The organism is Microbacterium sp. MYb45 (genome assembly GCF_002979655.1).
GTDB lineage: Bacteria > Actinomycetota > Actinomycetes > Actinomycetales > Microbacteriaceae > Microbacterium.
Map to the genome: position 1 here is coordinate 1,135,279 of NZ_PCPG01000001.1, position 192,241 is coordinate 1,327,519.

Here is a 192,241-nt window from a genome sequence, read left to right on the forward strand (position 1 = left end):
CACCCGGTCGCGACGAGCATCATCGTCCCGGCGATCGCGATCGCGGGGATGATTCGGCGTGTGGTGGTGCTCATCGGGACTCCTCGGTGATGCGGTGGTGGGTGTCGACGCCGAGTCCTTCGAGAAGGTCGGCGCGCAGGTCGGCGAGGCCACGGTCGGCGCGGTCGCGGGGACGGACGCCCGGCACGGAGATCGTGCGGGCGATGGATTGGTCGTCGTCGGCGCCCGTGCCCGAGCTGTCCAGCGTGCGCAGCAGCAGCACGCGGTCGGCGAGGTAGAGCGCCTCTTCGACGTCGTGGGTGACCAGCAGGATCGTGGTGGGCTCGGCCGCATGGATCTTCAGGAGCAGATCGTGCATGCGCAGACGCGTCAGGGCGTCGAGCGCGCCGAACGGCTCATCGAGCAGCAGCACCCCGGGGTTTCGGGCGAGCGCCCGGGCCAGGGAGGCGCGCTGGGCCATACCGCCGGAGACCTCGCGCGGGCGCTGGTCGGCCGCGTGCTCGAGCCCCACGAGGTGCAGCAGCTCGCGCACTCGCTCACGGCCGACACGGCGGGCGGTTCCTCGCGGCAGGCCGAGCTCGATGTTCTGGGCGATGGTGCGCCATGGGAGCAGTCGCGGCTCCTGGAAGGCGATGGCGGTCCGCTCGTCGACGTCGGCGACACCGATGTCGTCGAGGAGGATGCGTCCGCTCGTCGGAGCATCCAGTCCGCCGACGAGACGGAGGAGGGTGGACTTGCCGCACCCGGAGGGACCGACGACCGCGAGGATCTCCCCGGCCACGATGTGGAGGTCGATGCCGCGGAGCACGTCGCGCCTCCCGCGCGGCAGCGCGAAGGAACGGTCGATCCCGTCGAGACGGACAGCCTGCGCAGTTCCTGCCGACGGCGAAGCGTCAGCGGTGCGCGACGCGGGCAGCAGAGCAGTCATGACCCCATGCTGGCGGGGCGGACCGATTGTTACGAATGCCGACGTAATGTTCCGTCACGCAAAAGCAGCAGCACCCCGGAAAAGCGAAACGGGCCGCCACACCCGCCCGAAGGCGAGGTGGCGACCCGATTCAGAGTGCTGCTTAAGCGTTGCCGCCCGAGAGCTTCTCGCGCAGAGCCGCGAGAGCCTCGTCGTCGGCGAGGGTGCCGGCGCCGGCGACCTCGCTGGTGAAGGACTGGCCTCCGCCGAAGTCCTCTCCGGCTGCGGCCTCGGCCTCGGCCGCCTTGACGACCTGAGCCTTGTGCGCCTCCCAGCGAGCCTGGGCTGCAGCGTACTCCTGCTCCCATGCCTCGCGCTGGGCGTCGAAGCCTTCCTTCCACGCACCGGTCTCGGCGTCGAAGCCCTCCGGGTACTTGTACTCGCCGTTCTCGTCGTACTCGGCGAGCATGCCGTAGAGAGCCGGGTCGAACTCGGTGCCGTTGGGGTCGACCGACTCGTTGGCCTGCTTCAGCGACAGCGAGATGCGGCGACGCTCGAGGTCGATGTCGATGACCTTGACGAAGACCTCTTCGCCGACCGACACGACCTGCTCGGCCAGCTCGACGTGCTTGCTGGAGAGCTCGGAGATGTGGACGAGGCCCTCGATGCCGTCTGCGACGCGGACGAACGCACCGAACGGAACGAGCTTGGTGACCTTACCCGGCGTGACCTGACCGATCGCGTGGGTGCGGGCGAAGACCTGCCACGGGTCTTCCTGCGTCGCCTTCAGCGACAGGGAGACGCGCTCGCGGTCGAGGTCGACCTCGAGGATCTCGACGGTGACCTCCTGGCCCACCTCGACGACCTCGGAGGCGTGCTCGATGTGCTTCCAGGACAGCTCGGAGACGTGCACGAGGCCGTCCACGCCACCCAGGTCGACGAACGCGCCGAAGTTGACGATCGACGACACGACACCCTTGCGGACCTGACCCTTGTGCAGGTTGTTCAGGAACGTGGTGCGCGACTCCGACTGCGTCTGCTCGAGCAGCGCGCGACGGCTGAGGACGACGTTGTTGCGGTTCTTGTCGAGCTCGAGGATCTTGGCCTCGATCTCCTGGCCGAGGTACGGCGTGAGGTCGCGGACGCGACGCAGCTCGATGAGCGACGCCGGCAGGAAGCCACGGAGGCCGATGTCGACGATGAGTCCACCCTTGACGACCTCGATGACCGTACCGGTGACGACGCCGTCGTTCTCCTTGATCTTCTCGACGTCTCCCCAGGCACGCTCGTACTGTGCGCGCTTCTTGGAGAGGATCAGACGGCCTTCCTTGTCCTCCTTCTGGAGAACGAGGGCCTCGACCAGGTCGCCGACAGCGACGACCTCGTTGGGGTCGACGTCGTGCTTGATCGAGAGCTCGCGCGAGGGGATGACACCCTCGGTCTTGTAGCCGACATCGAGGAGGACCTCATCGCGGTCGATCTTGACGATCGTGCCTTCGATGATGTCGCCGTCGTTGAAGAACTTCAGGGTCTTCTCGACCGCGGCCAGGAAGTCCTCAGCAGATCCGATGTCGTTGATGGCGACCTGCTTGGTGGCCGGGGCGGTCGTTGCGGTAGTCATGTAGTGGGTTGTCCTTGTTGAATGGAGACTCGGGCTGAGACTCAACGGCCGCGCACGGCCGACTGCATGCTTCTCAGCGGTTGGATTTTGGTTTTCTCGCCACGAGGGCATGCGCATGCACGCCACGAGTGACGGTTAAGGCTATCAGAACTTCGGATCCCGGAGGAAGTCGGATTCCGGCGTCGCGAGCTGTGGATAACTCGAACGGGCAGGCGGCCCTCCGAGTTAGCGTGACCGGGTGATCTCCCCGACGCCTTCCTCCCGCTCGTTCGCGCGCGCCGCAGCCTTGACGAGCGCCCTCCTCCTGCTCGTCGGCTGCGCGCCCGATCCTTCACCCTCACCCACTCCGACGCCCGCCTTCGCCTCGGAAGAAGAGGCCTTCGCCGCCGCCGAGGCGACGTATCGGGAATTCACTGCTCGACTAAACGAGCTCGATACGGCAGACCCCTCCACGTTCGAGCCACTATTTGACTTGTCGAGCGGGGAGTTCGAAGCGGCTGACCGCGAGGCCTATTCAGCCATGCACGCGGATGGAATGACGATCCAGGGACAGACAATAGTCACGTCCTTCGTCGGAACGCTCGCAACCGAGCCGTTCGAAACGGTCACAGCCAACGTGTGCCTCGATGTGAGCGATGTGACGGTCACGGACTCAGAAGGCAATTCGCAAGTAGATCCAGGTCGCCCAGACGTTTATGCGCTCAACGTTACCTTCGTGCGCGACCATGCACGCCTAACCATCGACTCCGCAAGCAGAACCTCCGAAGTGCAATGTTGAGGTCAGTGGTTCTAATTGCCTTTGCAATCTCGGCCTCTCTGTTGACGACCGCAGCCGACTCTCAGGAGGAATCCCCTCTCGGGAGTGCGGCAATCTCTATGGGAAATTCCAGCTTGTCTGTCTCCGGTACCGATACCCGATCGCCCCACGACACCTCCCGGTCCCCCAACTCTCCGACCGACCCACGTACGAGTCCCGAGAAACCGAAGCCCTGCACAACCGACCCCGTCCGCCAGGCGTCCTGCAACTTCACCGCTGAGCGGGTGACGAACGACGAAGGCCACCCCCTCACCATCACCGACGTCGCACAGTTCGCTCCTGCACCCGTCACCACCGCCGGGGAGCCGGGCAATGTCGGCATCGCAGGCATGCCCACGAACTTCGTGGCCGCGGCATCCGTGCACACGCGCGCCGGCACGCTCTTCGACAGACCGATCAGCGTGCGCTTCACCCCGGTCCGATTCACCTTCGCGTTCGGCGACGGCACCTCGGCCACCTCGAATACGGGCGGCCAGTCCTGGGCGACGCTGGGTCAGGCGCAGTTCACCCCGACCCCGACAAGCCACTCGTATCGCGAGCGCGGAACGTACTCGGCGCACGTCACCGTCCACTACACCGCCGAGGTCGACATCGGCGGTGGGTGGTTCCCGATCGACGGCGAGCTGTCCATCGATGGCCCGGCGCGGCAGATCCGTGTCTACGAAGCAGAGACCGCACTGGTCGCTCGCACCTGCGTCGAGCAACCCGGTGCGCCCGGTTGCTGACCGCGGGCCGACCGCGCTCTACGCTGAGTCCATGACCCGCGCCGACCGCCTCATGCTGCTCGACACCGCCAGCCTCTACTTCCGCGCCTTCTACGGCGTTCCCGACAAAGTGACGGCGCCGGACGGATCGCCCATCAACGCGGCCCGCGGTCTGCTCGACATCATCGCCAAGCTCGTCACCCTGTATGAGCCGACGCATGTGATCGCGTGCTGGGACGACGACTGGCGCCCGCAGTGGCGCGTCGATCTCATCCCGAGCTACAAGACCCATCGCGTCGTCGAGATCGTGGCCAGTGGGCCGGACGTCGAGGAGATCCCCGACCCGCTCGAGGCGCAGATCCCTCTGATCCGCGAGACGCTCGCCGCCATCGGCATCCCCATCATCGGCGTCGCGGAACACGAGGCCGATGATGTGATCGGCACACTCGCGACCGACGCCACGATGCCGGTCGACATCGTCACGGGCGACCGCGACCTGTTCCAGCTCGTCGACGACGCCCGCGACGTGCGCGTCATCTACACCGCGCGCGGCATGAGCAACCTAGAGATCGTGACCGATGCGACCGTCGTCGCCAAGTACGGGGTCCTCCCGTCTCAGTACGCGGACTTCGCGACCATGCGCGGTGACGCCTCCGACGGGCTCCCTGGCGTCCCCGGCGTGGGAGAGAAGACAGCGGCGACCCTCCTCCAGACGCACAGTGACCTCACCGGCATCCGCGCCGCGGCGGAAGCCGGCGAGGGGATGAGCGCGGGAGTCCGCGCGAAGGTCCTGGCGGCTTCGGACTACCTCGAGGTCGCACCCACCGTGGTCGCCGTGGCGACCTCGCTGCCGATCAGCGCCCCCGGCATCCCGCTCCGCGTCCTCGACCCCGCCGAGGTCGACGCCGCCACCGCTCTCGCCGAGAAGTGGAACCTCGGCGGTTCCATGACGCGGGCGGTCGCAGCCGTGTCGAAGGCTGCCCTGCAGGCCGACTGATCGGCGTGCGGGCCCGACTCACTCGGCCCAGGCGAGCAAACGGGATAGGCCCCAGGTCGTCACGATCCGTGATGCGGGGATCCCCGCCCGTTCCGCGCGCTCGGCGCCGTGATCCAGCAACGACAGCTGCCCCGGTGCGTGCGCATCCGAATCGATGGAGAACAGGCACCCCGCGTCGAGCGCGATGGCGATCAGTTCGTCCGGAGGGTCCTGCCGCTCGGGCCGCGAGTTGATCTCCACCGCCACGCCGTTCTCCGCGCAGGCGGCGAAGACGGCTGCGGCGTCGAACGCCGACGGCGGACGCGTTCCCCGATCGCCCTGCACGAGCCGGCCCGTGCAATGCCCGAGTACATTCACCCGAGGATCCGAGACGGCGGCGATCATCCGCGCCGTCATCGGCCGTGCGTCCATGCGCAGCTTGGAGTGCACGGAGGCCACGACGATGTCGAGTTCCGCGAGCAGCCCATCCTCCTGGTCGAGTGTGCCGTCCTCCAGGATGTCCACCTCGATCCCCGCGAGCAAAGTGAATCCGTCGCCGGACTCGGCACGCACCAACGGCATCTGCTCACGAAGGCGCTCGGCAGACAACCCGCGTGCCACCCGGAGTCGTGGAGAGTGATCCGTGATCGCCTGATACTCGTGTCCCAGCGCCCGCGCGGCCGCGGCCATCACCGGGATGGGTGTCGTGCCGTCCGACCAGTCGGTGTGCGCGTGCAGGTCACCGCGCAGCTTGGCACGCAGCGCCGAGACGCGCTCCGGCTCGACGTCGCCGCGCAACTCGACGAGATAGTCGGGAATCCGACCCGCCTGCGCCTGACGGATGACCGCGAATGTGGACTCTCCGATGCCCTTTGCCGCACGAAGCCTCGTCGGATCGGCCTGCACGTCGTCGGGCAGATCCTGCAGAGTCGCCGCGGCCTGGCGGAACGCCTTCGCCCGATACCGCGACGCACGCTCGCGTTCGAGGAGGGAGGCGATCTCGAGCAGCGCGTCGACGGGATCCACGATCACTCCTGGGGTGCCGCCAGCTCGCGGCTGACGCCGATCCACTGATCGAGCTTGGCCAGGGCACGACCGTCGTCGACCGCCGCCGCGGCCTTGTCGTACCCCGCGCGCAACCGCTCCAGGATGGGCCGCTGCACCTGCGTGGCGTCCTGCGAGAGCTCGAAGGCGACGATTCCGGCAGCGGCGTTGAGGAGCACGATGTCGCGTACCGCGCCGGTCTCCCCCGCGAGCGTGCGCCGGAGCACCTCGGCGTTGTGCTGCGGTGAGCCGCCGATCAGGTCGGCGAGATCGGCGATCGGGATGTCGAGGTCGCGGGGGTCGAGGTCGTGCTCGTGGATGTCTCCCCGGGTGACCTCCCAGATACGACTGTGTCCGGTGGTCGTCAGCTCGTCGAGCCCGTCGTCGCCGCGGAAGACGAGTGCGGTCGCGCCGCGGGTGCGGAACACGCCCGTGATCAGCGGCACCCGTTCGATCTGCGCGACACCGACGGCATTGGCTTCGGCACGCGCCGGGTTGCACAGCGGGCCGAGCATGTTGAAGACCGTCGGCACCCCGAGCTCGGCACGCACGGTGCCTGCGTGCTTGAAGCCCGGGTGGAACGCCCCGGCCCACGCGAACGTGATGCCGGTGCGGTCGAGAATGGATGCCACGTCGGCGGGGTTCAGAGAAAGCTCCAGGCCGAGCGCTCCGAGCACGTCCGACGATCCGGAGGCGGAGCTGGCCGCACGGTTGCCGTGCTTCACGACGGGCACGCCGGTGGCACCGATGATGATCGCCGCGGTCGTGGACACGTTGACCGTACCGACGCGGTCCCCTCCGGTTCCGACGATGTCGAGCACGTCCGGGGAGACCGGCAGCGGCACGGCGGCCTCGAGGATCGCATCGCGGAACCCGACGATCTCGTCGATCGTCTCGCCCTTCGCACGGAGAGCGACGAGGAAACCGGCGAGCTGCGCCTCGCTCACGCCACCCTGCATGATCTGACGCATCGCCCACGTGGACTCCCAGACGCTGAGATCGCGGCGCTCCAACAGCGAGGTGAGCACGTCGGGCCAGGTCAACGAATCAGGCATGTGTGCGATCCTATCGGCGTGGAGAAAACATGCAGATGCTTCCGCACGCATGCGCACTCCGTGCCCACCCCCTGTTTCCCGCGGATTCACCGGGTATTCGCAGTGTTTTCTTAGGGTCCCCTAAGTCCAGGTCCGGCGATTCGAAGGTCGTGGGTGCAAGAATCACGCCCCAGGATCGGCCATAATGGAGGGGTGACGACCTCAGCGACGTATGCCCCGGCGGCGAGAACGATTAAGCGGCCCAACCCGGTAGCTGTCGGCACCATTGTGTGGCTCGGCAGTGAGGTGATGTTCTTCGCGGGACTCTTCGCGATCTACTTCACGCTCCGCAGCACCTCCCCGGAGCTGTGGGCAGACCGGACCGAGCTGCTGAACGTCCCGTTCGCCGCAGTGAACACTGCAATCCTCGTCCTCTCCTCGTTCACGTGCCAGATGGGCGTGTTCGCGGCAGAAGACCTGCAGCCCTACAAGATCGGCAAGGGGCAGAAGAACGGCGCCGGACGCCGTCGCCTCTTCGGTTGGGGAATGGTCGAGTGGTTCTTCCTCACCTTCGCCCTCGGCGCGATCTTCGTCTCCGGCCAGGTGTGGGAGTACGCACAGCTGGTCGCTGAAGGCATGCCGATCAACGCCGACTCGTACGCCTCCGCCTTCTACCTGACGACCGGCTTCCACGCCCTTCACGTCACGGGCGGCCTCGTCGCGTTCCTGCTCGTCATCGGACGCGCATACGCCGTCAAGAACTTCCGGCACAAGGAGGCGACCTCCTCGATCGTGGTGTCCTACTACTGGCACTTCGTCGACGTCGTCTGGATCGTGCTGTTCCTCGTTATCTACTTCCTGAAATAAGAGCGGAGCTGATCCCCGAGATGGCACGAGAGAAGAAGCGCCGTTCCAGCGGTCGTCGCAGCCCGTTGGCGGCGGCCGCGCTCATCGGAGCAGGCCTCATGATCACCGGCGCCGTGTACGCCGGTGCGACGGCTGCGTTCGCCGCATCCGACACGCCGACCGCGTCGACGCAGCTGACCGTCGAAGACGGCGAGAAGCTGTTCCAGGCGAACTGCGCCACCTGCCACGGTCTCGACCTGCAGGGAACCGCCAACGGCCCCAGCCTGTACGGCGTGGGCGAGCTGGCGACCGAGTTCCAGCTGTCGACCGGTCGCATGCCCCTGCAGATGCAGGGACCGCAGGCGCCGCAGAAGGCACCGCAGTTCACCGAGGACCAGATCCTCGCGATCTCCTCGTTCGTGCAGTCCGAGGCTCCCGGCCCGACGTTCCCCGCCGACCACATCCTGGACGGAGAAGGTGACGTCGCGAACGGCGCCGAGCTGTTCCGCGTCAACTGCGCGATGTGCCACAACGTGGCCGCAGCGGGTGGAGCGCTCACCGAGGGCAAGTACGCACCCGGTCTCCAGGAGACCAGCGCGCTGCACATGTACGCGGCGATGGTCACCGGCCCGCAGAACATGCCGGTCTTCGGCGACATGAACCTGTCCGACGAGGACAAGCGCGACATCATCTCGGCGCTGCTCTTCCAGCAGCAGTCCGTGCAGATCGGCGGATTCTCGCTCGGTTCGCTCGGACCGGTCTCCGAGGGCCTGTTCGTCTGGATCTTCGGAATCGGCGCGCTCGTCGCCATCACCGTGTGGATCACGGCGAAGTCCAACTGACGCTTATTCATCGAAGAGGAACGTACGAGGAGCACCATGGCACACGACGACGACTCGCAGGCTCTTGACAGGGCCTACCAGCCCTCTCCGGGGCTGGGTGTCGCAGTCAGCGATCCCGTGCAGAACCCCGGGCTTCCGCCGCACCGCGAGCGGATGACCGACAAGGACCCGCGCGCTGAGAAGGCCGCTGTCCGCACTGTCTACACGCTGTTCTACCTCTCGCTGGCCGGGAGCATCTGGGCGGTCGCCGCCTACATGCTGTTCCCGATCGAGAGCGGCGCGCTCATCGACATCCGGCAGAACAACCTCTTCATCGGTCTCGGCATCGCCCTCGCGCTGCTGGCCCTCGGCATCGGTGCGATCCACTGGTCCAAGGCGCTCATGTCCGACAAGGAGTTCATCGAGCACCGCCACCCCACTCGTGGCAAGGACGCGACCCGCGAGGCGGCCATCCAGGCCTTCTCCGACGCGAACGAGGAGTCCGGTTTCGGACGCCGCACGGTGATCCGCAACTCGCTGTTCGCCGCACTCGTCGCCTCGGTCATCCCGGGCGTCACGCTCTTCCGTGGTCTCGCTCCGCACTCGACGCCGGATGACCCCACCGCGGGCGACCCGGTCGTTCTCCTCAAGCACACGATGTGGGAGAAGGGTGCGCGCCTCGTCCGCGACCCCGACGGCACCCCGATCCGCGCCGCGGACGTGACCCTCGGGTCGGCGTTCCACGTGATCCCCGAAGAGCTCGCGACGCTCAGCCACCACGACGGCTACCTCGAGGAGAAGGCCAAGGCCATCGTGCTGATGATGCGTCTGCGCCCCGAGCAGCTGATCGAGGCCGAGGACCGCAAGGACTGGTCCTACGACGGCATCGTCGCCTATTCCAAGGTCTGCACGCACGTCGGATGCCCTGTGGCTCTGTACGAGCAGCAGACGCACCACCTGCTGTGCCCGTGCCACCAGTCGCAGTTCGACGTCACGGACCACGCCAAGGTCATCTTCGGCCCGGCGGCTCGTCCGCTGCCGCAGCTGCCCATCACCGTCGATGACGAGGGCTACCTGGTCGCACGCAGCGACTTCAAGGAACCCGTCGGCCCGAGCTTCTGGGAGCGCCATTGAGCACCGCAACGCTGTCCAAAGAGGACAAGGACACCAAAGCGCCCCTCGGCGGTCGCTTCGTCGGTGCCGCGTCGAACTACATCGACGAGCGCACCAGCCTCTCCGGCTTCGTCAAGGAGCTCGGACGCAAGATCTTCCCCGACCACTGGTCGTTCATGCTCGGCGAGATCGCGCTGTGGAGCTTCGTCGTCGTGTTCCTCTCCGGAACCTTCCTGACGTTCTTCTTCCAGGCATCCATGGTCGAGACCCACTACACCGGCGCCTACGCGCCGATGCGTGGTATCGAGATGTCGGCGGCGCTCGAGTCGTCGCTGCACATCTCGTTCGACCTGCGCGGCGGGCTCCTGGTCCGCCAGATCCACCACTGGGCGGCGCTCGTGTTCATCGCCGGCATCGGCGTGCACATGCTCCGCGTGTTCTTCACCGGCGCGTTCCGCAAGCCGCGTGAGCTCAACTGGGTCATCGGCTTCGTCCTGTTCATCCTCGCAATGGCAGAGGGCTTCACCGGCTACTCGCTTCCCGACGACCTGCTCTCGGGTAACGGCCTCCGCATCATCGACGGCATGATCAAGGGTCTCCCCTTGATCGGCACCTGGACCTCGTTCCTCCTCTTCGGCGGCGAGTTCCCCGGGACCGACATCGTCGGACGTCTGTACACGCTGCACATCCTGTTGCTGCCGATGCTCGTCATCGCGCTCATCGTCGTGCACCTGATGCTGATGATCATCAACAAGCACACGCAGTTCGCGGGCCCCGGCCGCACGAACGACAACGTCGTGGGCTACCCGATGATGCCGGTCTACATGTCGAAGATGGGCGGCTACCTGTTCATCGTGTTCGGCGTGATCGTCATGATCGCGACGTTCTTCCAGATCAACCCGATCTGGAACTACGGCCCGTACGACCCCTCCCCTGTCTCCGCCGGCACGCAGCCGGACTGGTACATCGGCTTCGCCGACGGCGCTCTGCGTCTGGCGCCGTCGAACTGGGATATCGTGTTCCTCGACCGCACGTGGTCCTTCGGAATCATCGCGCCCGTGCTTGTGCTCGGCCTGTTCATCGTGGTCGTCGCGATCTACCCGTTCATCGAGGCGTGGGTCACCGGCGACAAGCGCGAGCACCACATCGCACAGCGTCCCCGCAACGCGGCGACGCGTACGGCGATCGGCGTGGCCGGCGTCATCTTCTACGCCGTCCTCTGGGCTGCGGCCTCGTCCGACCTCATCGCGACGCACTTCATGCTCACGATGGAGGGCGTGATCCACACCCTGCAGGCGCTGCTCTTCCTGGGCCCGATCCTCGGATACTTCGTCACCAAGCGCATCTGCATCGCGCTGCAGAAGAAGGACCGCGAGATCGTGCTGCACGGCTTCGAGTCGGGGCGCATCGTGCGCCTCCCCGGCGGCGAGTTCATCGAGGTGCACCAGCCGGTCGACCAGTACGACCGCTGGAAGCTCATCGATGTCGACTCCTACGAGCCGCTCGTGGTGCGCCCGAACGCCAAGGGCCGCATCCCGTGGACGGAGAACCTCCGTTCCTCGATCTCGCGCTGGTTCTTCGAAGATCGTCTCGCCCCGCTCACGCAGGCCGAGGTCGAAGCAGCCGATGCACACCAGCACCACGTCACGGCTCAGAACGACGAGACCGAGGCCGCAGAGATCCAGGGCGCTCACGAGCGCGCCGGTTTCCCTGATGCCCCGCTCACGGTCGATGAGACGCACGTCGACGAGACGCCGAACACCCCCAGCACGGTCATCGCGACGGAGCCGGTGAAGAAGCCTCGCAAGAAGAAGGAGGATGGCGAGTAGTCGCCACTCCCCCACGATGAAGGCCTCGTCCGCACGGACGGGGCCTTCATCGTTAATCCGTGAATGAGAGGATCGAACCATGTCATCCGCCGTCCAGCTGATCCGCGCCACTGCCCTCGCCGACGCCCCCTACGCCTATGCCGCCACTGCACCGGCGGGTTCGCGTTTCATCTTCCTCGCGGGAGCCTGCCCTCTGAACGACGACGGGACGACCGCCGCACCGGGCGACTACGCGGCTCAGGCGGCCCGATGCGTGCAGACGCTCGAGGCAGCACTCGACGTCGCTGGCGCGAACCTCACCGATGTCATCAGCACACGAGTGCTGGTGGCCTCCTCCGCGCAGGCCGACCTCGTCACGGCGTGGGACGTGGTCCACGCTGCCTTCGGCGACCACGACGTCCCCAGCACCCTCCTGGGTGTCACGGTGCTCGGTTACGATGACCAGCTCGTCGAGATCGAGGCCATCGCCGCCGTCGCAGGAGAGTGACCATGGAGATCCGAGTACGTCCTGCGCATCCGGCGGATGACGCGGAGACCGAGCAGATCGAAGCCGCGGCGGATACTTTGCTCGTCGACCGTTTCGACGCGGTCGACTGGCCGCCCCCGACCACTGCTCGGGAGCGCGCTTCGATGCCGGGCTTCGTGCTCGTCGCTGAGCCCCACGAGGCCTCAGCCCCCTCTTCGGGCCCCGTGGGCTTCGTGCACGTCCTGGAGATCGACGGGCACGCTCATCTGGAGCAGCTCTCTGTGCTGCCCACGTACGGCCGGCGCGGGATCGGGCGTCGGCTCGTCCAGGCGGCGCTCTCTGAGACCCGAGACCGCGGACATCGTACGATCACCCTCCGCACCTACCGTGACGTCCCCTGGAACGCGCCGTTCTACGCCTCCTGCGGCTTCACGGAGACCGAGCCGGACTCCGCTCTGCTCCGCTCCCTCATCGACACGGAGACCGCCCTCGGGCTCTTCAGGTACGGCCCTCGCGTGCAGATGACTGCCACCCTCTGATGCGTACACGCTGACGGCATTCGCTCTCTGGGCGACGCCGACGGTGTGCACTGCCGTCCTGTCGACCCACTGACCGGCATCGCACGGGCCCGAACGAGGTCATGAAGATCCCGCCGCCCGCACACGAACCGGCCCACTGGCGCGTACACGAAGAAAGCCCCCGGACGAATCCGGGGGCCTTCTTCTATTCAGATGTCTCAGCGGGCGAAGTTGCCGCGGTAGTACTCGTAGACCCAGCCGACGATCGCGACGACGAAGATCGCGAGTCCGATCGGGAGCAGGAAGTGTCCGACAGCAAGGCCGACGACGAAGACACCGGCCGAAGCCGCGAGCACGATCGGCCACCAGGACCACGGGCTGAACTCGCCGAGCTCGGGGTCACCGTCGTCGATGTCCGCCGTCAGGATGTCTTCCGGCAGCTCACCGTTCTGCGCCTTGTGCGTGCGATCGAGATAGAACGCGACCATCGCCGCCATGAAGGCTGCGAAGAACAGGGCGACAGTGCCGACCCACTCGATCCGCATCGCGAAGTTGTCGGACGGAGTGACCAGGATGTGCCAGCCGGTGTAGACGACACCGACGAGGGCGAAGAACGCTGTCAGCACCCACCAGAGAATGACGTTGTCGCGCATGACTTAGTGGGCCTCTCGCTCGCCGGGCGCCGTGGTCGCGAACTCGGCAGCCTCCGGGTGATTCAGGTCGAACGCGGGACGCTCGCTGCGGATACGCGGGATCGACGTGAAGTTGTGCCGCGGCGGCGGGCACGACGTCGCCCACTCGAGCGAAGCACCGTAGCCCCACGGGTCGTTGACCGTGACCTTCGGAGCCTTGCGGGCCGTGATCCACACGTTCAGGAAGAACGGCAGCATCGAGGCGCCGAGGATGATCGCACCGATCGTGGAGACCTGGTTCTGCCAGGTCCAGCCGTCTGCTGCGGAGTAGTCCGCGTAGCGGCGCACCATGCCGTCGACACCCAGCCAGTGCTGGATGAGGAACGTCATGTGGAAGCCGATGAACAGCATCCAGAAGTGCACGTACCCGAGACGCTCGTTGAGCATGCGACCGGTCCACTTCGGCCACCAGAAGTAGAAGCCGGCGAACATGGCGAACACGACGGTGCCGAACACCACGTAGTGGAAGTGAGCGACGACGAAGTACGAGTCGGAGAGCGCGAAGTCCAGCGGCGGGGCCGCGAGGATGACACCGGTCAGACCGCCGAAGACAAACGAAACGAGGAATCCGAGTGCGAAGACCATCGGAGTCTCGAAGGTCACCGATCCTCGCCAGAGCGTGCCGATCCAGTTGAAGATCTTCACCCCCGTCGGCACGGCGATGAGCATCGTCATGAGGGCGAAGAAGGGCAGCAGCACGGATCCGGTCACGTACATGTGGTGCGCCCACACCGCCACGGAGAGAGCGGCGATCGCGATCGTCGCGTAGACCAGCGTCTTGTATCCGAAGATCGGCTTACGGCTGAAGACCGGGAAGATCTCCGACACGATGCCGAAGAACGGCAGAGCGATGATGTAGACCTCGGGGTGGCCGAAGAACCAGAACAGGTGCTGCCACAGCAGGACACCGCCGTTGGCGGGGTCGTAGATGTGAGCGCCGAGGATGCGGTCCGCTGCAGCGGCGAAGATCGCTGCCGCGAGCACGGGGAACGCCATCAGGATGAGCAGGCTCGTGATGAGCGTGTTCCAGGAGAAGATCGGCATGCGCCACATCGTCATGCCGGGAGCGCGCATCGTGATGATCGTGGTGATGAAGTTGACGGCACCGAGGATGGTTCCGAAACCGGAGATGCCCAGTCCGACCATCCAGAGGTTTCCACCCGCGCCCGGCGAGAACGACGCACCGGCCAGCGGTTGATAGGCGAACCATCCGAAGGAGGCCGCGCCCTGCGGGGTGAGGAAGCCGGCGACCGCGATGGTCGAGCCGAAGAGGAAGAGCCAGAAGGCGAACGCGTTCAGACGCGGGAAGGCCACGTCGGGGGCGCCGATCTGCAGCGGCAGGATCGCGTTGGCGAAGCCCGCGAAGAGCGGCGTCGCGAACATCAGCAGCATGATCGTGCCGTGCATCGTGAACAGCTGGTTGTACTGCTCCTTCGTCGGGACGATCTGCATGCCCGGCGCGAACAGCTCGGCGCGGATGACGAGGGCCATCACTCCACCGAGGAGGAAGAACAGCACGGACGCGATCAGGTACATGTACCCGATGGTCTTGTGGTCGGTGGAGGTGATCCACTTGACGACGATGTTGCCCTTCTGCTCCACGCGCGAGGAGCTCATGAGAGCGGCCTGGCGGGCGGGCAGAGTGGTCGGACGCGACTGGGGAGTCTCGTCGGTACGGGGAGCTTCTGTGGTCGACATGACTTACTCCCCTCCTTCCTCGGTGTCGGTCTTCGGGGTCGTCCCCGGGAAGTTCGAGAGACGGTCGTACGCGTCGGTGATGTCGCCCGTGTTGCCCTTCTCCTCGAGCGACTCGAGGTACGCGTCGTAGTCGTCCTGAGAGACGACCTTGACGTTAAAGAGCATCATCGAGTGATACTCACCGCAGAGCTCGGCACACTTGCCGGCGTACTCGCCCTCACGGGTGGGGATGAACGACCAGGAGTTGTCCTTCCCGATGAACATGTCCTTCTTGTAGAGGAAGTCGATGATCCAGAAAGAGTGGATGACGTCGCGCGACTGCAGGTCGATCGTGACCTTCTTGTCGACCGGCAGAACCAGGGTCGGCAGCTGCGACTGATCGATGTTGCCTTCGGCGTCGGGCTGGGCCTGGATGCCCATCGTCCACACGGCGTCGGAGTTGTCTTCCTCTTCACCGTCGTACTGGAAGTCCCACGCCCACTGCTTGGCGATCGCCGTGATCTCGACGTCGGGCTCGTCCCACTTGGCCTCGATCTCGGTCTGATCACGAGCGGTGAAGAAGAACATACCCAGCACGAGGATGAGCGGCACGATCGTGTAGAAGATCTCGATCGGCATGTTGTAGCGCATCTGCACCGGGAGGCCGGTCTGGCCCTTGCGGCGACGGTACGCGATCGCGGCCCAGGCCATCAGGCCCCAGGTGATGATGCCGACGGCGAGAAGCACGATCCAGGAGTTCACCCAGAGCGAGGAGACGCGCTCGGTCTGATTGGTGGCTGCGGGGCCACCCTCCACGAAGCCCGGAAGAAAGCCGTTCAGCTCGGTGGGAGAACATCCCGCCAGGGCCAAGGCTGCCACGACTCCCACAGGGAGTGCGGCCCAACGAAGGCTGCGTTTCGAGGGCACGATGCACCTTTCAGATCGCGAACAGAGCACACCCAAGTCTAGGGCAACCTCACACCTGATTCATGCCAACCACGCAGGTTCCGAAAGCGGAACGGCCACCGTCACCCATGGTGACGGCGGCCGTTCGGCAGACGGACGATCAGTGGAAGCTGTCGCCGCAGGCGCAGCTGCCCGCTGCGTTGGGGTTGTCGATCGTGAACCCCTGCTCGGAGATCGTGTCCTTGAAGTCGATCGCCGCACCGTCGAGGTACGGGACGCTCATGTTGTCGATGATCACCTCGACGCCGTCGAAGTCGACGGTCTCGTCGCCTTCGAGGTAGCGCTCGTCGAAGTACAGCTGGTAGATCAGGCCCGAGCATCCGCCGGGCTGCACGGCGACGCGAAGACGGAGATCGTCGCGGCCTTCCTGCTCGAGGAGGTTCTTCACCTTGACGGCGGCAGCGTCGGTCAGGGTGACGCCGTGTGCGCGGGTGGTCTCTGGGGAGAGTGTGGTGTCGCTCATGTCGCTCCTTGTGACGGGCCGCAGGTGCACGGCTTCTCGGACGATTCTACCGCCGCAGATCCTGTGAGGCTCAGAGTTCTGCAGCATTCATGCGGGTGAGCAGCAGCGCCTCGGTCGCGACCGCATGGCGGAAGCTGTCGAGGTGCAGCGACTCGTTGGGGCTGTGCGCCCGCGAATGCGGGTCCTCGACACCGGTGACGAGGATCTGCGCGGCCGGGAACTCCCGCACCAGGTCGGCGATGAACGGGATCGAACCGCCGACGCCCAGGTCCACCGGCGGAACCCCGTAGCCGTCGTGCATCGCGTCGCGCGTGAGCTGCACCGCCCAGCCGCTGGTGTCGACGAGGAAGCCATCCCCCAGGTCGACATCCGAGAAGGTGAGCTCCGCGCCGAACGGAGCGTGAGCCCGCAGGTGGCTCTCGAGGGCGTCATACGCGGCCTGCCCCGTCTGCCCGGGCGCGACACGAGCGCTGATCACGACCGTGACCTCGGGAAGCAGGGTGTTGGATGCCGCCGCCACGCTCGTCGCGTCGATGCCGATCACCGTCACCGCGGGCTTGTTCCAGATCCGGCTGAGGATCGTGCCGTCACCGATCGGAGTGGTGCCGGGCAGGAGCCCTGCCTCGTCACGGAGTGTCGCCTCGGTGTAATCGGGAGTGGGCGCATCGCGCACAGTCATCCCCGCCACCGCCACCGATCCGTCGGAGTTCCACAGCGTGGAGAGCAGCTTCACGGTCGACATCATCGCGTCGGGCACCGCTCCCCCGAACATCCCCGAGTGGGACGCGTGATCGAGGGTGCGCACGCGCAGCGTGAAGCGCGCGTTCCCGCGAAGCGAGACGGTGAGGCCCGGGGTGACCGAATCCCAGTTGCCGGAGTCGGCGACGACGATGGCGTCCGCGCGGAGCGCCTCCTTGTTGTCGGAGAGGAACTGAGCGAAGGAACGAGACCCGTACTCCTCCTCCCCCTCGATGAACATCGCGATACCGAGGTCGAGGTCGTCCCCCAGCACCTCGTGTACGGCTCGGATCGACGCGATGTGCGCCATGATCCCCGCCTTGTCGTCTGCGGCGCCGCGTCCGTACAGACGCCCGTCACGGACCGTCGGCTCGAACGGCGGGGTCTCCCAGAGGGCGTCATCACCGGGAGGCTGCACGTCGTGGTGCGCGTAGAGCAGGATCGTCGGCTTGCGGTTGCGGGCCGCGCGCGTGGCGAGGACTGCCGGCTGTCCCTGCTCATCGGTGCCCGGGATCGCGGCACGGAGCACACGCACCTCGTCGAAGACACCGGTGTCCGAGGCCAGCGCAGCCACGGCTTCCGCGCTGCGCTCCAGCTGGGTCTGATCGAACGCGGGCCAGGCCATTCCCGGGATGCGCACGAGGTGGCCGAGGTCCGACAACGCGGAGGGGATACCGGTCGCCACAGCCTCGAGGACGGCGGCATCGGGCTCACGGGGAGGAACAGGAGAGGTCATGCGAGTAATCTTAAGGTGATCCCCCGCAGCGAACCGAGGAACTCCGTGGCCACTACCCCTGTCTCCCCTTCGACGAACGACGACGCCCCCGAGACGCCCGCCGTCGGAAAGGGGCGCGCGACGCCGACCCGTGCGGAGCAGGAGGCTGCCCGCCGCCGCCCCCTGGTCGCCAACACCAAAGAGGCCAAAGCCGCCGCCAAGGCCGAGCTCAACGAGCGCCGAGCCAAGGCACAGGCCGGCATGGCCGCCGGCGAGGAGAAGTACCTCCCCGTCCGCGACAAGGGGCCTCAGCGCCGCTGGGTGCGCGACTACGTCGATGCGGGCTGGCACCCGGCCGAGTTCGTGATGGGCGTCATGGTGCTGGTCATCCTCGCCTCGCTGCTGCCCACGAACATGATGATCTCGTTCTACGCGTACCTGGTGATGATGGGGTACCTGGTGATCGCGATCGGCGGCATGGTCCTGCTGGCCATGCGGGTCAAGCGCAAGGCTGCGGCGAAGTTCGGCAAGGAGCGTCTCGAGCGCGGTCTCGGCTGGTACGCGGCGATGCGGGCCCTGCAGATGCGATTCATGCGCTTGCCGAAGCCGCAGGTCAAGCGCGGGCAGTACCCCGACTGATCAGTCCCCTGTTGATCTCGCGGCCCCAGAACGGACCGCGGTACAGGAACGCCGTGTAACCCTGCACGAGAGTGGCGCCGGCTTCCAGACGCTCCTGCACGTCTGCAGCGGTCTCGACACCGCCGACCGCGATCACGCAGAAGTCGGCGGGAACCGCGCCTCGCACGACGCGCAGCACCTCGAGCGAGCGCCGCTTCAACGGCGCCCCCGACAGACCACCGGCGCCGGCGGCCTCGACCTTCGCCGCATCCGAGAGCAGGCCGTCTCGGCTGATGGTCGTGTTGTTCGCGATGATGCCGGCGAGTCCTTCGGCCACTGCCAGCTGCGCGATCGCCGCGATCTCCTCGTCCGGAAGGTCCGGTGCGATCTTCACGAGCAGCGGCGTGGCACCGGAGGCCTGCTTGACCGCCCGCAAGAGCGGGGCGAGGGTCTCCACCGCCTGCAGCCCGCGCAGCCCCGGCGTGTTGGGCGACGACACGTTCACGGCGAGGTAGTCGGCGAGCGGGGCGAGACGAGTCGCGGAAGCCACGTAGTCGGCCGTCGCGTTCTCCACGTCCACCACCCGACTCTTGCCGATGTTGACGCCGACCACCGTGTCGGGCGCTCCACGGCGCAGACGGGCCAGACGGCGCGCTGCCGCGTCCGCGCCCGCGTTGTTGAAGCCCATCCGGTTGATGACGGCACGATCGGCGATGAGACGGAACAGACGCGGCTTGGGGTTGCCCTCCTGCGGGATCGCGGTGAGCGTGCCGACCTCCACGTGCCCGAAGCCGAGAGCTGCCAGGCCCCGCACCCCGACCGCGTTCTTATCGAACCCGGCCGCGATGCCGAACGGCGAGGGGAAGGTGAGACCGAGAGCCTCGACACGCAGCGATGGGTCCGGGCGCGTCATGGCACGCGTCGCCCAGGAGAGGGGGCGCACGCCGAGAACGCGGATCACCGCCATGCCGGCGTGGTGGGCGAACTCGGGGTCGAAGCGCGAGAGGACAGCGCGGAAGAGCAGCGGATACATCCCTGCCAGATTACCGCTCCGCGGACTCCTGCTTCGTGTGGTCGGCCCGCAGATCGGTGATCGCCGCCTCGAAGTCCTCGAGCGAGTCGAACGCCTGGTAGACGCTGGCGAAGCGGAGGAACGCGACCTCGTCGAGCTCACGCAACGGGCCCAGGATGGCGAGACCGATCTCGTTCGCGTCGAGCTGCGAGACACCGGTCTGGCGAACGGCCTCCTCCACACGCTGCGCGAGGATCGCGAGGTCGGCCTCGGTCACCGGCCGCCCCTGACAGGCCTTGCGCACGCCGGAGATGACCTTCTCGCGGCTGAACGGCTCCATGACGCCGGAGCGCTTGATGACGTTGAGGCTCGCCGTCTCGGTCGTGGTGAACCGGCCCCCGCATTCCGGGCACTGGCGGCGGCGTCTGATCGACAGCCCGTCGTCGCTGGTGCGCGAGTCGATGACACGGGAGTCGGGATGACGACAGAAGGGGCAGTGCATCTGACCGATCCTACGCCGTGAAACGCGCCTCGATCGCCTCGCCGTGTGCCGGGAGCACCTCGGTTTCGGCGAGGGCCACGACACCGGCGCGAACGACTGACAGCGCCGCGCGATCATACGAGATGACCTGCTGCGGGCGCAGGAACGTGTAGGACCCGAGACCGGGCGCATACCGCGCCTGACCACCGGTCGGAAGCACGTGGTTGCTTCCCGCCATGTAGTCACCGAGGCTGACGGGAGTCTGGTCGCCGACGAAGACGGCACCGGCGCTGGTGAACGCCGCCGCCGCATTTGCGGCGTCGGCGAGGTGCAGCTCGAGGTGCTCCGGAGCATAGGCGTTGCTGAAAGCCGTCGCCATGGCACGGTCGTCGACGAGGACGATCGCGGATTGCGGACCGCTCAGAGCCGCCCCGACACGCTCGCTGTGGCGTGTGACCGCCGCCATCCGCTCGACCTCGACGGCGACCTGATCCGCGAGCCCGGCAGCATCCGTCACCAGGACGGCGGAAGCCTGTTCGTCGTGCTCCGCCTGGCTGACCAGATCCGCAGCGATGAGTCTCGCATCGGCATCGGCATCGGCCACGACGAGGATCTCGGTCGCACCGGCCTCGGAATCCGTCCCGACGACGCCGGCGACGGCCCGCTTCGCAGACGCGACATAGTTGTTCCCCGGGCCGGAGACCACGTCGACGGGGTCGAGGCCGAGCGACGGAACGCCATGCGCGAAGGCGCCGATCGCGCCGGCTCCCCCCATGGCGTAGACCTCGGTGACGCCCAACAGGCCGGCGGCCGCAAGGATCGTCGGATGGATCCGACCGCCCTGATCGGCCTGCGGTGGAGACGCCAGAGCGATCTGCTCGACGCCCGCCACCTGCGCGGGAACCACGTTCATGATCACGCTCGACGGGTAGACCGCCTTGCCGCCGGGAATGTAGACGCCCACGCGGTGCACGGGCTGCCACCGCTGCAGAATGCGCGCCCCAGGGCCGATCTCGGTGGTCTGAGGCGCCGGCACCTGGGCCTCGGACCCACGGCGCACGCGCACGATCGCCTCTTCGAGCGCAGCGCGGACGGGGGGCTCGATGGATGCGAGGGCGTCGGCGATGTGCGCGGCGGGAACCCGCACCTCGTGGCCCGTCACCCGGTCGAACTGCTCCGCCTGCTCACGGAGAGCGGCCTCACCGCGAACGCGCACGTCCTCGACGATCCGGGCGGCGGTGTCGAGCGCCTCCGCCCGAGCCTGCGTGGCGCGCGGCACGGCCGCGAGCATGTCAGCGGGCGAGAGCTCGCGCCCCCGCAGATCGATCGTGCGCATTTCAGCCCTTCGAGATGTCGGAGATGTCGTGGAGGTAGCCGATCCGTCCGTCGTCATGTCGGACAACGTACGCACCTCCACGGTCCTCGATCACGAGGGCCCAGGCACTCGGCCCGATGCGGAACAGCGGTTCTCCTCGCTCGTCATGCACATCCCGTTCGGAGGCGGCGAGGATCCAGAACGGCTGCGCGGCGGGAGCCGCCTCGCGAGGATTCGTCGCGTCGAGATCAGCATCGGCGTCGGCGAAGCCCTCGACGATGCGGGGCTCCGCTTCGGCCAGGACATCGCCGGTCTCGTAGGTCGCTGCGGTCTCGAGCAGCGACTCGATGCTTCCGGTGTCCGAGACGATCTCGGGCTCCTGTCCGCGGGATCGACGGGAGTAGGCGGGCACATAGTCCTCGTCGGAGGTGTCCTGGTCGGTCCCGACGCCACCGCCGGAGGCATGCGCCGTGAGAGGCACCTGCTCCGCGAGGTCGAGTCGGGCGATCTCGTCAGTCGCCTGTCGCCCGGTCGTCTCGATGTCGAGGCCGGTCACCGGGGGCAGCCCTGACGCATCGACGGTGACCTCGGGCTCGGTGCTGCTGGGGGAAACGGTCGACTCGGCGACGGGAGCGGGCTCGGGGCGCGGGCGCGCGATGACCGGGCGCACCGGATTCGCATTGCGATGCGCGAGCGTGACGAGGCGGCCGTGGAAGTCCTCCTTGAGACCCGGAATGATCGGGGCGAAGACCGTGAGCACGACCAGCGCGAGAGACGTGATGACCATCCCCACGCCGTTCCACGGGAGCCCCCAGTAGCCGGTGGCGATCAGCCCGGAGATCGAGAGCCACAGATTCCCGACCCAGACGACGGCCGCGACGGAGAACGCCACGGAGGCGAACTGGTCGATGCCCAGCGAGCCCACTCGGCGGATGCCATCCGGCGAGAAGCGGCGCAGCACCAGCAGGAAGACGGCCACGGTGGGAAGCGCGATGGGGAGGATCCACTGGATACCGATCCCCCAGAGCGAGAGGCCGCCGGTCAGCGGGAAGAAGGACAGCACGAAGGCCACCACCCATACGCCCACGATCAGCAGTTCACGCAGCGTGAATCCGAGAATGCCGAATTCCGGAGTCACCTCGTCGTCGTAGAGCACGCCGTCGTCGTCGCTGAAGATCGAGTCCTCGGGGTCCGACTCGGGAAGGTCGGGTTCGGAGGTGTCCGTACTCATGGTGGTCCTTTCGTCACAGTGCTCGACGGGGGTGTTCGTCGTGCTGCCGACGGCTCACGATCCTACCCGCTCACCCCAGACAGGTGGGTCCGAGCAGTGACTTGAGGTCACCGAAGAGGTCTGCGGAGACCTTGACCGGCATCGGCACTTCGAAGACCTTCGCGGTCCCCCCTCGATGCACGCGGAGCAGCACTTCGGTATCGCCGTTGTGGCGGCGAAGCACCTCGGCGAGCTCGGTCATCACCCGCTCCGTCGCGCGCTGCTCGGCGAGGACGAGCGACAGCGGACCCGCCGCATCGAACGAGCCGATGTCGGGCGCGAACGCCGATTGGGCGTGCAGGTTGAGCCCGTCGTCACGTCGGGAGACTCGTCCGCGGACAGCGAGGATCGCATCCTGCTGCAGCGTGTGCTGGAACTCGGTGTAGGTCTTCCCCATGAACATCACGGTCACCTCGCCGTTGAAGTCCTCGACGGTGATCATGCCGTAGGGGTTTCCGCTGGCCTTGGCGACGCGGTGCTGCACGCTGGTCACGAGTCCGGCGACCGTCACCTGATCGCCGTCCTGAAGGTCCTCGGAGTTGTTGAGGTCGTGGATCGAGATCGACGCGTGCTTGGCCAGCGGGACCTCGAGGCCCGCGAGCGGGTGATCGGAGACGTAGAGGCCGAGCATCTCCCGCTCGAAGGCGAGCTTGTCCTTCTTGATCCACTCCGGGCGGGCAGGCACCTTGGCGGGAGCCGCCTCTTCCATGCCGTCGTAGAGGCTGTCGAAATCGAAACCGATCGCTCCCTGGGCCTCATTGCGCTTACGGTCGACGGCTGCCTCGACCGCGTCCTCGTGTACCTCCATGAGAGCCCGCCGCGAGTCCCCCATCGAGTCGAAGGCACCGGCTTTGATCAGCGATTCGACGGTGCGCTTGTTCGAGACGTGCAGAGGGACTTTGTCGAGGAAGTGATGGAACGAGGTGAACCGCTCGTCCTTTCGAGCCCGCACGATGCCGTCGACGACATTGCTGCCGACGTTGCGCACAGCGCCGAGACCGAAGCGGATGTCATCGTCGACGGCCGCGAAGTAGTTGATCGAGTCGGACACGTCGGGAGGGAGCACCTTGATGCCCATGCGACGGCACTCGTTGAGGTACAGCGCCATCTTGTCTTTCGAGTCACCGACGCTGGTCAGCAGTGCCGCCATGTACTCGGCGGGATAGTGCGCCTTGAGGTAGGCGGTCCAGTACGACACGAGGCCGTACGCGGCGGAGTGGGCTTTGTTGAACGCGTAGTCCGAGAACGGAAGCAGGATGTCCCAGAGGGCCTTGATCGCCGCCTCTCCGAATCCGCGCTGCTTCATGCCCCCCGCGAAGCCCTCGTACTGCTTGTCGAGCTCGGACTTCTTCTTCTTTCCCATCGCTCGGCGCAGGATGTCTGCTTGTCCGAGGCTGAATCCGGCCACCGCCTGAGCGATCGCCATCACCTGCTCCTGGTAGATGATGAGGCCGTAGGACTCCTCCAGGATCTCCGCCAGAGGCTCCTCGAGTTCAGGGTGGATCGGCGTGATCTCCTGTAGACCGTTCTTGCGCAGCGCGTAGTTCGTGTGGGAGTTCGCTCCCATGGGGCCAGGGCGGTAGAGGGCGATGAGGGCCGAGATGTCACCGAAGTTGTCGGGCTTCATGAGGCGCATCAGCGAGCGCAGCGGCGGACTGTCGAGCTGGAAGACACCCAGGGTGTCGCCGCGCGCGAGCAGTTCGTACACCCCGGGATCATCGAGGCCGAGGTGCTCGAGGTCGAGTTCCTCGCCACGGTTCGTGCGGATGTTGTCGAGCGCGTCGGAGATGATCGTGAGGTTACGGAGCCCCAGGAAGTCCATCTTGATCAGGCCGAGCGACTCGCACGACGGATAGTCGAACTGCGTGACGATCTGACCGTCCTGCTCCCGCTTCATGATCGGGATGATGTCGAGCAGCGGGTCGGACGACATGATCACGCCGGCGGCGTGCACGCCCCATTGACGCTTCAGACCTTCGAGACCGAGCGCGCGGTCGAAGACCGTCTTCGCCTCGGGGTCGGTCTCGATCAGCGCACGGAACTCGCTCGCCTCTTTGTACCGCGGGTGCGCCGAGTCGAACATACCGTCGAGGGGCATGTCCTTGCCCATGACGGGCGGCGGCATCGCCTTGGTCAGACGCTCCCCCATGCTGAACGGGAAGCCGAGCACGCGGCCCGCATCCTTCAGCGCCTGCTTGGACTTGATGGTGCCGTAGGTGACGATCTGGGCGACGCGCTCCGAGCCGTACTTCTCCGTGACGTAGTCGATGACCTCGCCACGACGGCGATCATCGAAGTCGACGTCGAAGTCGGGCATCGAGACGCGGTCGGGGTTCAGGAAGCGCTCGAAGATCAGGCCGTGCTCGAGGGGGTCGAGGTCGGTGATCTTCATCGCGTACGCGACCATGGAACCGGCACCGGAGCCACGTCCGGGACCGACGCGGATGCCGTTGTCCTTGGCCCAGTTGATGAAGTCGGCGACGACCAGGAAGTACCCGGGGAAGCCCATCTGCAGGATGATGCCGGTCTCGTACTCGGCCTGCTTGCGCACCTTGTCGGGGATGCCACCCGGGTACCGGTAGTGCAGGCCCGCCTCGACCTCTTTGATGAGCCAGCTGTCTTCGGTCTCGCCGTCCGGCACCGGGAACCGCGGCATGTAGTTCGCCGAGGTGTCGAACTCGACCTCGCAGCGCTCGGCGATCAACAGAGTGTTGTCGCAGGCCTCGGGGTGATCGCGGAACAGCTGCCGCATCTCCGCGGCGGTCTTGATGTAATAGCCGTCGCCGTCGAACTTGAAGCGGTTCGGGTCGTCCATGGTGGAGCCCGACTGCACGCACAGCAGAGCCTCGTGCGCATCGGCCTCGTGCTGATGCGTGTAGTGCGAGTCGTTGGTCGCGACCAGCGGGATGTTCAGGTCTTTCGCGAGGCGGAGCAGATCGGTCATCACCCGACGCTCGATGGAGAGACCGTGGTCCATGATCTCGGCGAAGTAGTTCTCCTTGCCGAAGATGTCCTGGAACTCTGCCGCCGCCGCCCGTGCCGCGTCGTACTGCCCCAGCCGGAGCCGCGTCTGCACTTCGCCAGACGGGCACCCCGTCGTCGCGATGATGCCCTTGCCATAGGTCTGGAGCAGCTCGCGGTCCATGCGGGGCTTGAAGTAGTAGCCCTCCATGCTCGACCGTGAACTGATCCGGAAGAGGTTGTGCATGCCCTGGGTGCTCTGGCTCCACATCGTCATGTGGGTGTAAGCGCCCGAGCCGGAGACGTCGTCGCTCTTCTGGTCGGGCGACCCCCACTGCACGCGCGTCTTGTCGCTGCGGTGTGTGCCCGGCGTCATGTACGCCTCGAGCCCGATGATGGGCTTGATGCCCGCGTTCCGCGCCGCGTTGTAGAACTCGAACGCCGCGAAGGTGTTGCCGTGATCGGTCACCGCGATGGCCGGCATGCCGTAATCGGCGGCAGCCTGGGTCATCGCATTGATCTTCGCCGCACCGTCCAACATGGAGTACTCGCTGTGCACATGAAGGTGGACGAAGGAGTCGGATGCCATGCCTTCGAGTCTACGGCGGAGCCCCGACACCGCAGGTCGGTGTCGGGGCTCAGCCTCGGCCGCTAGCCCTGGGGCGCGGAGTCCACGACGGAGGTGCGCACCGTGGTGACGGAGTCGACCGTGTCGCCTGCAGGTCCTCCGCTTCCGTAATTCTCCGAGATCGAGTCGACGAGGCCCTGCTCGGTATCGATCGCGATCTCCGTCGTCCGGTGGCCGGGAACGACGTACTGCAGCGTCGCCGTCGAACCCTCCTCCGCCACCACCTCGAATCCGGGGATCAGCGCGATCGCGAGGAAGAACGCCGAGCGCAGGTCGGCCGGCATCAGGTTGATCGCCGACGGGTCGCTGAGACTCGCCACGAGCCAGCGGTCCCCCTCCTCCCCCGTCATCCCCGACTGCGCGCGGAGCCAATCGAGCAGCGTCTGAGGATCCCTCGGCATATCGTCGTAATACGGCCGGTACTGGTCCGCCAGGTACGGCATCGGCGGTTCGTCGCCTCCCACGGCGAGATACTCGCCCGCCGGGAGCGTCTCGATCGTGCCGCGTCCACGAATCGCGGAGCCGGGCGAGGACGACCATTCCCGTGCTGCCTCCGCGCCACGGGGTCCGAAGGAGTCCACGACCTCGGAGGAGCCCCAGTCGTAGAACCAGTCACCTGCCCGGTCGGCCGGGACGTAGAGCACGCGCGTGTCGCGCTCCAGCACGGCGGCGTCGCCGCCGTCTCGCGAGGCGTTGAACGCGAACGTGTTCTCGTCATCATCATCGGCCCATTCGGCCTTCCAGAAATGGAGGTACTCACCGACGGTCTCGATCCGCAGGTACTGCCCGGGGACGAGTGTGGTGTCCTCCGCATCGAATGTCACCGCTGACGCACGCTCCAGCACCTCGGCTGCGGCCGCATCAGGTGCGTTCGGTGGCGCGATGACAGAACCGGCCACGACCGCGGTCACGGCTACTCCGGCCACGAGACCACCGAGACCGATCCCGGTCCACGTGCGTCGTCGCGACGGCCGCGCTCGCTCCGGACGCGCACTCCGCGCCATCTCTCGCGTCAGCGCCCGTCGCGCAGCGAGAACGGTGTCTTCATCCACACGGGACTCATCGATCCCGATCTCACGAACTTGTTCCATAAGCTGCATCGCTCTCCTCCTTCGCCATCCATGTCAGTCGGGCTGCTCCGTGCGAGCCCGGCGGCGCGAGCTTGCGACGAACGCGATTCAGTCGGGACCGCACGGTTCCGACCGGCACGCCCAGCGCAGCGGCGATCTGCTCATACGTGAGGTCGCCCCACGCATGCAGCAGCAGGGTGTCGCGATCCTTCGCCGCCAGGGCCGCGATCCGCGGGGCCAGCGCTCGCAGAGCGGCATCGGCATCGATCCGCGACTCGGAGGCGACCTGCGGAGTCTCCACGGCGACCTCCTCCGCTGATGCCGAAGCCTCGAATGCGCGCCACTGCCGCGCTTCCGCAGCCCGATGGCTCTTCACCACCCTGGTCGCGATGCCGAGCAGCCAGGGCCGCGCCGACTCCGTCCCGAGGCCGAACGACGAACGCCGCCGGAATGCGACGAGGAACGTCTCACTCAGAACATCGTCGACGGCGTGCGCCCCGACCCGTCGCCGGATGTACCCACCGACGGGTCGGACGTGCCGCTCGAAGATCTCGGAGAAGACCCCGGGTTCTTCGAGCGACCGCTGGATGATCTCGCTGTCCGTGCTCACACTGAGTATTGGGGCGATTCACGAAAACGGTTCACGCTTTCTTCGACGCCTTCCGTGAAGTGCCCAGATCGAGCCGCATCAGCACCCGCGGGAACCCGTCGAGGACGGAGCCCGTGTCGGCTGCCTTCACGAATCCTGCGCTCTCGAAGAGCGCGCGCGTGCCGACGTACGCCATCGTCAGGTTGACCTTCTCCCCGCCGTTGTCGACGGGATACCCCTCGATCGCCGGCGCGCCGCACTCCCTCGCGTAGGCCACGGCACCGTCGATCAGCGCGTGCGTGATCCCTTGCTTCCGATGCCCTGGCCTTACGCGGAAGCACCACAGTGACCACACATCGAGTTCGTCGACGTGCGGGATCAGCCGATTGCGTGCGAAGCTCGTGTCGCGCCGCGGATGCAGCGCCGCCCAGCCGACCGGCTCGTCATCGAGGTAGGCGATGACCCCAGGTGGCGGATCCTGATGGCACAGCTCGCGCACGCGATCAGCGCGCTGCGACCCGCGCAGCGCCACATTCTCCTTGCTGCCGATGCGATAGCTCAGGCAGAAGCACACGTTGGACGTCGGCTTCTTCGGGCCGACGAGCGTCGCGACATCGTCGAACTCCGTTGCTGGTCGAACCTCGATGCCCATGCGATCAGTGTGGCGCACGACGCAGACATCGCGTCGATGAAGCGCGGGCTATTCGCCGCGGAGCACGTCCAGCGCGTGCCGGAAGTCCTCGGGGTACGGCGACTCGAACTGCACCCACTCCCCCGTCGCCGGGTGCGCGAACGCCAGCTGATGCGCATGAAGCCACTGTCTCGTGAGTCCGAGGCGGGCCGACATGGTCGGGTCGGCTCCGTACAGTGGATCACCGACGCACGGATGCCGGTGGGCGGCCATGTGCACACGGATCTGGTGGGTGCGCCCCGTCTCGAGATGGATCTCGAGGAGCGAAGCACCGGGGAACGCCTCGAGCGTCTCGTAGTGGGTGACCGAGGGCTTGCCGTCGGGAACGACGGCGAACTTCCAGGAGTGGTTCGGGTGGCGCCCGATCGGCGCGTCGATCGTCCCGGCGAGCGGGTCGGGGTGCCCTTGCACCACGGCGTGATAGATCTTCTCGACCGTACGATCCTTGAACGCCTGCTTCAGCACCGTGTAGGCGTGTTCGGATTTCGCGACGACCATCAGACCGCTGGTGCCGACATCGAGCCGATGCACGACGCCCTGACGCTCGGGAGCGCCACTCGTGGCGACGCGGAATCCCGCGGCGGCAAGAGCGCCGACCACGGTCGGCCCCTCCCAACCGACCGACGGATGCGCCGCGACGCCGGTGGGCTTGTCGACCACGACGATGTCGTCGTCGTCGTACACGATGCCGAGCTCGGGCACCGCGATCGGAATGATCTTCGGTGCTTCCTTCGGCTGCCACTCGACATCGAGCCAGCCGCCGCCGCGGAGGCGGTCGGACTTGTCGAGTGTCACGCCGTCCAAGCGCACACCGCCTGCTGCGGCGACGTCGGCGGCGAAGGTACGCGAGAAGCCCATGAGCTTCGCCAGCGCCGCGTCGACGCGAGTGCCGTCCAGACCGTCGGGCACCGGCAGAGACCGCGACTCCACGGTCAGCGTCCTTCGGATGCGGGAGCCGCACCCTCCGAGGGCGCATCGTCGTCGATCGAGCGATCCGCGCCGACGGTGTCCGCCGCCGCGTCGTCCGCATCGGCCGACTCGGCATCCGTCTCGGTCGCGACCATAGCGGCCACAGCAGCCGCTTCGGCTTCTTCCTCGGTCTCGATGACGGCGTGGTCACGCTCGCGCGTCCCGTCGAAGCGGAGCCCGAACACGACGAGAAGGGCGACCGAGATCATTCCGGTCACGATGAAGACGTCTGCCACGTTGAAGATCGCGGGCATCATCCACGGCATCGAGATCATGTCGACGACGTGCCCCACGGGGAAACCGGGTTCGCGGAGCAGACGGTCCGTGAGGTTGCCCAGCACACCGCCGAGCAGGCAGCCGAGAACGACGGCCCACAGTCGGGACTTGATCCCGAACGCCTTCCAGATGATGATCGAGGCCACCACCGCGAGGGCGATCGTGAAGATCCACGTCACCTCGGACCCGAGCGAGAATGCCGCGCCGGGATTGCGGACGTAGTACAGCTGAAGGAACTCGCCGAGAACCGGAACCGGCTCATGCAGGGGCAGGTTCTCGATCGTGAGGTACTTCACAAACTGATCGGCGGCCAGCACGAGCGCTGCGAGAATCGCAACGATCGCACCGGCCGCCGACCGACGAAGGGGCGGGCGTCCTGACAAGGGGCGCCTTACAGACCGATCGCGGAGACGGGCGTGGAGTCCGTCGATGCCGACTTCTCGTCGAGCTCGCGGAGCTGGCCCTCGATGTAGCCGCGCAGCTGCGAGCGGTAGTCGCGCTCGAAGTTGCGGAGTTCGGTGATGCGGGCTTCGAGCGTGTTGCGCTCACGCTCCAGGCGTGCCGACTCTTCGCGCTGCTTCGCCTCGGCCTCGGTGCGGATGCGGGCCACCTCGGTCTCGGCCTCGGCGATGAGCGCATTGCGCTTCGCCTCACCCTCGGCCACGTGCTCGTCGTGCAGACGCTGCGCGAGCTCGATGATGCCGGCAGTCGCGGTGGCGGAGCCGGTCGGTGCGGGCTCGGCAGCAACCTCGGCGACGGGCGCGGGGGCCTCGGTCGCGACGGGTGCAGCGGCGGGCGCGGCGGCCTCGGGGGCAGCACCGGACTCGTACGCGGCCAGCTTGGCCTTCAGCTCGACGTTCTCCTCGAGAGCCTTGCGCCACTCGATGACGATCTCGTCGAGGAAGTCGTCCACCTCGTCCGGGTCGAAGCCGTCCTTGAATCGGACGTGCTGGAACTGCTTGGTGACGACGTCATCCGGGGTAAGTGCCATGAGTGGCTCCTCTTTCGATGAGTTCGAATGCCAGTATCGATGTATGGCGTGGTCGTGATGTGGCGCGAACCCGGGGCGCGCACCTGGGTGCCAGCATAGCCCCCGCGCCTCAGCCCCGCGATGTCGCGACACCCAGAGAACACGAACTCGGGGCGTGCCCGACACACGGAGCGGGCGGAGTTCAGCGGATGAAAAGCCGCACGATGTTCATCAGGATCAGCACCACCAACAGGGTGAGTGTGAACCCGAAGTCGAGTGACAGCGAGCCGATCCGCAGCGGTGGGATGAGCCTCCGGAAGAACCGGATGGGTGGATCGGTGACCGTGTAGACGGCCTCAGCGGCGACCAGACCGAAACCCTTCGGACGCCATTCCCGATTGAACATCGGGATGTAGTCCAGGATGAGGCGCGCGAAGAGCACGAAGATGTACAGCAGCAGCACCAGGTGGACGATGCTCGCTGCGACGGAGACCAGCTCCACGGGCTACGACTGGTCGAAGCCCGCAGACTCAGCGTCTGCGTGTGCGATGCCCCCGTGGCCCGAAACCGCGATGTTCTCCGGCGAGAGAAGGAACACCTTCGAAGTGACGCGCTCGATACGGCCGTACAGACCGAGGGAGAGCCCGCTCGCGAAGTCGATGAGGCGACGCGCGTCGGCATCGCTCATCTGGGAGAGGTTGATGATGACGGGGACGCCCTCACGGAAGCTCTCGGCGATCAGCTGTGCGTCGCGGTACTGCTTCGGGTGGACGGTGAGGATCTCGTTCACGGCTCCTGCAGACGGCTGGCGGACGGCGACAGGGCGGCGCAACGGCGTGACGGGGGCCGGTGCCGGCTCCTCGCGGTCACGGTCACGTTCGCGGTGAGCGCGGGCAGGAGCCTGCGCCTCTTCCTCATAGACCTCTTCCTCGTCGGCGAGGCCGAGATACACCATGGTCTTCTTCAGCGGGTTACCCATCGTGTCCTCCGGTTCGAACGTTTGGGGCTGGTCTTTTCACAGGTTAACCCCGGTCGGGCCGGGGTCCGGTGATTGCGGAGCCGATCCGCAGGTGTGTCGCGCCGGCGGCGATCGCCTCGGCGAAGTCGCCGGTCATCCCGGCCGAGATCCAAGTCGCGTCAGGGGCGGTGGCTCGGACGACGTCGGAGACGTCGCGCAGCCGAGCGAATGCGGCAGCAGGCTCCTCATCGAGAGGAGCGACAGCCATCACGCCGCGCAGACGCAGGGAGGGCAGGGCGAGCACATGCTCGACAAGACCGACCGCATCGGCGGGGGCCACGCCTCCTCTACCCGGATCATCCGTCAGGTTGACCTGCACGAGCACGTCGAGCACATCGTCGCCGTCGGCGGCTCTGTGCAGGGCATCGGCGAACCGGTCTCGGTCGACCGAGTGCACCACATCGGCGCTGCGACGGATGGCCGCCGCCTTGTTGGTCTGCCCCTGGCCGATGAAGTGCCAGGCCAGGTCGAGGGCGGCGAGCTCAGCCTGCTTGGCCGACAGCTCCTGCTGTCGGTTCTCGCCGACCGCGCGCACACCGATCGCATGCAGGTCGCGCACGAGCGATGCCGGGTGGAACTTCGTCACCACGATCCTGGTGAGCTCTTCTGGATCTCTGCCTGCGGCACGCGCGGCGGCGGCGATCCGTTCGTCGATCGCCGCCAGCCGCGCAGCCAGGCCCGATGGCTCCTGGCCGTCGACCGCCGAGGTCACTTCAGGAATTCGGGGATGTCGATGTCGTCGTCGGCGAAGGCCGGCTCGATGCTCGTGGCGGGCACCCGCTGGTGCACGGGCTCGGCCTGTGCGGGCTCGCTCTTCGTCTCGGACTCTTCCGGGAGGGACACCTCGGGAAGCGTCGCAGCCGACGGACGCGAGACCACCATCGGGTCGAGGCGCAGCGAGGGCTCTCCCCCGTCGAACCCGGCGGCGATCACGGTCACGCGCACCTCGTCACCGAGGGTGTCGTCGATGACCGTACCGAAGATGATGTTCGCCTCGGGGTGCGCGGCCTCCTTGACGAGGTCGGCGGCATCGTGGATCTCGAAGATGCCGAGGTTCGATCCTCCCTGGATCGAGAGCAGCACACCGTGCGCTCCCTCGATGGATGCTTCGAGGAGCGGCGACTCCACGGCGAGCTCTGCGGCCTTGATCGCACGGTCGGCGCCGCGAGCGGAGCCGATGCCCATGAGCGCCGAACCTGCGCCCTGCATGACCGACTTGACGTCGGCGAAGTCGAGGTTGATCAGACCCGGGGTCGTGATGAGGTCGGTGATGCCCTGGACACCGGCGAGCAGAACCTGGTCGGCGGTGGCGAAGGCCTCGATCATCGAGATGCCGCGATCGCTGATCTCGAGGAGACGGTCGTTCGGCACCACGATGAGGGTGTCGACCTCTTCCTTGAGCTTGGCGACACCGGCCTCCGCCTGGCTCTGACGGCGGCGACCTTCGAAGGAGAACGGCTTGGTGACGACACCGATGGTGAGGGCGCCGATGGACTTCGCGATGCGAGCGACGACCGGGGCGCCTCCGGTTCCGGTTCCGCCGCCTTCGCCGGCGGTCACGAAGACCATGTCGGCGCCGGTCAGGGCCTGCTCGATCTCCTCGGCGTGATCCTCCGCGGCGCGTCGACCCACTTCGGGGTCCGCGCCGGCACCGAGGCCGCGGGTGAGCTCACGGCCCACATCGAGCTTGACGTCGGCGTCGCTCATCAGCAGCGCCTGCGCGTCGGTGTTGACGGCGATGAACTCGACTCCGCGGAGACCGAGATCGATCATGCGATTGACGGCATTGACGCCGCCACCGCCGACGCCGACGACCTTGATCACGGCGAGGTAGTTCTGGTTCTGGCTCATGGCCGGCCTCCGATTATTCGAGCCTGGAAAAGGGTGAACCTTAAACCTCAACTAGAGGTGTAAAGTATTTCCCGGTATTGCGTTCTCTTTGATCGAAGGTAAGCGCCGCCTGCCTGCGCGCGCGCAATCGCCTGGGCGTGTCGCGCCATTCCCCCGGGAAAGCCGTCGGCTCGACCTCGAAAGGCGTCAGCCGACGACGGCTACCTCAGGAGAAGTGACGTCGATGGAGGCGGCGTCCGGGTTCTTGACCATGGCTGCCGAGAGGGCGAGCGCCTTGAGCGCAGACTCCTCCGCACTTCCCCAGACCACGGTCAGCCCGGAATCGAGGGTCAGGGTCACATCGTCCGCGGTCGTGGCACGCACGCCTGTGAGAGCGGCACGGACATCTGCCGGCAGCGCGCGCACGACGAGACCGGCGCTCTGGAAAGCACGCGACTCCACGCCGCCGTCGACCTCGATCACCGGCTGTCCCGCCGGTTGATCGGCCGTGGTCGAGAGGGCGACTCCTGCGGCATCGACGAGGGTGTACCCGGCGCCCGATCGGATGACGCCGACCGGCGTGCGTTCCACGATCCGCACCGTGAGGTCGTGCGGAGGACGCGCTTCGAGTGCGTAGGTCTCGATGAGCGGGAACGCCAGCAGCGCAGCCTTCACCTCGCTGGTGTCCACGAGCGCCAGTGGTGTGCCGAGCTGGTCGCCCAGGGCCGCCTCGATGACGGCGGGGTCGAGGCTCGCGGCCCCGACCACGGAGATCTTCTCCACGGCGAACAACGGGCTGTACGCGGCCGCGACACTGCCCCCGATCAGCAGGACCACGGCGCCGATACTGCTCAGCCAGACGATCCGCCGACGCCGGGAGCGCTGCGTGAAGCGCCGGATCTCGGAGCGGAGAGCCTTACGTCTGGCCCGTGCTGCACGCCACACGTCCCTGGTCGAGGTCGGCTCCGGCTCGTCCGCGCCAGCAGCGTAGAATCCGTCGTGGGCCGGAGGCTCCGGCACCGACCCATCCGGTTCGGACCGCACCCCGCTGCGGTCGCTCCGCCGTCCGTGACGTGCCCGTGCTTCTGACGCGTCGCCCTTCTCCACCGGGCTCTCCGGTGCGGACGGAAGCGGTGCGGGACGGCGCATCGTTACGCCTCGTCGGTCCGGCGCAGCGAATCCAGGACCTGCGGGATGATCTGGTAGACGTTGCCGCAGCCGAGCGTCACGACGAAGTCGCCGTCACGGGCCACCGCGGCGGTGTAGTCGGCCGCCTGCTGCCAGTCGGCGACGAAGTGCACATGCGACGGATCGCGGAACGCCGTGCTCACCAGCTCGCCCGTGACACCGGGGACGGGGTCTTCGCGAGCGCCGTACACGTCGAGCATCACCGTGTGATCGGCGAACTCCTCGAGGACGTCGGCGAACTCCTGATACATGTGCTGTGTGCGGGAGTAGGTGTGCGGCTGCTGGATCGCGATGATCCGTCCCGACCCCGCGATGCTGCGCATGGCCTCGAGCGCCGCCCGCACCTCCGTCGGATGGTGCGAGTAGTCGTCGTAGACCGTGACGCCTCGTTCGACGCCGTGCTGCTCCAGGCGGCGCACGGTCCCGGCGAAGCCCTCGACCGCGCGCACGGCGTCGACGAGCGGGTACCCGAGTGCTCGGAGCACCGCGACGACTCCGGCCGCGTTGATCGCGTTGTGCACGCCCGGGACCGCGAGCTGCATGCGCGCCTGCTCATCCCCTTGGCTGATGGTCGCGGCGACCGGTCCGGCCGCGACGATGTCGGTGACGCGCACGTCGGCGTTCTCCGCCTGGCCGAACGTGAGCACGTTCGGGTGGGACAGCCCTGCACCGACGCGGAGTGCACCGGCGTCGTCGCTCGAGATGACGACGGCTTCGGTGGCCGCGTCGGCGAACCGCATGAAAGCGTCGTGGAATGCCTCTTCCGAGCCGTAGTGGTCGAGGTGGTCGGGATCGACGTTGGTGATGAGCGCGACCGCGGTGTCGTAGAGCAGGAAAGTGCCGTCGGACTCGTCGGCCTCGACCACGAACAGGTCGCCCGTGCCCGTGGCACTCGAGGTGCCGAGTTGCTCGATGACGCCTCCGTTGACGAAGTGCGGGTCGGCGCCCAGCTCACGCAGCGCCGTGACGATCATCCCGGTCGAGGTGGTCTTCCCGTGGGCACCGGCGACCGAGACCAGCCGCCGCGAACCGATCAGCCAATGCAGCGCCTGCGACCGGTGGATCACGTGCAGGCCGCGAGCCTTCGCCGTCACGAACTCGGGGTTCTCGGGCCAGATCGCGCCCGTGTGCACGACGGTGTCGGCATCACCGAGGTGGGCGGCGTCGTGGCCGACGTGCACGGTCGCCCCGGCGGCTGCCAGGGCGCGCAGATTATCGCTGTCCGCACGGTCGCTGCCGGAGACGCGGATACCCGCGTCGAGGAACATCTTCGCGAGGCCGCTCATGCCGGAACCGCCGATGCCGATGAAGTGCGCAGCGGTGATCGTCTCGGGAATGGGGAGGGAGAGGTCGGGTCTGATCATGTCCGCTTCAGTCTACTTTTCTTCGGTGTCGTCGACCGTGTCAGACCGCGTCCAGTGCGCGGTCGATCAACCCGATCACGTTCTCGGTGCCGTTGCGGGTGCCCGCCGTCTCGGCCGCGGCGGACATCCGGTCGAGCCTGTCCCTGTCTCCCAGGACCGGCACGACGATCCGCCGTACGGCGTCGCCGTCGAACGTCGCGTCGTCGAGAAGCTCGGCCGCTCCTGCCGCCACCGCAGACGCCGCGTTCAGGCGCTGCTCGCCGTTGCCGACCGAGTACGGCACGTAGAGGGCGGGGATGCCCAGCGCACTGATCTCGCTGACCGTCGCCGAGCCGGACCGCGACACGATCAGGTCCGCCAGCGCGAAGGCCAGATCCATGCGGTCGACGTAGCGCCGCAGCGCGTACCCCTCGACGCCCGGATCGGCGAGATCGCTGCGCTCACCCGTCACATGCAGCAGCTGCCACCCGGCTGCGAGGACATCGCGCCAGGAGTCCGCGAGGGCCTCGTTGAGGCGCTGAGCACCGAGCGAGCCGCCGAACGCGAGCAGCACCGGGCGATCCGGGTCGAGACCGAAGTACTCCGCGGCCTCCGCGCGCGTCGCCGCACGATCGAGCGTGATGACCTCCTGGCGCAGCGGCATCCCGACCGTCTCGCTACCCCGGAGCGGCGTGCCCTCGAACGCCACGCCCACGGCCGCGGCACGGCGGGCCCCGAGCACGTTGGCGAGACCGGGCTTGGCGTTGGCCTCGTGCACCACGAACGGCACGCCCTCGCGCCGCGCAGCCACGTAGGCGGGTGCGGATGCGTAGCCCCCGAATCCGACGACGACATCGACGCCGTGTCGGCGGATGTGCGCGCGCACCTGAGCGATCGCCTTGCGGAACCGCATCGGGAAGGCCGCGGCCTGGCGGTTCGGACGACGCGGGAACGGGACCTTGTCGACGACGAGCAATTCGTAGCCTCGAGCGGGCACCAGCCGGGACTCGAGCCCCTCGGCCGTACCGAGCACGAGCACGGTGGCATCGGCGTCGCGTTCACGAAGTGCGTCGGCGACGGCGAGCAGGGGGTTCACATGGCCGGCGGTGCCACCGCCGGCGAGGAGGTACGAGGTCACCTGGTGACCCTACCCCGCTCGGCTGAGGGCTTCTCGACCACGGGAATGGTGCGCGCGAAGGCGAGCAGCACCCCGCACGCGATCAGCACGGCGAGCAGTGCCGTGCCTCCCTGAGACATGAACGGGAGCGGGACTCCCATCACCGGGAACACACCGATGACGACGCCGATGTTGAGCACGGCCTGACCGACGATCCACACCGTGATTCCGCCGGCCGCGACGCGGATGAAGGGATCCGGCGTCTTCCGGATCACGTGGAAGGCACCGACCGTGAAGAACGTGAACAGCGCCAGAACGACGATGCAGCCGATCAGCCCGAGCTCTTCCCCGACGATCGCGAAGATGAAGTCGTTGCCGGCGGCGGGCAGCCAGCCGTACTTCTCCTGGGAGTTGCCGAGTCCGAGCCCGAATATCCCGCCCGATGCCATCCCCCAGATGCCGTGGATGGACTGGTAGCAGTCGCTCTCGTACAGCGCCATGTTGTCGCAGGTCGCCGTGATGCGCCGCATCCGGTCCTGGCTCGACAGCGCGTAGGCGAGGACCGCGCCGATGCCGATCACCACCGGGATGATGAACAGGCGAAGCTTGACGCCCGAGAAGAAGAGACAGCCCAGCAGGATGAGCACCAGCACCATCGCGGTGCCGAGGTCCTTGCCGGCGAGCACGGTACCGATCGCCAGCGCCCCGACCGGGATCACGGGGATGAAGACGTGGTGCCAGGTGCCGAGCATGGCCTGCTTGCGCAGCAGCACCGCGGCGATCCACAGAGCCAGTGCGAGCTTCAGGAACTCGGAGGGCTGCAGCGTGAAGCCGCCGATGTCGATCCAGTTCCGGTTGCCGCCGTCTTCGATCCCCAGGGGGGTGAACACGAGTAGCTGCAGGGCGACGGCGCCGAACAGCGCGGGCCACGCCATCTTCTTCAGGAACGCGACGGGTAGACGGCTGATCAGGAACATCAGCGGGACTCCGAGGAGCGCGAACACGCCCTGGCGGAGGACGCCGCCCATCGGATCGGCTCCGCTCGCGACCGCGGTCGCGCTGGTCGCGGAGAGCACCATGACCAGGCCGAAGAGTGTCAGCAGCAGGGCGGTCGACGCGATGAGGAGGAACTCGGTCGACACCGGCGTGAACCGGCGTCCGAGCGACACCCTGGCGGCGAGTCCGCCGGACTCAGAGCGCGGAGGGCGGGACACCTGCGTCATCGGCGCTCCCCCGGTCTATCCAGTCACGCACCGCCTCGGCGAAACGGTGACCTCGATCCGCGTAGCTCGAGAACTGATCGAACGATGCCGCCGCCGGGGCCAGCAGGACTGTGCCCTCGCCTTCGACGATCCCCGACGCGATCTCCACGACACGGTTCATGACCTGTCCAGTCTCGCCAGCATCGACCTCGAACACCGGTACCGACGGCGCGTGTCGCTGGAATGCCGCGACCACGGAGTCCCTCTCGACCCCGATCACGACAGCGGCTCGCGCCGTGGCACCGACATCGGCGACCAGATCGGCGATGTCGACGCCCTTCAAGTCACCCCCGACGATCCACACCGCGCCGGGGTAGGCCCGCAGCGACGACGCGGCGGCGTGCGGATTGGTGGCCTTGGAGTCGTCAACCCAGGTGACGCCCGCATGCCGCGCGATGACCTGGATGCGGTGCGCGTCCAGCCGGAAATTCTGCAGCGCCGTGTGGATCGCCTCCGGTTCGACTCCCCGTGACCGCGCCAGAGCACTGGCGGCGAGGATGTTCTGGACGATGTGCGGAGCCGCGAGCCCGGCCTCGTCCAGGGCCGCGATGGTCGTCAGCTCGAGAGCGCTACGTGCGCGGTCGTCGAGGAAGGCGCGGTCGACGATGAGCCCCTCCACGATGCCGAGGTCGCTCGGTCCGGGGATGCCGAGATCGAAACCGATCGCGCGGGCTCCTTCGACGACCTCGGCCTCTTCGACCATGAGCCGGGTCGCCTCATCGGCCTTGTTGTAGACGCAGGCGACGCGGGTGTTGCGGTAGACCACGGCCTTCGCGTCGCGATATGCCTGGGCGCTGCCGTGCCACACCAGGTGGTCGTCGGCGAGGTTGAGGCACACGGCCGCGTAGGGGAAGAGCTCACCCTCGGGCCGCGACTGGCCGAGGTACCAGAGCTGGTGGCTGGAGAGCTCGACCACGAGCACGTCGAAGCCGGCGGGATCCCGCACCGCGTCGAGGACGGGTACGCCGATGTTGCCGCAGGGCGCCGCACGAAGGCCACCCTCGACCAGCAGCGAGGCCGTGAGTTGCGTCGTGGTCGTCTTGCCGTTGGTCCCGGTGATGAGCACCCAATCAGCCGGCGTTCCGTCGGAGCGGAGCACCTTGTCACGGACACGCCAGGCGAGTTCGACATCGCCCCAGATCGCGATTCCCGACGCCTGGGCCCAGCGGATCACGGAGTGCGACGGCGAGAAACCGGGCGAGGCGATCACCACTTCGGGGGCGAAGTCCACCAGTGCGGCCGGCACCTCGGCCAGGGGGCCGAGCTCGAGCGCGGCACCGATCACCGGGAGCAGACGCGCATACTCCTCTTCTGCGGACTCGCTGAGGACGAGCACCTCCGCACCGAGCTCTGCGAGAGTGTCGGCCACCGAGAAGCCCGTCATCGACAAGCCGAGCACGGCGACGCGGAGATCACGCCAATCGGCGTTCCAGCTCGTGAGTCCGCTCAGGCGATCAGTCGACACGGGTGAGCCACTCGACGTAGAAGAGGCCGACCGCCGAGACCGCAAGGAGTCCGGCGATGATCCACATGCGCACCACGATCGTGACCTCGGACCAGCCGCGCATCTCGAGGTGGTGATGGAAGGGACTCATCAGGAACAGCCGCTTGCCGCGCGTGATCTTGAAGTACGCCCGCTGCAGGATGACGGAGCCGGAGGACAGGACGAACACGCCGGCGATCACCAGCAGGAGAAGCTCGGTGCGGGTCAGGATCGCCATCGCGGTGATCACGCCGCCGATCGCCATCGAGCCGACGTCACCCATGAAGACCTTCGCCTTGGGTGCGTTCCACCAGAGGAACCCGATGAGGCTGGCGGCGACCGATGCCGCGATGATGGCCAGGTTGAACGGGTCGCGCACCTCGTAGCAACCGCCGAGGGCGTCGGGATCACCGCCGATGCAGGGCTGCTTGAACTGCCAGAACGCGATCACGCTGTAGGCGCCGACGACGATGACTCCGGCCCCGGCGGCGAGACCGTCGAGACCATCCGTCAGGTTCACACTGTTCGAGGTCGCGACGCCGATGATCGAGATCCACACGAGGTAGAGGATCCAGCCGAGGACGACGCCGAAGGCGAAGAGGTTGAGCCAGGTGATGTCGCGGAAGAGCGAGATCGCGGGGCTCGCCGGCATCTGCCCCCACCTGTTCGGGAAGTTCAGAGCGACGATGCCGAAGGGGATGATGACCAGCAACTGGCCGATCACCTTGCGCCAGCCGGACAGCCCGAGGCTGCGCTGGCTGCGCACCTTCATGTAGTCGTCGATGAAGCCCACGGCGCCGAAGCCGACCATCAGCCAGATCACCAGGATCGCCGAGAGTGCCGGCACCTCGCCGCTCACCAGCACGCCGGTGAAGTAGCCGACGATGGATCCGACGATGAAGATCACGCCACCCATGGTGGGGGTTCCGCGCTTCGCCTCGTGGCTCGGATTGTGCACCGACTCCGGGGTGCGGATGACCTGCCCCCAGCCCCACTTCCGGAAGAGTCGGAGGAAGACAGGAGTCAGGAACAGGGTGAAGGCGAGCGAGATCGCCGCCGACATGATGAGAGACCTCACGAGAACAATTCTCCCAGACGATCGCCGAGATGCCGGAGGCCCACGGAATTGGATGACTTCACGAGTACACGGTCACCGTCGCGGAGCTCGGTGCGCAGGTACTCGAAGGCTGCGTCCTGGTCGGCCAGGTGGATGGCCTCACTGTCCCAGGAGCCCTCGCCGACCGCAGCGAGGTAGAGCCGCCGCGCCTCAGGGCCGACGACGACGATGCGTTGGATGTTGAGCCGCACCGCGAGCAGACCGATACGGTCGTGCTCCTCCCCCGCACCTTCTCCGAGCTCGGTCATCGCGCCGAGAACGGCGACGGTGCGCTCCTCCGGCCCGGTGATCTGCGCGAGAGTCCGCAGCGCAGCGGCCATGGAATCGGGGCTCGCGTTGTAGGCGTCGTTGATGATCCGCACACGGTCGCTGCCCAGCGGCTGCATGCGCCACCGCTCGGCGATCTCGACCGTCTCCAGACGCGCGACCGCGTCTGCGGGCGTGACGCCGACGACGAGCGCTGCGGCGATGGCTGCCAGCGCGTTGGACACGTGATGCGCACCGAGGACCCGCAGGCGCAGCGTCAGGCGGTCACCGCCGACCTCGACGGTGCAGGTCGTGCCGGAGGCGGAAACGGAGATGTCGTGCGCGCGGACATCGGCACTCGGACCCTGCCCGAAGCCGACGACCTGCAGGCCACGCGCTTCGGCGAGCTCCTGCATGGCGGCGACCCTGCTGTCGTCGACGTTGAGAACGGCGGTCCCGGGCACGCGAGCCGCTTCGACGAGCTCGGCCTTCGCCTTCGCAGTGGCTTCGATCCCCCCGAATCCGCCGGCGTGCGCCATGCCGACCATGAGCACGACGGCCACGTCGGGCTCGACGAGACCGGCAAGGTGCGCGATGCTGCCCGGTGCCGCCGCCCCGAACTCGCTCACCAGGAACCGCGTGTTCTCGGTGACGCGGAGCATCGTGACGGGGGCGCCGACCTCGTTGTTGAACGACTTGACCGGCGCGACGGTTTCGCCCTCACCCTCGAGGATGCGTGCGAGGAAGTTCTTCGTGGTGGTCTTGCCGTTGGATCCGGTGATCCCGATGATGCGGAGGGAGCCGCCGGCACGCACGCGAGCCACGACCTCTCTGGCCAGCTCTCCCAGCGCCGCGACGGCGTCGGCGACGACGATCTGGCTGACGGGGACATCGACCGGGTGCTCCACGATCGCCAGCACGGCGCCGGCCGCGACAGCAGCTCCCACGAACTGGTGACCGTCGGTCTCCGCGCCGGGCTTCGCGACGAAGATCGAGCCGGGAACCATCGTCCGCGAGTCCGTGTCGACGAGGCCGTCGACGACGGTCTCGGCCGTGTCTTCTCCGGCCACGCGCAGATCACCGCTCACTGCGGCGGTGATCTCAGCGAGCGTCAGGGCGATCATTTCATCTCCATGCGCGGCTCTCGCCGACTATCCGAACTTGGGAAGGAGCTCGTCCATCGGGACAGAGGACGGCATCACGCGATACGTTTTCATCACCTGCGTCATCGCCTTCTGGAAGGCGGATGCGGTGGCCGCGGACGATACAACCTTAGTCGGCTCATCGAGGGTGACCACGACGACGTACTGGGGATCGTCCACCGGCGCGAAGCCCACCATGCTGGTGTAGTACACGCCGTTCTTGTAGCCGCCGTTGACGGGGTCTGCGACCTGAGCGGTACCGGTCTTGCTGGTCACACGGTAGCCGGGCACCTGGATCCGCTCGGCGTTACCGCCCTGAACGGCCACGTTCTCGAGCATCCGGGTGATCTCGGCCGCGGTCTGCTTCTCGATGATCTGCTCGTGCTTCGGCTTGTCGGGCGCGGCGACGGTGCCGTCCGATTTGGTGCAGGACTCGACCAGCGAGAGATCGATCTTCTCGCCGCCGTTGGCGATCGCCTGGTACGCGCCGGCGAGCTGCGCCGCTGTGACCGTGTAGTACTGGCCGAAGGTCGTCGTGTAGAGCGACTGGCTGTCCCATTCGCTGACCGGGTGCAGTGTTCCCCCGACCTCGGAGGGGAAGTCGATCGTCTTGTCGCCGACCCCGAACCGCTCCAGGTAGTCGTAGCGCACCTCGGGACTCACCTTGGTGCCGAACTTCGACAGCGCCACGTTCGAGGAGTCGATGAGTCCACCGGCGAGGGTGTAGTTGTACGCCGGGTGGTTGAACGCATCGTTGATCACGGCGCCGTTGGGGAATGTCTCCCGCGACGACGCGGTGACCGTGCTCAGGGGCGTCAGCCCTGCGCCTTCGATGACGGCGGCGGCGGTGATGGCTTTGAACGTCGATCCCGGCTCGAAGTCCCGGTGGAAGATCTGGCTGTATCGCGTCTCGGGTGTCGAGGAGTCGAGGTCGTTGGGGTCCAGGGACGGCCACTCCGCCGCCGCACGGATCTTCCCCGTCTTCGCCTCGACGACGGTGACGGTGCCGCCCTTCGCTCCTTGCTTGCGCGCCTCTTCGCCGACCATCTGCTGCAGGTACCACTGCAGATCGCTGTTGATGGTCAACTGCACCGAGCCGCCGTCCACGGCATCCACCGTGCGCTCGCTTCCCGGGATCACGACGCCGTTCGCGCCGCGGCGATAGGACTCCTCGCCGTCGATCGGCGCCAGGCACTCTTCGCCCAGCTGCTCGACACCGGCCTGCGCCGTTCCGGAGCCGTCGAGGAAGCCGAGGATGTTGCCGGCGACCGCGCCGTTCGGGTACACCCGGGTCTCCCGTCCCTCCATGTGGAGGTAGGCGAGCTTCAGGTCACGCAGCTCGATGTACTGCTCGGTGGTGAGGGACTTCTTCAGCGGTGCGTACTGACTCTGCGAATCCTTCGCGAGTGCATCGGCGACGAGCGCGCGGACCTCGTCGCCGGTCTGCCCGGTGATCGCCGCGATCTTCTCGGACGCTTCCGCCCAGGGAACCTTCGGGTCCTTCTCTTCGAACTGGTTGATGACGAGCGGGCTGAGTTGCGCGTCGTACACGAGCACGCTCGAGGCGAGGACCGTTCCACCGGCGTCGACGACCGATCCGCGCTGACCCGGGATCTTGTCGCCCGCGCCGATCTTGGTGAGCGACTGAGCGACGTGCTCGTCGGCGCTCACGACCTGGATGTCGACCAGACGCACCACGAAGGCCGCCAGCACGGACAGGATGACGGCGAGGGCGACGACGGTGCGTCGCCGCGGTCCGCGGGTGGCTCGTGTCGTCATGGGTCTCTCCGTCGATCGTGGGCGTTCAGCGTGTGGTGGGGCTCGGGAGTCCGTCGGTGATCGCCGGCGGCAGATCTTGGGTCGTCGCGTCCGAGGGGCCGTCATCTGTTGCCGTCTTCGTCTCCGTCGGCGCGGGCTTGACGATCAGTGAGTTGCTCACCGCACCCGCTCCGCCCGGGTTCACGGTCGACGTCCAGTCCGCTCCCGCCCCGGTGCCGAACACCGCGCCATCGCTCAGACGCAGGTAAGACGGCGATCCCGCCACCACCATCCCGAGTCCCGCAGCACTGTTGGCGAGCACCTGCGGTGAGCTCAGACCGGTGAGCTCCTCCTGGAGTGCGTGCGTCTGCAGACTCAGCTCACGCTGCTGGGATGAGAGACCGGCGAGCGTGAACGAGTCCTGCGTGATCGCGAGCGACAGCGCGACCTGGGCCGCGCCGATCGCCAGCGCACCGCCCAGGGCGACGAGCGCGTAGGCGAGCTTGGGCTTGCGGCGGACTGCAGGTCGGGTGACCGGCTGCAGTCTCCGTTGGGGCTCTCGCGCCGGGGCGACCGGCTGGACCGGTTTGCGGACGACGGCGTTCAGGCTCATGCGCTCTCCCGCAGCTTCTCGGCGGCGCGGAGCCGCACCGGTATCGCCCGCGGGTTGCGCGCGCGTTCTTCGTCGGAGGCGAGTTCTGCCCCCTTGGTGAGGATGCGGAACTTCGGAGCATGCTCGGGAAGCTCGACGGGGAGCCCTGCCGGAGCGGTCGAGGCTGCGGCGGCGGCGAACGCCTGCTTGACCAGACGGTCCTCGAGCGACTGGTACGACATCACGACGATGCGTCCGCCGACGCCGAGCGCATCCATCGCGGACGGGATGGCATCGGCGAGCACGTTGAGCTCGGTGTTCACCTCGATGCGCAGGGCCTGGAACACACGCTTGGCCGGGTGCCCGGCGCGCTGAGCGGCTGCCGGAGTCGCGGCGATCAGGATCTCGACCAGCTGGCCGGAGCGGGTGATCGGCTGCTTCTGCCGGGCATCGATGATGAAGCGCGCATAACGGCCGGCGAGCTTCTCCTCGCCGTACCGCTCGAAGATGCGACGCAGGTTGCCCTCGTTGTACGTCGCGATGACGTCGGCCGCCGTGACGCCCTTGGTCTGATCCATACGCATGTCGAGCGGAGCATCCTTCGAGTACGCGAATCCTCGCTCGGCCTCATCCAGCTGCAGCGAGGAGACGCCGAGGTCAAACAGGATGCCCGCGGCCCCCTGGGCGTGCAGGCCGATCTCGTCGTACACCGTGTGCACGAGCGTCACGCGGTCTTTGAAGCGCGCGAGCCGCTCCCCGGCGATACGCAGGGCGTCGGTGTCGCGGTCGAGTCCGACGAGGCGGATGTTCGGGAAACGCTCGAGCAACGCCTCCGAGTGGCCGCCCATGCCGAGCGTGGCATCGACGAGCACCGCTCCGTCCGTCTGGAGGGCGGGAGCGAGCAGCTCGACGCAGCGGTCGAGCAGTACGGGGGTGTGAATGTCTCGGAGGTTCATGATCTTTCTCGGGGTGACCTTCGGCTCTGATCCCCCTCCGCTTCTCGACCCGGCACCGGGGAAGTGTGTCGGGGCGGGAGCGGCGGGGCATCACAGCCGTGGTCAGAAGAGTCCCGGAATCACCTCCTGCTCGAGGTCCGAGTAGGTCTCCTCGCCGGCAGCGAGGTAGGTGTTCCAGCTCTCGGCATCCCAGATCTCGGCATGGGCGCCGACTCCGGTGACGATGAGCTCTTTCTGCAGACCTGCGTACTGACGCAGGTGCGCGGGGATGGTGATGCGGTTCTGGCTGTCGGGCATCTCCGCGCTTGCACCGGAGAGGAACAGTCGCATGAAGTCACGCGCCTGCTTGTTGGCGAGCGGGGCCTGACGGATCCGCTCGTGCATCGCCTCGAACTCGGCCGTGCTGAACACGTAGAGGCAGCGTTCCTGGCCTCGGGTGACGACGATGCCGCCGCCGAGGTCTTCGCGGAACTTCGCAGGAAGGATGACCCGTCCCTTGTCGTCCAGCTTGGGTGAGTGCGTACCCAGCAGCATCGGCCACCACCCCCTCTCCGTCCGGCCAACTCGAGGTGCGCCCCACTTTACTCCACTTTCCTCCACTTACCTACGACCAATCCGCAGATATCGCGCCATCGGCCCGAAGGGCACGCCGAAGAACCGCGGAATTCCGCGGTGGAGGAAGGTGGAGGCTCAGTGGAGGAGCCGAGCGGCGCGCGCGTTAACGACAGAAGCCCGGATGCTCAGCATCCGGGCTTCTGTCGTGAAAATCTGTGGGGGTCAGTGACCGTCCTGGCGCCGATCCCAGCGATCGTTCATACGGTCCATGAACGAGGCGGAATCCTGACGCTTCGGGGCGGAACGCTCTCGCGGCTCGGCGGGAGTCGCTCGACGCACGGGTGTGACGGCGACCATGACCCCGGCGAGCATCGCCGCGAATCCGATCACACCGACCACGATGCCCCACACGCCGCCGAGGATGACGCCGGCGACGAGGCCGCCGACTCCGGCGAGCAGGAGAAGAGCCCCGTAGACCAGATTTCGGTAGCTCAGTGCACGGTCGCCGGACGGCGCGGTGACCACGTCGGCATCGTTGTGAAGGAGATGGCGTTCCATCTCGTCGAGCAGACGCTGCTCCTGTTCGGAGAGTGGCATTTCGTCCCCCTCGGGTATCGTGCGTTCCATTCTACGCGCGCCCGGGCGTCCGGGGCTAGCAGTTCGGCGTCCCCTTGCTTTACGTATGCTGGGAGTCGTGCCGACTTCCTCCCCCGTTCCCGGTGCGGTCGCCGCACGCCTCGACCGATTCCTCACTCGGATGCGCGAGGAATCCTCGGAGTACGGCCCGGATGCCGCCTCCTTCTTCGATGCCGCTGCCGGCACGCTCGAAGGAGGGAAGCGGCTGCGCGCCCGGTTCTGCCACGCCGGGTGGCGGGCCGTCAGCCGATTCAGCGATCGCACCGCGACCGAGACGGATGCCCTCTGGGACATCTGCACCGCGTTGGAGATCTTTCAATCGGCCGCGCTCGTCCATGACGATCTGATCGACAACTCGGACACGCGCCGCGGCCGCCCGGCCGCCCACCGCGCCCTCGAGGAGTCGCACCGTTCGGCCGGCTGGTCCGGCGATGCTGAGGCCTTCGGCCGCGCTTCCGCGATCCTCCTCGGTGATCTCCTCGTCGCCTGGAGCGACGACCTGCTCGAGTCCGCCCTCGAGGGGCTCCCGCACGCCGGGGACGTGCGCTCCGAATACGCCAGGATGCGCCGAGACGTGACCACGGGGCAGTTTCTCGACATCGCCGAGGAGTCGGCCTGGAGCGTCAACGACGGTGGACTCCATGCCGAGCGAGCGCTGCGCGTGGCGTCGCTGAAGTCCGCCAGGTACAGCATCGAGCAGCCGCTGGTCCTGGGCGCGGCCCTCGCCGGCGCCGAGCCCGATCAGACGGCGGCGCTGCGTCGCTTCGGCCACCCGATCGGCATGGCCTTCCAACTCCGCGACGACGTGCTCGGGGTCTTCGGAGACGCGTCCGTCACGGGCAAGCCGGCCGGGGATGATCTTCGAGAGGGAAAGCGCACGGTACTCATCGCCCTCACCCGGCAGGCCCTCGACCCGTCGGCGCGGAATCTTCTCGACGAGATGCTCGGCGACCCGGAGCTGACCGCGCAGCAGGTGTCGTTCCTGCAGGCCACCATCACCGACTCCGGTGCACTGGACCGGGTGGAGGCGATGATCGCCGATTATGCGCGCGAAGCGGATCGCGCCCTATCGGGTGCTCGCCTCGACAACGCGGCAGTCGGCGAGCTGCGCGAGCTGGCGCGAGCCGCCACCGTCCGCTCCGCCTGACGCGGAACCCGTCTCAGGCGAGGGTGCGCGCGAGCCGCCGGACCGCGCTCTTGTGCCCGGCCAGCAGCGCGTCGATCGGCGAGCGACCGAGGGTCTCCTCTTCTGTGAGAAGCCAGTCGATGAGCTCATCGTCGGAGAAGCCGGCATCCTGCAGCACGATGATCGTCCCCCGCAGCGAGCTGAGCGGATGCCCGTCGACGATGAACACCGCCGGAACCGCGAAGGTGCCACTGCGACGCGACCCGACCAGATAGTGGTCGTCGATCAGGCGGCGGACACGACCGAGGGGCTCGTCGAGCACCTCGACGAGATCGGGCATGGTCAGCCACTCGACGTCAGCGGCGGCAGGGGTTCCAGCAACGTTCTCAGACACGTTGCCCACTATCTCATCTCTGCACGGGCATCGCATGTCGCCCCTCCAGTCACATCCTTCACTTGCGTCACTTCTGTTGACTTCCGTTTACATCCGTGTCAGCGTGAAGTGCTCGAAAAGGGGGCCCGCCTTGAGAACCAAGACCGCCACGCGTCGGACGCGAAGCCTGCAGTTCGGAGTGCCCGCCGCCGTGCTCGGCGCTCTCGCCGCTACTCTCACCGCCGCGCCGGCCGAAGCCGCCGCGACGACCACCGATCTCGCTCCTGTCGAGCGCCAGCGCAGCACGCCCGTGCGCGTGGTGCCCGCCCAGGCCGCACCGGCGAGCTATGTCGTGCGCCCGGGCGACACGGTCTCGTCCATCGCCTCGAGGTTCGGACTCCGCACCGTCGACGTGCTCACCTGGAATGGTCTCTCCTGGCGCTCGGTGATCTACCCCGGCCAGACTCTGACGCTGCGGACGGCAGCCACGGCGCCCGCCCCTGCTCCTGCTCCCGCTGCTGCGCCCTCCGCCTCGCACAAGGTGGTTGCGGGCGACACCGTGTACGCCATCGCGCAGAAGTACGGAACCACCGTCGATGCGGTCCTGGCCGCGAACGGACTCACGCGCGCATCGGTGATCTACCCCGGTCAGAGCCTGTCGGTGGCCGGATCGGCTGCGCCCGCCGCCGCACCGGCAGCAGCACCGGCGTCCGCGCCCACGCCCGCCGCCACGGCATCGCACACCGTCGTCGCCGGCGACACCGTGTTCGGGATCGCCCAGAAGTACGGCATCACCACGCAGACGGTGTTCGCCCTGAACGGACTGGGCCCGTCCTCGATCATCTACCCCGGGCAGAAGCTCGCGGTTCGTGCGGCACCTGTTGCCGCACCTCCCGCGGCGGCAGCAGCCACGACGGGCGGACAGCGGTCCGCGACCCTCGACAGCGAGCAGGCGGCGAACGCGTCGCTCATCATCCGCGTCGGTCGAGAGCTCGGCGTCCCCGATCGGGCGATCGCCCTCGCACTCGCGACCGGCATGGTGGAATCGGGACTCCGCAACCTCGACTGGGGCGACCGCGATTCGCTCGGCATCTTCCAGCAGCGTCCGAGCACCGGGTGGGGAACCCCCGCGCAGATCATGGACGCCGACCGGAGCACTCGCGTCTTCTACGGCGGCCGGAACGACCCCAACGGACATGTGACGCGCGGCCTGCTCGACGTCGCCGGATGGGAGAGCATGCCGTTCACATCGGCCGCTCAGGCCGTGCAGATCTCCGCCTATCCGGACAAGTACGGGCAGTGGGAGACGCAGGCCTACAGCTGGCTCGCCCTCCACGGCTGACCACTTCCATAAAATCCGCAGGGTCGAGAGGTGAGCCGCTCCCCTGTCTTTCAGGCAGTTCTCAATAGAATTCTGACGTGACGACCAATCAGCAGGCCGACCCCCTCATCGGGCGGCTTGTCGACGGTCGCTACCGCGTCCGCGCTCGGATCGCACGCGGAGGGATGGCGACGGTCTACGTCGCCACCGACCTCCGCCTCGAGCGGCGCATCGCGCTCAAGGTCATGCACGCCCACCTCAGCGACGATTCGGCATTCCAGAGCCGCTTCATCCAGGAGGCCCGCGCAGCCGCCAGGCTGGCGGATCCGCACGTCGTCAACGTCTTCGATCAGGGGCAGGACGGCGAACTCGCCTACCTCGTGATGGAGTATCTGCCCGGCATCACACTGCGCGAGCTGCTGCGTGAGCAGAAACGACTCACCATCCCGCAGACGATCACGATCATGGATGCGATCCTCGCCGGGCTCTCGGCCGCGCATCGCGCCGGAATCGTGCACCGCGACGTCAAGCCGGAGAACGTGCTCCTCGCGGAGGACGGGCGCATCAAGATCGGCGACTTCGGGCTGGCCAGAGCGACCACGGCGAACACGGCGACCGGGCAGCAGCTGCTCGGGACGATCGCCTACCTCGCCCCGGAGCTGGTGACCCGTGGGACCGCGGACGCCCGCAGCGACATCTATGCCCTCGGCATCATGCTGTACGAGATGCTCGTCGGCGAGCAGCCCTACAAGGGCGAGCAGCCCATGCAGATCGCGTTCCAGCACGCCACCGAGTCGGTGCCGCGTCCGAGCGTGCGCAACCCCGCCGTGCCGGAACAGCTCGACGAACTCGTGCTCTGGGCGACGGAGAAGTCTCCCGACGAGCGACCGGACGACGCCCAGCAGATGCTCGAGCGCCTGCGTGCCATCGAGCGCGAACTCGGTGTCACCCCGACCGCAGCGAGAGCGACCGCTCCGCAACACAGCCATGCCGACTCCGGAGACCTCACCAAGGTGATGCCGGGGACGATGGTCATCGCGGATCCGACTGCGCCGGTCCCTGCCGAGATCGACAACGCGACGCTCCTTCGACGCCGAGCGTCGAAGCGCCGGGCCCGCGGAGCGTTCCTCCTGACACTGGTGCTGCTGTTGGCGGTGCTCGCCGGCGGTGTGGGCTGGTGGTTCGGATCCGGCCCCGGCTCACTGATCGCCGTGCCGGGTGTCGCCGGCAAGACGTACGACGAGGCCGCGGCCCTCCTGGTCGACGCCGGGTTCGTCCCGACGCAGAAGGACGAGCCTTCCGTCGATGTCGAGGCCGGTGCGGTGATAGAGACCGACCCCGAAGAAGGTGCCCGCCTCGACAAGGGGACGACCGTCACGGTCGTGGTGTCGTCGGGTCCTGCATCCCACGACATCGCCCCGGTCGCCGGCGTGGCGTCGGACGACGTCCGCGCGGCGCTGCAGGCGGCCAACCTCGAACTCACGGACGACGAGGAATACTTCGGTGACCTCGACGACGGCAAGGTCATCAACGTCCGCATAACACCGCGCGACGGCGGAGACGCATTCGGCTGCGCCGAGGGCTGCACGGTACATGAGACCGACACGGCGACGATCCAGGTGTCGCGCGGCGCGGTCCCCGATGTCAGCGACCTCAGCGTCGCCCAGGCCACGGACGCGCTCACGGGCAAGGGGCTGAAGGTCAACCCGGACAGCCTCTACCAGACCAGCGACGGCATCGGGAAGGACCGGGTCATCGGGATCGCCGACCGGCCGACGGAAGGCGCCTGGCGCCCGGGCGAGACCGTGCAGCTCATCATCTCCGAGGGTCCCCCGCTGTTCGACGTGCCCGATGTGTCCGGAAAGACCCGTGACGAGGCGACGCGCGCGCTGAACGACGCCGGCTTCAAGTGGTCGTACACGAGCGGCACCGGACTCCCGGATTCGGTGTGGGATCTCTTCGCCAACGAGAACACCAAGGTCGAGTCGTACAGCCCGACCGACGCCCAGCGCAAGGGTACGACCATCACCCTCACGATGAGCTTCTCCGGCTGAGGCCGAACAGACGAAGAGGGGGCCGGAATGCGATTCCGGCCCCCTCTTCGTCTACAGCGTCAGCGCTTCTCGAGCTCCTCGGCCACGAGGAACGCCAGCTCCAGCGACTGCATGTGGTTCAGGCGCGGGTCGCACAGGCTCTCGTAGCGGGTCGCCAGCGCGGCCTCGTCGATCTGCTCGGACCCGCCGAGGCACTCGGTGACGTCGTCCCCGGTGAGCTCGACGTGGATCCCGCCCGGGAACGTGCCGACCGCACGGTGCGCCTCGAAGAAGCCGCGCACCTCGTCGACGACGTCGTCGAAGCGACGGGTCTTGTATCCGGTCGGCGTGGTGATGCCGTTGCCGTGCATCGGGTCGGTGACCCACAGCGGCTGCGCCCCGGAGTCACGGACGGCCTCGAGCAGCGGCGGCAGAGCGTCGCGGATCTTGCCCGCACCCATCCGCGTGATGAAGGTGAGCCGACCGGGCTCACGCTCGGGGTCGAGCTTGTCGATCAGGGCGAGCGCGGTCTCGGGCGTCGTCGTCGGTCCGAGCTTCACTCCGATCGGGTTGCGGATCTTGGAGAAGTAGTCGACGTGCGCGCCGTCGAGCTCTCGCGTGCGCTCGCCGATCCAGAGGAAGTGTGCGGAGGTGTTGTACGGGGTGTCGGTGCGCGAGTCGATGCGCGTCATCGGACGCTCGTAGTCCATCAGCAGGCCCTCGTGGCCGGTGAAGAACTCCACTCGCTTGAGCTCATCGAAGTCGGCACCCGCCGCCTCCATGAACTTGATCGCACGGTCGATCTCGGCCGCCATACGCTCGTAACGCTGGTTGGCCGGGTTCTGCGCGAAGCCCTTGTTCCACGAGTGCACCTCGCGGAGGTCGGCGAACCCACCCTGCGTGAACGCACGGATCAGGTTCAGCGTGGATGCCGCCGTGTGGTACCCCTGCAGGAGACGAGCAGGGTCCGCCGTGCGGGATCCCTCGGTGAAGTCGTAGCCGTTCACGATGTCGCCGCGGTACGCGGGCAGGGTGACCTCGCCACGCGTCTCGTTGTTGCTGGAGCGCGGCTTGGCGAACTGACCGGCCATGCGGCCCATCTTGACGATCGGCATCGACGCGCCGTAGGTCAGCACCACGGCCATCTGCAGCACCGTCTTGATGCGATTGCGGATCTGCTCGGCCGTCGCTCCCGCGAAGGTCTCGGCGCAGTCTCCGCCTTGCAGGAGGAACGCCTGCCCGGAGGCGGCGCGCGCGAGGCGCTCGCGGAGGTTGTCGACCTCACCCGCGAACACCAGCGGCGGGAGGCCTGCGATCTGACGGGAGACGTCGGCGACGCGGTCCGCGTCGGGCCACTGCGGCTGCTGCTTGATGGGAAGCGAGCGCCATGCATCAAGGGCTTCGATGTGGTGCGGGAGCATGCGTTCCAGCCTAGTGGTCGCGCGTACCGCCCAGACGCGCGCCGAGGGCTATGTGACGCGGGTCGGGAGGCGGTCTTTGACCGTCGACGCGTAGACGTCCTCGTAGGTCTGCTCGCCGAGGCGCTGCAGGGCCACCATGATCTCGTCGGTGACCGATCGGAGGATGTAGCGGTCGTTCTCCATGCCGGCGTACCGGGAGAAGTCGAGAGGCTCCCCGATCACGATGCCGACGCGCACGATGCGCGGCAGGCGCCGACCGATCGGCATCGCCGTGTCGGTGTCGACCATGATCACAGGGACGACGGGGACTTTCGCCTCCAATGCCATCCGGGCGATACCCGTGCGGCCGCGGTACAGCTTGCCGTCGGGGCTGCGCGTGCCCTCGGGGTAGATGCCGAGCAGGTCGCCACCGCCGAGCACCTGAAGCCCCGTGTTCAGGGAGGCCTCCGAGGCCTTGCCGCCGGACCGGTCGATCGGGATCTGACCGGTGGCCTTCATGAAGAACTTCGTCGCCCAGCCTTTGAGCCCGCGACCGGTGAAGTAGTCGCTCTTCGCGAGGAAGGACATCGACCGGTCGATGACCAGCGGCAGGAAGATGGAATCGGCGAAGGAGAGGTGGTTGCTCGCGAGGATCGCCGCACCGTTCGCGGGCACGTTGTTCCGCCCCACGATCCAGGGGCGGAAGACACCCTTGACCACGGGGCCGATAACGACGTACTTCATCAGCCAGTAGAACATCGAGGTGAAGTCTAGCGCCGCCGCGGCCCGTGCCTCGGAGTTCTCGCGTTCTCGACCTCAGGAGCGACTGAGTCTCACCTCGGACGCGACCCGATTCCATGCCCTACACTCGAAGGACACCCGTGCCCGACCGGTACCGAAGGAGCTGCCGTGGTCCAGTTTGAAGTCCCCGCGATCGTCCCCGCCGATCCCGACGCGAACGTCGCCGACCTGCTGGTGAAGCGCGTCGAAGCCACTCCGGATCGTGCGCTCTTCTCCGTGCCCGACGGCGACGGCTGGCGCGACATCTCCGCAGCCGACTTCCAGACGGCCGTCGTCGCTCTGGCGAAGGGCTTCGCCGCGGCCGGCATCCAGCCCGGCGAGAAGGTCGGCTTCCTCGCACGCACGACGTACGAGTGGACGCTCGTGGATTTCGCGCTCTTCTACGCCGGCGCGGTGATGGTGCCGATCTACGAGACCAGCTCGCCGTCGCAGATCCAGTGGATCCTCGAAGACTCCGGTGCGATCGCTCTGATCGTGGAGACCTCCGAGCACTTCGCACGCGTCGATGAGGTGCGCGGGGACCTGCCGCTGCTCCGCGAGGTCTGGCAGCTGCACCTCGGGGCCATCGACACCCTGACCGCTCAGGGCGCCTCGGTGACCGACGCGGAGATCGAACGACGCCGCACCCTCGCCGTCGGTTCCGACATCGCGACGCTCATCTACACCTCCGGCTCCACCGGACGTCCGAAGGGCTGTGTCCTCACGCACAGCAACTTCGTCGAGCTGTCCCGCAACTCCGCCAAAGCGCTCGACGCCGTCGTGCAGACCCCCGGCGCGTCCACGCTGCTCTTCATCACCACGGCACACGTCTTCGCGCGCTTCATCTCGATCCTCGACATCCACGCCGGGGTGCGCACCGGTCACCAGCCGGATACGCGCCAGCTCCTGCCGGCGCTCGGGTCGTTCAAGCCCACCTTCCTTCTCGCCGTGCCCCGCGTGTTCGAGAAGGTGTACAACTCCGCCGAGCAGAAGGCCGAGGCCGGGGGCAAGGGCAAGATCTTCCGCGCCGCGGCCGACGTCGCCATCGAGCACTCGAAGCTGCTGGAGGCGGGCAAGAAGATCCCGTTCGGGATGAAGCTCAAGTTCGCCCTCTTCAGCAAGCTCGTGTACAGCAAGCTCCGTGAGGCGATGGGCGGCAATGTCGTGTACGCCGTCTCGGGCTCCGCTCCCCTGGGCTCGCGGCTGGGTCACTTCTTCCACAGCCTCGGCGTGGTCATCCTCGAGGGATACGGTCTCACCGAGACGACGGCACCCGCGACGGTGAACCTGGCGGACAAGTCCAAGATCGGGACCGTCGGCCCTGCGCTCCCGGGTGTGGGCGTACGCCTCGCCGACGACGGCGAGATCGAAGTGCGCGGCATCAACGTGTTCAAGGAGTACTGGAACAACCCCGAAGCGACGGCGGAAGCCTTCAGCGAGGGCGGCTGGTTCCACACCGGTGACATCGGCAGCTTCGACTCCGAGGGCTTCCTCACGATCACCGGACGCAAGAAGGAGATCATCGTCACCGCCGGCGGCAAGAACGTCGCTCCCGCAGCACTCGAGGACCCGATCCGCGCCAACCCGATCATCGGACAGGTCGTCGTGGTGGGCGACCAGCGTCCGTTCATCTCGGCGCTCGTCACCCTCGACCCCGAGATGCTCCCGACGTGGCTCGCGAACAACGGCCTCGAGGCGAAGATGTCGCTCGAGGACGCGTCCAAGAACGCCGCTGTCCGCGCCGAGGTGCAGCGAGCGGTGGACATCGCGAACGCCCACGTCTCGCGTGCCGAGTCGATCCGGAAGTTCACGATCCTCGACTCGGAGTGGACGGAGGCTTCCGGTCACCTGACGCCGAAGCTCTCGATCAAGCGCAACGTCATCATGAACGACTTCGCCGACGAGATCGCCGCGATCTACGACGAGCCCGTCGCCACGACCAACGTGGCGATCGGCGGCTGACGCTTCGACGGACGATCTTCACGAAGAAGGGCCCCGCTCACGCGGGGCCCTTCTTCGTATGTTCAGAACCAGGCGCTCTCGCGGACCTCGCGCATGGCGATCTTGCGGGTCTCCGCGTCGAGACGCGTCAGGAAGAGCTTGCCGTCGAGGTGATCGGTCTCGTGCTGCAGCGCCTGGGCGAGCAGCCCCTCGCCCTCGAGCACCACGGTCTCACCGTCGAGGTCGATGCCCTCGACGCGCGCCCACGGGTAGCGCTGGGCATCGTGCCAGAGGCCGGGAACCGAGAGGCATCCCTCCCCCGTCGGCTGCGGCTCACCGCGCACCTCGGTGAGGACGGGGTTGAGCACGTACCCGATGTCGCCGTCGATGTTGTAGCTGAAGGCGCGGAGCGCGACACCGATCTGCGGGGCGGCGACGCCGGCACGTCCGGGGAGTTCGACGGTGTCGACAAGGTCGGCCACGAGCGCCCGCACACCGTCGTCGATCTCGTCGATCGGTGCGCAGACGCTGCGCAGAACCGGGTCGCCGAAGATGCGGATCTCACGAACCGCCATCAGGCAGCCTTCGCCCGCAGGCCCTCGACCAGCAGTGCCGCCAGCTCTCGGGCGGCGATCCGGGTCTCCGGGAGCAGGTTCGCGAACACGATCGTCCCTCCACCCGCGATCTGCGGGTCATAGGGGACACGGACGACGCTGCGGGCACGGGTGGCGAAGTGCGCCTGGAGTTCGTTCAGTCGCACCAACGGGGTTCCCGGCGTCGACTGGTTGAGAACCACGATCGCGTCGCGCGCCTGCTCCGCATAGCCGTTGGTCTCGAGCCAGGTGAGGGTCTCGGAGGCCAGCCGGGCCTCGTCGACGCTGAGTCCGGAGACGATGACGATCTGATCCGCGAGGTCGAGGGTCGCCGACATCACAGAGTGGACGATGCCGGTTCCGGTGTCTGTGAGGACCAGGGAGTAGTAGTGCGCGGCGACACCGGCGACGTCACGGTAGTCGCTGTCGCTGAAGGCCTCGGCGATGCGCGGGTCGGAGTCGGAGGCGAGCACGTCGAGTCGTGTCGCGTCCCTGGCGACGATGGCCGAGATGTCGTGGTATCCCTTGACGTCGTCATGGATGCGGACGAGGTCGCGCACGGACTTGCTGTGGTGCGGACGCACGATGCGCTCCGCGAGCGTGCCCCGATCGGGGTTGGCGTCGACAGCGATCACGCGATCCTCGCGTGCGTCGGCGAGAGCCATGCCGAGCAGCGCGGTGATCGTCGTCTTGCCGACTCCCCCCTTGCGCGAGAGCACCGGGACGAACCGCGCTCCGCCGGCGAGCGGAGCGGCGATCCGCGCCGACAGGGCCTTGCGCTCGCGCGCACGGCGCCCGTCTCCGATGTTGATGCGCCGCCCGGAGACGGCATAGAGGAAGTGGCTCCACGCGCCTTCCGGTTCGGGCTTCGCGAGCCGGTGCGGGTCGAGCAGCCGGTCGGCGGTCAGCAGGTCAGCCGACTCCCTCGAGGCATCGCCCAGGTCGTCCAGACGTTTGGACGTGAGCGTGACGTCGACGCGCGGAGCGGGTCGGACGGGCTGGGAGGCGACGGACTTGTTCTCATCGGGAGTGGACACGGACCTGTTCTCCTTCTCGACGGACGCTCGGGCAGGCACGGACGCGGCGGGCGCCGGTGCGGCATCGGCCTTCGCTCTGGCGAGGAAGCGTTCCGCAGTGGCCGCCTCTTCGGACTGCTCGTCGTCGTCCGGCGTATCGACGAGCGCGGTGGCGTCGGGCTCTTCGATGACCACGGCATCGATGATGTTCTCCGAACGCGGATGGACCAGCGGAGGCGAGGACACCGGGGCCTCGTCGATCGCGGCGGCGTGGACGACCGCCGACTCGACGACCTCGGCCTCGGGCTCGGGCTCGTCGACCGCGGGCTTCTCGACCGCGGTCTCGTCGACCCCTCTCGCCGGACGCCCGAGATCTTCGACCTTCTTCGGAGCCGGGACCGGGGTCGGGATCGGGGTCTTCGCCGCTGCCTTCTGCTTCTTCGGCTTCTTCGCGGGGGCCGCACGCTCGGTCGGAGCGGCGGTCGCCTCCACGGCGGGCTCCCCCGAGGCCAACGGCTTCGCCGCGGACGCGGTCGCCACCGCGGATTGCACGGCAGCGGGAGGGTCGATCACGAGGTCGCCGACCACCTCTCCCTCGACGACCCCGTCGTCGGTGAGGTCGTCATCCTCGTCCTTGGGCAGCGTCACGCTGACCTGCGCGGTCCCGCCGAGGATGCCGATGCCGGCCGTGTCGAGTGACGCGGCTTCATCGAGCACCCCCAGCGGGCTCTCGTCGGGGTCAGTGATGTTCTTCGGTGTCACGATCTCGCTCCCAGCCTGTGCGGGCCTCGGGTATGCGCACATGGTGCACAGGCCTCGCCCGCACAAGGTTAGTGCGCGGGGCGGATCACGACCAAAAGATCTCCGGCATCCACCTGCTGCGTCTCGGCGATCGCATGGCGCTCGATGACGCCATCGACCGGCGCGGTGATGGCCGCTTCCATCTTCATCGCCTCGATCGACGCGACCGGCTCCCCGGCCCGCACTGCGGCGCCGACTTCGGCCTTCAGAGTCACGACGCCCGAGAACGGAGCCGCGACCTGCCCGGGAACAGAGGTGTCCGCCTTCTCCACCTCGTGCGCGTCGACGACGATCGAGCGATCGCGCACGAACACGGGGCGGAGCTGTCCGTTGAGCGTCGTCATCACGGTCCGCATGCCCTTGTCGTCCGCTTCACCGATCGCTTCGATACCGACGTAGAGCTGCACTCCCCGATCGATCTCGATCATGTGCTCCTGCCCTGCGACCAAGCCGTAGAGGTAGTCGCTGGTGTCGAGCACGGAGAGATCGCCGAAGAGCTCACGGCGCTGCGCGAATTCCGCGGTCGGTCCGGGGAACAGCAGGGTGTTCAGTCGTGTCCGCCGCTCGGCGCTGGTTCCGGCGAGTGCTGCCTCGTCCTCCGAGGTGATCTCCGTGAGACCGAGCCGCACCGAGCGTCCGGCGAGAACCTTCGTCCGGAAGGGCTCCGGCCACCCGCCGGGCAGATCGCCCAGCTCGCCCGCCATGAAGCCGACGACCGAATCCGGCACGTCGTACTTCTCCGGGTTGGCCTCGAAGTCGGCGGGATCCGCCTTCACGGCTGCGAGGTGAAGGGCCAGGTCGCCGACCACCTTGGAGGAGGGAGTCACCTTCGGCACGCGTCCCAGGATCCGATCGGCGGCTGCGTACATGTCCTCGATGAGCTCGAAGTCGTCCGCGAGGCCCAGAGCCTTCGCCTGCTGACGCAGATTCGAGAGCTGACCGCCGGGGATCTCGTGGTGGTAGACGCGCCCCGTCGGCCCCGGAAGCCCGGACTCGAACGGAGCGTACGCCCGACGCACCGCTTCCCAGTAGGGCTCGAGGTCGGACACTCCGTCGAGCGAGATCCCGCTGTCCCGCTCGGTGTGCGCGAGAGCTGCGACGAGCGAAGACAGGGACGGCTGGCTCGTGGTGCCGGACAGAGGTGCCGACGCCGCATCCACGGCATCGACGCCGACGGCGCTAGCTGCGAGGAGCGTGGCCAGCTGACCGCCCGGCGTGTCGTGCGTGTGCAGATGCACCGGGAGGTCGAACCGCTCACGCAGCGCTGCGACGAGCTTCGCCGCGGCCGCCGGGCGCAGCAGGCCCGCCATGTCCTTGATCGCGATGATGTGCGCGCCCGCCTCGACGATCTGGTCGGCGAGGCGCAGGTAGTAGTCGAGCGTGTAGAGGTCTTCTGCGGGGTCGAGCAGATCGCCGGTGTAGCAGAGCGCCACCTCGGCGACAGCCGTGCCCGTCTTGCGGACGGCCTCGATCGCCGGTCGCATCTGCTCCACGTCGTTGAGCGCGTCGAAGATGCGGAAGATGTCGACACCACTGGCAGCCGCCTCCGCGACGAACGCCTCGGTGACCGCCGTCGGGTAGGGCGTGTAGCCGACCGTGTTGCGGCCGCGCAGCAGCATCTGGATCGCGACGTTCGGCAATGCGGCACGCAGCTTGTCGAGCCGCTCCCACGGGTCCTCTCCCAGGAACCGCAGGGCGACGTCGTAGGTCGCGCCGCCCCAGGCCTCGACGGACAGCAGGCCGGGAGTCAGCCGCGCCAGGTAGGGAGCGGCGGCGACGAGGTCCTTCGTGCGGACCCGGGTCGCCAGGAGGGACTGGTGCGCATCCCGGAAGGTGGTGTCGGTGATCGCCAGTGCGGTCTGCTCTCGGAGGCTGCGGGCGAAGCCCTCCGGCCCGAGTTCGAGGAGCCGCTGACGAGAGCCTGCCGGCGGTTCCGCGGTCAGATCGACCGTCGGCAGCTTCGACGAGGGATCGATCACACCCGGGTGGGCGCCGTGCGGCTTGTTGACGGTGACATCGACCAGCCAGTTCAAGTACTTCGTCCCACGGTCCTTCGACACCCGGCCACGCAGAAGCTCGGGCCGCTCGTCGATGAACGAGGTGCTCACATCGCCCGCGATGAATGCGTCGTCTTCCAGCAGCGCCTGCAGGAAGGGGATGTTGGTGGAGACCCCGCGGATGCGGAACTCCGCCAGGGCGCGACGCGCTCGGGCGACGGCGGCGGGGAAGTCGCGACCACGGCAGGTCAGCTTCGCCAGCATGGAGTCGAAGTGCGGGCTGATCTGCGCCCCCTGGTGGACGGTTCCGCCGTCGAGACGGATGCCGGCGCCACCGGGCGAGCGGTAGGTCGTGATCTTCCCGGTGTCGGGGCGGAAGCCCTGCGTCGGGTCCTCCGTCGTGATCCGGCACTGCAGCGCGGCGCCACGCAGATGCAGGTTCTCCTGCTGCAGGCCGAGGTCGGCGAGGGTCTGCCCGGACGCGATGCGCATCTGGCTCTGCACGAGGTCGACGTCGGTCACCTCCTCGGTGACCGTGTGCTCCACCTGGATGCGCGGGTTCATCTCGATGAAGACGACCTCGCCCGTGCGCTCCCCCGCCGTCTCGAGCAGGAACTCGACCGTGCCGGCGTTCTCGTAGCCGATGGACCGCGCGAACGCGACCGCGTACCCGTGCAGCGCGGTGCGGACGCTGTCGTCGAGGTTCGGAGCCGGAGCGATCTCCACGACCTTCTGGTGACGTCGCTGCACCGAGCAGTCGCGCTCGAACAGGTGCACGGTCTCGCCGGTCTTGTCCGCGAGGATCTGCACCTCGATGTGCCGCGGGCGCACGACCGCCTGCTCGAGGAACATCCGGGCGTCTCCGAATGCGCTGGCCGCCTCGCGCATGGCCTCGGCCAGCGCGGGGGCGAGATCACCGAACGTCTCGACACGGCGCATGCCGCGACCGCCGCCGCCGGCGACCGCCTTGGCGAAGAGCGGGAACCCGATGTCCTCCGCCTGGGCGACGAGAGCATCGACGTCGTCGGAGGCTTCCGTGGATCGGAGGACGGGCACGCCCGCCTCGATCGCATGACGCTTCGCCTCGACCTTGTTCCCCGCCATCTCCAGGACTTTGGAGGGCGGACCGATGAACACGATGCCGTTGGCTGCAGCCTTCTCGGCCAGCTCATGGTTCTCCGAGAGGAAGCCGTATCCGGGATAGATCGCATCCGCTCCCGATTCGAGAGCGACGCGGATGATCTCGTCGACGTTGAGGTATGCGCGCACCGGATGGCCGCGCTCCCCGATCTCGTAGGCCTCGTCGGCCTTGAGCCGATGCACCGAGCCGCGGTCCTCATGAGGGAACACCGCGACGGTGCGCGCCCCCACTTCGACTGCTGCACGGAATGCGCGGATCGCGATCTCGCCGCGGTTCGCCACAAGGATCTTCTGGAACATGCACACCTCTGAAAGCTCGATGCGCAGCGTTTTCGATGCGCATGGGGCGGGGCTGAGTGTTCCCTCAGCCTAGGGGAAGGTAACGTGGTGTCCGTGCACGTACTCAGCGTCAGCTCTCTCAAGGGGGGCGTCGGCAAGACGACCGTGACACTCGGGCTGGCCTCAGCGGCTTTCGCCCGAGGCGTCCGGACTCTCGTCGTCGACCTCGACCCGCAGTCCGACGTCTCCACCGGGATGGACATCCAGGTGGCCGGACGACTCAACATCGCCGACGTCCTGGCGAACCCGAAAGAGAAGGTGGTCCGTCAGGCGATCACCTCCAGCGGCTGGGCGAAGGTCCACCCCGGCACCATCGACGTGCTGATCGGGAGCCCTTCTGCGATCAACTTCGACGGCCCGCACCCGAGCGTGCGCGACGTCTGGAAGCTCGAGGAGGCGCTCGCCTCCGTCGAGGCGGACTACGACCTCGTGCTCGTCGACTGCGCGCCCTCGCTGAACGCCCTGACCCGCACCGCCTGGGCCGCGAGCGATCGCGTCATGGTCGTCACCGAGCCCGGTCTCTTCTCCGTCGCCGCAGCCGATCGCGCCCTCCGCGCCATCGAGGAGATCCGTCGCGGTCTCTCTCCCCGGCTGCAGCCTCTCGGCATCGTCGTGAACCGCGTGCGCCCGCAGTCCATCGAGCACCAGTTCCGCATCAAGGAACTGCGCGACATGTTCGGCCCCCTCGTGCTCTCCCCGCAGCTGCCGGAGCGCACTTCGCTGCAGCAGGCGCAGGGTGCCGCCAAGCCGCTGCACATCTGGCCCGGCGATTCCGCCCAGGAACTGGCGGCCGACTTCGATTCACTTCTCGACCGGATCATCCGCACCGGTCGGATCGCCGTGCCCGAGAGCGGTCCACAGAGCTGATCCTCCCCACGCGCACAGCGAAACGGCCATCCTCATCGAGGACGGCCGTTTTCTGTATGTCGGGGAGGCGCGGTGTCAGGCGGAGCGCTTGGTCCGACGGGCGGAGAGCTCGTCGACCGGATCCGGAGCGGTCGCATCGAATGCGACCAGCGTCGACTCCACCTCACGGAGGACCTTGCCGACGGCGATGCCGAAGACGCCCTGGCCGCGGCTCACGAGGTCGATGACCTCGTCGTTCGAGGTGCACAGGTAGACCGACGCACCGTCGCTCATGAGCGTCGTACCGGCGAGGTCGCGGATACCCGCACGTCGCAGCTCGTCGACGGCCGTTCGGATCTGCTGCAGCGAGATGCCCGTGTCGAGCAGGCTCTTCACGAGCTTCAGCACGAGGATGTCGCGGAAGCCGTAGAGACGCTGCGAGCCGGAACCGTTCGCCCCGCGAACGGTGGGTTCCACCAGCTCGGTACGCGCCCAGTAGTCCAGCTGACGGTAGGTGATGCCGGCGGCGCGAGCGGCGACCGCGCCACGGTAGCCGACCTCGTCATCCATGGCCGGAAGACCGTCGGTGAAGAGGAGTTCGGGTACGAACCGCGGGTCTCCTGCGAGCTCATCCGCATTCATCTGAAATCCTCCCTGGAACGGTTATCTTCCACGGTAGAGCAGTGCCTGGGCACCGGCAATCACATCCGCGGGACCGCGAAGGTGTGTCGCAACCAGTTCGTTACGAAAGCACTCGTGACAGTGCGTCCCTGACGAAGAGCGAGCGCACTTCGTCGATCTTCGTCGCCAGTTCGGGCGCGAGTTCGCTGGCCTTGGCGCGAGACGGTGCGTCCGTCCGACGCAGCAGCGCGGACATCGCCGATTCGATGAGCGCGACCTCGCGCTCCGCCCCCTGACGCAGGGAACGCAGGTGCCGCGGCTCGATGCCGTGGCGGTCGAGGGCGACGAGGCCGCGCAGCAGCGTGACCGTCGTCTCCTGGTAGCTCTCCTGCGCGATGATGACGCCGGTGCTGATCGCATCGTTGAGCAGCTGCGGGCCCGCACCGGCTGCGGCCAGCAGCTCGTCGCGACGGTATCTGCGCGGCGCCGGCATGATCGAGGGCGGCGGAGCGAGCGGTGTCGCCTCCCCACCCGCATCGACGTCGTCGAGCTGCTCGCGGATCACGCTCAACGGAAGATAGTGGTCGCGCTGCAGGGTGAGGCCGAGCCGCAGCCTCTCGATGTCCGACGCGGAGAACTTGCGGTAGCCGGACTCGGTTCGAGAAGGACTGACGATGCCCTGCACCTCGAGGAAGCGCAGTTTGCTGGAGGTGAGGTCGGGGAACTCCGGTGTGAGCCGAGCGAGGACCTGGCCGATGCTCAGCAAGCCCGCGGACGCGGAACGTTCGCGGGCGGGAGTAGCCGCCATCAGTCGTTCGCCGCCGCGCGATCGCGAGGGGAGGCGAAGAAGTTCAGGCGGAACTTGCCGACACGCAGTTCTGAGCCGTCCACGAGCGGGCTGCGGTCGACGCGCTCCCCGTTGACGTACGTTCCGTTGAGCGAGCGCTGATCGATGATCTCGAACGTCGACCCGGTGCGGGTGATCTCGGCATGACGACGGGACACGGTCACGTCGTCGAAGAAGATGTCGGCCTCCGGGTGACGGCCGACCGTGGTCACATCGGTGTCGAGGAGGTAGCGCGCACCGGCGAGGGCGCCGGAACGGACCAGCAGCAACGCCGATCCTGCGGGGAGGGCGCTGATCGCGCTCTGCTCCACATCGGTGAGTTCCACCCCGAACGGCACGAATGACAGGTCGGAATCGTGCCCGAACGTCTGCGTCACGTCATGTCTCTGCTCACCGGAACGGTGGATCGCGGCTTCTCCGGCCGGTCGGCTGTCGCTGTCAGTCACTGTGCCCTCCTTGGTTGTCCAGACTAACGGATGCCGAGGCCCTCGCGGGAGGCCGCTTTCGCACTCAGCCACCACATACCGGTGTTTCCTAGGGTGGAGCCGTGAAGACCAAAGCCCTGCGGCGCCCGGCGACCCCGATCGCCCTCGCCGCCACCCTGCTCGCTGCGTTCCTCGTTCTCCTCTCGCCGCTCTCGGCCTCCGCGCACGACGCGCTCGTGTCGTCGTCTCCGGCCGCGGACGAGTCCGTCGAGACCGTGCCTTCGGCGCTGACCCTCACCTTCAGCGCGAAGCTCATCGACGGCGACGGCGCGACCGAGGTCGTCGTCACCGGCCCCGACGGTTCCTCGATCACCGACGGCGCCGCGACGGTCGACGGCGCGATCGTCACCCAGCCGCTGCAGGGCTCGGGCCCGGCCGGCGAGTACCACGTCATCTGGAAGGTCGTCTCGAGCGACGGTCATCCCACCTCCGGCGAGTACTCCTTCACCGTGACCGTCGGCGACGACGCGGCTCCGACAGAGGAACCCACTGCCGCCCCCACGTCCGCGGCACCGACGGCCGAGCAGACTGCCGCCCCCGAGGCGACCACGACGCCGGCGGCGGATTCCGGTGACGCCGAAGGTGGGTCCCCGTGGATCTGGGTACTCGTGATCGTCGCGGTGCTGGTCGTCGCCGGCGTGGTCACGTGGATCGTCGTGAGCCGCCGTCGTGGCGGTTCCGCGACCGGTTCCGACGCCCCCGTAGAGCGATAGGCTTAAGGCATGCCACATTACGACGTCGTCATCCTTGGTGCAGGTCCTGGCGGATACGTCGCTGCGGTTCGCAGCGCGCAGCTCGGTCTGTCCACCGCCATCATCGAGGAGAAGTACTGGGGCGGTGTCTGCCTCAACGTCGGCTGCATCCCGTCCAAGGCGCTCCTGAAGAACGCGGAGCTCGCGCACACACTGAATCACAAGGCTGATTTCTTCGGAATCTCCGGCGAGTTCACGATCGACTACGGCAAGGCGTTCGACCGCAGCCGCGTGGTCGCCGATGGCCGCGTCAAGGGCATCCACTTCCTGATGAAGAAGAACAAGGTGACCGAGTACGACGGTCGCGGCACCTTCACGGGCCCCAAGGCCATCTCGGTCGCCAAGGCCGACGGCTCGACTGAAGAGGTCACCTTCGACAACGTGATCATCGCGACCGGCTCCAAGGTGCGCCTGCTGCCCGGTGTGACGCTCAGCGAGAACGTCGTCACGTACGAAGAGCAGATCATGAGCCGTGAGCTGCCCGAATCGATCGTCATCGTCGGCGCCGGCGCCATCGGCATGGAGTTCGCCTACGTGATGACGAACTACGGCGTGAAGGTCACGATCATCGAGTTCCTCGACCGCGCGCTCCCCAACGAGGACGCCGACGTGTCGAAGGAGATCGCGAAGCAGTACAAGAACTACGGCGTCGACATCCTCACCTCCACCAAGGTGGAGTCGGTCGTCGACAACGGCTCGTCCGTCACCGTCACCTACACCGCCAAGGACGGGCAGCAGTCGTCGATCGAGGCCGGCAAGGTCCTCATGTCGGTCGGATTCGCCCCGAACATCGAGGGCTTCGGCCTCGAGGCCACGGGTGTGAAGCTGACCGAGCGCGGCGCGATCGACATCGACGACCACATGCGCACCAACGTCGAGGGCATCTACGCCATCGGCGACGTGACCGCCAAGCTGCAGCTCGCCCACGTGGCCGAGGCACAGGGCGTCGTCGCGGCCGAGACCATCGGCGGCGCGGAGACGCAGACACTGGGCGACTACCGCATGATGCCGCGCGCGACGTTCTGCTCCCCGCAGGTGGCCTCGTTCGGCCTCACCGAGCAGCAGGCCAAGGACGAGGGGCGCGAGATCAAGGTCGCCACCTTCCCGTTCATGGCGAACGGCAAGGCGCACGGTCTGGGCGAGCCGGTCGGCTTCGTCAAGCTGATCGCCGACGCCGAGCACCTCGAGCTCATCGGCGCCCACATGATCGGCCCGGATGTCTCCGAGCTCCTGCCCGAGCTGACGCTGGCCCAGAAGTGGGACCTCACGGCCCTGGAGCTGGCCCGCAACGTGCACACGCACCCGACGCTGTCGGAGGCGCTGCAGGAGGGCTTCCACGGGCTCGCCGGCCACATGATCAACTTCTGATCCACCCCCTCGAAGGCCCGGTCCCGCGCACTGCGGACCGGGCCTTCGTGCGTCAGAGGCCGTACGTCAGAGACCGCGCATAGTGAGGAGTCCGGCCGTCCATCCTCGCGCCGGCGGCGAGCCGAGTGCGCGCATCAGGAGCTCCCTGCTGCGGACCACGGGCATCGGCGCCGGAGCACCCATCGACATGTAGAACGCCGAGCGCCGCTGTGCGCGCGACGCAGAGCGCAGGACGTGCCACTCGAACCTCGCCAGCTCCGGCATCCGATGCGGCAGCGACCGCGCGAGCTCGGATGCGAGGCGTCGGGCATCCACCCACCCCAGGTTCATCCCCTGCCCGCCGATGGGACTGATCTCGTGCGCGGCGTCTCCGAGGAGCACGACCCGACCCCTGGTCAGCCGTGTCGCCCGGTGCTGTGCGGCGACGAAGGAAGTCGGCTCCGCGTCGGGCGGGAGCGGGATGGCGATCCCGGTGCGCGCCTCGATCACGGCGCGAAAGGCCTCGGGGTCACGCAGATCCCCGTCGGACCCTTCACGTACGACCCAGCGCCGCACTCCACCGGGAAGCGGGAAGGACTCGACGAGACCGGCGGGTTCGCAGTGCAGGACGGCATGCTCACCCGGTGAGGCGTCTGCGACGTCGAGCATCGAGTACGACGCGCGTCCCGGACGACGGCCCCAGCCGAGATCGAGATCATCGCGCAGACGGCTGCGCACCCCGTCCGCCCCCACGACGATCGACGCCGTGAACGTCCGCGGTCCCGCCCCACTCTGCGTCAAGACCTGAACAGCATCGGCGGTCCCCCGCACACTCTGCACCGTGCATCCGGAGATCAGCGCATCCGGAGAGAGTGCCTGCAGCCGGGCTCGGAGCAGCGCACTCGTCCGCGGCTGCGGGAGGATCAGGACGGGGCGATCCGGCGCGAAGGTCAGCGTGGCCAGGGCCCTGCGGCGGCTGCGCACCTCTCCGCCTTCGAGCCGCAGCGCTTCCGACCGGACGTCCGTGCCGATTCCGACCGCATCGAGAGCGTCCAGCCCCGGCCGATGGATGCCGATCGCCCTGGTCCGATCGTCGGCATCCGTGCGCCGCTCGCAGACCACCACCCGCAATCCGTCCTGCAGCAGCAGGCAGGCCAGGAGCAGACCGACCGGCCCTGCTCCCACGATCAGCACGTCATGATCGGGCACTGCCCTCCTCCCACCGCAGCTCCAGTCGCGAGGGCAGTCCCCCGCGGACGGTCCACCCGGTCGGAGCGATCGCCGTCAGCTCGGCGACCGTGTACGAGCGTCGGATGCTGATGAGACCGTCTTCGCGGATGAACGAGTCGGCGAGGAGGGTGCGCGAGATCGGCCAGGTCGCCGCGGCGAACAGCACGTGAGCGGTCCGGCTCCGGGCGATGTCGTGGTGGGACACCAGCCCGTTCGGCGCGACGAGTCTCAGCGAGTCGCTGAGCACCGTCTGGAGCTCGCCCTCATCCAGATGGTGCAGCACGTGGTTGGACAGCACGACGTCGTAGGTGTCGCCCGCGTCGACCAGCTCGGTGGTCAGCGCCCGTCGATAGCGGATGCCGGCGCCGCGGTCGTGCGCCGAGGCCCACCGGATCGCCCGCTCATCGGCATCGAGTGCGGTGATCTCGGCGTCGAACCCGTCGTGACGCAGCCGCCCCGCGAGCAGGCGGCAGAGGTCTCCGCCGCCGGCGCCGACATCGAGGATGCGCAGCCGCCCCGCACGCTCCGCACGCGGGAGGATATCGCGGCGATAGAGGGTGCCAGGACGCGAGACCAGCGCGTTCACGAAGCCGAAGCGTCCGTAGGTCCGCGCCAACATTCGCGCATCGGCGTGCGGATCGTCCATCAGCTCACGGGTCTCGACGTCCCTGACCGCCAGTGCTGGACTCATGAGGCCGAGGGGGCGACGACGGTGAGCAGCGCGCTCTCGGCGGTCAGCCCCGGCCCGAAGGCCATCGCGGCGACACGCTCGCCCGCAGCCGCGCCCTCCTCCTCCAGGATGCGCTTGAGGACGAAGAGCACCGTGGCGCTGGACATGTTGCCGTTCTCGCGCAGCACTTCGCGGGCGGGGTGCAGCTGCGCATCGCTGAGATGCATCCGCTCCTGCACCCGGTCCAGGATGCTGCGGCCCCCGGGGTGGATCGCCCAGTGCTCGACCTTCTCCCCCACCCGCCCCGCCTCGAAAGCTTCGGCCATCTCCGCATCAGCGGAGTACAGCGGCCGGAGCGCGCCGATGATGGTCTCCCCGATGATCTGCGGGACGGCGGTGGAGAGGATCATCTCGAATCCGGTGTCGCCGATCGTCCAGGCCATGTCCTTCTCGCCCTCCGGGGCGATGGCCGTGTGGAACCGGTCCAACCGCAGGGCGGGTGATGTCGACGGAAGGTCGCGGGCCGTGACGATGCCGGCCGCCGCACCGTCGGCGAACAGCGAGGAGGCGACGATCGTGTCCGGGTTCTCCGAGGAGCGCAGATGCAGGGTGCACAGCTCGACGCTGACGACCAGGACGACCGCGTTCTCGTCGGCGATGCAGAACTGACTCGCCGCCCGCAGCGCCGGCATCGACGCGTAGCAGCCCATGAACCCGAGGTGGAAGCGCTGCACCGCATCGGACAGCCCGAGAGCGCGCACGATCTCGTATTCCGGTCCGGGAGCGTGGAACCCGGTGCAGGACACCGTGATGACGTGCGTCACATCCTCCGGGCCGATCTCGGGATCGGCGTCGAGGGCCCGCCGCGCGACGTCGACGAAGAGCCGGGCGGCCTCCCGGGTGTAGATGTCGTTGCGCGCCTTCGTGCCCGGAGCCAGCAGCTCGCCGGAACGCCGGTCGAAGAAGACGGGATCGGCCACGTCGGAGTCGAGCGACAACTCGTCGATCACGGTGTGGCGCCGGTCGATGCCCGAGACGTTGAACGACGTCGTGACGATCCGCTGCGCCAATCGTCCGAGGTCGGGCTGCTGGGCGAAGACGTCGCGCACCTGCTCCTGGACGAGGACGGTGTCGGGGACGATCGTCTGCAGCGATCGGAGCACAGGCGGTCGACTCATGCTGTCACTCAAGCACGCGGTGTCGTCCCGGGAAAGGGGTTGCGTTCGGCTCGGCCGTCTGACTAGAAGCCGAGGGCGCGGGCGAGCTTGGAACCGGATGCCGATTCCCGGCCTCCCGCGGCCAGGACGGCGCGCTCCACCGCAGCGAAGAAGGCGGTGCGCGCCTCGTCGTCTGCCGGGGCCGCGGGACCGAGTTCCATCTCCCACTCGCGCCATTCGCGCTGCACGTCGCTGCGGAGATCCGTCGCCTGCACCCGGTCGTCGACGAACTCGGCCACGACTCCCGCGGGACCGGTGAGCAGGTAGGCGGTGCGATCGTTCCGGATGCGGGCGAGCGGGGTGAGCGGTGCGGTCGTCCAGGCGGACACGGTGTCGGCGACGGCCGCGGGGAGCTCGTCATCCTCACCGAGCGGCCACCCGAGTTCGAGCCGACCGTCGCCCTGCCGCGGTCCCTTCACGTGCCAGCCCTCGTCCGGACCGCCGGTGCGACGACGCAGCGCCACTCCCGCGCGGGCGAGTTCACCGTCTGCCGTGTCGAAGTACTGGGCGTCGAGCGCCCGGGCCTCCCCGGCGGTGACGGCGTCGACCCCGGGGATCGCTTCCCAGACCGGCAGCGGGGTCTCGCCGTCGACGTCGTATTTGCGCTCGACCTCGACCGTGCGGGACGGTTCAGTCATCGTCGTTGAGAGTGAGATCCTCGAGAGACTCTTCGAACCAGTAGTCGACCTCGGTCGGCCCATCGTTCGGGCCGGTGTTGTGCGGTTCGCTACGGCGGTTGTACACCACCTGCGTCTCGCTGTAGGGGACGATCAGCTTGTCGTCCGCGTCGCCGAGGGGGATGATCTGCCCGTCCAGCGGGCCGCCGTGAAGCCGTGCAAGTGCCATGTGCTTCAGGGTAGCCCCGACATTGGACTATCCGTGCGAGGCCCGGCGGATTCAGCCGAGGACGATGCCGAGGAACGCGCCGATGATCATCCACGGTCCGAAGGCGATGCGGGTGGCCCCGTGTGCTCGGCGCAAGAGGATGAGCACGAGCGCGTAGAGCGCCCCGAGCACGAACGCCGAGGCGGCTCCGATCGCGAGCGACTGCCAGCCGTGCCAGCCGAGCACGAACCCGATGACCGCGGCGAGCTTCACATCGCCGCCACCCATCCCCGCACGGCTGATCCCCCGCAGCACGGCGTAGAAGCCACCCAGGATCACCATGCCGAGGAGGGCGCGCAGGAACGCGGTGCTCTGCCCCGTGACCAGGGCGTCGCCGGCACCGAGCACGATCAGGGCGGCGAGCGTCGGCAGCACGATGCGATTCGGGAGGCGGTGCGTGCGCGCATCGATCACGATCAGCCATCCACCGACGCCCGCCAGCATCACGTGCACGAGCGAGAGGAGTGCGAGCCGGGGGTCCATACGCGCAGGTTAGGAGATCTGCAGGCCCGGCACCGACGCCCTGTGGAGAACTCCGCCGATGTCCGATGTACGAACTATCGTCATCCACAGGACTTGGTATATTAGAATATATCTTCGAGAAAGGATGCAGGGTGATCGGTCTCGATGCGCTGGCCTCCCTCTCGCCGGCGAGCGACTCCCGCGCGGGAGAAGTGCTGCGACTGCGCCGCGAGATCAGCCGGATGCAACGGCGGCGCAGCGAGCATACGCTGCTCCCCCTCGACCCCGCCTTCTCCGCGCTCCTCCCCGAGGAGGGACTGCAGACCGGCACCTCCTACACCGTCTCCCCCTCGCCGAGCCTCGTGCTCGCACTGCTCAGCGCCGCATCGCAGAAGGGGCACTGGTGCGCCGTCGTCGGCATGCCGACACTCGGCGTCGAAGCGGCGGCCGCATTCGGCATCGATCTCGCCCGTCTGATCCTCGTCCCCGACCCGAGAGAGCGCTGGCTCGCGGCGACCTCCGCGCTGGCCGAGGTCGTACCCCTGATCGTCGTGCACCCCGCCACACGGGCGCGGGATGCCGATGTCTCCCGTCTGAGCGCACGCCTGCGCGATCGCGGATGCACGCTCCTGGTCACCGAGACGCCCGGCACCGGACGGTGGCCGCAGAGCGAGGGGACGATACGCCTGCAGGACCCGCACTGGCACGGCCTCGGCGCCGGCTGGGGCCTGCTCTCCGACTGCACGGTGACCGTGACCGCGCAGACCCGGCACACCTCTCGCCCGTCGAGCGTGCAGGTGCGGCTGCCGGGAGGACACGGCGCCGTCGAGACCGTCGGGGCCGAGCTCACCGCGCTGCCCGCGCTCCCGCCCGAGCTCGTCGGCCAGGACGATTCCGCACGGCCCGAACTCCTGCGATGGGCGGAAGCCGGATGAACAGCCCGCTCCGCGTGCTCGTGCTGTGGTTCCCCGACTGGCCCCTGCGGGCCGCGCTCGGCAGTCCGCCTCCGCACCCGCCCACCGCCCTGGTGCAGGCGAACACGATCGTCGCCTGCACCGCCTCCGCCCGCGAGCACGGCGTGCGCACCGGTCAGCGCCGCCGCGTCGCACAGGGCCATCTCTCCTCGCTGCGCGTGCTCCCCCACGACCCCGACCGCGACGAGCGTGCCTTCCTCCCCGTGCTGCACCTCATCGAGAAGCATGCGCCCGGGGTGACGCTGCTGCGACCGGGACTCGCGATCGTCCGCGCCCGGGGCATCTCCCGCTATCACGGCGGGGAGGCGGAGGCGGCCGAGGCGCTCACCACCGTCCTCGCGGAGGCCGGTCTCCCCGAGGTGCGCATCGGCGTCGCGGACGGCCCGTTCACCGCCGAGATCGCCGCGCGGGGCCCCACCCCCTGCACGGTCGTGCCACCCGGTGGATCCCGGGAGTTCCTGGCGCCCTTCCCCGTGCAGGTGCTGCGCGACGAGCAGATCGCCGGTCTCCTCGTCCGACTCGGGGTGCGCACCCTCGGCGAGTTCACCGCGCTCACCCCGCTCGACGTGCGCGACCGCTTCGGTGAACACGGCGCACGTCTGCACGCTCTCGCCGCCGGCGCCGACTCCCGCCCGCTGACGCCGCGTCCGCCCGACCCCGAGCTCGTTCGGGACATCGAGTTCGACTCGCCGCTGGCCGGAGCGGATCAGGTCGCCTTCGCGGTGCGGCAGACGGCGGATGCGGTCATGCTCGCACTCGGCGACGCCGCGGTCGTGTGCACGGAGGTGCGGATCGATCTCACCGATGACAACGGCGTGGTCTTCTCCCGGTCCTGGCTGCATCCGACGTGCTTCGACGCCTCCGACCTCGTCGACCGGGTGCGCTGGCAGCTGGAGGCACTGGCCGCGCAGTCGGCGAAGCAGCCGGTCGATGAGGCACGGGCGTTCGGCGGCATCATGGCGGTGCGCATCGTCCCCGCCGCCGTGGACGACGCCGCCCATCACCAGCCGGGGCTCTTCGGATCCGGCACCGATGAGCGCCTGCACCATGCGGTCTCCCGCGTGCAGACCATGCTGGGTCATCAGGGTGTCGTCACCGCCGCGGTCGCCGGCGGCCGCTGGCTCGCCGATCGGCAGGTGTTGACGCCCTGGGGCGAGCGTACGGTCCCCCCGCGCGACCCGGAATCGCCCTGGCCGGGGAGCCTGCCCGATCCGCTCCCGGCAGAGGTGTTCCGCCCGCCGCGTCCGATCGGAGTGCTGTCCGCGGACGAGACCACGATCACCGTCGACGAGCGCGGGGCGCTCTCGAGCGATCCCGCCCGCATCGACGGGGCGACCGTGCAGGCGTGGGCCGGCCCCTGGCCCATCCACGAGCGCCGCTGGGCGTCCGGCGGCGGCAAGCGCGGGCACCGACTGCAGATCGTCGACGACCGCGACCGCGCCTGGCTGGTCTTCCACACCGGCGAGCGCTGGTGGGCCGAGGGGAGGTATCGCTGATGGGCTGGCACAACCCGCCCCTCTCCTGGAAAGACCTGGAGCGCACCCTCAGCGGCGACGAGTCGCCCCCGGCCCCTCCCGGCGCCGAGCCCCGCGGCCAGCGGACGGACCCAGGACCGGTGAGCCGACGCCGCAAGCGCACTCCGCCCACCGCCAGCGCACGCCCCGAGGATGCGGTCCCCTATGCCGAGCTGCACGCCCATTCCTCGTACTCGTTCCTCGACGGCGCCTCCTCCCCCGAGGACCTCCTCGCCGAGGCGGACCGCCTCGGTCTGACCGCCCTCGCCCTCACCGACCACGACGGCTTCTACGGCGCGGCCCGCTTCGCCGAGGTCGCCGACCTCATGGAGAGTCCGCTGCAGACCGTGTTCGGAGCCGAGTTGTCTCTCGACCTGCCCGCACCGCAACGAGGCTCCGCCGATCCCGCCGGCGAACACCTGCTGGTCCTCGCCCGCGGGATGGAGGGCTACCACCGGCTCTCGGGCGCGATCTCCGCCGCACAGCTGCGCGGTGGAGAGAAAGGGCGTCCGGTGTACGACCTCGATGACCTCGCCGCGCGCGCGGGCGGGCACTGGACGATCCTGACCGGATGCCGCAAGGGTGCGGTGCGCCGTGGGCTCGAGGCCGGAGACGCGGCCGCTCCGCTGCGCTCCCTCGTCGACCTGTTCGGAGCCGACAACGTCGCCGTCGAGCTCTTCGACCACGGCGACCCCCTGGACACCCGCCGTAACGACGCCCTCGCCGATCACGCCCGTCGGATGCGGCTGCCGGTGGTCGCGACCAACAACGTGCACTACGCCACCCCCGCACAGGCACCGCTCGCCGAGGCGGTGGCCGCGGTCCGCGCGGTGCGCAGCATGGATGAGCTCGACGGCTGGCTGCCCGCGCACGGCGGCGCGCATCTGCGCAGCGGAGCCGAGATGTCGGCCCGCTTCCAGCGCTACCCCGGCGCGATCTCGTACGGGCTCGAGCTGGCCGCGGCATCCGCCTTCCCCCTGCGTCTCGCACGACCGGCGCTCCCCCAGCAGCAGGTACCGGAGGGGCACACGCCGATGAGCTGGCTGCGCCACCTGGTCTGGGAGGCCGTGCCGTCGAAGTACCCCCGGCTGGACGACGCCGGCCACCGTCGCATCGAACGCGAGCTGGACGTGATCGAGGAGAAGGACTTCCCCGGATACTTCCTGATCGTGCACGGCATCGTCGCGGAGGCGCGCAGACGCGGCATCCTCTGCCAGGGCCGGGGGTCGGCCGCGGCGAGCGCGGTCTGCTACCTGCTGGGGATCACCGCGGTCGACCCGATCCTCTACCGCCTGCCCTTCGAGCGATTCCTCGCGACCACGCGGACGGAGGAGCCGGACATCGACGTGGACTTCGACTCCGACCGCCGTGAGGAGATCATCCAGTGGGTGTACCGGGAGTACGGGAGGGAGCGGGCCGCCCAGGTGGCGAACATCATCCAGTACCGTCCGAAGAACGCGGTGCGCGACATGGCGAGAGCGCTCGGCCATTCCCCCGGGCAGCAGGACGCCTGGTCACGTCAGGTGGACGGCTGGGGTGTGGGGCTCGAACCCGTCGAGGGTCATGACATCCCGGAGAACGTGCTCGCCTACGCGGGTGAGCTGCTGAAGGCACCCCGCCACCTCGGCATCCACTCCGGCGGGATGGTGCTCACCGCACGCCCGGTCGGCGAGGTCGTGCCGGTGGAGCATGCCCGCATGGAGAACCGCACCGTCATCCAGTGGGACAAGGACGACTCCGCCTTCATGGGCCTGGTGAAGTTCGACCTGCTGGGCCTCGGGATGCTCGCCGCCCTCCAGCACTGTTTCGACCTGATCCGCGAGAACACCGGCGAGGAGTGGACGCTGGAGAGCATTCCCAAAGAGGAGGCGGGGGTGTACGACATGCTCTGCCGCGCGGATTCGATCGGGGTCTTCCAGGTGGAGTCCCGTGCGCAGATCGGCCTGCTCCCCCGCCTGCAACCCCGCTGCTTCTACGACCTCGCCATCCAGATCGCGCTCATCCGGCCCGGTCCCATCCAGGGTGGGGCCGTGCACCCCTTCGTACGGCGCAAGATGGCGAAGGATCGTGTCGACGAGGAGAACCGGGGGCGCCTGGCACGGGGCGAGGAGCCCGTGGACTTCACGATCCCCTACCCGCACAGCGACCTGGAGGACATCCTCAAACGCACGCTGGGCATCCCGATCTTCCAGGAGCAGCTCATCCAGATGGCGACGGCCATCGGCGACTGCACGGCCGACGAAGCCGACCTGCTCCGCCGGGCCATGGGATCGAAACGCGGCCTGGAGAAGATCGAGAAGGTCAGGGACAAGCTGTACGCCGGCATGGCCAGGCGCGGCCTCGTCGATGAGGCGGCCGATCGCATCTACGCCCAGATCCAGGCGTTCTCCAACTTCGGCTTCGCGGAGTCGCATTCACTGTCGTTCGCTCTGCTCGTCTACGCCAGCTCCTGGCTGAAGCTGCACTACCCCGCCGCCTTCCTCGCCGGCCTGCTGCGCTCGCAGCCGATGGGCTTCTACTCGGCGTCGACCCTCACCGCGGATGCCCGACGGCACGGGGTGGAAGTGCGTCGTCCCGATCTGCACGTCTCGGGAGCGACGGAGATGCTGGAGCCTCTCGACGAGGGCGCGTCCATGCACGGGCCGACGGGGCGGGAGGACTGCCTCGACGATCCGCAACCGCCCACCCTCCGCTTCGACAGGGGGGCTCCAGACGAGTCCGCGACGCATCGGCGGGACGGTGGATCCGCGGTGCGACTGGGGCTCAGCGGCATCCGCGGGATCGGCGTGCCGATGGCGGAGAAGATCGTCGCCGAGCGTGAGGCGCATGGACGCTACCGGGACCTTCACGATCTGGTTCGCCGGACGGATGCCACCGCCACGCAGCTGGAGGCGCTCGCCACCGCCGGCGCTTTCGACTGCCTGGGGCTGGAGCGCCGAGAGGCCATCTGGCTCGCCGGCGCCGCGGCGGACGACCGCTCCCGCTTCCTTCCGGGGACCACTGTCGCCGTGCAGCCGCCCCTGTTCGCGGATCAGACCAGCTACGAGCGGCTCTCGGCGGACCTCTGGGCGACCGGAGTGTCGACCGACGACCATCCGATGGCGCACTTCCGGGAGGCGCTGCGCACCCGCGGGGTGCTCACCGCCGCCGATCTGCAGGGCCACGAGGTCGGTCGCCGTATCGAGGTCGCCGGCCTCGTGACCCATCGCCAGCGGCCGGCGACGGCGTCCGGGATCACCTTCGTCAACCTCGAGGACGAGAGCGGCCTGGTGAACATCGTCTGCTCGGCCGGGGTCTGGAACCGTTACCGCCGTGTCGCCAGGGAATCACCGGCGCTCATCATCCGCGGCATCCTGGAGCGGTCGGCCGAGGGCGTGGTCAACGTGCTCGCCGACGGTTTCGAGGATATGCGCACCGGCCTCACGCATCGGTCTCGGGACTTCCGTTGAGGGCGACCGCCCCGCATCACCAGAAGCGCTCGGGCTCCTCCACCGGGGGACGATCCGCGCCACCCCATCGGTCGGCTTCGGCCTTCGCCGCATCGGCGGCCGCGTCGGCGCCGCGCAGCGCGATCTTGGCTCCGGTCGCTCCGGGGCCGATGGGATCGACCAGCAGAGTGGTGCGCGCCCCGATCCCGCCGATGGTCACCGTGCACTCCAGCACCCGGCCGATCCATCGCGAGAAGTCGCCGCCCGGCTCCTCCGTGCGGCGGTAGCGGATGCCCGTGTCGAGGTCGACGAGAGCGAGGACGACGGGTCCATCGGTGAGCGGATCGACCTGCTCCGTCACCTCGACCCGGTGGCCGTGGGTGATGGCGACCTGAGCGGGGAGCACGAGCATTCTGTCCATGGGTCCACCCTAGGCATCGCCGCCGGGAAGACAACAGGCGACCGGAATCGCAACATTCGTAAATTTCTTTGTCCCCCAAATGGCGGACAAGCCGATTAAGCGGTACTCTGCTCAGGTAGCGGGGGCTACAGGCTGAGATCTGGGGAGATCAGCCGAGAGCGCAGCGAGAACTTCGCCGCCTCCCCAACCGTCCGGGAAGGACGGTCAGCCCTCTCGGCGGTACCGTCTGGGGCGGATCGTTCGGGAGGGCATACCCCGCCGACTAGCCCTGATCCCCGACGTGGCCCGGTGCGGTGAGCGACAGCACCCGCTCGACGAAGGCGGCGTACTCGTTCATGTAATGCTGGAGGAACTCCCGCGTGCCGGCATCCTTCACCTCGCCATCCGGACCGAAGGCCTCGGGATCGAACGTGATGTACGCCTCCGGGGCGTTCAGCTGCGGGGCGTTGAGGAAGCTCAGGACGCTGCGCATCGACGACTGCATGACGGCCGTACCGATGGCACCCGTGGATGCTCCGATGATGCCGGTGGGCTTGCGGGCGAAGGAGTTGTGGCCCCAGGGGCGGGAGCCCCAGTCGATCGCGTTCTTCAGCGCACCGGGGATGGAGCGGTTGTACTCGGGCGACACCAGCAGCAGCCCCTCGGAGCTCTCGATGGCGCGTTTGAACTCCGTCACCGCGGCTACCGGATCGAGCTCATCGTCGCGGTTGTAGAGCGGGAGGTCCCGGATCGGGATCTCGAAGAGTTCCAGGCTGGGCGGCGCGAGCCCCACGAGCGCTTTCGCGAGGATCCGGTTGATCGAGTCCTGCGCGAGACTTCCGATGAGATAGCCGATGCGATGCGTCATGGTGTGCTCCGCAGGGAGGGCAGTCGGTCGAATGCGTCAGCGTGGTCCCCGCGTCCTTCCATTTCCAGGATATCTCCGGGATGGGGGCTTGCCGCAAGGCCCCCTCCATGCGGCAGAATCGACCCTCGCTCGTGCGATCCGGCCCTCGCGCGTGAAGGAGACCCATGCCCTTCTATCCCTTCCACCTGCCCGAGAATCTGAGTGCGAAAGCCACCCCCGCCCTTCTCGATGCCGACCGCGAGCACCTCCGACGGATCGTCGACACCCTGGAGGAGCAGCGCAGCGAAGTCACCAGACGCCTCGCCGAGGTACGCCGCCAGCGTGCGGGATTCGGCGACAGCGCCGTGGACCGCGACCTGGAGATCCGACGCCTGAGCGGGCGACTCCGGATCCTGCAGCGGTTCGGCATCGACATCTGCCTGGGCAGGATGACGCCGGCAGAAGGCGAACCGATCTACATCGGCCGCACGGGGCTGGCTGCGGCCGACGGCACCCGTCTGCTCGTCGACTGGCGGACCCCGGCGGCCGAACCGTACTTCGCCGCGACCATGGAGGATCCGCGCGGCATCGTCTCGCGCCGGCGATACCGCTGGACGGACGGTCGCATCAGTGACTACTGGGACGAGGCGCTCACGCCCGCCGGGTTCGACGGCGCAGCGTCTCTCGACGATCAGTCCGCATTCATCGCCAGCCTCGGCACGCATCGCACATCACGGATGCGAGACGTGCTCGCGACGATCCAGGCCGACCAGGACGCGATCATCCGCACGCCCTCCCCCGGCGCGCTCGTCGTGGACGGCGGTCCCGGGACAGGGAAGACCGTCGTCGCTCTGCACCGGGCCGCGCAGCTGCTGTACGCGGAGCCGCGCCTGACCCAGAGCGCCGGGGGCATGCTGCTCGTCGGGCCGAACGCGCACTATCTCGCATACGTGGAAGATGTGCTGCCGAGTCTCGGCGAGGACACGGTGCGACTGTGCACCCTGCGTGACCTGGTGCCCGAAGGCGTGACAGCCGGCGAGGAGCCGGATGCGCGCGTGGCTGCGCTGAAGGCCTCCCTCTCCCCCGACCTGATGCTCGATGCCGCGGCGCGGTCTTTCGAGCGTCCGCCGCAGCATGCCATGCGCCTGGAGTCTCCCTGGGCCGACCTCTGGCTGGGCCGTCAGGAGTGGGTCGAGGTGTTCGCCGCCGCCGACCCCGCCGCGTCGCACAACGAGGCGCGCGACGAGGTGTGGGAGGAGATCCTGGAACTCCTGGTCGATCAGGTCGACGACGACGAGGTGCCGCCGCATGTGATCCGGCGCTGGCTGCGTCAGGACGACGACCTCACCGGGACGTTCGTGCGCGCCTGGCCGCTGCTGTCCCCGACCTCCGTGGTGGGGCGGATGTGGAATCCGTGCGCGAGGAGCACCGCCGTCAGGCCGTGATCGCCTCGGCGCAGGAGCAGATCTCCCACGTCGTCGACCACCTGATCGAAGATGACGACAGCGAGATGAAGGTGATGTCGATCCTGCGCGGGCAGGACGCACGGAACGTGCTGCTCGGCGTCGACGCCCCTCCGGCGCTCACTCCCGACGAGCTGGCCGGCCCCTTCGGCCACATCGTCGTCGACGAAGCGCAGGAGCTGACGGATGCGGAATGGCGGATGCTCGTCGCCCGCTGCCCCTCGCGCAGCTTCACGGTCGTCGGCGACCGCGCGCAGGCGCGGCAGGGCTTCACCGAGACCTGGGAGCAGAGGCTCACCCGTATCGGCCTCCACGACGTGCGGATCACCCACCTCGGAGTGAACTACCGGACCCCCGCGGAGGTGATGGCGACGGCGGCCCCCCTCGTGCTGGCGGCGATCCCGGACGCGAACGTGCCGACGTCGGTGCGAGAGAGCGGCGTTCCGGTGCGCTTCGGCGAAGCCTCATCACTGCCGGCGGTGCTGGACACCTGGCTCGACGCCCATCCCGACGGCGTGGCGTGCGTCATCGGCGACCCCGGCTTCGCACCGACGGAAAGGGTGCGCTCGCTGACCCCCGAGGGCGCCAAGGGGCTCGAGTTCGACCTGGTCGCCCTCGTGCGGCCGGAGCAGTTCGGTGACGATGTGACCGGCGCCGTCGACCGCTACGTCGCCATGACCAGGACCACTCGAGAGCTGGTCATCCTGCGGTGAGCGGCCGGACCGACGCCGTCAGGCCAGCGCGTCACGCAGCGCGAGGAGGTGGGCGCGGCTGAGGTCGGCCGCGCCTTTCGCGTCGCGGTCGGCGATCGCCTGGGCGAGCACGGCGTGCGCCTCGTGGTCCTCATCGCTGCCGAACACCCGGCGGATGCGGAGCATCTCGACCATGGCCTCCCGCAGCCGCGGGGTGAAGCTGTCGAACAGATCGAGCAGGACCGGGTTGTGTGCTGCGGCGACGATCGACCGGTGGAAGACCGTGTCGGCGTCGACGTGGCTCTCGATATCGGAGCGGTGCGCAGCACGATCGGCCAGGGCACGGCGGATGGCGCGCAGATCGGCGGGCGTGCGTCGTGAGGCGGCGAGCGCCGCCGCCTCGGTCTCGATCGCGACCCTCGCCTCGATCACCGCGACGACTCCCGCTCGGCGGAGGACCGAGTCCCAGTCCTCCGGGGCGTCCAGCGCGGTGACGAAGACTCCTGACCCCTGCCGCGAGGCCAGCACCCCGCGCCCGGCGAGCTGACGGATCGCCTCGCGGACCGTGGAGCGCCCCACTCCGAGCTGCGGTGCGAGAGTCGTCTCGCCGGGGAGCTTCTCCCCCAGCGTCCACTCTCCCCCGCGGATCCGCTCCAGCAGCAGCTCCGCGGCCTGATCCGCCAGCGGTGCGCGCTTCACCTGCGCCATGATCGTCCGATCTCTCATCGATAGGTTTCGTCTACTTGTCTGAGGAGTTCTGCTACAGTCTAGCCATGTTCATGTCAGAGCACCTTCTTCTTCGCCGCCACGGCGGGGCATAGCCGGACCGGCTCCCCGTCGTGGAGTCGAACATGCGCCGGTCGCCTCTCTGAACGAAGGAAGCAGCACCGCCATGACCACGACACCCGCCTCCCGCATCTCCACGCCGGCCGGTCCGGTACCCGTACACGCACCGTCCTGGAACCGGCAACGGCACTCGCAGATGCCCTCGCACCGCTACCGCGACGTGTTCTCGCGAGTGGAAGTTCCCCTGATCGAGCGCGACTGGCCCACACACCGCCTGACTGCGGCGCCCCTGTGGGTGCCCGTCGACCTGCGCGACGGCAACCAGGCGCTCGCCGAACCGATGGACCCCGACCGGAAGCGGCGCTTCTTCGAGCTGATGGTCTCGATGGGCTACAAGGAGATCGAGGTCGGATACCCCTCGGCGTCGCAGACCGATCACGACTTCGTCCGCCTCATCGCCGAGAGCGACATCGCGCCGGACGACGTGACCATCGTCGTCTTCACCCCGGCCCGTCGCGACCTCATCGAGCGCACGGTCGCCTCCATCCGCGGCATCCGCAATCCGGTCGTGATCCACATGTACACCGCGACGGCTCCGACCTGGCGCGACATGGTCCTCGGCTACGGCGAAGCAGATCTGAAGCAGCTCATCCTCGCCGGCGGTCGCGACGTGCTCGAGTTCGCGGCCGACCTGCCGAACGTGCGGTTCGAGTTCTCGCCCGAGGTGTTCAACCTCACCGAGCCCGACTACGTCCTGGACATCTGCGACGCCATGACCGACCTGTGGGATGCGACTCCCGAGCGCCCGGTCATCCTGAACCTACCGGCGACGGTCGAGGTGGCGACTCCCAACGTGTACGCCGACCAGATCGAGTACATGCACAAGAACCTGGCTCGCCGCGATGCGGTGATCCTCTCGGTGCATCCGCACAACGATCGCGGTACCGGGATCGCCTGCGCAGAGCTGGCCATGCTCGCCGGAGCTCAGCGGGTGGAAGGCTGCATCTTCGGGAACGGCGAGCGCACCGGCAATGTCGACATCGCGACCCTCGCACTGAACCTGCACGCACAGGGCATCGACCCGATGATCGACTTCTCGGACATCGACGAGATCCGCCGCACTGTCGAGTACAGCAATCGGATCGAGGTGCATGCCCGGCATCCGTACGTGGGCGACCTCGTGCACACGGCGTTCAGCGGGACCCATCAGGATGCGATCAAGAAGGGCTTCGCCGAGCACCGCGCCCGTGCGGCCGCAGAGGGGCGCCCGGAGCACGAGGTCGAGTGGCGGGTTCCCTACCTGCCGATCGATCCCGCCGACATCGGACGCGACTACGACGCGGTGATCCGTGTGAACTCGCAATCCGGCAAGGGCGGCATCGCCTACCTGCTGGAGACCGAGTACGGCGTCGAACTGCCCCGGCGCCTGCAGATCGACTTCGCCCGCCACGTGCAGCGCCACGCGGATGCGACCGGAGCGGAGATCACGGCCGCCGAGCTGTGGGACGTGTTCGGGAGCACGTACATCCGCCCGGCCGCCGCTGCCGTCGAGCTCATCGCGTACGACATCGCCGAGAGCGCCGGGCGCACCCACACCGCCATCACGCTGCGCATCGACGGACACGCGCACGTCACCGACCACACCGAGGTCGGCCCGGTCGAGGCCCTCACCGCTGCACTCGACGCCCACGGCATCCGCGTCGATGTGGTCAGCCTGCATCAGACGAGCGTCGGCTCCGGCAACGACAGCGACGCACTGACCCTGTTGGAGCACCGTTCGTCGGGCGGCGACCGATGGATGGCCGGCCGAGGGCGCTCGGTGCTGGCGGCCACCCTGTCGGCCGTGATCGCCGCCGCGAACAGCATCCGCACCACCGTGCCGGTGGGTAGCGCCGCCTGATCGGGCTGACGCGCTCGCGCCACCCCCGTCAGTGCACGAGCGCCTTGAGCACGACGAACGCGATCCCGAACGACGCCGTGGCCAGCGCCCCGAGCAGGCGGACGACCTGGGGGCTTCCGCGGCGGAGGAATGCCACGTAGCCGAGGAAGGCGAGGATCACGACTCCCGACCACAGCGCGAGGTCGTTCGCGAGCCCGTCGGGGATCACCCGTGTCGTTCCGGCGAGCAGGATGATCGCCGGAACGGCCGCCGAGGTGAGCATGCCCAGGGAGTGCTTCACCGACGCGACGAACGCCGCCCGCACACCGACGCGCTCACCGCGAGCTCGCTCATCACGGTCGCTGACTCTCGCCACGGTGCCGGCGTAGACATGCGCACCCCAGAACACGAGGACCGTGACGGCTACGGAGATGAGAACCGCGAAGGATGTCTCCCCGTGCGCGGACGACACCGCGACGAGACCGCTGACGAGGATGGTGCCGTAGACGGCGGCCTCCGTCCCGAATCCGGGGCGCAGCGCACGGTGCACACGGAGGATCCCGTCGTCCGCAGCAGACCTGTTCGTCGTCATCTCCGTCGCCGCTTCCGCTCGCCGCGCACCGCCCTCGTCGAGTTTCACTCATCTCCCGCCCGGAGTGGGACCTTCACGTCGCCACCGGCCTCCTCGGTGAGCCGCGCGCCCATCTGCACGAACGTCGGCTCGGCGATGAAACCACCGGCGAACAGCGCCTGCCCCTGCACGAACTGCGCGGACCGACGGATGGCCTCCTCCGAGGCGAAGCCGAACACGTCGGCGAGCTCGGCGAGGTCCCGGGGTGCATTGACCCGCATCAGCGCGAGGTTGTCGCACTGTGAGAGGACGTTGGGGTGGATCTTCGTCGGCCGCTGGGTGGAGAGCAGCAACCAGAGCCCGAACTTGCGCCCCTCGGCCGCGATCTGCACCAGCTGCTCCGTGAGGGCTCGCTCGACCGCCGTCTCCGGAGTCGGCGAGCACAGGTTGTGCGCCTCATCGATCACGATCAGCAACGGGCGGCGCTCCTCCCGCCGGGACCAGAGGTGCTCGAGCACGGCGAGCGCGGCGACCTTCGGCTCCGGCCGGTGCTCGAAGCCACCGAGGTCGAGGACGGTCGCCCGCGGGCGCTGGTCGATCGTGTCCACCACCGACAGGGCACCGCGCGACCACAGTTCCCACTCCAGGACCTCGAGGTTCTCCATCCGGTTCGCGAGTCCGACCAGGGCGGGGTCGTCCGACGCGCGCAGGTCGGGGAGCATGTCGCGCGCGTCGAAGCTCTCGGCCTCCTGCTCGACATGGATCAGAGCGTTGTACTCCTCGGCGTCGGCGATGGGATCCATCCGCAGCACGGCCGCCTTCGATGAGGGCACCAGATCGACGAAGCGCACATGCAGCCGGTCCCCGTCGCCCACCCCTGCGCCCGAACGGAACACCCGGATGTCCGCCGCGGCGATCCGCGACGCATCCGCATCGTTCGCCGTGGCCCTGGTCTCGCGCAACCGGGTGAAGTCGCCGTTCGGATCGAGGATGAGCATCGGCAGCTCGGTCTCCAGCAGCAGCTGCTCCAGCAGCACGCCGAGCGCGTACGTCTTGCCGCTCCCGCTCTGACCGACCCAGAAGGTGTGGCGGTTGAAACGCCGCGCGTCGAGTTCGGCTCTTGCCCCGGCATCGCCGAGAACAGTTCCGATCGTGAGGTTCGTCATCGTCGCGGTACGCCCTTTCGTTCACGGTGTCCTGGCGATGATCGATATCATCCTCGATCCCGCGGGTGGGCGCTAGAGTCGGCGGCGTTGCGTCACGGGATCCCGATCGCGAAGCCCGGGGCCCAGGCCACGACCGCGTAGGACACGAACGGAGCGATGGCGAGCAGGATCACCCCGGTGACGACCACGCCCCGCTCTCACCCGATGACCTTGCCGGGGTTGAGGATTCCGGCGGGGTCGAGCGCGGCCTTGATCGCTCGATGCATGTCGAGGACGGCGGGAGCGAGCTCTGACACCAACCCCTCGCGCTTGAGCAGACCCACGCCGTGCTCGCCGGTGACAGTGCCTCCGAGCGCGAGGGCGGCGTCGATGATCTCCGTGAACGCCTTCTCCGCGCGAGCGCGCGCCTCGTCGTCACCGGCCGGAACGACGAGGAGCGGATGCAGGTTGCCGTCGCCCGCATGCGCGATGTTGGCGATGAGCACGTCGTTCGCGAGCCCGATGGCCTCGATGCGTCCGAGCATCTCCGCAACGGCGGCTTTCGGGACGCACACGTCTTCGGTCAGGACGGGACCGAGGCGTTCCAAGGCCGGATAGGCCAGTCGTCGGGCGGCGAAGAGCGCCTCCCCCTCGGCCTCGTCCGTGCTCCGATCGGCCCACGTGGCACCGCCGCGCTCGAAAGCGGCCAACAGTGCGGCGGCCTCTTCCTCCCCCGCGGCACCCGGGGTGTCCACGCGCCCGAGCAGCACGACCGCGGCATCGGCCGAGAGCCCCATGTTCTTCCAGTCGTCGACCGCGCGCAGGCAGTTCCGGTCGATCAGCTCCAGCGCCGACGGCGTGAGCCCGGCAGCCGCGACCTCGCGCACCGTCTCCCCCGCGTCGGCGAGCGAGTCGAAGAACCCGGCGATCGTCTGCTCGGGCGGGCGAGCCGGCCGCAGTCGCACCGTGATCTCGGTGACGATACCGAGCGTCCCCTCGGATCCGACCAGAAGACCGGTCAGGTCGTATCCCGCGACGCCCTTCGCGGTGCGGCGTCCCAGGCGGACGAGCTCTCCCGTCCCGGTCACGACCTGCATCCCGAGCACGTAGTCCCGGGTGACGCCGTACTTCACGCAGCAGACCCCGCCGGCATTCGTCGCGACGTTGCCGCCGATGGTCGACCAGGGCGAGCTCGCCGGATCCGGTGGATACCAGAGGCCGTTCTGGGCGACGCGGGCGCGGAGGTCGTCGTTCACCACCCCGGGCTGCACGACGGCGAGGCGCTCGAGCTCGTCCACCTCGAGCACGGCGTTCATCCGCTCCAGGGAGATCACGACGCAGCCGGGGAGCGCGTTGGCACCGCCGGAGAGCCCGGTGCCCGCCCCACGGGCGACAACCGCGGTGTCATGGCGCAGGCATGCCCGGACCACTGCCTGCACCTCCTCGGGGGTGCGCGGTCGCACGAGGCAGGCGGGCAGCGACCACTCCGCCCACTCGGCGTCGTCGTGCGCGTAGCTCTCGAGCACATCCGGGTCCGTCGTCAGACGGTCAGCGGGAAGCACCGCGGAGAGATCGGCGAGGAGCGCGGACTCAGTCACGGGCATCGTCGCCGTGGATGGATCCCGAGCGCGTGTGGCAGGTCTTGAGGTAGCTCAGGAACGAGGCCTGCAACCCGGTGAGGTGGGTCTCGTGCAGCATGGCCCTCGAGACGTCCCCCGCGCGTCCCCTCGCATGCAGTTCTTCGAGGACGGTGAGCAGGTTGCGCCCGATCTCCCGGTAGATGGGAATCTCTCCGAACAGCTCGGCTTCGTTCAGCGTGACGTGCAGCCGCCGAGCGGAGGAGGCGGGATCGTGGTCCGAAAGCGCGGCGATCAACGGGAACACCTGGCTGTCCGTGGCCGCGACACCCGGGCTACCGGCGCCGAACGTCGCGAACGGAGACGTCTCACGCAACCACGCGTACAGGGCGAAGAGACCTCCGTAGGAGTAGCCGAAGAGGCCATGACCGGTCCCGCTCACACGGAACTTCGACTGCAGGAGGGGGTGGAGCTCCTCCGTCAGGAATTCGAGGAAGACGTCGGCGTGGGTGTCGGCCAACTGGGCGAGGTAGGCGTCGACGTGCTCCGGGGTCATCGCTCCGGAATCGCGGGCAGCCGTGAGTGTCCTCCGCATCTCGTCACCCACGGGTTCTCCCGGCGGCACGAGGTCGCGGTTGCGAAGCTGGGCCCACTGCGCGGCCTCGTCACCGGCATAGCCGACGCTGACCTGGATGTAGGGGGCGATCGTGAGGTAGGGGTCCGCCTGGGTGACGATGAGCGGGGCCGTGAGCCCGACCGCCCAGTTCCCGTCCGTCACGTAGATCAACGGCAGGGGGTCGGCGGATTCCGCATAGCCCGGGGGCGTCGTCACCCAGACCGCGTAGCGATGTCCCGACCGTGCCGTGACCTCGAGGTACTCCGTGTCGGCCAAGCAGCCGTTCAGCATCGCGCTCACTGGGTGTCTCCCTTCATGATGCGGCCGGCCTTCACGACGAAGGCGGCCATGTCCGGATCCGCGAAGACGCGGGCATCGTCGAGCGGGTTCCGCTCCCACGCGACCATGTCGGCGGCCATGCCCACGCGGAGCATCCCGACGGTGTCTCCGATGCCGAGGATGTCGGCATTGACGCGGGTGGCCGAGACGAGCGCCTGCATGGGCGACTCCAGCTCGGCGCGCAGTCGCAGCTCCTCGCCTCTGCGGTATTGCTCGGGTCCGAGGAGGTCAGAGCCGAGGCCGATCCGCACCCCCGCTGCGCGGGAGATCTCGAGCGCGTTCGCCATGCGGCGACGAGCGCCGGCCAGGCGGTCGCGTGTCGATGGGTCCACGTCGAGGCTCCCGGGGTCCATGATCTGATCGACCACCGCGAAGGTGGGGACGAGCGCCACGTCGTGCTCCCGCATGAGCTGTGCGGTCGGCTCGTCGATGTCTGTCCCGTGCTCCACACAGCGCACGCCCGCCCGCACCGCATTGCGGATGCCGGCGTTGTTGTGCGCATGCACGGTCACGTAGGTGCCGCGCGCGGCGGCCTCCTCGACGGCGACCGCGATCTCCGCCACCGTGAACTGCGTGTCGTCGAGGCGGTCGTGACCCCCGACGACACCGCCCGTGACGCACAGTTTCAGGAAGGTCGCCCCGCGCCGGAACGACTCCCGCACATTGCGCCGCAGCTCGTCGGCGTTACCCGACATGAGGGACAGGGCCGTGAGCCCGGGGATGTGGTGCGTCTCCCACAGCTCGGTCGGCTCCCACGCCGCCCCGTAGTAGCCATGTCCGCCGGTCTGACACTGCACGGGGCCGCACGACAGCACCCGCGGACCACGGACCTTGCCCTTCGCGATGACGTCGACCACTCCCCCATCGATGCCTCCGGTGTCGCGCACGGTGGTGAATCCCGCGTCGAGGGTGCGGCTCGCGGTGTGGAAGATGTCGGCGGCGATCTCGGCGGCCGAGAGCTGGAAGCCGAACTGCGCGCGGATCGGGCTCGAGAGTCCGAAGTGCACATGGGCGTCGATCAGGCCGGGCGTCAGCAGCATGCCGTCGAGGTCCACGGTGGTCACGCTCGCCGGAGCCGATCCGATCCGGGTGATCACGCCGTCTTCCACGCAGACGTCCGCGGGCGAAGGCTCGGCGCCGGACCCGTCGGCGATGATCCCGCCTGCGAACCAGATCTCGGTCATGACGCCTCTTCCGAGAACGACTGCGTCCTCAACAGTGGTGAATTGGTTGTGCGCTAACGTACTCAACAGTGGTGAAGAAGTCAACGGAGGCAACATGCGAGCACCGGTGGGCGAAGGAAGGGCACGGCTCCTGGAGGCGCTGTTCGACGAGTTCGGCGAGAACGGCCCCAGCCCGAACCTGTCGATGCGGCAGGTGGCGGAGCGCCTCGGCGTGCACCACACGCTGCTGACCTACCACTTCGGTTCGCGGCCGGGTCTGCTCAGCGCTGTGCTCTCCGAAGCACGCCGCCGCGACAATCTCATGATCGCGGCGACGAGCGAAGGCCTCGGATTCCTCGAGCTGTTCCGAGCGATCTGGGACTTCTACTCGAGCGCGGCACAAGAGGAGCGGACCCGCGCCTTCTTCCACCTGATCGGACTGGCCGTGTATGAGCGCGGCGCCTACGACGAGTTCGTGGCTGACCTCGACGACCTGACGCACCTGCTCGAAGCGGCCGCCCGTCGCGAGGGATTCACGGCGACGGATGCCGCGGAGCGCAGCCTCGTCGCCGTCGCCGGCATGCGCGGGCTGCTGCTGCAGCGGCTGCTCAGCCCCTCGGCAGAGGTGGATGCCGCCGCAGACCGTTTCATCGCATCGTTCACGAAGGAGTCGACAGCATGACCCGGGGTTACTCTCACATCGTCATCGGCGCCGGAGCCATCGGCTCCGCGGCCGCCTACTGGTTGTCGCAGGCCGGCGCAGAGCGCGTGCTCGTGTTGGAGCAGTTCGAGCTCGGCCATGCCCTCGGATCCTCCGGCGACCACTCTCGGATCATCCGGCGGGCGTATCACCGCGAGGAGTACACGAAGCTCACCGATGCGATGTTCGCCGCCTGGGCGCACGTCGAAGAGCGTTCGGGTCTGCAGGTCTACACGAAGACCGGAGGGATCGACCTCGCGGCCGCGGGCAGCCCCGGCGCGGCGGAGATCGACGGGTACCGCCGGGCGATGGATGCCGCGGGCATCCGCTACGACGAGCTGACGATCGACGACATCCGCACGCAGTATCCGCAGTGGAACGTGAGCGACGACACGATCGGGATCCATCAGGCGGACGGCGGCATCCTCGACATCCGCCGGTCGGTGTCCGCTCATGTGTCGCTCGCCCGGGCCGCCGGGGTCGAGTTCCGCTCGGGGGTGGTCGTGACCGGTGTGCGGGTCACCGCCGAAGGGGTCACGGTGACGACTTCGGAGGGCTCGTTCGACGCTGGCCACCTCGTCGTCGCCGCCGGTTCGTGGCTGGGCGACCTCATGCCTGACCTCGGCCTCTCCTTCGAACTCACGCTGAGCCAGGAGCAGGTCGGGTACTTCTCCTCATCGAACCTCGCGGAGTTCACTCCGGACAGGTTCCCCATCTGGATCCATCACGCCGACGAGGTGCACTACGGGTTCCCCGTCTACGGCGAAGCGGCGATCAAGATCGCCCGGGACATGCGCGGGCGCTTCATTTCATCTGCCGAGCGGACGTTCGTGCCCGACGACACGGAGCCGCTGCTGCTCCACGACTTCCTCCGGGAGCACCTTCCGGCCGCCGCCGGCCCGCTCCTGGTGAGCAAGACCTGCGTGTACGACATGCCCGCCGACCGCGACTTCGTGCTCGACACCATCCCCGGCCATCCCCATGTCGCGGTGTTCAACGGCGCCGGCCACGCGGGCAAGTTCGCGAGCCTGATGGGGCGGATCCTCGCCGAGCTGCTGACCGTCGGCCGCACCGAGCACGACATCTCCGCGTTCAGCCTGCGGCGGCCGGCGATCGTCGACCCCGACTTCGTGCCCGTCTTCCGGCTGGGGCCGGGGTGACGGGACGTCGGGCGCGTCAGCCTCATCCAGCAGTGCCGTCCCGCACCCCTGAGCGGAGGATGAGACCTCGGAGAAATGCGGCTGTGTCCTCCCAACCTGCAACGGCTTTGCAGGGGACGCCCATCGCGAGCACCGGATAGTCGTTCCCGTCGACGTCCAGACGGTCGCCGACGAAGAGCATGTCGTCGAGCGGGATGCCTGTCTGCTCGACGAGCCGCTTCATCCCGTAGGCCTTGTCGATACCGCGCTCGGTGATGTCGACCGAGGTCGAGCCACCCGACCGCACCTCCAGCTCCGGGAGGCGAGCGGCGACGGCGGCGCGCAGCGCATTCTTCTTCGTTCCGGTCGGGTCCCACGCGGACTTGGCACCGACGGGAGCGTGCTGGCCCAGCGCGGAGAATGTGACTTGCGACCCTCGGTCTTCGACGATCTCGCCCCAGGGCCTGGTCTCCCACAGGCCGAGTCGCCGCGCCTCCTCCTCCACGACAGCCATTGCCTCGGCTCGGGCGTCTGCGGCGAGGCTGCGGGCGTACACGGTCTCGACGCCGGCGAGTCCGATTCGGTAGTACTGGGTTCCGCAGGCAGGAAGCAGGTGAAAGCTGGAGAGAGTCGCGGCATCCGCCTCGGGCAGTCGATCCACGACTTGAACGAGAAACTGCTCGAGGCTTCCTCCCGAGATGATGGCGACGTCGATGCGGCCGGCGAGCGCACACAGCAGCCTTCCCATCACGGGGTGGATAGCGCTCTTCGACGGCGCGAGCGTGTCGTCGAGATCGAACGCGATCAGACGGGGAGCGCCGTCGTTCATTCGTTCCCTTCCGGGAGGGTCTCCGACGGCATCGGCACCTTCGCCGTGCTTCCCCGCACCACGAACTCGACCGCGGGCAAGTCGATCGGCGCGTGCTCCCGCTCTTCGATCAGCGCCACCAGTGTGCGGGCGCAGGCATTGCCCCACCGGAAGACGTCTTGTCGCACCGTGGTCAGCGGCGGTGTGATGTACGGCGCCAGCGGGATGTCGTCGAATCCCACCACCGAGAGGTCCTGCGGCACCCGCAGACCCCGGTCGATCGCTGCCGAGATTCCCGCAATCGCCATGATGTCGTTGGCGTAGATGATCGCCGTCGGCGCTTCCGTCTGGTCCAGCAGCTCGTGGGTGGCTCGTGCTCCCGATCCTCCGGTGAAGTCCCCCTGCGCCACACCACCCGGCTCGAGCCCGAGCCGTCGCATCTCCGATTCCCAGGCTTCACGGCGCACGCGCGAGTGCACGTACCTGTCACCCCCGGCGACATGGGCGATGCGCTGGTGACCGAGCGCATGCAGATGACGGACGGCGCGCCGGACGCCGGCCGCGTCGTCCAATCCGATGGGAGCACTCCCCTCACCCTCGGGCGATCCGAGGACGACGTAGGGCACACCCAACGCGGCGAGCGCGCTCGGCCGCTCGTCGTCGACACGAAGGTCGGTGATGAACACTCCGTCGACGCGCGCTTCTCGCGCGAACCGCGAGTATGCCTCCTTCTCGGCGTCCTGTCCGTCTACGACCTGAAGCACCAGGGCATATCCGACCGTCGAGAGGTGGCTTTCCACACCGGCGACGAACTGAGCGAAGAACGGATCGGTGCTGACCAGTTCAGGGTCACGGAGGATCACGAGCCCCAGAGCCTGTGCGCGGCTCCGCGACAGGGCACGCGCTCGCGCATCCGGACGCCACTCGAGTTCACGGGCCGCCTGGAGGATGCGCTCCTTCGTCTCCTCACCCACACCTGGCCGACCGTTGAACGCGAACGACACCGCGCTCTTGGAAACGCCGGCCCGAGCTGCGACGTCATCGATCGTCACTTTGCGGTCGCGCGGAGCCGCCGCCGCGATGGAGTCTCTCGCACCCGTACCACTATCCGGCGCTTCGGAGGGGGTCGCTGTCATGCTCGAATCGTATCCCACGTTTAGCCGGATTTAGTCACTCTGAGATCTCCAATATGGCCTGTGTCGCGCCGAATCCCGCAGCCATGATCCGGGCGACCCCACCAGTTGACCAGATTGACCAAAACCGGTTTACTAAGAGAGTTGTCAACGCCGGGACCCGTCCGAGATCGATGCACGGGCACTCGGCGGACGGTCGTATCAGTGAGGAACACACGCCATGGGCAGTGACGCACCAGCGCAGGAATCGAACGTCGGGGTCCGCCGACGCGGCAGCACGCTGCGTCGCTGGCTCGGCGAGAATCCGCTCGGCCTGCTGTTGAGCGCCCCCTACATGCTCTTCGTCATCGTGGTGTTCCTGATCCCCTTCGGCTTCGGCATCTGGATGTCGGTGCACGACTTCTACTTCACCGCCCCTGGGGTGGAGGTGCCCCACCCCTTCGTGGGCTTCGAGAACTTCGCGACGGTCCTCGGCGACCCCGTTGTGCATCAGGCGTTCGGCAACCTCCTGATCTTCCTCGTGATCAACGTGCCACTCACCGTCGTCCTCGGACTGCTGCTCTCGTCCGGGCTCGACGCCGTCGTGCACTGGAAGGGCTTCTTCCGCATCTCGTACTACGTTCCGTACGTGACGGCATCCGTCGCGACGCTCGCGGTCTGGATCTTCCTCTTCAACGGCAACGGCGTCGTGAACTCGATGCTCGGATCGCTCGCGCCCGACCCCTCGTGGCTCGCGAACCCTGCCCTGATCATGCCGCTCATCGCGGTGTACGTCACGTGGAAGAACCTCGGTTTCTACATCCTGCTCTACCTCGCCGCCCTGCAGAACGTGCCGAAGGAGCTGCACGAGGCCGCGCAGCTCGACGGGGCAGGACGCTGGCAGCGCTTCCGCTCGGTCACGCTCCCCGCCGTGCGCCCCGTGACCTCCCTCGTCGTGCTGCTGTCGATCATCACCACCGGCCAGATCTTCACCGAGCCGTACCTGCTTACCGGCGGCGGGCCGAACGGCGCATCCATGACCCCGGCGCTGCTCATGTACCAGCAGGGGATCCAGCAGGGCAAGCCCGACATCGCCGCCGCGATCGGGATGATCCTCGTCATCGCGGTGATGATCGTCTCGCTCGTCTCACGCCGCATCACGGAAGGCAGGACCCGATGACCGCCACGACCACCCGGGCGAAGCGCCACGGCCGCAGCGGCCGGGTGATCTCCGCCCTGAGGTTCGCCCTGCTCCTCGTCGGAGCCCTCGCCGCCCTCGTGCCGTTCTACTACATGGTGATCGGCGCCCTCCAGCGCAAACGCGACACCAGCCTCCTCGGCCTTCTCCCGCTGCCGCAGAACCTCACCTTCGACAACTTCGTCGAGATCAACGAATCGGTGAACCTGTTCGGCTCGCTGCTGAACTCGCTCATCTTCACCGCCGGCGTGGTCGGCTGCACGCTCGTGTTCGGGCTGCTCGTCGGCTATGCGCTCGCGGTGCTGTCGTTCCGAGGACGCGGGCTCGTGTTCGCGCTCGTGCTGCTCGTGCAGGCGATCCCGTTCCAGTTGCTCATGATCCCGCTGTACGTCATGGTCGTGCGCTACTTCGGCCTGGCCGACAACTTCATCGGGATGATCCTGCCGTTCGCGATCAACTCGGTCGCCGTGCTGATCTTCCGCCAGTACTTCCTGCAGATCCCCCGCGACGTGTTCGACGCCGCACGCATCGACGGAGCCAGCGAACTGCGCATCCTGCTCCTCATCGCGGTTCCGCTCGTGCGCCCGGCCGTGCTCACGGCGATGCTCGTGACGTTCATCGGTCCGTGGAACGAGTTCCTGTGGCCGTTCCTCGTCACCAAGGATGCGACGAAGCAGACGCTCGCCGTCAGCCTCGCGAACTTCTCGCAGACGAACGGGTCGTTCCTCGAGAACCCGATGGGAGCCGTCCTCGCGGGCGCGTGCGTGCTCGCCGTGCCGGTGGTCGTGCTGTTCCTGATGTTCCAGCGACACTTCACGTCCGCGAACCTCGGCTCCGCCATCAAGGGCTGAGCCGTCGACCCCGAAACACCCCGAAAGCAAGGCAATGACCCCATTCCCCTCCTCCGCTCCGACGACTGCGATCCCCTACGCCCTGACGCGACTGGGCACGATCATGACCGCCGACCCCGCCGACCCGCTCGAGGCCGAGGGCGTCCTCAACCCCGGCACCGCCTGGGGGCCGGACGACGAGCTCTACCTCTACCCACGGGTCGTCGCAGAGGGCAACGTCTCACGAATCGCGCGAGCCCGCGTCATCATCGAGGACGGCGTGCCGACGGGTGTCGAGCGCCTCGGCCTCGTGCTCTCCCCCGACGAGCAGTGGGAGCACGGCCACCAGAACGCCGGAGTCGAAGACCCGCGCATCACCTTCCTGGAACCGCTCGGTCTGCACGTCATGACGTACATCGCCTACGGACCGCTGGGGCCACGACCGGCGCTCGCGTACTCGCGCGACACCGTCACGTGGCACCGTCTCGGCCCGATCCAGTTCGCCTATCAGCCCGAACTCGCGACCGACCTGAACCTGTTCGCCAACAAGGACATCGTCTTCTTCCCCGAGCCGGTGCCCGGTCCTGACGGGAAGCCGCGCATCGCCGTGCTGCACCGCCCGATGTGGGATCTCGACTGGCTGCGACCCGGCGAGGGGGCACGACCCCCGGCAGGCATCGACGAAGTACGTCCCTCGATCTGGATCGGCTACATCGACCTCGACGAGGCGACGGCAGACATCACGGCCCTGACGCGCCTGCACGACTCGGCGATGCTCGTCGGGCCCGAGATGGCCTACGAGAGCGCGAAGATCGGCGCCGGACCCTCGCCGCTGCGCGTGCCGGAAGGCTGGCTGCTGCTGCACCACGGCGTCTCCGGCGCCACTCCGAAGGGCTTCGAGCTGGCCTACGGCTCGCGCTACTCGGCCGGTGCGATCCTGCTCGACGCGGAGGACCCTCGCCGCGTGCTCGCCCGCTCGGCGGAGCCCCTGCTCGCACCCGAGACCGCGGAGGAGCTGCGGGGAACCCTCGGAAACGTCGTGTTCCCCACTGCGGTCGAGGAGATCGGAGGACGGACCTTCGTCTTCTACGGCATGGCCGACTCGTCGATCGGTGTCGCGGAGCTCACCCGCCTCTGATCCGCAGCGTTCGAAGGGCCGTCTCCTGATCGGGGAGGCGGCCCTTCCGCATGCGTGGTCCGAACAAGGGCCTGGCGTTCGCGCGAGGGCACCGACGAAGGGCCGCCTCCCTCGGGAGACGGCCCCTTCGTCGGTGCCGCGGTTCAGTCGCGGGGCTGCCGTCGCGCCTTCATCGCTACAGCGCCCGAGAGCAGCAGCAGCAGCGCCATGGCGAGCGTCCACGGCAGCCAGGCGAGGTCGCCTCCGGTGGCGGGGAGCGCGCCGGATCCGTCGGTTCCGCCGTCGCCCGGCCCGCCCGGCGCACCCGGGCCGGCGGCGGCGATGATCCGCACCGGGGTCGAGGCGATGTCCGCCCCGTCGTGCATCACGACGAGCGTATGCGCGCCGGCCTCGACATCTTCGGGCACGACTCCGCGGAAGGCGAAGCTGCCATCCGTCTCGGCGGTCACGGTCCCGAGATCGGCCGGAGTGGAACGCAGCTGGACGGTGTACTCGATCCCCGGCTGGAATCCGACGCCGCTGACGTCGATGCGTCCACCGACCTTCGGCGAGCCTTCGACCGTCACGCTCGGGGTCACCACCTCGGGATCGACCACGACGACGATCGCGGCGGAGGGCACGGACCACCCGCCCGCGTTCTGCGCCCGCACCGTCACGGCGTACTCGCCGGCGGCGAGCCCGGTGACGGCTGCCGTGAGCACGGCCCCTTCGGCCTGCACGACACGGTCGCCCACGGCGACCTCGTACGCGATGATGGGCGATCCGCCCACGTTCTCGGGCACCGTCCACTGCACGTTCACCCGGTCGCCGGAAGCGGTCGCGACGACATCGCGCGGCGCGCTCGGAGCGGCATCGAGTCGGATGAGCCCGGCGAGTGCCGCCGCGAGAGCGTCGGCCGCCGCATCCACCTGACCCTGCGCGGACCCGGGCGCGGCGAGCACGTCCTTGCCCGCCTCGAGCGCGGGCAGCAGCGGCTTCCAGCTGGCCGACGTGTAGGCCGTGCTGTCGAGGGTGTTCGCCGCGTCGACCTGTGCCTGCAGCCGACCCGTGTCGGCGATCACGGTGACCGTGCACCAGGCGATCTCGCTGCCGCCCTGATGGCGGATGCCGACGGTCGTGCGCCCGGGTTCGCGGGTCGCGAGGTCGACCTCGACCCGGCCGTCTGCCGAGACACGGGCGTCGCCCTTCACGGTTGCGACGGAGTCGTCCATCACCACCGCCGTGAACGTGTCGGCGGGGTTCACCGGCGACACCGTCGCGGCGACGACGGCCGCACCGTCGCGCCCGGCCGAGACCGGTCCCGCGCACTCGAAGGTGTACCCGCCGTACAGCTCGAGCTCCCAGATGTTGAGCCCGTACTGCGTCGCCGGCATGCCGGACAGGCGCACGTACCGCACGTCGGTCGCCGCGAAGTCGTGCTGATGGATGAGCGTCGGCTGCGCAGCCTGGACGCGGGCCAGGGGCATCCAGGTCGTGCCGTCGACCGAGCCCTCGATGCGATAGTCGTTGGACGTGCCGGCTTCCCAGGCGACCACGGCGCGCGAGACCGACCGCACGCTCTCCAGGTCGACCTGAAGCCAGTGCTCGGCGGCTGCTCGCGCCGACGACCACTTGGTCGAGCGGGAACCGTCGGTCGCCTTCGGCCCGGTGATCGTGGCGTTGTTCTGGTGGACGCTGTCGGCCGTCGTCGGGCGACCGAGCGCGAGGTTGGCGTTGCCCACCGGAACGGCGGGGGCCTCGGCGACCAGCCGATCGGAGAAGATCTCGAACTCCCACAGCGAGGGTCCGTAGTCCAGAGCACGCGTGACGGTCTGCATCCGCACGAAACGGGCGCTCTGGTCGTTCAGCGTGATCACATCGACACCGCCGTCGCTCCCGGCTGAAGGGGTGACATAGGCGTCGCGCCAGTTCCTGCCGTCGTCGGACAGCTGGATCCGGTACGCCTTGGCATACGCCGCCTCCCACGAGAGCCGCACCGTCGACACGGGCTTCGATTCGCCGAGATCGACCTGCGCCCAGGCGCTGTTGGCGTTGTTGCCGCGCCAGCGCGTGGACGGATCGCCGTCGGCGAGGGCGTGGACGAGGTTGTATCCCGCGTAACCCGAAGCCCGCGTCGCACCGTCGATCGAGAGATTGACGCTCGACGCCACCGACAGCTCGCGGATGCCGTAGCCCTCCCCCTCGCCGTCGAGCAGAAGCACGCGCACATGCTCCGCCGGGGTCGGGTCGAGCGGGATCTCGTCGACCCCGCCGTCGCCGTCGGTGACGTGGGCTCGGTCGGTCCAGTCGACGCCGTTCTGCGACGTCTGCACGACGAAGTCGCCGGCGGGAGCATCCGTCCAGTCGATGGTCGCCTTCGTGACCCACGATCCGCGGGGCAGCGTGACGGCCGCCCACTGCGTGCCGTCGCCGGCCGATCGCCACGCGGTGTCCCGGTCGTCATCCCCGAGCGCGGCGGCGGACGAGCCGTCTGCCGTGCTGCTCGCCGAGAACGCAGAGGTCGCCGGGAGCGGGCCCGCGGCGAGCGCGGAAGTGACGGTCCTGCCCATGTTCTCGCCCGATCCGAGCGCGAACCTCGCGTGCTGGTCCTGGCCGCCGCCGGTGAGGGAGACCCCGACGGACAGCCCGGGGCGGTCGGGGTTGGAGAGGCTGACGACGGGGGTCTCGCCGCGCTCGTCCAGCAGGACGATGCTGGGCTGGTCGACGGTCAGCGCGCGGCCGCCGCCGAGATCGAGCGTCCCGGCGGCGTAGAACGTCGCCATGGTGATCCCTGCCGCGTCGTGCCGCACCGCCTGCACCGAGGTGTCGTTGCGGAGCGTGCGCATGGCGGGCGCGTCGGCGAAGGCGGCGACCTCGGCGGGGGTGGCCGCCGGCAGCACCGTGTAGTCGTACGTGCCGGCGGTCGGCTTGGTCCCATGGTCGACGTACAGCGTGAAAGCGTCGCGGCTGACGGCTTCCTGCCCCTCCCAGCTGCCGGACTGGGCCCGGTTCGAGACCCTCACGTCCTGGCCGTCTGCGAAGACGTATCCGACCTCGTCGTTGTAGGCCCACCGGGCGCCCCCGACGCTCTGGTCGTCTGCATCGCCCGCGACGGGCTTGCCGCCGACGGTCGCGTTCTCCTTGGCGGATGCCTGATTGATCGTCGTGTGCACGGCCGCGCCACTCGTCGAGGCGATGCCGGCGCCGAGCGCGACCATGCCCTCGTCGAATGTGAAGTAGCTCTTCCGCGCGCCGGTGCCCGCGGCGTCGAGGGTGAGCACGCTCGCGCCGAACTCCCCGTCGGACGTGCCGCCGGTGAAGCTCGCGCCGTCTCCGTTGCGCCCACGGTTCTCGAATCCGCGTTCCGTTCGCTTCTCGTCGGGAGCGGTCACTCCGGGGTAGTGCCACCAGTCGAACGTGGGACCCAGATCGAGGTACTCGCGGTTGTTGACCTGGATGGCGGTCGAGCCCATCGCGTTCCAGAAGACGGGGTTGCCGAGATCGTCACGGTAGGACGTGCGCAGTTCGGCGCCGAACGTGCGAGACGAGTTGAGACGGGTGAAGATGCCGTAGTCATCGCGCTGGTGAGATGCGAACTCCGAGCGCCAGAAGTACTTCGCGCCGGTGACGCCGTTCGTCTCGGTCTTACCGAGCACCCCGTCGAGCACGGCCTGGTAGGCGGTCGAGTAGAGGGCGTCCGTGCGCACCATGCGCTGCAGCGGCTCGATGAACTCGGAGGCGTGGCTGGTGATGTCGCTCACGGTCTTCGGCGGCCGGTAGTTGAGGTAGAGCATGCCGATCTCTCCGCGGATGAGCCAGCGGGTTCCCTCGATGAAGTAGAAGGCGATCGAGTCCAGCTGCGCGCGCGTGAACGCGAGTCCGGTGCCGCGTGCGACGTCCGACCACAGGGCCGCGTAGGTGAACAGCACCATCCCGTAGCCCTCGCTGTACAGCTGCGCGCCGTGGGCCCAGAAGCTGGCGTCCGGCTGGACCGCCTCTTTCACGGTGCCGGAGTGGTCGACCGCGATGGTGGCGACGATCGTCGCGAACCCCTCCTTCACCTTGGCGATGTCGCCGGTGGAGAGGGCCTCGAAGATGTAGTTCGACGTGCGCCACGAGCCGTTCGCCCCGACCGGGTCGAGCTTGCCGGTGTTGTGCGCGAGGCTGACGCGGAAGGCGTCTTCACTGAGCTCGGAGCCGAGGAACATCGAGATGCGTCCCATCGCGATCGACTCGCCGATCTCGGTCTCCCACCAGTTGGTGTTGCCGGGGTTCACCCGGTCCCAATGCAGCAGCGCCCGCTGCACCGCGTCGACCAGCCGCTTGTCACCGTGGCCTGCGGCCTTCGGGTCCTTGTACGCCTGCGTCATCGCGAGCATCCGGTAGAGCGCCGTGTACGCCGACCAGACGCTGCCGTTCGCCGAGCTCGTGCGATCGGCGTAGTTCACGTCGGCCCACGACCCGTCTTCCTGCTGCGACGCGACGTAGTCCAGCGCCTCCGAGGTCTTGGCGAGGTAGATGCCGTTGGCGATGATGATGTCGTCGCCCTGCCCGAGGTAGTACTCCTCGAGGCGGTCGATGACCGTCGCGACATCGTCTTCGGGGGCGGCGGATGCCGGCACCGTGGTGAGCGCGGACGAGCCGATGACGAGGGCGACGGTGAAGGCGATGAACGCGGTGATGCGTCTCATGGCTGGGCTCCTTTGCCGGTGTGCCGATGGGCAGGCGAGGCGGATGCCTCAGCGGGAGGAAGAACGCGACCGCGCGCGCCTGCGGGTGCACGGAGCGAAGCCCGGGGTGCGCGATCGCGCGCACCCCGGGATGATCGGCGGGGGACCGATCGGATCGATCAGCCCTGGGCGATCAGGGCGTCGATCTTGTCTGCGGCGGTCGAGAAGGTCTCCTTCAGGTCGCCCTCGCCTGCCTGCACGGCCTGACTCCACGCGTCGCGGAAGGTCTGCCACATCTCGGTCGCACCGGCGACGTTGGGCACGTCGACCGTCAGCGGGACGGAGGCGGCGAACGTCGACAGCACCGGGTCGCCGGCCAGGAAGTCGCCGGCGATCGCGTCGATGTCACCGCGGATGGGGAACTGCCCGGTGGTCTCGAGCAGGGCGAGGTCGTTGTCGGCATCCATCGAGAACTTCGCGAAGTCCCAGGCGGTCTGCTTGTTCTCGCACGAGGTGTAGAGGCCGACGTTCTTCGAGTCACCGAACGTGTACGTCTCCTCCGGCGCGGTGCCGTCGGCGGTCGGAAGCGGCACGATGCCGTAGTCGACCTTGCCGTCGAACGCTCCGGCACCCCACGGGCCCGCGATTCCCATGGCCGACACTCCGTCTGCGAAGGGACCGGCCCAGGCGTCGCCGCTGTACGCCTCTGCCGAGGAGTAGCCCTCGGCGTAGAGCGTCTTCCAGAACTCGAGGGTCTCGAGACCCTCATCGCTGGTGAACGCGGCGGCGCCGTCGCTGACCAGCTGGGTGCCGCCGGAGTTGGCGAGGAAGAACGGATAGAAGTCGAAGAGCGCGTTGGTGTAGTCGCCGGATGCCGGCGGGTAGAGCGAGTAGTCGGCGGCACCGCTCTCCTTGATCGCCGCCGCGGCCGCGATCACGTCGTCGTAGGTCGCCAGCTCGGGGTTCTCGGGGTCGAGTCCGGCCGCCGCGAAGACGTCCTTGTTGTAGTAGAGCATGAAGGGGTTGGCCTTCCACGGCACCTGGTACAGGTCGCCGTCGGGCGAGCGGAAGCCGTCTGCCGCGGCCCCCGACCGCTCGGTGATGAACGACTCCCCGTCGTCGAAGGTCGTCGAGATGTTGACCAGACCACCCTGCTTCTGGAAGGCCGGCACGGCGGCCGGGGCCGTGTTGTAGACGAGGCACGGTGTGTTGCCCGCCGTGATCGCCGCGCCGATCGCGTCTTCGGACGACTTGCCGGACGGGATCGCGGCGGCCGTGACCTTCTCATCGGGGTGGTCGGCGTTCCAGGCCTCGACCACGGCTTCCGCCCAGGCGATCTCCTGCTCGTTCGTGGAGTACCAGATCGTGATCGGGCCCGAGGTCAGCTCTGCGCTCTCGGGGGCGTCGCCGCCACCGGTCGAGCCGCAGGCGGCGAGGGGCAGGGCGAGGGCGGCCAGGGCGAGGACACCTGCATAACGCTTCATTGCGAGAAACTCCTTCGTTCGGAAGCTCGGGTGACGGCTTCCTTGCTGTCGGGACCGGGCGCTGACGGGAGGCCGGGCATGATCAGTAAACCGGTTTGGTGAGGATAAGTCAATGCTCGCGAGATCCGCGCATAAAGCCTCCCATGACGGGCTATTCGGCACCGTTGCCAGGGATAGCGGTACTAAACGCTACTAAACCAGCGGTTCCCCGAAGCGTCCGTTGCCCGCAGCAAGACTCTGAGCGACAGGGCCGCTGCCGCCTAGTGAGTGAGCAACACCTTCGCGATCCCGATCCCGAAAGCCACCAACGCGAGCACCACACCACTCCACAGCGCCCCCCACGTCAGAGCCCTTCCGCTGAATCGCTGCGTGAAGAACCCCACGAAGCCGATGCGCACGGCAAGGACAATGACCGCGGCAGCCTGTCCCCATGCTGACGGCAGCCAACCCAGCCACGCGGCTGCGAAGAGTGCTGCCGGTATCAGAGCCGAGCTGGCGATGGGGCGGGCCGTGCTGAGCACCTCGCGCAGAGCGGCACGGTGCGCAGTGGGTTCCTGTTCGTCGGGAGTCTGACCGAACCCGTGCGCGACCACGTGTGCGAGTACGTGTGCGAGGAACGTCAGGAGACCCGTCGCGAGTACCGTCCACACCGCCGCACCATGGTGGATCTGCTCGGGCGTCACCGCGATCGCCGCACTCAGGACCGTGATGTTTCCGTAGACGTAGGACGACAACCATTCCCGCACCTTTCCCACGGGCATGTCCGGTGACGGGTGGCGCCGACCGCGCCCGAGCGGTCGACGAGGGTTCCGGGCGTCGCCGGAGTGGGATGACATGGACATGACCTTCCTTTCACGTTGCCGAGCATCTCAATCGGCGAGGCATCGAGCTAGTCGCCGGGTAGGCCGAACGACACTCCCGCCTGATGCGCGATGATCACGGCATGCACGCGATCACGCGCACCGACCTTCGCGAAGATCCGCCCGACGTTGTTCTTGACGGTCGATTCCGCAAGATGCAGCGTCGCCGCGATCTCGGCGTTCGTCGCCCCGCGTGCGATCTCGAGGAAGATCTCGTACTCACGGGGGCTGAGCTGGGCGACGGAGGTTCGCGCCGACGAACTCGACGAGGCCGCGTTCGGCATCCGGGCGGTCAAGCGAGAGAGGAGACGACGTGTGGCGCTGGGCGCGATCACCGCGTCCCCGGCGGCGACGGCGCGAATGGCCGAGAGGATATCGCCGGGTTCGGCGTCCTTCGTGAGGAATCCGCTCGCTCCCGCTTCCAAGCCATCGATCACGTACTCATCGAGATCGAAGGTCGTCAGCAGCAGTACCCGGACTTCCGGAGCCTCCGCGACGATCCGCCGCGTCGCCTCGATGCCGTCGGTCCTGGGCATTCGCACATCCATGACGACGACGTCCGGCCGTACCCGAAGCGAGTGCTGGATGGCCTCGACGCCGTCCGCGGCCTCACCCACCACTTCGACTCCGTCCTGTCCAGACAGGAACATGCGCATTCCCATCCGGTGCAACGCCTGATCATCGACGAGGAGAACTTTCATCGGATACACCGCCTTGCCGGGGAATCACTGCCCTGACGAGCCACCCGGCGGCGGTCGGACCGACCTCGAGGGTGCCGCCGAGCGTCTCGACGCGCTCTCGCATGCCGATGATGCCGTGCCCCTCCGTCCTCGGCGCCGGCGGCTCCGCCCCGGAAGTGGAGCCACGATCCGCGACAGAGACGATCACATTGCGCACGCTGGCGGCGACGCGCACTGTGACCGCCGTCCCGACCCCGGAATGACGCAGAGTGTTGGTGAGGGCTTCTTGGATGATCCTGTACACCGTGAGTTGGTGGGCCGGCGGCAGCTCACGAAGGTCGCCGTGACGTTCGTCGTCGATTCGGAGCCCTGCACCGCGTACCGCGTGGATCAGATCACCCAGCTGAGACAGATCAGGTTGCGGCGCGAGGGGGAGGACGTCGTCGTCATCGGCGGAACGAAGCAGACGGAGCACCTGCCGCAGCTGACCGACCGACGCCCGGCTCACCTCGCCGATCGCGGCGAAAGCGCGTTCGGCTTCCTCGGGCGAGGAGCGCGCCACGTTCTGACCGCCCGCGGACAACGAGGCGATGACGGAAAGGTCATGTCCGATCAGGTCATGCATCTCTCGAGAGATCCGTGACCGTTCAGCGACTGCCGCTGCTCGTGCCGCGTCATCGCGCTGTTGCCGCTGCACGTCGCGAGATGCTCGCAACTGCGCTCCGGCGAGGAGCGCCGCTGCGCTCATGGCTGCGACCGGAAGGAGGGCCGCCGCGCGCTCTTCGAGCGCAAGCGTGCCAACCCCGACTGCCCCGGCGAATGCGGCGAGCACCACGACGCCGGCGAGCGCCGCGGCGATCGCGAAACCCCTCTTCCGACGCAGTCCCACGTGGAACAGCAGTATCCATATCGGGAGGTACCCCCACGGCGCGTCCTCCCCCGTCAGCGCGCTCGCCACGACGCCGGCGCTGAGCGCGACGGTCGCGATGACGAGCGCGAGCAGAGGAGTCCGGCGGCGCAGCACGACCATGCCGCACGTGACCAGGAGGACCGGCGTGCCGACCACGCGGAGGCCCACCGAAGCGCTGGCGCAGGCGAGGAAGACGAGGAGCGCCAGCACGACATCCCACACGAGGGGGTGAGCAGCGTCGAACGCCCTCACCTTGCCTTCTCGCCGCATCATCCCGCCACCCCGCTTCAGCCGTCGAACCTCTTCAGCCGCCACCAGGCCAAGCTACCAAGCACGGCCAACCACGCCACCAGGATGATTCCGGCAGTGACGGCACCGTACGGTTCGGTGCTCAGCCCACCCGATCTCAGGATGTTGACCGCTGCGAGCGGCATGTAGTCGGTCACCGCGGCCAGGGGCTCCGGGAGGAAGGCGGGGAGGATGTGGGGGCCCATCTGGAACAGGCCGAAGTACAGGCAGATCGCCCCGGCCGCGTTGCGCAGCAGCCAGCCCAGCAGCACGCCGAACAGTGCCCCGTACGGCAGCATGAGCGTGCCGCCGAGCGCTCCCCAGAACATGTCCGGGGCGAACAGGGACATCCCGATCGCAGACGGAACCGTGCCGACCGCCTGAAGCAGCAGGTACAGCACGGCGGTCGTGACGACCGCGAGAACCGCGGAGACGCCCGTGACGACCGCCGCCTTCGCGAGCATCACGCCCGTCCGACGGGGAGCGACGGTGAGGCTGGTGCGGATTGAGCCGCTGGCATACTCGGTACTCACGCTCAGCACGCCGAAGACGACGAGCACCAACATGCCGACGGGATAGATGCCGGTCCAGCCGAACGGTATCCGGCCGGCGTCGCCGCCGCCGAGTGTCGTGCCGTCGATGATCATGTAGGCGCAGAGCCCGATCGTGAGCGCGAATGCGGCCGTCACAGTCATCCAGAGCGGGCGGATCGTCCAGAGCTTGCGCCACTCGGAGCGGAACAGACCGGCAGCCGTGATTCGTTCTCGGCCTCGCGGCGCGGTCAGGACCGCGGGCGGGGCGGCAGTTGCGGTGGTCATGCGGCGGTCTCCTCGTGAGATGTGTATTCGACGGCGTTGCGGGTGATGTGCATGAAAGCCTCTTCGAGCGATGCGCGCTCGGTGGAGAGTTCGTAGAGCGTGACCCCCTGGTCAGCGGCGATGACCCCCACCTCACGGGTGGTGAGCTCGCTGATGAAGAGCGTGCCGTCATCCACCCTGCGCACCTCGACGCCGGAGTGCCGGATCGCATCGGAGAGGCGTGAGGCATCGGGCGTCACGACGCGGGTCCTCTGCGGCGCGACGGACTCGATGACGTCGTCCACCGTCCCCGCCGCGAGCAGACGGCCCTGCCCGATGACGACGAGATCCTCCGCGATCAAGGACAGCTCGCTCATGAGGTGCGAGGAGAGGAACACGGTCCGCCCTTCGGCGGCGAGACGCACGAGAAGGTGCCGTAGCCACAGCACTCCGTCCGGGTCGAGTCCGTTGACGGGCTCGTCGAGTACGAGCGCGGCCGGGTCGCCCAGGAGCGCGGTCGCGATACCGAGCCGTTGACTCATACCGAGCGAGAAGCCGCCCGCCCGCTTGTCGGCCACGGCTCCCAGTCCCACCATCTCGAGGACTTCCATCGCTCGGACACGGGAGATGCTGTGGGTGTCGGCGACGACGAGAAGATGATCGAGAGCGGTCCTGCCGGGGTTCACGGATCTCGCGTCGAGCATGACGCCGAGGTGACGCACCGGATCGGGGAGGTCCTGATACCGGCGTCCACCGATGGTGATGTCGCCACGGGTGGGTCTGTCGAGGCCGACGAGCATGCGCATCGTCGTGGACTTCCCTGCACCGTTCGGTCCGAGAAAGCCGGTGACGACGCCCGGGCGCACGGCGAACGTGAGATCTTCGACGACGGTCTTCTCGCCGTATTTCTTCGTGAGGTTCTGACTGGTGATCATGTCTTCAATGCTGGTTGTCGCCGGTCGTCGGGACATCTGCCTGCGGTACCTCCCGCTACCACCCGTGGTACTCCTTTGCGTCTCCCGCATCGGCATGGACGAGTTTCTGCCCGTCGCGCAGGTGCGTCACCGCATCGACCACGGTGAGCGCCATCGCGAGGGCTCCGTCGACGATCGCTGCTCCGGCAGCGGCGCCGATTGCAGCGTCGGCGAACTCGCGTGTATGCGGAGCCGAGGAGCATCCCTCGATCGCGATGAGCGGATGGATCGAAGGAACGACATGGGAGACGTTGCCCATGTCGGTCGACCCGCCGGGCGCCCCTGTATGGGGGCGCGGCGAGCGCCCGAGGGCGAGGAGGTTGCGGTCCCACGCCCGGGCCAGGACGGGGTTCTGAACGACGTGGGCATATGTGGGCTCGGCATGCTCCCACTCCCAGGAGCAGCCGGTCGCGATCGCACCGCCCTCGAAACACGCGAGGATTCGGCGCTGAGCGACCTCCACCGCCTCCAGCGTGTCCGCGCGCACCTCGGCGCGCACTCGTGTCGAGGACGGGATGATGTTCGTCGCCTCGCCGCCTCGAGAGACGAAGGCATTGGCTCGCACGCCGTCCGGGAGGTGCTGTCGGAGGAGCCCCATGGCGACGAGCCCGATCGTCGCCGCATTCGCCGCGTTGACTCCGTCAGGGCTCGGGGCTCCTGCATGCCCGGGGTGCCCCTGGAACGATATGTCGAATCTGGCCACCGCCTGCGTGCGCACGTCGGCACAGTGCAGATCGTCGCCTGGGCCGCCGTGCACCATCAGCGAGAAATCGACGTCGTGCCATGCGCCCGCTTCCAGCATGAGGATTTTTCCCCCACCGTGCTCCTCCGCCGGCGTCCCGAGGAGTTTCACGCGGATCCCGAGGTCGTCGGCGACGCGCGACAGTGCGATCGCCGCACCGACCCCGGCGGCGGCGATGACGTTGTGTCCGCAGGCGTGGCCGAGGCCGGGAAGAGCGTCGTACTCGGCGCAGATCGCGACGGTGATGTCGCCTTCGCCAAAGGTCGCTTCCACGGCGGTGTCGAGTCCGAAGGCCCCAGTGTGCGCGGCGAATCCGGCGTTGCGCAGAGTTCGGGCCACCTGCACGGACGCGTGGTGTTCTGCGAACGCGAGTTCGGGGTGCTGGTGGATCTCAGCGCTCAGAGCCAGCACCTCCGCTTCCCAGTTCGCTCGGGAGGCGATGACGGTGTCGCGGGAACCGGCGGCGACGGGGTGGGACGGGGGCGGGGGGACGATTGTCATCTTTCCTCGATCGATTCGGCGGCGGTGGATGGAAACTCTCGCCATGGGTCATGGTCACCCCGCGAATCGACCACGGCACCTAAGATGCAGCTTTATGAACAAGACTGATGATCTTGCGCAGGTAGCGAGTCTCGACGAGACGGACAAACGACTGATTCAAGCGCTTCAGATCAATCCGCGCGCCCGGTGGGCCTCCCTCGCGCCGATCATCGGCGTGGACTCGGTCACGCTGGCCCGGCGCTGGGAGCGGTTGTCCGATGACGGACTCGCGTGGGTGGCCGGGCACCCGGGGTCTGGAGCGAGGGGACCGTCGGCGATCCTCGAGATCGAAGCCGAGCCGGGTGCCACCCTGGAGATCGCGCAGACGCTCGCCGCCGATCCCGAGGCGTTCACGATCGATCACACGGCGGGAGGACGAGACCTGCTGGCCATCGTCGGCGCCAAGGATCTGGACTCGCTGAGCGAGTACATCATGGGGAGAATGCGTCGACTCTCGGGCGTGCGTGCGACACGCACCCTCCTTCTGTCCTCGCCGTTCACCGACGCGGGCCAGTGGCGCCTGCGTTCCCTGTCGACTGATGAGACGTCTGCAGTCGAGCGCACGATCGATGCGCCCGTGTCCACTCGCGGCCAAGTCGATCCGCAGCTCGAGCACGCCCTGCTGCACACCCTCGGGCAAGACGGGCGCGCCACTGTGACGAGCATCTCGCGGGAGTTGGGAGTGGGCCAGCGTCGAGTCCGCGAGGCGATCACCACCCTCACCGCCCAGGGACGCCTGGTCGTTCGCACCGAGGTTGCGCGCGCTCATTCGGGTTGGCCCGTGCATGCGTGGTATTTCCTTCGCGTTCCGGCGACTGTGGCCGAGCGCGTGGGCTCTGCCATGACGAGGCTCAGCGAGGTGCGCATGGCGGCGTCGACGATCGGTCCGTACAACCTCGTGCTGTCGGTGTGGATGCGAGCGCTCGCCGACGTGCAGCGACTGGAAGTGGCGATCGAGGAAGGCGTTCCGGGGGTGTCGATCGCCGACCGATCGGTGGTCCTGCAGAGCCTGAAGAAAGAAGGACGATATCTCGGCGCCGGCGGGCTCGCAACCGACACCATGGTGCCGATGTTGACCTAGATACTGCGCGATACGTGCGTGTTCGGTAGGGAATCATCAACTCGCCATGCCTGAGGTTTTCGCTGCCTAGCGTACGTTCCATGACGCACGCACAGCCGACCGTCGGAGTCTTCGACCTCTTCACTGTCGGGATCGGTCCCTCGAGCTCCCACACGGTCGGCCCCATGAAAGCTGCCGCAGACTTCGCCGCATCGCTCGAGGAGCGCGCGGTGATTCAGCGAGTTTCGAGGGTGCACGTCGAGATCTTCGGGTCCCTCGCTGCGACGGGCGCCGGCCACGGCACCTTCACCGCCGTGCTGCTGGGGCTGTCGGGAGCGCGCTCGGACGAGATCACCCCCGAGCAGGTCACGGCACTACTCGACGAGATCACGCGCACCGGCGTCGTCGAACTCGCCGGGCGGCGCCCTGTCCCCTGCAAGGTCGAGGACTTCGTGCTGCGTCCGCTGACTGTTCACCCCAGGCATCCCAACGCGCTGTCATTCACCGCCGTCGATGCCGTCGGAGATGAGATCGCGAGACAGACGTACTTCTCGGTCGGCGGTGGGTTCATCATCCGCGAAGGCGAGGAGTCCGCCGCAGCCCCGACCGCACCAGAACGTCCGCCCCTGCCCTTCTCCTCGGGAGCCGAGCTCCTCGCCGTGAGCGAGCAGACGGGACTCGCCATCAGCGAGGTGATGCGCGCGAACGAACGTGCGAGGCGGTCGGACGACGAGATCCGCCTGGGCCTGCGGCGCATCTGGCACGTGATGGAATCGAGCGTGCGCTCATCGCTCGGCAGGGAGGGTGTGCTCCCCGGCGGCCTGAAGGTGAGGCGTCGCGCCGGCGCATGGGCCGCGCGTCTCGCCGACGAGGATCCCGACCACGGCCACGAGCACTGGCAGCAACGGGTGAACCTCATCGCCCTCGCCGTCAACGAGGAGAACGCGAGCGGTGGACGCGTGGTGACGGCGCCGACGAACGGCGCGGCGGGCATCGTTCCGGCGGTGCTGTACTACGCCCTGCACTACACGCCCGCTGCGGTGTCCGGTGGCGACGCGGAGCAAGAGGACATCATCGAGAGGTTCCTGCTCACTGCGGCCGCGATCGGCACGCTCTACAAAGCGAACGCCTCGATCTCCGGTGCCGAGGTCGGCTGCCAGGGCGAGGTCGGGTCGGCATCGTCGATGGCCGCGGCAGGTTTGGCGGAGATTCTCGGCGGCACGCCGCGTCAAGTGGAGAACGCCGCCGAGATCGCCATGGAGCACAACCTCGGGCTCACCTGCGATCCGATCGGCGGGCTCGTGCAGGTCCCCTGCATCGAGCGCAATGCGATCGCCGCGTCGAAAGCGATCAATGCCGCGCGGATGGCACTGTGGGGCGACGGAGAGCACCGCGTCTCCCTGGACCAGGTGATCGCGACGATGCGCGACACCGGGGCGGACATGAGCGACAAGTACAAGGAGACGGCCCTGGGCGGACTCGCCGTCAACGTCGTCGAGTGCTGAACTTCAGGTGCGGGAGTCTCGGCGCGCGAGGCGGCCTGCTCGGAGAACTCCTCCGGCGGCCGGGGATCATGCATTCACGGAGTCGAGCGACACGGCGCTGAGGAAGGCGGTGATGGCCGATGCGGCGCGAGCGGGATGCTCGTTCTCCCACGAGTGCCCGCAATGCGCGAGTAGCAGTGCGTCCGCGCTGCGGATCTCGCCGACCATGGACAGGGCGTCGTCCAGCGGCACCGCGGCGTCATCACGCCCGTGAATGACCAGCGTTCTGGCGACGATCGCCCCGAGTCGACCACGCGTGTCGAAGCCGCGGGTCGCGGCGAAGCGCCGCATCAACCCGTCGCCGCGATCCGCCCGCATCGATGTGCCCGCCGCCGGCGCCGCAGACGTCGCCGCCGGCACCATCTGTGCGAGCACGGCCGCTGCACTGTGCTCATCTCCGCTTTCGAGTGCGATGAGCAGGTCCGCGACGGGACCCGCGATCCGCTCCCTGCGGAACGGGGCCTGCGAACTGGCGCCGAGCACGAGGCCCCCGAGACGGTCGGCATGACGCAGGGCGAAGGCCTGAGCCACCATTCCCCCGAACGATGCCCCCAAGACGTGTGCGCGTGCGAAGCCGAGCGCCTCGATCAGTGCGGCGAGATCATCGGCCAGGTCGTCGGTCGTGTAGGCCGAGGGCTCGAATGCCGTGCTCCCGCGGTCGCGCTGGTCGTAGGTGATCACCGTGAACGATTTCTCGAGGTGCACACGGAGCTCATCGAACAGCTCCTGGCCGATCTGGAGTCCGTGGACGAGGATGAGCGGAGGCCCGGCACCCTCGGCACGGAACGAGGTGACTCCCGCGCCTGTGCGTACGAGAGATGCCGACGCCTCCGCCATCCGTGTCACCAGACCTTGCGCTCGCGCGCGTCGGCGACCAGTTCGGGGTCCGGGATGAGCATCTTGGCTGCGACGGTGGCCAGCGACTGCTGCGAGAAGTGGAAACCGAAGTCCTCGGTCACGAGCTTGCGCCACGGTCGGTTGATGATGTTGTGCGTCGACCAGCGTGCGAAACGCGGCCGCTTCATGATGTCGCGTGCGAGCTGCCACGCCTTCGGCAGGAGATCCTCGCGCGGCAGCACGTCGCTGACGAGACCGTACTCCAGAGCCTTGCGTGCGGGGATACTCGTTCCCCCGTAAATGGCGTAGGCGGCGCGCTTGGTGCCCATCAGATGCTGCAGGGCGAGGGCGAGGCCGTCACCAGGCGCCGTTCCCACCATGAAGTGGGGGTCCATGAAGTCCGCGTCCTCGGCGGCCAGGGTCACGTCGCACATCAGCGCAAACTCGGTGTGGATCCCCGGGCCGTTGACCGCCGCGATGGTGGGGATGTCGATGTTGTTGACGAAGTTCTCGATCAGCTTCCAGGCGTCGATCGTCTGCTGGAAGATGTAGTCCGGCGTCTCTTCGACCAGCGGCTTGGGCCAGGTCTGGCGCGGATCCCCCCGGAACCAGGTGTCGCCGGTTCCCGTGATGATCAGCACGTGGTTCTCGGGGTCGTTCCCGACGTCCTGCCATACGCGGTTCCACGCGTTGTGCGCCGCCCAGTTGTGCACGTACGGGCCGCCGTCGGTGTGCAGGCGCAGTTCGAGGATGCCGCCCTCTCGACGCATCTCGAAGAAGTCGGCGTAGCGCTTCGAATACTCCTCCAACGGCGTGGGCGCGACGTGGCCGTCCCAACCGAAGCTCGAGGTGTCAACCATGATGAGTCCCTTCGTCGGAGTGAGCCGTCCTCACTCATTAACGAGACACACTATCTCGCTAAGCAGAGTCAGGAGCCGCGTTTCCGGCGAGACGCAGGGAATGTCCGCAACGGACATGACAGGCGAAGAATCAGAGACTCAGTCGGCGGCCGTGCGCCACAATCCGGCAACGACGAGCTCGACGATCGCGCGAGCATCGTCGAGGACGAACGGCTGCTCCCGACGCAGGACGAACCATTGCACCGGCCCTACGAGCATCATGTTGACGAAGGGGGCTTCCACTTCGGGCAGCTGCCCAGCCTCGGCCGCCCGGTCGAGTCGTCGTTGCAGTTCCTCGGTGCGACGGTCCAGCAGCTCCACTCCCACTCGGAGAAGCCCATCGTCTTCACCGGCACGGCGCAGCAGGATCTGGAGCACCGCGCGGCCGGCGGGTGATGCGGCGGCGTCGGCGAAAGAATGCAGGAAGGTCGTCAGGTCACGGACGATGTCGCCGGTGTCTTCGATCGACACCGAGGTCTCGGCGAAGCGCGCGAGTACATCGCGGAAGAGGTCGTCGCGGTTCGGCCACCGCCGGTAGACCGTCGCACGACCGACCTGCGCTCGGGACGCGAGCTCTTCGTACTGCAGGCCGTCGATCCCTTTCTCGGCGATGATCTCCAGCGCCGCCGCCCACAGTCGCTCCGTGACGAGTCGCGTACGACCGCCAGGGCGACGCGCGCGTGAACCATCGACCGTCATGAGTCACCTTCTCCCCCGACGCAATCCGGAGCCACCGCGAGCAGCGGCAGCCGAGCAACCTCAGCCGATGCTAGCCGTTTCATTCGCGCTCGACTCCCGGAACGACATTTTCTTCGGAGAAGCCTCTCCGCGCGTCCGTTTCCTGCATCCTCGACCGACGGCAACACCCCGCTCTCACAATGTCCAGAACATTCGGCGACGATCCGTCGCACCGACCCCTGGAGCGAGCCATGACCCAATCCCCTTCTGCCACGACCGAACCCGCGCGCCGAGACCGCGACGGATGGAGCGGACGGCTCGTCTGGTGGGTGGCGATCCTCATCGTGGCGAACACCCTCGTCGACACGGTCATCGTCGCCCCTTTGCTCGTGCTGCCGCAGATGGCCGAATTCTTCGGCACGGACCAGAGCGCCTGGCTCAACGCCAGTGCCGTCCTGGCAGGGGCGATGTGGGCACCGCTACTGGGCAAGAGCGCAGACATCTACGGTAAACGTCGCATCCTCGTACTCGCTCTGCTCGCCGGCGGCATCGGGGCGCTCATCTGCCTGGTCGCCCCGAATATGGCCATCTTCCTGCTCGGCCGCGTCGTCCAGGGAACGGCCGTGGGTTCGGTCTTCATCACCGTCGTGTACATCCGTCAGATGTTCCCCGCGAGCGTCGGGATGACGTCTGTCGGCATCGTCACCTCCGGTTCGGCGATCCTCGGAATCGCATCGCCGTTCCTCTTCGCGGCGGTCGTCGAAGCGTTCGACTTCCGCGCGGTCTTCGTGGTGTCCGCCGCGCTTGCGTTCATCGCCGCGATCGCCGTGCGCGCCTTCCTACCCGAATCGCCCGTGCACGTCCGCAGCCGACTCGATGTCGTCGGCGCCCTCCTCCTGGGGCTCGGACTCGCCGGAGTGCTCGCATACATCAGCCTCGCGCCGACCGCGGGATGGACGAATCTCGGTCTGCTCGTCACGCTTCTCACCGGTGTCACCCTCCTGGTCGCCTGGATCTTCTCCGCGCTGCGCACCTCCGAGCCCGTCGTCGATCTGCGCAAGCTCACTCGACCCCTGGTGGCGACCTTGATGGTCGTCGTCCTCGGCACCGGCGCATATCAGGCTCTACTGCAACTGATCGGCATCATCGGCCAGACCCCACTCGAGGCGGGGCTCGGGTACGGCCTCGCGGGCGAATCGAACTCGCTCGGTCTCATGTTCGCGCTGCCGGCGCTCGGCGCCGCAATGGGAGGGGTCGTCGCCGGATGGCTTGGAGGTCGCATCGGCCCCGCACGCACCCTCGCCGGGGGCGCGCTCATCGGGCTCGCATCCGGGTTCGGCCTCTTCCTGTCGACGGGGTCTTTCCTGCCCGCTGCGATCTGCGCCGGCTTCCTCGGGCTGACCGCAGGGGCGCTGGTCACCTCCGGCTTCAACCTCGCGACGACGCTCGTGAACGAAGAGAGACAGGGCGTGGTGGCCTCCCTCGTGCAAGTGATGCTCGGTGTCGGCGCTGTCGTGATGAACATCGTCGGAGGCAGCATTCTGAGTGCCGCCACGATCCCCGGCAGTTCGTCACCATCAGCGTCGGGCGTGAATCTCTACATCGTCGTGATGCTTGCCGCCTTCGCCGTCGCCACGGTGATCGCCGTCGGGATCTCGACACGCACACGCCGGACGACCGCGACGGACGGTCCTCACTGAAGACTGCGAAACACGATCGTGGTCGCCGGGCATCTGCTCGGAGGCCGGTGGGTACGGTAGGACGGTGATGTTCGAGCACCGCGCATGGGGTCCCGTGCAGATCGCGTGGGCATCGGCGCATCCTTCCGCCACCGACCTCGATGCCGGGATGCAGGAGCTCGGCGATGCCGCGCTGCGTCGATACCGGAGCCTCGATGCCGATGCCGGACGACGCTTCGCCGTCGGCCGCCTGCTTCTCGCCGAGCTCATTCCCGCACTCGTCACGGATGCTGCGACGATCGAGAGCCTCTGCGAACACTGCGGCAGCAGCGACCATGGCCGCCCTCGCGTCGCGGGCACCCCGTACGCGGTCAGTGTGAGTTATGCGGGCGAGATGGTGATCGCTGCGGCTGTCCCCCTGGAAGCGGCATCGGCACTCGGCATCGACATCGAGCCGGGCTCGACGGACGACGACGCTCCGCTCACGGAGCTGACGGGCCTGTTCTCCCCGCACACACCGCCGAGCCTGCGGGCGTGGACCGAGATCGAGGCCGTCGTGAAGGCCGACGGTCGAGGGATGCGCGTCTCCCCCGCAGACGTCTCGTTCGGACGGCCATCGGCGGTGCTGCTCCCCGATGGTCGAGCCGGAGGAGTGCCGGGGAATCCGGGCGGCTTCGAGGTGGCCTCCGCACCGGGACCCGCGGGCCACATCGTGAGCGTCGCCCTCGCGCCGTCATCCGCTCCCGGTTGAGCTCGCGGGCCGACCCCGATCACGCCGCCACGACAGGGAACGCCGGCAGCTCCGGCTCGTGCACCCACGCACGAAGCAGCCCGGCCAACGGGAGCGCGGCGACCTCCTCCACCAGCGCGACGTAGTCGGCGGTCGTGGCCGTCGACCAGCGGAAACGCGCTGTCCACTCGTGGAGAATCCGGAAGAAGATCTCGTCGCCCACCGCCATGCGGACGGCATGCAGAGCGAGCGCGCCGCGCTTGTAGATCCGATCGTCGAACATCAGATCGGGGCCGGGCTCGTCGATCACGATGTCCTGCGCGAGCACAGCGAGTCGGCCGTAGTGCGTCAGCGCCTTCTCATGAGCACTCGGTCCTCCCGAGTGCTCGGACCAGATCCATTCGGCGTAGCAGGCGAATCCCTCGTTGAGCCAGATGTCGCGCCAGGATGAGAGCCCGACGCTGTTCCCGAACCACTGGTGGGCGAGCTCGTGCGCGACCAGACGCTCCGATCCCCCGGCTCCGTCGGCGTGGTTCGATCCGAAGATCCCCACGCCCTGCGCTTCGAGGGGGATCTCGAGTTCATCCTCCGTCACCACCACCCGATAGTCCGGCAGCGGATACGGGCCGAATGCCTCCTCGAACACCGTCATCATCGCCGGCAGATCCGCGAAGTCCGCCTGCACCCGCGACTCCAACGCGCGCGGGTAGTGAAGCTCGCCCTGCACTCCGCCGAGAGCGACGGGCCGCGAGACGTACCGTCCGATCTGCACGGTCGCGAGGTAGGTGGGAGTCGGCACGTCGCGCCGGAACGTCCACGTCGTCTTGCCACCTCGAGTAGACGACGAGGTCGCTCCGCCCGCGACGACCGTGTAGGCGGATTCGGTGGTGAAGGTCAACGCGTAGGTCGCCTTGTCGGACGGCAGATCGTTGCAGGGGAACCAGGTCGGGGCACCCGTCGGCTGCGAGGCGACGATCACGCCGTCTTCGAGTTCCTCCCAGCCGATCGTTCCCCAGCGAGACCGGCGAGGGCGGGGTGCGCCCGCGTACGCGATCGTCACCGAGAACGGGGCGCCGGGAGCGAGTGCCTGCGGGAGCGATATCCGGAGCTTGCGGTCGCTCTGGCGGAACTCCGCCGCTGCGGCCCCGAGGCGCACACGCGACGCGCGCAGCCCGGTGAGGTCGAGGGACAGCGCTCGGGTCGCGGCGACGGCATGACCGTGCAGGACGGCGGTCCCGCTCAGCCGATTGGTGGAGACCTTGTAGTCGAGGGTGAGGTCGTAGTGGTCGATGCGGAGGTTCTCATCACCGCTCTGGGGGGTGTACGGATCGCCGGTCATGCGTCGGCCGACTGGTAGGCGCGGACCTTGACCGCTCTCCAGGGCCCGATCGGGTTGCCGCTCCATCGACTTCCCTCGGGTACCGATTCCCCGCGCATGACGAGGGATGCGGGGCCCACCGTCGCGTTCGCGCCGATCGATGCCGCAGGGAGGATCACGCTGTGCGGGCCCAGGGTTGCACCCTCTTCGAGGGTCACGGTGTCGGTGCTCATCACTCGATCATGGAACAGATGCGTCTGAACCACACATCCGCGGTTGACCGTGGCGCCGTCGCCGAGGGTCACGAGGTCGGGTTCCGGCAGCCAATAGCTGTCAGTCCAGACGCCGTGGCCGATCTTCGCGCCGAGGGATCGCAGCCAGATCGCCAGCGCGGGTGTGCCGGCGGCAGCGTTGGCGAACCAGGGCGCGGCGACCATCTCGGTGAAGGCGTCGGAGACCTCGGTCCGCCACACGAAGCTCGACCAGAGGGGGTGCTCGCCGACTCGGATGCGGCCGACGAAGAGCCACTTCGCCGCGGTGCTGACGGCCGCCGCGACGCCGCCCGCGACCACGATGACCGCTCCGGAGAGCACGACGGCGATCGCGGGTCCCCAGGTCTCGATCATCGTCGCGAGGACGAGGAGCACGGCCAGCCCGAGCGCGCAGCTGATCACGACCGGGATGATGCGGCACAGCTCCCACAGTGCGCGAGCCACGCGGAGCCCCGGGCGAGGCTGGAACGTGCGCTCGAGATCGGCGTCGTTGACGACTCGGCGCAGTCGCATCGCCGGGGACCCCAGCCACGAGGATCCCGGCTTGGACTTCTCGGGAGCGACGGACAGCACCGCCACGAGGCCGTCTCGCGGCACGCGATGCCCCGGGCCCGCCATGCCGGAGTTGCCGAGGAACGCGCGCTTGCCGATCCGCGCCTGATCGATGCGCATCCAGCCGCCCTTGAGCTCGTAGCCCGCGACCATGGTGTCGTCCGCCAGGAAAGCGCCGTCGTCGATCGTGGTCATCGAGGGGATCAGCAGCACCGTGGATGCCTCGACGTCCCGGCCGACCTTCGCGCCCAGCATCCGCAGCCAGATCGGCGTGAACAGGCTCGAGTAGATCGGGAAGAGGATCGTCCGTGCCGAGTCGAGCAGTCTCTCGGTCGTCCACGCCTGCCAGGCCACCCGCCCTCGAACGGGGTGGATGCCTTCGACCAGTCCGATGGAGAGGAGTCTCGTGAGCACGAGGACGGCGGCGGCCAGGGTGACGCCGGCCGCAAGCGTCGCCGGAACGAGCCAGGCGATGACGGCGGGCACAGCGGCCAGCACCGAATCTGCTCCCCGGATTCCCTGCGCGATCACGAGCGCACCCACCGCGTAGGCGACGAAGGGCAGTAATCCGAGCCCCGCCGAGGAGAGACCGTAGATCCACAGCCAGCGACGGGGAGCGGGGGGACGCTCGGGAGCCAGCGGGCTGGAGACGCCGCCCACGCGCGCGGCGGGAGAACCCGCCCAGCGCTGCCCCGCGCGCACCCGGCCGAACACCGCGGAGCCCGGTGCGACCTCGGCGTTCCTGCCGATCTTGGCGCCCGGTGCGAGAGTGCTGCGGGCACCGATGGTCGCACCGGCACCGATGCGGATGCCGCCGATCCGCACAGTGTCTCCGTCGATCCAGTACCCGGAGAGGTCGACTTCCGGCTCGATCGCCGCGCCCTCGGCGATCTCGAGCATCCCGGTCACCGGAGGGAGGGCGTGCAGGTCGACGTTCGGCCCGATCTTCGCGCCGAGAGCTCTCGCGTAGTACGTCACCCACGGGGCACCGGCGAGGCCGACGGGATCGATCTGGTGGGCGATCTGCTCGGCGAGCCAGAGACGCAGGTGCACGCCCCCACCGCGCGGATGATCGCCCGCGCGCACACCGCGGAGCAGGATCCTCGCGAATCCGGCGGAGAGCGCCATGCGACCGAGCGGCGTCACGAAGACGAGGAGGCCTATGAGGATCGCCCACCCCGGCACATCGGGCAGGAACTCGAACCCCGGCACCAGCTGAAGGATCCAGCTCGCCGTGAGCAGCCAGAGCGTCCACCGCAGCCCGGTCAGGATGAACAGGGGCACGCTGGCGATCGTCTGCACCCACTGCATCGCTCTCGGAGTGGGATGCGCGGTACTGAAGTTCTGCGCGTCACCACCCTCTGTCGCATCCTCTTCGATGGCATCCGCCATCTGGCGAAGGCGCGGCAGGTCATACACGTCGGCCATCGTGAATTCCGGCGCTCGGACGCGGATCCGCGACACGAGCTGAGCGGCGGCGAGCGAGCCGCCGCCGAGCTGGAAAAAGTCGGCCTTCTCGCCCGCGGGCCGGATCCCGAGCACGGCGACCCACTGCTCGGCGAGCCACGCAGCCGTCCCCGACAGCGAGGAGTCCGACGCGTCGGTGTCGACCAGCGGCCAAGGCAGCGCGGCTTTGTCGACCTTGCCCGAGGTGCGCACCGGCAGGTCGTCGACGACCGCGAGCAACGGGATCAGCGGGGCGGGCAGCGTGTCGGCCAACTCCGCTCGCGCGGTCTGACGGTCGAAGCCGTCGCCGGGGACGACGTAGCCCACCAGCAGTGGGACCCCCGCCTCGGAGCGTTGGACGACCACGGTGGCCGCGGAGACGGCCGTCAGAGACTGCAGGGCTGATTCGACTTCACCCAGTTCGATCCGTCGTCCACCGACCTTCACCTGGTCGTCGGCACGCCCTTGGAAGAGCAGCCCGGCAGGATCGGCCCGGACCAGATCGCCGGATCGGTAGGCGCGGTCCCATCCGAGGGACGCCATCGGCGCGTACTTCTCGGCATCCTTGGCCGGATCGAGGTAGCGGGCGAGTCCGACGCCGCCGATGATGAGCTCGCCGACCTCGCCGTCGGCGACCGGGACACCATCGCTTCCGACGACGGCCAGACTCCAGCCGTCCAGCGGAAGGCCGATCCGGACCGGACCCTCGCCGTTGAGCAGGGCGGCGCACGCGACGACCGTCGCCTCGGTCGGTCCGTAGGTGTTCCAGAGTTCGCGACCGTCGGCGACCAGCCGGGAGACGAGCTCGGGCGGGCACGCCTCTCCCCCGAAGATGAGGAGGCGCACGTTCTCGATCGCATCCTGCGGCCAGAGCGCGGCGAGCGTCGGGACCGTCGACACGACGGTGATGCCGTGGCCGAGAAGCCACGGCCCCAGGTCCTCGCCCGAGCGCACCAGCGCCCGCGGGGCCGGGACCAGGCACGCGCCATGGCGCCAGGCGAGCCACATCTCCTCGCAGGACGCGTCGAACGCGACGGAGAGGCCGGCCAGCACGCGGTCGCCGGGGCCGAGCGGCGCGTCCTGCAGGAAGAGGCGCGCCTCCGCATCGACGAAGGCCGCGGCGGAACGATGCGTCACCGCGACGCCCTTCGGCACACCCGTCGAGCCGGAGGTGAAGATGATCCACGCATCCTGAACGGGCGTCGGCGGAGGGACCGTGGGAAGCGTGCTCGTGCTGGGGTGCGGGGCCTCGCCGTCGAAGAGCCTCCTGCTCGTCGCCGGCCGCGCGTCCGCGTCCCGCGGCTCATAGTGCCCTCTGCCGGTGATCACACCGACGACCGCGGCTTCGCGGAAGACCAAATCCGCACGCTCCGGCGGGTCGTCCGCATCGACCGGCACGTAGGCCGCACCGGCCGCCAGGATGCCGAGGATCGACACGTAGAGCTCTCGATCGCCCGACGGCATGCGGACGCCGACCCGATCTCCCGCCTGCACGCCGAGCGCGTGCAGGCGTGCGGCCGTCTGCCGGACGAGCGCCATCAGCTCGGCGTAGCTCAGCGCTCCTGCCGCATCCTCCAGAGCCGAAGCCTGCGGATACTCCGCCGCCGACGCCCGGAGGATGTCGATCAGCGTTCGCGGTTCGGTCGCAGCCTTCGAGCGGTCCAGATACTCCTGCACGGCGGTCAAACGGAGAGCAGATCGAGCAGCTGCGCCTTGGTGAGTCTCGTGTATCCGGAAAGTCCGCGGTCCCGGGCCTGCGCGCGCAGCTGGACCACCGTGAGCGTCGAGAGGTCTGTCGACGATCCGGCGTTCTGCGGCGTGCTGCGTGCCGATGCGGCCGGCTTCGCGGCTGTCTTGGCGGGCGTCTTCGCGGGTGTCTTCGCGGCCGTCTTCGCGGGCGTCTTGGCGGGCGTCTTCGAGACCGGCTTCGCGGCCGGCTTCGCCACGGGTGCAAGTGGCTTTTCGGCGGCCTGCTCGTCACCGACCTTCGCGACCGAGTTCGTGGCCGGGATCGCGACGGGCTCCGCCGCCGGGAGGGCGTCGGGGCTCGCGTCCGGGATGGCAGCATCCACCGGCACCCGAACGGGAGCCTGTTCCTGCTCGGCCTTCTGCGACTTCTTCGCATCCTTCTCCGCCGTCTTCGCGGCAGCCTTCTTGGCCGCCTTCGCCGCCTTCTCGGAGGCTTGCTTCGCGGCATCCGCTTCGGCGGCGAGCCGCGACTCGATCTTGCCTGCAGCCTTCTCGAGGCGGTCGATCGCGGCGACCGCCTTCTTCTCGACCTTGCGCGGGCTGCGCTCCACCTTCTTCTTCTTCGCACCGGCGACGTCCTTCGCCTCAGCGGCGAGATCGCGGAGCTTCTTCGCATCCTTCTTCGGCAGCGTCTTGCTCAGGCGCTTCGCGTCCTTCGCGGCTTCCGCTGCGGCATCCAGGGCTGCGTGGGCCGACTTCACGGCCTTCTTCGTCTTCGCCATCGTGACTCTCTCCACTCCACATGCGCGCCGAGGGGGACGGCGCGCTGCCTGCGGCGCACAGCGTACCGCGCCAACAAGAACAGTTGGAGAACTCCTCGAGCGACGGCGAGGAGGGGCGTAGCATCGCGATCGTGGCAACAAACATCGACTCGAAAGAAATCGTGAAGCAGGTCACGGACCGCATCGCGGAGAGCTATCCCGACATGGACCGCGAGCACATCTCCTCACTGGCATCCGAAGAGCTCGACAAGATCTCGAGCGCCAGGGTCACCGACTACTTCACCGTGCTCACCGAGCGCGCGGTGCGGAGCCGGCTGAAGGACTGAGCAGATCGCGACCCGCAGCACTCTCCCTCAGGATCTGCTTCGGATCCCGGGGCTCTTCACCCCGGCCCGTCGCTCGCCGCGGCGAGCAGCGGAACCACGACATCGCTGAGCGGTGTCGGGATGCCGTGCTTCCGCCCGAGTCTCGCGATGACGCCGTTGCGTATGTCCCACTCGAGGGGTCGACGAGCTTCGCGGTCGGTGAGGATCGACGTTCCCATATCCGCCGGGAAGCTCTGGAACGCGCTGACGATCTCGCGCGGCACCTCGTCGCTCAGAGCAGCACCCTCCGCCCGGGCGACAGCCAGACACTCGCGCGCATATGCCAGAGCCAGTTCGGCGATGTCGTCGCGGGCGAACATGCCCGCCCGACGACCTGTGAGGACCATGAGCCCCGCCACCGCGTTCTGCAGCAGCTTGCGCCAGGCGACCGTCGTGAAGTCGGCCGTCAGCTCGACAGCGCATGAGCTTCCTCGCAGTGCCTCCTGCACCACGCGGGCCGGGTCGACGTCAGGCAGGGTCAGGCGCGCATCGCCCCGCAGCCACACGGACCCGTCGGTCTGCGGCTGCGCGGGGAACCAGACGACGGCCGGCACGACGGGCGAATCTGGGACGTGGGGCGCCACCGCCGCCGCTTGCTCGACGCCGTTCTGCAGCACGCACACCACGGTGTCCGGGCGACACAGTGCGGCGAGCCACGGTGCCGCCGCATCGGTCTGCGTCGCTTTGACGGCGAGGAAGACGAGATCGACGGTTCCGACCTGTGCAGGGTCGGTCTGCACCGGCCCCGGCACGGTGACGATGTCATCACCGTGCCGCAGCTCCAGCTGATCGCGTGGAGAGCGGCCGCAGAGCAGCGGAGTCCGTCCCGCCTGCTGCAGCGCCGCCGCCACCGTGGTGCCGATCGCCCCGGGGCCGACCACGGCGATGAGCTTCTCCCCCGGCGTGTTCGGGTCGGACAGATCGGGCATATCGCTCCCTCACACGGACGCAGTATCGCCAGCCTACCGAGCGCGGGATTGCATGGCTTGCATGCATCAGGTCCCGGCCAGGTCCCGGCTCTTTCGGTAGTCGTCCGCACCTTCGTCAGGGAGGCACGCGGTCTACCCCGGGATGACGCTCGGGATGAGCCGCGGCGCGGGAGGTAGCGGTCCGTGCCGGTCGGACGCGCGTAGTCCGTCGATGACGAGCGCCGCGTAGCGACGCGCGGCACGGGTGCGCTCCGCCTCCGTCGTGCGAGAGAGTCCACGCGCCGCGAGCAGGACGATCAGGAAGTCGTCCAGGACGAAGTCGGCGCGCAGTGCGCCGACGTCGATGGCACGACGAGCGACGGCGACGATCGCCCGCACTGCATCCTCGCGCTGTGCCCGGAAGTCGACGGCATCAGGGTAGGCGGAGAGGAAAGCGTCGGTGAAGCCCTGGTTCCGGGCGTTGAGCACCAATACCCGTTCGATGATGCCCCGGAAACCGCGCCACGGATCGGTGTCGGCAAGCGCGTCGACGACGATCGAGCGACAGGCGTCGAGCTCGTGCACGAAGGCCGCGCGGACGAGATCGGCTTTCGTCGGGAACCGCCGATAGAGGGTGGCCGGGCCCACACCGGCGTGTCGGGCAATCTCTCGCATCGTCACGTCGAGGCCGTCGGTCGCGAACAATTCGCGCGCTGCGGCGAGCACCCGGTCACGGTTCTCCTTCGCGTCGGAGCGCAGGTCCTGAGGCAGAGTCGTGGACATGTGTCTCACTTTAGCTAAGTGGACGCAGGCGTCCATTACGTTTCCGGAGGCGGGTCCGAACCTCCCGCCGCGAAACGGAGTGCACCCATGCGCGCAACGATCATCCGGACCTTCGGCGACCCGAGTGGAATGGAGTTGACGGACGTTCCCGTCCCGATGCCCGGACTCGGCGAGGTCCTCGTTCGAACGGAGGCGATCGGCGTCGGCGGGGTCGACGTCGTGATCCGCCGAGGCGGGATCGCCGAAGCGACCCGCGACACGGGGATGATCCCGGGAAGCGAGGCAGCCGGTGTCGTGACGGCGACGGGGGCCGACGTCGATCCCGTGTGGGTCGGCCGACGCGTCTGGGCATTCACAGGGATCTCGGGCGGATACGCCGAGTACGTGATCGCACGCGCCGACGACGTCGTCGCACTGCCATCCGAACTCTCGTCCATCCAGGCCGTGACCCTGGGTGGCGCGGCGCCGGTCGCGCATTTCGCGCTCGAACGCGCTCACCTCGTCGAGGGCGAATCCGTGCTCGTGCGGGGTGCCGCCGGAAGCATCGGTCTGGCCGGCGTCGAGCTGGCCGCTCGCACCGGCGCCGCGACCATCGCCGTCACCACGTCGTCTCGCGAGCGCGGGGAGCGGCTGCGGGCGTTCGGCGCCACGCACGTGCTCGACCGCGCCGGCGCGGGCGATCCAGAGGCCCCGTCCGAGTTCGACGTCATCCTCGACATCGTCGGCGGCCCCGATCTTCCCCGGTTCATCGAGCGACTCGCGCCCAACGGCCGCGTGATCGCCGTAGGCGTGGTCGGCGGATTCCCGCCCGCCGACTTCGGCACCGCGCTTCTGGCCGGCTTCCGCCGATCGATCACCTTCGGAACGCTCAGCCTCGACACGGTGCCACGCGACGAGCTCATCCGGGTACGAGGCGAGATGCTCGATGACGCCGTCCGCGGCATCCTCTCCCCCGTGATTCACGACACCCTCCCCCTGAGCGCCGCCGCCGAGGCGCACCGACTCATGGATGCCGGTGAGGTGTTCGGGCGCATCGTGCTCGTGCCCTGATTCCCTCACCCTCAGGACCCTCCTCCTAGAATCGATCCATGCCTGACGAGTTGACGGTGAATGGTCGTCCGACTCTCGAACACGTCGATCTGGAGCTTCTCGATTCGTACCGTTTTCCGGACGGAGCAGGGTTTCCCGAGTCGTATCGTGCGTTCATCCGGCATGCGGGCTGGGCTCGACTCTTCGGCCTCTGGCTGATCTATCCACCCGTTCTTCCCGGCTTCGCCGACGGCCTTCAGGGGCGCGGGGAGAATCTCACCGCTCGATTTCTTTCCGTGTATCGGGAGGGCGAGGAAGAGGAGTTCGAGTGGATGGTCGAGCCCGATGCCGATTGGTCGCGGCCGGTGTCGTTGCGAGTGTTCGGGTGGAGCGAGAACGGTGACGCGCTGCTGTGGGACACTTCGTCGCGCACCCCGGACGGGGAATTCGCCGTCTGGGAGTCTCGCTCGCTCGATTCGCTCCACCGACTCGGCGGAAGTCTCTCCGAAGCGTTGCCTCTGATCCAGGCGCGGGCGCGCGGATCGTTCGGCGCCCGGGGTCACGACGTCAAACCGCTGCCCGCCGTCAGGCTCTGAGATTCCTCGCGGTCAGCTCCTCAGCGCTCGACGGTGAACCAGGCTGTGGGGCCGTTCGTGAGCAACGGAGCATCCTTCGCCCCGAAACGGGATGCGGCATCCGGCCAGGCGACGAAGCTCCTCTCCGCGCGCGGCGCCACAATCTTCGTCATCGGGTCGACCGCGAACACGCCCCTCCCGCCGGTGCGCGCCACACGCATCAGGTCCCGGACATACTCGGCAGTGCGGCTGTCTTCTTCCGGCACGGATGCCCGCAACTCGCCGTTCCGCAGACCGTCATCGTCGGAACGTGACCGCACGAGGCTCGCGAGGCCGGCGCCGACGATCGCATACACCCACCCCTGACCGGAGGGGTGAGGCACCACAAGATCGCGATGGAACATGCTCTCGGAGATGATGCTCGTGTCCACGAGGGTGACGTGAGGGCCCGCGCACTCGCTCAGTGAGGAGCGAAACTCCGGGGTGAGTGTCTCGGGTTGTTGGGTGGCGTCGACGAACCTCACCGCAGGAAGACTGGTTCGCACGGCGTCGCTGAACTGTTCTTCATCCGCGGGCGTCATGAAGACGCAGAGCCGATGGAGCTTCGAGGGCGTGCTCATGACACCAGCGGTGACGTGATCTTGGTCGCCCGGTACGACTGCCCGTCTTTCGTGGCACGCCACCGGCGCCAGTGCTTCGCCGACAGACGGAAGGGCAGGTGCTTCTGCACGTGAGCGGCAGCATGGTGCAACCGGTCGTCGGCGGGGAACGCGAGCCAGAGCGAAAGAGAAGAGGCCGTCGTGCCGAACGTGGCACGCACGCCGGAGGCGCCGAGGAGGCGCCCGTAGCCGTCCACCGCGAACCCACCGAACGCAGCGGCATCGATCCCCTCGTACGGCGATCCTGTCCCCGGGTCGACGAGAGCCACCGGCGCGTTCCAGACCAGCGAGGCCAGCGGGTGCCCAGGGGCGGTCACCGCTCTCGAGTCCGCACCATTCAGGGCGTCGAGCGTGGCATCGACGTCATCTGCGCGAACCCGCCATTGCGTGTGCGTGCGCTGCCGGCTCTGCGGCCCACCGAGATGCGCGGCCGCGAACGATTCGAGACGGTCTGTTTCGTCGGGCGGGCCTCCGGCCCAGAGCTGGAAGGACATCTCCGGCGCGCCGATGGTCACCACGGCGGCGTCGAGGAAAGCCTGCACGCTCTCGTAGGCAGTGCGGGGATTCTTCGTGCGAAGCGAGTGCGCGCCTCCTGCCGAGGCCGGCAAACCGTCGTAGGTCACGACCTCCTGAGTCAACGTCACCTCTCCATTATCCCGACGACCAGGATGCGCGCGGAGCGTGCGCAGGCGCTGCGGGACCGGCCCGGCGCGGCAGGAGCGACGACAGCACCACAACTAGTCTGAGTTGTGCGGCGGGGACGACAGTCCGCGGACGCACACCGGTGAATGGATGAGGACAGCATGAGCAAACGGACCATGGTGCTGCACAGTGCGCACCAGGATCAGTTCGACGTGCCGGACAGGGACCTCGTGTTCTACGACCAGCCCTACGATGCCGAGCAGCTGTCGCGCATCACCGATGTGCACCTGTGGTCTCCGCTGGACGGACCGATCGACCGTCTCCCGGAGATCATCTCGGCGATGACGAGCTTGAAAGCCCTCAGCATCGGCCCGGGGCGGGTCCTCCCCACCGTCGTCACCGAGCTGCGGCAGGGCGATCTCCCCGAGAGTCTGGAAAAGCTCTCGGTGCACATCGGTGAGCGGACCCTGGTGTGGCCGGATGTGGTGGTGCCGAACCTGAGGACCCTCTACGTCGGCGAACCCTTCCGTTTCAAGAACGAGCACTTCCCCCAGCTCCGGGCCCTCTCCCTCTACCCGCAGAGATCTCTGAACAATGTGCGGCAGGCGCTCGAACTGCCGCTCGAGGAATTGAACCTGTTGAACGTTCCCACAGACGAGGGGATCTTCCGCCTCGTCGAACCGGTCGGGCTTCGCCGGCTCGGGTTGATCGGTGGCCGTACGCTGACGAGCCTCACCGGGATCAGCGTGCTCCCCCAGCTGGAGTCGTTGCGGCTGAAGAATCTCACTGCTCTCGGTGACATCTCCGAGCTGGCTGCCCTCCAGCGACTCGAGATCGTCAACATCCAGTACTGCAAGAAGATCACCGGCATCGCCGCCGTCAACGACCTTCCCCGACTGCGCCGGCTCACCCTGGTCGGATGCGGTCACGTCGGGCTCGAGACGATCGAGGCGAAGCTGTCGACACTGGAATGGGCCAACACCGGCGCGACCACGTGACCTTCTGCCTGAAGAGACTGCTCGGTAGCCTGGGCTCATGACGGAACTCTTCCGACGCGCCACCGCATGTTTGCGGGAAGCCGGCTGGACGTGTGAGCCGCCGCTGTCCATGGAAGACGGAATTCCCTCAGCGCTGCACACGGCGCCCGAACCGGTGATCCGCTGGGTGTCTTCGTTCTCACAGCTGTCGAACGCAGACGAGACCGTGTGGTTCCTTTCCCGCCACGACTATTCGACCGGCTCGGAGGATGCCTTCGCGTGGAACGAGTTCGAACAGCTGAGCATCCAGGCGGCGACAACGGATGATGAGTTGGTCGCGGTCTCCCGTTTCTGGAAGCGCCACGTGCCCGTCCTGCTTTCCGTCCGCGGCGGATACGAGTACCTGGCCGTGCGAGACGATGGAGCTGTCGTCCACGGAACGGAGCCGGAGTTCGAAGAGGCGGTTGTCGTGTTCTCTCACTTCGAGGATCTGCTGAGGTACATCATCGCGCGGCCGGCAGCACGGAACGACGTCGTCGAGAGACTCCTGTTCGACGGCAGCGGCACGACGCTGAGCCGCTAACTCTCGACCTCCGGGTCCAAGGGCAGATCGTCCGCACGCCCCGCGGCCGCGGCACGCGCATAGCGCTGCGCGTACGCTTCACGCGCGGCGTCGGCGTGCTCCTCGCCGTCCCATTGGTCCGGCAACGGCTCGCCCTCACGATGGGAGCGTGTCACGCGCGCGAGACCGAACGCGACGGACGTGTTCAGAAATGTGCACCGGGTGAAGCTCGTGCCCGCGGAGAAGGTGGCATCGACGAAAGTGCAGTCCGTGAAGGTGGCATCCGAGAAGTCGGCTCCGCTGAGGTCGGCACCGTCGAAGATGCAGCGTTCGAATCGAGTGTTCGGCAACGATCTCACCGTGCGCAGGTTCGCGCCTGTGAAGTCGCACTCGGTGATCTGCGTGCCGATCGCCAGTCCCTTCAGTGAAGCTCCGCGGAAACTGCATCGCACGAAGCTGCGATCGAAACGGGGCTGCCCGGTCAACGACACCGAATCGAACAGGCAGTCGGAGAGCTCGGACTCGAAGAACATCAGGCGGCCGCGCGCACGGCGGAAATCAACGCGGGACAAGGTGACGAACCGGAACTGCAGACCTTCGCGCCCCGATTTCACGCCGCGCAGATCAAGCAGTCCCTCGTCCGTCGCCGGCCAGTCGGTATCGAACCGATGCGGACCCTTCACGATGCGCGCCTGCTCCAGGATCTGCTCCTGCAGCGCAGCCAGCCGATCAGGTGTCCACCGGCGTGACAGCTCGGCATCGTTAGGCGCTTTCACTCGCGCATCCTCTCGGCAGCAGGCGTCTCCGCAGCGGGAACGGCCTGAGCGTCGACGGTGGCCTCGTCTTCGATGAGGAAGGCGATCTTCGCTCGCTCCGCGTCCGCGTCGAAGGCAGGGTCACGAGCAGCGATGCGACTCAAGAGGTCGGCGATCGCCTGGTGGATCGTCTGCCGCAGGAAGGCGACGGGAGCAGCGGCGGCGCTGACATCGTCGTTGCTGATCCGGATCTCTCCCGTGGCAGTGCGTCGCGACAGGAACACCCGCGGTGTCCGCAACCCGGACGGCGCGAGCACGGGCGTGATCTCGCCTCCGACCGTCAGGAAGAGGTCGAGATGATACGAGAATTCCACCGTGCGTAGGCGCTGCTTGATCCGCTCCACCTCTTCGATGAAGCCCGTCTGCGGCGACGGACCACCCCACACGGTGCGGAACGTGAGCCGCCCAGTCGGCGCGCCGTCGATTCCGGACGGATCAGTCATCGTGAGGTCCCACCGGGATCGGGTCTGTGTCGCCGTCCGGCGTCACGACCTCATATTCGACGGTGTTCACCGGGGCAGTTTATCGACAGCGGTTCGAGGGCTGCGAGCTGCCAGCGGTGTTCTCGCGTTCGGCTAGAAATCGAGAAAGCCTGCGACGACGTCGCGCACGATCCCGTCCGCGCCCGGTGTGCCGTAGAAGTACACCGAGCCGAATCCCCACAGATACTCCTCGATGAGGTCTTCGAGCTCGCCCTCCACGGGCCACCCGTCCTCATCGATCTGAAAGAGGAAGCGATGCCCATCGGCGCGCACGGCATCAGCGAATGCCGGCTCGCTCTGGATCAAGACGGGTTCGTCATCGATCCGCACCAGGGCCGGCGTGGACGCGGCGTCCGGGCGTTGGATGAGCGCTGTCGCACGCAGCCCTGGCCACCCCAGGTCGTCCCGCCCGCCACGCGGCGAGGGGTCATGGACGATTGCCCGCATAGCCATGTCCGGATAGACGACATCCTCGTCTTCGATGCCGAAGCCGGCACGCAGCACCACCGACACCTCACGGCCGCCCGTCCACGACGCGCAGCCCGCGGCGAGAGTCAGCAGATACCGATGCGTCTCCAGAAGCGGATGCGTCTCGATCGCCGATGGCGGAGCGCCACCCAACCGCGCCCCATCCCCGCGATCCGGTAACGCGGGATACAAGAACGCAGGCATGCGCCCAGCCTATGGGCACGCCGACGCACGGCGGCGGACACGGGTAACTCGGTTGGGAGAACGCCCAGGTCGGCGGACTGACTATGGCTGTTCGGTACCGGCGCGCGGACTGCGTGGCACTCGCATGCACGAGGTCACACGACTCGCCTATTGACGGGTGGTGATGATGCGCATGCGATCTTCCGGACGGATGAGGTGATCGTGTGCGTGGGCGTCGTCGCCGAGATCGATCTGCACGCGGTGCACCTTTCCGGAGAAGATACTGCCGCGGCTCGTGTAATCGTCGCTGACGGGGGTGCCGGTGTCGGAGCCGACGTCCATCGTCTCGTCCCCTGAGAATGCCAGCGGCACGGTCGCGTCGATGCGGCCAGTCGCGACCTGCTCACCGTCTAGGTACAGTTCAGCGGTGGCACCTTTTCCGAGTCCGCCGCCGTCGTAGGTGAACTCGAGCCGCACCTGGTGGTCGCCCGCTGCCAGAGGCGCTTCGGCGCGGACGTGGGTGCGGTGCATGCCGAAGAGGTTGTAGCAGTAGCTCGGCCGCCCCTCGTGCAGGTAGATTGCCCACCCTCCGAACGCTCCGCCCTGGGCGATCACGACCCCGGTCGCGGTCTCGTCGGAAACCGTGAGGTCAGCAGTGATCGCGTGCGACTTGTTCTTGACGTTGAGGACGACGTTCTCGGTGAGCCGGCCCATGCCGCCGAACAGCACCTGCTGCTTACCGCGGATCAAAGTCGGCCGTCCGGCTAGGTCGGAGTTGAACCGTTCGATGCGCCGGTCATCGAGCGGGAACACCTTGTACTTAGCCGCCTCGAGAAGGAACTTCTGCTGCAGGTGCGCGAGCTTGTCGGGGTTGTCCGCGGCGAGATCGTGCGCCTGGGTCCAGTCGTCGGGGCCGTACAGCTCCCACACGTCGGTGTCGATGGGCGGAAGCGGCTTGCCCTGGTCCCAGGGGATCGAGTGCCGGGTGACGGCCGTCCACCCCTGGTGATAGATGCCGCGGTTGACGAACATCTCGAAGTACTGGGTGCGCCGCCGATCTGCAGCCTTCGCGTCGTCGAACGTGTACGCCATGCTCACGCCCTCATACGGATGCTGCTGCACGCCGTGCACGAACGTGGGCTCCGGGATGCCAGCCGCCTCGAGAACTGTCGGGGCGACGTCGATCACGTGGTGGAACTGGTGGCGCGTCTCGCCGGTGGCCTGAATGCCGCGTGGCCAGTGCACTATCGTTCCGGTGCGGGTGCCACCCCAGTGCGAAGCGACCTGTTTCGTCCACTGGTAGGGCGTGTTCATGGCGTGGGCCCAGCCGACCGCGTAGTGGTTGTAGGCCGCCGGGGTGCCGAAGTCCTCGATCCGCTCGGCCATGAACTCCGGGGTCTGCATGGCGCCGGCGCCGTTGAGGTTGATGAGTTCGTTGAAGCAGCCGTTGACGTCGCCCTCAGCGGAAGCGCCGTTGTCGCCGATGATCACGTACACGAGGGTGTCGTCGAGCACACCCAGCTCGTCGAGCGCGTCGATCAGGCGTCCGACGTGGTGGTCGGTGTGCTCGAGGAACCCCGCGTAGACCTCCATCTGCCGCTGGAGCACCGGCTTGAGTTCGACGGGCATGTCGTCCCACGCTGGAATCTGCTCGTGCCGCGCGGTGAGTTCGGCCGATTCCGGAACCACGCCGAGCTGCTTCTGCCGCGCGAACGTCTGCTCGCGCAACACGTCCCAGCCATCGTCGAACGCACCCTTGTACTTGTCCGACCATTCCGTCGGAACGTGGTGAGGAGCGTGTGTGGCGCCAGGAGCGAAGTACGTGAAGAACGGCTTGTCCGGCATCAGCGCCTTCTGCTGGCGCACCCACGCAATCGCCCGATCCGTGATGTCCTCCGTGAGGTGGTACCCCTCGTCGGGAGTCCCCCAAGGCTCAACCGGCGTGGTGTTCTCATATAAAGCCGGGGCGTACTGGTTCGTCTCGCCGCCGATGAACCCGAAAAAGTGCTCGAACCCGCCCCCGCCCGAGGGCCAGCTCTCGAACGGACCCATCGGGCTCGTCTGCCACACGGGCACCTCATGACACTTGCCGAACTGCGCCGTCGAATAGCCGTTGAGCTTCAAGGTCTCTGCCAGCGGCGCGCAGTCGTTCGGTCGCACCGAGCTGTACCCCGGAGCCGATGTGGCGATCTCGGTGATGCCTCCCATCCCGACGGTGTGGTGGTTGCGGCCCGACAGCAGCGCCGCTCGCGACGGGGAGCACAGCGACGTGTTGTGGAAGCGGGTGTACTTCAGCCCTTGGCTCGCGAGTTTCTCGAACGTCGGGGTGTTCGCCGGTCCACCAAAGGCACTCGATGCACCGAACCCGCAGTCGTCGATCAGTACGATCAGCACGTTAGGCGCTCCTTCCGGAGGCAGCAGTGGCTCGAGCGGCGGGAACTCCGTGTCGGGATCCTTCGCGTCGTACGTCGCCGGTGAGTTGCTGCCCTGATACGGGATGGGCAACACCTGCCGCATAACCGAAACACCCATGCCAACCTCCGATGATCGTCCGGCCCCTCGAAAAGACCTTTCGGCGCGCGCCAATCGCGCTGGTGCCAGCATCCTCCCGACAATCCCGCGCCGGGGATACCTCTCACCCCAGGCGGGCGATGACCACCGTCCCGCCGCGCCCCGGACACGGGGTCTGTGACCATCGGAGGGGTTTTGGAGAGGTTGACCTTCCCGGACATGCAGAAGGCCCGGAGACTCTTGCGAGTTTCCGGGCCTTTCTGGTCGGGCTGACAGGATTTGAACCTGCGACCCCTTGACCCCCAGGTAGACGGTTCGGCCCGATTGCTTGGTTTTCCGGGCTTTTCTGCACTTCAAACAGCCTGATTTCACGTCATGGATTGCATGGTTTGCATGCACCAGGTCCCGGCCAGGTCCCGGCTCTTGGTAGCCATCGACAGATCCGTCAGGGGTTTACGTGGGGTTTCTGGATGCATTGCCGAAGGCCTCCGTAGTGGGAAGGTACGTCCCACCGTCACGAAGCTCTAGAGGAGTTCGCGCGCTGCGTGGACACTCGCGACAGCATCTTCCACGGAGACCAGGTCCCCGTAGATGAGTTGCTGCGCAGCGTTGTACCCGGCCTCGATCGCTTCGCGGGAAGGATGATCTGAATCGAAGGCGGGGCTGGATGCGTATCCTTTCACCGGTCGCGGCGTGGACGAGAAATCCGCGGCTCGGCTTTGCTGGTCGATGTCGTCCACGAGGCTCTGCTTGGACTCCGCACTCATCGCTTCGAGCGCCGCTGCCACCAGCGGGCTCCGAACGAGACGGTGGATGTCATAGAAGTGGCGACCGTGCTTCAAGAGGGCGCCCGTGTCGTTACGGCTTGCCGCATCGTGCACAGCGGCAAGTTTCTCGAAGAGTGTGCGTTCGGGAGCCAGCACGTTCACCTCGAAGACCGCGAACTCCTCCCACGCCGACTCATCCTCACCGAGCTCAGCGATCGCGTAATCAGCGATAAGGGATCGATACCGGTGCGGCGCAGACGGGTGGGTCCCGCCTCGACTACCGAGCTCGAGGAGTACGCCCTCCTTCAAAAACGGATCCTGGGCTGCAGTCGGATACGCGTAGGTCGCGTAGCGCTTGACGCCTTTCGTCGAGGAACCAACGGCTACCCGATCGTCGTCGAACGAGAGATGAACTCTGACGGCGCTATCGACCGCCTTCAGGATCTTGTGCCGCGCACTCAATGAGGCCTCGACGGGGAACTCCGCGAGAAGGTCGACGTCTTCCGAGAAGCGTTCCACGATGCCAAACACCCGGCTCAGGCTCGTCCCTCCCTTGAAAGTGAACGTCACCGGAGCGACTGACCCATCCGGAAGAGCGATCGCCTGTTCCGCGCTGGCAGCTCTCAGCACTTCGGTGACCCAGAAGTCCTTCTCTACATAGACCGCTGGCATCCCCAGAGCCTCGGCCGTGAGACCAACGAGGGCGTCGAGATCGTCCGAGTTGTCGCGAAGTCGCTCGCTCACCTGGCTACCAGATCGGCAGTGAGCTCGGCGAACCCCTCCCGCACAGCGGTGTTTCGTTCGCCAGCAACAGCAGCTCGGAGCGCGTCCTCGCGCACTACCTTCTTAGCAAGCGCGTCCCGGACTCGCTCAACCAGCGTGCCCCACCCCGCTTCGACATACAGGTCCGGGGCGCGCAGAAGCTCCAGGAGAGCGATCTCCTTCGCGTTGAGCTTCGTCCGCTCCTTGTTCCGCCGGGCATGCTGCGTCACACCCGCGATCGGATCTGTCGTCCAAAGCGTCGCCAAATGGAAAGACGAGGGAACTTGGGTCGTCACACCCCACTCCCGAGCAGCAGAGTACCCAGCGGGACCAGTACCCTCTTCTCCGAGCACTTCCCGGGCGATGTCTTCCACGCGAGGACGCGTCATGCCGTACCTCGTCTTGGCGCCCCGGTAGTACAGGCCCCGACGGACAGGAAGCAACTCGCCGTTCCGCGCAGCTCGCGACGCGGCCTGCCGCGCGGCGACGGCAGTGCCAGGCAAGTTGCTGACGCGCACGAAGGAACGCTCAGGGACACTCCGGATCGCTGCCGCCGGTGACATCATGCTCATGTCACGAAAGCTTACCGGGAACGTGACATCAAGACAAGCCACGTCGAAGCCCGGCACGACGCCCGATAGCTCGTGTGGATAGGCCCTCCGGGGCTTCAAACCCCTGGCGGGGCAGGATGCACTCAGAGCATCTCAGCTCACCGGCTTCTGCGAGTGCAAGGTATTCAGGATCCGAAACCCCCTAGGGAAAGCACCTCTACTCAAGCCAGCGGATCGCGGGGACGGGCCACAGTCGCAATGGCGGACGCTTGAAATGACACCGCTACGTTGCGTGCAGGCACCTGCACTGTTTCACCATCTCGATGGTCACAGTTCTCGATGAGGCAGGCATTGCAGGCTGGTCTCGACCGATCGACGATTCCGCTCAGGCCTGCCTGCAACCGGAACGCCCGAACGTCAGGCTCCGCGCAGCCAGAGATACGGGGACCAGTCAGGTCAGCTTCGCGAAGGAGAAGCTGACCTTCTTGACGTCCTATTCGAGCTCCTCTAGTCGGGGATAGGCATCCATCGCTCCAGACGCGCCGACCGCTCGCCCGGCGACCCTGTTCGCGAAGTGCACAGCTTCGGGAAGGCCGTGTGATTTCGCGAGCGACACGGCCACGGCACCCACGAACGCATCGCCTGCACCGGTGGTGTCGATCACCTGGACACGCTCGGCTCGGACCATGATCGTTGTCTGTGCTTCTGCGGCGAACGCGCCCTTCCCCCCTCGGGTGATCACCAGGGATCGGCACAGCCCGCGGAGCGCATCCTCCACAGCGCCTGGACGACGGAGATCAGCATCGGCCACACGGTGGGCGAGCTCGAGCGCTTCACTCTCGTTGACGATCAGCGGATCAGCGAGAGCCAGCACCTCGGCGGAGAGCTCCCCCACCGGCGCGAGATTGAGGACGAGCCTCGCAGAGACCTCCTCGGCCCGATTCGCGACAGCAGAGGTGATGGACCAGGGCAACTCGCCCTGCATGACGACGAGATCACCGCTCTGCATCGATTGGCACGCACGCACTGCCAACTCACCGTCGGCATGATTCGCCCCGGACCGCACGACGATCGAGTTCTCTCCGGCGGCGTCGACCAGAACGAACGCGCGTCCGGTCTCCCCTGCGACGCGAACGACACTCGAAGTGTCGATGCCCTCATGGTGGAGGCGATCCATCGATTCCACACCGGCGGAGTCCGAACCGACCGCTCCGACCATCGAGACTTGCGCTCCTAAACGCGCGGCGGCAACAGCCTGATTCGCCCCTTTGCCCCCGAGTTGGATTCGCGTTGCGAGGCTTCGCACGGTCGCACCCGGCACAGGTAGGACATCGACCAGGTCGACCTCGTCCTGGTTAATCGATCCGATGACGACGATGCGCCGCATCCCGGTCATTCGTCCGCCGTCTGCGGCATCGCGTCGACCGCGTGAACAGTGAAGGAATGCCGACCGCTACCTACCTGCACGATTTCGCGCCCCACGTGCACTCGCGCAGTGCACCCAGGAGGAATCTCCACAGACATCTCCACATCACCGGACTCCTGGCGGCTCCAGCCGCTGCGAATCAGACCTCGCGGGGCGAGGAACTCCGCAGAGGCCGCGTCGAGCCGATGCGTCAGGTACGGCCGGATGACGAGATCGGCGAATCCGGCATCGTCAGGGGCCTGATCGATGCCGGCGACGCCGCGGTAGAGCCACTCGCCGACCGAGCCGAGCGAGTAGTGATTGAAGGAGTTCATGGAGATCGATTGGAAGCCGTGCTCCTCCGTCCACCCGTCCCATCGTTCCCAGATCGTCGTCGCGCCGTGCCGAATCGAGTACCCCCAGGACGGATACTCCTCCTGCAAGAGCAGCGCATAGGCGAGATCAGATCGACCGTGGGTTGCGAGCACCGGACACAGCAAAGCGACTCCGAGGAAGCCGGTGGTGAGACGCCTGCTACGACTCTCGATATCCGCAATGAGCTGATCTCGCACGAGAGGCACGAGTCCAGCCGGAACGAGATCCCATGCCAACGCCATAAGACAGCCTGTCTGCGTAGGGTGGGTCAGTCCATCCTTGTTGAGGAAACTCCGCTGGAACGCCGCTGTCGCCTCCTCCGCGCGTGCACGGAAGACAGACGCCTGATCCGCATCGTCCAGAATGGCTGCCGCGCGGGCGGCGATCTCTGAACTGTGCGCGTAGTAGGCAGTGGCGACGAGCGCGGGGTCGGTGATGGCCTCTACCGATAGCCAGTCGCCATAGTCGTTGCCCCGCCCTGTCTCCCACAGCCCCCTCGGAGCGCGTGCCGCCGTGTAGTCGCTCCACCGGCGCATGCTCTCCAGCGCTTCTGCGAGCACGGACTCGTCTCCTGTCGCCCGGTAGATCGCCCACGGCACCAGGGTCACCGCGTCACCCCACGCAGGAGCACCCCACGAGAACTCGGTTGTATGCGGAGGGAGCGGAATGACATCCGGAACAGAACCATCACGGCTCTGGCTGGTGCGGAGATCTACCAGCCAGCGTCGAAGGAAGCCCGCGGCATCAGAGTTGAAAAGCGCCGTCGGGGCGAAGATCTGGGTGTCTGCGGTCCACCCGAGCCGTTCGTCACGCTGAGGGCAGTCTGTGGGGATGGCGACGAAATTACCCGTCTGCCCCCAACGGATGTTCGAGTAGAGCTGGTTGACCATCTCCGAAGATGACGAAAATTGTCCCGTGGACAGGAGGTCGGTACCGACCACTACGGCCTCGATGTCTTCGAGCGCGACGCTACCGGCCACCCCTTCGAGGGATGCGTATCGGAAGCCATGAACGGTGTGGCGTGGTTCGAATTCAACGGATCCTGCGTCGCCCAGCGCGATGATGTCCAATGCCTCAGCCGTTCGGAGATTGGCCGTGTAGACGGCCTCCCCGTCAAGCGTCTCACCGTGCCGGATCCTGATCACGGCTCCTGCGGGCTGGCTTCGCAGACGAAGTCGCACATGCCCGACGAGGTTCTGACCGAAGTCGACGACCTGCGCGTTGCCCACGTGACGCACTGATAGCGCCGGGAGATCAAGAAGCGCACGCGCCGGAGGCCCGGACGCCACCACGAGAGTGGAGACGTCGTGGTCCAACACCACCGCGTCCCTCCACCCCGCGTCGTCGAATCCGGGACGATCCCATCCGGGAGTCTCCAGGCCGAGATCGTGATACTCCCCCATAAGGAGATCAGCCATCACGATGCTGCCGGGCTTTTCTTTCCACCCTTCGGTGGTGTCGATGACCTCCGAGGAACCGTCATTCCACACCACCTCCAGCAGGCATACGAGTTGTGGTGCGTCGCCGTACAGCCGGGCGTGGCGGCGCGTGTCGAATCCCACGTAGCCGCTCCACCATCCGTCAGACACCTCTGCGGCGAGCACGTTCTCACCCTCCGACAGCAACGCTGTGACATCGTGGCTCGCAAGCTCGATCCGGGACTCATAGTCAGTCCACCCAGGCGAAAGCTGCTCGTCACCGGCTTGCGTCCCGTTGATGAAGGCGCGGTAGACACCCCTGCCTGAGATGTGAAGCACGGCGAAAGCCGGAGTCCCGCGCAGAGTGAACGAACGCCGCAGTTGCAGCGGCGGCTGCGAGTACATCGTCTGCCAACTGCGCGCGAGATCGGTCGGGACCGCCGTCGGCGACGAGGCTGCACCAGGCTCGGGATCTCTGCCAATCCATGGCGACTGCCACTTCTCGAGGTCGGGTCCGGTGAGCAGGAACGCGCTCGCCCCTGCCCCTTCGCGACCGCTTCCGTCGCAAACATCGATCCGCACCCAGTGAGGTCGACCCGCCGCGAGCGGAACGGTCACGCGATGCGTCACCGCGGCGTCGATGACCCACCCCGAGGTCCACACGGTGTCGCCGTCGTTCCCTGTAATGGTCAGACGGAAGCTCCCCTGATCGAGACCGTTCTGATCGGTGCGCAGACGCCAGCGGAACACGAGGTCGATCCCCGAATCGGTGCGTCTCTCAAGGCCATCAACGGTGAGGGAGTGAGCAGCAAGCATGTCTTCCTTCTTCGAGGCGTCATGTATAAGGTCAGTCTCGAACGATCTTTAAATCGTTTTAAAGATCTTATCGCATTTCACAGAATAGGACCGACATGAGACGAAGAAGACTCAGCACCGCGCTGACGGTGTTCACGGCCGCAGCACTCGCAGGCACTATGACAGGAATGACACCGCACGAGAGCCCCGTCCCATCGGAAGCGGCGACGCTGACTTCCACGCCGCTCGACATCACCGATCGCGACGATCTGGTCTCGATCCTCTACTCGGTGTGGTTCAACCCCGTTGTGAGCGCGTCCGGCTCACCGACTCCCCCGGACATCAGCACCGTATTCGACACTGCGAACGCCGCCGCCACTGCCCCGGCGTGGGGGCCTCTGGGCGCCTTCCACTACTGGTCACAACCAGCGGGAGGCTACTACCGGTCAGATGATCGGGTTGTGATCCGGCGGCATATGGCGCAGTTGCAGTCGGCGGGTGTCGACTTCATCGTGGTCGACAATTCCAATGCCGACAGCACCTGGCCCGCGGCATACTACGAGGATCTGTTCCTCGACCCGGTCCGGGTGCTGCTCGACGAGATGCTCGAGATGCGCTCTGAGGGTCTCGATACCCCGCACGTCGTGTTCTGGAACAAGACGTCGCCGAGCGAGCCCGATCCCGCGTTCGCCGGGGCGGGCCTGCGCGACGAGTTCTATCTTCCCGGTACCTACGACAAGCTTTTCGTGGAGTGGGATGGCAAACCGCTCATGCTCGGCACGAATGTGGCACCGGCATCACTCGATGCCACATTCACGCAGCGTGTCATGTGGGGCCTCCAGCCCGCCCTCGCACCCAGCGAATGGTCGTTCCTCCAGCCACACCCTCAGAACGTCGCCATGACAGGAGGGCAACCGGAGCAGATCACTGTGGCGACCGCTTTCCAGGAGAGCTATATGTCCCATCCCCTGACAGCGACTCCTCGCCGTGGCGGGACGACATTCGCAACGCAGTGGGAGCGCGCCTTCGAGGTTCGCCCGAAGATCGTCACCGTCACATGGTGGAACGAATGGATCGCTCAGCGTTTCGAGGATGAGACGGGTGCGAGCAGGTTCGTCGACAACTTCTCGCCGGAGTACAGTCGCGATATCGAGCCCACCGCGGGCGCCCTCGGCTCACGCTATCTGGACTACCTGACGGCCTATGTATCCGCCTACAAGGCGCACGCATCGTTCCCCACCGGGCTCGTCGACGACGTCATGCCGCTCGGCGGATTCGAGACCGGAACAGAAGGGTGGCTGGCGAGTTCCGGGACGACGAGCGTCGCTTCTTCCTTCGCGTCGACGACGGGTTCGGTGCCGACAGCCGCAGCGGGCGCCAAGCTTTTGACCGCGAGTTCCACGGCCGTCGTGGGAAGCACCTGGCGAACGATCGCGCGGCAGTTCGAGCGTGGGGTCGACGCCACCGAATACTCGCACCTGCGACTCCAGTTGGATCACTGGGGCGGCGCACCGGCAGCGACGGACTACGAAGCGTTCGTGACCGTCCGGTCAGCAGACGGTTCTAGCCGGACCACCACAGTGCTCAGCCCTGGGGGTTTCTGGCAGACGATCGAGGTCGACATCAGCGCATGGGCATCTCGCGACGCACTGAGTTCCATCGAGATCGGCTTCCGCGCGATCGGATCCGCGTCACCGTGGTCGTCCAAGTTCTTCATCGACGACGTGCACTTGACGGTTCCGTGACCGTTGAGGGGTGCGCGGATGACGCGCACCCCTCAACCCACTGTCGACTGCCGCGCGACGAGATGGGGTGTGAAGACGACCTGGCGCTCGCATTCCGGCACGACGATGACCTCGAAGAGCAACTCGATCGCGCGACGCCCCATGTCTCGGGCTGACTGTCTCACGGTGCTCAGGGGAACGCCTGCAGCACCGGCCACGTCGATGTCGTCGTATCCGATCACCGCGATGTCTGAAGGAACCTTGATGTTCCTCTCGAGGAATGCCTGGAGGACACCGAGAGCGATCACATCGTTCCCGGCGATCACCCCGTCGAAGTCCACTACATCGATGCCGGCTCCGACGGCGCGTCCGGCGACGATCGTCGCTTCTCCCTTCACCACCGTGACCGAGGCGCCTCGAACGAGCGCGATCTCCTCCATCGCACCTTGCGCGCGCTGATCGAAAGCTCGCTCGCCCTCTGGGCCTGTCACGACGAGGAGTCGCCGCCGCCCGATGTCGAGAAGATGGCGAGCAGCGAGCCGCCCCCCGGCGAGATCATCCCCGGAGACGGACGGAACGTGCACGTCCGACGGAGGCGGGTCGAGGAGCACGACCGGGATCCCACGGGCTCGCAGCTTGTCGAGCGATTCGCGAGAGAACTCGTTGGGCTGCAGAAGGACTCCCTGCACCCGCTGCTCTTCGAAGAGCGCGAGGTATTCGCGTTGCTTGTCGGAGGAGCCGTTCGTCGTCGCAATCAGCAGTGAGGATCCGCGCAGGCCAGCCCATTCCTCTGCCCCCTCCCCCAGTGCCGCGAAGAATGGGTTCGTCAGGTCGTGCAGAACGAGACCGACGGTGCGACTGGTGCCGACTCGGAGCTGACGCGCCGCGCCATTGGGCACATAGTTGAGTTCGGCGACGGCCGTCATCACGCGCGCAAGAGTGTCCGCCGCGACGACACCCGGTTTGTTGAATGCGTTCGATACCGTCCCCGGAGACACGCCGGCGAGCCGCGCGACCTCAGCGAGTTTCGGATCCCTCACGAAGCGCCACGATACCGGACGCGGGCCGATCCGTTGGGACGACGCAGGAGACCATCGATCTCGGCCGCCACCCCGGCACCGTCAGCATCCGGCAGAATCAACGTGCGGTGCGAGCCTTCCGAGTCGGCAGAGAATCGGTTCACCCCGTCCTGTTCGATTGTCACGCTGCCGGAATGACTCCACCCGAATCGACCGGGATGCGCCGCCACGAACACCGTGAGCGGATCCCAGCTGTCACGACCACTCTCGCCGCGGTTGTACACCGCGTAGGCGTGGGCCACCGGATCGTCACTGCCACGGTCTCGCGTGAGATCCGCTCCCGTGATCATGCCCGCAGCAGTCTCGAATCCGACGAATTCAATCGGCAACGGCCATTCCATGAGAAGTCGTCTCGTGAGCGCGACATCGCCGACGAAGTTGAACTCTCGCCCCTCGGGAAAGACGCCCCCCATCACGAGAGTGCGCCCGACAGCGCTGCGGACCAGATCGGCTCCGCTCAGAGACGAGTGTGTGTCGGGGGCGCTGTCGAGTAGGGCGATGAGGTTGTCGAAGAACCCGATGGAGACGATGGTCAGGGAGCCGGGTTCCGCTTCTGAGAGGAGTCGCCGGTAGAGCCCGACGGCGTCTTCGACCGGGGCGCCCGGTTCCTCACCGAAACGTTCCACCACAGACCGCGCGTACTCGGGTTCCGGCACGCTCTCGTCGCTGTGGGGTAGCGTCCCGATCGGCAGTCGTCGCCCGCACGCTCGATTGACGATGTCGAGCGCGGGCGCACCCCAGCGGCTGGGGGTGTTGAGCATCACGGCTCGGATGCTGACGACACCGTCATCTGCCAGAGCGTGGGCGACGGCCAAGGCGCCGGCATCGTCGACGTCCATCTGGAAGTCTGTGTCAATGATGAGATGAATCATGTCTCTCTCTGCGCTGAGGGCGTGAGGGGTGCGGAGCCGCACGTGGCCTCCGCACCCCTCCGGATCAACCCTGAGCCCAATCCTCCGTCCACCCGCCGTCAGCAGCGAGCTCCTGAGCCCAGAGGATGAAGTCGGCCTTCAGCTCGGCGAGCTGCTCCTGTTCGGTCTTCGTCTCCAGCAGATATCCGCTGAAATCGGGCAGACCCCCCTTGGCCTTGGAGCTGATTCCGATGTCCTTGACAATAGGCGTCTCTGCCCACTGCCCGGACGTGAGGCCCTCGAGCCCGGGCGCAGCGACCGTGTCGTTCGTCGAAGGAATACCCCCGGATGAGTCGAGCCAATCCTGGGCCCGCGGCGAGGTGATGAACTGCATGAAACGCACCGCGGCATCGAGCTTCTCACCCTTCGTCGTCGCGGGAATCATGTAGCTCGTCCCTCCCGGGGCCGCACCGAACCGGGACGGCGTTCCATCGGCGTACTCCGAGTCCGCCGTCGACACATCCGGGAACCCGAGGGTGTTCCACTCCCACGAAACCTCATCGAGAGCCGGCGCCGAGAAGTTGGAGCCCCAAGCGATGGCCGCACGTCCAGAGAGAAAGTCCTCGGCACCGTGGAAAGCGCCACCGGTATTGATCCCGGACCAGTTGGGAGTCATGCACGCGTCGTAGACGTCCTTCATCAGACGAAGGCTCTCACCGAACTCCGGTGTCGTGGTCGGGTCGAGCTCGCCGGTCAGATACGCCTTCGCAAGACTCTTCTGGGTCACCTCCGAGGCGGTTCCCTGGTTGCCTTCGGCATCGAACTGGTTTAGCTCATCCTTGTACTTGTCAAGGAGCGCCGAGCTGATGGTATTGAAGATCCAGGTGGCTGTGAGCGGACCGCGGTCGGCCGCGATGCCGTCATAACCGGCATCCTGGAGCTTGCCGCAGGCATCGATGAGATCACCGACGGAGTCGAACGGGGCGGCGACCCCGGCCTCCTCGAAAGCATCCGCGTTGTAGAACATGCCCGCGATGACGAGGTTGAACGGTATCCATTCGAACTCGCCTGCCGCGTTGCGGGCACGGGTCGCGGATTCGCCGAAGTAGGCCTGGTTGAAGGTGTCGATCCAGCGCTCCTCCTCACCCTCAGCGTAGGGACTGGGCGCATCGAGATAGTCGTCCAGCGCGACGATCTGCTCCGGACTGTGCGGCGCCTGGTTGAAGATGAGCTCCGGGGCTGTCCCGGCGGAGAGCTGAGTCGACAAGGTCTGCGACCAGTCCGCTCCTGGCAGGACGTTCGTCTTGACCCGGATACCGGGGTTTGCCTCCTCGAAGTCAGCGATCAGTTGGTCCCAGCCCGCGCCGAACGTGGTCGTCTCCGAGTTCCACTGGTTCGGCCCGGCGATCGTGATCTCTACGACGCCGTCTTCCGCCCCGCTGGCAGCGCAGGAGGTGAGAGCGAACGTCGATACGCCAAGCAGGGCGACGCTCGCGAGCAGAGGTGATCTGCGGTTCATTGAATGTCCAATCATCAGTGTGGTGGCGGGTGCCGTTGATCCGATCTCGCGTCAGTGCGAGCCGGGGAGGCCTCCCTGCACTCCGGCGAGGAAGTACTTGGAGAGGAATGTGAAGAGGAGAAGGAGCGGAACGCTTGCCAGCAGGTAGCCGGCGAACATCGGCCCATAGTTCACTCCCGCTTGAGATTGGAAGAACAGCAGCCCGACGGATGCCGTGCGAAGTTCGTTCTCCGTCACAGTCAGAAGCGGCCAGAAGAAGTCGTTCCAGACGCCGTTGATCGTGATGAGACCGACGGTGCCGATGACGGGCAGCGAAAGCGGGAGCATGATGGAGCGGAAGAGGCGGACGCCGCCGGCACCGTCGATCTGCGCCGCGTCGAACAGCGACTGGGGAATCCCTTCGATGAAAGTCTTCATGAGAATCGTGCCCAACACGACCCCTCCGGCGACGTGCGGGATCATCAGCACGATGTAGGTGTTGATGAGACCCAGGTCTCTGACCATCACGAACAGCGGGATGAGGCTGGCGATGCCCGGAATCATCATGAGGGCCGCGATCATCATGAAGAAGAAGTTGCGGCCGACGAACCGGTACCGGGCCAGAACGAATCCGCTGAGCAACGAGATCGCGATGATGAAGACGATCGAGCCCGCCGCGACGATGAGCGAAGCGAGAAGATACGGCGCGATCTGCTGCCAGGCAACCGCGTAGTTGTCGAATCGAAGTGGAAAGGCAGGCAGCCAGTAGCTCGCCGCGAATTGCTGGTTGTCCTTAAGAGACGTTGTGAGCATGAAGAGATACGGCGCAAGGCCCACGAGCACGATGAAGCCGATTGCGATGTGCAGCCCCTCCTGCCCTCTCCTCGATCGACCTCGACGCCTCCCTCCCGCGCGCGCAATGCCTTGCCCTTTGTCTGTCGTCATCGGTGCAGGCACGCTGTCGATGTGCTCCAAGATCGCCATCACATTCCCTTCACGTCGGACGTATCCGACTTTCGCTTCATGAACACGATCACGCAGCTGAGAACGAGCGTGATGAGGAAGAGCGTGGTCGACAGCGCTGCCGCGTAGCCCCAATCCTGCGCCTGGAAAGCAACGCCGAACATCCGCAGGAGAGGAACGATCGTCGCGTTGTCAGGCCCTCCGCCCGTGACGACGTAGGCCACGAATCCGTACTGGACGGTGCCGACGACCGCGAGGAACACCAGGAGCTTCACCTGGTTCGCCATGAGGGGGATATCGATCGTCCAGACGCGGCGCAGACGACTCACACCGTCCAGCTCTGCTGCCTCGAGCACCTCCTTGGGCACGTTCCGCAAGGCCGTGTAGAAGATGAGGAACGGCAGACCCGCGACGAACGGGAACCCGATGAAGAGCAACGAGATCAACGCGAGATCGGGGTCTCCGACCCAGTTCTGCGCCAGCGCCCCCAAACCGAGCGCCGCGAGCGCCTCGTTGAAGACGCCGCGATTGGGCTGGTACATGAAGGCCCAGATCAGCGCCGTGACGATACCGGGAAATGCCATCGGGATAATCAGCAGTGTGCGGTACACGAACTGGGCGCGCTCGCTGCGGAGAGACGTGACGAGTTCCGCAGCCAACAACGGAAGCGCCCACGCGACGACACTGAACGCGAAGATGAGCCCGAGGTTGCGGAACGAACGCCACCAGAGCTCGTCGCCGAACATGCGCACGTAGTTGTCCACCCCGATGAACGGTGAATCGCCCGCCGGATTCCAGTCGAAGAAGGAGTACACGATACCGCTGAGGGCGGGGTAGTACTGGAAGGCGATCAGGACGACTGCGAGCGGAAGCAGTGCGAGATACGCGTACCAGGGGAACTTTGGTCTGCGTGCGCGAATCCCGCGCGGCGTCGCCGTCGTCGACTGCTGAACCATGAACTCTCCTTCGAGGCTTTAAATCGATTTAAAGCCTAGCGCATCTCGTTTGTTTGAAGCAACGCTCCTCAGAACTCGCGTAGGACGACATCGGCCAGCTGACGCAGCGGACTTCTCAATCTGCGGAGCGAGCGCGGAAGCGCTGCGTCCAGGGAGACCCTTTAGGCGGCCCCTGCGCGCCTCGCGTGTTGTGGGCGCGACTCGCTCCCACGCGTTGGTGGAGTGTGAGCACCTTCCGCGGTTCTCGCCGCTTAGGGTCGGCTCTCGTCTTCATCGGAGACGTATGTGAGACGCCGCCGGCTCAGCCTTCGGGCGGGCATAGAAAAAGCCCCGGAGTTCCGCGTAATCCTGCGGTTCTCCGGGGCTTTCTGGTCGGGCTGACAGGATTTGAACCTGCGACCCCTTGACCCCCACGTAGACGATTCAGCCCAGATCCTTGGTTTTCCGCGGTCCGCTGCGCCTCAGATTGTGTCGTTTCGCGTCATGACTTGCATGGATTGCATGCATCAGGTCCCCGGCAGGTCCCGGCTCTTAGTACCCGCTCCGCGTCCTCGCACGATGTTCGTACCGGCCAGAGACAGCTTCGGAATGTCGGCGCGGTTGTGGAAATCTCGAAGATCTCGGTGCGCCCTGTTCGTCGTGATATGGCGTGGGCGGAGAGCAGACCCGAATCGCAACGTCGCGCCCGCGGGCACCGTCTGTTGTAGCGGCTTCTGAGTCCCCTCCGACGAAGCCGATGCGATAGCCCAGCGGTTTATTATCATCGCATTCGCGGCGGTAACGGTTGCTGCGCCGCGTGGCAGGCAACTACCGCGTACGCCGTCGGGGGGGGGTGCGCACAAAGCCGACGATCACCGTCCGTCAGCATGCTCGGGCCGCCTGTGCGGGGTCACCGACCTAGACAGCGCTCTCGGAAGAAGGGTTCTCCGTGGCCAAGTCCGATAGGTCCGCGCCTGGCCGCGAGCGTGACGCAGTAGCCTACAGGCACGCGAGATCTACTCAGGGTTCTATGAACCCCGACTAACACACCGGAAGGCACCTGTGGAAGACGTACTTTGGGACCATCAACGAAGTGCGCTGACTGTTCTGCGTGAATACCTTTCTCAAACCGAAACTCGGGGAGCCGCTCTCGTATCGATGCCGACAGGGACTGGGAAATCGGCTGTGATTGCTTCGCTCCTTGCTGGCGTCGAATTCGGAGCATCGGGCAGAGACGCGCTCGTCCTCGCTCCCTGGTCCGGACTCAGTAGGCAGCTCCGCGAGGACATCGACTCACGAGTGTGGGATCACCTAGGAGTTTCTAGGCCTGACGGACTCGCACCAGTCGTTCAGGTGCGCAGCGCGCGATCCTTCGTAAAGCACGTTAGAGAACCCCACGCTGCGACAACCTTCGTGACCACGATGGCAATGGCTCTCCAGATCTACAAGGAGGTCGACAGTGATCCCGCGCAAATGAACGCACTCTTCGCAGGGTTCACCGCGATCGTGGTCGACGAATGCCACTACGAACCGGCTCCGGGCTGGTCCGCCGCGGTTCGCGCGACCAACGCCCCAATCTGTCTGCTCACTGCAACTCCATTCCGGAACGACAATCGCCTGTTCATCCTTGATCCCGACGCTCACTACCGATACAGCCACCGGGACGCGATCCGGGATCGCGTTCTTCGGGAGCCAGTCTTTCTCGTCCTGGATACTGTGAGATCAGTGTCAGCGTTCGTTGAGGCCGTACTCAACCAAGCCCAGGCGCTGTCCGCGCACGAGCGTGTGATCATCCGTTGCGGCAACAGTGCCGACGTGGAGGCGATTGCACGCGCCCTTCACAAACGGGGGGAAACGGTGATAGGCGTACACGAGACGTTCAAGTCCGGCGGCCCATCTGGAATCTTGCGCCGTTCTGTACCTTCTCCCAGTGATCGCCCTGACGTTCGCTATTGGGTCCACCAAAACAAGCTCATCGAGGGATTCGATGACCCACGTGTCAGCATGCTCGCAATCTACGAAGATTTTGGGAGCGATCGAGCGCGGGTCCAGCAGCTGGGACGGACCATTCGCAACCCGGATCGTCAGGAGACGAAGGCTCCCCTAGTCGTCTCCCACGATCCAGAAATGGAAAGAGCCTGGCAACGTTATCGACGGTTCGACGAAGGAGACACGCCAAAGTCGATTGCCACCGACCCAGCGGGTGTCGAAGCGCTGCTCTCCGCACAGCCAGAATCGTTCTACTGGGATCGACTCTTCCGAGAGTCGATGGACACGGGGTCCTCTGACAGCTGGAAGCAAATCAAATTCCGTCTCAACACCGTGATTCGTCAGACGCCATCCCAGATGGACCTTGATGTGTTCGTCAAGCGTGTTGCCCAAGACATCATCAGCGACAATCGCCAGGTCCTCAGCATCGGGTCGCCTGACAGTTCCACCCGTGTACTGCTGCACTTAGGCGTCTGGAATTCTCCTGTCCTCCGCGAGGCCGCCTTCGTTGAAATGGCACTCGGATACACCGTGGTGCATCAAAACGAAGAGCTTCTGTTCGTCTCTGACACGGGATCCCTTCCTGAAACGGTCAGAAGCGATACTTCGCCGATCAGTGCGACTCAACTACACAGCCTTCTACCAGCCGGCACCCGCATCTCAGCGATCTCCCTGGCAAACAACGATCTGAGCGAGTGGAGCGTGCGCTCACGCTCGCTCCGTGCCCGGGATATCCAGTCGATCGCATCTGAGGTAGGTGATTCGACATTTGGCTTCGCTACCGCGCAGGGAAGCTTCTCGAACAACGACGAGGACGTCGTGCGCTACGCGGGCGCCAAACACGCACGTGTCAGCGATTCGAGAAAGATGCGAGGGACCTACGATGAGCTGCGACGCTGGTACGACGATCTCGCCGTTTCACTGAGATCCGGCGCAGCGCCAACTACTGCTATTGCTCGTTACAGCACGCCGATGAAATCACCCGACCGCCCGCTTGCCGCCCATGTACTTCTCGATATCGACGACAGTCGATTCGAACCGCTTGACGACGGGCTACCCGCTTTGACGATAGAGCTAACCGGAGGGATCGTCGACGACGGCGTCTTTCAGGTCGAGATCAACGGCGAAACAATCGACGCGTCGATCCATTGGAACGAAGAAACGCTTCGGTTCGTAGTGGCCCCGTCGAAGGAGATCCCCTACCGTTCAATGATTGATTCACGCCTCACCTTCTGGCAGTTCGTGAACCGGGAGCAAGCGATCCGAGTCGCCACCGCAGATGGGCTTGTCTATGCCAATCGGAACTTCTGGGCGTTGCAACGCACCGACTCGGCTTCGGAGAACGGCCTGCTTTCAATCCTGGAACCCATCGCAGCCCTTGCCGCCGTCGCAGGCGAAAAAGGGAACCTGGATGCCGGAGGAAAGTGGAAGGATGACTCGGTTTTCGGGTTAGTCGATAATGCCCTTCTCCCCGAGGAACTCGAGGACGACGCAACAGTGCTCTGCACTGATCTCGGAGCCGAGATCGCCGACTTCATCGGATTTACCCGACGCCGCGTGATCTTCGTCCATGCAAAAAGCAAGAAGGAGTCTAAGGCGACAAAGGTCTCCGCCGCCGCACTCCATGACGTGGTCTCACAAGCAAACAAAAACCTGCGCTACCTCACCCTCGGCAACACCGATCACCCGAAAACGGACTACTGGACCAACGCGTGGACGACCGGAGAGTTCGGACCGGCCGCGCGTTTGCGCCGGGGCGACGCGCAGCCTTCGGGGCCGGAGTACTGGAAGGCTATCGACGCCGTCATACAGTCTCACGCGGCCATGAGAGAGGTTTGGCTCGTGCTCGGTGCCTGCCTCTCTAAAGGGGCCTTGCAGGAAGAACTGGCGAAGCAGTCGCCTTCTCCGTCCGCTCTCCAAGCACACGCGTTACTTACCTCAGCCTGGAGCTCTGCACAGCAGTGCGGAGTACGACTCCGCGTCTTCTGCTCCGACTAGCACGGGACATCGACGCAGCCGAGCCCCATCTAAGGGACGCCCTCGACTCACGGCGCCACGGAACGAACCGAAACTAGCGACGGCCTCTACGCGCACTCAGATCTGCGACCGGGGCAGACGAGACCTCTCGAAGCTCTGCGGCGCTGCGAGACTGCCCCAGACCGTCACCCTGAATCGCGAAGGTCACGATCCCAAGCATGAGGTCCTGAACGTCCTGTGCGCGTACGTCGAGGATACGCGCCAGCTCGGCGAAACCGTGACCGCGACTGCGCATGTCGCTCATCACCTGGGTGAGGAGGCTCGACGACTCCACACGGAGATCTGAGCCAGGTTCACCTCGGCGGAAGCCGGCCATCGAGAGTTGCTTAGCGAGTGTGCTGTAGGTCCAGTCGGAGATGATGCCGAGTCTGTGTGCACGCAGGTTCAGCGCCATGGCGCTGACGCGCCAGCGGCGCTTCAACATCAGGATGTCTTCGAGCATGAGGTTGTTACCGCGGATCGCCCCGATCACATCGGAGCGGGGGATCAGAAACGAGCTGGCGAAGTCATTTGCCGCCTGTTCTTTCTCCCTGCCCGGGTCGACGTGCAAGGAGCCACCGTGCATGACAAGGTGGCCGAGCTCATGCGCAAGATCGAAGCGCAGCCGTTCGGCCGATTTGTGCACATTCAAGAAAATGACCGGCGTTGGCCCGTGGCGGAACGAGAACGCATCGATCGCCTGGAGTGGACCGCCCGCCGAGTAGACCTTTGCTCCCTTGGATTCGAGAAGCTGCAGGAGATTCTGGATCGGTACGACACCCAGTCCCCAGGCGCCACGAAGTGCCTCGGCCGCCTGTTCGGGTGCCAGCTCGTCGTCGGAGCCGATCAGATCTTGCTGCTCGGGTACATCCGGCGATGGCGCACGGTATGTTGCCTCGATCCAGTCCGACAGCTCGATCGCGAGCGTCGACAAGCTACGTGCCGTCGCCTCGTCCTTCTTCGCGAGCTTCGATGACGCCCGGAAGTGGAAGGCATCCAATGGTGGCTGACTCTTGACTGGTCGATAGAAGAACTCGACGGGGAAGTTCAGGACGCGTGCGAACTCCCGGACGAGCTCCGGACCGGGCGTCTTCTTGACGTTCTCAATCTGCGAGATCCAAGGCGCACCAATGCCCGCGGCCGCGGCCAGCTCGACTCCCGTCATCTGACGGATGGCGCGCGCCATCTCAAGGCGCGCCGGAATGAAGGTAGTGCTCATGGTGGGGACCTACGCCCCGTCAGCGACGGGCGATCGTGAAGCCGAAGCCCTCGTCGTCGCCCGCGTTCTCATCGAACGTGAAGGCGCCCAAGGCGAGGTCGAACGGCGGGAAGATGATGCGATCGAGCCAGCTGTCGATCTGCTTCCCAGCCATCGACTTCGGGCGCGACAGCTCTAGGTACACCTGGCCATCGCGCTCGGTGTAGAGCAGGATCCAGAGGTACTTGACGTCGATCTCACCGCCGTCTGTGGTCTGATGCGGGATCAGGGCGCTGAGGCCGTTCTCGTCGACACGCTTCGCGAACGCCGAACCCTTAGGGTTCTTCGTGCTCGGGGTACCCCAAGCCACGCCGGTGAACTCATCACCGCTGCTCGTGATGAGCCCGAGGTTGAGGTAGGCCTGCGAGAAGTACGGCAGGTTCTGCGGGTCGGAGCGCTTCCAGTCGAGCTTCAGGAGCATCAACTCGTCGTGCAGGTACTCGACGGTGCGGAACCAGCGCGTCATGTTAGGCGCAGACTTCGGTGCGCCCTTGGAGTAAGTGCGACTCTCGGCGGCGCCAGCAACGACGGCGTGCTCGAACACCTCCGCGGTGAGGCGCATCGGGGACAGAAGACGAGCGAGATCCTCGCGGGTCTTCGGGGTGTGGATCGCCATGTGCGGTTCCTCTCGCGGCCGGTGGAGTTTCCAGAGTAACGGACTGAGTGAAAGAATCACTACTTCAAGTAAGGTATGGCGTGTCGCTGTCTTAGCTCGGGAAGTTGGGCTCGTCCCCCAGGACCGCCGCCGGCACGGCGGGCACCACGGCCAGGCCGACGCGAGGCGCTGCGATGGACGGGCTTGCGATGCGTGCCGAGTCGACCGCCCGGTAGACGACGCGATCTCCATCGATCGTGCCAGCGTATTGGCCGGTCGTGTCGAACACGTGCCTCCCCTGGATCACGCCGAGATACGTGCCGGATCCCGACCAGAGCTGGCCACCGGCGCGTTGCAGTGGACGGCCATTCTTTGTGTAGAGGTGAGACATGCTGACATTCTGGAGCATTCCCCCGACACTGCGACTGGGGCAGCCGACGTGCCGAAGCTGACAGAGGAGCAGAAGCGGTCCGTGCCGCCAAGCGTCAGATGATGATCGCCTTCAAAGCGGAAGCCCGAGCGCATCGCGACGAAGCAACGCGACGAGAGCGGCGAGAGAAGGGGAGGCAGCGGACGTTGCACGGGAAACTGGCGAAGATCAAGCCGAGCCGCGAGGGCAGTTCACCATCCTCCAGAATAGAGTCACGCGGGAAGAAAAGCACCGGATGAGTAGCGAAGAGTTCTTGGATGTGGTCGGCAAGCTACCGCGCTTTGACGCGTCCGGGCGCGATCTCCTCGAGGACATCCTGAGCACCGGTGGTTTCCGCCGCGACGACGGAACACTCTCAGCCATGGCATTTGACCTCAGGATCGTCAAGCAAGGCGAGGACGTCGCTCGGGAGATCGGGGATACGCTGCCCGACCTCTCCAGCGACGTACCCAGGCTCAGGATCGCTGCCGCAGCGATCCTGACCGCCGGAGTCGTCGGGGTAGTGGTGTTCCGAAAGCCCCTCACTACCTGGTTCCAAGAGAAGACCCTCCCAACGCTGGCGAAGTGGTGGCCGAACAACCGTCCACTCTCGCGATTCCTGCCGAAAGACGTGCAAGTCGATAGGGCGCCGTTCGCGCATACCACTGCCGTCGAACATGCTCCCGAAGACCCATCGTCCGCCATCGAGAAAGCGGTCGAGGACTCGCGGCAACCAATGGGAAGAGCCGAAGCAGAGCTACGGCTCGCTCGGATGCTCGCCGCAGCGGCAATACTCGTCAAGGAATATCGCGTGCTCTCAAACGCTCGTCTCGACGACGATGGTTACCCGGCGCTGAAGAAGGCAATGGAGGCTTTGACGGAGCAAGAAGTCACGGACCTCGTCAACCGAGCGCTCGCGTCCTCCGCGGAAGTCGACGAAGAAACCACCGAGACGCTCATGGCCAACTTCGGAGGCGGGCAAGTGCTCGTGCTCTACCTGCCGAAACCTGACGAAGCAGATGCGGATGACATCGAGACGCCTCACGAGCCTGGCGACGAAAAGTCGTGACGGACCGACCGAGCTTGCTCGACGCCGAGCCGCTGCTCGGTGCCTCGGACCCCGGGAGCGTCGCGAACCGAAGATGCGAGCTTCGGGACTGCTGAGGGGTTCGGCGTCATCTCGCTCTCACACGGAACGCCGGCGACGAATCGTGCCGGAGCGGAGCACCCGCGGACACTTGCAAGGCACGTTGAGCCTACCTAGCCCAGGCTCTTATCTGCGAGGACGAACGGGATCACCTTCCGGTTAAGGAGCACAGTGATCTTGGATAGTTGCGGCCTGGTGAACTCGTCCTTCTTGTGCTTGTTGAACATGTCGAGCATGAACGCATACCCACCGTCGGAGTCCCACCGGTCAGGTGTGAAGGCGCCTTCGTCGTTGAGGTACTCGATCATCGCCCGTGAGAAATGGTTGCTGGTGAGTGTGATCTGCGTGTTGTTGAGGATGGCGGCGCGTAGGCGGAATAGATCACTGTAGAGGGTGACCTGTCGGTTGAGATCAGTGCGGCCGAACTTTTGCACGCAGGTGCTACCGATCGGGTACAGCTTGGCACCGTTGCGCTTGTTCGTGATCGTGAACAGCAGCACCAATTCTTGTTGACCGCAGGCGCATTCCCCGCTCCCAGTGGGGTCTTCTTCGAGTTCGGTGACGTCCCACTCCAGAACTGCGGCGGCCCAGTCTTTCGCAACGGACGCCGCGATAACGGCGCTCGTCAGTCGGCGAAAATTCTCGGTTGTCATCGGGCGCCTCCGTGTCAGCACTGTATCGGGCGGGAATCGGCAACGTCGATATGAAAGCGGGCGCTGGATGGCGTCCGCTCTCATATCGGACGTTGTTCAGAGGCTGGGGAGGTCATCCAGGTTGTTACGGGTGGTGTTGTCGCGATCGGTGCGAAGATACTTGCCTGTGGCGCCGTTGACGACACGGATCTCCGTGCGCTTCTCCGGCCACTGGACGTAATACGTGTGGCTGCGAAGCTCGATGTCCCTGATGGCGTCGGCCTTCGCACGCGGCGACCAGTACTGGCCGGGCGTGCCGATGGCGGTGATGTCACCGTCACGGTTCTTGCGGGAATGGGTTACTCGTCGATCTGCCATGATTCCTTGCTCTCTTGGTGAGGGTGAGATGAAGCGGTGGTGACGAGCGGAGCCAGCGCGGGGCCGGCTCCGCATCGGTCACCTCTCGTCGCGGACGCCCTTGTGCTGGTTGGGGCTGCCGTTCATGATGCGGCCCGTCGAGGTGTCGCGCTTGAACCAGGTCTTGCCGACCTGGAATTCGCTGCGCCCCTTAACCGCTCCGACTCGGTGGCCGCGTCCCGTGTTCTTTGCCACTTCAAGCTCCATCTCCGGGGCTGACCATCAACCCCTCACTATGTAGTCGGAGCAAAGAGCGATCGAGTTAGCGGCAGCTTTCGCAGAGCCCGTCGACGAGCAGGTGGCGCTGAAAGAGCATGTAGCAGCAGGTGCAGGCCTCTTCGCTCTTGGCTATGCGGTCGCACTGACAGTTCTTGCAGACGGGGCAGAATCCCTTGCCGCAGGTGACGCACGGGTAGCCACGGAACGTGCGGCTCTGTCCGCAGCAGTAGACGGTCAGGAGGGGGCGCGTGTCGAAGTCGCGCGGCGGGATCATATAGCCAGGGTCGATCTTCCAAATGTCATGCCCTGCCAACACCGCGATGATTCGCCTGTCGTCGGCAATGGCATCGGCGTAGAAGTCGGCGGTCCTCCCCCACGAGTCGCGCCAGGTGATCCTGCGCGTGAACACCCTCCCCGGAGTGATCTGTCGGAGGGCGTGGGCATCCGGAAGAGTCTGGCCGCGCCACGGATAGACAACGGGCCACCCATCGTCAGGCTCCGGCTGGATGCTCGCGTGCGCGACTTGGCCGTCGACGCGGTCGATGAGCACGACGGCGCCTAGTTCACGGATGCGTCGTGAGATCGCGATTGCGCAAGCTTGATAGCTGGCCTGGCTGTTGTCGAAGAGGTCCTGAATATGGTGCGCCCGCACAAGGTCATCGCCGATGACTTCGGCGATGAGGGCCTCAGGCAACAGGAGCCGCTGCGCGATATGGTCGCACACCGTCTCGAGCAGCGCCGGCGGATCCGACTGATCGGCGATCCAGTCGAACAGCCCCTCGTCTTGCTCCACGATCCAGTGGCCAAGTTCATGCGCGAGTGTGAAGTTCTGCCGGCGGCTGTTTGGCGTCGGAGCGTACAGAATCACCCCGTCTTCGAGGAACGACATCCCGTCGCAGAAGCCGCCGTCGCCTCGACTGCTCGACAGGGAGTCCACTGCACGGACCGTCAGCTGCATACCCGTGGTGAGCGCGTCGAGCGGGTCGAGCACAAAGTGTTCCTGCACCACGTGATCGAGGATCTTCACGGCGCGCTCGACCCACGGCCCGAGCCTCATGAACCCTCGGGGCCTTCGACAGAATCGACCAACGCTTCGAGGGACTCGAGCAGGACGTCAGCCTCGGGAGAGCCGCCCCGATGCACCGCCACCAACATCCGCGACTCGAGCGCAGAGGCGGCCAAGGCAACCGTCGTTCCCTGGATCCGCGCCCACCGCTGTGCGAGCCCTCTGAACGCCTCCGAACTCACAATGGCGGCGAGCCGAGTACGCTCGGGATCTGCCCCAGACGTGTGGCGGAGCCGATCCGCGTCGACGCCGGTCTCCTCCGCGATCGCGTTGATCAGCGCCGGGACGTGAATCGGGTTCTTGCCACTTTCCCACGCGAAGACGTCCCTGTTCGCCACTTCCCAGCCGCGCGCGGTGAGTCGTTGCGCCAACGCGCTCACCGTCAGACCCGCGCGCTTGCGAGCGCTCGACAGCGCCTTCCCATCCAGCTCGAACTCCGAGTCAGGCACTAGCCCGAGCATCGCCGCAACCGGGTCTTCGGAAAGCGGTGGAGCACTCTGCTGGCTTGCCCAGGCAACATCGGCGGCCGCGAGCAGCTCCTGAACCTCGGGTCGATCAGAAGACCCATCTGTTCCTGCGGCAAGCGCCGACTGACCAGCGCGAGCATCGAGGATGGCTGCGATTTCTTCATCACGGTCGTCCGGTTGCATCGTCATCCTCCTTCCACAGCGGCGTTGATCTTCGACAGGACTTTCGTACTAATCTGGCTGATCCGAGCCGGCGTGACACCGAGCTCTGCTGCGACATCACCACGCGGGCGGTCCAGCACGATGTACTGTGTCAGGACGTAGTGCTCCTGAGTATCAAGGCGCGCGATCGCAGGCCGTGCCCGCGCCATCTTTTCGAACCGGTCCATGGCGTCGTCCTCGTCTGGCGCCGCACCTCCTGACACATACTCTTCTGAATACTCCACGCCTCGGACGACCGCGGCGGATCGAACGATGTCGAGCGCCCTCCGCTTCGATGTAGCCACCAGCAATGCCTCCCAGCTGCGAGGCGGCTGTGCGGGAGGCGCTTTCATAAGCGAGACCATGGCCTCTTGGACTGCGTCGGCAGCCAAATCCACCCGTCCGCTCCCGCGCAGCACTTCGTAGGCGACCCCGTACATCGCGTCGCGATGCTTCTGATATAGAGCCGCCCAATCGTAGGAGGGATCAGCCATGTGCAGGCTCCTCGCCGCATGCAGTCATCCCGTCACCCTCCATCAGCGCCGATGTCGTCGCTTTAAAGGGTAGTCGGGTCAGACGACTGGAGAGTTAACGACGCGTTGGGCAGTCGACGAGTTGGTGATGTCACCTGGCATGGCTCAGTGCTCGAGGTCGTGTCTGCGTCGTAGACATGGCGAGTTACCGCGTCCTCCGTTTGCGTAAACGCAATCAGACCCGGAGGTGCGGAGCTGGGCCAGATCCGTCGTCGTACTGCGTCTGAGTGGCGGTCACTTTTGACTGAGCGTGAGGCTCTCAACGCACACGGCAAAAGGAACGACGACACGGCGTCTCTCACCCCGTGAATGCGGTGCGCAAGCGACCGCTCGATACCCTTGGGACATATGGCACATCGATCCGAGGCCGGAAACCCTGTACCCCGGATACTCGATCGGGGCGATCTCCGAATCGGTGGCCTTTGGCTAGACCGAGAATGGCCGGGCCAGCAGCGCTGGCGCGGAGATTGGTGAGTGAAATGAAGGAACTGGAGGTAGACCTCGAAGCGTTCGGGAGCATCTTTTCCACGATTCAGAGCTCGCCTTTCACGGTTGTTGAGATCGACGTGGCGTCGGCGTCGACCATTGCGGAGCAGCTCGGCGTCCCGGTTCGTCGTTGCTACATCTCGGACGAGACGCTCCAGGATCGCATCGCGAAGACCTCGGTGTCGGCCCAGGAGATCATCTCCACGAAGCTCCCGGATCGGGGCTCAACGATGGCCGGCGACTTCGGGGAGATCCTGACGGCTCTGTTCCAGGCGGCCTGCGAGCATCCGGGCGAGGTCCTGGACCCGAAGAAGTGGCGGCTGAAGCACGATCGTACGAAGCCTGCTTCGGGGTCCGATGTCGTGCAGATGGTCCTCCCGCACTGGCCGGCGGCGTCGGATGAGGATCGCATCATTTGCTCGGAGGTGAAGACGAAGTCGACTCGCGGCAGATCGAAGCCAATCGAGGAGGCGATCACGGACTCGGATAAGGACAGCTCCCGGCGCTTCGTGAAGACGCTGAACTGGCTCAAAGAGCGTGCCTTGGACACGGGGCTGTCGACGGTCACAGTGGCGCAGCTGGACCGCTTCATACACCCCATTGACCATCCGACGGCGCGACGTGAGTTCCGCGCCGTGGCGGTCATCGCCGCCAGCCTGGTTGCGGCTGAGTTGGTGGGTGCGGTGGCTCCGCCAACGAGCGAGCGAGCGCTGATCGTGATCTCGGTGCCCGATCTCAAGGCGAACTACGAGTTGGTTTACGACGCGGCGCTGGTGAGTGCTGACGAGTCGGAGGCGGTCGCGTGAGAGACACGCTGGCGCGATGGATCGCGGACGCGGAGACCCACTATGCGATCGAGGACTTCCGGCTGGGAGCGCCGCTAAGCCAGCTCGACTATCTCGAGGACCGCACGACTGATCTGTACTTCTCCCTTGTCGGAGAGTTGTTCGACATGGTGCGGGCCGGGGCGGGTGATCCACTGGACTGGGCATCGCTAGGCCGCGGATTGGATTCGGTGAGCCGCGAGCTGGAGAACGGTGCGCGCGCAGATGCATTGTTCTTCGCTGCAGTTGCGTTCTACCTGGGTGGGTACCCGGCGTCGGCTGTAATGATAATGCGCCGCTCGGACCCGCGGTATTGGGAGAGCGAGGTCCAGCGGGCGGCGCACGAGCTGCTGACACGACCGGCGAACCCGGCCGTGGCATCCACGCGCGCGCTGGTGGACTCGGTGCGCAGCGGGGACATCATGGTCGTCGACGCGGCCGTCACTGCAGCGCAGACGGACGCAGCGCAAGCGCTTGAGGTCGGCCCAGAAGAGTGGGTCGCGAACCGCCTCTACCTGGCGCTGCTCCAGCGGTTCCACGAGACGAACCTGCGCGCGGTGCTTCCGGATGGGACGGCGGGCAGGTGGGATCCGCTCGTCGGGTCGTTCCTCGATCGCCGGCAGCCGGTATGGGACTTCTTCCCGTCGCAGATCGAGGCGATCGATGCGGGACTGCTGACCAGCGGGCAGTCGTACTCGCTGCAGATGCCGACGGGCGCGGGAAAGACCGCACTCACTGAAACGCTGATCTTCGACCATCTCACCCGTTCACCGGAGAGCAAGGCTGTCCTACTCGTCCCGTACCGGGCGCTGGCCCGAGAGCTGCGCGGAAGCCTCGGCCTCCATTTGAGCGCAATGGGCTTGCGCACCCGCACGGTGTACGGGGGGACGGTACCGGGCATCGAGGAGAGCGAGGACCTCGACGAGGTACGCGTCATCATCGCGACACCGGAAGCCCTCACCGGCCTGGTCGGTGCGCATCCTGAGCTGCAGACGACGATCTCGCTCGTCGTCTGCGACGAGGGGCACCTGCTCGACAGCGGTGCACGCGGGGTGGGTCTGGAGCTGCTGTTGGCGCGCCTGAAGGCACCTACTCCGAGCCCGCGGATCGTGTTCGTCTCGGCAATCGTGCCGAACGTGGAAGAGATCAACACCTGGCTAGGAGGGTCCGACGCGACGGTGGTCAGGAGCGATTACAGGCCCTCGACCGCCGAGTTCGCGGTGTTGCGCCCTATCGGCACAGGCGGGCAGACGAGGATCGGGTTGGAGCTTCACGAACCGTCGACTTCGGTGCCGTCGTACACGCTCCCAGACTTCCTACGCCCGCAGGACTTCCACTTCACGAACCCGTCCACAGGCCGCCGCAACACCTACTCGTACTCCTCAACGAAGACGCAGGCCGTGGCCGCCGCACGGAAGGGGCTGACGCTGGGATCTGTAGCGATCTTCGCTGCGGAGAAGGGCGGCAATCGTGGCGCCGTGGGGCTGGCAAACGAGCTCCTCAAGCAGCTCAAGGCAGGGCTGGACCTTCCCTCGCCACTGGACCACATCGGCGATGACGCAATGGTTGAGTCGGCGGTGGCGTACCTGAGCGCGGAGTTCGGGAACGACTGGGTGGGCACGAGATCGCTACGGGCAGGCGCGATCGTGCACCACGGGGACGTGCCGCAGGAGACCCGCGAGGTCCTCGAGGAACTTGTCGCCGACCGACACATCAGGATGGTGATGTGCACCAGCACCTTGGCGGAGGGTGTCAACCTCCCGTTGCGCACGATGGTGTTGTACTCGGTGAAGCGCAGCGCGGACAGGGCCGCCCCCGTGCCAATGCTGGCCCGTGACATCAAGAACTTGGTGGGGCGTGCTGGGCGCGCGGGCAGCTCCACCCGCGGACTCGTGATCTGCGCAAACCCGGACGACTGGGACGTAGTCAGCCCGGTCGCCGAAGGCCAGCCCGGCGAGCCTGTCGACGGCGCACTCATCGACCTGATCCGCCAGCTCGAGGGGGCGCTGGCGCGCGCTCAGCGGCAGCTCACCAACGAGGTGCTCGAGGCGAACTCCCCCCTGTTCTCGCTAGTCGATGGCGTTGATGCGGCCTTGATCGAGCTGATCCGCGACGAGCTGGGAGCGGACGAATTTGCACGAGTCGCGGAGCGGTTCGCCGCTGAGACCTTCGCCGCGGCTAAAGCGACCGAGCAGGAGCGGGTGCTGCTGCTGAGCGTCTTCGAGCTGCGGGCACGACGGCTTGTGGAGATGCGGGAGACAGGGCGCCTCGCGCTAGCCCGCACGACGTCGGCACGCCCGCGACTTGTGGACCGGGTGCTCGACGTCCTGATCCCTCGCTACCCGGCCTGGGGTACGGCGGAGTCGCCCCTTGATCCCGAACTGATCGGTGTATTCGTGACGTGGGCCCTGGAGCAGCCGGGATTCCAACGCGAGGCCGAGATCGCCTACCGGAGCACCGAAGTGGCGGATTTCGGCGGGTCGTTGACGCGGCTGCTGCTGGCCTGGCTCGAAGGGCAAACCTTCGAGGAGATAGCCGTACGCGCGGGAGTCAGCGTCGATGTGCTGCTTCGCATCCACGCCAAGGTAATCCTGTATGACTTCGTGACCCTCGTCGAGCAGGCCGTAGCCCTGATCCAGGAGCACGCCACCGAGACCGGCGAGTCGCTTTCCCCGGTGGTCTCAGCATTCCCGGACTACCTCCGCTTCGGTGCCTCGACCCCGCCGGCGCGCGATCTGATGGCGCGAGGGGTCAGGCATCGGGCGGCCGCGATCGCGCTGGGATCCGACCCGGCGATGCTGGCGCCGACAAGCATTTTCGCAACCCCTTGGTCGATCGCCCGAGACCTACTGACCGACGAAGCCACCTGGCTTCCCCGCTTGGGGGCGCTCGTGTATCGGAGGACGGTCGCCGACGTGGTAGCTAGGAGACCTGTATCCTGACGCATGCTCGGAGTGGTGGTGATCGCGCCGAAAGTACCTATCGGATTGCGCGGTCTAACCACCAGCCACCGCCGTCACTGTCGTCGTTCCCGAATGGCGCGGGGGGTCGAACTCGCTGGGAAGTTGTATTGCGTGCATCCATCAAGTCTGGGCTGCTCCCCCGGACCGTTACGAAACTGGGATGCTGGCAGACGGACACGCGCGTCGGTCTTCTAACCGCGATAGCGAGGAGTACGAGGCTCCACGGTCCGAAGCGGAAGAATTTGACTACGTTCCACGGGGCGAGGCAGAGCGAATTGCTCTAGTCCGGCTCGAGGAGTCCTCGCGCTAAAGTCGTCCGTCGACGGCGCTAATCCCTCGATCGCAAGTCCCCCCTCGGCGATCTCAGTTTTCGCTTCCCTCGTGGTCGAGGAGATGGTCGCGACCTCTGAAGGAACAGTGCTGCCGCCAGTACATGGGCCAGCCGCCCCCCTGCCGCTCGCCGTGTGGACGACGGCGTCGACGACAGCGGTTCCTCGGCCCCAGGGTCGATCGTGGGCGAACGGCCTAGCGCTTCATGGCAGTGATCACTTGTCGGTAGAAGGCACCGCTGCGCTTCATGGTGCGGCGTTGTGTGTCGTAGTCGACGTGCACAAGGCCAAAGCGCTTTGCGTAGCCTTCTGCCCATTCGAAGTTGTCGAGGAGGGACCAAGCGAAGTAGCCGGCGAGTGGTGCTCCGGCCGCGCGCGCACGGGCGGCGGCTTCGAGGTGGCCGCCGAGGTACGCGACCCGACGTTCATCGTTGATGCTCCCATCGGCGCCCACCTCGTCGTTCCAGGCCGAGCCGTTCTCGGTGACGTAGATCGCGGCGGGGCCGTACCGCAGATGGGTCTCGGTGATGATCGATTCGAGGCCGGGCGCATGCACCTCCCAGCCCATCGCGGTGTACTCCCCCACGGGCTCTTCGAGACGGGCTCGTGTCACCGCGATCGCGTCGTCGTGCGTCACCACTCCTCGGGCGTAGTAGTTGATGCCGACGAAGTCGATCGGTTCGGAGATGATCTCGAGGTCTCCTTTCTGGACGGAGGGCGCGGTCGTGAAAAGCTCGGCGGTGGCGGGGTGATATTCGCCGCGCATGATCGGATGCAAGTAGAGCCAGTTGCGATAGAGCGAGTACCGCTCGGCCGCGGCCTGATCGGATGCCGAATCCGTCGCCGCTTCCGCCGGCGTCATGCTCAGGGCGATGCCCACCTGCGCGTCGGCCGGGAGCGCCGCCCGCAGCGCGCTCATCGCGAGCCCATGCCCGAGCAGCGCATGGTGCATCGCAGACACCGCCGCAGATTCGTCACGCACGCCCGGCGCATGGATGCCTTCGAGGTGGCCGAGGAAGGTGAAGATGAAGGGTTCGTTGAGTGTCGTCCACGAACGCACTCGGTCGCCGAGCCGCTCGACGACCGCTCCGGCGAACTCGGCGAAGCGATACGCCGTGTCCCGGGAGGGCCAACCACCGCGCTGCTGCTGCCATTCAGGCAGATCCCAGTGGTACAGCGTGAGGAACGGGTCGATATCCGCGGCGAGGAGACCATCGACGAGTCGCTCGTAGAAGTCGAGTCCCCGGGATTCGATTCGTCCGTCGGCCTCCGGAACGATGCGGGGCCAGGACACTGAGAAGCGGTACGCGTCGAGACCGATCTCTTTCATGATGCGGACGTCGCCTGCCCACAACCGGTAGTGGTCGTCGGCTGTGGACGGAGTGTCCCCTCCGGCCACAGCTCCAGGTCGCGCGGCGAACGTGTCCCAGATGCTCGGCGTGCGACCATCAGCGGCTACCGAACCTTCGATCTGCGCGGCCGCCGTCGCCGCACCCCAGATGAAGTCGGCGGGGAACCGGGCGGCCAGTTGCGCGGCGGTGAAGGAGTCGCTCATGCCGAGACCACCTCGTTGCTGATGTGGTCGTGCTCGAGCCGGCGGGTGCGGATACTCTCCGGCCAGGCGAGCGGCACACCGAGGTTGGTCAACACGCGTTGCAACCCCTCGGTGTCGTGCGCCCGGACCGCTTCCGGGCTCTGACCGGTGCGCAGTGCGTGGGCGGCGAGGGCACCGACGGCTTCACCGATCGACCATTCGACGGGGTGGAGTCGGTACGCGCCGTTGGTGATGTGGGTCGTTCCGATGTTCTTGTTCGCCGGCAACAGGTTGTCGACGTCGCGGGGAATGAGCGCGCCGAGCGGGATCTGGAACGGATAGCAGCCGATGTCGACGTAGTTGCGCCCCGAGGTGGAAGGATGCAGGTCGATGCGGTAAGAACCGATACCTACGGAGTCGGCGAACTGAACCGCCGCGGCATCGCCTCGCATGTCGTGTCCGATATGCCCCTCGGTCACGGTGAAGAGGGCTCGAATACGCCGTGATTCCCTGATGTACGCCTCCATCGCGAAGCCGTCCTCGGTGCCGACGACGTCACCGCGCAGGCGGAGTCCGGGGAACCCGGTCCCGGAACCGTCGTCGTGCGGCGCCTCGGTCTGCATCCAGTACAGGAACGATTCGGACAGGCTCCGGGCACCCGCCAGGGCGCGTTCCCGCGCGGCGCCGTCGACTCCTGGGCCGACGAGCGGAAGGTTCCAATAGTCGATGTGAGGCCAGTTCACGAGCGATACGTCGGGCAGCCCGGGGAAGTTGCGCTCGCCGATGACACGACGGAAGTGCCACAGGTCATCGGCGTCCGGTCGGCTCGCCTCCGCCGGGGCGCCGGCGAACAGCGGCAGATAGCGCTCGGCGAGCGTGTACGGCACGACGTCGGTGAACGACAGCTGCGACCCTGGCCAACGCGGATCGTGCGTCCGACGCCAGTAGTCGTAGGCGGCGGGCTTCGCGATCGTGTGGTCTTCGCCTCGGCGGTGTTCCACTGCGAAGCACCACGACACCGCCTGCTGGTCGAGCGGGTCGGCGACCTCGGGCGCGTGCATCTCACCGGTCTCGGACGAGCTCTCGGCCCCGGTGACGAACTCGAGCCCGCCGAGCTCGAGCAGGTCTCCGAGCTCGGTGGCATCGACCACGACGCGCCCCTCGAGCGGGAGGACGCTGCCGTCGCGTCGGTCGCGCACGTCGACGCCCACGATGCGTCGGCCGTCGCGGTGCACGGCGATCGGCTCTCGGTGGCGGAGCACCGTCAGCCTCCCCGACGCGACCATCGGCGAGAGGAGCAGTTCGAGTGCGAGCATCCCCACCCGCGGCTCATGCGTGACTCGCGAGACCGAGCCGAGCCCCGGATTCAGGTGTGCTCCTTGTGCTCTGGCGTGCTCGCTGAGCGGGTAGTGCGAGGCGTAGATGCCCCGGATGGTCTCTCGCAGGCGACGGTAGCTGGAGGAGGACACCTCCTCCACCCAGGGACTCTCGTCGGGCGGAACGGCCTGTGTCGTGAGCTGCCCGCCGAGCCATTCGCCTCGCTCGACGAGGATGACCGTGCGGCCGAGTTCGGTGGCGGTGAGGGCTGCGGCGACTCCGCCGAGGCCGCCGCCGATGATGAGCACGTCTGCGGTGCGGGGGGTGATGGTCATGGACGTGGCGTTCTCTTTCATGTCGGATGCCAGTGAGGCGGGTCGCTCAGCCCTTGACGCTTCCCTCGGAGAGCCCCGAGATGAAGTGCCGCTGATTGAACAGGAAGACGAGCAGCACGGGGAGGGTGGCGAGCACAGCGCCCGCCATCATCGGCCCGTACTGGATGTTTCCGGAGCTGAGGAACCGCGTGAGCGCGAGCTGCACGGTCTGATGCTCCGGCGAGGTGACGGTGACGAGTGGCCAGAGGAAGTCATCCCACACCGCGGTGAAGGAGAAGATCGCGATCACCGCGACGAGCGGCCTGGCGAGCGGGAGGTAGATCTTCCAGAACACCCTCAGCTCCCCCGCCCCGTCGATGCGGGCGGCCTCGGCGAGATCGAGCGACGACGAGGAGAAATACTGTCGGGCGAGGAAGATGTTCAGTGGCAGCACGATGAACGGCAGCACGATGCCACCGAGTGAGTCCAGCAGACCGATGCCGCCGTGGCCGAGGATGTCGTTGCCGCCGGCGAGCGGGAACCCGCGAGCCATCAAGAACAGCGGGATGAGCGTCACCGAGATCGGGATGGCCGTGGTGGCGATCAAGGTGTAGAACAGCGCGGTGCTTCCGCGGAACGGCAACATCGCGAACCCGTACCCTGCCGCGACGGCGAAGATGCAGTTGGTGACGACGGCCACTCCCCCGACGATGAGCGAGTTCGCGAGCGCCGGGAGCAGATTCGCCTCTTCGATGGCCCGCACGAAGTTGTCGAACGTCGGCTCGGCCGGGATCAATGTGGCGTCGCCGAAGGCGCTCTCTGCCGGAGTGAACGCCATGCTGATCATCCACAGGAACGGGAAGAGCACGAGCAGCGAAGCCGCGAGCAGCACGACGAAGGTGCCTGGGCGGAATCTGCGGCGGAGGCGCCGCGCCCGCACCCTCCGCGAGAGGGGCTCGGGCGAGTTCGACGACACGCCCCCCGACCCGGGTGCGATGGGGGCCGATGCGATGTCTGCGCTCATGACGACCTCCTGGTGAAGCTGCGCACCGCGAGCAGCGAGAACGCGGCGACGAGGGCGAAGAGCACGAAGGCCATAGCCGACGCGCTGCCCATCTGGTTGTACTGGAACGCCTCGTTGTAGATGAGGTAGTTCGCGACGGTGGTACTGCCGAGAGGGCCGCCCTTGGTCATGACGAACATCTCGGCGAAGGACTGCGCGAGGAAGATGATGTCGGTCGCCACGACATACAGGAGGATCGGGCGGAGCCCGGGCAGGGTCACATAGCGGAAACGCGCCCACGGTCCGGCGCCGTCCATCCGCGCCGCCTCGTAGAGCTCGCTCGGAATGGTCTGCAGGCCCGCGAGCAGCAGCACCATGTTGCTGCCGAGCGCCTTCCAGATGCGCATCACCGCCACGGCGGGGAGGGCGGTGTCTGCATCGAGGAGCCACGCCTGGGGGTCGAGGCCGAAAGCACCGAGCAGCTGGTTGATGGCTCCGTCGTTCGAGTACAGCCAGAGCCAGATGATGCTCACCGCGGTGAGCGACACGATGTGGGGGACGTAGAGCATGGAGCGGAAGACGCCGATGCCCTTGAACGGTCGGTTCACCAGCATGGCGAGCCCGAGGGCGAGCACGAGGAGCACCGGCAGCACCAACAGCACGTACTTGCCGGTGACCAGCAGCGAGTTCAGAAACTGCGGGTCAGTGAGGATGGCGACGTAGTTCGAGCCGCCGACCACGTCGGGGTTGCCGCGCGCGACCGGGCTGTAGTTCGTGAAGCTCAGGACGAGACCGTAGACGACGGGAACCAGCTGGAAGCCGACGATGTAGACGGCTGCCGGGAGCACGAAGAGAAGACCTGCGATGCGAAGGCGGCGGCCGGCACGGCCACGGCGGCGAGCCCCGGTGGGAGCCGGAGTACTCGATTCGGTCGTGCGCCCTCGTCGGGCGGCCGGGGAGCTCGTGGCGAGCTCCCCGGAGTCGGAAGTGGTGATGCTCATGAGCGGTGGATCAGCCTCCGATGATGCTGGTGGCTTCGGCGGCGGCGCTCTTCAGCGCCTCGGCCGGAGTGGCCACACCGTTCAGTGCCTGCTCGAGGTACGTGTCGAGTACGTCGCGGATCTGCGTCCACTTGGGCACGTTCGGGTTCGGAACGTAGTTGGGCACTTCGGCGAGGAAGGCCTGCAGGATGGGGCTGTTCTTCACGTAGTCCGAGTCGACGGCCGAAGCACGGATCGGGATCGTTCCGGTGCCCTCGGCGTACTCCGTGCTGATCTGCGCGGAGGTCATGAACTCGATGAACTTCCACGACAGGTCGGCCGCTTTCGAGTCGGCGTTGATGAACAGTCCGGCTCCGGCTCCCCCGAAGGCTGCGGGCTCCTCGAACGACAGGGCGGGGAGCACGCCGAGCTCGAGGTCGGGGTTCGCCGCGACGATCGCGGCAGCGGCCTGTGAGGTGAGCACCGTCATCGCGGCATCGCCGGTGACCAGCGGCTGCTGGGCGGGCGGGCTGTTGAGGTAGTCGTTGCCCAGTCCGTTGGCGACCGCGTCGGGGCCCTGGTACAGATCGGTGAAGAACTGCAGCGCCTTCTCTCCCTCGGGGCTGTCGAACTCGACTTTCGAGCCATCGGCGTTCATCAGAGAACCGCCTTCGCCCGCGATGAGCGCGTTGAAGTTGAGGCTGCGCTGGATGGCGGCGCTGCCGAGGAGAAGTCCGGCCTGAGTGACCTTGTCGCCCTCGCGCACTGTCAGCTTCTCGGCGGCGGCCCGCGCGTCGTCCCAGGTGGTGATGGTCGCGGGATCGACTCCGGCGTCCTCCAGCAGGTCCGCGCGGTACACGACCAGCTGGCCGGTGATCGAGAGCGGGAGCAGATACTGCGTCCCATCGACCTGGCCGCCGACGAGCGAGTCGGCGAGGTCGTCCTGATCGGCCTGCGGCAACTGGGCGACGTCGTCGTCGAGTGCGAGCACCCGGTCGTTCGCCACGAAGTCCGCGGCGGCGGCGGGCCCGTGGCCGAACACGTCGGGTGCGGTGCCGGCAGCGAAGGCCGCGTTGAGCTTGGGCGACAGGTCGCCCCAGTCGACGAAGGTCACCTCCACATCGACGTCGTTCTCTTTCTCGAACTGCGGAACCAGAGTGTCCGTGACGAGGTCGATCTCGGGCTGGCTGTTGCCGGGGAACCACACGGTCAGGGTGTCGCCGCTTCCGGATGCCGTCTCACCGGACGGCGAGCTGCATCCGGCGAGCGTGAGAGCGAGCGTCGCCGAGATCGCCAAGACGAGAGTGGGCGATGTCGCGTGTCGACGGGGAGTGAACTTCATTGTGATCTCCATATCTGTGTCGTGCGTTGTGCGGGGGGTGCTGTTTCGTATTAGTAAGCGCTTCTGGCGCATCGGTTACGACGTCGCCTTCGGTCGCGTCAGCCGACCAGACGGGGGCGCGCGGCGCGGCCCACGGTGGCAGTGCCTGGTGCCACGATCGGCAGAACGATCGATTCGCGAGCGTCAGGATCGTCGAGGCGCTCGAGAAGCAGTGACACTGCCGCCTTGCCCATCTCCCGGCGGGGGAACCCGATGTGACTCCAGCCTGCCGCAGCGGAGCGCGGAGCCGGGGTGTCGAGCACCACGACGGAGATGTCGCGTGGCACGACGACTCCTCGAAGGGCGAGTGCCGCTTCCAGAGCTTCGGCCACCTCGTTCGTCTCCACCATGAGGGCCGACGCGCTCGCGACGATCCGGTCAGCGGCGGAGTCGAGTTCGGATGGGGCGACCTCGACGACGTTCTCGCCGATCCCGCGCAGCTTCACTTCGGCGGAGAATGCGGCGAGACGCTCATGCTGCGGAAGGGCTCGCTCCGTCGAAGCGAGATAGCAGATGTCCGAATGCCCCGCATCCTGCAGCACGTCGAGCGTCGCGGCGATGCCACCGGCATAGTCGGCACTGACGTAGGGCACATCTCCCCCGGCGACAGTGCGCTTTCCGATGAAGACGAAGGGATAGCCATCGTTCTTCAGGTGGAGGAGCTCGGCGTCGTCCTTCTCCAGTCCGAAGAAGATGGCGCCGTCCGCGAGACGCAGCCGGTTCATGCCGTCGCTGTAGACGGCCCGCTTGCCATCGGTGCGAAGGGTCGAGGTGAAGAGCACGAGGTCGACGCTCTTCTCGACGGCTGCCTCTTCGATGCCGATGAGGAACTCGTGGTAGTAGTCGTCTTCTGCGACCGGGAAGACGCGTTCGTAGGTGTGCACGCCCAGCAGTCCGTTACGCTGCCCCCGGAGGAGCCGAGCCGCCACGTTCGGCACGTAGCCGACCTCGCGCATCACCTCGAGGATGCGCTCCTGGGTCGCCTTCGGGATGCGCTGGGCGTCCGCCTGGCCGCTCACGACCATCGAGACGGCCGACTGCGACACGTTCGCGCGCTCGGCGATCAGCCGCTGGCTGGGGCGTGCCCGTGAGGTCATGTCACTCTCCGTCGAGTATTCGCGGTCCGGAATCCGGGCGCTAATTCGTAATAGCGAGCGTAGCCGTCGGCGCGCAGACCTGTCAATCTGAAACTTGCACATGTCATCCGTTCGACACCGGAACCCACGCCGAGACGTTGCCGTCACCGTCGACCGTCCGCAGTTTGTAGGTGGTGGCCGTCGTCGCGCCGGCATCGAAGAAGTACTCGCCGCGGCTCACCTTCGAGTAGGACTGGCCGTCCTTCTGCACTTCATAGTGCGACAGCCAACGGTCGTCGAGACCGGCCGTCCAGGTCAACTCACGTCCGGTCTGACCGAGGTGGCTGGCCGTCCGGGCGCTCGCAGAGCTGGGGGCCGTCGGCGCGACCGCGTCGGTGTGACTGCCGGGACGGTCCTGCAGGTTGAAGTAGACGATCTCTCCCTCGACATACGACGACATCGTGATACCGCTCGCCATCCACTGGGCGCCGGTCTTCGTCTGCGTGGCCACCGAGCCCTCCTGGCCGGCGACCGTGTAGTCGGCGGAAGGAATGAGCCCCTTCGGGAAGATCGTCACACTCGATCCGAGCGCGAACGCGGACTTCGGGAACGTGATGTAGCCGCGGTTCGAGTCGCTGCTCATCTTCTGGATGATGCCCGTCGCGCTGCCGCTGGCCGCGGTCGGGCGGTAGACCTTCACCCACCGACCGATCACACCCTTGGTGTTCAGGTAGCGGTAGAGTTCGGCATCGATGCGCAGCGGCTCGAGCGCCGCCGGGCCGGCCGTCGTGTCACCGGCCACCGTGAAGTGGAAGCTCAGCAGGTGCCGATTGCTTTTCGTGTATGCGCCGACATCTCCGCGTCCGTAAGAGACGATCAGCTTCTCAGTCGGGTACAGCATCGAGGTCCAGTAGCCGTCCTCCCGACCTGCTGTCCCATCGCGCTGCAGGGCGAGGTCGGAGAGGGCGACGGTTCCCATGTTCATCAGACCGCCCCCGTCACTGCAGAGCTGGAGACCCGCATCGGGATTGTCCGCGACGAAGTCGGCCAGGATCTGCCTGGTCGCGTTCGCCTTGGCGAGGTTGCCGGAGTCGGCGCCGAAGTCGGTCTTCAGCATGAACGGGCCGTAGCTGTCCTGCCGCGCGGAGAGCATGTCGCCGATGTGATCGGTGACACCTGGCAAGGTGGTGTCGAGACCGGCCTTGCGGTCCGTGGGGTTCACCATCCAGTCCGGATGCGCCGCAGCGACGGCAGACGTGGCTTCGGCTCCCCAGGGAATGAGCCAGTAGCCGACCTTCTGGCCATGGAGAGCGGCGAAATCACGGTACTCGGCGAGCGGCTCCCCCGGCTTGGCATTCCAGTCGCCGACCTTGTCCTGCCATCCGTCGTCCATCCACACCATGTCGCCGCCGATATAGGAAAGCTGGTGGATCTTGGCAGCGATCGTCGCCGGGTCGCTGCCGTAGCCGCCGTACCGGATGAGCGGGAAGTAGTCGTCGTCGGTGTGGCTCCAGAGGTAGCGGTACGTGAAGTCGAGCAGTGCGTTGCCCATCGCATCGAGATCGCCCTGATAGAAGCCGATGCGGCCGAGCGGCCCCGCGATCGTCGCGCCAGCCGCCAGAGGCGTGGAAGCGGTGGCACGCGGTTCGATGAGGATCTTGCCGTAGGAGTCGCCGACGTTCATGACCCAGTTCCCCGTATGGTCCCAGGTCGCCACGATTCCCTCACCAGCCACCCGGTCGCGAAGGGTCACGAACTCCTGATGCCCGTTTCCCCCTTTGCCGCCGGGATTCTGCAGCCCGCTCGCCAGAGGGATCGGCCCCTTGAGCTGCTGATACATGCCCGTCGCCTTGTCGCCCGATATGTAATACATATCCACGTCTGAGGCATCATCCCCGAGCACGCGCATCGAGAGCGCCGAGTAGTCGTTCAAGGACTTCGCAGTGGAGGTCTTGTTCGTGATGTCGGTGCGTTCCTCGATGAACGAGGTCTGCGGGTAGAGCCAGTAGTGCCGCACGATTTTCAGGTACGGCGTGCTCAGAGTGACGGCGAGTTCGATCGATCCGTTCGGCTGCACGACAGAGGTGAAGCCGTCGTAGCTCCACCCTCCGGTCGAGCCGCGGTAGTCCGTGGCCGGGGTGGCGCCGTTGGCCTCGATGCGGATCCGGAACTCCGACGACGCCCCGCTCTGCTGATACTCACGACCGGTCGCCTTGTTGACGAGTGATGTCTGCGCCAGGGTTCCGCTCTGGAAGCGGATCACGCGGCGCACCGCACTGGTCTCGAGTGTCCACGTCTTGGCTGCCGGATCGAAGGTGACGGATGCGTCTCCAGAACTCGTGATGTCAGCGGCATAGCCGGGTGGAGCCGCGACAGCTCCGGCCACCGCCAAGGCGAGTACCAAGAGGCCTGTCGCGGCCGTGCGCACCGCCCGTCGAGACCGGCTCATCCGGGGGTGCCTGCGCAGAAGTATCACGGACATCTTCACTCTCCATTGAGTTACTGGTTCGAATTACTAGTACGAATTAGCAGAGTAGGCCATGCGTGGCACGCGCGCAACGGCCGCGTCGATCGCCGCAGCTGTGCGCACGCCCGACCGACCGCTCCCCCGTCTTCTCCGCTGCAGCCGGCAAACCCGATCCGGTTGCACGATCGGTTGCACCGGCGGGCTCGGCGGGGAGCCCTCCCGGACACTCAGAAGGCCCGGAGACTCTTGCGAGTTTCCGGGCCTTTCTCGGTCGGGCTGACAGGATTTGAACCTGCGACCCCTTGACCCCCAGTCAAGTGCGCTACCAAGCTGCGCCACAGCCCGTTGTTCTGCACTCTCGCGCAGGCAACTCCCCTATCTTAGCCGCATCCCGAGCCGCTCCGCGAACCGAGCCGTTGCGGGTTGTCGGATGCCGCGCGTAGCCTCGCGAGCATGGTGACGATCACGACCGAGGTGGCGACGACCGACCGTTGGGACGACGTGCAGCACGCTCTCACCGGCGGCGGTGACGGTGCCAGCTGCCAGTGCATCTGGCCGGTGCTGAGCAACAAGGGCTGGAACGCGACCACGACTCCGCAGCGCACCGAGATGTTCCGCGCCGAGATCGATGAGGGGCCGCCGCCCGGGATCATCGCCTACGTCGATGGTGAGGCTGCCGGCTGGATCAGGATCGGGCCGCGCACCCGCCAGGCGCGCATCCCGCGGACGCGCATCATCGCGGCGGCGACCACCGAGCCGTTCGACGACGAGTCCGTCTGGGCGGTCACCTGCTTCGTCGTGCGACGCGAGCATCGCGGGGCTGGTCTGAATCGCGCTCTACTCGACGCCGCCGTGGAGTACGCGCGGGAATCCGGCGCACGATTGATCGAGGGGTACCCGGTCGACACCGGCGGCGAGAAGCAACGGGCCAATGATCTGTTCCACGGCACGCTCGGCACGTTCCTCGCGGCCGGTTTCACCGAGAAGTCGTCACTCAAGCCCGGACGCACTCTTGTCGCGCGGGAGTTCTCCTCGTGATCCGACCCTGTCGCGAGCCACTAGCGTGAAGGCATGAGCGACGCGAGCCCGACCATCGACGATCCCGAACTCGGCACCTTCACCCGCGCCACCTCCGAGCTCACCGACGGCTCCGTCATCACGCATGACTGGTTCGTCGGCACGGTCTCCGTCGACGGAACCGAACTCGAACTCATGCTCGAGGGCACGACTCCCGACGAGGTCGCACCCCTGCTCCCCCGCATGCGCGATGTCGTCAAGCGACTCGCCCATCTCCGACGTGTGGCGACGGATGCCGTCGTCGCGAACTTCAGCACCGGCGAGCCCGAGCCGCACGACCTCGATGATGCCGCGTCCGATCTGGCGCTCGAGGCGATCGAGGCCACCCCGGACGGCACGGTCGTCTTCCACCTGATCGACGACTGCGGCGAGCACTTCCCCGAGGGTTATTGGCCCGCCGTGCACTTGGGCATCGACGATGCCGTGCAGCAGGTCACCGTCGAATCCTGAGCCGCCCATGCCCCGCCTCGCAACGCGTCCGAGGATGAGCCGACCCTACGATGGGGAGATGCAGCGCCGCGCCCCGTCCTCGCTACTGACCTGGACGTTCGTCCCCTACGCCGCGGTCTCCGTTCTTCACGTCGTCCTGCTCGCCGCAGGCAGCCCGCTCGCCGGACCGACCAAGCTCCTGCTCATGCCGATGCTGGCCATCCCGGTCCTGGCCTCCGCTGGGTGGCTGAAACCGCCGGCGACCCTGGTCCTTCTCCTCGCAGCGCTCCTCTTCTCCTGGCTCGGCGACGGTGCAGGCGCACTGTTCCCCGCGGCGCCGGAACTCCCCCTGATGCTCCTCTTCTTCGGTATCGCCCATGTGGCATACATCCTGCTCTTCGCCCGCCACCTCCGCGTGCGACGGATGCCGTGGTGGGCGCTCGTCTATGCCGCGTGGTGGGTGGCGATGATCGCGGTTCTCGGCCCGCACACCGGGGGCCTGCTGATCGCCGTCGCCGTGTATGGACTCGTCCTCGGCGGCACGGCCGCGTTCTCAGCGCGGTGTCGTCCGCTGGTCGCGGTCGGTGGAGCGTTCTTCCTCACCAGCGACACACTGCTCGCGTTCCGGCTCTTCCTGCCCGATGGGCTCCCGGCGTGGAGCAGCCCGGCCGTCATGCTCACCTACACACTCGGCCAGGGCCTCATCGTCGCGGGCGCGCTCGTCACGCTGCGAAAGCGGGCTTCCTGATGGATGCGGCACGCGTCGACAGCTGGCTCTGGGCGATCCGCGTCTACAAGACGCGATCGGCGGCGACCACCGCATGCCGCGCGGGGCATGTACGGGTGAACGGCGAGAAGGTCAAGGCAGCTCAGCAGATCCGCGTGGGCGACGAGCTGCGCATCCGCATCGCCGGCTTCGACCGGATCCTCTTCGTACGCCAGCTCCTCGTCAAGCGCGTGGGCGCGCCGGCGGCAGCTCTCGCCTACGAAGACCGGACCCCCGAGCGCGAGCCGCAGGCGGCGCTCGGCCTTCGCGATCGCGGAGCAGGGCGTCCCACGAAGCGGGAGCGCCGCGACATCGACAAACTGCGCGGCCGGAACCACGAGCCAGAGGATTGATATGCCGTCATCTTCAAGTCACTGATTCGAATGTTTGTTCTATCCTGAAGATATGGCAACCCACACCGACTTCGACCTCGAAATCGAGGAGCGACGCCGTGTGCTCGATGCCTGGGTCGAGAAGCGACGGCGGATCGCCGCGCTCGAAGCCGAGGCGGCCGACCTGCTGGTGGAGCAGATCGCCCTCCACGATGCCGAGGTTTCGAAGAGCCCCTTCCACCGCGAAGCGATCCGTCGCTCGATGGTTGCGGAGTTCTCGGCTGCGGGTCGCGTGTCCCGCGGATCGATGGACTTCGCTTTCGCCGACGCACAGGCGCTTCACGACCACCTCCCTGCGGTCCGTGCGGCGTTCGCCGAGGGTTCACTGAGCGCCGGCCACGTCCGCGAGATCGCCCGCGCCAGCGCTCTCATCGCCGAAGCCATCCGCAACAAGAAGGTCGATGCGGGCGTCATGGCCCTGTTCGAGACGGCGGTGCTCGTCGTCGCCGAGCAAGACACGGCTGCCCGCACCGGCGCGCACGCAAGACGGGTGGCCGGCGCGCTCATCGGCGAAAGCATCGTGGAGCGGCATCGACGAGCCGCCGACGAACGCTCTGTGACCGTGAAGTCGCTCGACGACGGCCTCGCCCTGCTCACAGCGGTGCTACCCGAGTGGATCGCGACTGCCATCTCCGACAGGCTGAGCCGGATGACGCGAGAGGTCGTGCGAGCGCGACAGGATCGTGCACCCGAGTTCCTGCCCTGGTGGTCAGACGACGATGTCGACGCCATTCACCCGGAAGACTTCGCACTCGACGACCCGGCCTTCGACGCGTACGCGATCACAGCGGCCGCCGACTCCGACGCCAAGGATGCCTCCGCCACTTCCGCCGACGCCGACGCCGACTCCGACGCCGCCGGGAGGATCTTCGGCATCGACGGAGAGACGTTTGCGATCGATCCCGAGATCGAGCACGTCCCTGACGACACACGCACGTGGGCGCAGATCCAGGCAGATCTCTTCACCGACCTCCTCCTCGCCGGCGAACCGAGCAAGGCACACGTGGGCGCTCTCGGCAACATCCAGGGACGCATCCAGGTCACGGTCGCCGCCACGACACTCGCCGGCAGCGACGACCGACCTGCCGAGCTCGACGGCCACGGGCCGTTGGACCCCGACACGGCACGCGCCCTTGCTGGGCACAACACCGGCTGGACCCGCCTGTTCCTCGATGCCGCCGGCATGCTGGTCGAGACCGACACCTACACTCCGACCGAGGGCATGCGGCGGTTCCTGCGCGCCCGCGACCAGCATTGCCGCTTTCCCGGGTGCCGGATGCCCACGCACCGCTGCGAGATCGATCACCAACACGATCATGCCAAGGGCGGGAAGACGCGTATCGACAACCTCGGGCATCTCTGCCGCGCACACCATGCTCTCAAGCATCCCGACGTCCCCGATCCGCATCGGTGGACAGCGCAGCAGGAACGGGATGGCAGCATCACCTGGCACAGTCCGTTAGGACGCGCTTACGCCGATCCCCCGCCGCGCCGGGTCATGTTCGTCTGACGGAGAGTCAGCGGAGCAGCCCGTGGCCCGCAGACGCCTCAGGAGTTGCGATCGATCAGGTCGCGCAACCAACCCGCGGATCGTACTAGGTGGGCACCGGCGCGATCGACCCGCTCACGCAGGCCTCTGTCGCTGGTCACCCCGACCACGAAACGCCTCTCTGCGATCCGACGCTCGACTTCGGCGACGATCGCGTCGTCGCCCCCGGCCTCAGCCCGGACGACGGCGACCATGCTCGAGTCGGACTCGATGCCGCGAGCCTGCCCCTCGACCACCATCGATACATCTGGGAACCATCGGTCGCCGTCGAGCTCCAGGTCAGCGGCCGGAAGGGTCAAACCCGCGAGCTCGTCACGCAACCGCTCAGCAGCTCCCGCGCGATCCTTCCACCATCCGTCCGGCACCGAACCGACGACATTCGCCGCGTCGACGACCACCACCGGCCGCACCTCGAGAAGTGCGCGCAGAGCAGGCCACGCCGCACCGAACCCCGGATGCAGGGGCAGCGTCTCGACAGCCTCCACGGGAACCCATTCCAACGCCACGCTCTCGGGGTCGCTGATCACCGGCTCGAACGGCACGCGCACATCCGCGACGACCGTCGTGTACGACCAGATACCCAGATCGAGGACACTCGTGAACCGTGGGCGCACGGCGCCGTCCGGCACGCCCGCTTCCTCCTGCGCCTCGCGGATCGCTCCCACGATGGCACTCTCGCCCTCATGCAGTGCTCCGCCGGGCAGACCCCAGGTACCGCCGAAATGACTCCACGCGACGCGGTGCTGCAGCAGGATGCCGCGAGCGGGGTCGTACGCGAGCAGACCGGCAGCGCCGAACCGCCCCCAGTACCGCTCCCCCGACTCGGCGACCACCCAGGCGTCGCCCGGATCGCGCGGCCCTTCGGGGCGACGCGGTTCACCGGCGGCAGGAGGTACGACAGTCACCCCCTCAGCCTTTCACAGCATCGGAGCGTCGGCACCACGGCGAGACATCCGCGGGAACAGATCAGCGCTGGCGCTTCTCGCGCACGCGCATGTTGATGACGATCGGCGTGCCCTCGAACGAGTAGAGCTCGCGCAGACGTCGCTGGATGAATCGGCGGTACCCCGGGTCGAGGAAACCGGTCGTGAACAGCACGAACGTCGGCGGGCGCGTCGACGCCTGCGTGCCGAACAGGATGCGCGGCTGCTTGCCACCACGCAGCGGGTGCGGGTGCTCGGCGACGAGCTCCGCGAGGAACGCGTTGAACTTGCCGGTCGGGATACGGCGATCCCAGTTCTCCAGCGCCGTCTCCAGCGCGGGGACCAGCTTGTCGAGGTGACGACCGGTCTTCGCCGAGATGTTCACGCGCGGAGCCCAGGCGACGTGCGCCAGGTCCTGCTCGATCTCCCGCTCCAGGTAGCGACGGCGGTCGGCGTTCTCGAGGTCGTCGTCGTTCAGACGATCCCACTTGTTGAACGCGAGCACCAGCGCGCGCCCCGACTCCAGCACGAGGTCGATGATGCGCACGTCCTGCTCGCTGATCGTCTCCGACACATCGAGCACGACGACGGCCACCTCGGCCTTCTCCAGCGCCGCCGAAGTACGGAGCGATGCATAGAAGTCGGCACCCTGCGCCATGTGCACGCGACGGCGGATGCCGGCCGTGTCGACAAGGCGCCACATCTTGCCGCCGAGCTCGACGACCTCGTCCACCGGGTCGCGGGTGGTGCCGGCCAGGTCGTTGACGACCACACGCTCCTCGCCGGCCGCCTTGTTCAGCAGCGACGACTTGCCCACGTTCGGGCGACCGAGGATGGCGACACGACGCGGTCCGCCGATCTCCTGCTTCGCGACGGCCGAGACCTCGGGAAGCTTCTTCAGCACGGCGTCCAGCAGGTCGGCGACACCGCGACCGTGGATGGCCGATACCGGGTACGGCTCACCGAGGCCCAGGCTCCACAGGGCCGCCGTCTCGGGCTCCTGGCGGGCGTCGTCGATCTTGTTGGCGACGAGGAACACCGGCTTGCCGCTCTTGCGCAGCAGCTTCACGACATGCTCATCGGTCGACGTCGCACCGACCATCGCGTCGACCACGAACAGCACCATGTCGGCGAGGTCGATCGCGACCTCGGCCTGCATCGCGACCGAACGGTCGATGCCGCGGGCGTCGGGCTCCCATCCGCCGGTGTCGACGAGCGAGAAGCGGCGGTCGGCCCACTCGGCCTTGTACGTCACGCGGTCGCGTGTGACACCCGGAGTGTCCTCCACGACGGCCTCACGGCGCCCGAGGATACGGTTCACGAGCGCGGACTTGCCCACGTTCGGCCGTCCGACGATCGCCACCACCGGGAGAGCAGGGCTGTAGTGGATGCCGTCCTCGCCGAGCGTGATGCCCGCGAGAAGCTCTGCGTCCTCATCGTCCAGCTCGTAGTCGGAGAGGCCTGCGCGCAGGGTCTCCGCGCGCTGCTCGGCGAGGTGCTCGTCGATGTTCTCCATCTTCTCGGCGAGCTGGTCGGGGCCGCCTTCGTATTCGTCGTCAGCCACGGTGTGCTCCTTGGATTCGTTCGATCACCGTGAGGACGGCGTCGATGGTCTGGGGGAAATCGAGTTCCGTCGAATCGACGACCTCGACGCCTTCTGCGGCGTTCAGGAAGTCGACGACGGCGCTGTCTGAGGCATCGCGCTTGTGCAACGCCGCGGCGACAGCATCCGCGTTCTCGCCGGTGAGTTCACCGGCACGTCGAGCGGCCCGTACTTCGGGGGCCGCGGTGAGGAGGATCCGCACGGGGGCGTCCGGTGCGACGACGGTCGTGATGTCGCGGCCTTCGACCACGACGGCCGGGTACGACGACTCGGCGACGAGCGTGCGGAACAGCTCGTTCACCTGGGCGCGCACGGCGGGCACGCGCGCCACGCCGCTCACGGCACCGGAGACCCGCGGGTCCCGGATGGCTTCGGTCACATCGGCATCGCCGACGCGGACGGTGCGGTCGTCGGGGTCGAGCCCCAGTCGCACCGGGAAATCGGATGCGGCGGCGAGGACGGCCTCGGCATCGGAGGTGTCGGCGCCGCGGTCCAGTACATGCCAGGCGAGTGCGCGGTACGCGGAGCCCGTGTCGAGGTAGCCGAAACCGAGCGTGCGGGCGACGGCCTTCGACACGCTGGACTTGCCCGAACCGGCCGGGCCGTCGATGGCGATGAACTTGTGCGCGTCGGTCGCGGAAGCCGGTGCCGCGGACGGGGTGGTGGTGTCAGTCATTGGTGTTCCCCGCAATCCGCCAGCCGCGTTCCTGGAGCCCGGTGATCGCCCCGTGCAGTGCAGCGGGGTCGACGCTGATCTCGGCCAGGCCGAACTGGGCCCCGGGCGAGTGCTCGAGTCGGAGGTCCTCGACGTTCACACCGAGTTCTCCGAGCTCGCCGAACAGGCGACCCAGCTGACCGGCGGTGTCGTCGATCATGACGATGAGCGACTCGAAGCGCTGGTTCTGTCCGTGCTTTCCGGGAAGACGGTCGACGCCGTCGTTCCCCTGACGGATCGTCTCCGCGACGATGCGCCGGGCACCGGGAGCGCCCGGCTCACGCAGCGCGGCGGCGACGTCGGCGAGATCGCCCGCGAGAGCGTCGAGGATCTCGACGACGGGACCGGCGTTGGCGCCGAGGATCTGCACCCAGAGCTCGGGGGCGGAGGCGGCGATGCGTGTGGTGTCGCGCACTCCCTGGCCGGCGAGGCGCAGAGCGCCCTCCTCGGCATCCGCGAGACGGCCGGCGAGCAGGCTCGCCACCACCTGCGGCACGTGGGAGGTGAGCGCGACGGAGCGGTCGTGCTCCTCCGGCGTCATCTCGAGCGGCATGGCCCCCACGTCGAGCGCGAGGGCTTCGACCAGGGCGAGATCGGCGGCCTTCGTGTCTTCGTCACGGCACACGACCCAGGGGCGACCGACGAACAGGTCGGCGCGCGCCGAGATCGCTCCCCCGCGCTCGCGCCCGGCGAGCGGATGCGAGCCGATGTAGCGGGTGAGGTCGACGCCGCGTGCCTGCAGCGTGCGGAACGGCTCGAGCTTCACACTGGCGACGTCGGTGACGACGGCCGCCGGGAAGCGTTCGAGTTCGGCCTGGATCACGTCGGCGGTGACGTCGGGCGGCACGGCCACCACGATCAGGGCGGGCTCGTCATCGTCGGCGGCGAGGCGACCGGCGCCGTAGTCGACCGCGAGGCGGAGCTGCGCGGGCGAGGCATCCGTCAGCACGACGTCGATGCCCTTCGACCGGAGCGCATGTCCGACGCTCGCCCCGAGCAGGCCGGCACCGACGACGCGGACGGTGCCGGAGAGCCGCGGCGCGACGGCGCCTGCCCTCCGCGCCGTGGGCGCACTCGTCGTATCGGTCATTCGTTCTCCTGCTCGCCTGGCGCCTCGGCGACACCGGAATCACGGCGCGACAAGGTCAAAAGCGCGCCGAGTTCGATTTTAGTCAGTTCCCGCGTCTTCCCGGCCGTGAGGGTTCCCAGGTGGAGCGGTCCGAACTGCCGACGCACCAGTTCGGTGACCGGGTGGCCGACCGCGGCGAGCATCCGGCGCACGATGCGGTTGCGTCCGGAGTGCAGCGTCAGCTCGACCAGGCTCGACCCGCGCGAGGTGTCCAGCAGGCGCGCCTTGTCGGCCGCGATCGGACCGTCCTCGAGCTCGATGCCCTTCGTGAGCTGCGAGATCGTCTGGGCCAGCACCGTGCCCTCGACCTTGGCGATGTAGACCTTGGTCACCCCGAAGGACGGGTGGGCGAGCACGTGCGCGAGCGCGCCGTCGTTGGTGAGGATCAGAAGACCGCTGGTCTCCGCGTCGAGGCGGCCCACGTTGTAGAGACGCTCCTCGTAGTCTTCGGTGAAGCGACGGAGGTCGGGACGACCGTTCTCGTCCTTCATGCTGCTGACGACGCCGGTGGGCTTGTTGAGCATGACGTAGCGCTTGGAGACGTCCAGCTGCACGGCGGTGCCGTCGACGTCGACGAGGTCGTGCTCCGGGTCGATGCGCCGGCCGAGCTCCGAGACGACGATGCCGTTGACGCGGATGCGCCCCTCGGTGATGTACTGCTCGACGACGCGGCGCGAAGCCACCCCGGCGCCGGCGAGCACCTTCTGCAGACGGATGCCCTCGGGGGCGCCCTCGGAGTCGGTGGAGGCCTCGAAGCCGCTCATCGGATGGTCCCTTCGTCGAAACCGTCTGCACCGTCGTCGAGCAGAGGGGAGATCGGGGGCAGCTCGTCCAGCGAGTTGATGCCCAGGTGCTGCAGGAGTGCGTCGGTGGTGCCGTAGTTGATCGCGCCGGTCTCGGAGTCGGCGAACAGCTCGGTGATGAGACCACGGGCGAGGAGGGTGCGCACGACGGAGTCCACGTTCACCGCACGGATGGAGGCGACCTGACTGCGCGTCACCGGCTGCTTGTACGCGATGACCGCCAACGTCTCGAGCGCCGCCTGCGAGAGTCGAGCCGGGGCCTGTCCGCCGACGAACTCGGCGACCAGCGAATCGAGGTCCTCGCGCACATAGAGACGCCAGCCGCCGCCGACCTCGCGGAGCTCGAAACCACGGCGCGGGCCCTTGCCCTTCCCGTCGTAGTCGTCGACCAGCGTCTCGAGCGTCTGCCGCACGGCGGGCACCGGGGATCCGACCGCGGCGGCCAGCGCCACCAGCCCGAGCGGCTCGTCGACGATGAGGAGGATGGCCTCGATGCGCTCGGACAGCGGGATCTCGGTCGCCTCGGTCGCCTCGGTCACCTCGTCCACGGTCTCGGTCATGTCATCGGTCATAGTCGGCCCCCAGGGTCGCAAGAGTCTCGTCCGACCAGGAGTCGGCTGCCCAGCGCAGCGTGAGCTCACCGAGCGGTTCCAATTGTTCGAAGGACAGGGCCGCGTGGCGGTACAGCTCCAGCACCGAGATGAAGCGCGCGACGACGATGCCGGGCTCGCTCACCCCCGAGACGAGCTCGCGGAAGCTCAGCGACTCCGTGCCGCGCAGCAACGTGACGACGATCGCCGCCTGCTCGCGGATGCTGACCAGCGGCGCGTGCAGATGATCGAGGCCGACGTGCGGGATCTCCTTGGGCGCGAAGGCCAAGAGCGCGAGTGCCGCGAAGTCGTCGACGGTCAAGGACCACACGAGCTCGGGCGTCTGCTTGCGGTGCTTCTCGTCGAGGCGTGCCGCGCGCACGTGCCGACGGTCCTCACGCTGCAGACAGCGGGAGAACCACGCCGAGACCTCCTTGAAGGCCCGGTACTGCAGCAGCCGCGCGAACAGCAGGTCGCGCGCCTCCAGCAGCGCGACGGCCTCGGCATCCACCAATTCGCCCTGCGGGAGAAGCCCGGCCACCTTCATGTCGAGGAGCGTCGCCGCGACCACGAGGAACTCGGACGCCTGGTCCAGCTCCTCCTCGTTCTCGAGCTGACCGAGGTAGGCGATGAACTCGTTCGTGACCGCGCTCAGCGAGACCTCGGTGATGTCCATCTCGTGCTTCGAGATGAGGTTCAGGAGCAGATCGAACGGGCCGTCGAAGTTGGACAGCGAGACCCGGAAGCCCGGCTCGGACACGACCGTATCTTCCGCGCTCTCCTCGAGCGTCGCGTCGACGGACTCCTCGCTAGGCGACAGCGCCACGGGCGACCAGCTCCCGCGCCAGCCGCAGGTATGCCTGAGCGGCCGCGTGCTCGGGGGCGAACTCGGTGATGGGCACACCCGACACCGAGGCGTCGGGGAACTTCACGGTACGGCCGATCACGGTCTCCAGCACATCGTCTCCGAAGGCCTCGACCACGCGCTCGAGGACCTCGCGGGAGTGCAGCGTGCGCGGGTCGTACATCGTCGCCAGCAGACCGTCCATCGTGATGGAGGGGTTCAGCCGGTCGCGCACCTTGTCGATCGTCTCGATGAGCAGGGCCACACCGCGCAGAGCGAAGAACTCGCACTCGAGCGGGATGATCACGCCGTGTGCGGCGGTGAGGGCGTTGACCGTGAGGATGCCGAGCGAGGGCTGGCAGTCGATGAGGATGACGTCGTACTCCCCCGCGACCTGGCGCAGGACCCGGGCGAGGATCGTCTCGCGGGCGACCTCGTTGACGAGGTGCACCTCGGCGGCCGACAGGTCGATGTTCGCGGGCATCACGTCGAGGCCCTCGACGCTGGAGTGCACGATCGCGTCATGCGCGTCGCGCTTCGTGTCGAGCAGGAGGTCGTAGATCGTCGGCACGTCGTGCGTCGGGATGCCGAGACCGGCGGACAGTGCGCCCTGCGGGTCGAAGTCGACGGCGAGCACCTTCCGGCCGTACTCCGCGAGAGCCGCGGCCAGGTTGATGGAGGTCGTCGTCTTGCCGACGCCGCCCTTCTGATTGCACAGCGCGATGATGCGTGCAGGGCCGTGGGACTTCAGCGGTTCCGGGATCGCGAACCCGTGATACGGACGGCCGGTGGGTCCCATGGGGGTCTCGTCGGCCTTCTGCGCCTTCGCCCTGGACTTCGCCACTTTCTCAGCCACCGATTCTCCTGCTCCTTCGTGCTTGGTCGATTGTACCGGTCGGCCCGTTCCTCAGCCGCCTCGGCACGCGGCATGGCGCCCGTCCCGCATCGGCGGAGGTCACCGCGCGCGCGGGTGCGAGGTGGCGTAGACGTCTCGCAGGGTGTCCACCGAGACGTGCGTGTAGATCTGCGTCGTCGCGACCGACGAGTGCCCGAGCAGCTCCTGCACCACGCGCACGTCGGCGCCGCCCTGCAGCAGATGCGTCGCGAAGGAGTGCCGCAGCGTGTGCGGCGATACCTCGGAGGTGATCTGCGCCTTCTCGGCGGCCGCCCGGATCACGAGCCAGGCGCTCTGCCGCGACAACGGTGATCCGCGTGCACCGAGGAAGAGCCGGGCCGAGGCGTGCCCCTTCGCCGCGAGCGCCGGACGCACGCGCGTGAGATACGCATCGACGGCTGCGCGCGCGAACGATCCGATCGGCACGATGCGCTCCTTCGACCCCTTGCCCCGCAGCCGCAGCACATCGCCGTGTGCCAGGTCGTCGACGTCGAGCCCGATCGCCTCGGACACGCGGGCACCCGTGGCATAGAGAAGCTCCAGGAGCGCGCGGTCGCGCACGCCGATCGGATCCTCCGGTGACGGAGCGCCGAGCAGCCGCTCGACCTGATCGATCGTCAGCGCCTTCGGGAGTCGACGCGGGGCCTTGGGGGGACGCAGCCGTCCGCTCGGGTCATCGATCTCGATTCCTTCCCGAGCGAGGAATCGATGCCAGCCCCGCACCGACGATTGCAGCCGCGCGAGACTCGACGACGCCGGGGCCGGCTCGGCCGAGGCGCGTTCCGCGATGAAGCGGTCGATCACCGCCGCCGTGACCGCCGACGTGTCGGTGATGCCTTCGGCCGCCAGCCACTCCGTGTAGACCCCGAGGTCGCGCCGATACGCGGCGATCGTGTGCTCGCTCAGACCGCGCTCGATCGTGACATGACGCAGGTACGCGTCGCAGGCGCGCTCGAGCAGCATCCCTCAGCCCCGATCGCGGAGCCTCTGTGCCGCGGCCAGCACGCCGATCGTGAGGATGCCGTTGTGCATGCGGCCGCCGAGAACGGCCTCCACCGCATCGTCCAGCGGCACCCACTCGACGCGGATGTCGGCTTCCTCGTCCTCACGGTCGTGCGGGCGCTCGGCCGAGGCGATGCCCGTCGCGAGGAAGATGTGGATCATCTCGTCGTTGCCGCCGGGGGTGGTCCACGAGGAGACCAGCGGCTCCCAGTGGGTGGCCACCAGATCCGCCTCCTCCGCGAGCTCGCGCTGGGCGGCCGCGAGCGGCTCCTCCCCTTCGACGTCGAGCAGACCCGCGGGCAGCTCCCAATCCCGATGACGGATCGGATGCCGGTACTGCTGGATCAGCAGGACACGCCCGTCGTCGTCGAGCGCGAGGATAGCCACGGCGCCCGTGTGGTCGACGTACTGCCGCACGATCTCGCCGTCGCCGTAGCGCACGCGGTCGGAGCGCACGTCCCAGACCCTGCCTTCGTAGACGAGGTCGCTCTGGAGCACCTCCGGCTCGAACGGCTCGTCCCGGAGGGGCTCGATCGACTCAGGCATCGGCCGTGACGTCATCGCTCACGTCGAACAGTTCGCTCGCACGGTGACGCTCGATCGCGGCGCCGACGAGCCCGCGGAACAGCGGGTGCGGCGCGGTCGGGCGCGAGCGCAGTTCCGGGTGCGCCTGCGTGGCGATGTAGTACGGGTGCACGTCGCGCGGCAGCTCGACGTACTCGACCAGGTCGAGCTCGGGGTTGAGGCCCGAGAAGACCAGCCCGGCGTCCGTCAGACGGTCGCGGTAGGCGTTGTTGACCTCGTAACGGTGACGGTGCCGCTCGGAGGCCTCCGGCGCGCCGTACAGCTCACGAGCGAGCGATCCTTCGGCGAGGGTCGCCTGGTACAGACCGAGGCGCATCGTGCCGCCGAGGTCGCCGCCGTCGAGGATGTCGATCTGCTCGGCCATCGTGGCGATGACGGGCTCGGCGGTCTCCGGGTCGAACTCGCTCGACGAGGCGCCGACGATGCCGGCCACATCGCGTGCGTACTCGATGACCATGCACTGCAGGCCGAGGCACAGGCCCAGCGTCGGGATGCCCTGCTCGCGTGCGAACTTGAGGGCGCCGAGCTTGCCTTCGATGCCGCGGATGCCGAAGCCGCCGGGCACGCAGATGCCGTCGAGCTCGGCCAGCTGCTCCTGGGCGCCTTCCGGCGTCTCGCAGAGGTCCGAGGGGATCCAGCGGATGTTGACCTTGGTCTCCTGCGCGAAACCGCCGGCCTTGAGAGCCTCGGTCACGGAGAGGTAGGCGTCGGGCAGGTCGATGTACTTGCCGACCAGGCCGATCGTGACCTCGTGCTTGGGGTTGTGCACGGCATGCAGCACCTTGCTCCAGCGCGTCCAATCGACCTCTTCCGCGGCCTTCTGATCGAGGCCGAGGCGACGCACGATGTACGAGTCGAGCCCCTGGTCGTTGAGCGTCGACGGGATGTCGTAGATGCTCGGCAGGTCGACCGTGTTGATGACGCCTTCGACGTCGACGTCGCACATGAGGGCGATCTTGTTGCGGTTGCTCGCGCTCACGGGGCGGTCGCTGCGGAGCACGAGCGCGTCGGGCTGGATACCCACCTGACGGAGCGCCGCGACGGAGTGCTGCGTGGGCTTGGTCTTCTGCTCCCCCGACGCCCCCATGAACGGGACGAGCGAGACGTGCACGAAGAACACGCTGTCGCGACCGAGCTCGTGGCGCAGCTGGCGGGCGGATTCGAGGAAGGGCTGCGACTCGATGTCGCCGACCGTGCCGCCGACCTCGGTGATGATCACGTCGGGGCGCGGGTCTTCCGAAGCCTGCAGGCGCATGCGGCGCTTGATCTCGTCGGTGATGTGCGGGATGACCTGCACCGTGTCGCCCAGGTACTCGCCGCGGCGCTCGCGCGCGATCACCTGCGAGTAGATCTGGCCGGTGGTGACGTTCGCGGCCTCGGACAGGTTGATGTCGAGGAACCGCTCGTAGTGGCCGATGTCGAGGTCGGTCTCGGCGCCGTCGTCCGTGACGAAGACCTCACCGTGCTGGAACGGGTTCATCGTGCCGGGATCGACGTTCAGATAAGGGTCGAGCTTCTGCATCACGACGCGCAGACCGCGGGCCGTGAGGAGGTTGCCGAGGCTGGCCGCCGTCAGTCCCTTACCCAAAGACGAAACGACACCACCAGTCACGAAGATGTGCTTGGTCGTGTCGTTCTTGGGTGCCGCGGAAGAAGAGTTCATCACGGGCTTCGATCCTATCAGGCGGTGGGGACGCGGAGGCTGAGAAGTTCACGCGCATGGGTCAGCGCGGCGTCGGAATCGGTGAGTCCGGACAGCAGACGGGCCATCTCGGCCTCTCGGTCTTCGCCCTCGAGACGCCGCACGCTCGAGGCCGTGACCGCGCCATCATTGGCCTTCACGACCGACAAGTGATTGTTCGCGAACGCCGCCACCTGCGCGAGGTGCGTCACCGCGATGACTTGCGATTTCTCTGCGAGCCGGGCGAGTCGCCGCCCCACTTCGATGGCGGCCGCACCTCCGATACCGGAGTCGACCTCGTCGAAGACGAACGTCGGGACCGGGTCGGTCGCCGCGATGACGACCTCGATCGCGAGCATCACGCGAGACAACTCGCCGCCCGAGGCCCCCTTGGAGACGGAGCGCGGCTCGGCACCCGGATGCGGGGCGAGGAGGATGGCGACGTCGTCCCGACCGTGGGTGCTCTCGGCCCCCTCCGAGACGGCGACCTCGAGGCGCGCATCCGGCATCGCGAGGGCGTGTAGCTCGTCGGTCACGGCGTCGCCGAGGCGGACGGCGGCGTCCGTGCGCACAGCGGTCAGCGCGGCGGCGTGCGCATCGAGTTCGGCGCGCGCCGCGTCACGCTCGGCGATGAGACGTTCGATGCGATCACCGTCGTCGTCGAGCTCGGCCAGGCGGGCGGACCCCGTCTGCCACAGCGCGAGAGCTTCGTCGAGGGAACCGTGTGCACGGATCAAGGTCCCGAGCGCCGCGCGGCGCTCTTCGACGGCGGCGAGCTCGTGGGGGCCCGTCTCGTCGAGGTCGGCCAGATAGGCGGAGAGCAGACCGGCGGTGTCGGCGATCCGGTATCCGATGTCGGCGATGCTTTCGCCGATCTCGGTGAGTTTCGCATCGGCGGTGCGCTCGAGCAGGCGACGCGCCTCGGCGACGAGGGCCGATGCGTCGAGTTCGCCGTCTTCGCTCGAGAGCGCGCCATGCGCGAGAGAGGCCGCGAGGCGCAGCTCTTCGGCGTTCGCGAGTCGCTCCGCGCGTTCGGCGAGCTCCTGATCCTCCCCCGGCTCCGGCGCGGTCGCCTCGATCAGGGCGAGGGCTTCGCGCAGCCGAGCTGCTTCCTCCGCACGACGGTCGCGGTTCTCGGTGATCTCGGAGATTTCGGCATCGAGTGTTCGCCAGCGGGCGAAGGAGCCGGCGTACGTCTCGAGCGCCTTCGCGATCGGCGCGCCGCCGAAGCGGTCGAGCGCGTCGCGCTGCGCAGCCGCGGAGCGCAGACGCAGCTGCTCGGACTGTCCGTGGACCACGACGAGTTCTTCGGCCAGAGCCGAGAGCACGCCTGCCGGTGCTGCGCGGCCACCGACGCTCGCGCGGCTGCGGCCCTCGGCGCTCAGCGTGCGCGAGACGTACAGCTCGGCCTTGCCGGCCCCTGCCGGCTCCAACTCTCCCCCGGCGTCCGCCACGATCTCGGCGACATCGCCCTTCTCGGGGACGATCCACACCCCGGCGACCGAGGCCTGCGCAGCGCCGGCGCGCACCGCGCCGGAATCGGCGCGCTGGCCCAGCAGCAGGCCGAGTCCCGTGACCACCATCGTCTTGCCGGCACCGGTCTCGCCGGTGATCGCCGTGAATCCCGGACCGAGGGGCAGCACGGCGTCGGCGATCACGCCGAGGCCCTGCATCCGCATCTCCTCGATCATGACGGCGCCCCCGGCGTCTGACCGCGCCATCCTTCGACGGGCAGCTGGAACTTGCGCACGAGCCGGTCGGTGAACGCCGTGGGGTGCAGCCGTGCGAGGCGCACCGGACGTGAGGACCGCCGGACGACGACGCGTGCGCCGGGAGGCAGGTCGTGCGAGCGTCGCCCGTCGCACCACAGGATGCCGGAGCCGTCGGTGCGCTCGAGCATCTCGATGGCGACTGCGGCATCAGGGCTCACGACCAGGGGTTTGGCGAAGAGCGCGTGCGCCGACAGCGGCACCACGGCGATCGCCTCGACGCTGGGCCAGATGACCGGTCCCCCGGCGGAGAAGTTGTAGGCGGTCGAGCCGGTGGGAGTGGAGATGACCATGCCGTCGCAGCCGAAGCTCGACAGCGGGCGACCGTCGATCTCGAGGACGACTTCGATCATCCGCTCCCGGCTCGCCTTCTCGACCGTGGCCTCGTTGAGGGCCCAGGTCTCGTACACGACCGCCCCTGCGGCATCCTTCACCCGCACGGAAAGCGCGAGCCGTTCCTCGACCTCGTAGTCACGATCGATCACGCGGCGGACGGCCTTGTCCATGTCGTCGCGGTCGATCTCGGCGAGGAAGCCGACGTGGCCCATGTTGATGCCCAGCACAGGTGCGCCGCTGTCACGGACGAGCTCGGCCGCACGAAGGATGGTCCCGTCCCCACCCAGCACGATCGCCAGTTCGAGGTCAGCCGGATCGACGGATGCGCCGAGCACCTCGGTGTCGGCGAAGAACTCGTCCACGGCCACGAGGGCCTCATGGTCGTCGGCGGCCAGCACCGGCCGGGCTCCGGCCTCACGAAGCGCCCCGATCACCCGACGGGCCGCGTCGACCGTGTCCACTCGGCCGGCGTGGGCGACGACCAGGATGCTGCGCTCGTTCATCGTCCTCCTGCCAGTCGGTTGATGGTGTCCAACCATTCTGTCGGATTGCTGCCCCGACCCGGCGCGAGGTGCACCAGATACTCGGCATTCCCGTGCGTTCCGAGGATCGGGGACGGCAGGATGCCGAGCATCCCGAACCCGAGGTCCCAGGCGGTCCACACCGTGCGGGCGACGGCGTCCGCGCGCGTGGCGGGATCGGTGACCAGACCTCCGCGCACCGCGGTTCGCCCGACCTCGAACTGCGGCTTCACGAGCAGCAGGACGTCGGATCCCGGCTCGGCGATGACCGCCACTGCGGGCAGAACGAGCTCTAGCGAGATGAACGACAGGTCCCCGACGATGAGGTCGGGCACGCCACTCTCGCCGGTCGCCTCCGCGAGGTTCTCACGCGTCATGTGCCGCACGTTGTAGCCCTCGACGGCGACGACGCCGGGGTCGGCCGCGATCGACGCTGCGAGCTGTCCGTGCCCGACGTCGACCGCCAGGACCCTTCTTGCGCCGCGCTCGCGGAGCACCTGCGTGAAGCCTCCCGTGGAGGCCCCCATGTCCAGTGCGAGCCGCCCCTCGACGGGGATCGCGAATCCGTCGAGCCCGGCGATGAGCTTGTGGGCCGCGCGGCCGACATAGTGGTCGGCACCCGCGATCGTGATCTGCGCCTCATCGTCGACGGCGGTCGAAGCCTTCACCGCCTGGCGGCCATCGATGCTCACGAGCCCCTCGGCGATGAGCGTGGCGGCGTGGCTGCGCGAACGGGCGAGTCCTCGGGCGGCGAGGGCAGCATCGAGTCGCGTCATCGGGATCCCGGAGTCTCCCGTTGGTCGAGCTTCGCGCCGCTCTCGAGGCGTCGGGAGAGCTCGTCGTGCAGGCTCGCGTACGCATCCGCTCGCGCCGGAAGGGGCTGCCCCTCGATCAGACGCAGACGGCTCCACAGGCCGTCGGTCGGCGCACTCGTCGTCTCTTCGCTCACGGTTCCACTGTACGCGGCGCCTCCGACGGCGGCCGGAGCGACGCGAGCTGCCTCAGGGACGATGGAAGGGGTCGTCGTAGAGACGCTCGGGAACGCGCAGCACGAACACGGGTGTCCCCGATGCCCAGATCGCGGCCGCGCCGGCGCGCAGCAGGTCGATCTGAGATCCGGACTCCGTCACGATCTCGACGTCCGCCCCCACGACCCGCACGGCTGCGCCGTTCACGTCGAACACGCCATCGCGTTCCGTGACCTCCGGGTACGGCACATGCAGCTCGCGCAGGTCGCCGAGGATGTACGTCGGGCGCGATCCCTCGGGCGCCGCCAGCACATGCTTGGGTCGGTCGATTCCGGTGAGGACGAGCACTGAGTCGATCCCGACCCGGCTCGCACCCATGATGTCCGTGTCGAGCCGGTCGCCGATGAACAGCGCCTTCTGTGCGCCGAACCGGGCGAGCGCCTCTTCGAAGATGGGGGCCTCCGGCTTGCCGGCGACGGTAGCCAGCCGACCGATGGCCGTGTGCACCGCGGATACGAGAGTGCCGTTACCCGGTGCGACACCGCGCTCACGCGGGATCGTCCAATCCGTGTTCGTGGCGATCCATGGGATCCCACCCTCGTCTTCGGGAAGTTTGAGGGCGAATGCGGCTTCGGCGAGATCGGTCCACGCCACCTCCGGGGCGAACCCCTGGACGACGGCGCTCGGCGAATCCTCGGCGCTGCGCGTGACCGTGTAGCCGGCCTTCTGCACCTCGTCGACGAGGCCGTCGCCGCCGACGACGAGGATCGTCGCCGGCGCGGGCACCATCTTCGCCATCAGCCGCATCGCCGCCTGCGGGCTCGTGACCACATCGGCCGCATCGACGCGGAGCCCCAGGCTGCTGAGGTGCTCCGCGACGGATGCGTCAGTGCGGGCCGCGTTGTTGGTGATGTAACCGAGTCGCGCCGACTTCGCGGCCTCATTGAGACTGTCGACCGCATGCGGCAATGCGCCGGGGCCTGCGTACACCACGCCGTCGAGATCAGCGAGGATCGTGTCGACCCCGTCGACGGGGGTGCGCAGAGCGCGCTTGCGTGAGAACAGCGCCACTACGCCTCCGGGTCCGCGTCGTCGGTCTCGTCCTCACCCAGGAGCTCGCGGACCTCGTCCTCGACCGTGGGCTCTTCGGCGTCGGTCTCGTCAGCCATGGCGTCGGAGTCCGCAGCGGGCTCTTCAGACACTTTCTCGTCCGCTTCGTCATCCGTCTCGTCGGAATCCGCAGTGGCCTCGACGACGTCAGCCTCGTCTGCTTCATCGGCCGGTTCGGCGACCTCGTCGTCGAGGAACTCGCCCTCGATCATGCTGTCCTCGATGAAGATCTCCTCGTCACCGGCCTCGTCGATCCCGAGTGCCTCGGCAGCGACCTCGGCACGGTGTGCCCAGAAAGCGGCCTCATCGGTGCGTCCGAGGTCTTCGAGAACAGCGGCACGAGCGGCGAACAGAGCAGGGCTCCATTCGAAAGCCCGATCCGGGTCGAGCTCGGGGATCTCGAGCTCGCCGAGCGCAAGCTCCAGATCGCCCTGATCCAGACGAGCACCCGACATCGCGATCGCCAGTGCGACACGCACGGGAGTCTCGAGGGCAGACCGGTCGACAGCGCGGCCGGTCTCGAGCGCGCGATCGGAACGTCCGATGCCACGCTCGCTGTCGACCATCAGCGCGATCTGATCGTCCTTGCCCGAGATGCGTCGGTAGGTGCGGAGTTCGCGGAGAGCAAGGGCGAAGTCACCCGTCGCGTAAGCGGTGATGCCGAGAGTCTCGCGGACGATCGCGATACGGCCGGCGCGTCGAGACGCCGCCAGCGCGTGCTCGTGCGCAAGCGCGGGGTCCTCGTCGATGAGCTTCGAAGCCATCGCCAGGTGACGCGCGACGTGCTCGGCGTTCTCCTTGCTCAGGGTCTTGAGCTCGTTGCGAGCGCCCCCGTTGAGGTCGCGCGCAGTGATCTCGTCGGGAATCTGCGGCTCATCGAACCGCGGACGCTCATTCGCCGCCTGAGACGGACGCTCCCGACCGGCGCCTCCGCGCTGCGGGAACGAGCGGGACTTGTCGCGATCACCACCGTCACGGCGCGGCGCCGAATCACGACGCGGGGCACCACCGTCACGGTTGTAGCCACCACCTTCGCGGCGCGGGGCACCACCGTCACGGTTGTAGCCACCGCCCTCACGGCGGGGAGCTGCACCATCACGGTTGTACCCGCCACCCTCACGACGGGGGGCACCATCCCGGTTGTAGCCACCGCCTTCACGGCGCGGGGCACCACCATCACGGTTGTAGCCACCTTCGCGACGCGGAGCTGCACCATCACGGTTGTACCCACCGCCCTCACGACGCGGAGCTGCACCATCACGGTTGTACCCACCGCCCTCACGACGCGGGGCTCCACCTTCACGGTTGTAGCCACCGCCCTCACGACGCGGGGCACCACCATCACGGTTGTACCCGCCCTCGCGACGCGGGGCACCACCATCACGGTTGTAGCCACCCTCGCGACGCGGGGCACCACCATCACGGTTGTAGCCACCCTCGCGACGCGGGGCACCACCATCACGGTTGTACCCGCCCTCACGACGCGGGGCACCACCATCACGGTTGTAGCCACCGCCCTCACGACGCGGAGCTGCGCCATCACGGTTGTCGCCACCCTCGCGACGCGGGGCACCACCATCACGGTTGTACCCACCGCCCTCGCGACGCGGGGCACCACCATCACGGTTGTAGCCACCCTCGCGACGCGGGGCGCCACCATCACGGCTGTTTCCGGGGCGTCCGCCAGAAGCGCGATTACCGCGCGATCCGCTGTCGTCATTGCGACGCGGACGGCGCTCTTCCTCTTCTGGCATGATGCTCCCTGTTCTATTCGTGTAAACGCAAAATGGCCACCCATCGATGGGTGGCCATTTTGTCTAAAAGGAGTCCGGCGGTGTCCTACTCTCCCACAGGGTCC

Annotated in this window: 173 protein-coding genes and 1 tRNA gene (1 of these 174 cut by a window edge); 47 read left to right on the plus strand and 127 right to left on the minus strand. The window is 67.3% G+C overall.

Annotated elements, in window-relative coordinates; translation table 11 throughout:
- The 3 genes from CQ034_RS05440 to rpsA form a co-directional block, all read right to left on the minus strand.
- A protein-coding gene (locus tag CQ034_RS05440; RefSeq protein ID WP_105710168.1) for an aliphatic sulfonate ABC transporter substrate-binding protein crosses the window boundary here: on the minus strand, window positions 1-74 show its start. Its footprint begins 967 nt before the window's first position; only the first 74 of its 1,041 coding nucleotides appear in the window; its start codon is at window positions 72-74; its stop codon lies off the left edge, out of view.
- Complete coding sequence (locus CQ034_RS05445) at window positions 71-928, minus strand: ABC transporter ATP-binding protein (RefSeq protein WP_105710169.1); 858 nt, start codon at window positions 926-928, stop codon at window positions 71-73. Before CQ034_RS05445 ends, CQ034_RS05440 begins: the two co-directional genes overlap by 4 nt.
- Before the next feature lie 142 nt (window positions 929-1,070).
- The gene (gene rpsA, locus CQ034_RS05450) at window positions 1,071-2,528 is read right to left on the minus strand and encodes a 30S ribosomal protein S1 (RefSeq protein ID WP_105710170.1); all 1,458 of its coding nucleotides are present in this window, start codon (window positions 2,526-2,528) and stop codon (window positions 1,071-1,073) included.
- Between the two features lie 238 nt (window positions 2,529-2,766).
- On the opposite strand from rpsA, the gene CQ034_RS05455 reads away from it, so the two are divergent.
- The 3 genes from CQ034_RS05455 to CQ034_RS05465 all read left to right on the plus strand — a co-directional run bounded on the left by CQ034_RS05455 (window position 2,767) and on the right by CQ034_RS05465 (window position 5,046).
- On the plus strand, window positions 2,767-3,306 hold the full coding sequence (locus tag CQ034_RS05455) for a hypothetical protein (RefSeq protein ID WP_105710171.1): 540 nt from the start codon (window positions 2,767-2,769) through the stop codon (window positions 3,304-3,306).
- Between the two features lie 263 nt (window positions 3,307-3,569).
- A complete protein-coding gene (locus CQ034_RS05460; RefSeq protein WP_181156213.1) occupies window positions 3,570-4,070 on the plus strand; it encodes a PKD domain-containing protein in 501 nt (166 codons plus the stop codon).
- A gap of 31 nt (window positions 4,071-4,101) precedes the next feature.
- Window positions 4,102-5,046, plus strand: a complete 945-nt coding sequence (locus CQ034_RS05465; RefSeq protein WP_105710375.1) for a 5'-3' exonuclease — start codon at window positions 4,102-4,104, stop codon at window positions 5,044-5,046.
- 18 nt (window positions 5,047-5,064) lie between these two features.
- Here the strand turns inward: CQ034_RS05465 and CQ034_RS05470 are convergent, their stop codons facing one another.
- Complete coding sequence (locus tag CQ034_RS05470; protein WP_181156214.1) at window positions 5,065-6,051, minus strand: PHP domain-containing protein; 987 nt, start codon at window positions 6,049-6,051, stop codon at window positions 5,065-5,067.
- 2 nt (window positions 6,052-6,053) lie between these two features.
- Window positions 6,054-7,124, minus strand: a complete 1,071-nt coding sequence (trpD, locus tag CQ034_RS05475; RefSeq protein ID WP_029261594.1) for an anthranilate phosphoribosyltransferase — start codon at window positions 7,122-7,124, stop codon at window positions 6,054-6,056.
- Between the two features lie 288 nt (window positions 7,125-7,412).
- On the opposite strand from trpD, the gene CQ034_RS05480 reads away from it, so the two are divergent.
- The 6 genes from CQ034_RS05480 (at window position 7,413) to CQ034_RS05505 (ending at window position 12,717) form a co-directional block, all read left to right on the plus strand.
- On the plus strand, window positions 7,413-7,970 hold the full coding sequence (locus CQ034_RS05480; RefSeq protein ID WP_205828862.1) for a heme-copper oxidase subunit III: 558 nt from the start codon (window positions 7,413-7,415) through the stop codon (window positions 7,968-7,970).
- A 20-nt stretch (window positions 7,971-7,990) separates the two neighbouring features.
- The gene (locus CQ034_RS05485; protein WP_029261592.1) at window positions 7,991-8,791 is read left to right on the plus strand and encodes a c-type cytochrome; all 801 of its coding nucleotides are present in this window, start codon (window positions 7,991-7,993) and stop codon (window positions 8,789-8,791) included.
- Between the two features lie 36 nt (window positions 8,792-8,827).
- The gene (locus CQ034_RS05490) at window positions 8,828-9,904 is read left to right on the plus strand and encodes a ubiquinol-cytochrome c reductase iron-sulfur subunit (protein WP_105710173.1); all 1,077 of its coding nucleotides are present in this window, start codon (window positions 8,828-8,830) and stop codon (window positions 9,902-9,904) included.
- Complete coding sequence (locus tag CQ034_RS05495; RefSeq protein ID WP_105710174.1) at window positions 9,901-11,712, plus strand: cytochrome bc complex cytochrome b subunit; 1,812 nt, start codon at window positions 9,901-9,903, stop codon at window positions 11,710-11,712. Before CQ034_RS05490 ends, CQ034_RS05495 begins: the two co-directional genes overlap by 4 nt.
- A gap of 79 nt (window positions 11,713-11,791) precedes the next feature.
- The gene (locus CQ034_RS05500) at window positions 11,792-12,199 is read left to right on the plus strand and encodes a RidA family protein (RefSeq protein ID WP_105710175.1); all 408 of its coding nucleotides are present in this window, start codon (window positions 11,792-11,794) and stop codon (window positions 12,197-12,199) included.
- 2 nt (window positions 12,200-12,201) lie between these two features.
- Window positions 12,202-12,717, plus strand: a complete 516-nt coding sequence (locus CQ034_RS05505) for a GNAT family N-acetyltransferase (RefSeq protein WP_105710176.1) — start codon at window positions 12,202-12,204, stop codon at window positions 12,715-12,717.
- Between the two features lie 197 nt (window positions 12,718-12,914).
- Here CQ034_RS05505 and CQ034_RS05515 read toward each other — a convergent pair whose 3' ends face one another.
- The 5 genes from CQ034_RS05515 to CQ034_RS05535 all read right to left on the minus strand — a co-directional run bounded on the left by CQ034_RS05515 (window position 12,915) and on the right by CQ034_RS05535 (window position 17,968).
- Window positions 12,915-13,349, minus strand: a complete 435-nt coding sequence (locus CQ034_RS05515; protein ID WP_029261586.1) for a cytochrome c oxidase subunit 4 — start codon at window positions 13,347-13,349, stop codon at window positions 12,915-12,917.
- 3 nt (window positions 13,350-13,352) lie between these two features.
- The gene (gene ctaD / locus CQ034_RS05520) at window positions 13,353-15,086 is read right to left on the minus strand and encodes a cytochrome c oxidase subunit I (RefSeq protein WP_029261585.1); all 1,734 of its coding nucleotides are present in this window, start codon (window positions 15,084-15,086) and stop codon (window positions 13,353-13,355) included.
- A 3-nt stretch (window positions 15,087-15,089) separates the two neighbouring features.
- Window positions 15,090-15,992, minus strand: coding sequence for a cytochrome c oxidase subunit II (coxB, locus tag CQ034_RS05525; protein ID WP_029261584.1), 903 nt, complete (start codon window positions 15,990-15,992; stop codon window positions 15,090-15,092).
- Between the two features lie 139 nt (window positions 15,993-16,131).
- A complete protein-coding gene (gene erpA / locus CQ034_RS05530) occupies window positions 16,132-16,494 on the minus strand; it encodes an iron-sulfur cluster insertion protein ErpA (RefSeq protein WP_029261583.1) in 363 nt (120 codons plus the stop codon).
- Between the two features lie 70 nt (window positions 16,495-16,564).
- Window positions 16,565-17,968 carry a dipeptidase gene (locus CQ034_RS05535; protein ID WP_105710177.1) on the minus strand — a complete coding sequence of 468 codons (1,404 nt, stop codon included), beginning with the start codon at window positions 17,966-17,968 and terminating at the stop codon, window positions 16,565-16,567.
- 45 nt (window positions 17,969-18,013) lie between these two features.
- Between CQ034_RS05535 and CQ034_RS05540 the strand changes: the two genes are divergently transcribed.
- On the plus strand, window positions 18,014-18,586 hold the full coding sequence (locus CQ034_RS05540; protein ID WP_029261581.1) for a DUF3043 domain-containing protein: 573 nt from the start codon (window positions 18,014-18,016) through the stop codon (window positions 18,584-18,586).
- On the opposite strand, the gene CQ034_RS05545 is transcribed toward CQ034_RS05540, so the two are convergent.
- From CQ034_RS05545 to CQ034_RS05675, 27 genes are all read right to left on the minus strand, one after another.
- Entirely contained in the window at window positions 18,561-19,598 is a 1,038-nt protein-coding gene (locus CQ034_RS05545; RefSeq protein WP_105710178.1) for a quinone-dependent dihydroorotate dehydrogenase, read from the minus strand. The genes CQ034_RS05540 and CQ034_RS05545 overlap by 26 nt on opposite strands.
- A gap of 10 nt (window positions 19,599-19,608) precedes the next feature.
- Entirely contained in the window at window positions 19,609-20,079 is a 471-nt protein-coding gene (nrdR, locus tag CQ034_RS05550) for a transcriptional regulator NrdR (protein ID WP_105710179.1), read from the minus strand.
- A gap of 10 nt (window positions 20,080-20,089) precedes the next feature.
- Window positions 20,090-21,394 (minus strand): histidinol dehydrogenase, encoded by a 1,305-nt coding sequence (gene hisD, locus CQ034_RS05555; protein ID WP_105710180.1) that lies wholly within the window; start codon window positions 21,392-21,394, stop codon window positions 20,090-20,092.
- A gap of 1 nt (window position 21,395) precedes the next feature.
- On the minus strand, window positions 21,396-22,604 hold the full coding sequence (locus tag CQ034_RS05560) for a hypothetical protein (protein ID WP_105710181.1): 1,209 nt from the start codon (window positions 22,602-22,604) through the stop codon (window positions 21,396-21,398).
- 70 nt (window positions 22,605-22,674) lie between these two features.
- Window positions 22,675-26,193: a DNA polymerase III subunit alpha gene (gene dnaE / locus CQ034_RS05565; protein WP_029261576.1), complete on the minus strand. Its 3,519-nt coding sequence runs from the start codon at window positions 26,191-26,193 to the stop codon at window positions 22,675-22,677.
- Between the two features lie 62 nt (window positions 26,194-26,255).
- Complete coding sequence (locus tag CQ034_RS05570; protein ID WP_146114800.1) at window positions 26,256-27,284, minus strand: hypothetical protein; 1,029 nt, start codon at window positions 27,282-27,284, stop codon at window positions 26,256-26,258.
- Window positions 27,285-27,306: 22 nt separating this feature from the next.
- Complete coding sequence (locus CQ034_RS05575) at window positions 27,307-27,912, minus strand: RNA polymerase sigma factor (RefSeq protein ID WP_105710183.1); 606 nt, start codon at window positions 27,910-27,912, stop codon at window positions 27,307-27,309.
- 31 nt (window positions 27,913-27,943) lie between these two features.
- Window positions 27,944-28,543, minus strand: coding sequence for a GNAT family N-acetyltransferase (locus tag CQ034_RS05580; RefSeq protein ID WP_105710184.1), 600 nt, complete (start codon window positions 28,541-28,543; stop codon window positions 27,944-27,946).
- Between the two features lie 48 nt (window positions 28,544-28,591).
- A complete protein-coding gene (locus CQ034_RS05585) occupies window positions 28,592-29,512 on the minus strand; it encodes an RluA family pseudouridine synthase (RefSeq protein WP_105710185.1) in 921 nt (306 codons plus the stop codon).
- A gap of 2 nt (window positions 29,513-29,514) precedes the next feature.
- Window positions 29,515-30,210, minus strand: coding sequence for a signal peptidase II (gene lspA / locus CQ034_RS05590; RefSeq protein ID WP_105710186.1), 696 nt, complete (start codon window positions 30,208-30,210; stop codon window positions 29,515-29,517).
- Window positions 30,211-30,218: 8 nt separating this feature from the next.
- Entirely contained in the window at window positions 30,219-30,818 is a 600-nt protein-coding gene (locus tag CQ034_RS05595) for a DivIVA domain-containing protein (RefSeq protein ID WP_105710187.1), read from the minus strand.
- 181 nt (window positions 30,819-30,999) lie between these two features.
- Window positions 31,000-31,299: a YggT family protein gene (locus tag CQ034_RS05600; RefSeq protein WP_029261567.1), complete on the minus strand. Its 300-nt coding sequence runs from the start codon at window positions 31,297-31,299 to the stop codon at window positions 31,000-31,002.
- A gap of 3 nt (window positions 31,300-31,302) precedes the next feature.
- Window positions 31,303-31,776: a cell division protein SepF gene (locus tag CQ034_RS05605; RefSeq protein WP_029261566.1), complete on the minus strand. Its 474-nt coding sequence runs from the start codon at window positions 31,774-31,776 to the stop codon at window positions 31,303-31,305.
- Between the two features lie 43 nt (window positions 31,777-31,819).
- The gene (locus CQ034_RS05610; protein ID WP_105710188.1) at window positions 31,820-32,527 is read right to left on the minus strand and encodes a YggS family pyridoxal phosphate-dependent enzyme; all 708 of its coding nucleotides are present in this window, start codon (window positions 32,525-32,527) and stop codon (window positions 31,820-31,822) included.
- Window positions 32,524-33,666, minus strand: a complete 1,143-nt coding sequence (ftsZ, locus tag CQ034_RS05615; RefSeq protein ID WP_029261564.1) for a cell division protein FtsZ — start codon at window positions 33,664-33,666, stop codon at window positions 32,524-32,526. The genes CQ034_RS05610 and ftsZ overlap by 4 nt, the downstream gene beginning before the upstream one ends.
- A 186-nt stretch (window positions 33,667-33,852) precedes the next feature.
- Window positions 33,853-34,665, minus strand: coding sequence for an FtsQ-type POTRA domain-containing protein (locus tag CQ034_RS05620; protein WP_258134073.1), 813 nt, complete (start codon window positions 34,663-34,665; stop codon window positions 33,853-33,855).
- Window positions 34,666-34,796: 131 nt separating this feature from the next.
- Window positions 34,797-36,197, minus strand: a complete 1,401-nt coding sequence (gene murC / locus CQ034_RS05625) for a UDP-N-acetylmuramate--L-alanine ligase (protein WP_105710190.1) — start codon at window positions 36,195-36,197, stop codon at window positions 34,797-34,799.
- A 40-nt stretch (window positions 36,198-36,237) separates the two neighbouring features.
- Entirely contained in the window at window positions 36,238-37,314 is a 1,077-nt protein-coding gene (locus CQ034_RS05630) for a glycosyltransferase (RefSeq protein WP_105710191.1), read from the minus strand.
- Complete coding sequence (ftsW, locus tag CQ034_RS05635) at window positions 37,311-38,516, minus strand: putative lipid II flippase FtsW (RefSeq protein WP_029261560.1); 1,206 nt, start codon at window positions 38,514-38,516, stop codon at window positions 37,311-37,313. The genes CQ034_RS05630 and ftsW overlap by 4 nt, the downstream gene beginning before the upstream one ends.
- Entirely contained in the window at window positions 38,485-40,020 is a 1,536-nt protein-coding gene (gene murD, locus CQ034_RS05640; RefSeq protein WP_105710192.1) for a UDP-N-acetylmuramoyl-L-alanine--D-glutamate ligase, read from the minus strand. Before murD ends, ftsW begins: the two co-directional genes overlap by 32 nt.
- Window positions 40,010-41,116 (minus strand): phospho-N-acetylmuramoyl-pentapeptide-transferase, encoded by a 1,107-nt coding sequence (gene mraY / locus CQ034_RS05645; protein ID WP_029261558.1) that lies wholly within the window; start codon window positions 41,114-41,116, stop codon window positions 40,010-40,012. The genes murD and mraY overlap by 11 nt, the downstream gene beginning before the upstream one ends.
- On the minus strand, window positions 41,113-42,525 hold the full coding sequence (gene murF / locus CQ034_RS05650) for a UDP-N-acetylmuramoyl-tripeptide--D-alanyl-D-alanine ligase (RefSeq protein WP_105710193.1): 1,413 nt from the start codon (window positions 42,523-42,525) through the stop codon (window positions 41,113-41,115). Before murF ends, mraY begins: the two co-directional genes overlap by 4 nt.
- A gap of 27 nt (window positions 42,526-42,552) precedes the next feature.
- Complete coding sequence (locus CQ034_RS05655; protein WP_105710194.1) at window positions 42,553-44,322, minus strand: penicillin-binding protein 2; 1,770 nt, start codon at window positions 44,320-44,322, stop codon at window positions 42,553-42,555.
- Window positions 44,323-44,347: 25 nt separating this feature from the next.
- Complete coding sequence (locus CQ034_RS05660; protein ID WP_105710195.1) at window positions 44,348-44,914, minus strand: hypothetical protein; 567 nt, start codon at window positions 44,912-44,914, stop codon at window positions 44,348-44,350.
- Window positions 44,911-45,849, minus strand: coding sequence for a 16S rRNA (cytosine(1402)-N(4))-methyltransferase RsmH (gene rsmH / locus CQ034_RS05665; protein WP_105710196.1), 939 nt, complete (start codon window positions 45,847-45,849; stop codon window positions 44,911-44,913). The genes CQ034_RS05660 and rsmH overlap by 4 nt, the downstream gene beginning before the upstream one ends.
- Window positions 45,850-45,951: 102 nt before the next feature.
- Window positions 45,952-46,383 carry a division/cell wall cluster transcriptional repressor MraZ gene (gene mraZ / locus CQ034_RS05670; RefSeq protein ID WP_029261553.1) on the minus strand — a complete coding sequence of 144 codons (432 nt, stop codon included), beginning with the start codon at window positions 46,381-46,383 and terminating at the stop codon, window positions 45,952-45,954.
- A gap of 243 nt (window positions 46,384-46,626) precedes the next feature.
- Complete coding sequence (locus tag CQ034_RS05675; protein ID WP_029261552.1) at window positions 46,627-47,001, minus strand: DUF3040 domain-containing protein; 375 nt, start codon at window positions 46,999-47,001, stop codon at window positions 46,627-46,629.
- 97 nt (window positions 47,002-47,098) lie between these two features.
- Between CQ034_RS05675 and CQ034_RS05680 the strand changes: the two genes are divergently transcribed.
- Entirely contained in the window at window positions 47,099-48,187 is a 1,089-nt protein-coding gene (locus CQ034_RS05680; RefSeq protein WP_258134076.1) for a polyprenyl synthetase family protein, read from the plus strand.
- A gap of 13 nt (window positions 48,188-48,200) precedes the next feature.
- Here the strand turns inward: CQ034_RS05680 and CQ034_RS05685 are convergent, their stop codons facing one another.
- Window positions 48,201-48,569 carry an Rv2175c family DNA-binding protein gene (locus tag CQ034_RS05685; protein WP_331280457.1) on the minus strand — a complete coding sequence of 123 codons (369 nt, stop codon included), beginning with the start codon at window positions 48,567-48,569 and terminating at the stop codon, window positions 48,201-48,203.
- A gap of 121 nt (window positions 48,570-48,690) precedes the next feature.
- Between CQ034_RS05685 and CQ034_RS05690 the strand changes: the two genes are divergently transcribed.
- The gene (locus tag CQ034_RS05690) at window positions 48,691-49,881 is read left to right on the plus strand and encodes a LysM peptidoglycan-binding domain-containing protein (protein WP_258134078.1); all 1,191 of its coding nucleotides are present in this window, start codon (window positions 48,691-48,693) and stop codon (window positions 49,879-49,881) included.
- Window positions 49,882-49,958: 77 nt separating this feature from the next.
- Window positions 49,959-51,914, plus strand: coding sequence for a Stk1 family PASTA domain-containing Ser/Thr kinase (pknB, locus tag CQ034_RS05695; protein WP_105710198.1), 1,956 nt, complete (start codon window positions 49,959-49,961; stop codon window positions 51,912-51,914).
- Between the two features lie 59 nt (window positions 51,915-51,973).
- Here the strand turns inward: pknB and CQ034_RS05700 are convergent, their stop codons facing one another.
- A complete protein-coding gene (locus CQ034_RS05700) occupies window positions 51,974-53,314 on the minus strand; it encodes a class II 3-deoxy-7-phosphoheptulonate synthase (protein WP_105710199.1) in 1,341 nt (446 codons plus the stop codon).
- A gap of 48 nt (window positions 53,315-53,362) precedes the next feature.
- Entirely contained in the window at window positions 53,363-54,052 is a 690-nt protein-coding gene (locus CQ034_RS05705) for a 1-acyl-sn-glycerol-3-phosphate acyltransferase (protein WP_029261546.1), read from the minus strand.
- Between the two features lie 150 nt (window positions 54,053-54,202).
- Here CQ034_RS05705 and CQ034_RS05710 point away from each other — a divergent pair, with 150 nt between their 5' ends.
- The gene (locus CQ034_RS05710) at window positions 54,203-56,035 is read left to right on the plus strand and encodes a long-chain fatty acid--CoA ligase (protein WP_105710200.1); all 1,833 of its coding nucleotides are present in this window, start codon (window positions 54,203-54,205) and stop codon (window positions 56,033-56,035) included.
- Window positions 56,036-56,097: 62 nt separating this feature from the next.
- On the opposite strand, the gene CQ034_RS05715 is transcribed toward CQ034_RS05710, so the two are convergent.
- From CQ034_RS05715 to CQ034_RS05725, 3 genes are all read right to left on the minus strand, one after another.
- Window positions 56,098-56,589, minus strand: coding sequence for a peptide deformylase (locus CQ034_RS05715; protein WP_105710201.1), 492 nt, complete (start codon window positions 56,587-56,589; stop codon window positions 56,098-56,100).
- Window positions 56,589-58,385 carry an AAA family ATPase gene (locus CQ034_RS05720; RefSeq protein WP_258134080.1) on the minus strand — a complete coding sequence of 599 codons (1,797 nt, stop codon included), beginning with the start codon at window positions 58,383-58,385 and terminating at the stop codon, window positions 56,589-56,591. The genes CQ034_RS05715 and CQ034_RS05720 overlap by 1 nt, the downstream gene beginning before the upstream one ends.
- Window positions 58,386-58,453: 68 nt before the next feature.
- Window positions 58,454-61,861, minus strand: coding sequence for a pyruvate carboxylase (locus tag CQ034_RS05725; RefSeq protein WP_105710203.1), 3,408 nt, complete (start codon window positions 61,859-61,861; stop codon window positions 58,454-58,456).
- A gap of 93 nt (window positions 61,862-61,954) precedes the next feature.
- On the opposite strand from CQ034_RS05725, the gene CQ034_RS05730 reads away from it, so the two are divergent.
- The gene (locus CQ034_RS05730) at window positions 61,955-62,767 is read left to right on the plus strand and encodes a ParA family protein (RefSeq protein WP_029261541.1); all 813 of its coding nucleotides are present in this window, start codon (window positions 61,955-61,957) and stop codon (window positions 62,765-62,767) included.
- A 75-nt stretch (window positions 62,768-62,842) separates the two neighbouring features.
- On the opposite strand, the gene CQ034_RS05735 is transcribed toward CQ034_RS05730, so the two are convergent.
- From CQ034_RS05735 to CQ034_RS05745, 3 genes are all read right to left on the minus strand, one after another.
- Window positions 62,843-63,388: a MerR family transcriptional regulator gene (locus tag CQ034_RS05735; protein ID WP_029261540.1), complete on the minus strand. Its 546-nt coding sequence runs from the start codon at window positions 63,386-63,388 to the stop codon at window positions 62,843-62,845.
- Between the two features lie 100 nt (window positions 63,389-63,488).
- Window positions 63,489-64,175 (minus strand): MerR family transcriptional regulator, encoded by a 687-nt coding sequence (locus CQ034_RS05740; protein WP_105710204.1) that lies wholly within the window; start codon window positions 64,173-64,175, stop codon window positions 63,489-63,491.
- Window positions 64,175-64,660 (minus strand): FHA domain-containing protein, encoded by a 486-nt coding sequence (locus CQ034_RS05745; RefSeq protein WP_029261538.1) that lies wholly within the window; start codon window positions 64,658-64,660, stop codon window positions 64,175-64,177. Before CQ034_RS05745 ends, CQ034_RS05740 begins: the two co-directional genes overlap by 1 nt.
- Before the next feature lie 101 nt (window positions 64,661-64,761).
- On the opposite strand from CQ034_RS05745, the gene CQ034_RS05750 reads away from it, so the two are divergent.
- Together CQ034_RS05750 and lpdA are read left to right on the plus strand one after the other, a co-directional pair.
- Window positions 64,762-65,412 carry a copper resistance CopC family protein gene (locus tag CQ034_RS05750; protein ID WP_105710205.1) on the plus strand — a complete coding sequence of 217 codons (651 nt, stop codon included), beginning with the start codon at window positions 64,762-64,764 and terminating at the stop codon, window positions 65,410-65,412.
- A gap of 9 nt (window positions 65,413-65,421) precedes the next feature.
- Window positions 65,422-66,819, plus strand: coding sequence for a dihydrolipoyl dehydrogenase (lpdA, locus tag CQ034_RS05755; RefSeq protein WP_029261536.1), 1,398 nt, complete (start codon window positions 65,422-65,424; stop codon window positions 66,817-66,819).
- Between the two features lie 66 nt (window positions 66,820-66,885).
- Here lpdA and CQ034_RS05760 read toward each other — a convergent pair whose 3' ends face one another.
- The 6 genes from CQ034_RS05760 to CQ034_RS05785 all read right to left on the minus strand — a co-directional run bounded on the left by CQ034_RS05760 (window position 66,886) and on the right by CQ034_RS05785 (window position 71,283).
- On the minus strand, window positions 66,886-68,007 hold the full coding sequence (locus CQ034_RS05760; protein WP_105710206.1) for an NAD(P)/FAD-dependent oxidoreductase: 1,122 nt from the start codon (window positions 68,005-68,007) through the stop codon (window positions 66,886-66,888).
- On the minus strand, window positions 67,994-68,719 hold the full coding sequence (locus tag CQ034_RS05765) for a methyltransferase domain-containing protein (protein ID WP_105710207.1): 726 nt from the start codon (window positions 68,717-68,719) through the stop codon (window positions 67,994-67,996). Before CQ034_RS05765 ends, CQ034_RS05760 begins: the two co-directional genes overlap by 14 nt.
- Window positions 68,716-69,876 (minus strand): type III polyketide synthase, encoded by a 1,161-nt coding sequence (locus CQ034_RS05770; RefSeq protein WP_181156216.1) that lies wholly within the window; start codon window positions 69,874-69,876, stop codon window positions 68,716-68,718. Before CQ034_RS05770 ends, CQ034_RS05765 begins: the two co-directional genes overlap by 4 nt.
- Before the next feature lie 62 nt (window positions 69,877-69,938).
- Entirely contained in the window at window positions 69,939-70,553 is a 615-nt protein-coding gene (locus CQ034_RS05775; protein ID WP_105710209.1) for a CYTH domain-containing protein, read from the minus strand.
- On the minus strand, window positions 70,546-70,761 hold the full coding sequence (locus CQ034_RS05780; protein ID WP_029261531.1) for a hypothetical protein: 216 nt from the start codon (window positions 70,759-70,761) through the stop codon (window positions 70,546-70,548). The genes CQ034_RS05775 and CQ034_RS05780 overlap by 8 nt, the downstream gene beginning before the upstream one ends.
- Before the next feature lie 51 nt (window positions 70,762-70,812).
- Window positions 70,813-71,283 carry an A24 family peptidase gene (locus tag CQ034_RS05785; protein WP_105710210.1) on the minus strand — a complete coding sequence of 157 codons (471 nt, stop codon included), beginning with the start codon at window positions 71,281-71,283 and terminating at the stop codon, window positions 70,813-70,815.
- A gap of 131 nt (window positions 71,284-71,414) precedes the next feature.
- Here CQ034_RS05785 and CQ034_RS05790 point away from each other — a divergent pair, with 131 nt between their 5' ends.
- The 3 genes from CQ034_RS05790 to CQ034_RS05800 are packed head-to-tail and all read left to right on the plus strand — an operon-like array spanning window position 71,415 to window position 77,199.
- Window positions 71,415-72,197: a hypothetical protein gene (locus CQ034_RS05790; protein ID WP_105710211.1), complete on the plus strand. Its 783-nt coding sequence runs from the start codon at window positions 71,415-71,417 to the stop codon at window positions 72,195-72,197.
- A complete protein-coding gene (locus tag CQ034_RS05795) occupies window positions 72,194-73,732 on the plus strand; it encodes a DNA polymerase Y family protein (protein WP_105710212.1) in 1,539 nt (512 codons plus the stop codon). Before CQ034_RS05790 ends, CQ034_RS05795 begins: the two co-directional genes overlap by 4 nt.
- On the plus strand, window positions 73,732-77,199 hold the full coding sequence (locus CQ034_RS05800) for an error-prone DNA polymerase (RefSeq protein ID WP_105710213.1): 3,468 nt from the start codon (window positions 73,732-73,734) through the stop codon (window positions 77,197-77,199). The genes CQ034_RS05795 and CQ034_RS05800 overlap by 1 nt, the downstream gene beginning before the upstream one ends.
- Window positions 77,200-77,215: 16 nt before the next feature.
- Here CQ034_RS05800 and CQ034_RS05805 read toward each other — a convergent pair whose 3' ends face one another.
- A complete protein-coding gene (locus tag CQ034_RS05805) occupies window positions 77,216-77,599 on the minus strand; it encodes a hypothetical protein (protein WP_105710214.1) in 384 nt (127 codons plus the stop codon).
- A gap of 262 nt (window positions 77,600-77,861) precedes the next feature.
- Window positions 77,862-78,446 (minus strand): NADPH-dependent FMN reductase, encoded by a 585-nt coding sequence (locus CQ034_RS05810; RefSeq protein WP_105710215.1) that lies wholly within the window; start codon window positions 78,444-78,446, stop codon window positions 77,862-77,864.
- 164 nt (window positions 78,447-78,610) lie between these two features.
- Between CQ034_RS05810 and CQ034_RS19820 the strand changes: the two genes are divergently transcribed.
- Window positions 78,611-79,870, plus strand: a complete 1,260-nt coding sequence (locus CQ034_RS19820; RefSeq protein ID WP_308737207.1) for a hypothetical protein — start codon at window positions 78,611-78,613, stop codon at window positions 79,868-79,870.
- Entirely contained in the window at window positions 79,831-80,601 is a 771-nt protein-coding gene (locus CQ034_RS19825; RefSeq protein WP_308737209.1) for a hypothetical protein, read from the plus strand. Before CQ034_RS19820 ends, CQ034_RS19825 begins: the two co-directional genes overlap by 40 nt.
- A gap of 18 nt (window positions 80,602-80,619) precedes the next feature.
- On the opposite strand, the gene CQ034_RS05820 is transcribed toward CQ034_RS19825, so the two are convergent.
- Window positions 80,620-81,288, minus strand: a complete 669-nt coding sequence (locus CQ034_RS05820; protein ID WP_105710377.1) for a FadR/GntR family transcriptional regulator — start codon at window positions 81,286-81,288, stop codon at window positions 80,620-80,622.
- Between the two features lie 274 nt (window positions 81,289-81,562).
- Between CQ034_RS05820 and CQ034_RS05825 the strand changes: the two genes are divergently transcribed.
- Window positions 81,563-83,266 (plus strand): 2-isopropylmalate synthase, encoded by a 1,704-nt coding sequence (locus CQ034_RS05825; RefSeq protein WP_258134105.1) that lies wholly within the window; start codon window positions 81,563-81,565, stop codon window positions 83,264-83,266.
- A gap of 28 nt (window positions 83,267-83,294) precedes the next feature.
- Here CQ034_RS05825 and CQ034_RS05830 read toward each other — a convergent pair whose 3' ends face one another.
- The 5 genes from CQ034_RS05830 to CQ034_RS05850 all read right to left on the minus strand — a co-directional run bounded on the left by CQ034_RS05830 (window position 83,295) and on the right by CQ034_RS05850 (window position 88,677).
- A complete protein-coding gene (locus CQ034_RS05830) occupies window positions 83,295-83,837 on the minus strand; it encodes a hypothetical protein (RefSeq protein WP_146114801.1) in 543 nt (180 codons plus the stop codon).
- Window positions 83,838-83,881: 44 nt separating this feature from the next.
- Window positions 83,882-84,982, minus strand: coding sequence for an ATP-binding protein (locus tag CQ034_RS05835; RefSeq protein ID WP_105710218.1), 1,101 nt, complete (start codon window positions 84,980-84,982; stop codon window positions 83,882-83,884).
- A 197-nt stretch (window positions 84,983-85,179) separates the two neighbouring features.
- The gene (locus CQ034_RS05840) at window positions 85,180-86,559 is read right to left on the minus strand and encodes an FAD-binding oxidoreductase (protein WP_258134088.1); all 1,380 of its coding nucleotides are present in this window, start codon (window positions 86,557-86,559) and stop codon (window positions 85,180-85,182) included.
- Entirely contained in the window at window positions 86,552-87,445 is an 894-nt protein-coding gene (locus CQ034_RS05845; protein ID WP_258134106.1) for an alpha/beta hydrolase, read from the minus strand. The genes CQ034_RS05840 and CQ034_RS05845 overlap by 8 nt, the downstream gene beginning before the upstream one ends.
- Window positions 87,446-87,450: 5 nt before the next feature.
- Window positions 87,451-88,677 carry an amidohydrolase family protein gene (locus tag CQ034_RS05850; RefSeq protein ID WP_105710221.1) on the minus strand — a complete coding sequence of 409 codons (1,227 nt, stop codon included), beginning with the start codon at window positions 88,675-88,677 and terminating at the stop codon, window positions 87,451-87,453.
- Window positions 88,678-88,771: 94 nt separating this feature from the next.
- Between CQ034_RS05850 and CQ034_RS05855 the strand changes: the two genes are divergently transcribed.
- Window positions 88,772-89,338 (plus strand): TetR/AcrR family transcriptional regulator, encoded by a 567-nt coding sequence (locus CQ034_RS05855; protein WP_105710222.1) that lies wholly within the window; start codon window positions 88,772-88,774, stop codon window positions 89,336-89,338.
- Window positions 89,335-90,516, plus strand: a complete 1,182-nt coding sequence (solA, locus tag CQ034_RS05860; protein WP_105710223.1) for an N-methyl-L-tryptophan oxidase — start codon at window positions 89,335-89,337, stop codon at window positions 90,514-90,516. The genes CQ034_RS05855 and solA overlap by 4 nt, the downstream gene beginning before the upstream one ends.
- 22 nt (window positions 90,517-90,538) lie before the next feature.
- Here the strand turns inward: solA and CQ034_RS05865 are convergent, their stop codons facing one another.
- Both CQ034_RS05865 and CQ034_RS05870 read right to left on the minus strand, forming a co-directional pair.
- Window positions 90,539-91,324: an HAD-IIB family hydrolase gene (locus CQ034_RS05865; protein WP_105710224.1), complete on the minus strand. Its 786-nt coding sequence runs from the start codon at window positions 91,322-91,324 to the stop codon at window positions 90,539-90,541.
- Window positions 91,321-92,439: a LacI family DNA-binding transcriptional regulator gene (locus CQ034_RS05870; RefSeq protein WP_105710225.1), complete on the minus strand. Its 1,119-nt coding sequence runs from the start codon at window positions 92,437-92,439 to the stop codon at window positions 91,321-91,323. The genes CQ034_RS05865 and CQ034_RS05870 overlap by 4 nt, the downstream gene beginning before the upstream one ends.
- A gap of 217 nt (window positions 92,440-92,656) precedes the next feature.
- Between CQ034_RS05870 and CQ034_RS05875 the strand changes: the two genes are divergently transcribed.
- From CQ034_RS05875 to CQ034_RS05885, 3 genes are read left to right on the plus strand one after another with little or no spacing between them, the layout of a single operon-like run.
- Window positions 92,657-93,595: a carbohydrate ABC transporter permease gene (locus tag CQ034_RS05875; RefSeq protein ID WP_105710226.1), complete on the plus strand. Its 939-nt coding sequence runs from the start codon at window positions 92,657-92,659 to the stop codon at window positions 93,593-93,595.
- The gene (locus CQ034_RS05880) at window positions 93,592-94,464 is read left to right on the plus strand and encodes a carbohydrate ABC transporter permease (protein WP_105710227.1); all 873 of its coding nucleotides are present in this window, start codon (window positions 93,592-93,594) and stop codon (window positions 94,462-94,464) included. The genes CQ034_RS05875 and CQ034_RS05880 overlap by 4 nt, the downstream gene beginning before the upstream one ends.
- 34 nt (window positions 94,465-94,498) lie before the next feature.
- Window positions 94,499-95,581, plus strand: a complete 1,083-nt coding sequence (locus CQ034_RS05885) for a glycosidase (protein ID WP_105710228.1) — start codon at window positions 94,499-94,501, stop codon at window positions 95,579-95,581.
- A gap of 143 nt (window positions 95,582-95,724) precedes the next feature.
- Here CQ034_RS05885 and CQ034_RS05890 read toward each other — a convergent pair whose 3' ends face one another.
- The 8 genes from CQ034_RS05890 to CQ034_RS05925 all read right to left on the minus strand — a co-directional run bounded on the left by CQ034_RS05890 (window position 95,725) and on the right by CQ034_RS05925 (window position 107,466).
- Window positions 95,725-100,251 carry a polysaccharide lyase family 8 super-sandwich domain-containing protein gene (locus tag CQ034_RS05890; protein ID WP_105710229.1) on the minus strand — a complete coding sequence of 1,509 codons (4,527 nt, stop codon included), beginning with the start codon at window positions 100,249-100,251 and terminating at the stop codon, window positions 95,725-95,727.
- Between the two features lie 158 nt (window positions 100,252-100,409).
- Window positions 100,410-101,714 carry a sugar ABC transporter substrate-binding protein gene (locus tag CQ034_RS05895; protein WP_105710230.1) on the minus strand — a complete coding sequence of 435 codons (1,305 nt, stop codon included), beginning with the start codon at window positions 101,712-101,714 and terminating at the stop codon, window positions 100,410-100,412.
- 260 nt (window positions 101,715-101,974) lie between these two features.
- A complete protein-coding gene (locus CQ034_RS05900; RefSeq protein WP_105710231.1) occupies window positions 101,975-102,556 on the minus strand; it encodes a hypothetical protein in 582 nt (193 codons plus the stop codon).
- 47 nt (window positions 102,557-102,603) lie between these two features.
- Window positions 102,604-103,275 carry a response regulator transcription factor gene (locus CQ034_RS05905; RefSeq protein ID WP_105710232.1) on the minus strand — a complete coding sequence of 224 codons (672 nt, stop codon included), beginning with the start codon at window positions 103,273-103,275 and terminating at the stop codon, window positions 102,604-102,606.
- Window positions 103,253-104,479 (minus strand): sensor histidine kinase, encoded by a 1,227-nt coding sequence (locus CQ034_RS05910; RefSeq protein WP_146114802.1) that lies wholly within the window; start codon window positions 104,477-104,479, stop codon window positions 103,253-103,255. The genes CQ034_RS05905 and CQ034_RS05910 overlap by 23 nt, the downstream gene beginning before the upstream one ends.
- A complete protein-coding gene (locus CQ034_RS05915) occupies window positions 104,452-105,270 on the minus strand; it encodes an ABC transporter permease (RefSeq protein ID WP_105710234.1) in 819 nt (272 codons plus the stop codon). Before CQ034_RS05915 ends, CQ034_RS05910 begins: the two co-directional genes overlap by 28 nt.
- Window positions 105,267-106,184 (minus strand): ATP-binding cassette domain-containing protein, encoded by a 918-nt coding sequence (locus tag CQ034_RS05920; RefSeq protein WP_105710235.1) that lies wholly within the window; start codon window positions 106,182-106,184, stop codon window positions 105,267-105,269. The genes CQ034_RS05915 and CQ034_RS05920 overlap by 4 nt, the downstream gene beginning before the upstream one ends.
- 55 nt (window positions 106,185-106,239) lie before the next feature.
- Window positions 106,240-107,466 (minus strand): amidohydrolase, encoded by a 1,227-nt coding sequence (locus CQ034_RS05925; RefSeq protein WP_105710236.1) that lies wholly within the window; start codon window positions 107,464-107,466, stop codon window positions 106,240-106,242.
- A gap of 94 nt (window positions 107,467-107,560) precedes the next feature.
- On the opposite strand from CQ034_RS05925, the gene CQ034_RS05930 reads away from it, so the two are divergent.
- Complete coding sequence (locus tag CQ034_RS05930) at window positions 107,561-108,586, plus strand: Lrp/AsnC family transcriptional regulator (RefSeq protein WP_181156217.1); 1,026 nt, start codon at window positions 107,561-107,563, stop codon at window positions 108,584-108,586.
- Between the two features lie 80 nt (window positions 108,587-108,666).
- Window positions 108,667-110,070: an L-serine ammonia-lyase gene (locus CQ034_RS05935; protein ID WP_105710238.1), complete on the plus strand. Its 1,404-nt coding sequence runs from the start codon at window positions 108,667-108,669 to the stop codon at window positions 110,068-110,070.
- 66 nt (window positions 110,071-110,136) lie between these two features.
- Here the strand turns inward: CQ034_RS05935 and CQ034_RS05940 are convergent, their stop codons facing one another.
- The 3 genes from CQ034_RS05940 to CQ034_RS05950 form a co-directional block, all read right to left on the minus strand.
- The gene (locus CQ034_RS05940) at window positions 110,137-110,946 is read right to left on the minus strand and encodes an alpha/beta fold hydrolase (RefSeq protein ID WP_105710239.1); all 810 of its coding nucleotides are present in this window, start codon (window positions 110,944-110,946) and stop codon (window positions 110,137-110,139) included.
- 5 nt (window positions 110,947-110,951) lie between these two features.
- On the minus strand, window positions 110,952-111,806 hold the full coding sequence (locus CQ034_RS05945; RefSeq protein WP_105710240.1) for an enoyl-CoA hydratase/isomerase family protein: 855 nt from the start codon (window positions 111,804-111,806) through the stop codon (window positions 110,952-110,954).
- Between the two features lie 138 nt (window positions 111,807-111,944).
- Window positions 111,945-112,544 (minus strand): TetR/AcrR family transcriptional regulator, encoded by a 600-nt coding sequence (locus CQ034_RS05950; protein ID WP_105710241.1) that lies wholly within the window; start codon window positions 112,542-112,544, stop codon window positions 111,945-111,947.
- 230 nt (window positions 112,545-112,774) lie between these two features.
- Between CQ034_RS05950 and CQ034_RS05955 the strand changes: the two genes are divergently transcribed.
- Both CQ034_RS05955 and CQ034_RS05960 read left to right on the plus strand, forming a co-directional pair.
- A complete protein-coding gene (locus CQ034_RS05955) occupies window positions 112,775-114,223 on the plus strand; it encodes an MFS transporter (protein WP_105710242.1) in 1,449 nt (482 codons plus the stop codon).
- Window positions 114,224-114,287: 64 nt separating this feature from the next.
- Window positions 114,288-114,953 (plus strand): 4'-phosphopantetheinyl transferase superfamily protein, encoded by a 666-nt coding sequence (locus tag CQ034_RS05960; protein WP_146114804.1) that lies wholly within the window; start codon window positions 114,288-114,290, stop codon window positions 114,951-114,953.
- Window positions 114,954-114,972: 19 nt separating this feature from the next.
- Here CQ034_RS05960 and CQ034_RS05965 read toward each other — a convergent pair whose 3' ends face one another.
- Genes CQ034_RS05965 through CQ034_RS05975 form a run of 3 tightly spaced genes read right to left on the minus strand, consistent with a single transcriptional unit; the run spans window position 114,973 to window position 120,991 of the window.
- Complete coding sequence (locus CQ034_RS05965) at window positions 114,973-116,271, minus strand: M1 family metallopeptidase (protein WP_105710244.1); 1,299 nt, start codon at window positions 116,269-116,271, stop codon at window positions 114,973-114,975.
- The gene (locus CQ034_RS05970; RefSeq protein ID WP_105710245.1) at window positions 116,268-120,206 is read right to left on the minus strand and encodes a Pls/PosA family non-ribosomal peptide synthetase; all 3,939 of its coding nucleotides are present in this window, start codon (window positions 120,204-120,206) and stop codon (window positions 116,268-116,270) included. The genes CQ034_RS05965 and CQ034_RS05970 overlap by 4 nt, the downstream gene beginning before the upstream one ends.
- Window positions 120,203-120,991, minus strand: coding sequence for a hypothetical protein (locus CQ034_RS05975; RefSeq protein ID WP_105710246.1), 789 nt, complete (start codon window positions 120,989-120,991; stop codon window positions 120,203-120,205). The genes CQ034_RS05970 and CQ034_RS05975 overlap by 4 nt, the downstream gene beginning before the upstream one ends.
- A 131-nt stretch (window positions 120,992-121,122) precedes the next feature.
- Between CQ034_RS05975 and CQ034_RS05980 the strand changes: the two genes are divergently transcribed.
- Window positions 121,123-121,317, plus strand: a complete 195-nt coding sequence (locus tag CQ034_RS05980; protein WP_146114805.1) for a three-helix bundle dimerization domain-containing protein — start codon at window positions 121,123-121,125, stop codon at window positions 121,315-121,317.
- A gap of 56 nt (window positions 121,318-121,373) precedes the next feature.
- Here the strand turns inward: CQ034_RS05980 and CQ034_RS05985 are convergent, their stop codons facing one another.
- Window positions 121,374-122,285, minus strand: coding sequence for an oxidoreductase (locus CQ034_RS05985; protein WP_105710248.1), 912 nt, complete (start codon window positions 122,283-122,285; stop codon window positions 121,374-121,376).
- 132 nt (window positions 122,286-122,417) lie between these two features.
- Window positions 122,418-123,047, minus strand: coding sequence for a TetR/AcrR family transcriptional regulator (locus tag CQ034_RS05990; protein ID WP_105710249.1), 630 nt, complete (start codon window positions 123,045-123,047; stop codon window positions 122,418-122,420).
- A gap of 87 nt (window positions 123,048-123,134) precedes the next feature.
- On the opposite strand from CQ034_RS05990, the gene CQ034_RS05995 reads away from it, so the two are divergent.
- Window positions 123,135-124,097 carry a zinc-binding dehydrogenase gene (locus tag CQ034_RS05995; RefSeq protein WP_105710250.1) on the plus strand — a complete coding sequence of 321 codons (963 nt, stop codon included), beginning with the start codon at window positions 123,135-123,137 and terminating at the stop codon, window positions 124,095-124,097.
- Window positions 124,098-124,135: 38 nt separating this feature from the next.
- Window positions 124,136-124,672, plus strand: a complete 537-nt coding sequence (locus CQ034_RS06000) for a hypothetical protein (protein ID WP_105710251.1) — start codon at window positions 124,136-124,138, stop codon at window positions 124,670-124,672.
- 20 nt (window positions 124,673-124,692) lie between these two features.
- On the opposite strand, the gene CQ034_RS06005 is transcribed toward CQ034_RS06000, so the two are convergent.
- A complete protein-coding gene (locus tag CQ034_RS06005; RefSeq protein WP_105710252.1) occupies window positions 124,693-125,271 on the minus strand; it encodes a hypothetical protein in 579 nt (192 codons plus the stop codon).
- Window positions 125,268-125,954, minus strand: coding sequence for a hypothetical protein (locus CQ034_RS06010; RefSeq protein ID WP_105710253.1), 687 nt, complete (start codon window positions 125,952-125,954; stop codon window positions 125,268-125,270). The genes CQ034_RS06005 and CQ034_RS06010 overlap by 4 nt, the downstream gene beginning before the upstream one ends.
- A 159-nt stretch (window positions 125,955-126,113) precedes the next feature.
- Here CQ034_RS06010 and CQ034_RS06015 point away from each other — a divergent pair, with 159 nt between their 5' ends.
- A complete protein-coding gene (locus CQ034_RS06015; protein ID WP_146114806.1) occupies window positions 126,114-126,950 on the plus strand; it encodes a leucine-rich repeat domain-containing protein in 837 nt (278 codons plus the stop codon).
- Window positions 126,951-126,987: 37 nt separating this feature from the next.
- The gene (locus CQ034_RS06020; protein ID WP_146114807.1) at window positions 126,988-127,512 is read left to right on the plus strand and encodes a hypothetical protein; all 525 of its coding nucleotides are present in this window, start codon (window positions 126,988-126,990) and stop codon (window positions 127,510-127,512) included.
- Here CQ034_RS06020 and CQ034_RS06025 read toward each other — a convergent pair.
- From CQ034_RS06025 to CQ034_RS06060, 8 genes are all read right to left on the minus strand, one after another.
- On the minus strand, window positions 127,509-128,267 hold the full coding sequence (locus tag CQ034_RS06025) for a pentapeptide repeat-containing protein (protein ID WP_105710256.1): 759 nt from the start codon (window positions 128,265-128,267) through the stop codon (window positions 127,509-127,511). The genes CQ034_RS06020 and CQ034_RS06025 overlap by 4 nt on opposite strands.
- Entirely contained in the window at window positions 128,264-128,749 is a 486-nt protein-coding gene (locus CQ034_RS06030) for a hypothetical protein (protein ID WP_181156218.1), read from the minus strand. The genes CQ034_RS06025 and CQ034_RS06030 overlap by 4 nt, the downstream gene beginning before the upstream one ends.
- Before the next feature lie 132 nt (window positions 128,750-128,881).
- The gene (locus CQ034_RS06035; protein WP_105710257.1) at window positions 128,882-129,460 is read right to left on the minus strand and encodes a hypothetical protein; all 579 of its coding nucleotides are present in this window, start codon (window positions 129,458-129,460) and stop codon (window positions 128,882-128,884) included.
- Window positions 129,461-129,607: 147 nt separating this feature from the next.
- Window positions 129,608-131,971, minus strand: coding sequence for an arylsulfatase (locus CQ034_RS06040; protein WP_105710258.1), 2,364 nt, complete (start codon window positions 131,969-131,971; stop codon window positions 129,608-129,610).
- A gap of 503 nt (window positions 131,972-132,474) precedes the next feature.
- Window positions 132,475-133,461: a nucleotidyl transferase AbiEii/AbiGii toxin family protein gene (locus CQ034_RS06045; protein ID WP_105710259.1), complete on the minus strand. Its 987-nt coding sequence runs from the start codon at window positions 133,459-133,461 to the stop codon at window positions 132,475-132,477.
- On the minus strand, window positions 133,458-133,853 hold the full coding sequence (locus CQ034_RS19405; protein ID WP_146114808.1) for a hypothetical protein: 396 nt from the start codon (window positions 133,851-133,853) through the stop codon (window positions 133,458-133,460). The genes CQ034_RS06045 and CQ034_RS19405 overlap by 4 nt, the downstream gene beginning before the upstream one ends.
- A 670-nt stretch (window positions 133,854-134,523) precedes the next feature.
- The gene (locus CQ034_RS06055; protein ID WP_105710261.1) at window positions 134,524-135,426 is read right to left on the minus strand and encodes a ribokinase; all 903 of its coding nucleotides are present in this window, start codon (window positions 135,424-135,426) and stop codon (window positions 134,524-134,526) included.
- Window positions 135,423-137,846 (minus strand): alpha-L-rhamnosidase, encoded by a 2,424-nt coding sequence (locus CQ034_RS06060; protein ID WP_181156220.1) that lies wholly within the window; start codon window positions 137,844-137,846, stop codon window positions 135,423-135,425. Before CQ034_RS06060 ends, CQ034_RS06055 begins: the two co-directional genes overlap by 4 nt.
- A 293-nt stretch (window positions 137,847-138,139) precedes the next feature.
- Between CQ034_RS06060 and CQ034_RS06065 the strand changes: the two genes are divergently transcribed.
- Window positions 138,140-139,768 carry a hypothetical protein gene (locus CQ034_RS06065; protein ID WP_219860759.1) on the plus strand — a complete coding sequence of 543 codons (1,629 nt, stop codon included), beginning with the start codon at window positions 138,140-138,142 and terminating at the stop codon, window positions 139,766-139,768.
- 32 nt (window positions 139,769-139,800) lie between these two features.
- Here the strand turns inward: CQ034_RS06065 and CQ034_RS06070 are convergent, their stop codons facing one another.
- The 5 genes from CQ034_RS06070 to CQ034_RS06090 all read right to left on the minus strand — a co-directional run bounded on the left by CQ034_RS06070 (window position 139,801) and on the right by CQ034_RS06090 (window position 145,094).
- Window positions 139,801-140,787 (minus strand): LacI family DNA-binding transcriptional regulator, encoded by a 987-nt coding sequence (locus CQ034_RS06070; protein WP_105710264.1) that lies wholly within the window; start codon window positions 140,785-140,787, stop codon window positions 139,801-139,803.
- On the minus strand, window positions 140,784-141,698 hold the full coding sequence (locus CQ034_RS06075; protein WP_105710265.1) for a nucleoside hydrolase: 915 nt from the start codon (window positions 141,696-141,698) through the stop codon (window positions 140,784-140,786). Before CQ034_RS06075 ends, CQ034_RS06070 begins: the two co-directional genes overlap by 4 nt.
- Window positions 141,699-141,762: 64 nt before the next feature.
- Window positions 141,763-143,196, minus strand: coding sequence for an ABC transporter substrate-binding protein (locus CQ034_RS06080; RefSeq protein ID WP_181156222.1), 1,434 nt, complete (start codon window positions 143,194-143,196; stop codon window positions 141,763-141,765).
- 51 nt (window positions 143,197-143,247) lie between these two features.
- Window positions 143,248-143,988 carry a carbohydrate ABC transporter permease gene (locus CQ034_RS06085; RefSeq protein ID WP_219860760.1) on the minus strand — a complete coding sequence of 247 codons (741 nt, stop codon included), beginning with the start codon at window positions 143,986-143,988 and terminating at the stop codon, window positions 143,248-143,250.
- A gap of 170 nt (window positions 143,989-144,158) precedes the next feature.
- Entirely contained in the window at window positions 144,159-145,094 is a 936-nt protein-coding gene (locus CQ034_RS06090) for a carbohydrate ABC transporter permease (RefSeq protein ID WP_219860761.1), read from the minus strand.
- 1,041 nt (window positions 145,095-146,135) lie between these two features.
- On the opposite strand from CQ034_RS06090, the gene CQ034_RS06095 reads away from it, so the two are divergent.
- Window positions 146,136-149,060 carry a DEAD/DEAH box helicase gene (locus CQ034_RS06095; protein ID WP_181156223.1) on the plus strand — a complete coding sequence of 975 codons (2,925 nt, stop codon included), beginning with the start codon at window positions 146,136-146,138 and terminating at the stop codon, window positions 149,058-149,060.
- Between the two features lie 73 nt (window positions 149,061-149,133).
- On the opposite strand, the gene CQ034_RS06100 is transcribed toward CQ034_RS06095, so the two are convergent.
- The 3 genes from CQ034_RS06100 to CQ034_RS06110 all read right to left on the minus strand — a co-directional run bounded on the left by CQ034_RS06100 (window position 149,134) and on the right by CQ034_RS06110 (window position 151,322).
- Complete coding sequence (locus tag CQ034_RS06100; protein WP_105710268.1) at window positions 149,134-150,297, minus strand: XRE family transcriptional regulator; 1,164 nt, start codon at window positions 150,295-150,297, stop codon at window positions 149,134-149,136.
- A 19-nt stretch (window positions 150,298-150,316) separates the two neighbouring features.
- Window positions 150,317-150,952, minus strand: coding sequence for a hypothetical protein (locus CQ034_RS06105; RefSeq protein WP_105710269.1), 636 nt, complete (start codon window positions 150,950-150,952; stop codon window positions 150,317-150,319).
- Between the two features lie 91 nt (window positions 150,953-151,043).
- Complete coding sequence (locus CQ034_RS06110; RefSeq protein ID WP_105710270.1) at window positions 151,044-151,322, minus strand: hypothetical protein; 279 nt, start codon at window positions 151,320-151,322, stop codon at window positions 151,044-151,046.
- A gap of 274 nt (window positions 151,323-151,596) precedes the next feature.
- Here CQ034_RS06110 and CQ034_RS06115 point away from each other — a divergent pair, with 274 nt between their 5' ends.
- Complete coding sequence (locus tag CQ034_RS06115) at window positions 151,597-152,409, plus strand: hypothetical protein (protein ID WP_105710271.1); 813 nt, start codon at window positions 151,597-151,599, stop codon at window positions 152,407-152,409.
- Between the two features lie 191 nt (window positions 152,410-152,600).
- On the opposite strand, the gene CQ034_RS06120 is transcribed toward CQ034_RS06115, so the two are convergent.
- The 6 genes from CQ034_RS06120 to CQ034_RS06140 form a co-directional block, all read right to left on the minus strand.
- On the minus strand, window positions 152,601-153,140 hold the full coding sequence (locus CQ034_RS06120) for a transcriptional regulator (protein WP_146114809.1): 540 nt from the start codon (window positions 153,138-153,140) through the stop codon (window positions 152,601-152,603).
- A gap of 96 nt (window positions 153,141-153,236) precedes the next feature.
- Window positions 153,237-153,497 carry a DUF3892 domain-containing protein gene (locus CQ034_RS06125; protein ID WP_105710273.1) on the minus strand — a complete coding sequence of 87 codons (261 nt, stop codon included), beginning with the start codon at window positions 153,495-153,497 and terminating at the stop codon, window positions 153,237-153,239.
- A gap of 78 nt (window positions 153,498-153,575) precedes the next feature.
- Window positions 153,576-153,731 carry a hypothetical protein gene (locus tag CQ034_RS19530; RefSeq protein WP_181156224.1) on the minus strand — a complete coding sequence of 52 codons (156 nt, stop codon included), beginning with the start codon at window positions 153,729-153,731 and terminating at the stop codon, window positions 153,576-153,578.
- A 67-nt stretch (window positions 153,732-153,798) separates the two neighbouring features.
- Window positions 153,799-154,782 (minus strand): ImmA/IrrE family metallo-endopeptidase, encoded by a 984-nt coding sequence (locus tag CQ034_RS06130; protein ID WP_181156225.1) that lies wholly within the window; start codon window positions 154,780-154,782, stop codon window positions 153,799-153,801.
- 26 nt (window positions 154,783-154,808) lie between these two features.
- Window positions 154,809-155,471 (minus strand): hypothetical protein, encoded by a 663-nt coding sequence (locus tag CQ034_RS06135; protein ID WP_105710275.1) that lies wholly within the window; start codon window positions 155,469-155,471, stop codon window positions 154,809-154,811.
- A 2-nt stretch (window positions 155,472-155,473) separates the two neighbouring features.
- Window positions 155,474-155,983, minus strand: a complete 510-nt coding sequence (locus tag CQ034_RS06140) for a sigma-70 family RNA polymerase sigma factor (RefSeq protein WP_105710276.1) — start codon at window positions 155,981-155,983, stop codon at window positions 155,474-155,476.
- Window positions 155,984-156,501: 518 nt separating this feature from the next.
- On the opposite strand from CQ034_RS06140, the gene CQ034_RS06145 reads away from it, so the two are divergent.
- Both CQ034_RS06145 and CQ034_RS06150 read left to right on the plus strand, forming a co-directional pair.
- Window positions 156,502-157,314, plus strand: a complete 813-nt coding sequence (locus CQ034_RS06145; protein ID WP_181156226.1) for a Hachiman antiphage defense system protein HamA — start codon at window positions 156,502-156,504, stop codon at window positions 157,312-157,314.
- Window positions 157,311-160,274, plus strand: coding sequence for a DEAD/DEAH box helicase (locus CQ034_RS06150; protein WP_105710278.1), 2,964 nt, complete (start codon window positions 157,311-157,313; stop codon window positions 160,272-160,274). The genes CQ034_RS06145 and CQ034_RS06150 overlap by 4 nt, the downstream gene beginning before the upstream one ends.
- Before the next feature lie 546 nt (window positions 160,275-160,820).
- Here the strand turns inward: CQ034_RS06150 and CQ034_RS06155 are convergent.
- From CQ034_RS06155 to CQ034_RS06190, 8 genes are all read right to left on the minus strand, one after another.
- Complete coding sequence (locus CQ034_RS06155) at window positions 160,821-162,179, minus strand: GH1 family beta-glucosidase (protein ID WP_105710279.1); 1,359 nt, start codon at window positions 162,177-162,179, stop codon at window positions 160,821-160,823.
- Window positions 162,176-163,810 (minus strand): FAD-dependent oxidoreductase, encoded by a 1,635-nt coding sequence (locus tag CQ034_RS06160; RefSeq protein WP_258134094.1) that lies wholly within the window; start codon window positions 163,808-163,810, stop codon window positions 162,176-162,178. Before CQ034_RS06160 ends, CQ034_RS06155 begins: the two co-directional genes overlap by 4 nt.
- A 46-nt stretch (window positions 163,811-163,856) precedes the next feature.
- Window positions 163,857-164,813, minus strand: a complete 957-nt coding sequence (locus CQ034_RS06165) for a carbohydrate ABC transporter permease (protein WP_105710280.1) — start codon at window positions 164,811-164,813, stop codon at window positions 163,857-163,859.
- Window positions 164,810-165,793 carry a carbohydrate ABC transporter permease gene (locus tag CQ034_RS06170; protein WP_105710281.1) on the minus strand — a complete coding sequence of 328 codons (984 nt, stop codon included), beginning with the start codon at window positions 165,791-165,793 and terminating at the stop codon, window positions 164,810-164,812. Before CQ034_RS06170 ends, CQ034_RS06165 begins: the two co-directional genes overlap by 4 nt.
- Before the next feature lie 10 nt (window positions 165,794-165,803).
- Window positions 165,804-167,114 (minus strand): ABC transporter substrate-binding protein, encoded by a 1,311-nt coding sequence (locus CQ034_RS06175; protein ID WP_181156227.1) that lies wholly within the window; start codon window positions 167,112-167,114, stop codon window positions 165,804-165,806.
- Window positions 167,115-167,212: 98 nt separating this feature from the next.
- Window positions 167,213-168,250, minus strand: a complete 1,038-nt coding sequence (locus tag CQ034_RS06180) for a LacI family DNA-binding transcriptional regulator (RefSeq protein WP_181156228.1) — start codon at window positions 168,248-168,250, stop codon at window positions 167,213-167,215.
- A gap of 103 nt (window positions 168,251-168,353) precedes the next feature.
- Window positions 168,354-170,678: a hypothetical protein gene (locus CQ034_RS06185; protein ID WP_146114810.1), complete on the minus strand. Its 2,325-nt coding sequence runs from the start codon at window positions 170,676-170,678 to the stop codon at window positions 168,354-168,356.
- A 289-nt stretch (window positions 170,679-170,967) separates the two neighbouring features.
- Window positions 170,968-171,041, minus strand: a tRNA-Pro gene (locus CQ034_RS06190).
- A 108-nt stretch (window positions 171,042-171,149) separates the two neighbouring features.
- On the opposite strand from CQ034_RS06190, the gene CQ034_RS06195 reads away from it, so the two are divergent.
- Genes CQ034_RS06195 through CQ034_RS06215 form a run of 5 tightly spaced genes read left to right on the plus strand, consistent with a single transcriptional unit; the run spans window position 171,150 to window position 174,870 of the window.
- Window positions 171,150-171,734 carry a GNAT family N-acetyltransferase gene (locus tag CQ034_RS06195; RefSeq protein WP_105710285.1) on the plus strand — a complete coding sequence of 195 codons (585 nt, stop codon included), beginning with the start codon at window positions 171,150-171,152 and terminating at the stop codon, window positions 171,732-171,734.
- A gap of 33 nt (window positions 171,735-171,767) precedes the next feature.
- Window positions 171,768-172,223: a hypothetical protein gene (locus CQ034_RS06200; protein WP_105710286.1), complete on the plus strand. Its 456-nt coding sequence runs from the start codon at window positions 171,768-171,770 to the stop codon at window positions 172,221-172,223.
- 58 nt (window positions 172,224-172,281) lie between these two features.
- A complete protein-coding gene (locus CQ034_RS06205; RefSeq protein ID WP_105710287.1) occupies window positions 172,282-172,950 on the plus strand; it encodes a lysoplasmalogenase family protein in 669 nt (222 codons plus the stop codon).
- The gene (locus CQ034_RS06210; protein ID WP_181156229.1) at window positions 172,950-173,321 is read left to right on the plus strand and encodes an RNA-binding S4 domain-containing protein; all 372 of its coding nucleotides are present in this window, start codon (window positions 172,950-172,952) and stop codon (window positions 173,319-173,321) included. Before CQ034_RS06205 ends, CQ034_RS06210 begins: the two co-directional genes overlap by 1 nt.
- Window positions 173,322-173,373: 52 nt before the next feature.
- On the plus strand, window positions 173,374-174,870 hold the full coding sequence (locus CQ034_RS06215) for an HNH endonuclease signature motif containing protein (RefSeq protein ID WP_105710288.1): 1,497 nt from the start codon (window positions 173,374-173,376) through the stop codon (window positions 174,868-174,870).
- A gap of 38 nt (window positions 174,871-174,908) precedes the next feature.
- Here CQ034_RS06215 and CQ034_RS06220 read toward each other — a convergent pair whose 3' ends face one another.
- The 17 genes from CQ034_RS06220 to CQ034_RS19735 all read right to left on the minus strand — a co-directional run bounded on the left by CQ034_RS06220 (window position 174,909) and on the right by CQ034_RS19735 (window position 192,137).
- Window positions 174,909-175,814 (minus strand): NUDIX domain-containing protein, encoded by a 906-nt coding sequence (locus tag CQ034_RS06220; protein ID WP_105710289.1) that lies wholly within the window; start codon window positions 175,812-175,814, stop codon window positions 174,909-174,911.
- 61 nt (window positions 175,815-175,875) lie between these two features.
- A complete protein-coding gene (gene der / locus CQ034_RS06225) occupies window positions 175,876-177,348 on the minus strand; it encodes a ribosome biogenesis GTPase Der (RefSeq protein WP_258134107.1) in 1,473 nt (490 codons plus the stop codon).
- A 40-nt stretch (window positions 177,349-177,388) separates the two neighbouring features.
- Window positions 177,389-178,111: a (d)CMP kinase gene (cmk, locus tag CQ034_RS06230; RefSeq protein WP_105710291.1), complete on the minus strand. Its 723-nt coding sequence runs from the start codon at window positions 178,109-178,111 to the stop codon at window positions 177,389-177,391.
- Entirely contained in the window at window positions 178,104-179,240 is a 1,137-nt protein-coding gene (locus CQ034_RS06235) for a prephenate dehydrogenase (RefSeq protein WP_105710292.1), read from the minus strand. Before CQ034_RS06235 ends, cmk begins: the two co-directional genes overlap by 8 nt.
- Window positions 179,237-180,043 (minus strand): pseudouridine synthase, encoded by an 807-nt coding sequence (locus tag CQ034_RS06240; RefSeq protein ID WP_105710293.1) that lies wholly within the window; start codon window positions 180,041-180,043, stop codon window positions 179,237-179,239. Before CQ034_RS06240 ends, CQ034_RS06235 begins: the two co-directional genes overlap by 4 nt.
- Window positions 180,040-180,654 carry an SMC-Scp complex subunit ScpB gene (scpB, locus tag CQ034_RS06245; RefSeq protein WP_105710294.1) on the minus strand — a complete coding sequence of 205 codons (615 nt, stop codon included), beginning with the start codon at window positions 180,652-180,654 and terminating at the stop codon, window positions 180,040-180,042. Before scpB ends, CQ034_RS06240 begins: the two co-directional genes overlap by 4 nt.
- Window positions 180,644-181,498, minus strand: a complete 855-nt coding sequence (locus CQ034_RS06250) for a ScpA family protein (RefSeq protein WP_105710295.1) — start codon at window positions 181,496-181,498, stop codon at window positions 180,644-180,646. Before CQ034_RS06250 ends, scpB begins: the two co-directional genes overlap by 11 nt.
- The gene (locus CQ034_RS06255) at window positions 181,482-182,315 is read right to left on the minus strand and encodes a ParA family protein (protein ID WP_167381670.1); all 834 of its coding nucleotides are present in this window, start codon (window positions 182,313-182,315) and stop codon (window positions 181,482-181,484) included. Before CQ034_RS06255 ends, CQ034_RS06250 begins: the two co-directional genes overlap by 17 nt.
- 156 nt (window positions 182,316-182,471) lie before the next feature.
- Entirely contained in the window at window positions 182,472-183,374 is a 903-nt protein-coding gene (xerD, locus tag CQ034_RS06260; RefSeq protein ID WP_105710296.1) for a site-specific tyrosine recombinase XerD, read from the minus strand.
- A 3-nt stretch (window positions 183,375-183,377) separates the two neighbouring features.
- Window positions 183,378-183,959: an NUDIX hydrolase gene (locus CQ034_RS06265; protein WP_105710297.1), complete on the minus strand. Its 582-nt coding sequence runs from the start codon at window positions 183,957-183,959 to the stop codon at window positions 183,378-183,380.
- Complete coding sequence (locus tag CQ034_RS06270; protein ID WP_105710298.1) at window positions 183,952-185,661, minus strand: CTP synthase; 1,710 nt, start codon at window positions 185,659-185,661, stop codon at window positions 183,952-183,954. The genes CQ034_RS06265 and CQ034_RS06270 overlap by 8 nt, the downstream gene beginning before the upstream one ends.
- Before the next feature lie 17 nt (window positions 185,662-185,678).
- Window positions 185,679-187,370: a DNA repair protein RecN gene (recN, locus tag CQ034_RS06275; RefSeq protein WP_105710382.1), complete on the minus strand. Its 1,692-nt coding sequence runs from the start codon at window positions 187,368-187,370 to the stop codon at window positions 185,679-185,681.
- A complete protein-coding gene (locus CQ034_RS06280; RefSeq protein ID WP_105710299.1) occupies window positions 187,367-188,287 on the minus strand; it encodes an NAD kinase in 921 nt (306 codons plus the stop codon). The genes recN and CQ034_RS06280 overlap by 4 nt, the downstream gene beginning before the upstream one ends.
- Window positions 188,284-189,081, minus strand: coding sequence for a TlyA family RNA methyltransferase (locus CQ034_RS06285; protein WP_029261481.1), 798 nt, complete (start codon window positions 189,079-189,081; stop codon window positions 188,284-188,286). The genes CQ034_RS06280 and CQ034_RS06285 overlap by 4 nt, the downstream gene beginning before the upstream one ends.
- On the minus strand, window positions 189,078-189,254 hold the full coding sequence (locus tag CQ034_RS19535; RefSeq protein ID WP_167381665.1) for a hypothetical protein: 177 nt from the start codon (window positions 189,252-189,254) through the stop codon (window positions 189,078-189,080). Before CQ034_RS19535 ends, CQ034_RS06285 begins: the two co-directional genes overlap by 4 nt.
- A 52-nt stretch (window positions 189,255-189,306) precedes the next feature.
- Window positions 189,307-190,344, minus strand: coding sequence for an HAD-IIA family hydrolase (locus CQ034_RS06290; protein WP_029261480.1), 1,038 nt, complete (start codon window positions 190,342-190,344; stop codon window positions 189,307-189,309).
- Window positions 190,344-192,137, minus strand: a complete 1,794-nt coding sequence (locus tag CQ034_RS19735; protein WP_258134109.1) for a primosomal protein — start codon at window positions 192,135-192,137, stop codon at window positions 190,344-190,346. The genes CQ034_RS06290 and CQ034_RS19735 overlap by 1 nt, the downstream gene beginning before the upstream one ends.
- Window positions 192,138-192,241: the final 104 nt, after the last annotated feature.

Coding starts and splice junctions, on each gene's coding strand:
- rsmH (WP_105710196.1), bottom strand. CDS start 45,849: ATGAACCTCCGAGACATTCACACCCCCGTACTGCTCGACCGCTGCGTC.
- solA (WP_105710223.1), top strand. CDS start 89,335: ATGACCCGGGGTTACTCTCACATCGTCATCGGCGCCGGAGCCATCGGC.
- CQ034_RS06020 (WP_146114807.1), top strand. CDS start 126,988: ATGACGGAACTCTTCCGACGCGCCACCGCATGTTTGCGGGAAGCCGGC.
- CQ034_RS06015 (WP_146114806.1), top strand. CDS start 126,114: ATGAGCAAACGGACCATGGTGCTGCACAGTGCGCACCAGGATCAGTTC.
- CQ034_RS05775 (WP_105710209.1), bottom strand. CDS start 70,553: ATGACTGAACCGTCCCGCACGGTCGAGGTCGAGCGCAAATACGACGTC.
- CQ034_RS06240 (WP_105710293.1), bottom strand. CDS start 180,043: ATGAGCGGCTTCGAGGCCTCCACCGACTCCGAGGGCGCCCCCGAGGGC.
- der (WP_258134107.1), bottom strand. CDS start 177,348: ATGGAGAACATCGACGAGCACCTCGCCGAGCAGCGCGCGGAGACCCTG.
- mraZ (WP_029261553.1), bottom strand. CDS start 46,383: ATGCTGCTGGGTACGCACTCACCCAAGCTGGACGACAAGGGACGGGTC.
- CQ034_RS05935 (WP_105710238.1), top strand. CDS start 108,667: ATGACGCACGCACAGCCGACCGTCGGAGTCTTCGACCTCTTCACTGTC.
- hisD (WP_105710180.1), bottom strand. CDS start 21,394: ATGCGCACGATCGATCTGCGGGGGCGCGAGCTCTCGCCCGCTGACATG.
- CQ034_RS05925 (WP_105710236.1), bottom strand. CDS start 107,466: ATGACAATCGTCCCCCCGCCCCCGTCCCACCCCGTCGCCGCCGGTTCC.
- nrdR (WP_105710179.1), bottom strand. CDS start 20,079: ATGCACTGCCCCTTCTGTCGTCATCCCGACTCCCGTGTCATCGACTCG.
- CQ034_RS05955 (WP_105710242.1), top strand. CDS start 112,775: ATGACCCAATCCCCTTCTGCCACGACCGAACCCGCGCGCCGAGACCGC.
- CQ034_RS06125 (WP_105710273.1), bottom strand. CDS start 153,497: ATGGCAGATCGACGAGTAACCCATTCCCGCAAGAACCGTGACGGTGAC.
- CQ034_RS05795 (WP_105710212.1), top strand. CDS start 72,194: ATGAACAGCCCGCTCCGCGTGCTCGTGCTGTGGTTCCCCGACTGGCCC.
- CQ034_RS06085 (WP_219860760.1), bottom strand. CDS start 143,988: ATGCTCACAACGTCTCTTAAGGACAACCAGCAATTCGCGGCGAGCTAC.
- CQ034_RS05965 (WP_105710244.1), bottom strand. CDS start 116,271: ATGACCGGCGATCCGTACACCCCCCAGAGCGGTGATGAGAACCTCCGC.
- CQ034_RS05820 (WP_105710377.1), bottom strand. CDS start 81,288: ATGGCGCAGGTGAAGCGCGCACCGCTGGCGGATCAGGCCGCGGAGCTG.
- CQ034_RS06135 (WP_105710275.1), bottom strand. CDS start 155,471: ATGCAACCGGACGACCGTGATGAAGAAATCGCAGCCATCCTCGATGCT.
- CQ034_RS05765 (WP_105710207.1), bottom strand. CDS start 68,719: ATGAGTCCAGCACTGGCGGTCAGGGACGTCGAGACCCGTGAGCTGATG.
- CQ034_RS06205 (WP_105710287.1), top strand. CDS start 172,282: ATGCAGCGCCGCGCCCCGTCCTCGCTACTGACCTGGACGTTCGTCCCC.
- CQ034_RS06110 (WP_105710270.1), bottom strand. CDS start 151,322: ATGTCTCACCTCTACACAAAGAATGGCCGTCCACTGCAACGCGCCGGT.
- CQ034_RS06180 (WP_181156228.1), bottom strand. CDS start 168,250: ATGACCTCACGGGCACGCCCCAGCCAGCGGCTGATCGCCGAGCGCGCG.
- murC (WP_105710190.1), bottom strand. CDS start 36,197: ATGATCAGACCCGACCTCTCCCTCCCCATTCCCGAGACGATCACCGCT.
- CQ034_RS05920 (WP_105710235.1), bottom strand. CDS start 106,184: ATGATCACCAGTCAGAACCTCACGAAGAAATACGGCGAGAAGACCGTC.
- CQ034_RS06075 (WP_105710265.1), bottom strand. CDS start 141,698: ATGATTCATCTCATCATTGACACAGACTTCCAGATGGACGTCGACGAT.
- CQ034_RS05875 (WP_105710226.1), top strand. CDS start 92,657: ATGGGCAGTGACGCACCAGCGCAGGAATCGAACGTCGGGGTCCGCCGA.
- CQ034_RS06000 (WP_105710251.1), top strand. CDS start 124,136: ATGCCTGACGAGTTGACGGTGAATGGTCGTCCGACTCTCGAACACGTC.
- ftsZ (WP_029261564.1), bottom strand. CDS start 33,666: ATGAGCCAGAACCAGAACTACCTCGCCGTGATCAAGGTCGTCGGCGTC.
- CQ034_RS05830 (WP_146114801.1), bottom strand. CDS start 83,837: ATGACGACGAACAGGTCTGCTGCGGACGACGGGATCCTCCGTGTGCAC.
- CQ034_RS06005 (WP_105710252.1), bottom strand. CDS start 125,271: ATGAGCACGCCCTCGAAGCTCCATCGGCTCTGCGTCTTCATGACGCCC.
- CQ034_RS05845 (WP_258134106.1), bottom strand. CDS start 87,445: ATGCTGAACGGCTGCTTGGCCGACACGGAGTACCTCGAGGTCACGGCA.
- CQ034_RS06080 (WP_181156222.1), bottom strand. CDS start 143,196: ATGAACCGCAGATCACCTCTGCTCGCGAGCGTCGCCCTGCTTGGCGTA.
- CQ034_RS06100 (WP_105710268.1), bottom strand. CDS start 150,297: ATGAGCACTACCTTCATTCCGGCGCGCCTTGAGATGGCGCGCGCCATC.
- CQ034_RS06040 (WP_105710258.1), bottom strand. CDS start 131,971: ATGGGTGTTTCGGTTATGCGGCAGGTGTTGCCCATCCCGTATCAGGGC.
- CQ034_RS05515 (WP_029261586.1), bottom strand. CDS start 13,349: ATGCGCGACAACGTCATTCTCTGGTGGGTGCTGACAGCGTTCTTCGCC.
- CQ034_RS05880 (WP_105710227.1), top strand. CDS start 93,592: ATGACCGCCACGACCACCCGGGCGAAGCGCCACGGCCGCAGCGGCCGG.
- CQ034_RS06120 (WP_146114809.1), bottom strand. CDS start 153,140: ATGACAACCGAGAATTTTCGCCGACTGACGAGCGCCGTTATCGCGGCG.
- CQ034_RS05800 (WP_105710213.1), top strand. CDS start 73,732: ATGGGCTGGCACAACCCGCCCCTCTCCTGGAAAGACCTGGAGCGCACC.
- CQ034_RS05545 (WP_105710178.1), bottom strand. CDS start 19,598: ATGTATCCGCTGCTCTTCCGCGCTGTCCTCTCGCGCTTCGACCCCGAG.
- scpB (WP_105710294.1), bottom strand. CDS start 180,654: ATGACCGATGACATGACCGAGACCGTGGACGAGGTGACCGAGGCGACC.
- CQ034_RS06065 (WP_219860759.1), top strand. CDS start 138,140: ATGAGACGAAGAAGACTCAGCACCGCGCTGACGGTGTTCACGGCCGCA.
- CQ034_RS06215 (WP_105710288.1), top strand. CDS start 173,374: ATGGCAACCCACACCGACTTCGACCTCGAAATCGAGGAGCGACGCCGT.
- CQ034_RS05705 (WP_029261546.1), bottom strand. CDS start 54,052: ATGTTCTACTGGCTGATGAAGTACGTCGTTATCGGCCCCGTGGTCAAG.
- CQ034_RS05855 (WP_105710222.1), top strand. CDS start 88,772: ATGCGAGCACCGGTGGGCGAAGGAAGGGCACGGCTCCTGGAGGCGCTG.
- CQ034_RS05485 (WP_029261592.1), top strand. CDS start 7,991: ATGGCACGAGAGAAGAAGCGCCGTTCCAGCGGTCGTCGCAGCCCGTTG.
- dnaE (WP_029261576.1), bottom strand. CDS start 26,193: ATGGCATCCGACTCCTTCGTCCACCTTCATGTGCACAGCGAGTACTCC.
- CQ034_RS06210 (WP_181156229.1), top strand. CDS start 172,950: ATGGATGCGGCACGCGTCGACAGCTGGCTCTGGGCGATCCGCGTCTAC.
- CQ034_RS05900 (WP_105710231.1), bottom strand. CDS start 102,556: ATGTCCATGTCATCCCACTCCGGCGACGCCCGGAACCCTCGTCGACCG.
- CQ034_RS05780 (WP_029261531.1), bottom strand. CDS start 70,761: ATGGCACTTGCACGGCTTCACGGCGGCCCGCTGGACGGGCAGATCATC.
- ctaD (WP_029261585.1), bottom strand. CDS start 15,086: ATGTCGACCACAGAAGCTCCCCGTACCGACGAGACTCCCCAGTCGCGT.
- CQ034_RS05715 (WP_105710201.1), bottom strand. CDS start 56,589: ATGGCGGTTCGTGAGATCCGCATCTTCGGCGACCCGGTTCTGCGCAGC.
- CQ034_RS06090 (WP_219860761.1), bottom strand. CDS start 145,094: ATGGTTCAGCAGTCGACGACGGCGACGCCGCGCGGGATTCGCGCACGC.
- CQ034_RS05930 (WP_181156217.1), top strand. CDS start 107,561: ATGAACAAGACTGATGATCTTGCGCAGGTAGCGAGTCTCGACGAGACG.
- CQ034_RS06115 (WP_105710271.1), top strand. CDS start 151,597: ATGAGTAGCGAAGAGTTCTTGGATGTGGTCGGCAAGCTACCGCGCTTT.
- CQ034_RS05700 (WP_105710199.1), bottom strand. CDS start 53,314: ATGCTCCCGCACCACATCGAAGCCCTTGATGCATGGCGCTCGCTTCCC.
- CQ034_RS06165 (WP_105710280.1), bottom strand. CDS start 164,813: ATGAGCGCAGACATCGCATCGGCCCCCATCGCACCCGGGTCGGGGGGC.
- CQ034_RS06035 (WP_105710257.1), bottom strand. CDS start 129,460: ATGCCTGCGTTCTTGTATCCCGCGTTACCGGATCGCGGGGATGGGGCG.
- CQ034_RS06140 (WP_105710276.1), bottom strand. CDS start 155,983: ATGGCTGATCCCTCCTACGATTGGGCGGCTCTATATCAGAAGCATCGC.
- CQ034_RS05990 (WP_105710249.1), bottom strand. CDS start 123,047: ATGTCCACGACTCTGCCTCAGGACCTGCGCTCCGACGCGAAGGAGAAC.
- CQ034_RS05870 (WP_105710225.1), bottom strand. CDS start 92,439: ATGACAGCGACCCCCTCCGAAGCGCCGGATAGTGGTACGGGTGCGAGA.
- CQ034_RS06285 (WP_029261481.1), bottom strand. CDS start 189,081: ATGACGCGACTCGATGCTGCCCTCGCCGCCCGAGGACTCGCCCGTTCG.
- CQ034_RS05725 (WP_105710203.1), bottom strand. CDS start 61,861: ATGTTCCAGAAGATCCTTGTGGCGAACCGCGGCGAGATCGCGATCCGC.
- CQ034_RS05580 (WP_105710184.1), bottom strand. CDS start 28,543: ATGGGCATCGAGGTTCGACCAGCAACGGAGTTCGACGATGTCGCGACG.
- CQ034_RS05535 (WP_105710177.1), bottom strand. CDS start 17,968: ATGACCTCTCCTGTTCCTCCCCGTGAGCCCGATGCCGCCGTCCTCGAG.
- CQ034_RS05490 (WP_105710173.1), top strand. CDS start 8,828: ATGGCACACGACGACGACTCGCAGGCTCTTGACAGGGCCTACCAGCCC.
- CQ034_RS05605 (WP_029261566.1), bottom strand. CDS start 31,776: ATGGGTAACCCGCTGAAGAAGACCATGGTGTATCTCGGCCTCGCCGAC.
- CQ034_RS05675 (WP_029261552.1), bottom strand. CDS start 47,001: ATGCCACTCTCCGAACAGGAGCAGCGTCTGCTCGACGAGATGGAACGC.
- CQ034_RS05500 (WP_105710175.1), top strand. CDS start 11,792: ATGTCATCCGCCGTCCAGCTGATCCGCGCCACTGCCCTCGCCGACGCC.
- CQ034_RS06270 (WP_105710298.1), bottom strand. CDS start 185,661: ATGAACTCTTCTTCCGCGGCACCCAAGAACGACACGACCAAGCACATC.
- CQ034_RS06255 (WP_167381670.1), bottom strand. CDS start 182,315: ATGGGACCCACCGGCCGTCCGTATCACGGGTTCGCGATCCCGGAACCG.
- CQ034_RS05810 (WP_105710215.1), bottom strand. CDS start 78,446: ATGACGCATCGCATCGGCTATCTCATCGGAAGTCTCGCGCAGGACTCG.
- CQ034_RS06170 (WP_105710281.1), bottom strand. CDS start 165,793: ATGAGCATCACCACTTCCGACTCCGGGGAGCTCGCCACGAGCTCCCCG.
- CQ034_RS06055 (WP_105710261.1), bottom strand. CDS start 135,426: ATGACCGGGATGCGGCGCATCGTCGTCATCGGATCGATTAACCAGGAC.
- CQ034_RS05740 (WP_105710204.1), bottom strand. CDS start 64,175: ATGGCGGCTACTCCCGCCCGCGAACGTTCCGCGTCCGCGGGCTTGCTG.
- trpD (WP_029261594.1), bottom strand. CDS start 7,124: ATGCCTGATTCGTTGACCTGGCCCGACGTGCTCACCTCGCTGTTGGAG.
- CQ034_RS06200 (WP_105710286.1), top strand. CDS start 171,768: ATGAGCGACGCGAGCCCGACCATCGACGATCCCGAACTCGGCACCTTC.
- CQ034_RS05445 (WP_105710169.1), bottom strand. CDS start 928: ATGACTGCTCTGCTGCCCGCGTCGCGCACCGCTGACGCTTCGCCGTCG.
- CQ034_RS05735 (WP_029261540.1), bottom strand. CDS start 63,388: ATGAATGCGGATGAGCTCGCAGGAGACCCGCGGTTCGTACCCGAACTC.
- CQ034_RS05950 (WP_105710241.1), bottom strand. CDS start 112,544: ATGACGGTCGATGGTTCACGCGCGCGTCGCCCTGGCGGTCGTACGCGA.
- CQ034_RS05850 (WP_105710221.1), bottom strand. CDS start 88,677: ATGACCGAGATCTGGTTCGCAGGCGGGATCATCGCCGACGGGTCCGGC.
- CQ034_RS05885 (WP_105710228.1), top strand. CDS start 94,499: ATGACCCCATTCCCCTCCTCCGCTCCGACGACTGCGATCCCCTACGCC.
- CQ034_RS06185 (WP_146114810.1), bottom strand. CDS start 170,678: ATGAGCCGGTCTCGACGGGCGGTGCGCACGGCCGCGACAGGCCTCTTG.
- recN (WP_105710382.1), bottom strand. CDS start 187,370: ATGATCGAGGAGATGCGGATGCAGGGCCTCGGCGTGATCGCCGACGCC.
- CQ034_RS05480 (WP_205828862.1), top strand. CDS start 7,413: ATGTTCTTCGCGGGACTCTTCGCGATCTACTTCACGCTCCGCAGCACC.
- CQ034_RS06235 (WP_105710292.1), bottom strand. CDS start 179,240: ATGACCGATACGACGAGTGCGCCCACGGCGCGGAGGGCAGGCGCCGTC.
- xerD (WP_105710296.1), bottom strand. CDS start 183,374: ATGCTGCTCGAGCGCGCCTGCGACGCGTACCTGCGTCATGTCACGATC.
- CQ034_RS06155 (WP_105710279.1), bottom strand. CDS start 162,179: ATGAGCGACTCCTTCACCGCCGCGCAACTGGCCGCCCGGTTCCCCGCC.
- CQ034_RS05985 (WP_105710248.1), bottom strand. CDS start 122,285: ATGCCCGATCTGTCCGACCCGAACACGCCGGGGGAGAAGCTCATCGCC.
- CQ034_RS05905 (WP_105710232.1), bottom strand. CDS start 103,275: ATGAAAGTTCTCCTCGTCGATGATCAGGCGTTGCACCGGATGGGAATG.
- CQ034_RS19735 (WP_258134109.1), bottom strand. CDS start 192,137: ATGCCAGAAGAGGAAGAGCGCCGTCCGCGTCGCAATGACGACAGCGGA.
- ftsW (WP_029261560.1), bottom strand. CDS start 38,516: ATGACGCAGGTGTCCCGCCCTCCGCGCTCTGAGTCCGGCGGACTCGCC.
- CQ034_RS05835 (WP_105710218.1), bottom strand. CDS start 84,982: ATGACGAACCTCACGATCGGAACTGTTCTCGGCGATGCCGGGGCAAGA.
- erpA (WP_029261583.1), bottom strand. CDS start 16,494: ATGAGCGACACCACACTCTCCCCAGAGACCACCCGCGCACACGGCGTC.
- CQ034_RS05890 (WP_105710229.1), bottom strand. CDS start 100,251: ATGAGACGCATCACCGCGTTCATCGCCTTCACCGTCGCCCTCGTCATC.
- CQ034_RS05945 (WP_105710240.1), bottom strand. CDS start 111,806: ATGGTTGACACCTCGAGCTTCGGTTGGGACGGCCACGTCGCGCCCACG.
- CQ034_RS05915 (WP_105710234.1), bottom strand. CDS start 105,270: ATGACCACCGCAACTGCCGCCCCGCCCGCGGTCCTGACCGCGCCGCGA.
- CQ034_RS05770 (WP_181156216.1), bottom strand. CDS start 69,876: ATGAGTCGACCGCCTGTGCTCCGATCGCTGCAGACGATCGTCCCCGAC.
- CQ034_RS05660 (WP_105710195.1), bottom strand. CDS start 44,914: ATGAGCCTGAACGCCGTCGTCCGCAAACCGGTCCAGCCGGTCGCCCCG.
- CQ034_RS19820 (WP_308737207.1), top strand. CDS start 78,611: ATGCCCTTCTATCCCTTCCACCTGCCCGAGAATCTGAGTGCGAAAGCC.
- CQ034_RS06160 (WP_258134094.1), bottom strand. CDS start 163,810: ATGACCATCACCCCCCGCACCGCAGACGTGCTCATCATCGGCGGCGGC.
- CQ034_RS05865 (WP_105710224.1), bottom strand. CDS start 91,324: ATGAACGACGGCGCTCCCCGTCTGATCGCGTTCGATCTCGACGACACG.
- CQ034_RS05940 (WP_105710239.1), bottom strand. CDS start 110,946: ATGGCGGAGGCGTCGGCATCTCTCGTACGCACAGGCGCGGGAGTCACC.
- CQ034_RS05825 (WP_258134105.1), top strand. CDS start 81,563: ATGCCCTCGCACCGCTACCGCGACGTGTTCTCGCGAGTGGAAGTTCCC.
- CQ034_RS05995 (WP_105710250.1), top strand. CDS start 123,135: ATGCGCGCAACGATCATCCGGACCTTCGGCGACCCGAGTGGAATGGAG.
- lpdA (WP_029261536.1), top strand. CDS start 65,422: ATGCCACATTACGACGTCGTCATCCTTGGTGCAGGTCCTGGCGGATAC.
- CQ034_RS05895 (WP_105710230.1), bottom strand. CDS start 101,714: ATGAAGCGTTATGCAGGTGTCCTCGCCCTGGCCGCCCTCGCCCTGCCC.
- CQ034_RS05560 (WP_105710181.1), bottom strand. CDS start 22,604: ATGAGTACGGACACCTCCGAACCCGACCTTCCCGAGTCGGACCCCGAG.
- CQ034_RS06265 (WP_105710297.1), bottom strand. CDS start 183,959: ATGCCTGAGTCGATCGAGCCCCTCCGGGACGAGCCGTTCGAGCCGGAG.
- CQ034_RS06145 (WP_181156226.1), top strand. CDS start 156,502: ATGAAGGAACTGGAGGTAGACCTCGAAGCGTTCGGGAGCATCTTTTCC.
- CQ034_RS05975 (WP_105710246.1), bottom strand. CDS start 120,991: ATGGCGAAGACGAAGAAGGCCGTGAAGTCGGCCCACGCAGCCCTGGAT.
- CQ034_RS05655 (WP_105710194.1), bottom strand. CDS start 44,322: ATGACGACACGAGCCACCCGCGGACCGCGGCGACGCACCGTCGTCGCC.
- CQ034_RS05805 (WP_105710214.1), bottom strand. CDS start 77,599: ATGGACAGAATGCTCGTGCTCCCCGCTCAGGTCGCCATCACCCACGGC.
- cmk (WP_105710291.1), bottom strand. CDS start 178,111: ATGACTGACACCACCACCCCGTCCGCGGCACCGGCTTCCGCGACCGAC.
- CQ034_RS05595 (WP_105710187.1), bottom strand. CDS start 30,818: ATGGCACTTACCCCGGATGACGTCGTCACCAAGCAGTTCCAGCACGTC.
- CQ034_RS05505 (WP_105710176.1), top strand. CDS start 12,202: ATGGAGATCCGAGTACGTCCTGCGCATCCGGCGGATGACGCGGAGACC.
- CQ034_RS05465 (WP_105710375.1), top strand. CDS start 4,102: ATGACCCGCGCCGACCGCCTCATGCTGCTCGACACCGCCAGCCTCTAC.
- CQ034_RS06030 (WP_181156218.1), bottom strand. CDS start 128,749: ATGACTGATCCGTCCGGAATCGACGGCGCGCCGACTGGGCGGCTCACG.
- CQ034_RS05785 (WP_105710210.1), bottom strand. CDS start 71,283: ATGGACCCCCGGCTCGCACTCCTCTCGCTCGTGCACGTGATGCTGGCG.
- CQ034_RS06175 (WP_181156227.1), bottom strand. CDS start 167,114: ATGAAGTTCACTCCCCGTCGACACGCGACATCGCCCACTCTCGTCTTG.
- CQ034_RS06105 (WP_105710269.1), bottom strand. CDS start 150,952: ATGGCGATCCACACCCCGAAGACCCGCGAGGATCTCGCTCGTCTTCTG.
- rpsA (WP_105710170.1), bottom strand. CDS start 2,528: ATGACTACCGCAACGACCGCCCCGGCCACCAAGCAGGTCGCCATCAAC.
- CQ034_RS06195 (WP_105710285.1), top strand. CDS start 171,150: ATGGTGACGATCACGACCGAGGTGGCGACGACCGACCGTTGGGACGAC.
- murF (WP_105710193.1), bottom strand. CDS start 42,525: ATGATCGCCCTGACGCTCGCTGAGATCACCGCCGCAGTGAGCGGTGAT.
- CQ034_RS06280 (WP_105710299.1), bottom strand. CDS start 188,287: ATGAACGAGCGCAGCATCCTGGTCGTCGCCCACGCCGGCCGAGTGGAC.